General features: G+C 50.5%; 156 protein-coding genes and 2 tRNA genes (1 of these 158 running past the window's edge). 76 read left to right on the forward strand and 82 right to left on the reverse strand.

The genetic code is table 11. The features are described from left to right. The 7 genes from parC to nudF form a co-directional block, all read right to left on the reverse strand. Nucleotides 1-2,019, reverse strand: partial view of a DNA topoisomerase IV subunit A gene (parC, locus tag ACYVIC_RS02445; protein ID WP_460856949.1) — the 5' portion only. It extends 267 nt beyond the left edge of the window; the window shows 2,019 of its 2,286 coding nt (coding positions 1-2,019); the start codon lies at nt 2,017-2,019; its stop codon lies off the left edge, out of view. Further along, a complete protein-coding gene (locus tag ACYVIC_RS02450; RefSeq protein ID WP_460856950.1) occupies nt 2,016-3,440 on the reverse strand; it encodes a tetratricopeptide repeat protein in 1,425 nt (474 codons plus the stop codon). Before ACYVIC_RS02450 ends, parC begins: the two co-directional genes overlap by 4 nt. A gap of 26 nt (nt 3,441-3,466) precedes the next feature. Beyond that, complete coding sequence (gene parE, locus ACYVIC_RS02455) at nt 3,467-5,362, reverse strand: DNA topoisomerase IV subunit B (protein ID WP_460856952.1); 1,896 nt, start codon at nt 5,360-5,362, stop codon at nt 3,467-3,469. 75 nt (nt 5,363-5,437) lie between these two features. Next, nucleotides 5,438-6,007: a YqiA/YcfP family alpha/beta fold hydrolase gene (locus ACYVIC_RS02460; RefSeq protein ID WP_460856954.1), complete on the reverse strand. Its 570-nt coding sequence runs from the start codon at nt 6,005-6,007 to the stop codon at nt 5,438-5,440. A gap of 28 nt (nt 6,008-6,035) precedes the next feature. Continuing rightward, nucleotides 6,036-6,791 (reverse strand): metallophosphoesterase family protein, encoded by a 756-nt coding sequence (locus ACYVIC_RS02465; protein WP_460857224.1) that lies wholly within the window; start codon nt 6,789-6,791, stop codon nt 6,036-6,038. Further along, on the reverse strand, nt 6,791-7,231 hold the full coding sequence (locus ACYVIC_RS02470; RefSeq protein ID WP_460856956.1) for a DUF1249 domain-containing protein: 441 nt from the start codon (nt 7,229-7,231) through the stop codon (nt 6,791-6,793). The genes ACYVIC_RS02465 and ACYVIC_RS02470 overlap by 1 nt, the downstream gene beginning before the upstream one ends. Before the next feature lies 1 nt (nt 7,232). Continuing rightward, nucleotides 7,233-7,868, reverse strand: coding sequence for an ADP-ribose diphosphatase (gene nudF, locus ACYVIC_RS02475; RefSeq protein ID WP_460856958.1), 636 nt, complete (start codon nt 7,866-7,868; stop codon nt 7,233-7,235). 119 nt (nt 7,869-7,987) lie between these two features. On the opposite strand from nudF, the gene tolC reads away from it, so the two are divergent. Further along, a complete protein-coding gene (gene tolC / locus ACYVIC_RS02480; protein ID WP_460856959.1) occupies nt 7,988-9,280 on the forward strand; it encodes an outer membrane channel protein TolC in 1,293 nt (430 codons plus the stop codon). Between the two features lie 134 nt (nt 9,281-9,414). Here the strand turns inward: tolC and ACYVIC_RS02485 are convergent, their stop codons facing one another. Continuing rightward, the gene (locus ACYVIC_RS02485; protein WP_460856961.1) at nt 9,415-9,876 is read right to left on the reverse strand and encodes a hypothetical protein; all 462 of its coding nucleotides are present in this window, start codon (nt 9,874-9,876) and stop codon (nt 9,415-9,417) included. Between the two features lie 162 nt (nt 9,877-10,038). Between ACYVIC_RS02485 and lpxL the strand changes: the two genes are divergently transcribed. After that, complete coding sequence (gene lpxL, locus ACYVIC_RS02490; RefSeq protein WP_460856963.1) at nt 10,039-10,971, forward strand: LpxL/LpxP family Kdo(2)-lipid IV(A) lauroyl/palmitoleoyl acyltransferase; 933 nt, start codon at nt 10,039-10,041, stop codon at nt 10,969-10,971. Between the two features lie 2 nt (nt 10,972-10,973). Continuing rightward, nucleotides 10,974-11,564: a TcpQ domain-containing protein gene (locus ACYVIC_RS02495; protein ID WP_460856964.1), complete on the forward strand. Its 591-nt coding sequence runs from the start codon at nt 10,974-10,976 to the stop codon at nt 11,562-11,564. Here the strand turns inward: ACYVIC_RS02495 and glnE are convergent. Further along, nucleotides 11,557-14,367, reverse strand: coding sequence for a bifunctional [glutamate--ammonia ligase]-adenylyl-L-tyrosine phosphorylase/[glutamate--ammonia-ligase] adenylyltransferase (gene glnE / locus ACYVIC_RS02500; RefSeq protein WP_460856966.1), 2,811 nt, complete (start codon nt 14,365-14,367; stop codon nt 11,557-11,559). The genes ACYVIC_RS02495 and glnE overlap by 8 nt on opposite strands. Then, a complete protein-coding gene (locus ACYVIC_RS02505) occupies nt 14,354-15,274 on the reverse strand; it encodes a CYTH domain-containing protein (RefSeq protein ID WP_460856968.1) in 921 nt (306 codons plus the stop codon). Before ACYVIC_RS02505 ends, glnE begins: the two co-directional genes overlap by 14 nt. Nucleotides 15,275-15,407: 133 nt before the next feature. Here ACYVIC_RS02505 and ACYVIC_RS02510 point away from each other — a divergent pair, with 133 nt between their 5' ends. After that, nucleotides 15,408-16,013: a TIGR04211 family SH3 domain-containing protein gene (locus tag ACYVIC_RS02510; protein WP_460856970.1), complete on the forward strand. Its 606-nt coding sequence runs from the start codon at nt 15,408-15,410 to the stop codon at nt 16,011-16,013. A 22-nt stretch (nt 16,014-16,035) separates the two neighbouring features. Here the strand turns inward: ACYVIC_RS02510 and ACYVIC_RS02515 are convergent, their stop codons facing one another. Further along, nucleotides 16,036-16,542 (reverse strand): Lrp/AsnC ligand binding domain-containing protein, encoded by a 507-nt coding sequence (locus ACYVIC_RS02515; protein ID WP_460856972.1) that lies wholly within the window; start codon nt 16,540-16,542, stop codon nt 16,036-16,038. 132 nt (nt 16,543-16,674) lie between these two features. On the opposite strand from ACYVIC_RS02515, the gene putA reads away from it, so the two are divergent. The 3 genes from putA (at nt 16,675) to ACYVIC_RS02530 (ending at nt 23,074) form a co-directional block, all read left to right on the forward strand. After that, complete coding sequence (gene putA / locus ACYVIC_RS02520) at nt 16,675-20,451, forward strand: bifunctional proline dehydrogenase/L-glutamate gamma-semialdehyde dehydrogenase PutA (RefSeq protein ID WP_460856973.1); 3,777 nt, start codon at nt 16,675-16,677, stop codon at nt 20,449-20,451. 167 nt (nt 20,452-20,618) lie between these two features. Further along, nucleotides 20,619-21,752 carry an HD-GYP domain-containing protein gene (locus tag ACYVIC_RS02525; protein WP_460856975.1) on the forward strand — a complete coding sequence of 378 codons (1,134 nt, stop codon included), beginning with the start codon at nt 20,619-20,621 and terminating at the stop codon, nt 21,750-21,752. Between the two features lie 107 nt (nt 21,753-21,859). Beyond that, the gene (locus ACYVIC_RS02530) at nt 21,860-23,074 is read left to right on the forward strand and encodes an HD-GYP domain-containing protein (RefSeq protein WP_460856977.1); all 1,215 of its coding nucleotides are present in this window, start codon (nt 21,860-21,862) and stop codon (nt 23,072-23,074) included. Nucleotides 23,075-23,090: 16 nt separating this feature from the next. Here ACYVIC_RS02530 and ACYVIC_RS02535 read toward each other — a convergent pair whose 3' ends face one another. Together ACYVIC_RS02535 and ACYVIC_RS02540 are read right to left on the reverse strand one after the other, a co-directional pair. Beyond that, nucleotides 23,091-23,870 (reverse strand): general secretion pathway protein GspB, encoded by a 780-nt coding sequence (locus ACYVIC_RS02535; RefSeq protein WP_460856979.1) that lies wholly within the window; start codon nt 23,868-23,870, stop codon nt 23,091-23,093. 12 nt (nt 23,871-23,882) lie between these two features. Beyond that, the gene (locus ACYVIC_RS02540) at nt 23,883-24,809 is read right to left on the reverse strand and encodes an ExeA family protein (RefSeq protein WP_460856980.1); all 927 of its coding nucleotides are present in this window, start codon (nt 24,807-24,809) and stop codon (nt 23,883-23,885) included. A 67-nt stretch (nt 24,810-24,876) separates the two neighbouring features. Here ACYVIC_RS02540 and ACYVIC_RS02545 point away from each other — a divergent pair, with 67 nt between their 5' ends. Next, entirely contained in the window at nt 24,877-26,139 is a 1,263-nt protein-coding gene (locus ACYVIC_RS02545) for a multifunctional CCA addition/repair protein (RefSeq protein WP_460856982.1), read from the forward strand. On the opposite strand, the gene ACYVIC_RS02550 is transcribed toward ACYVIC_RS02545, so the two are convergent. The 3 genes from ACYVIC_RS02550 to folB are packed head-to-tail and all read right to left on the reverse strand — an operon-like array spanning nt 26,136 to nt 27,790. Next, the gene (locus tag ACYVIC_RS02550; protein WP_460856984.1) at nt 26,136-26,948 is read right to left on the reverse strand and encodes an undecaprenyl-diphosphate phosphatase; all 813 of its coding nucleotides are present in this window, start codon (nt 26,946-26,948) and stop codon (nt 26,136-26,138) included. The two genes, ACYVIC_RS02545 and ACYVIC_RS02550, sit on opposite strands and share 4 nt — an antisense overlap. 3 nt (nt 26,949-26,951) lie before the next feature. Next, nucleotides 26,952-27,437: a 2-amino-4-hydroxy-6-hydroxymethyldihydropteridine diphosphokinase gene (gene folK / locus ACYVIC_RS02555; RefSeq protein WP_460856985.1), complete on the reverse strand. Its 486-nt coding sequence runs from the start codon at nt 27,435-27,437 to the stop codon at nt 26,952-26,954. Beyond that, a complete protein-coding gene (folB, locus tag ACYVIC_RS02560; RefSeq protein WP_460856988.1) occupies nt 27,437-27,790 on the reverse strand; it encodes a dihydroneopterin aldolase in 354 nt (117 codons plus the stop codon). The genes folK and folB overlap by 1 nt, the downstream gene beginning before the upstream one ends. A gap of 138 nt (nt 27,791-27,928) precedes the next feature. Between folB and plsY the strand changes: the two genes are divergently transcribed. After that, nucleotides 27,929-28,534, forward strand: a complete 606-nt coding sequence (gene plsY / locus ACYVIC_RS02565) for a glycerol-3-phosphate 1-O-acyltransferase PlsY (protein ID WP_460856990.1) — start codon at nt 27,929-27,931, stop codon at nt 28,532-28,534. Nucleotide 28,535: 1 nt separating this feature from the next. Here plsY and tsaD read toward each other — a convergent pair whose 3' ends face one another. Next, nucleotides 28,536-29,549 (reverse strand): tRNA (adenosine(37)-N6)-threonylcarbamoyltransferase complex transferase subunit TsaD, encoded by a 1,014-nt coding sequence (tsaD, locus tag ACYVIC_RS02570; RefSeq protein ID WP_460856992.1) that lies wholly within the window; start codon nt 29,547-29,549, stop codon nt 28,536-28,538. A 181-nt stretch (nt 29,550-29,730) separates the two neighbouring features. Here tsaD and rpsU point away from each other — a divergent pair, with 181 nt between their 5' ends. The 5 genes from rpsU (at nt 29,731) to ACYVIC_RS02595 (ending at nt 36,003) form a co-directional block, all read left to right on the forward strand. Next, nucleotides 29,731-29,946, forward strand: coding sequence for a 30S ribosomal protein S21 (rpsU, locus tag ACYVIC_RS02575; protein ID WP_335734930.1), 216 nt, complete (start codon nt 29,731-29,733; stop codon nt 29,944-29,946). A 141-nt stretch (nt 29,947-30,087) separates the two neighbouring features. Beyond that, a complete protein-coding gene (dnaG, locus tag ACYVIC_RS02580) occupies nt 30,088-31,842 on the forward strand; it encodes a DNA primase (protein WP_460856995.1) in 1,755 nt (584 codons plus the stop codon). Between the two features lie 84 nt (nt 31,843-31,926). Next, nucleotides 31,927-33,768 (forward strand): RNA polymerase sigma factor RpoD, encoded by a 1,842-nt coding sequence (gene rpoD / locus ACYVIC_RS02585; protein ID WP_460856997.1) that lies wholly within the window; start codon nt 31,927-31,929, stop codon nt 33,766-33,768. A 194-nt stretch (nt 33,769-33,962) separates the two neighbouring features. Beyond that, nucleotides 33,963-34,039 (forward strand) — tRNA-Ile (locus tag ACYVIC_RS02590). Nucleotides 34,040-34,416: 377 nt separating this feature from the next. Then, the gene (locus tag ACYVIC_RS02595; RefSeq protein WP_460856999.1) at nt 34,417-36,003 is read left to right on the forward strand and encodes an amidohydrolase family protein; all 1,587 of its coding nucleotides are present in this window, start codon (nt 34,417-34,419) and stop codon (nt 36,001-36,003) included. An 84-nt stretch (nt 36,004-36,087) separates the two neighbouring features. Here ACYVIC_RS02595 and ACYVIC_RS02600 read toward each other — a convergent pair whose 3' ends face one another. Further along, complete coding sequence (locus ACYVIC_RS02600) at nt 36,088-36,921, reverse strand: helix-turn-helix domain-containing protein (RefSeq protein ID WP_460857001.1); 834 nt, start codon at nt 36,919-36,921, stop codon at nt 36,088-36,090. A gap of 339 nt (nt 36,922-37,260) precedes the next feature. Between ACYVIC_RS02600 and ACYVIC_RS02605 the strand changes: the two genes are divergently transcribed. Next, entirely contained in the window at nt 37,261-38,175 is a 915-nt protein-coding gene (locus tag ACYVIC_RS02605; RefSeq protein WP_460857002.1) for a PAS domain-containing protein, read from the forward strand. Nucleotides 38,176-38,264: 89 nt separating this feature from the next. Then, entirely contained in the window at nt 38,265-39,182 is a 918-nt protein-coding gene (locus ACYVIC_RS02610) for a M14 family metallopeptidase (RefSeq protein ID WP_460857004.1), read from the forward strand. On the opposite strand, the gene ACYVIC_RS02615 is transcribed toward ACYVIC_RS02610, so the two are convergent. The 3 genes from ACYVIC_RS02615 to ACYVIC_RS02625 form a co-directional block, all read right to left on the reverse strand. Further along, the gene (locus ACYVIC_RS02615) at nt 39,179-39,589 is read right to left on the reverse strand and encodes a hypothetical protein (protein ID WP_460857006.1); all 411 of its coding nucleotides are present in this window, start codon (nt 39,587-39,589) and stop codon (nt 39,179-39,181) included. The two genes, ACYVIC_RS02610 and ACYVIC_RS02615, sit on opposite strands and share 4 nt — an antisense overlap. 1,072 nt (nt 39,590-40,661) lie before the next feature. Continuing rightward, on the reverse strand, nt 40,662-42,122 hold the full coding sequence (locus ACYVIC_RS02620; RefSeq protein ID WP_460857007.1) for an aminoacyl-histidine dipeptidase: 1,461 nt from the start codon (nt 42,120-42,122) through the stop codon (nt 40,662-40,664). A gap of 73 nt (nt 42,123-42,195) precedes the next feature. Beyond that, nucleotides 42,196-44,265: a site-specific recombinase gene (locus ACYVIC_RS02625; RefSeq protein WP_460857009.1), complete on the reverse strand. Its 2,070-nt coding sequence runs from the start codon at nt 44,263-44,265 to the stop codon at nt 42,196-42,198. Nucleotides 44,266-44,415: 150 nt separating this feature from the next. Here ACYVIC_RS02625 and ACYVIC_RS02630 point away from each other — a divergent pair, with 150 nt between their 5' ends. The 7 genes from ACYVIC_RS02630 (at nt 44,416) to recG (ending at nt 51,506) form a co-directional block, all read left to right on the forward strand. Next, nucleotides 44,416-44,898, forward strand: a complete 483-nt coding sequence (locus ACYVIC_RS02630; protein WP_460857011.1) for a DUF4442 domain-containing protein — start codon at nt 44,416-44,418, stop codon at nt 44,896-44,898. A 76-nt stretch (nt 44,899-44,974) separates the two neighbouring features. After that, nucleotides 44,975-45,607, forward strand: coding sequence for a guanylate kinase (gmk, locus tag ACYVIC_RS02635; protein WP_460857013.1), 633 nt, complete (start codon nt 44,975-44,977; stop codon nt 45,605-45,607). A 46-nt stretch (nt 45,608-45,653) separates the two neighbouring features. After that, nucleotides 45,654-45,932 (forward strand): DNA-directed RNA polymerase subunit omega, encoded by a 279-nt coding sequence (gene rpoZ / locus ACYVIC_RS02640; protein ID WP_460857015.1) that lies wholly within the window; start codon nt 45,654-45,656, stop codon nt 45,930-45,932. Nucleotides 45,933-46,055: 123 nt separating this feature from the next. Beyond that, nucleotides 46,056-48,179 (forward strand): bifunctional GTP diphosphokinase/guanosine-3',5'-bis pyrophosphate 3'-pyrophosphohydrolase, encoded by a 2,124-nt coding sequence (gene spoT, locus ACYVIC_RS02645; protein ID WP_460857017.1) that lies wholly within the window; start codon nt 46,056-46,058, stop codon nt 48,177-48,179. Between the two features lie 5 nt (nt 48,180-48,184). Beyond that, nucleotides 48,185-48,577: a RidA family protein gene (locus ACYVIC_RS02650; RefSeq protein ID WP_460857019.1), complete on the forward strand. Its 393-nt coding sequence runs from the start codon at nt 48,185-48,187 to the stop codon at nt 48,575-48,577. Nucleotides 48,578-48,669: 92 nt separating this feature from the next. Then, on the forward strand, nt 48,670-49,425 hold the full coding sequence (locus ACYVIC_RS02655) for a substrate-binding periplasmic protein (protein WP_460857022.1): 756 nt from the start codon (nt 48,670-48,672) through the stop codon (nt 49,423-49,425). Beyond that, entirely contained in the window at nt 49,422-51,506 is a 2,085-nt protein-coding gene (recG, locus tag ACYVIC_RS02660) for an ATP-dependent DNA helicase RecG (RefSeq protein ID WP_460857024.1), read from the forward strand. The genes ACYVIC_RS02655 and recG overlap by 4 nt, the downstream gene beginning before the upstream one ends. A 9-nt stretch (nt 51,507-51,515) precedes the next feature. On the opposite strand, the gene ACYVIC_RS02665 is transcribed toward recG, so the two are convergent. The 6 genes from ACYVIC_RS02665 to ACYVIC_RS02690 form a co-directional block, all read right to left on the reverse strand. After that, nucleotides 51,516-51,962 (reverse strand): hypothetical protein, encoded by a 447-nt coding sequence (locus tag ACYVIC_RS02665; protein WP_460857025.1) that lies wholly within the window; start codon nt 51,960-51,962, stop codon nt 51,516-51,518. Between the two features lie 92 nt (nt 51,963-52,054). Beyond that, a complete protein-coding gene (locus ACYVIC_RS02670; RefSeq protein ID WP_460857226.1) occupies nt 52,055-52,186 on the reverse strand; it encodes a PLP-dependent transferase in 132 nt (43 codons plus the stop codon). A gap of 68 nt (nt 52,187-52,254) precedes the next feature. Beyond that, complete coding sequence (gene cysW / locus ACYVIC_RS02675; protein WP_460857027.1) at nt 52,255-53,082, reverse strand: sulfate/thiosulfate ABC transporter permease CysW; 828 nt, start codon at nt 53,080-53,082, stop codon at nt 52,255-52,257. Beyond that, on the reverse strand, nt 53,079-53,924 hold the full coding sequence (cysT, locus tag ACYVIC_RS02680; RefSeq protein WP_460857028.1) for a sulfate/thiosulfate ABC transporter permease CysT: 846 nt from the start codon (nt 53,922-53,924) through the stop codon (nt 53,079-53,081). Before cysT ends, cysW begins: the two co-directional genes overlap by 4 nt. Nucleotides 53,925-53,926: 2 nt before the next feature. Further along, nucleotides 53,927-54,943 (reverse strand): thiosulfate ABC transporter substrate-binding protein CysP, encoded by a 1,017-nt coding sequence (gene cysP / locus ACYVIC_RS02685; protein ID WP_460857030.1) that lies wholly within the window; start codon nt 54,941-54,943, stop codon nt 53,927-53,929. Nucleotides 54,944-54,961: 18 nt separating this feature from the next. Then, the gene (locus tag ACYVIC_RS02690) at nt 54,962-56,026 is read right to left on the reverse strand and encodes a sulfate/molybdate ABC transporter ATP-binding protein (protein WP_460857032.1); all 1,065 of its coding nucleotides are present in this window, start codon (nt 56,024-56,026) and stop codon (nt 54,962-54,964) included. Nucleotides 56,027-56,287: 261 nt separating this feature from the next. Between ACYVIC_RS02690 and ACYVIC_RS02695 the strand changes: the two genes are divergently transcribed. After that, entirely contained in the window at nt 56,288-57,073 is a 786-nt protein-coding gene (locus tag ACYVIC_RS02695) for a putative hydro-lyase (protein WP_460857034.1), read from the forward strand. Nucleotides 57,074-57,130: 57 nt separating this feature from the next. On the opposite strand, the gene ACYVIC_RS02700 is transcribed toward ACYVIC_RS02695, so the two are convergent. Then, nucleotides 57,131-58,852: a hypothetical protein gene (locus tag ACYVIC_RS02700; protein WP_460857037.1), complete on the reverse strand. Its 1,722-nt coding sequence runs from the start codon at nt 58,850-58,852 to the stop codon at nt 57,131-57,133. A 54-nt stretch (nt 58,853-58,906) separates the two neighbouring features. Here ACYVIC_RS02700 and ACYVIC_RS02705 point away from each other — a divergent pair, with 54 nt between their 5' ends. The 4 genes from ACYVIC_RS02705 to ACYVIC_RS02720 all read left to right on the forward strand — a co-directional run bounded on the left by ACYVIC_RS02705 (nt 58,907) and on the right by ACYVIC_RS02720 (nt 62,966). Then, nucleotides 58,907-59,131 (forward strand): hypothetical protein, encoded by a 225-nt coding sequence (locus tag ACYVIC_RS02705; RefSeq protein ID WP_460857039.1) that lies wholly within the window; start codon nt 58,907-58,909, stop codon nt 59,129-59,131. Between the two features lie 8 nt (nt 59,132-59,139). Next, nucleotides 59,140-60,036, forward strand: a complete 897-nt coding sequence (locus tag ACYVIC_RS02710) for a LysR family transcriptional regulator (RefSeq protein WP_460857041.1) — start codon at nt 59,140-59,142, stop codon at nt 60,034-60,036. Nucleotides 60,037-60,214: 178 nt separating this feature from the next. After that, complete coding sequence (locus ACYVIC_RS02715; protein WP_460857042.1) at nt 60,215-60,727, forward strand: hypothetical protein; 513 nt, start codon at nt 60,215-60,217, stop codon at nt 60,725-60,727. Between the two features lie 124 nt (nt 60,728-60,851). Beyond that, nucleotides 60,852-62,966: a tetratricopeptide repeat protein gene (locus ACYVIC_RS02720; protein WP_460857044.1), complete on the forward strand. Its 2,115-nt coding sequence runs from the start codon at nt 60,852-60,854 to the stop codon at nt 62,964-62,966. 25 nt (nt 62,967-62,991) lie between these two features. Here the strand turns inward: ACYVIC_RS02720 and ACYVIC_RS02725 are convergent, their stop codons facing one another. Beyond that, nucleotides 62,992-63,441, reverse strand: coding sequence for a hypothetical protein (locus tag ACYVIC_RS02725; RefSeq protein ID WP_460857045.1), 450 nt, complete (start codon nt 63,439-63,441; stop codon nt 62,992-62,994). 368 nt (nt 63,442-63,809) lie between these two features. On the opposite strand from ACYVIC_RS02725, the gene ACYVIC_RS02730 reads away from it, so the two are divergent. Genes ACYVIC_RS02730 through chrA form a run of 4 tightly spaced genes read left to right on the forward strand, consistent with a single transcriptional unit; the run spans nt 63,810 to nt 67,622 of the window. After that, nucleotides 63,810-64,157 carry a metalloregulator ArsR/SmtB family transcription factor gene (locus tag ACYVIC_RS02730; protein ID WP_460857047.1) on the forward strand — a complete coding sequence of 116 codons (348 nt, stop codon included), beginning with the start codon at nt 63,810-63,812 and terminating at the stop codon, nt 64,155-64,157. Nucleotides 64,158-64,175: 18 nt separating this feature from the next. Further along, nucleotides 64,176-65,180, forward strand: a complete 1,005-nt coding sequence (locus tag ACYVIC_RS02735) for an ArsJ-associated glyceraldehyde-3-phosphate dehydrogenase (RefSeq protein WP_460857050.1) — start codon at nt 64,176-64,178, stop codon at nt 65,178-65,180. Between the two features lie 11 nt (nt 65,181-65,191). Next, nucleotides 65,192-66,403: an organoarsenical effux MFS transporter ArsJ gene (arsJ, locus tag ACYVIC_RS02740; protein ID WP_460857052.1), complete on the forward strand. Its 1,212-nt coding sequence runs from the start codon at nt 65,192-65,194 to the stop codon at nt 66,401-66,403. After that, entirely contained in the window at nt 66,396-67,622 is a 1,227-nt protein-coding gene (gene chrA, locus ACYVIC_RS02745; protein ID WP_460857054.1) for a chromate efflux transporter, read from the forward strand. The genes arsJ and chrA overlap by 8 nt, the downstream gene beginning before the upstream one ends. A 43-nt stretch (nt 67,623-67,665) precedes the next feature. Here the strand turns inward: chrA and ACYVIC_RS02750 are convergent, their stop codons facing one another. The 3 genes from ACYVIC_RS02750 to ACYVIC_RS02760 form a co-directional block, all read right to left on the reverse strand. Then, on the reverse strand, nt 67,666-69,030 hold the full coding sequence (locus tag ACYVIC_RS02750) for a peptidoglycan DD-metalloendopeptidase family protein (protein ID WP_460857056.1): 1,365 nt from the start codon (nt 69,028-69,030) through the stop codon (nt 67,666-67,668). Nucleotides 69,031-69,366: 336 nt separating this feature from the next. Next, nucleotides 69,367-70,260 (reverse strand): sensor histidine kinase, encoded by an 894-nt coding sequence (locus ACYVIC_RS02755; protein WP_460857058.1) that lies wholly within the window; start codon nt 70,258-70,260, stop codon nt 69,367-69,369. Next, a complete protein-coding gene (locus ACYVIC_RS02760) occupies nt 70,253-70,798 on the reverse strand; it encodes a heme NO-binding domain-containing protein (protein ID WP_460857060.1) in 546 nt (181 codons plus the stop codon). The genes ACYVIC_RS02755 and ACYVIC_RS02760 overlap by 8 nt, the downstream gene beginning before the upstream one ends. 195 nt (nt 70,799-70,993) lie before the next feature. On the opposite strand from ACYVIC_RS02760, the gene ACYVIC_RS02765 reads away from it, so the two are divergent. The 9 genes from ACYVIC_RS02765 to ACYVIC_RS02805 all read left to right on the forward strand — a co-directional run bounded on the left by ACYVIC_RS02765 (nt 70,994) and on the right by ACYVIC_RS02805 (nt 78,225). After that, complete coding sequence (locus ACYVIC_RS02765) at nt 70,994-71,269, forward strand: DUF3297 family protein (protein ID WP_460857062.1); 276 nt, start codon at nt 70,994-70,996, stop codon at nt 71,267-71,269. Nucleotides 71,270-71,486: 217 nt separating this feature from the next. After that, on the forward strand, nt 71,487-72,212 hold the full coding sequence (locus ACYVIC_RS02770; RefSeq protein WP_460857063.1) for a 5-oxoprolinase subunit PxpA: 726 nt from the start codon (nt 71,487-71,489) through the stop codon (nt 72,210-72,212). 8 nt (nt 72,213-72,220) lie between these two features. Next, a complete protein-coding gene (pxpB, locus tag ACYVIC_RS02775) occupies nt 72,221-72,958 on the forward strand; it encodes a 5-oxoprolinase subunit PxpB (RefSeq protein ID WP_460857065.1) in 738 nt (245 codons plus the stop codon). After that, a complete protein-coding gene (locus ACYVIC_RS02780) occupies nt 72,955-73,896 on the forward strand; it encodes a 5-oxoprolinase subunit C family protein (RefSeq protein ID WP_460857067.1) in 942 nt (313 codons plus the stop codon). The genes pxpB and ACYVIC_RS02780 overlap by 4 nt, the downstream gene beginning before the upstream one ends. Then, nucleotides 73,897-74,742, forward strand: coding sequence for a DUF4392 domain-containing protein (locus tag ACYVIC_RS02785; protein WP_460857069.1), 846 nt, complete (start codon nt 73,897-73,899; stop codon nt 74,740-74,742). Between the two features lie 137 nt (nt 74,743-74,879). Then, on the forward strand, nt 74,880-75,746 hold the full coding sequence (locus tag ACYVIC_RS02790; RefSeq protein WP_460857071.1) for a D-amino acid aminotransferase: 867 nt from the start codon (nt 74,880-74,882) through the stop codon (nt 75,744-75,746). Between the two features lie 133 nt (nt 75,747-75,879). Beyond that, a complete protein-coding gene (locus tag ACYVIC_RS02795; protein WP_460857072.1) occupies nt 75,880-76,443 on the forward strand; it encodes a DUF6795 domain-containing protein in 564 nt (187 codons plus the stop codon). Next, nucleotides 76,440-77,612 (forward strand): lipase family protein, encoded by a 1,173-nt coding sequence (locus ACYVIC_RS02800; RefSeq protein ID WP_460857074.1) that lies wholly within the window; start codon nt 76,440-76,442, stop codon nt 77,610-77,612. Before ACYVIC_RS02795 ends, ACYVIC_RS02800 begins: the two co-directional genes overlap by 4 nt. A 178-nt stretch (nt 77,613-77,790) precedes the next feature. Then, nucleotides 77,791-78,225 (forward strand): DUF6795 domain-containing protein, encoded by a 435-nt coding sequence (locus ACYVIC_RS02805; RefSeq protein WP_460857075.1) that lies wholly within the window; start codon nt 77,791-77,793, stop codon nt 78,223-78,225. Nucleotides 78,226-78,268: 43 nt separating this feature from the next. On the opposite strand, the gene ACYVIC_RS02810 is transcribed toward ACYVIC_RS02805, so the two are convergent. Then, nucleotides 78,269-78,856, reverse strand: a complete 588-nt coding sequence (locus tag ACYVIC_RS02810; protein ID WP_460857076.1) for an FMN-binding negative transcriptional regulator — start codon at nt 78,854-78,856, stop codon at nt 78,269-78,271. A gap of 13 nt (nt 78,857-78,869) precedes the next feature. Continuing rightward, nucleotides 78,870-79,268 (reverse strand): GNAT family N-acetyltransferase, encoded by a 399-nt coding sequence (locus ACYVIC_RS02815; protein WP_460857078.1) that lies wholly within the window; start codon nt 79,266-79,268, stop codon nt 78,870-78,872. 96 nt (nt 79,269-79,364) lie between these two features. On the opposite strand from ACYVIC_RS02815, the gene pdxR reads away from it, so the two are divergent. Then, nucleotides 79,365-80,840: a MocR-like pyridoxine biosynthesis transcription factor PdxR gene (gene pdxR, locus ACYVIC_RS02820; RefSeq protein WP_460857228.1), complete on the forward strand. Its 1,476-nt coding sequence runs from the start codon at nt 79,365-79,367 to the stop codon at nt 80,838-80,840. On the opposite strand, the gene ACYVIC_RS02825 is transcribed toward pdxR, so the two are convergent. The 3 genes from ACYVIC_RS02825 to nagZ form a co-directional block, all read right to left on the reverse strand. Beyond that, complete coding sequence (locus ACYVIC_RS02825; RefSeq protein WP_460857080.1) at nt 80,765-83,317, reverse strand: EAL domain-containing protein; 2,553 nt, start codon at nt 83,315-83,317, stop codon at nt 80,765-80,767. The genes pdxR and ACYVIC_RS02825 overlap by 76 nt on opposite strands. Nucleotides 83,318-83,394: 77 nt before the next feature. Beyond that, nucleotides 83,395-84,588 carry an acyltransferase family protein gene (locus tag ACYVIC_RS02830; RefSeq protein ID WP_460857082.1) on the reverse strand — a complete coding sequence of 398 codons (1,194 nt, stop codon included), beginning with the start codon at nt 84,586-84,588 and terminating at the stop codon, nt 83,395-83,397. Further along, nucleotides 84,588-86,504, reverse strand: a complete 1,917-nt coding sequence (gene nagZ, locus ACYVIC_RS02835) for a beta-N-acetylhexosaminidase (protein WP_460857083.1) — start codon at nt 86,502-86,504, stop codon at nt 84,588-84,590. The genes ACYVIC_RS02830 and nagZ overlap by 1 nt, the downstream gene beginning before the upstream one ends. 142 nt (nt 86,505-86,646) lie before the next feature. On the opposite strand from nagZ, the gene ACYVIC_RS02840 reads away from it, so the two are divergent. The 4 genes from ACYVIC_RS02840 to ACYVIC_RS02855 are packed head-to-tail and all read left to right on the forward strand — an operon-like array spanning nt 86,647 to nt 91,157. After that, complete coding sequence (locus ACYVIC_RS02840) at nt 86,647-88,206, forward strand: sodium:solute symporter (protein WP_460857085.1); 1,560 nt, start codon at nt 86,647-86,649, stop codon at nt 88,204-88,206. 3 nt (nt 88,207-88,209) lie between these two features. Beyond that, nucleotides 88,210-89,097: a glucosamine kinase nucleotide-binding domain-containing protein gene (locus ACYVIC_RS02845; RefSeq protein WP_460857086.1), complete on the forward strand. Its 888-nt coding sequence runs from the start codon at nt 88,210-88,212 to the stop codon at nt 89,095-89,097. Further along, nucleotides 89,084-90,007 carry an N-acetylmuramic acid 6-phosphate etherase gene (gene murQ / locus ACYVIC_RS02850; RefSeq protein ID WP_460857087.1) on the forward strand — a complete coding sequence of 308 codons (924 nt, stop codon included), beginning with the start codon at nt 89,084-89,086 and terminating at the stop codon, nt 90,005-90,007. The genes ACYVIC_RS02845 and murQ overlap by 14 nt, the downstream gene beginning before the upstream one ends. Before the next feature lies 1 nt (nt 90,008). Continuing rightward, the gene (locus ACYVIC_RS02855) at nt 90,009-91,157 is read left to right on the forward strand and encodes an exo-beta-N-acetylmuramidase NamZ family protein (RefSeq protein WP_460857089.1); all 1,149 of its coding nucleotides are present in this window, start codon (nt 90,009-90,011) and stop codon (nt 91,155-91,157) included. Nucleotides 91,158-91,196: 39 nt separating this feature from the next. Here ACYVIC_RS02855 and ACYVIC_RS02860 read toward each other — a convergent pair whose 3' ends face one another. Together ACYVIC_RS02860 and ACYVIC_RS02865 are read right to left on the reverse strand one after the other, a co-directional pair. Next, on the reverse strand, nt 91,197-91,685 hold the full coding sequence (locus ACYVIC_RS02860) for a copper resistance protein NlpE (protein WP_460857090.1): 489 nt from the start codon (nt 91,683-91,685) through the stop codon (nt 91,197-91,199). A gap of 120 nt (nt 91,686-91,805) precedes the next feature. After that, the gene (locus tag ACYVIC_RS02865; RefSeq protein ID WP_460857092.1) at nt 91,806-92,495 is read right to left on the reverse strand and encodes a pirin family protein; all 690 of its coding nucleotides are present in this window, start codon (nt 92,493-92,495) and stop codon (nt 91,806-91,808) included. Nucleotides 92,496-92,666: 171 nt separating this feature from the next. On the opposite strand from ACYVIC_RS02865, the gene ACYVIC_RS02870 reads away from it, so the two are divergent. After that, nucleotides 92,667-93,212: an NADPH-dependent FMN reductase gene (locus tag ACYVIC_RS02870; RefSeq protein WP_460857093.1), complete on the forward strand. Its 546-nt coding sequence runs from the start codon at nt 92,667-92,669 to the stop codon at nt 93,210-93,212. A gap of 1 nt (nt 93,213) precedes the next feature. Here ACYVIC_RS02870 and ACYVIC_RS02875 read toward each other — a convergent pair whose 3' ends face one another. Beyond that, nucleotides 93,214-93,519, reverse strand: a complete 306-nt coding sequence (locus ACYVIC_RS02875) for a hypothetical protein (protein ID WP_460857095.1) — start codon at nt 93,517-93,519, stop codon at nt 93,214-93,216. 70 nt (nt 93,520-93,589) lie between these two features. Further along, entirely contained in the window at nt 93,590-95,005 is a 1,416-nt protein-coding gene (locus ACYVIC_RS02880) for a M14 family zinc carboxypeptidase (protein ID WP_460857096.1), read from the reverse strand. Between the two features lie 137 nt (nt 95,006-95,142). Here ACYVIC_RS02880 and ACYVIC_RS02885 point away from each other — a divergent pair, with 137 nt between their 5' ends. The 3 genes from ACYVIC_RS02885 to ACYVIC_RS02895 all read left to right on the forward strand — a co-directional run bounded on the left by ACYVIC_RS02885 (nt 95,143) and on the right by ACYVIC_RS02895 (nt 97,946). Beyond that, entirely contained in the window at nt 95,143-96,531 is a 1,389-nt protein-coding gene (locus ACYVIC_RS02885) for a Na+/H+ antiporter NhaC family protein (RefSeq protein ID WP_460857098.1), read from the forward strand. A gap of 10 nt (nt 96,532-96,541) precedes the next feature. Beyond that, nucleotides 96,542-97,216 carry a M15 family metallopeptidase gene (locus tag ACYVIC_RS02890; protein WP_460857100.1) on the forward strand — a complete coding sequence of 225 codons (675 nt, stop codon included), beginning with the start codon at nt 96,542-96,544 and terminating at the stop codon, nt 97,214-97,216. A 112-nt stretch (nt 97,217-97,328) separates the two neighbouring features. After that, nucleotides 97,329-97,946 (forward strand): TetR family transcriptional regulator, encoded by a 618-nt coding sequence (locus ACYVIC_RS02895; protein ID WP_460857102.1) that lies wholly within the window; start codon nt 97,329-97,331, stop codon nt 97,944-97,946. A 92-nt stretch (nt 97,947-98,038) separates the two neighbouring features. Here the strand turns inward: ACYVIC_RS02895 and ACYVIC_RS02900 are convergent, their stop codons facing one another. Beyond that, nucleotides 98,039-101,155 (reverse strand): efflux RND transporter permease subunit, encoded by a 3,117-nt coding sequence (locus ACYVIC_RS02900; RefSeq protein WP_460857104.1) that lies wholly within the window; start codon nt 101,153-101,155, stop codon nt 98,039-98,041. Nucleotides 101,156-101,167: 12 nt separating this feature from the next. Beyond that, nucleotides 101,168-102,310, reverse strand: coding sequence for an efflux RND transporter periplasmic adaptor subunit (locus ACYVIC_RS02905; protein ID WP_460857107.1), 1,143 nt, complete (start codon nt 102,308-102,310; stop codon nt 101,168-101,170). A 345-nt stretch (nt 102,311-102,655) separates the two neighbouring features. Here ACYVIC_RS02905 and katG point away from each other — a divergent pair, with 345 nt between their 5' ends. Beyond that, complete coding sequence (katG, locus tag ACYVIC_RS02910) at nt 102,656-104,836, forward strand: catalase/peroxidase HPI (protein ID WP_460857108.1); 2,181 nt, start codon at nt 102,656-102,658, stop codon at nt 104,834-104,836. A 58-nt stretch (nt 104,837-104,894) separates the two neighbouring features. Here katG and ACYVIC_RS02915 read toward each other — a convergent pair whose 3' ends face one another. From ACYVIC_RS02915 to ACYVIC_RS02930, 4 genes are all read right to left on the reverse strand, one after another. Next, the gene (locus tag ACYVIC_RS02915) at nt 104,895-105,419 is read right to left on the reverse strand and encodes a DUF4124 domain-containing protein (RefSeq protein ID WP_460857110.1); all 525 of its coding nucleotides are present in this window, start codon (nt 105,417-105,419) and stop codon (nt 104,895-104,897) included. Nucleotides 105,420-105,562: 143 nt separating this feature from the next. After that, nucleotides 105,563-106,888: an ABC1 kinase family protein gene (locus ACYVIC_RS02920; protein ID WP_460857112.1), complete on the reverse strand. Its 1,326-nt coding sequence runs from the start codon at nt 106,886-106,888 to the stop codon at nt 105,563-105,565. 147 nt (nt 106,889-107,035) lie between these two features. Beyond that, nucleotides 107,036-107,659: a DUF642 domain-containing protein gene (locus tag ACYVIC_RS02925; RefSeq protein ID WP_460857114.1), complete on the reverse strand. Its 624-nt coding sequence runs from the start codon at nt 107,657-107,659 to the stop codon at nt 107,036-107,038. A gap of 367 nt (nt 107,660-108,026) precedes the next feature. Then, nucleotides 108,027-108,269 (reverse strand): hypothetical protein, encoded by a 243-nt coding sequence (locus ACYVIC_RS02930; protein WP_460857116.1) that lies wholly within the window; start codon nt 108,267-108,269, stop codon nt 108,027-108,029. Between the two features lie 217 nt (nt 108,270-108,486). Between ACYVIC_RS02930 and ACYVIC_RS02935 the strand changes: the two genes are divergently transcribed. The 6 genes from ACYVIC_RS02935 (at nt 108,487) to ACYVIC_RS02960 (ending at nt 112,889) form a co-directional block, all read left to right on the forward strand. Next, entirely contained in the window at nt 108,487-109,086 is a 600-nt protein-coding gene (locus ACYVIC_RS02935) for a hypothetical protein (RefSeq protein ID WP_460857118.1), read from the forward strand. 179 nt (nt 109,087-109,265) lie between these two features. Further along, entirely contained in the window at nt 109,266-109,862 is a 597-nt protein-coding gene (locus ACYVIC_RS02940) for a class I SAM-dependent methyltransferase (RefSeq protein WP_460857119.1), read from the forward strand. An 11-nt stretch (nt 109,863-109,873) separates the two neighbouring features. Next, a complete protein-coding gene (locus tag ACYVIC_RS02945) occupies nt 109,874-111,397 on the forward strand; it encodes a S24 family peptidase (RefSeq protein ID WP_460857121.1) in 1,524 nt (507 codons plus the stop codon). Nucleotides 111,398-111,448: 51 nt separating this feature from the next. Continuing rightward, a complete protein-coding gene (locus ACYVIC_RS02950; protein ID WP_460857123.1) occupies nt 111,449-112,243 on the forward strand; it encodes a hypothetical protein in 795 nt (264 codons plus the stop codon). A gap of 112 nt (nt 112,244-112,355) precedes the next feature. Continuing rightward, nucleotides 112,356-112,595, forward strand: coding sequence for a type II toxin-antitoxin system ParD family antitoxin (locus ACYVIC_RS02955; protein ID WP_460857125.1), 240 nt, complete (start codon nt 112,356-112,358; stop codon nt 112,593-112,595). 3 nt (nt 112,596-112,598) lie between these two features. Further along, nucleotides 112,599-112,889: a type II toxin-antitoxin system RelE/ParE family toxin gene (locus tag ACYVIC_RS02960; RefSeq protein ID WP_460857126.1), complete on the forward strand. Its 291-nt coding sequence runs from the start codon at nt 112,599-112,601 to the stop codon at nt 112,887-112,889. Here the strand turns inward: ACYVIC_RS02960 and ACYVIC_RS02965 are convergent. Continuing rightward, entirely contained in the window at nt 112,875-113,501 is a 627-nt protein-coding gene (locus tag ACYVIC_RS02965) for a hydrolase TatD (protein WP_460857128.1), read from the reverse strand. The two genes, ACYVIC_RS02960 and ACYVIC_RS02965, sit on opposite strands and share 15 nt — an antisense overlap. Before the next feature lie 143 nt (nt 113,502-113,644). On the opposite strand from ACYVIC_RS02965, the gene ACYVIC_RS02970 reads away from it, so the two are divergent. After that, nucleotides 113,645-114,064, forward strand: a complete 420-nt coding sequence (locus ACYVIC_RS02970) for a hypothetical protein (protein WP_460857129.1) — start codon at nt 113,645-113,647, stop codon at nt 114,062-114,064. Between the two features lie 97 nt (nt 114,065-114,161). Here ACYVIC_RS02970 and ACYVIC_RS02975 read toward each other — a convergent pair whose 3' ends face one another. Next, nucleotides 114,162-115,802: a methyl-accepting chemotaxis protein gene (locus tag ACYVIC_RS02975; protein WP_460857132.1), complete on the reverse strand. Its 1,641-nt coding sequence runs from the start codon at nt 115,800-115,802 to the stop codon at nt 114,162-114,164. A 226-nt stretch (nt 115,803-116,028) separates the two neighbouring features. Here ACYVIC_RS02975 and ACYVIC_RS02980 point away from each other — a divergent pair, with 226 nt between their 5' ends. The 10 genes from ACYVIC_RS02980 to ACYVIC_RS03025 all read left to right on the forward strand — a co-directional run bounded on the left by ACYVIC_RS02980 (nt 116,029) and on the right by ACYVIC_RS03025 (nt 126,426). Continuing rightward, a complete protein-coding gene (locus ACYVIC_RS02980; RefSeq protein WP_460857134.1) occupies nt 116,029-117,330 on the forward strand; it encodes an NAD(P)/FAD-dependent oxidoreductase in 1,302 nt (433 codons plus the stop codon). Between the two features lie 28 nt (nt 117,331-117,358). Beyond that, entirely contained in the window at nt 117,359-117,925 is a 567-nt protein-coding gene (locus tag ACYVIC_RS02985; protein WP_460857136.1) for a Tll0287-like domain-containing protein, read from the forward strand. A 141-nt stretch (nt 117,926-118,066) separates the two neighbouring features. Next, nucleotides 118,067-118,255, forward strand: a complete 189-nt coding sequence (locus ACYVIC_RS02990; protein WP_460857138.1) for a YgaP family membrane protein — start codon at nt 118,067-118,069, stop codon at nt 118,253-118,255. A 218-nt stretch (nt 118,256-118,473) separates the two neighbouring features. Further along, nucleotides 118,474-119,115 (forward strand): peroxiredoxin, encoded by a 642-nt coding sequence (locus tag ACYVIC_RS02995; protein WP_460857139.1) that lies wholly within the window; start codon nt 118,474-118,476, stop codon nt 119,113-119,115. A 161-nt stretch (nt 119,116-119,276) separates the two neighbouring features. After that, the gene (locus ACYVIC_RS03000) at nt 119,277-119,528 is read left to right on the forward strand and encodes a DUF2798 domain-containing protein (protein ID WP_460857141.1); all 252 of its coding nucleotides are present in this window, start codon (nt 119,277-119,279) and stop codon (nt 119,526-119,528) included. 12 nt (nt 119,529-119,540) lie between these two features. Continuing rightward, entirely contained in the window at nt 119,541-120,938 is a 1,398-nt protein-coding gene (locus ACYVIC_RS03005; RefSeq protein ID WP_460857142.1) for a cytochrome ubiquinol oxidase subunit I, read from the forward strand. Continuing rightward, the gene (gene cydB / locus ACYVIC_RS03010) at nt 120,938-121,939 is read left to right on the forward strand and encodes a cytochrome d ubiquinol oxidase subunit II (RefSeq protein ID WP_460857144.1); all 1,002 of its coding nucleotides are present in this window, start codon (nt 120,938-120,940) and stop codon (nt 121,937-121,939) included. Before ACYVIC_RS03005 ends, cydB begins: the two co-directional genes overlap by 1 nt. After that, the gene (cydD, locus tag ACYVIC_RS03015) at nt 121,940-123,631 is read left to right on the forward strand and encodes a thiol reductant ABC exporter subunit CydD (RefSeq protein ID WP_460857146.1); all 1,692 of its coding nucleotides are present in this window, start codon (nt 121,940-121,942) and stop codon (nt 123,629-123,631) included. Next, nucleotides 123,618-125,315, forward strand: coding sequence for an amino acid ABC transporter ATP-binding/permease protein (locus ACYVIC_RS03020; protein WP_460857147.1), 1,698 nt, complete (start codon nt 123,618-123,620; stop codon nt 125,313-125,315). Before cydD ends, ACYVIC_RS03020 begins: the two co-directional genes overlap by 14 nt. Nucleotides 125,316-125,559: 244 nt before the next feature. Continuing rightward, nucleotides 125,560-126,426, forward strand: coding sequence for an MBL fold metallo-hydrolase (locus ACYVIC_RS03025; protein WP_460857149.1), 867 nt, complete (start codon nt 125,560-125,562; stop codon nt 126,424-126,426). On the opposite strand, the gene ACYVIC_RS03030 is transcribed toward ACYVIC_RS03025, so the two are convergent. The 4 genes from ACYVIC_RS03030 to ACYVIC_RS03045 form a co-directional block, all read right to left on the reverse strand. Next, nucleotides 126,423-126,620: a hypothetical protein gene (locus tag ACYVIC_RS03030; protein WP_460857151.1), complete on the reverse strand. Its 198-nt coding sequence runs from the start codon at nt 126,618-126,620 to the stop codon at nt 126,423-126,425. The two genes, ACYVIC_RS03025 and ACYVIC_RS03030, sit on opposite strands and share 4 nt — an antisense overlap. A gap of 44 nt (nt 126,621-126,664) precedes the next feature. Continuing rightward, the gene (locus ACYVIC_RS03035) at nt 126,665-128,689 is read right to left on the reverse strand and encodes a S9 family peptidase (protein WP_460857152.1); all 2,025 of its coding nucleotides are present in this window, start codon (nt 128,687-128,689) and stop codon (nt 126,665-126,667) included. An 89-nt stretch (nt 128,690-128,778) separates the two neighbouring features. Then, complete coding sequence (locus ACYVIC_RS03040) at nt 128,779-129,672, reverse strand: metallophosphoesterase (RefSeq protein WP_460857154.1); 894 nt, start codon at nt 129,670-129,672, stop codon at nt 128,779-128,781. Nucleotides 129,673-129,752: 80 nt separating this feature from the next. Beyond that, complete coding sequence (locus ACYVIC_RS03045) at nt 129,753-130,859, reverse strand: hypothetical protein (RefSeq protein ID WP_460857156.1); 1,107 nt, start codon at nt 130,857-130,859, stop codon at nt 129,753-129,755. Nucleotides 130,860-131,130: 271 nt separating this feature from the next. On the opposite strand from ACYVIC_RS03045, the gene ACYVIC_RS03050 reads away from it, so the two are divergent. From ACYVIC_RS03050 to ACYVIC_RS03065, 4 genes are all read left to right on the forward strand, one after another. Beyond that, a complete protein-coding gene (locus ACYVIC_RS03050; RefSeq protein WP_460857157.1) occupies nt 131,131-131,703 on the forward strand; it encodes an RNA polymerase sigma factor in 573 nt (190 codons plus the stop codon). 15 nt (nt 131,704-131,718) lie between these two features. After that, on the forward strand, nt 131,719-132,741 hold the full coding sequence (locus ACYVIC_RS03055) for a FecR family protein (RefSeq protein WP_460857159.1): 1,023 nt from the start codon (nt 131,719-131,721) through the stop codon (nt 132,739-132,741). Nucleotides 132,742-132,848: 107 nt separating this feature from the next. Beyond that, the gene (locus ACYVIC_RS03060) at nt 132,849-135,734 is read left to right on the forward strand and encodes a TonB-dependent receptor (RefSeq protein WP_460857161.1); all 2,886 of its coding nucleotides are present in this window, start codon (nt 132,849-132,851) and stop codon (nt 135,732-135,734) included. 159 nt (nt 135,735-135,893) lie between these two features. Continuing rightward, the gene (locus tag ACYVIC_RS03065) at nt 135,894-138,587 is read left to right on the forward strand and encodes a TonB-dependent receptor (protein WP_460857162.1); all 2,694 of its coding nucleotides are present in this window, start codon (nt 135,894-135,896) and stop codon (nt 138,585-138,587) included. Between the two features lie 446 nt (nt 138,588-139,033). Here the strand turns inward: ACYVIC_RS03065 and ACYVIC_RS03070 are convergent. Beyond that, nucleotides 139,034-139,110, reverse strand: a tRNA-Arg gene (locus ACYVIC_RS03070). 166 nt (nt 139,111-139,276) lie between these two features. On the opposite strand from ACYVIC_RS03070, the gene ACYVIC_RS03075 reads away from it, so the two are divergent. Further along, nucleotides 139,277-141,193: an ATP-binding protein gene (locus ACYVIC_RS03075; protein ID WP_460857164.1), complete on the forward strand. Its 1,917-nt coding sequence runs from the start codon at nt 139,277-139,279 to the stop codon at nt 141,191-141,193. 147 nt (nt 141,194-141,340) lie between these two features. After that, entirely contained in the window at nt 141,341-143,518 is a 2,178-nt protein-coding gene (locus ACYVIC_RS03080; RefSeq protein WP_460857166.1) for a M3 family metallopeptidase, read from the forward strand. Between the two features lie 111 nt (nt 143,519-143,629). On the opposite strand, the gene pmbA is transcribed toward ACYVIC_RS03080, so the two are convergent. Continuing rightward, a complete protein-coding gene (gene pmbA, locus ACYVIC_RS03085; RefSeq protein WP_460857167.1) occupies nt 143,630-144,976 on the reverse strand; it encodes a metalloprotease PmbA in 1,347 nt (448 codons plus the stop codon). A gap of 118 nt (nt 144,977-145,094) precedes the next feature. On the opposite strand from pmbA, the gene yjgA reads away from it, so the two are divergent. Beyond that, nucleotides 145,095-145,613, forward strand: coding sequence for a ribosome biogenesis factor YjgA (yjgA, locus tag ACYVIC_RS03090; protein ID WP_460857169.1), 519 nt, complete (start codon nt 145,095-145,097; stop codon nt 145,611-145,613). Between the two features lie 60 nt (nt 145,614-145,673). Here yjgA and ACYVIC_RS03095 read toward each other — a convergent pair whose 3' ends face one another. The 26 genes from ACYVIC_RS03095 to ACYVIC_RS03220 form a co-directional block, all read right to left on the reverse strand. Continuing rightward, complete coding sequence (locus ACYVIC_RS03095; protein WP_460857170.1) at nt 145,674-146,753, reverse strand: sialidase family protein; 1,080 nt, start codon at nt 146,751-146,753, stop codon at nt 145,674-145,676. Nucleotides 146,754-146,881: 128 nt separating this feature from the next. Beyond that, the gene (locus ACYVIC_RS03100; protein ID WP_460857172.1) at nt 146,882-147,877 is read right to left on the reverse strand and encodes a branched-chain amino acid aminotransferase; all 996 of its coding nucleotides are present in this window, start codon (nt 147,875-147,877) and stop codon (nt 146,882-146,884) included. 62 nt (nt 147,878-147,939) lie between these two features. Beyond that, nucleotides 147,940-149,379, reverse strand: a complete 1,440-nt coding sequence (tldD, locus tag ACYVIC_RS03105) for a metalloprotease TldD (RefSeq protein ID WP_460857173.1) — start codon at nt 149,377-149,379, stop codon at nt 147,940-147,942. Next, a complete protein-coding gene (locus tag ACYVIC_RS03110; RefSeq protein ID WP_460857175.1) occupies nt 149,376-150,257 on the reverse strand; it encodes a carbon-nitrogen hydrolase family protein in 882 nt (293 codons plus the stop codon). The genes tldD and ACYVIC_RS03110 overlap by 4 nt, the downstream gene beginning before the upstream one ends. Continuing rightward, the gene (locus tag ACYVIC_RS03115; protein ID WP_460857177.1) at nt 150,250-154,104 is read right to left on the reverse strand and encodes a YhdP family protein; all 3,855 of its coding nucleotides are present in this window, start codon (nt 154,102-154,104) and stop codon (nt 150,250-150,252) included. The genes ACYVIC_RS03110 and ACYVIC_RS03115 overlap by 8 nt, the downstream gene beginning before the upstream one ends. After that, entirely contained in the window at nt 154,104-155,570 is a 1,467-nt protein-coding gene (gene rng, locus ACYVIC_RS03120) for a ribonuclease G (RefSeq protein WP_460857179.1), read from the reverse strand. Before rng ends, ACYVIC_RS03115 begins: the two co-directional genes overlap by 1 nt. Next, nucleotides 155,567-156,142 (reverse strand): Maf family protein, encoded by a 576-nt coding sequence (locus tag ACYVIC_RS03125; protein WP_460857180.1) that lies wholly within the window; start codon nt 156,140-156,142, stop codon nt 155,567-155,569. The genes rng and ACYVIC_RS03125 overlap by 4 nt, the downstream gene beginning before the upstream one ends. A 10-nt stretch (nt 156,143-156,152) precedes the next feature. Then, nucleotides 156,153-156,635, reverse strand: a complete 483-nt coding sequence (gene mreD, locus ACYVIC_RS03130; protein ID WP_460857182.1) for a rod shape-determining protein MreD — start codon at nt 156,633-156,635, stop codon at nt 156,153-156,155. Then, nucleotides 156,635-157,492 carry a rod shape-determining protein MreC gene (gene mreC, locus ACYVIC_RS03135; protein ID WP_460857184.1) on the reverse strand — a complete coding sequence of 286 codons (858 nt, stop codon included), beginning with the start codon at nt 157,490-157,492 and terminating at the stop codon, nt 156,635-156,637. Before mreC ends, mreD begins: the two co-directional genes overlap by 1 nt. Before the next feature lie 29 nt (nt 157,493-157,521). Then, nucleotides 157,522-158,565: a rod shape-determining protein gene (locus ACYVIC_RS03140; protein WP_008219881.1), complete on the reverse strand. Its 1,044-nt coding sequence runs from the start codon at nt 158,563-158,565 to the stop codon at nt 157,522-157,524. Nucleotides 158,566-158,782: 217 nt separating this feature from the next. Continuing rightward, complete coding sequence (locus ACYVIC_RS03145; protein ID WP_460857186.1) at nt 158,783-162,409, reverse strand: DUF6701 domain-containing protein; 3,627 nt, start codon at nt 162,407-162,409, stop codon at nt 158,783-158,785. Continuing rightward, nucleotides 162,409-162,816: a type II secretory pathway component gene (locus tag ACYVIC_RS03150; protein ID WP_460857187.1), complete on the reverse strand. Its 408-nt coding sequence runs from the start codon at nt 162,814-162,816 to the stop codon at nt 162,409-162,411. Before ACYVIC_RS03150 ends, ACYVIC_RS03145 begins: the two co-directional genes overlap by 1 nt. After that, a complete protein-coding gene (locus tag ACYVIC_RS03155) occupies nt 162,806-163,576 on the reverse strand; it encodes a PilW family protein (RefSeq protein ID WP_460857189.1) in 771 nt (256 codons plus the stop codon). Before ACYVIC_RS03155 ends, ACYVIC_RS03150 begins: the two co-directional genes overlap by 11 nt. Beyond that, nucleotides 163,576-164,124: a type IV pilus modification PilV family protein gene (locus ACYVIC_RS03160; RefSeq protein ID WP_460857191.1), complete on the reverse strand. Its 549-nt coding sequence runs from the start codon at nt 164,122-164,124 to the stop codon at nt 163,576-163,578. The genes ACYVIC_RS03155 and ACYVIC_RS03160 overlap by 1 nt, the downstream gene beginning before the upstream one ends. Next, nucleotides 164,118-164,552 (reverse strand): prepilin-type N-terminal cleavage/methylation domain-containing protein, encoded by a 435-nt coding sequence (locus tag ACYVIC_RS03165; protein WP_460857193.1) that lies wholly within the window; start codon nt 164,550-164,552, stop codon nt 164,118-164,120. The genes ACYVIC_RS03160 and ACYVIC_RS03165 overlap by 7 nt, the downstream gene beginning before the upstream one ends. 16 nt (nt 164,553-164,568) lie before the next feature. Next, complete coding sequence (locus tag ACYVIC_RS03170; protein ID WP_460857194.1) at nt 164,569-165,096, reverse strand: prepilin-type N-terminal cleavage/methylation domain-containing protein; 528 nt, start codon at nt 165,094-165,096, stop codon at nt 164,569-164,571. A gap of 13 nt (nt 165,097-165,109) precedes the next feature. Next, complete coding sequence (locus tag ACYVIC_RS03175; protein WP_460857196.1) at nt 165,110-165,652, reverse strand: prepilin-type N-terminal cleavage/methylation domain-containing protein; 543 nt, start codon at nt 165,650-165,652, stop codon at nt 165,110-165,112. An 88-nt stretch (nt 165,653-165,740) separates the two neighbouring features. Further along, nucleotides 165,741-166,970, reverse strand: a complete 1,230-nt coding sequence (locus ACYVIC_RS03180) for a type II secretion system F family protein (protein ID WP_460857198.1) — start codon at nt 166,968-166,970, stop codon at nt 165,741-165,743. Between the two features lie 3 nt (nt 166,971-166,973). Then, nucleotides 166,974-168,701 carry a GspE/PulE family protein gene (locus ACYVIC_RS03185; protein WP_460857200.1) on the reverse strand — a complete coding sequence of 576 codons (1,728 nt, stop codon included), beginning with the start codon at nt 168,699-168,701 and terminating at the stop codon, nt 166,974-166,976. 3 nt (nt 168,702-168,704) lie between these two features. Next, nucleotides 168,705-169,790 (reverse strand): tetratricopeptide repeat protein, encoded by a 1,086-nt coding sequence (locus tag ACYVIC_RS03190; protein ID WP_460857201.1) that lies wholly within the window; start codon nt 169,788-169,790, stop codon nt 168,705-168,707. Continuing rightward, nucleotides 169,787-170,695: an ExeA family protein gene (locus tag ACYVIC_RS03195; RefSeq protein ID WP_460857203.1), complete on the reverse strand. Its 909-nt coding sequence runs from the start codon at nt 170,693-170,695 to the stop codon at nt 169,787-169,789. Before ACYVIC_RS03195 ends, ACYVIC_RS03190 begins: the two co-directional genes overlap by 4 nt. 3 nt (nt 170,696-170,698) lie before the next feature. Next, complete coding sequence (gene mshL / locus ACYVIC_RS03200; RefSeq protein WP_460857204.1) at nt 170,699-172,348, reverse strand: pilus (MSHA type) biogenesis protein MshL; 1,650 nt, start codon at nt 172,346-172,348, stop codon at nt 170,699-170,701. Nucleotides 172,349-172,352: 4 nt separating this feature from the next. Next, nucleotides 172,353-172,673, reverse strand: a complete 321-nt coding sequence (locus ACYVIC_RS03205; RefSeq protein ID WP_460857206.1) for a hypothetical protein — start codon at nt 172,671-172,673, stop codon at nt 172,353-172,355. Further along, nucleotides 172,651-173,301 carry a hypothetical protein gene (locus ACYVIC_RS03210; protein WP_460857207.1) on the reverse strand — a complete coding sequence of 217 codons (651 nt, stop codon included), beginning with the start codon at nt 173,299-173,301 and terminating at the stop codon, nt 172,651-172,653. The genes ACYVIC_RS03205 and ACYVIC_RS03210 overlap by 23 nt, the downstream gene beginning before the upstream one ends. Continuing rightward, on the reverse strand, nt 173,298-173,897 hold the full coding sequence (locus tag ACYVIC_RS03215; protein WP_460857209.1) for a PilN domain-containing protein: 600 nt from the start codon (nt 173,895-173,897) through the stop codon (nt 173,298-173,300). The genes ACYVIC_RS03210 and ACYVIC_RS03215 overlap by 4 nt, the downstream gene beginning before the upstream one ends. Continuing rightward, nucleotides 173,894-174,799 carry a hypothetical protein gene (locus ACYVIC_RS03220; RefSeq protein ID WP_460857211.1) on the reverse strand — a complete coding sequence of 302 codons (906 nt, stop codon included), beginning with the start codon at nt 174,797-174,799 and terminating at the stop codon, nt 173,894-173,896. Before ACYVIC_RS03220 ends, ACYVIC_RS03215 begins: the two co-directional genes overlap by 4 nt. A 68-nt stretch (nt 174,800-174,867) precedes the next feature. Between ACYVIC_RS03220 and ACYVIC_RS03225 the strand changes: the two genes are divergently transcribed. Further along, the gene (locus ACYVIC_RS03225; protein WP_460857212.1) at nt 174,868-175,839 is read left to right on the forward strand and encodes a 1-aminocyclopropane-1-carboxylate deaminase/D-cysteine desulfhydrase; all 972 of its coding nucleotides are present in this window, start codon (nt 174,868-174,870) and stop codon (nt 175,837-175,839) included. Here the strand turns inward: ACYVIC_RS03225 and ACYVIC_RS03230 are convergent. After that, nucleotides 175,793-177,421 (reverse strand): EAL domain-containing protein, encoded by a 1,629-nt coding sequence (locus ACYVIC_RS03230; RefSeq protein ID WP_460857214.1) that lies wholly within the window; start codon nt 177,419-177,421, stop codon nt 175,793-175,795. The genes ACYVIC_RS03225 and ACYVIC_RS03230 overlap by 47 nt on opposite strands. Between the last annotated feature and the right edge of the window lie 167 nt (nt 177,422-177,588).

Below are 177,588 nucleotides of genomic sequence, written 5' to 3' on the forward strand. Positions count from 1 at the left end.
GCCTTTGCTCAGTTTCGGTAAGTCTGCCACTGGAAACACCAGCATTCGCCCTTCGTTAGAAATACACAGCACCACATCAGTATCCGGCTGTTTAATCACCTGCGGCGGTAACACTTTGGCCCCGGTAGGCAAACTCAGTACGGCTTTACCGGCCTTATTGCGGCTGAGTAAATCACTGTATTGCGCAACAAAGCCGTAGCCGGCGTCACTGGCCAATAGCAAGGTTTGCTTCTCATCACCCAGCAGTACGTGATCAAAGCTCTCACCGGCTACTACGGCAAAGCGGCCACTTAACGGCTCGCCCTGGCCGCGGGCTGAGGGTAACTCATGCGCTTCAGTAGCAAAGCTGCGGCCGGACGAGTCAATAAACACTGCCTGCTGGTTTGAGCGTCCGCTGGCGAGTGCTTTAAACGCATCACCGGCTTTGTAGCTTAGAACATTGCCGTCGATATCATGGCCTTTAGCGCAGCGTACCCAACCTTTTTCAGACAACACTACAGTTACCGGTTCGCTGGGCAGCAGCTCTTTTTCACTTAACGCTTTGGCTTCACCACGTTGCACCAGCGGGCTTCTGCGCTCATCACCGTATTTCTCTGCATCGGCAAGCAGTTCATCGCGAATAAGCTTAGTGAGCTTTTTTTCCGAGCCTAAAATGGCTTCAAGTTTGTCGCGTTCTTTGGCAAGCTCATCTTGCTCGCCGCGAATTTTCATTTCTTCCAGTTTGGCCAGGTGGCGTAACTTCAGCTCTAAAATCGCCTCAGCCTGGCGCTCGGTAATACCAAAGAAAGCGATAAGTTCAGCTTTAGGTTCATCAAAGGTACGGATAATCCGGATAACGTCGTCGATATTTAAAAAGGCAATTAACAAGCCGTCTAACACGTGCAGCCGGTCCAGTACCTTGTTAAGCCGGTACTGCAACCGCCTGCGCACGATATCGCGGCGAAACACCAGCCACTCACTTAAAATACCCTGCAGGTTTTTCACCCGCGGCCGGTTGTCCAGCCCGAGAATATTCAGGTTAACCCGATAGCTTCTTTCCAGATCTGTGGTAGCAAATAAGTGTTGCATCAGCTGGTCTACGTCAATCCGGTTTGAACGCGGCACGATCACAATACGCGTCGGGTTTTCATGATCTGACTCATCGCGTAAGTCACTGACCATCGGCAGCTTTTTCGCCTGCATTTGGGCGGCAATTTGCTCCAGGATCTTGGCACCAGAGGTTTGATGCGGCAGCGCAGTAATGACAATATCGCCATCTTCCTGGCTAAAAATAGCACGCATTTTAACACTGCCACGGCCGGTTTCATAAATGGCCGCCAGGTCAGCCGCCGGGCTGATAATCTCCGCATCGGTTGGATAATCCGGCGCTTTAACATAGTGCATTAAATCGGCGACACTGCACTGTGGGTTATCCAGCAACGCAGCACAAGCCAGTGCTACTTCACGCACATTGTGCGGCGGAATATCAGTGGCCATACCTACGGCAATACCGGTAATGCCATTTAACAAAATGTGCGGTAGGCGGGCAGGTAACACTTTGGGCTCGTCTAGTGTGCCATCAAAGTTTGGCACCCAGTCGGCTGTGCCGGCACCGAGTTCAGACAGCAGTACTTCAGAGAAGCGCGACAACTTGGCTTCGGTGTAACGCATAGCAGCAAAGGATTTAGGATCATCCGGCGCGCCCCAGTTGCCCTGACCGTCTACCAGCGGATAGCGGTAAGAAAATGGCTGAGCCATCAACACCATCGCTTCGTAGCACGCGCTGTCGCCATGCGGGTGAAACTTACCCAACACGTCACCGACGGTACGAGCCGACTTTTTATATTTTGCCAGATGCGACAAACCCAACTCTGACATAGCATACACAATGCGCCGCTGCACCGGCTTTAAGCCATCACCAATGTGCGGTAGAGCCCGGTCCATAATGACGTACATCGAATAGTTCAGATAGGCTTCTTCGGTAAAACGGCGCAGCGCCAGCTGCTCGGTGCCGTCTTGTGCGATCACTGTCTCGGTCATGCGTTGTCCTGTTGCCCGGCTGAGTCTGCAGCCTGATTAAGAAATTTTTGTTTACGTCTGGTTAGCTGCCACAGCAACAGCACCAGTAACACCAGCGTACTGCAGCCTAAAATAGCCAGCCACAATAGTTGAATTTTCTGTTCGCGTTCAGCTTCGCTCAACCGCAGCGCTTTTAATTCGTTGTCTTGCTGCAATAAGCGGGTTTGCTGCTGTTGGCGCTCTTGATCAAAGCTCAGCCGCAACTGCTCAAACGCCAATTCGTTTTCTTTGTTGCGGGCGTCCTGGAACACAAAAATAAAGTCATGCAGCTGCTGATAGGCTTTGTCGTATTCGCCTTGCTCGGCCAGCAGTCGGGCTTTTAGGTACCAGACGTTTAACCGGGTTGGGCTATCGGCTTCTATGCCCTCTTCTGTCAGCCGCTGCTCTGCCAGTATCACCTGCTGCATTGCCAGTGATGTTTGTTTAATCTTCTGAAAAATTTGGGCTTTTTCAAAGTGATGGGTGGACAAATGCGATTTTGATTGTAACTGCGGTAAATACTGTTCGGCCTTGGCAATATAGGACAAAGCGGCATTTGCCCGGCCACTGTCACTACTGGCAATTGCCAGCCCCAGATAAGCATGGTACAGATTTATCTGATCCTGCACTTGCAAGCTTTTCTGCAGCATAGCGTTATAGGTTTGCAACGCCTGATCAAATTGCTCGATATAGCTGTAAGTGCGCGCCAGATTAAACAATACGGTAATTTGCTCTTTTTGCCAGCCCAGTTGCTCGTAGGCCACAAGCGCCTGTTTTAACAGGCTGATAGCCTCTTGCTCATACGCCAGAGACGCATAGAGTAAACCCAGCTCAGACATCACTTCAGCGCTGACTTCTGCATCATTTAACGTCTGAGCGCGTTGATAAGTATCTTTAAGCAACGCCAGCGCCTGTTGCATATTATTCCGGCTACTTAAAATAGCGGCGTGATTAATCTGGCCATACAGGATGTATTTTTCGTTTTCCAGATGTGTCGCCAGCGTAATGCCATCTAAATAATGCTGCAAAGCAGCCTGGTAATCGGCCTGCATCTCGCGGGCAAAGCCAAGCTCATACAGCAATTTAACCTTTAACAACAAGGGGTTATCGCCCAGCTCTGCCAGCCCTTGTTCTGCCGCTTGTTGTTGTTCCTGGTGCCGGCCTAAAATACCTAATAGCGCGGCGTGCTGATAACGGGCATTGGCACGTTGCTCAGTGGTAAGCAAGGCTAACTCAGCCTGATACTGGTCAAACAATGCCAGCATGGCTTCCGGCTGCTGACGCTTATCTGCTGCCACCTGCGCCAGCCATTGCGGTTGTGCCGCCACGATATTGGCTGCCAGCAACAAAGTGCCCAGCAGCAATACCGTTAACAACCCTTTGGCGTTAAGATTTGTTTTCACTGTCGACTAACCTTGTGTTTAGTATGCTATACCGCCAGCGCGGCCTTATCACCTTTTAGCTCGAGCCAGTCACGCCGGTCAGTCGCACGTTTTTTTGCCAACAGCATATCCATAACCTCCAGTGTTTGCGCAACATCGTCAATGGTTAACTGCACCAGACGGCGGGTGTTGGGATCCATAGTGGTTTCGCGCAGTTGCAGCGGGTTCATTTCGCCCAGGCCTTTAAAGCGCTGCACATTCACCTTACCGCGCTTTTTCTCGGCTTCTATGCGGTCTAAAGTGCCATTTTTTTCATCTTCGTCCAAGGCGTAATACACGTCTTTGCCAATATCTATGCGATACAACGGCGGCATAGCGACATAAACATGGCCCGCTTCTACCAGGGTGCGGAAATGCCGCATAAACAGCGCACATAATAAGGTAGCTATATGCAAACCATCCGAGTCGGCATCGGCCAGGATACAAATTTTGCCATAGCGAAGTGTCGACAGATCGTTGCTGTCCGGGTCAATACCAATGGCCACGGAGATATCATGCACTTCTTGTGAGGCCAGGATCTGGCCGGAGTCGACTTCCCAGGTGTTGAGAATTTTACCGCGCAACGGCATCACCGCCTGAAATTCCCGATTACGCGCCTGTTTGGCACTGCCACCGGCCGAGTCACCCTCTACCAGAAACAACTCGGTCTGGTTTAAATCTTGTGCCGAACAGTCAGCCAGTTTGCCGGGTAATGCCGGGCCTGAGGTCACTTTTTTCCGCACCACCTTTTTTGCCGCTTTTAGCCGCTTTTGTGCGTTGTTAATGCAAAAATCAGCCAGGCTTTCGGCGATATCGGTATGCTCATTTAACCACAGGCTAAAGGCATCTTTCACTATGCCAGCGACGAAAGCGGCCGACTGGCGCGACGACAACCGCTCTTTAGTTTGGCCGGCAAATTGTGGGTCTTGCATTTTCAGCGACAGGATATAACTGCAACGATCCCAGATATCTTCCGGCGATAGTTTAATACCGCGCGGTAACAAATTACGAAATTCACAAAATTCGCGCAGGGCTTCCAGTAACCCCTGGCGCAAACCATTCACATGAGTACCGCCTTGTGCCGTCGGTATCAGGTTAACGTAGCTTTCAGTCACCAGTTCGCCGCCCTCAGGCAACCACAGCAGCGCCCACTCTACCGCTTCAGTGCTGGCAGAAAAAACGCCGGTAAACGGCTGCTCTGGCAGGCAAATACTGTCTTTTACCGATTCTGCCAGATAATCTTTAATGCCATTTTGGTAACACCACTGATACTGCTGCTGATTAACCTTGTCGTTAAAACTCACCGTTAAGCCAGGGCACAGTACTGCCTTGGCTTTTAGCACATGCAACATGCGGCTGACAGAAAACTTAGGCGAGTCAAAATACGATGGCGTTGGCCAAAACCTTACCCGGCTGCCGGTATTACGCTTGCCAACTGTGCCGGTAATGCTTAGCTCTGATACCTTATTACCGTGCTCAAATGCCATTTCATACACATTGCCATCGCGACGCACCGTTACGTCAACCCGGCTCGACAACGCATTAACCACCGAAATGCCCACACCATGCAAGCCACCGGAGAACTGATAGTTTTTATTAGAAAATTTACCACCGGCATGCAAACGGCAGAAAATCAGTTCGACACCGCTAACTCCTTCTTCCGGGTGAATATCTACCGGCATACCGCGGCCGTTGTCGATAACCTCCAGCGATTGATCTTCGTGTAAAATCACCTGCACGGTATCGGCATGGCCGGCCAGGGCTTCATCAACACTGTTGTCAATCACTTCCTGGCCCAAATGATTTGGCCGGGTGGTATCGGTATACATACCGGGGCGACGCTGCACGGGCTCAAGGCCGGTTAGCACTTCAATGGAGTCGGCGTTGTACTGTTGTGATGTCATAATCTCGGTCATTCGCTAAAGCATTAAGCGCCCGGTTACGCAACTTGGTAATAACTTACTCAAATTGGCAAAGGGTTACGCAAGTTGGCAAAAGCGGGCAATGGTATGCAGCTCATCGGCATAACCGATATAGCTGTGGTCGCCCCCTTCGCGCAATGTTATGTTGGCGCCACGATAGTAATCCAGCGCAAGTCGGTAATCTAACACTTCATCACCGCTTTGCAACAGCAGCAGGTAATTCTCTGGTTGTTGTATCACGCCTGGCATCAGTTGTTGCAGGCTGTGCATCTGCTGCGCAGTGACATCGAAATGCTGCTGCAACACCGGATGATAGTAGCGCCCGAGGTGTTGATGCAATACCTTGTGCGGTGCCACTGCCGGGTTAATTAAACAGGCGCGGCAGGCACGCTCTTCAGCAATACAGGTTGCCAGAAAACCTCCAAGCGAACTGCCAATTAAGGCAACATCGTCCGCTTTACCAAGCTGTTGGCGGATCAGTGCAAGCGCACTGATTGGCTCGTAGGGTAAATCCAGCGCAGTATAATCTACCTTTGGGTAATACTGATGAAAAAATGCAGTGGTCAGCCGGGCTTTTTCTGATTGCGACGAGCTGGCAAAGCCATGCAGGTAAATAACTTTCTTCATTTAATCTAATTGTACTCACTGTCTGAACTTATAACTGTCTAAACTGCCAGCTAACTTCGCCGCCTGGCCCGAAGTACCAGTCGCACCATTGCGGACCAGCATCGTAGGTTTGCCAATCTGCAGTAGCCCTAAACTGCACTGAGCTAGCCGGGCAACCAACTATAGTTACCCCCTGATGCTGTGTCTGATAGGCATAGTGGGCGTGGCCATGCGCTATGCCGCGAATGCCCGTGCTGGCGCTAATACTCTGCCATAAGCGCCCGGCATCCTGCTGGCCATGTTTATCAATAAAACAATTAAGCGGCAACGGATGATGATGGCAAAACAGCCAAATATCGCTTGCAACGCTTCGTTGCATTTGCCGGGCTAACCATTGTTGCTCTGTGGCATGAAAAGCACCAGCCGGAGTGTCGCCTTTGCTGTTTAGCAGGGCAATAAGCCAGTTGCTCAGTATAAGGCTGCGCTCAGCGCGAAACGGTGTTTGCTCAGCCAGCGCGGCCAACATAGCCATGTCGTCGTGATTTCCCGGCGTAACAAATACCGGGCATTGCAGTGGCCTAAGCAACTGTGCCAGCAATTGATAAGATGCAGCTGTATGATCTTGTGTTAGATCGCCGGTTAGCAACACAGCATCCGGTTGCTCTGCCAGCAGCTGCTGCACTATTGCGGCCAAATGCCGCGCCGGTTGCACCTGCTGATACCAGCCGTCTTCATCTGCCAGCAAGTGGCAATCGGTAATTTGTGCAAGCCGGTACTGCGCCCTGACCGGAAAAACATACTGCATCAACTAAAGGCCAACTCTTTATTTATATAGCCCTGGCCGGCACAAAGCTTTAGCCAGTCACGCAGCAGCAGGTTAATTTGTTGCTTTTCATCCGGCAACAGCATGTCAGTATTGGGATAATCGTACCGCGCTTTAAAGCGGCTGATATGCTGGCAAGATAATACTTCAGCCAGTTGGGCGTCATGGTACAAGCGCACCACAAAACCAGGCCGGAACAGCGCATGGTTTGTTTGTAACAATTCAATGCGTAACGTCGTGGTAAAAGGCGCAACGTCAGTAACGCTTACGCGGTAGCAGTGTTGCAGGTTTATGCTGATGTCGGTACTCTGCCCGGCTGCAGTATCAGCCGACAGGTAGCGGTTAAGCTGAGCATAATTGCGCTCGCACAGCGCCAGAAAATCTGGCAACACCGGCACATACTTATTACGCTTAAGCCACACGTTAGGCCCCCCAGGCTGCTTTAACTTTATCCAGATTAAGTGCCAACCACTGCAGGGCAATGACGCTGGCGGCGTTATCTATCTTTTGTTCAGCCAGCAATTGCATGGCCTGCTCACGCGCTAATACATGTACCTTTATATCTTCATGCTCCTGTGCCAAACCAAATACACCTGTTTGCACCGGTGCGGTTAACCGCCCCAAGAACAGTTGGATCCGCTCGGTAGTGCCACCGGGGCTGGACAAGTAGCTTAGCATAGGCCAAAGCTCGGTCATTGTTAAGCCGGCTTCTTCTTGTGCTTCACGCTGCGCCACCTGTGCCGGCGTTTCACCCGGGTCTATCATGCCGGCGATAGCTTCGAGCAGCCACGGGCTGGCGCTGCTGCTCATAGCGCCAAGGCGGAATTGCTCAATTAACACCAGCTCATCGGTGGCCGCATTGTAAGGCAATACCACAACCGCATGGCCGCGCTCGAAAATTTCCCGCTGCATTGGCTCACTCCAGCCACCGTTAAACAGTTTATGACGCAAGCTATAGCGGTCAAGCCGGAAAAAACCCTGAAAAACCGTGGTTTTATCGATAATCTCCACATCTTCAGCGCCAAATGCCGGATACTGCGCTATGTTCAATTTCGTCATAAATGTGCTCACATTCTGTTACACTCTTGCGGGTAACTTTACGGTTTAATGATTACTTAGTTTACCGTAACAGAGTAATATTCGTGCAATTTCCTTTAGTCTGGCCAGGATTGGTAATAATGAAAAAGACGTTAATCAGCACCTTATTCGCATCATCATTCGGTTTGTTTAGCTTGCCTATTTACGCAGCAGACCTGCAAGAAGTTTATCAGTTAGCCACGCAAAAAGACCCAACGGTTTTGCGTGCCGCAGCCACCCGCGATGCAGCAGCCCTGCGTATTGATGTGCAGCGCGCAAAATTGTTACCCAACATTACTGCTTCCGCCGGTTTTGGCCGTGACGACAGAGCCAGTAGTAGTTTTGACGCACCCAATGCCACATCTGCAAGCGTGACATTACAACAATCTTTGTTTAGCTGGGAGAATTGGAACAACCTGTCCCGCGCCGAGCAGTCCGCCTTGCAGTTACAAACCACCTATGACAGTGAAATGCAAAACCTGATTGTAAGGGTTACCGACGCCTATTTTAATGTGCTGCGTGCGGTAGATGGTTTAGGCTTTGCGCAGGCAGAAAAACGCTCTATTGAGCGCCAGCTAGAGCAAACCAAACAACGCTTTAAAGTAGGTTTAACGGCTATCACCGATGTTCACGAAGCTCAGGCCCAGTTTGACAGTGCGCAGGCACGGGAAATCGGCGCTGAGAATGAACTGGAAAACGCGCGCGAGTTTTTACGCGAAATTACCGGTCAGTACCATGAAGACTTAGCCCAACTGAATACCGATAAGTTTGCCCCTGGTGCACCAACTCCAACAGCGATACAAAGCTGGGTAACCTTAGCCCAGGACAATAATCTGGTATTAAAAAGCCAGCGCTTATTACTGCAGATTGCCGATAAAGATATTGAACTGGCCAGAGCAGGCCATTATCCAACGCTGGGGTTAACTGCAAAACTGGGTACAGGCAAGGCTTCAGGTGCTGATCGCATAGATAACAGTTCTTTTGGTCTCGAACTGAAAGTACCAGTATACAGCGGTGGCGGTGTATCTGCCGGGGTAGAAGTCGCCAAAGCCAACTACGTAGAAGTAAGCCAAACGCTGGAGTTAAACCACCGCGCGGTAATTCGTCAGGTTCGTAGCTCTTTTAATAGCGTTAATGCGCTTATTTCATCTATCCGGGCCTTAGAACAAGCGGTAGTGTCGGCAGAAAGTGCGTTAAACGCTACTGAAGCCGGTTTTGAGGTGGGTACCCGTACTATCGTCGACGTGCTGCAAAGCACCCGCAACCTGTTTGAAGCCCGTCGTAACCTGTCAAGTGCCCGCTATGACTACATCACTGCGGTATTACAGTTACGCCAGGCTGCTGGTAATTTAACTGAGCAAGACTTACTGGCAATTAACAATAGTCTTAAGTAAACACTACGCCAGTATGTCAGGCTTCACTTGCAGTGAAGCCGCTTCGTTTTCAGTGCAATATAAAAATATTCACGCCAGTAATAATAAAACACCTCTCTAAGTATTTAGCTCAGAAAGGTGTTTTAAGTTTTAGTTTATGGGATTTGGCAGCCTTCGCACAACGGGATCCAAACGCGTTCTTCTCTGCAAGATCCTGGCACAACCTCAGTACGGCTAGTAGTTCTATTCAGATGAGATGTACTTGCAAGCCCAATCCAACCGGATAAATGTATCCATTCAGCTGGCGGATAGACGTATCTGTTGGTAGCAGAGTCCCAGTAAGATGGCGCTTGATAAAACTTAGATGTACTAGTATACATTTGTGATGAACAGGCGACATGGCCATTTTTCACTTCACTTGACGTTGTCCATTCAGAAAGAAACCTACCATTGTGGAACGTCTGAAGAGACCCACTGTAAGTGCACAACGTATAAGGTTCATTGGTTTGAACCGTGCGATAATCGCATACTTCGCGATATTCCCAGTAGCCATTTTGAGCAGAAGCAAAAAATGGTAAAGCGGTAGCAACTAAAATAAGCAGTTTATTTTTTAACATTTAGACCTCAGAAAAGTTATATTAGGCAATTTAATGTAGCAATTATTACTTTAAGGTCAATACTGTTACTTTTTACAGCCTGCTTATCCTCCTACCAGTTTTCTCTGTCCCTGCGGTGGTTTTTCGCTACAATAGCGCATTAATTTACACTGAGGGTTTCATGTGGTTCAGGCTCCGCAGTTTAGCTGGCGTTTTTTGTTGCCCAAATATTGGTTGTTATGGCTTGGTGCTGCCTTACTGTGGCTAATCAGCTGGTTACCTTATCCGGCTTTAATGTGGCTGGGCCAAAGTTTTGGCCGCTTGCTATATAAAGTAATGAAATCGCGAGCAAAAGTAGCGCGGCGCAATATTGAGCTGTGCTTTCCGCAGCAAAGCGCCAGTGAGCGGGAAAACCTGGTTAAGCGTAACTTTGAAGAAACCGGTAAAGCGTTGTTCGATACCGTGATTGGTTGGTGGTGGCCAGGTTGGCGTTTTCGTAAGTTGGCTCATTTTAAAGGTTACCAACATATACAGTCGGCACTGGATGAAGGCAAAGGCGTATTGTTACTGGCGGCGCATTTTTTGCACCTGGAAGCGGCCGGGCGAGTATTTGGTTTAACCCATCCCAGCGTTGGCTTTTACCGGCCGCACAATAACCCGCTGATGGACTATCTGCAGTATCATGGCCGCAACCGGTCTAACAAGTATATGATTGGCAAACGCGACGTAAAAGGCCTTATCATGGCGTTAAACCAGGGCGAAGTGTGCTTTTATCTGCCGGATCAAGATTATGGCCGCAATCGCAGCGAATTTGTGCCTTTCTTTGCCGTGCCAGATGCTGCAACTACCACCGGTACACTATTATTTGCCAATGCCGCTAACTGTGTGGTGTTGCCTATTATTACCAGCCGGCTTGGTAATAACCGCGGCTATCAGGTTGAGGCATTACCAGCGTTGTCGCCCTTTCCTACCGGCGACGATAAGGCCGATGTCAGCCGGGTAAACCAATGGGTAGAGCAAGCCGTGCTGCGCCATCCCGAACAATATATGTGGTTACACCGGCGCTTTAAAACCCGGCCCGACGCGTCGGCGCCGTCACTGTACAAAGGAGCTTAAGTATGTGGTTCTGGATCCGCAACATTGTACTGTTAGTGCTGCTGGGTGGCATGGCGTATTTGCTCATTACGAAACCAGATTTTCTGATCCGCAAAGATACGGCTAATAAAGCTGCTGATAGTTTCAGCGAATTTTATGGCAAAATCCGTGGCTCGATTGCAGATGGTGCCAAACAGTTGTCTGAATTTAGAATAAACCTGCCAGACACCAGTGATAAGCTAACAGGTCAGTTAGTACAACGTGGCAAAGTGACAGTGCCCGGCAATAAAAACTGGCGCGGGCAGGTTACAGACCGCAGGTTTCGCGAAGGGGATACAGTAAAAAACAAACTGACTGAATATGCCCGGGCAGAAGGGCTAGAGCTGTATTGGACGTTGCCGCGCGACTATGTCGTTAAACATTATTTTCAGACTGACACGACATTAATAGAAACGCTGCATGAAGTGGCTATGGCTATAGCACCGGATTTCAGCTCGCCGGTGCTGGCTTATTACTGCCCGTTGGAGCGAGCAGCAGTGATTACCGACAAAGCCAATGCACATCTGAAGCAATTTTGTATTACCGCAGACACGCCACCCGCCAAGCCTAGATAAGCGGCGCGAAAAATAAGCGTTGCCATACGTTCTCTACCACAACCTTTGCCTGCTGCAATTCATCCTGCGCCGGCAAGGTTGCCGGCGCCAGAGTCTGGCGATGGCCGGCACCACGTAATAGCTGATAAGCCTGCTGCAATTGCAATACCTCTTCTGCCGGCAACAAACCACTTTGGGCCGCGGCTTCCAAAATACGGATATTATCGCTGTACTGGTACAATGCCGGGTGCTTTACACCATAAGCCAACACCAGATATTGACTGATAAATTCCAGATCAATGATACCACCGGCACTGTGCTTGGGATCGTCGGTTGTGGCACCATGGTGCTGCCGGAGTTTTTGCCGCATTTGCAGCACATCATCTTTTAGCTTGTCCGGTACCCGGCTAAGACAAAGAATTTGCTGGCGTATTTCACTAAAGCGTTGGCATAACGCTGTGCTGCCATAAATCGCCCGGGCTCGTACCAGCGCCTGATGTTCCCAGGTCCAGGCTTGTTGCTCTAAATACTCGCCATAGGTCTCAATATGAATAGCCAGTAAGCCGGAATTGCCTGATGGTCGCAGTCTGGTATCAACCTCATACAATACGCCGCTGCTAGTACGCGTAGTACACAGGTGCAATACACGCTGCACCAGTTTTAAGTAAAATTGCATGGCATCTATGCTGCGATCACCGTCGGTACTAGCCTGGCTGCTGCAATTGTGCACAAACACCAGATCCAGATCTGAACCATAGCCCAGCTCCAGCCCACCCAGCTTGCCATAGGCAATAACGGCCAGGCCTTTATCCTCGGCACTGCACTGCACAGGCGCTCCATAACGCGCTGTCATCTGCTGCCAGGCCAGCTCAACTACCTGCGTCACTATGGCCTCTGCCAGCCAGGTGAGATGGTCGCTGACTTTCATCAGTGGCAGCACACCTGTAATATCAGCCGCAGCAATACGCAGTTGCTGCGCCTGCTTATACTGACGCAGGGTTTCCATTTGCAGCTCAAGGTCGGCCGGATCTACCCGCAACATGTGTTGCTGTAAGCGAGCCGTATAATCGGCCTGGCTGGCTATCTGGTACAGCTGTGCCGGGTCAATCAGCTCGTCCAGCAACATCGGATAACGCGCCAGCTGTTCTGCCAGCCAACCGCTGCGGTTACACAGTAATACCAGTTGCTGCAACGCCGCCGTGTTTTCAAACAGCAACTCAAGATAAGCGGTACGGGTTACAATCTGGCCAAACACTAGCAACACCCGGTTTAACACGGCGACATGGCATTGTTGCTGTTGCAGTATATGCAGCAGCAACGGGACCAGCTTAGCCAGATAGTCACGCCCGCGCGGGCCGACACTGCGTTTCTGACAATCTTGCCGGAATTGTTGCAACTGTTGAATTAACGCGGTTGCGTCGGCTTCATCCAGCCAGTCTAGCTGGGATGCCAGCTCCTGAGCATTTTGCTCGCTGTCCCAAATCAGTTTACCCAGGCTAACGTCCTGGGCATCAGGTTCTTCGCCGTTATCTATCACCAATTTAAATTGCTGATGGATACGTTGCATCGCCTGCTCAATTAACGATTGTAACCGCGGCCAGCTATCAACCGACAAGGCTCTGAGCAGTTGCTCGCGCAGCAGTGGCTGCTGTGGCAGGGTTTGGGTTTGTTTATCGTCAAGCCCCTGCAGGGCTTGCTCTACCTGGCGCAACCACAAATAGTCGGCACGCAGCTGGGCAACCTGATCCGAGGTTAAAATAAGCTCTGCCTGCAGCACATCCAGCGCGCGCAATAAAGACTGCTGCTGCAATGCCGGAATTCTGCCACCACGGATTAACTGCAGTGTTTGCACCACAAACTCCACTTCACGAATACCACCGGCACCAAGCTTAATATTGTCACGGCGGTTTAGACGGCGGTTTTCCTGTTCAATTTGCTGTTTCATCCGCCGCAACGATTCAATAGCCGAAAAATCAATATAACGCCGATAGATAAAAGGCCGCAGTAGCTGCTGTAACTCAGCGCTGTGTCTGCCATCCGGATTTAGTACCCGCGCTTTTAGCATGGCGTAGCGCTCCCATTCGCGGCCTTGCTCCTGATAGTAATCTTCCATGGCAGCAAAGCTCATAACCAGCGGGCCGCTATCGCCAAAAGGCCGTAGCCGCATATCAACGCGGTAAACAAAACCATCCGCAGTAACCTGATGCAGCGCGGCAATCACTTTTTGCCCCAGCCGGGTAAAAAACTGCTGGTGCTCACAACTGCGCCTACCGCCCTGGGTGTCACCATTGGCCGGATAAGTAAAAATAAGGTCAATGTCAGAAGAGAAATTTAACTCGCCACCGCCAAGTTTACCCATGCCTAATATAAGTAGCGGCATTGGCTGTCCGGCTTCGTCCAGGGGGGTGCCCCATTGTGCCGCGAGTTGCTGATAAGCCCACTGATAAGCGGCATTTATAAGTACATCGGCCAACTGTGATACCTGAGCCAGGCTGGACGTAACAGGTTGTAACTGCAGAATATCAGCCGCCAGAATGCGGCACAGTTGAGCATTACGATACTGACGCAGGCGGGCAAATACCGCCGCTTCATTGGCAACGTCCAACTGCGACATCACATCTATATTTTGCAGTAATGCTGCGCTGAGGCAGTCAATGTCAGTAAAGCTGGCCAGCAGCTCAGGCTGCTGCATTAGAGTGCGGTTGATAAAATCGCTGGCACTGAGTAGTCGCTGCAGCACAGCCAATGCCGCTTGTGATAAGCCAGCGGTATTGTGTTGGCTTAACCGCTGCGCCAGCACTGAATTAATTTCAGCCGTCGGCATTGCTCGCTCCTGTATCTGCCAAAAATAACTGCTGTGTCAGTTGTAGCAGCAACAGGTTATAGTCTGCCATGGCAAACACATCGCGTTGTTGCCCAAGCTGTTGCGCCAATGATGCGGCATGGGCCGCAGCGCTATCCTGTTGCTGCGCCAACAATCCTTGCAGCTTAGTCATAGCTGCTGCGGCTGCCGCCAGCGCCAAAACTGACGGTGCCCTGGTGTAGCAAACCTCGGCTTGTTGCAACGCCGTCAATTGTGCAGCCAAAGTATTGGCCGTGTTTTGTGGTAACGTTGGCTTGGCCCCTGCCGCCAGTAAATAACCTCGCGCCGCTTTACTTAAAAAACCCGTGCGTAGCGGTAAAGCCGTGATCAGCTGTCGCGCCAGCACAAATAACTGCGCAGCATTGCCACTGATAAATTCCAGCTCCAGTTCAGCGATGGCTTCGCTCTGGTTCGCCGCACGAACTTCACCACTGTCGTACACCAGCTCAATAACGCTGCCATCAGCACACAGTAATTGCCAGCTATGGCGGTGAAAATCGGTGCGAAACAACTCGGTTAGCTGCAACTGCAACTGCTCGACATCTGTACCTGCTGGCCAGATTGTACTGTCAAAAGCGCTCAGCTGCGGTGTCACACTGCTGCAGGGTAAATTATATTCCGGCCGCAGTTGCATAGCACCATGCTGCTTACCGGCCAGTTTTAAGGTTTGCTCAAAGTGCCCGCGCTTTTGCCTGCTACGCAGGCCCATATCATGGCGGCGAAACCAACGCCCGGTAGTATCAAAATAAGCGTTAAGTAAACCAGTGCTGTCCTGACTGTTGATTCTCCCCAATTGGGGCAGCATCGTTATTAATTGCGACAAAAATGCCCCTGGCAGGGCAAACTTCAGCTCTAGTTCAGTACTCATCTGCTACTCTGTGTGCTTAGGTGGCAGCACAAAAATGCTGCATCGTTTTAAACCTTGTCAATTGCGGCGCAACTCCCTATCATCCAAGAGATTGTCCGCAATGATGTTTTATAAGAATAAGCTCAGGATACCTATGTTCAGATTAATTAAAAGCACCCTGTTGGTAATAATTTCTGCCGTCAGCTTATGTATCAGCCAGCCGGTGCAGGCCCAGGACAACAGTAAGCCTGCTTTTATCAGTGACGCACTGGTGGTTTATTTACATTCTGGCCCCAGCAATCAGTACCGTATTGTCGGTACCGTCAACGCCGGACAAAGCGTGACATACCTTGCCGAGGACAGCGAAACCGGTTATGCCCAAGTGCAGTATGAAGCGAATAAAACCGGTTGGTTACCAAAAGAATATGTCACTTATACGCCTGGGCTGGTCACTCAGTTGCAAAATCTGCAGCAGGAGTATGCCGGCAGCAATGAACGGATCCTGCAACTCGAGCAACAGCGAGACCAGCTAAATGGCCAACTTAATCAGGCAGTCACCGAACGCCAGACAGCGTTGGAACAACTGGAACAAGCGAACCGTGCTTACGAGCAGTTAAAGACCCAGCTGGAAAATACCCAGACTTCGATCTGGGAAAAGCCGATGGTACTGGGTGCATTTATTCTGCTGGGTGGCTTGTTGTTGGGCCTGCTATTACCCTTATTACTACCCAAACGCCGCGGTGGCGATCGCTGGATGTAACAACAAAGCGCTGATATAACACTTAGCCCACCGCCGGTGGGCTTTCCTGCGTTTTTACCGGTAAGCCGGTGTCACTTTTAACCTGTTCAATCACCACATAAGTATGCGTTTGCGCTACGCCGGGCAGGTCAACAATCATCGCCAGTATAGAGCGATAAGCGTCCATGCTGGGCAAGCGTAGCTTTAATAAATAGTCAAAGCCGCCGGCTACCATGTGGCACTCGGCCACTTGCGGTATTTTTACTACCGCATCTCGAAATTGATCAAATACCTCGCTGGTGGTGCGATCCAGCGTCACCTGAATAAAGGCCGCGGTGCCAAGCCCCATTTTGCCGGCGTTTAACCTGGCACCATAGCCTTCAATATACCCTTCTTTCTCCAGCCGTTTTACCCTGTCAATACAGGGGCTGGCGCTTAAATTAACTTTTTTAGCCAGATCAACGTTGGCTATACGGCCATCGCGCTGCAGTGTATCCAGAATACTGATATCTATCCGGTCCAGGCCTTTACTTTTTACAGGTGTACTCATGGCAGCAACTTTTCTGGTTTTGGTTGATATTGGCAGAATTATATAGGGTTAACGCGAAAAAATAACCACCCTATGCGGCCGACTTTTCACTAGAATGCCGCTTTGTCAAATCTTGTCAGGAAGCTTACTGTCATGCTGTATAACGGTTCCCTGGTTGCCACTCAACCGCTGCGTCAAACTATTCGTGATTTCTATCGTGCCGATGAAGATAAGGTATTAGATTACCTGCTGCCACTGGCCGACATCGGCGTTAATGCCCGCAGCCGGGCCTGGGAGCGCGCACGTCAGTTGGTACTGACCATTCGCCAGGCACAGGTCGGTAAAGGTGGCGTTGATGCCCTGTTAAATGAGTTTTCACTGTCAACTGAAGAAGGCCTGGTACTGATGTGTCTGGCAGAGGCGTTGCTGCGCGTGCCGGATAAAACCACCGCAGACCGTTTGATCCGCGATAAGCTGTCACAAGGCGACTGGAGCTCACACTTGGGTAACAGCAGCTCCGTGTTTGTTAATGCGTCGGCCTGGGGCTTACTGTTAACCGGTAAGCTGGTTAACTACTCTGATGAGCAACAAAAGCAACAATTTGGCTTATTAAAGCGCACTTGCGGTCGCTTGGGCGAGCCGGTGATCCGCCAGGCGGTGCGCTACGCTATGCAAATCATGGGCGCCCAGTTTGTCATGGGCACCACTATCGGTGCTGCATTACAACGTGCTACTGAGATGGAAAGCAAAGGCTTCCGTTATTCTTACGATATGCTGGGCGAAGGCGCCCGCACTATGGCCGACGCTGAACGGTACTTTGATAGTTATCTGCGCGCTATTGATACCATCGGTAAGGCCGCCAAAGGTAGGGGGCCGTTTAACAGCCCGGGTATTTCGGTAAAGTTATCGGCTATTCACCCTCGCTATGAATTCAGCCACCGTGATCGCGTTATGGCAGAACTGGTGCCAAAAGTGAAGCAACTGGCACTGGCGGCTAAAGCGTATGATATTGGTTTTACCATCGATGCAGAGGAAGCCGACCGTCTGGATATCTCGCTGGACATTATCGAGAGCGTCTTCAGCGATCCGGCACTGGACGGCTGGCAAGGTTTTGGTTTAGCCGTACAAGCCTACCAAAAGCGCGGTAGCCACGTTATTGACTGGTTGCGTGATTTAACGCTAAAAGTTGGCCGTAAAATGATGGTGCGCCTGGTAAAAGGCGCATACTGGGACAGCGAAATTAAGCTAAGCCAACTGGAAGGCTTCAGCGACTTTCCGGTATTTAGCCGCAAACCGTCCACCGATGTGTCTTACCAGGCCTGCGCAAAAAAATTACTCAGCTACCGCGATAGCATCTACCCGCAATTTGCCACCCACAATGCCTACACTGTCGCCACCATTATGGAAATGACCCGCGACTACACCGGTTTTGAATTCCAGCGCCTGCATGGCATGGGCGACGCGCTGTATGATGAAATTGTCATTAAAGATAAAATTCCTTGCCGTATCTATGCACCGGTAGGCGAACACTCGGATTTATTAGCTTATCTGGTTCGACGCTTGCTGGAAAACGGGGCAAACAGCTCGTTCGTCAACAATATTGTTGATGAGACTATCCCGGTAGAATCGCTGCTGAGCGATCCGGTAGAAACTGTTCGCGGCTGGACAAAAAAACGTAACCAGCAAATTCCGTTACCGGCCAATTTGTATGGCGCTGAGCGGAAAAACTCTAGCGGTCTCGATCTTACCGATATAGACCAGATAGAGCAGGTAAAATCGGCCATGCAACAGTGGTTTGACAGTGTGCGGCAATTACCGGTGCAGGCTGATGCAGTCGCCGTTACTAACCCGGCTAATCTGGATGAAGTGATTGGTTATCTGCAGTACGCCGATAAAAATGCCATGTTGCAATTGCTGACCCACGCCGAAGCCGCTTTTTCCAGCTGGTCTGCTACTGATGTCGCAGAACGCGCGGCCCTGTTGCGCCGTGTTGCTGACGCGCTGGAATCACACCGGGATGAGCTGTTAGCACTGTGCGTAAAAGAAGCCGGTAAAACACTGGGCGATAGTGTGGCAGAAGTCCGAGAGGCTGTTGACTTCTGTCGTTACTACGCCGCCCGCGCTGAAGAGCTATGTGCCCAGCCACAGCAGGCTCGTGGCGTATTCCTGTGTATCAGCCCATGGAACTTCCCACTGGCAATTTTCTTAGGTCAGGTGGCCGCAGCCATAGTCGTTGGCAATACCGTGGTCGCAAAACCGGCCGAACAAACCAGTTTAATCGCCGTCCGTACCTTAGACATCATGCGCCAATGTGGTATGCCAGAGCACGTAGTGCAACTGGTTATCGCACCAGGGCGCCAGGTGGGCGAGCATATCGTGCCAGACAGCCGCATTCAGGGCGTGATGTTTACCGGCTCTACCGAAACCGGCTGTTGGATCGCCCGCAAGCTGGCCGAACGTGGTGGTGAGCCAGTGCCGCTTATTGCTGAAACCGGCGGTCAAAACTGCATGATTGTCGATTCAACCGCCCTGCCGGAGCAGGTGGTAGATGACGTGATCTCCTCTGGGTTTCAAAGCGCTGGCCAGCGTTGTTCAGCGCTTAGGGTATTGTTTTTACAAGACGACGTTGCCGACAAAATAATCACCATGTTAAAAGGGGCTATGGCAGAGCTGCATGTTGGCGATCCGCAATGGCTTAGCACGGATTTGGGACCGGTGATCGATGCCAAAGCACTGGAGCGGCTAACCAGCCATGTGCAGTATCTGGCAGACAAGGCCACGCTGCACTACGAGTGCACTATACCTGACGGTGACCGGCATTATTTCTTCGCACCACGTTTGTACGAAATCAGCGATCTAACCGTGCTGGAGCGCGAGGTATTTGGCCCTGTAGTACATATTATCCGTTTTAAAGCCGAACAGCTGGACCAGGTTATTAACCAGATTAATGCCACCGGTTATGGCCTGACTATGGGTGTACACAGCCGGATAGAGCAGTTTACTGACCGGGTAGCACGCGAGATTAAAGCCGGCAATATCTACGTTAACCGTAACATGATTGGTGCCGTAGTTGGCGTACAGCCTTTTGGCGGTCGCGGCTTATCTGGCACCGGCCCTAAAGCCGGTGGGCCGTTGTATTTAACCCGTTTGGTAAAGGACAATCATGATGTTAGCTGTGCCGCTTTGCCAGCAGAAAAACGCCAGCGCCTGCTTAGCGAAACCACCAGCAGTGCTGTCGCCTACGCTATGCCTGCTGCGGCGACAGCGCAGCAACAATGGGCAGCCATGACTACTAACCAGCGTACTTCGGTATTGCGGCAGTTTTTAGCCTCGCTGGCGGCTAACAGCGTAGTAACAAAACTAGAGCCTGATCTGGAACAAGTACTAACGCAGGCTCAGCAAAAGCTGGCCAGGGCAGAGCGCGAGCTGCAAAAACCGATCACGCTGCCAGGACCAACCGGCGAGAGCAACATGCTCATGCTGGACCCACGTGGTATTGTCGCGTTGGTGCGCGATGAAACCAGCTCGTTCAGCTACTGGCTGGTCGCCATTATCACTGCGTTGGCTGCAGGCAATGCCGTTATTACTGCAGTAGAAGAGGCCGATTTGGCCGAAGCTGAAGCCTGCATTAAGGCTCTGCAACACGCAGGAATGCCAGCGCACCTATTAGCAGTGATTAAACTGGATTGTCTGACCACGTTATTAGCCCATACTGAATTGGCTGCGGCCATTGTTGAAGTAAGCAGTGCGGTTAAACCTTTATGTGCAGAGCTGCTGGCCGCGCGCGAAGGTGCGATCCTGCCACTGATAACCTCTCCTGCCGGACAGCGCCTGTTACAACGGCTAATAACCGAGAAGACCATTACTATTAATACCACTGCCGCCGGTGGCAATGCGTCGTTAATGACAATGGCCGACACCCCCGCTTAAGGCAACACCTGCGCCACAACAGCTAAAGCCCACTTCGGTGGGCTTTATATTTAGCCGGCTGCACTATCATCGCCACTTTATGACAAATTGTCTCATTGTTAATATATAGTTAAGCTTGAGCTGCTATACTATGTCCCTGTTTTTAGCAGGAACTGGCTTAGTACACGATGTCGTATCAAGAAGTAAAAATCACCGATTTGCAACCAGGCAGTTACGTAGTACAGGTGCTGAGGCAAAATGGCGACGTCATAGTTAAGCATGCCGGCTGGGTGCGCTCAGCACAGGCAGTGGCACAGCTACGCCAAAAAGGCGTGCTGGTGGTGTTAATAGACCCTGACAAACAACTACATAGCCCGGCACCTGCTGAAATTACCAGTAACAAAAGCGCCGAAACGGCCTCAGAAGTGGTGGCTAAATCGCTCTTTAGCGATGAGCAACCCAAAGCTGAGCGCATATTGCTGCAAACACATAAAGCACAGCGCCAGATATTGGACGCCGTGCGAAGCAACAACAGCATTGATCTGACATTGGTGTACGAAGTGAGTGCCGGGTTGGCCGAGTCTATCAGCCGTAATCAGGATGTGTTGTTATGTTTAAGCCGCATAGCCGAGCAAAGCGACACCCTGCTGCAGCACAGCATCAATTGCGCAATATATATGGCCGCTTTTGCCCGCCACCTTAATTTGCCGCCGCATAAAATACAGTCATTGATAACCGCAGCCTTGCTACACGATATTGGTAAAGCAATACTCCCGGATTCCTTGCAGGCAGCAGACCATAGCGCCATATCTGCCAGCCTGACTGCGCTGAGTAAAACTACTAATCTGGCTGGTGATGTTTCGCTGTGGATCAGCCAGCACTGCGCCCATCTGGATGGCACCGGCGTTCCCAAAATCAGTGCTCATCAGATTGACAAAGGTAGCCGTATGCTGGCTATCGTAAATCATTATGAAAAACTAACGTCTCATCAGCCCAATAAACTGGGGCCTCTGGCCGCATCACGGGGTTTGCTTGATCGCACGCCACATCAGCTGGATAGCGAACTATCTCAGCTCTTTATTAAATGTATCGGCATTTATCCGCCCGGGTCGGTGGTTAAACTTGCCAGCGGTAAACTGGCACTGGTGCTGGAAAATAACCCGAAAAAACCGACTCAACCCAAGGTCAAAGTGTTTTATCACAGCATTCATCAGCACCATATCCCGACAAAACTCATTGATTTATCACGCCAGCAGGAAGAGCAGGTTGACAGCTGTATCGAGCTGAAAAAATATGGCCTGGATGTACGTAACTACTTTTGACGCTATTGCCGGCCGGCATTTCTGTTAACATTTCGCCCTCAACCACTTGTCTGGCGCCCTTATCAGCAGTAGTATGACCTTATATTAGCTTTTTCTATGATAAATCTATGCTAACTACTGTGACAATAGATCAGTTGGTCTGCGGTATGTATGTGGTCGGTGTCGGTTCGCAAACGCGAGGCCGGTTGATAAAGGTTGAAGGGTTGATCAAACAACCCGGACAAATCGAGCTGTTAAAACAAAAAGGCGTGCTAACACTGCATATTGATCCTTCACGGCAACTCATTGCTGAACCTCCTGAAACAGACGACAGCAGTTTTAATATGGCGGCAACAATACCGCCGGAAACACGTGCCGAGCGGATAAAACGGCTGCCGCTGGCAAAGGAAATTAAACAAGCACAAAACCTCTACCGTGAAGCCCGGCAATTACAACAACGCGCTTTTAATGATATTACCAAAGGTAATCCAATTAATGTTGCCGACTTTCAGCGCTGTGCCGATGGCATTATTGATTCATTATTTCGCAATCAGGATGCCCTGTTGTGCATTAGCCGCATGCGCGATAAAGACGCTTATTTGCTGGAACATTCGGTTAATGTCGCCATTTTGATGACAGTATTTGCCCGGCATTTAAAGTTTGACGACCATACAATAGAGCAACTGGCGACGGGCGCTTTATTACATGACATTGGCAAGATACAGGTACCCAATGCCATTTTAAACAAACCAGGTCGTCTTACCGACGACGAGTTTATTTCGATGCGTAAACACGTCGAGTTCAGCCGGGATATCCTGCTGCAAACCGAGGGTATTTCAACCGTCAGTATTGATGTCGCTGCTAATCATCATGAGCGACTGGATGGCAGAGGCTATCCGCAAGGCCTCAGCGGCGGACAAATTTCGCAACATGCCAGAATGATCGCTATAGTCGATACCTACGATGCCATTACAGCAACCCGGGTTTACAAAGATGGTCAAAGTGGTATTAAAGCGTTAAAAATCCTACGTAAAGACAGCCCGAGTCATTTCGATGCCGATCTCGTTACGCAATTTATCGCTGCAGTTGGGATGTATCCTCCCGGCACGCTGGTAAAACTGGAAAGCCAGAAACTAGCGTTGGTGTTGGAGAATAATCCGGCAAAGCTGGCTAACCCGATAGTAAAGGTGTTTTATAATGCCCGCCAGCGGCACTATCTTAAACCTGTGCGGTTGGATCTGGCAGCAGAAAACTGCCGGGATAAAATTGAAACAGCCGTCGACCCTGCCGAGTACAATATTGATATACAACGCTTTTTTAAAGAATTTGTGTTAGAGCATTAATGGCACAATCGCAGTGTTAACTGGCTGGCCATTCACTTAGCGCTGACATACTAAATAACTGCGTACCCAACTGCAGCAACACATACTGCTGGGTAATTTCACGAATGCGGATATCTGCAGTAACCCACTGGCCCTCTTGTAAGGTTTTACCATTAACCTTAACCCAACGCTGCGCAGCACTGGTTGCATAAACATGGGCATCAAAACGCAATGGCGGAATTTGCCGCAGTATTGTGGCATCTAAGGTGCTGATATCCTGTGCCGGTGCATTGTGGCTTCGAACAGCTGAGTTGTTGCTGGCATGTGCAGTGGCTTTTAAGGCCTGAGAAAACTTATCCCGCAGCTCTTCCGATACCGCCATTTCAGCAGCCGGCTCAGACGTCTGAACGACTATCTCAGCAGATTGTGCCGCACTATTTAGCGTTGCGCTACTGCCAGGTACGGTCACCGTTGTCATAGGTTTAGCCGGCTCCAACCTTTCCGGCTGGTTAACCGGCGCAGCTAACGATGGTGTCGCCGGCGTTGGCTCAGGCTGCTGTGGTTGCTGCTGTGGTTGCTGCTGTGGTTGCTGCAGTACCGCCAGAATATCTGCAGGTTTCGCAGGCTCCGCAGTCACGGCCGTTAACGGTGACAGCTGTACTGGCGCTGGTTGCAACCAATAAGCTAGCAAGGCGCCGCTTAGCAGTGCCACTAAAAGTGCCAGAACTAACGCCAGCTTGCGCCAAAAAGCTGCAGAGTCAGGGCCAGCTGGCTGTGGCGAGCTTTGTTGTTTTAACGCATCCATCAGAATAGACATAGTATTTTGCTATTATCCTTGTGCCAGTAACGGCAAAATAACCATCGCCAGCGCGAAGCCCAGCACTATAGCGCAAAGGCCAATAACAGGCCAGAACCAGCGTGGCAGCACGGTTTTTACAGCGTGATCGGACAGTGGCAGAATTTCAGCCGCAGCTTGTGAGACCAGCTTATCATTTACCAGCGCCTGCTGCTTACTGTAAGCGCCCAACAAGGCTCTATCGGCCATTAAATTGACCAAGCGCGGTATGCCGCCACTTAACTGAAACAGCCGCTTTACTGCCCCATCGCTAAACACCGGCCGGCTGCAGCCCGCTACTTGCAAACGAAATTTCAGATACTGCCGCACTTCGTCCAGCGTCAGCGGCAGCAAGTGATAACGCGCGGTAATGCGCTGAGCCAACTGGCGTAAATCATTGCGCTTTAGCAGCTGCTGCAACTCAGGCTGGCCAATTAATATCACCTGCAACAACTTATGCGTATTGGTTTCCAAATTGGTCAGCAACCGCAGTTGTTCTAACACGGCCGGCTGTAAATGCTGCGCCTCATCAATAATAAGCAAGGTGTGCTTGTCGGCGGCATGATTTTTCAATAAACGGGCTTTTATTTTATCGCCCAGTAACTTTAAGCTGGCATCGGTTTTTTTGTAACGAATTTTCAGCTCATCACAAATTGCCGCCAATAGCTCCAGTTCAGACAATGTCGGGTTTAAAATAAAGGCTACCTCTGCACGCTCATCCAGCTCTTGCAACAGGCAGCGCGATACGGTGGTTTTGCCGGTGCCAACCTCGCCGGTAAGTAACACAAAGCCCCCGGCTTCGCCCAGACCAAAACGTAAATGCGCCAGAGCTTCTGCATGACGTGGGCTTAAATACATAAAATCCGGGTTAGGGGCAATGGAGAACGGCGCACTGGTTAAGCCGAAAAATCCGTTATACATACTGCTCCCTGCTGGTTAAGGCGCCGCCATGTGTTGCGGCCGTGCATTTTGAAAGACGGCAGGTATAATGGCAAAAAAACAGCAAACAGGAAAGCCGGTGCAACGATATCTGGTAGGTGGTGCAGTACGTGACAGTCTTTTAGGCTATCCATTTCATGAGCGTGATTGGGTGGTAGTCGGCGCGACCCCACAGCAAATGCTGGATTTAGGTTATCAGCAGGTCGGTAAAGACTTTCCGGTATTTTTACATCCGCAGACCAAAGAAGAACATGCACTGGCCCGTACCGAACGCAAAAGCGGCAAAGGCTACACCGGCTTTAACGTCTATGCCGCACCGGATGTAACACTTGAACAGGATTTACTGCGCCGCGATTTAACGATAAATGCTATTGCCCAAGCCGATGACGGCAGTTTAGTTGACCCCTTTGGCGGTGCAGCCGATATCGAAAATAAAATTTTGCGCCATGTCTCAGACGCCTTCGCCGAAGACCCATTACGGGTGCTGCGGGTAGCACGTTTTTACGCCCGTTATGCCCATTTAGGCTTTAGTGTAGCGGCAGAAACCATGACATTGATGCGCACACTCAGTGACAGTGGCGAATTACACAGCTTGAGTGCCGAGCGGGTGTGGCAGGAAACCGCCAAAGCCTTAAACGAGCAAACACCACAGGCTTACTTTAATTTATTGCACGACACCGGCGCATTAGCGGCGTTAATGCCCGAACTGGATGCACTCTGGGGGGTACCACAACCGGCGCAGTGGCACCCTGAAATTGATACCGGCGTGCATACCATGCTGGTACTGCAACAAGCAGCGTTATTATCAACCCGGCTGGATATCCGTTTTGCTGCACTGGTGCATGACTTAGGTAAAGGTGCAACAAAAGCTGAGCTGTGGCCAGCCCACCATGGCCATGAACACACAGGCCTGCCACTGATTAACCAACTGTGCGACAGGCTACGCGTGCCTAATGACTGTCGCGAGCTGGCGTTGCTGGTGTGTGAATATCATCAGATAATTCACCGTGCCCGCGAACTAAAAAGCGCCACCGTGCTAAAGCTGTTTAATGCCATAGATGTATGGCGCAAGCCCGAGCGACTTAACGATATTTTACTAAGCTGCACCGCCGATTTACGCGGCCGTACCGGCTTTGAACAGGCAGAGTATCCGCAAGCGGCTTACCTGCAGTCACTGGCAAACGCGGCGCGGCAGGTAAACGCTAAAGATTTAGTGGCACAGGGCCTGAGCGGTGAGGCGATAAAACATGGGTTACAGCGCTGCCGCCTGGCGGCCATAAAGACCGAAAAGCAGCAGTGGCATAATGCTTAGCCGGCAAACCAGCCAAGGAAAATAATTAGGCCGACACCTAATGCCAAACGGTAAATGACAAAAGGCAGCATCCCCATCCGACTAATAATTTTCAGGAAAAAATGAATACAAATTAAGGCACTGACAAAAGCCAGCAAGGTACCCAGTAAAATGCCTGCCACATCATATTGCTGCGGTTCAGCCAGCAGCTTGCTGGCCTGGTAGCCACCACTAAGCAAAATAATAGGAATAGACAGCAAAAAGGAAAAACGTGCCGCACTGACTTTATCCAACCCTATTAACATGGCCGCAGTCATGGTAATACCTGAACGCGAGGTGCCTGGGATAATTGCCAACGCCTGAGCAACACCGATAAATAAAGCTTGTTTCCAGCTTAGCTTATCCATAGCTTGCTGCTGTTTTGCCGTTGCATCAGCCCACCACAGCGCCAGGCCAAAGACTATAGTGGTGCAGGCAATAACCCAGGGCGAACGCAACAGCGTATCAACCAAATCGGCTTTTGCTGCAATAAAACCCGCTAAACCGGCTGGAATAGTCGCCAGGATCACCCACCATGCCAGTTTACTGTCAGTACTGTGTTTGCCGCCCAGGCTTTGAAACCAGCCCACAGTCAACTGGCCAATATCGCGGCGAAAGTACAACATAACCGCCAGTAAGGTGCCAACATGTAAGGCAACATCAAAGGCAATACCCTGGTCTTGCCAGCCAAACACGGCTGAAGGCAAAATTAAGTGTGCTGAGGATGAAATAGGTAAAAATTCGGTCAGGCCCTGAATAATAGCCAGGATGATTACTTCCACTGTACTCACTACTTACTCCCAATCAAATGGCACAGGCCATAGTTTTTGTTGTTTATCATATTGCTGCCATAATGCAGCGTAGGTTTTACCCGCCACCGGATGTACTGCAGCCGGGGCCAGTTCAGCTAGCGGCCAAAGCACAAACGCATTTTCGCCAATCTCAGCCCGCGGCAGTTCAATTGGCTGTTGGCACACTGTGTCATCATAAGTTAGTAAATCTAAATCCAGCGTACGACCGCTAAAGCGCGCACTGCTGCGATCCCGGCCGTAAGCATCTTCAATTTGCTTAAATACACTGACACAGTTAGCAATGCTTAACGTAGTATCGGCAGCGGCCACCAGATTGTAAAAAGCATCACCACAAAAGCCTACCGCCTCGCTTTCATAAACCGACGATAGCTGCAACTGGCCGAAGTGTTGCTTTAGCATGCTAACAGCAGCCTGAATATGATAACTGCGGTTAATATTGCTACCAATACTGATATAAATGCGTGCCATCAGTTGCTCCTGCGCACTATGCTGACACCCACTGTTTGTGCTTGTGACAAAGCATCGGGTTTATACACGGTAACGCTAACTTGCGTGGTAGAAAAATCGCTTAGCAACAGTTTTGCAACATTTTCGGCTACCGTTTCAATTAGCTCAAGCGGCTGGGCAGTAATTAACTGCGTTACTCTCTGCGCTATTACGGCATAATCCAGAGTCTGGCCAATATTATCCTCGGCTGCAGCCTGGCGAATATCAGTTTTTAGCTCAATATCTAACAACAACCGCTGTTGAATATTTTTTTCCCAGTCATACACGCCAATCACAGTGTCAACTTGTAGCTGCTTTATAAAAATGGTGTCCATTCAGTTAATTCCGCTTTGCGATATAGCCGGTTTCAGGTAGGCTGGTCGGATAGGCAAAACCGCGAAAACCCTATATTCTGCTGGCTTTACAATACGCGGCAATCTTAACGTAAAAACCGGTGCTGAGGAACCGCCTAAATGACCCTGCTGATTGGAATTATGATGCTAGCCGCGTATCTGTGCGGTTCCATATCGTCGGCGGTGCTGGTCAGCAAGCTGTTCCGGCTACCCGATCCACGTTTGCATGGCTCAGGCAACCCGGGTGCCACTAATGTCTTGCGTTTAGGCGGCAAACTGCCAGCTGTATTGGTATTGGTGTTTGATATATTAAAAGGCACTATTCCGGTTTGGGGTTCTTATTTTTTACAAATCGAGCCGCTTTATTTGGGTCTGATTGCTATTTTTGCCTGCCTGGGCCACATCTTTCCGGTTTTTTTTGGTTTTAAAGGCGGTAAAGCCGTCGCCACCGCCTTCGGTGCTATGATGCCGATAGGCCTGGATCTGGCAGGGTTGCTGATCCTCAGTTGGATTTTTCTTGTTGCGCTCACTGGCTACTCTTCGCTGGCCGCCATTGTTACCGTCAGCCTGGCACCATTATTTACCTGGTTTATCAAACCACTTTATACCATTCCGGTACTAATGCTAAGCATTCTGATTATCCTGCGCCACCGCGAGAATATTGTCCGGCTATGGCGACGTAAGGAAAGTAAAGTGTGGGATAAATCCAAGCGGATTAGGGAGTAGTTTAAACTGCCGGCAAGTCCTGCATCGGCCAGCGTGGTGTTACCCCAATCGTTAAATCCTGTTGCTGGCCAGCGGCTAAACGATAATAGCCCGCCAGTGCTATCATGGCACCGTTGTCAGTACAAAACTCTTTGCGCGGATAAAACACTGCACCACCCCGCCGTTTAAGTAAGGCCGCCAGTTGCTGTTGCAATGACGTGTTGGCACTTACGCCGCCGGCAATCACCAGGCGTTTATAGCCGGTCTGCTCTAAGGCTCGCTCGCATTTAATCACCAGCGTATCGACCACCGCTTGCTGAAATGATGCGGCAATATCGGCTTGCACCTGCGAAGAACTGCCTTCTTTGGCAATCACATTGGCTGCCGAGGTTTTTAAGCCGCTAAAGCTAAAATCCAGCCCGGGCCTGTCAGTCATCGGTCGTGGAAATTTGTATTTTTTATTGTCGCCCTGCAACGCCAGCTTGGCTAGCAAAGGGCCTCCAGGGTAATCCAACCCCATTAGCTTGGCGGTTTTATCAAAAGCTTCGCCAGCGGCATCATCAATAGACTCGCCCAGTAACTCATAGCGACCAATGCCTTCAACCGCAACCAACTGGGTATGGCCACCAGACACCAGCAGCGCTAAAAAAGGAAATGGCGGCGGCGTTTCTTCCAGCATCGGCGCTAATAAATGCCCTTCCATATGATGTACTGCCAGCGCAGGCTTGCCCCAGGCCATAGCTAACGAGCGGCCAATAGCAGCACCTACCAGCAATGCCCCCGCCAAACCAGGGCCGGCAGTATAAGCCACGCCATCAATGCTGGCCGCATCGCAGTTAGCTTCGCGTAGCGCTTGCTTAATCAACGGTATGGTTTTACGAATATGATCGCGCGATGCCAGCTCAGGTACTACACCACCATAATCGGCATGCAACGGAATCTGGCTGTACAGTACATGGCTTAATAAACCCTGCTCGCCATCATAAATGGCAATTCCGGTTTCATCACAGGAAGTTTCTATGCCTAAAACTCGCATCTTTGTCTCAACTTGGCTAGAATAGCGCGCTATTGTAGCGGCTTAGCTAACGCAGAGCCAGAGGATCGGATTTAGATCGCAGAATCGCTTTACATCGGGTTGGCTTTTTGCGTAAAATGCCGCACCATTTTTAATCGTATTGGTTCACAGATAACCAATTTGGCCCTGAGGTGAGAATTTAATGCCTGTTGTTAAAGTAAAAGAAAACGAACCGTTTGACGTTGCATTACGTCGTTTCAAGCGCTCTTGCGAAAAAGCTGGTGTATTAGCTGACGTTCGCGCTAAAGAATTCTACGAGAAGCCAACCTGGATCCGTAAGCGTAAAAAGGCTGCTGCTGTTAAGCGCCACGCGAAGAAAATGTCTCGCGAAAACGCTCGTCGCATCAAGCTGTACTAATAACGTATCAGCTGAGCGATATTTCTGCGCTGCGTTACACTTCTGTGCGCAGGCAGGTTAAAAAGCTCACTTTGTTGACATCTGCATACCGTGCTCACAAGGCACGGTTTGTCTTTTTCTGAATAACGCCGAAGGAAAAAGGTGGCAGGACAAATACCCAGACAGTTTATCGACGAGTTGTTGGCCCGAACCGATATCGTTGAACTGATAGATCAGCGCGTACCGCTTAAAAAAGCCGGTAGAAACTACACTGCTTGCTGCCCTTTTCACAACGAAAAATCGCCTTCCTTTACTGTTAGTCAGGATAAACAATTTTACCACTGCTTTGGTTGCGGTGCTCATGGTAACGCCATCAGCTTTATGATGGAATTTGAGCAATTAGAATTTGTTGAGGCTATTGAAGAGCTGGCGCAACAGCTTCACCTGGAAGTGCCGCGCGAACAAGGCGTAGGCAAAAGCCGGCCAACCGCACAAGCCGACGACTACAATCTGATGCATCAAGCCGCTAGCTATTATCAACAACAATTACAGCAACACCCCGACAGCCAACGGGTACGTGAGTACATTAGTAAGCGCGGTTTAAGCGAGAAAACTGTTGCCGATTTTGCCCTGGGCTATGCGCCAGAGAGCTGGGATGGCTTATTAAAGCATCTTAGCCCTGCCAACAATCGTCAACTGCGCGATCAACTTACCGAGCTGCGGCTAATTAACCGCAATGATAATGGCCGCGAGTATGACTTTTTTCGCGACCGCTTAATGTTCCCTATCCGCGATAAGCGCGGCCGGGTTATTGCATTTGGTGGCAGAGTGCTGGGCGATGGCACACCAAAGTACTTAAATTCACCGGAAAGCCGCTTGTTTCATAAAGGCCGCGAGTTATACGGCTTATACGAAGTACGCCAACAACCCGGCCATGTAGAACAAATACTGGTGGTTGAGGGTTATATGGATGTGGTCGCGCTGGCCGAGCATGATATTCGCTTTGCGGTGGCATGCCTGGGCACCGCTACCACGTCAGACCATATGCATACGCTGTTTCGATACACGCCGCGTGTGGTGTGCTGTTATGACGGTGACCGTGCCGGCCGCGATGCTGCCTGGCGTGCCTTGCAAAGCGCCCTGCCACAGCTTAAAGACGGTGTAGAACTTAACTTTGTGTTTTTGCCTGACGGCGAAGACCCGGATTCATTGGTACAAAAAGAGGGTAAAGCGGTGTTTTTGCAACGCGTTGCCAACGCCATGCCACTGAATCAGTACTTTTTTGAACATTTGGTGCAAGAGTTTGACCCGACAACCGATGCCGGAAAGTCTGCCTTATCGGTTAAAGCGGCGGAATTGATTAAACAAATTCCCAGCGAATTTTATCGTGATAGTTTAAGCGACAAACTGGCTAACCTGCTGGGAAAACCGCGCGAGCGCACTAAAGCTGCACTAAACCGCTCTGGCAACCGGGTAAAACCGGCCGCCATGAAAATTACACCGATGCGCCGGGCTATTGGTTTATTGCTACAGTACCCCAATTTAGCCAGAGTAATGCCAGATGCACCCGAGCTTGCCGAAGCAAACATTCCCGGTATAGGGCTGTTGCTATCGCTACAGCAACGCTTATTGCAGCAAGCGGATTTAACCACGGCACAGTTAATTGAGCAGTGGCGCGGTTTACCCGAGCACAATATTTTAATGACGCTGGCAGCCTGGGATCACCAGATTGAACCAGAACAATTATCACAAGAATTTGTTGATACTTTTCATTCAATTGAGGATCAATATCTGCAGCAACGGCTGGAAGCCCTGGAACGAAAAGACAAACTGCAGCAACTAAGCAAGGCCGAATGGCACGAGTATAAATTGTTGCTGCAGGCGCTGAAAAGCAAAAAACCAAAGCTTGCGACCTAATGCGGCTGGCTAGAAAAGCCGCGCTTTGTTATAATCACTAGTTCGCAATTTTACATTAATCAAATTGGTGGAAGATAAGTCTCTATGGAGCAAAATCCTCAGTCGCAGTTAAAACTCCTGATCATCAAGGGTAAAGAGCAAGGCTACCTTACCTTTGCGGAGGTGAACGATCACCTGCCACAAGACATTATCGATTCTGATCAGATAGAAGACATTATCCGCATGATCAACGACATGGGCATTCAGGTGTTTGAAACAGCACCCGATGCCGATGATCTGATCATGACAGACGCCACCACCGATGAAGACGCGGTTGAAGAAGCCGCTCAGGCTTTGGTCAGCGTCGACAAAGAGCTGGGTCGTACTACCGATCCGGTGCGGATGTACATGCGTGAAATGGGTACCGTTGAACTACTAACCCGCGAGGGCGAAATTGACATCGCCAAGCGCATAGAAGACGGTATCAACACGGTACAAAGCTCGGTTGCCGAATACCCTGAAGCCATTACTTACCTGTTGGAACAGTGGGATAAGTACGAAGCCGAAGAAATCCGCTTAAGCGATATCGTTACGGCCTTTATCGACCCGAACGATATTGATGAAGCGCCAATTGCTGGCAGTCATATCGGTTCTGACGTACCAGAAGATCAACTTGATGACGATGACGACAGCGATGACGATGACGATGACGCCGACTCAGACGATGGCGACACTGGCCCGGATCCTGAAGTAGCACGAGAAAAATTCGGTGAGCTGCGTACCCAGTACGAGGTTACCCGCAACTCTATCGTAAAAAATGGCCGTGAACACGCCACTACTAAAGTTGAGATCGAAAAGCTAAGCGAAGTATTTCGCTGTTTCCGCCTGGTACCTAAACAATTCGATCGCCTGGTCAAAAACATGCGCGAAATGATGGACCGGGTACGCGTGCAAGAACGCATCGTGATGAAACACTGCGTTGAATACGCCAAGATGCCGAAGAAAAACTTCGTCAAAGCCTTTACCGGATTTGAAACTTCTACTGCCTGGTTAGATGCTGAAATAGCCGGCAATAAGCCTTACTCAGCTAAACTGGACGAACACAAAGAAGAACTGGTTCGTAGCATCGAGAAGCTGAAAAAAGTAGAAGAAGAAACCGGCTTAAGTATCTTTAAAATTAAAGATATCAACCGGCGCATGTCAATCGGTGAAGCCAAGGCTCGCCGGGCGAAAAAAGAAATGGTTGAAGCCAACTTACGTTTAGTTATTTCTATTGCGAAGAAATACACCAACCGTGGCCTGCAATTCCTCGATTTAATTCAGGAAGGCAATATTGGTTTGATGAAAGCGGTAGATAAGTTTGAATACCGTCGTGGTTATAAGTTTTCAACTTACGCCACCTGGTGGATCCGTCAGGCCATCACCCGCTCTATTGCGGATCAGGCGCGCACCATCCGTATTCCGGTGCATATGATTGAAACGATCAACAAGTTAAATCGTATTTCACGCCAGATGTTACAAGAAATGGGCCGCGAGCCATCACCGGAAGAATTATCAGAGCGCATGCAAATGCCGGAAGATAAAATTCGCAAGGTGCTGAAAATTGCCAAAGAGCCTATTTCGATGGAAACCCCGATTGGCGATGATGAAGACTCGCACTTAGGCGACTTTATCGAAGACAGCAGTGGTGAATCACCGCTGGATTCGGCCACTATGGAAAGCCTGAAAAACGCCACTAACGAAGTACTGGCTGGCTTAACCGCCCGCGAAGCCAAAGTACTGCGGATGCGCTTTGGTATTGATATGAACACCGACCACACATTGGAAGAAGTGGGTAAGCAGTTTGACGTAACACGTGAGCGTATTCGTCAGATTGAAGCTAAAGCGCTGCGTAAACTGCGCCACCCCTCACGTTCAGAAGTATTAAAAAGCTTCTTAGACGAATAAGCTGCGACGTTAGCAACTCAGCAAATAAAGGCGCCAAACGGCGCCTTTATTCTATCAGTCTAAAAAACCAGCAGTTAATCGCCTCAACCGGCACAAGCCGGATGACAAAGCAGAGAAAACTTCTTATACTGCCTGCCGTTTCCTATAGGTATATCAATAGGACACACCTGAAAACCGTATCATAAGCTTCACATGGCCCCATAGCTCAGTTGGTTAGAGCGCTCGACTCATAATCGATCGGTCGCTGGTTCGAGTCCAGCTGGGGCCACCATTTCAAGCTTTGCTTTCATGCTATCCCTCAGTGGACTATTCCCTCTCGCAGCTAAAGCTGCTGTAGGTTCTGCTCGTATAAAGCTATGCTTTATTACTGCGCTCGTTTCTCTCAACTGCTGCGGCTGGGAAAAATCTTCGCTGACAGTTGTTAAGGTATTACGACTGAATTTACTACCATGCAAAAATTGCCTATTTAACGGATGTATTACCCTTTTTATAGTGGCATGTGCAACAGTGTCGTTTTTCTTCAATACAAATAGATTTGGTGATACCAGAATTAAACTTATAGGCTTGGTCGAGTCAATAGCACCGAAAACTGAGGTTTTGCCGCGGCAAGGTAAAACAATACGTTCATTTGCAAAGAGAATAACGATAATGAAATTGCTTCGAATTATGTCATTTGCTCTATCTGTTTCGCTACTTGGCTGCGGTAGCTTACACACTAACTATGATGTTAGCGCTGGTTTACTGGTTGAAAAAGCCACTATTATTTCGGCAGATAGCGATGGCCGAGTGGCGCCCTATGTAGGTTACGTGCTGATTGACAAAGACATTATTGTATACAGTGGAAAACATGAGCCCAGAGTATCTGGCAGTGTCAGGAAAATAAATGCGCAAGGCAAATACATTATACCCGGCTTAATTGACAGCCATGTTCATTTAGCCAATGTTGCGGGTATGTCCTGGCAGAATAAACGAGACAATCCGCAATTAGTTAAGAGTTACTTTAGTCAACTGCCGAAGAGCTTCCTTTATTTTGGCTATACCACGTTGATCGATGTAAACAACTACGCGCCAGCTATAGTGACTAAAATTAAGAATATGCCCGTTGGGCCAGATATTTATACGCTGGGTAAACAGCTTCAGGTCATGAATGATTTTATGATGGAAATGGAAGAGCTTCCACTGGACGAGCGACTAGAGTATCCGTTTATATTTGATAAATATAATAAAAATGTCCACATTCCAGACTCTGTGAACCTTAGTTTGCACTCACCAAAAGCAATAATCAGCCAAATTGTTAATCAGCAGGAAGCTATTGGGGCAAAAATTGTTTATGAAGACGAGTCATCTGGCTTTCCGCCATTTTGGGCATTACCAAGTTTAGAAATAATGAAAGACATTATCTTAGAAACAAAACGTGCCGGTATCCCTTTAGTTATGCACGCCACATCTTATGACGCACAAAAATTTGGAGTTGAAGCAGGGATACAGATACTGGCGCATCCTATGTGGAATTGGTATCGCGATCCTAAGCAGTTTTTAGACCTTGAGTTTAATAACGCACATCGAGATCTATTAACAAAAATAGCTACTAATAAAATTGGCAGTCAATTAACGTTCAGAACGATTTATGGAGAAGTTGATTTATTTGCAGAGAGCTTTCTTAGCAATCCATCACTCAAAGACGTTTATCCAGAAGATTATCTAGCCTGGCTTGGTACAGAGGAAGCCAATTGGGGCAAAAAGAAAATACTGAACCGGGCAAATATTGTTAAAGCGATAAATCCTAAGCTTTACAACCATATCAGGCCCAAATTTGAAACGGATGAAGCAATGTTCAGTGGCATTCAGAGCGTACTGGTCGCCAGAATGAAGACAGTTGCAAATTTTCTTGCAGATAATGATGCAATGTTACTGTTCGGCACAGATGGTGTCGCCATGAACATGGTAACCAATCCTCCTGGTTTTAATGGTTATCTGGAAATGCAGCACTGGTCAGATGCGGGCATTTCAGCTGAAAAAATCTTTCTAGCTGCTACGTACAACAACGCCAAGGCATTCAATCTTGATAACAGATACGGCACTATCGCGCAGGGGAAAGTGGCTAATTTAGTACTACTAGATAGCGATCCTTTGCAAGACATATCCGCCTATGACCGAATAAACACAGTGATTGTACGTGGCGAAAGCCACGCCAGAACAACCCTTTCTGCTATGGCGCACAGCATAGAGAAATGATTAAGGTTTGCTCAGGCGAAAAAACGAGCATGACGTAAATAACTGGTGTGAATTAAATGTATTATAAAACCAACGAAATGGCGGCTAATCACCATATCCATAGACATCAATTGTCAAACCACCCTGTTCTCTGTAATTTTTAGGCGTTAGATGAATATATTTTTTTAAATAACGAATTAAGTGTGGCTGATCACTAAATCCAAACTGGCAAGCGAGATCGGCCCAATCAACATCACCCGGATTACATTGGTAAAGATACTCTAAAATCATCTCAAGCTTCTGTATTGATTGACATTGCTTAAGAGTAAAACCTGTTACTTTAAGGAAGCTACGCTCTAAAGTACGTTGTGAATATGAAACTAGCGAGCTCAAATCATTAATTGCGGTGTTTGGTAGCAAAGGCATTATTTTCCTTACCAATTCACTTTGTTTGTCTTCATAGCAATCAAGTAGTAAATCGCTAAAGATTTCGTCAAACAATTTAACCGAGCTATCAGCACCATTTTTTGCGACTGCAATTATCGCAGCTTCGCTTAATCGACATGATTTAATTAAAGCATCATAGTTAAATGCCCGAACTGAATTTATTAAATCTCGTGAGAAATTTATACTATTCAAAGAGTAAAGTGATCCAACCCTAAACTTAACACCGAAACACTTAAAGCATGTCGAGTGATCAAGTTCCGCTATTTCAGAGTGAGGGTAAATAAAATGTGTACCCTGCCCTTGATATTCACCAGAGCTAAATGTGTATTTATAGTAATGATCTGTTGGATAAATAACGAGATGTCCTGATGGGTCAGGATTCAATTTAGGATAGTCGAAACCCTCGCCAGCACTTTGCTTTTCAAAGTACCAATATGATTCAATATATTTCGAAACTTTCGCCGAGTCTGGCGATGCTATCCAACGTATCATAAAGGTTCTCTGGCAATTTTTTGTCAGTTCAAGCGTGACATACTACTCTTTATAGAGTTACGTAAAAATAGGCACGTTGGAGGTTATAATACTTATATATTTAAAGTAAATGCTTCTGAATTTCACTTTTCGGTAACTATGTCGTTTTTTTAAATCTACTTTAGCTTAAGTCAATTAGGTTAATCGTACATAGATAGCTTTAGTGAAAAACAAAATGAAAATCAGTGTCCCTAGGTTAACTGCTGACAATTAGCGGTTATTTTTTCTTAATACTACACATTTAAAATCCACTTTAGCTACACTCTGGGTTTGCGTATTCGCTGTGGAGCTTTATAGCAGATGCAACTACCCGCACAACCGCACAACGAAGCTGAGCGTTTGCAGGCATTAGCAACGTCTGGCTTGCTTAATTGCCTGGCTGATGAGAGTTTTGACCGTATTACAAGGTTGGCGCAAGCGTTATTTGGTTGCAAGATTTCACTATGTACTTTAATCGACGAAAAAAAGCAGTGGTTTAAGTCTCGCCAGGGTACAGCACTAAAAGAGACCCCGCGTGATGTATCGTTTTGTGCCCACGCTATTTTTAATGACGATGTACTCTATGTGCCCGATGCCACACTGGATCTGCGCTTTGCTGATAACCCACTGGTAACCGGCTTACCTGCCATACGCTTGTATGCTGGTGTGCCATTACACTCGCCGCATGGCTTCCCGCTAGGCACCTTATGCATAATTGATGACATCCCCCGCGAGCTAAATGCGCTGCAACTTACCCTGCTGCAAGATTTAGCTGCACTGGCTGAGGCAGATATCGCTGCGCGTTTTAATCAACTTGCCCAGCAACGTAAACAGCAAGAGCTGCAAGCAGCCGACAATACCATTAAACGGCTGCAGAGCATTATAGACACCTCATTACTGGCCACCTGGGAGTGGAACGTGCAAACCGGCGACGTTATTTTTAATGAGCGCTGGGCGCAGCAACTTGGCTATGCGCTATACGAGTTGCTGCCACTGCATTTTGGCACCTGGGTACAACTGGTACACCCCGATGACAGAATACAAGCTGAACAGCTACTACAGCGCCATTTTGGCGGCGAACTGGAACACTACAAGCTGAATTGCCGGATGAAACATAAAGACGGCCACTGGGTATGGATTTTAACTCAAGGCCGCCTGGTAAGCCGCACCGAACAGGGTGCACCAAGGTTAATGGCGGGCACCCATCAACCGATCGCTGAACAGGACGGTAAATAAGCTGTAGCGCATAGCCGCTGCATAGCCACAATGCTATAGTCACGCCAAATTTTACGCCGCTAAAGGCGGCACCAGTAGAAGGTGACAGCATGGACAACATCTATCATATTGGCACAGTAGGCCAACGTTGGGGGCAGGCAGAGACGGCACAATGGCTTAGCGAGCAAAGTATTAAACGCAGCTTTTTTACTGAAGTATTACCGGCAGTTGAAGCACTGCAAAGCGGGTTTGATATTGTGCAATACGGCGAGCTGAATTATCAGCAGGTTTGCGGCAAAACTTACCCGTTATTGGCGGTTAAAAGCCGTAACTGGCAAGGCCACAAGCTCACAATTTTGGTTACCGGTGGTGTGCATGGCTACGAAACCAGCGGCGTGCATGGCGCGCTGCGGTTTTTACAAACTAAAGCACAAGCTTACAGCGACAAACTGAATATCCTGGTATTACCCTGTATCAGCCCCTGGGGTTATGAAACAATAAATCGCTGGACACCCGAGGCAGTAGATCCCAACCGTAGTTTTGGCCCAGATGGCCAGTCCAGCGAAGCACAACAGGTACGCCAGTATCTGGCCAGCCTGAATACGTCTTTTGCCCTGCATATCGACCTGCATGAAACAACAGATACCGATAACAGCGAGTTTCGCCCGGCCAAAGCTGCCCGTGATGGCACAGTAAATACCAACTGGAATATTCCGGATGGCTTTTACACCGTAGACGATAGCGAACACCCCTGCCCGGCGCTGCAAAAAGCCATTATCGACAGTGTGGCTAAAGTAACCCATATTGCCGAGCCAGATGAAAACGGCAAGTTGATTGGCGAACCGACACAACAAGCTGGCGTTATTAATTACGCTAAAGCCAGTTTAGGTTTATGTGGCAGCGTAACCGACGCTAAACTGGTTAGTACCACAGAAGTGTATCCGGATAGCGCAAGCGCTACACCAGAGCAATGTATTCAGGCTCAGGTTGCTGCCGTAACAGGCGGGCTGGATTATTTACTACGTTAGTCCTTTTGTTTATCGGCAAAGGCTTTCGCCCGGCGTAGGTACTTTATTACCCGGGCTTCAGCTTCGTTTATCGGCTCTTTACCGATATAAGTCGATTCTCGTTCCAGCTGTTGCTGCGCTTCAATATTTTCCTTAAACAGCAACATTTCCGCTTCTGATAGTTGCGACCACATACCGGTGCGGTCCGATGCCAGCTCACACTTGCGTGGTAAAGCTTCCAGCACCAAAATAGAGCCAAGAGAGTAAAACCGGCTATCGTAAATACAACCCAATAATTTGCCGCGATCAACAAACAGCTCCCAGGGTATACCGCCATTACCTATGGCAGCACCATCCTCTTTATCTACAAACGCCTGAGACTGCGCGCAGCAGCTAAGCAGCAATAATGGCAAGAGTCTGAAGTTCAATATAAGTATCCCTGAACATGGTAATGGCCGGCAGCTTAGCAAGCCGATAGCAACAGCTGCGTTTTTGTAAATTTAATGTACTAAATGTACAGCGACATACCTAAAACTACAACAGCTTATATCACCTGCCTACAGAGCTTGGAGAGAAACACGATTTTTTCTATCTGACAGTGGCGTCCGGATTATGAGCCGTATAAAAAGCAGGATAACTTTCTGACATACAAGCTGGAAGATGGCAACCTGAAGTGGGATGACTACACGATGATTTTTCCGGAAGAAGACCTTTATCACAATAGGCTAATCAAGCGTCGGGAATAACGGGTACTTAGTGTAATTCCCATAAACTATCAAAGTGCAATTATTTCTACCTAATTTTGCTTTATCATGCATACTTCTTAAAAACTTAACCATTTGATTTTTAAAAGGTCAACTTTCCGATTTCAATATATCATCTCCGTCGCTTTGCAAAACTGTAGCTAACTGTTCTAAGCTTGCCTCTGTCAACAAGACTGGATGAAACTTGTGGCTGTAGAAGTTGATACTCGATAGGAATATTGAAGTTGAGGATTTGCAAAATAATCATTTTTTAATAAAAAAGCTTGATAGGAAAAATAAATTTAACCGCAAAAAAAGTTTGCATTACACCAGCAATTTTTTGAGAGCGACTGCTGTAGTTAGTGAACACTAACCGCAAGAAACGCAGATTTTTATCTTCAATATCAAGCCTTGCAAGTTGTTTAGCTTCGCACTATCTTGTGATCAGTTTTTAGGTAGTACCTAAAACAAAAGGGGCAGCCCTAGGAAGCCGCCCCTTTATATGGTTCGTGAGATCGCTCTCACTAATTAGCCCTGATAGTGTCGGATAAGATCCTTGCATTGTCAACACAGAGCGGATCCCACGGTGTCTTCTAACCTAAGATCTGGAGTAGAATGCAATGTCATTTTTCCAATCCATCGCAGAAACAGTTATAGCGACATTATTTGTCCAGTGGCTGTCATCGTTAATGAATAAAAAGCAGTAAATTCAGGGGACCTAGGTCCCCCTTTTACTTAGTTTCGAGAATACTCTTACTTAACCGCGCTCGGGTATCCGTTCCAGTACCGCCAACAGTAACTGCCAGTATTGCCCTACGGTAGTGATATTGACCATTTCATCCGGCCCATGCGGAAAGCGGATAGTCGGGCCGATAGACACCATATCCATATCCGGGTACGGCTTTTTAAACAGGCCGCACTCAAGGCCAGCATGGATAACCATAATCACCGGCTCTTTGTGGTAAATGTCCTGATAGGTCTGGTTTACTATTGCCATTACCGCTGAGTCCGGGTTCGGTTTCCAGCCGGGGTAAGCACCGCTGAATTTCACTTGCGCACCCGCTAATTGCGCCAGTGAACTTAACATGCTCTCAACTTGCTCACGGCCGCTGTCGATTAACGAGCGGATTAAACACAACACCTGCACACTATTATCTTGTGTGGTGATGACACCCATATTTAATGAGGTTTCGGTAACGCCAGCCACTTCGTCGCTCATTCGCATTACGCCGTTAGGACATACGTTTAGCAGATTGATTAGCGTAGATTGCGCCTTGCTACTCAATACCTGTACCGGCAGTGTAGTTTCGCTCAGGCTTAATTTTAATGCCGGCTCTACCGCCGCTAACTCCAGCTTTAATAACGCTTCAAAGTCAGCAACCTGTTGTTGCAATTGTGGCAGTTTTGCCGCCGGTACCGTTAATAAAACACTGGCTTCACGCGGAATAGCGTTACGCAGCGAACCACCGTTAAACGCCGCTACAGACAGTTGTAAGTCTTGGGCATAATCGGCCAAAAAGCGCGCCAGCAGTTTATTGGCATTACCACGGCCCAGGTGAATATTTACGCCGGAATGGCCGCCTTTTAACCCGGTTAAGCTTAAGGTAAACGCTGTTACGCCGCTCGCCGCTGCCTGCCACTGTGCCGCTACGGTAAATTCCGCATCGACGCCACCGGCACAGCCCATGTAAATTTCACCTTCCTGTTCCGAGTCGGTGTTAATCAAAATTTCAGCTTGCAGCATGCCCGGCTCGACACCAAAAGCACCCGTCATACCGGCTTCTTCATCAATGGTTAGCAGCACTTCCAGCGGGCCGTGTTTAATCTCATCACTGCCCAGAATGGCGAGCGCCGACGCCATACCAATGCCGTTATCAGCACCCAGCGTAGTGCCCCTGGCTTTTACCCAATCGCCATCAACATAGGCGTCAATCGGGTCAGTGGTAAAATCATGTACTTTGTCGGCGTTTTTCTGCGGCACCATATCCAAATGCGCCTGTATAACCACAGTTTTGCGGTTTTCCATACCCGCTGTCGCGCTCTTTTTAATGATCAGGTTGCCGACTTTGTCTTCCAGCACACTTAAACCTTTGTCACGCGCCCAGGCCTGAATATGTTGGCTTAACGCTTGTTCGTGCTTGGAAGGGTGTGGAATGGCACAAATTTGGGCAAACCACTGCCATAACGGCTGCGGATATAAACTGGCTAATGCTGACACTAAGTACTCCGGAATACGCAGATAAAGGCCACTATTTTAGCACAGGCCGCCTACGGCCAGACAGCCGCGGGCGTTACTTATCCTGCATACTGGCCGTGTCAGCTTTTATTTCCACATTTACAGCAACTTTTGGCTCTGCTGCTTTGGTTGCCTCAGTTACCGTTTGCTTAACAGCATTTACCGGAAAAAACAGATTCAGCGGCTGCTGCCTGGCTTGCTCCCACAAGCTTTTTAACAGCAGTGGCAACTTACTGATGCTGGTACCACGTGCACGCAGCGCAACAGTCAATGCCAACGTAAAGCTAACCCATAAATTAACAAAGCCAATTAGCAATACAAACAGTAAGTTAAGCAAGAAGCTTAACACGCCAATTTCACCACTTACTGCACTGTAGCCCAGGTTAGCAGACGAAAACGCTACGTGACGAATATCCAGCGGTAAACCACTTAAATAACCAGCATAGCCGGTCATACCTAGCAGCATACCAAACAAAAAGTTACCCGCCAGCGCACCGTAGTTGTCGTGCAGATAGTTGGCAAATCGCTGCCTGGTACTGTCTGGTAGTAGCTTTTTCAACAAAGGGTGCTGATATAACCGCAGCCGAAGCTCCAGGCAGTTGGCGCGATTATCAAAAAAGCCGGCAATAATACCTGAGCAAAACAGCCACAGCCCAGCTATGGCAGCGTAGAACAACGCCAGCCCGCTAACAGGTGAAACAGCCGCCAACTGATAGGCCACCATATCACTCGTCAACAAGGCCGAGCCGGTTACCAGCCTGACCGCGATAGCAATACTGCTGGCCAATACTATGGCGACAGTAACATTGCCCCACACGGCAGCCCACTGCGAGCGGTTTACATCAATCAGCAGCGACGCCAGCTTTTTATTTACTGCCCTGCCGTTTTCACCGCGTTCTACTTCCTGCGCGAAACTGGCAGCTGTCATCGCCGGTTGTTTGGTCGCTATAACAAAGTGCAGCATATGAATTAGCACAAAACCCAAACCATAATTCAGGCTACTAAGCACTGCCTCATTAAACGGGCTAAAGCCCTGCTGCTGAATAGAAATTTTTATCAGTGCCATCAGCGCAATAATAACTCCGGCACCGGCGGCAGAGCGCATCAGGGCAAAAAAACTGCTTTTATCGCGGGTAATGTAGTGTTCACCATGGCCGCTTTTGTTGACCGTAATACTTTTTGACAGCATCTGGGTGCTGCTGCGCCACAAGGCGCCAATACTATTTTGTTCAGTACTGGCCTGCGCCAGTGTGCTGAATAAACTAAATAATTTGTCAGCTTGCGCTGCCCCGTCGCTTTGCAACAAGTCAACCAGTAGCACTATCCGGTCTAGCGTTTGCTCCAGCCGCTCCAACAAATGCGCCACCGATACCGAGCTACCCACTCCGGCACCTCTGCGGCGCAAACGCTCCAACTGATCGCGGGATTGTTCAATCATCACATCCAGATGCGCCGTATCCAACAGGGCTAGTTGTGGATCATGCAGCTTGTCACGGCCACTTTGTACAAACAGATTCATTTCGCGGCTTAGTGCAATAAAAGGCGAATCAATAGTGCTTAAACGCCGGTCCAGGCGCATTAAATCAGGTTCAATTTCTTCAGCAGCAACCCAAATTCCCAGCATTTCCAGCGCATACAAGCATTCTTCCTGAAAATGGCCGCGCATTTTTGCCACCAGTGCGGGATCAGCATTGGCGCACAACGCAGCAAAACAGCCCTGAATAGCCTCACTGCTTGACGGGCATAGCCATTGCGGCTGGTCTTTGCCATTAAACAATTGCACCAGCATATCTTTAAAATCGCTTTGATCGCGTGGTGCCGGGTTAACTCTCTCGTAAAGCCTTGAGGCCATTTCGCGGAAAAAACCACGCCGGGAAAACAAGCCGGAACTTACCAGCGCCGGGTAGATATTAACGTCACTTAGCCAGCTGAATAACAGCTGTGCTATCGCTGCGCTGTGTTTGGGGTTAGTTTGCAGCGCCTCTTGCAGTTTAGCGGCACGCTGGGCAGGATCTACCCCAAGGCCGTCATAGCTCAGCCAGTCAACCAATGCTGTTGCCAGCGTAACTGGACAGCGTTGCTCGGCAATGCTGCGCACCAGTGTCACTGCACCCAGTGTCTGCATATCGGTTTCCTGTTTGCGTAAAGAATGCTAACTATACCGGAAAAGCGGCCAAATCGTTTAATCTGATTCGCGGCAGTGTTGCAGCATTTGCTTTTGGTCTGACCAGTGTTAAGCTTCGACTTGTTAACTTTTGACACTTACGGACCTATTATGTTTTCTGCCTTAACCAAAGCTAACTGGGGTTTAAAATTCTTTGCCTGGCGCTACATACCGCTGATAGGCTTTTGCAAGCCAAAAATTATCCGTATGGACAGCACCACGCTTGAAGTCACCATGCCACACAGCTGGCGCACCAAAAACCATTTGGGCAGCATCTACTTTGGCGCTCTGGCCATAGGCGCTGATTTAGCCGGTGCTTTTCTGGTATTCAGCAAAGCCAGTGCCCGTGGCGTTAATGCCAACTTTGCTTTTAAAGATGTACAAGGCCAGTTTTTAAAACGCCCGGAAGCCACAGTACACTTTACCAGCCATGATGGTGCTGTAATTGATGCAATGATTGATCAATCGCTGGCGACAGGCGAACGCATTAACAAGCCGGTGTCGGTGGTGGTTACCTGCCCCAGTCTGCACGGTGACGAGCCGATGGCAACCTTTACCCTGACGCTATCGGTTAAAGCAAAACTAAAAAAATGATCTTATTTGCAGCAATAGCCAACAGCGTCTAAAATCCGCAGTCTTTGCGCAATATGCCCAAGCGAGCCTGAACCTTATGCAACATCTAGCCGGTAACCTGTTTATTATCTCTGCGCCCAGCGGCGCCGGTAAATCCAGTCTGATCCAGGCGTTGTTAAAACGCCACAGCGATATGCAGGTTAGCGTATCGCACACTACCCGCGCGCCGCGCCCGGGTGAGCAGGATGGCATGCACTATCATTTTGTCAGCGTGGATGAATTTAAAGCACTGATTGCCCAAGACGAGTTTTTCGAATGGGCTGAAGTATTCGGCAACTACTATGGCACTAGCAAAAGTAGTATTCGTGACAGTTTAAGCCGCGGCATTGACGTGTTTTTAGATATTGACTGGCAGGGAGCCCGTCAGATTAAAACACAGGAAGCGTCTGCGAAGGGTATCTTTATTCTGCCGCCGAGCTTAACCGAGCTGGAGCAACGCTTAAATAGCCGCGGCCAGGATTCAAGTGACGTTATCGCCAAACGGATGGCGCAGGCACACAGTGAAATGAGCCATGCCAGTGAATATGAGTATCTGATAATTAATGATAAGTTTGACACCGCGTTAAACGAGTTTGAACGCATAGTGCTGGCACATCGCAACAGTTATGGCAGCCAGAGCGCACGCCATCATGCGCTGCTGACGCAACTGTTGGCGAAATCAGCAAATTAGCGTAAACTATGCGGTCTTGTGAATACCCGCACACTCGGAGCAATAGATGGCACGCGTAACTGTTCAAGATGCAGTAGATAAAATTGGTAACCGTTTTGATTTAATTCTGGTGGCTGCACGCCGTGCCCGTCAGTTAGCGGTAGAAGGCAAAGAGCCGATGGTAGATATCGAAAACGATAAACCTACCGTGGTTGCACTGCGTGAAATTGAAAAAGGCTTCATTACTAATACAGTACTGGATGAGCAAGAGCGCCGCGAACAAATTCAGCAAGAAGCGTCTGAAATGGCAGCGGTAGCTGCAATTATCGGCTCAGATCAAGAATAAAGCCCCTCCGGATGCAGACCAGCGGCGTTTAGCCGTTGGCAACTGCGTTAAATAGACGTATATTCTTAATAAATCACTCGCTTAACGCCATATTGGCTTTGCTGTCGCAGTTTGGGAGCACAGGTGTATTTATTTGAAGGTCTGAAAAACCAGATTAGTGCTTATTTACCCCCCGAGCAGGTTGCCCTGGTGCAACAGGCTTATGTGGTGGCACGGGATGCGCACGCGCCGCAAACCCGCTCCAGCGGCGAACCCTATATTACCCATCCTGTTGCAGTGAGCAGTATTCTGGCCGACATGCATATGGATCACGAAACACTGATGGCGGCGCTGCTGCATGACGTGATTGAAGACACGCCGGTTAGCAAAGAAGAGTTAGCCAGCCAGTTTGGTGAAACCGTTGCAGAGCTGGTACAGGGCGTCAGCAAGCTCGACAAAGTTAAGTTTAAAGATTACCACGAGTTTGAAGTTACCAACCTGCAAAAAATGTTTATGGCGATGACCCAGGACATCCGGGTTATCTTAATTAAACTTGCTGACCGCACCCACAATATGCGCACCCTGGGCGCACTGCGGCCAGAAAAACGCCGCCGTATTGCCAAAGAAACGCTGGAATTGTACGCTCCCATCGCAAACCGACTCGGTATTCATAATATTAAAAACGAGCTGGAAGACTGGGGCTTTCAAGCGTTGTACCCTATGCGTTACCGCGCCCTTTCTACTGCGGTTAAGCAAGCCCGTGGCAACCGGCGTGAATTGCTGGAAAAAATTCAGTTTGAAATATTAGGCCGCTTAGAGCAAGCCGGCATTACCGCCGACGTTAGCGGCCGCGAAAAGCACCTGTACAGCATCTATCGCAAGATGAAAAACAAAGAACTGATGTTCAACGATGTAATGGACATCTATGCGTTTCGGGTAGTGGTTAGCAGTATAGACAACTGCTACCGCACTTTGGGTGTGGTACATAACCTGTACAAACCGATTGAAATACGTTTTAAAGATTATATTGCCATTCCAAAACAGAACGGCTATCAATCGCTGCATACCTCATTAATTGGCCCGCATGGTATTCCGGTAGAAATACAAATGCGTACCCGTGAAATGGACGAAACGGCAGATATGGGTATTGCCGCGCACTGGCTTTACAAAGCCAATGGCCAGGGGCAGGATACCACCGCCCAACTGCGCGCCCGGCGCTGGATGCAAAGCCTGCTCGAATTACAACAAAATGCTGGCAACAGTGCCGAATTTGTCGAAAATGTAAAATCTGAACTGTATCCGGATGAACTCTATGTGTTCTCACCCAAAGGCAAAATAGTTGAACTCCCCATAGGCGCCACAGCAGTAGATTTTGCCTATGCAGTACATACCGATATCGGTAACCGCTGTGTCGGTGCCAAAGTCGACCGCCGGCCCTATCCGCTGAACAAACCGCTGGAAACCGGCCAGACAGTAGAAATTATTACCAGCCCCGGCGGCAAGCCTAACGCGAACTGGCTTAACTACGTGGTAACCAGCCGTGCTATTTTAGGTATTCGTAACTATCTGAAAAAACAGCAGCAAAATGAATCTATCAGCCTGGGCCGACGCCTACTCAGCTCGGCGCTGGGTGAAGTAAAGCTGGAAGATATCGCACCAGAGCAAATAGAACAGGTGCTACAAAACAGCAAACAAAAATCACTGGACGAACTGTGCAGTGACATTGGCCTGGGTAACCAACTGGCAATAGCCGTAGCGCGCCGCTTACTTGGCGAGTTTGAATCGGATGATTCAGCAGCAAAAGAAGCCGCAGGGCCATTGCCGAAGAGTAAAACCTTTATTATCGGCTCTGAAGGCATGTTACTCACTTTTGCTAAGTGCTGCCGGCCAATACCGGGCGATGAAATTATCGCCAGCGCCACGCCGGGTAAAGGGTTGAATGTGCACCGCGCCGACTGCCGCAATATTAAAGGCTGGGATAAAGAGCCGGGTAAGTTTTTCCCGGTGCGCTGGGATAAAACCGGTGATAAACAATTCTTGTGTGATATCCGCGTGTTTATTGTTAACCGTCAGGGCGTGTTAGCCAAGCTAACTACACTGATTGCCTCACAAGACTCTAATATTCAAGACCTCGCTACCGACGACAGGGATACCGGCGAGTATGTGATTAAAATAACCCTGTCGGTACGCGACAGGGTGCACCTGGCCAACGTGATGCGCAAAATCCGCGTGATGGCCGATGTGCAAAAAGTTTACAGAAGGAAATAAACAAAATGTCTAAAGTGATTATTCGTACCAACGATGCGCCAGCAGCCATCGGCACTTACAGCCAGGCGGTAAAAATTGGTACTACTGTTTACCTGTCTGGCCAGATCCCCTTGGTACCTGCCAGCATGCAAATGGTGTCAGAGAATTTTTCTGAGCAAACCCATCAGGTGTTTAAAAACCTGGCTGCGGTGTGTGATGCGGCCGGCGGCAGTTTAAACGACATGGTCAAGGTTAATATCTTCCTTACTGACCTTAGCCAGTTTGCTACGGTAAACCAGATTATGAGCGAATATTTTGCCGAACCCTATCCGGCGCGTGCTGCTGTGCAAGTATCCGCGCTGCCACGTGGAGCACAAATTGAAATTGATGGCGTTATGGAAGTGCCATCTACACATTAATGATGACCATACTGCGCTGCTGTTACGCTGTTTCCGTACTTTGCCTGACACTCAGCCTGCTTAGCATTGCGGCTGTGCGCGCCGAGGAGCCAGTGGCAGCTACAAACGCCTCGGAGCCTCAGCTGGTTTGGTGCCTGGACCATTTTTCGCGTTTTCATCATTATGAAGATACCGTTGAGCCCTACGGCCCATCCGTTGATTTAATGCGGGAGCTGGCGAAACGTGCCGGTTTTAGTTTACGTTTCTCTCCGCGCACTACCGCAGCACGCTGTTTACGTTTAATGGCTGAAGGTAAGGTCGATTTAATGTCAAACCTGAGGTTCAGCGATGAACGAAACAGTACGATGTTTATGTTGCCTTACAACAAAACAGTACCGGAAAGCCTGTTTTTACGTTACGACGACAGACGCAACATCGACACAGAAGCACAGCTGCAGCACTTAACTTTGGTTAGCATTCGCAGTTATCTGTACTCCCCTAGCGTAATGGCATTTCTTAAACAACATCCACGTCAAACGGTGACTGTAGATTCTATCGAAGCCGGACTGGAAATGCTGCTGCGAGGCAGGGTCGACGGCTTGATATCGCCGACCGTCAGTACCTCAGATGCTATAAATACTACCAGTAGCTATCGCCACCGCTTTCGTATCGCTACCCTGAATTTAAGCGGTGGCAGTAATAGCTACATTCATATTGCGCTATCACGCTCCAGTTCGAACGCAGTGCTAGAACCTGTGCTACGTAAACATTTAGACGACATGGTCGCAGACGGCACAGTAGCGCGCTTATATGATAAGGCTATTGCTCAAAGTACCTTGTTGCCACCGTTACCAATGCAACCCCGATGACTGATATTACCCCACTGGCGGCACGTGCCGTTACTGCCATTAAAGGCGTTGGCGCCAAAGTTACCGAACGTTTGCACAAACTGGGAATTGTCAGTTTACAGGACATCTTGTTTCACCTGCCGCTACGTTATGAAGACCGTACCCGTATTTACGCCATTGCCGATTTAATGCCGCTGATGCATGGCACCGTGCTGGGCGAAGTGGTTAGCAGTGAAATTCAAATGGGTAAAAGGCGCAGCTGGCTGGTAAAAATTAAAGACGGCAGCGGTTATCTGACACTACGCTTTTTCCACTTTAGCGCCGCCCAGAAAAACGCTGTCACGCCTGGCGTATTACTGCGCTGCTTTGGCGAGGCCAAACGCGGCCCCCGCGGGCTGGAAATGCTGCACCCGGAATATCGTGTACACAACGACGAACTGCTGACCGAAGTCAACGAAACCTTAACGCCGATTTACCCCACCACTGAAGGCCTGCGTCAGGCTACCTGGCGTAATCTAACTGATGCTGCCTTGCAGCATTTACAGCGCAGCCCGCCAGAAGAATACCTCAGTGCCGACTTGCTGCACCAGAGATGGTCGTTAACCGAAGCTCTCACTTATATTCACCGGCCACCGCCAGATGCCAGCCTGCAACTGCTGGAGTTGGGCAAACACCCGGCACAGCAGCGGCTAATTGTAGAAGAGTTAGTCGCACAGCAGCTGAGCATGTATAAATTACGCAGCCAAAGCCAGCAGCAACAGGCCATAGCGCTACAAACCAACACGCCGCTTGAGCAACGATTTTTAGCAGCTCTGCCATTTTCACCTACGCAAGCTCAGCAGCGGGTAACCAGCGAAATACGCCACGATTTAAGCCAAACGCTACCGATGCTGCGCCTGGTGCAAGGCGATGTCGGCTCGGGTAAGACGCTCGTTGCGGCACTGGCAGCACTGACCGCTATTGGCAGTGGCTATCAGGTGGCTCTGATGGCACCAACAGAGCTATTGGCCGAGCAACACGCCGCTAACTTTGCCCGCTGGTTTACGCCGCTGGATATCAGCGTAGCCTGGCTGGGTGGTAAAACCAAAGGCAAAGCACGGCACGCCACGCTTGGCGCAATTAGCGATGGCAGTGCACAAATGGTGGTGGGTACCCACGCCCTATTTCAGCAGCAGGTAGAGTTCAAGGCTTTAACACTAATAATTATTGACGAGCAGCACCGCTTTGGCGTGCATCAACGCTTGGCATTGCGGGAAAAAGGTGGCATCGAGGGTAAGTATCCGCACCAACTGGTGATGACTGCCACGCCGATACCGCGCACCCTGGCCATGACCGCCTATGCCGACTTGGATACCTCAATTATTGATGAACTGCCACCGGGCCGCACGCCGGTAACTACCGTAGCGATACCCGATACACGGCGCGATGATATTATAGAGCGGGTGCGCAGTGCGGTAAAAACCGAGCAACGTCAGGCCTATTGGGTCTGTACCTTAATTGAAGAGTCAGAAACCCTGCAATGTCAGGCCGCAGAAGATACTTTAGTGAATTTACAACAAGCCCTGCCCGACTTACGTATTGGTTTAGTGCATGGCCGGTTAAAAGCCGCAGAAAAACAAGCGGTAATGCAGCAATTTAGTGCCGCCGAGCTGGACTTGCTGGTTGCTACCACGGTAATTGAAGTCGGCGTAGACGTACCCAACTCCAGTTTAATGATTATTGAAAACCCCGAGCGGCTGGGTTTAGCCCAGCTACACCAGCTGCGCGGTCGGGTTGGCCGCGGTAGCACCGCCTCGCACTGTGTACTGCTGTACCATGCGCCTTTATCAAAAACCGCACAAGCACGGCTTGGCGTGCTGCGTGACAGTAACGATGGCTTTGTTATTGCCCAGCGTGATTTAGAAATACGCGGCCCCGGCGAATTACTCGGCACCCGCCAAACCGGGGTATTGCAGTTTAAAATTGCCGACTTAAGCCGTGACGCTGACCTGCTGCCACAAGCACAGCAAATTGCCACCACGCTATGGCAGCAAGACAAAATCGCCAGCGAGCAGTTAATTAAACGCTGGCTGGCAAACAAAGAGATTTATGGTAATGCCTAACGCTAATTGTCAGAACTGATAGCCCAATTCAAAGGCAATAACACCTTTGGTTTGTGTCTTGCCGTTGCTGGAATAAAAAGCGCCTTTATCCTCGCGCAAAGCGCCTATAGAGAACCCGAGCCGAACACCTGAATTCGCAAAACCTGACGGGTAATACTGGTAAGTTGCCACCAGAAAGCCATCTTCTGCGGTGAGATCTTCTATGCCAGTTGCCAGACCAACACTGTGCTTTCGGCCATCATCCAAGCTATGTTGCACGCCTATTGCAACACCAACTACGCCAAGCGCAGCCGTCCATTTAATATCATCCTGTAGCCACTGATATTGCGCACCAATTAAACCACCAGAACCATAACCATGACCGATAGACCAATTGCTTTCAGCTTTTGCCGCAAAAGCAGACAGCAACAGCGTGCTCAGGAGCAGGCCTTTTGCGCTCAACATTAAATTACTCATAACATCCTGTTTATTATATTACTCAAAGTGCTACACAATAATCAGTCAGTGAAATAATGCAAGCTTATTATCAGCTTAGGTGATTGCATTATTTACTTCGCTAACAGCGCTTGTTGCAGATCTGTAATCAGGTCACCTGGGTCTTCTTCATCAATACTCAGCCGGATAAGAACGTCCGTTACTCCGGTAGCTAAGCGACTGGCTGCATACATCGCGGCATGAATGGTGCTGGCCCGCTATGTTGCCTGCATGGTGGCGTATGCTACCTCAGCAGACACGCACACGAAGCTGTTTATTCCTGCCGCGCCAACTTCCACTGTAAAAATGCTTTTACCACCAGCGTGGCAATGGCAATTAACGTCAGCAAGGCCGCCGCAATAAAGGCGCCGGCGGTATTGTAGTCTTGCTGCAACAACTCGATATGCAGCGGCAGGGTGTTAGTTTGGCCGCGAATAGTACCGGACACTACCGACACCGCACCAAATTCACCCACAGCCCGGGCATTAGTTAAAATAACGCCGTACAACAACGCCCAGCGGATATTAGGCAACGTAATGTGCCAAAACACCTGCCAGCCACTGGCGCCTAACAGCACGGCGGCCTCTTCCTGCTCGGTGCCTAAGGTTGACATCAGCGGTACCAATTCCCTTACCACAAAGGGGCAGGAGACAAACACTGTTACCATCACCAGGCCCGGCCAGGCAAACATCAGCTGCACATCGTGTTGATCCAGCAAACTGGCAAAAGGGCCATTACTGCCATACAGCAACAGATACAGTAAACCGGCGACTACCGGCGACACGGCAAACGGAATATCAATCAGGGTTAGCAATAAGCGCCGGCCGGGGAAGCTAAACCGTGTAACACACCAGGCGATAAGCGTGCCGAAGATCAGGTTTATTGGCACCGTTAAACCGGCTACCAATAGCGTTAAACCAATAGCGTGCAGCATATCGGGTTCAGCCAGATTACGCCACACCCCACCAATGCCGGCGGAAAACGCCGCCACAAAAATAAAAATCAGCGGCACCACCAGCAAAAGCAGTGTTAACACCACGCCTGCGCTTATTAACAGCGGCCGCAGCCAGCGCTGGCGGCTATTCAATGATGTTTGGCTCATTTGGGCCCACCGGTAATATGTTGATAACGCTGTTGCATGCCATTAATGATAAACAGCAGCACTAAGGATACCAGCAACACCACACTGGCAATTGCCGCGGCGGCAGCATAGTCAAATTCCTGTAACCGGACAAAAATCATCAGTGAGGTCACCTCAGTTTGCCACGGCAAATTACCGGCAATAAAAATAACCGCACCAAATTCGCCCAGACTGCGGGTAAACGCCAAAGCAGTACCGGTAAATAACGCCGGCTTTATTTCCGGCAGTATCACCTTAAAGAAAGTTTGCAGCGGGCTGGCGCCCAGAGTCGCTGAGGCTTCTTCGTATTCTGGGCCAAACTCTTCCAGTACCGGCTGTACGGTGCGCACCACAAAAGGCACACTGGTAAAGGTCATCGCCACCACAATACCCAGCCAGGCATAGGACACTTTAATATCCCATAGCGCCAGATATTGCCCAAACCAGCCCTGAGTTGAAAATACTGCCGCCAGGGTTAAACCGGCTACTGCAGTAGGTAGCGCAAAGGGCAAGTCCATTAAGCCATCCAGCAGGACCCGGCCAGGGAAGCGGTAACGGGTTAGGATCCAGGCCATTAACAGGCCAAAAAACAAGTTAAACATACTGGCCACGGCAGCCGCTGAGGCGGTGACTTTGTATGAGGCGACCACGCGCGGGTCACTGATAATCGCCCAATACTGCGCCCAGCTTAACTCCGCGGTTTGCACCACTAAACCGGTAATCGGCAGCAAGATCACCAGACTGATAAAAAACAAGCTGCTGCCAAGGCTGATGCCAAAGCCCGGCAGCACGCGTTTGCTGTTATTACTGCGATAAAAGGTCACGGTTAACGCTTGCCCTGTGCCAGCAGTTTATCCAGCAGTGCGCCACTGGCAAAGTGCTGTTGCTGCACCTGCTCCCAGCTGCCGAATATCTGCTCTACCGTAAATAAGCTGGTTGGCGGGAACTGCGCTTTGGTCGCTTCAATAACGTCCGGGTTGTGCACCCGGTAGAAATAGCGCGCCAGCACTTGTTGTGCTTCTTTGCTGTATAAATATTGCAGGTAGGCTTTAGCCTGCTTTTCTGTGCCGTTGCGGGCAATATTACGGTCTATCCAGGCCACCGGGAACTCGGCCAGCACATTGGTTGGCGGCACAACACGTTCAAACTGCTGGTCCGGATACTGGGCAATAATATTGTTTACTTCCGACTCAAAGGTGATCAACACATCACCCAATTCACGGTCGACAAAAGAGGTAGTAGCACCGCGGCCACCGGTATCAAACACCACCACGCGGCTTAAAAAAGTTTGCAGCCACTGTTGTGCTTTTTGTTCATCGTTATCAAAACGTGCCAACGCATCACCGTATGCACCCAGGTAAGTATATCGGGCATTGCCGGACGTTTTCGGGTTTGGAAATACCAGACCGACATTATCCTTGGTTAAATCTGCCCAGCTACTGATTTGCTTAGGGTTACCCTTACGTACCAGAAATGCCATGGTGGAATAATACGGCGAGCTGTTATTGGCCAGGCGGTCGCGCCAGTCAGCTGGCAGTAAGTTACCGCGCTGATGCAGAATATCAATGTCGGTACTTTGGTTAAATGTCACCACGTCAGCCCGTAAGCCCTGAATAATCGCCTGTGCCTGGCGCGATGAACCTCCATGCGACTGCTTTATTTCCAAGGTTTCGCCGGTTTGCTGCTGGTAATGCGCAATAAACAGCGGGTTTATCTCGGCAAACAGCTCGCGGGCGATATCATAACTGCTGTTTAACAGCTCCTTCGCTGTTGCCGGTGCCGCCAGCAATGCCGCCAGCACTGCCGCTAACAGCTGCAGGGTAAACTTTTTTGTGTGCTGCATAATGGGTATTCCTTTTACTTAAATGCCTTCACCGAGGAAGACTTTGCTGTAACGCGGCTGGATCCAGGCAATGTCGCCCTGTGCCAACTGTAATTGTTTAAACTGCTCTTTGGGTAATTCAATATGAATAAGTTGTTGGTCGGTATCACTAAGCACCTCTAACCGTGCCACCGGCCCGACTATCGTCACTAAATCCAGCGTCACTTTTAAACTATCACTTAGCGGTGCTTTAAAGACGTCAATTTCATGCGGCCGTACATAGGCTAAACCTTGCTGCTCGTCGCTATTGGAATGTTCGGGTGACGCCAATTGAACCTGGCCAATAGTTGATTGGCCTTGTTTTACTCTGGCATGGAATAAATTTACATTACCCAAAAACTCGTACACGAAGGGATTCGCCGGGTTGTCGTAAACCTGCTCGGGTGTGCCGTCCTGCTCTATGGCGCCCTTGTTCATTACCACTATGCGGTCGGCCACTTCCAGTGCTTCTTCCTGATCGTGGGTAACAAAGACGCTGGTAACATGGATTTCGTCATGCAAACGGCGCAGCCAGCGTCGCAGCTCGGCACGTACCTTAGCGTCCAGCGCGCCAAAGGGTTCATCCAGCAGCAGCACTTTGGGCTCTACGGCTAGGGCGCGAGCCAGCGCAATACGCTGGCGCTGGCCACCGGATAACTGCGCCGGATAGCGATCAGCCGTCCAGTCCAGCTGCACCAGTTGCAGCAAGTTATGTACTTTTTTCGCTATTTCGGCTTTGTTCGGCCGCAATTTCTTTGGCTTTACCGTTAAACCATAGGCAACATTCTCAAATACCGTCATATGTTTAAACAGTGCATAGTGCTGAAACACAAAGCCCACACCACGTTCAGACACATGCTGGCCGGTAATATCCTGGTTGTTAAAATGAATGCGGCCGTTATCGGCTTGCTCCAGCCCGGCAATAATGCGCAGCAAGGTGGTTTTGCCCGAGCCGGACGGCCCCAACAGCGCGGTCAGCTCGCCGGTTTTAATCGCCAGGTTAACGTTATCTACTGCGACAAAGTCACCAAAACGCTTGTTTACCTGCTCAATACTGATACTCATACCCTGTTAATCCTGTTGTGTATCCGCGCTGCATGGGCACCCGGCATGATCTGCACCTTAACGGCACGACGTTATCGTTATAATAAACGCAATTATAAATAACCAATAAATAGCCAATTACGATTGGGTATACCAAAAGGAAATAAGAGTGCGGTTAACTTTTTGCTGAAAAACGCATTATCGCTTTAGCCAGGCGCAGCCCTCTGTTACATCCGCCGTCACTGCAGTACACTGGCTTTATTGGTCTTCCCGGAGTAGTTTATGTCCATGCTAACCCCTTACCAGTTACGCCAGCAGTGTCGCAGTGGTGCCTTTAGCGGCAATACTTCGGGTTTTGCGCCGGGTTTTGTGCAGGCCAATATGGCGATATTACCCAAGCAATACGCCGCCGATTTTCTGCAGTTTTGCCACTTTAACCCCAAGCCCTGCCCGTTGCTGGGTATGGCCGCTGCACCCGGCGCCATTGATATGCCGGCGTTGGCACAGGATCTGGATATCCGCAGCGATTTACCCAAGTACCGTGTATTTAAAGACGGTAAGCTGACAGACGAACTAACCGACGTGCGTGAGATCTGGCGCGATGATTTAGTCACCTTTTTAATTGGCTGTTCGTTCTCGTTTGAAGAGTCCTTGCTGGCCGATGGTCTGGAAATCCGTAATATCACAGAAAAGGTTAACGTGCCGATGTATCGCACCAACATTGCCTGCACCCCGGCCGGGGTATTTCATGGCGGTATGGTGGTCAGTATGCGGCCAATGAAACCGGCTGATGCGATACGCGCTATTCAGATCTGCTCACGCTTTCCTCAGGTACATGGCGCACCGGTGCACTTTGGCGATCCGGCTGCTATTGGCATTAATGATATTACTAAACCGGATTTTGGTGATGCGGTAAGCATAAAGCCCGGTGAGGTGCCGGTGTTCTGGGCCTGCGGCGTAACACCGCAGGTGGCGATATCCAAAGCGGGCGTAGATTTTTGCATTACCCACAGCCCGGGCCATATGCTGATAACCGACTTAGCCAACAGCAAGCTGGCGATGCTGTAACAGCATCACCACTGCCAGCCAGCCTAAAGACAGTTATTGAGCTGGACTCCAAATGTATTAATGCAGATCCATCGGTATCGGGATAGTGTCGAGCAATGCTTTGATTTGGCGTTGTTTTTCAACGGCATATTCCAAATCTAATACAACAACATTAAGATTGGCGGTTCTGGTGTCTGCGTTTTGGTCATGGGCCGACGCCAGTTGAAAGGCCGCTTTTACTTTGGCATCCAGATCTTTGATATCCTGAAACAGCTGGGCTATCTGGCTGCGCAGCGGCTCGCCGATATTTAGCCCTTTTAGTTGCGCCGCAAACTGTTGGGTTATCTGCACCAGCTGCTGGTACTTTTGTCTGGCTTCAGCTAGTACATGCTCAATGTTAATTTCCGGACGAATATGATTACCACTTTGCATTTTATACGTCACACCAAAGTTTTTAGCCACGTCCAAAACTTCAAACAAGGTATGGTAGGCAAAATCGGATCGGTGATCATAATCTTTACGCCAGTAGGCGAATATTGTCATGGCTAAGGCAGAATTTTCCAAATTACTGGCCCCAACCCATTGCGCCAGCTTCATCATTCTGACAGTAGTCATTGACTGCCCGGCCCACACTGGCAATTTCAGATATCTTGCCAGCTTGGTGCTCGGAGCCTCTTCGTCGCGCGATGCCGTGGTTTTTCCCATACCACGGGCGCGATTTTTTGCCGGCGTATCCCCATCACTCATCGAAACAGCACCGATGCGCTCGCCTTCTGTATCTACCGCAGTGGTTACCATGGTTTCATCACGGGTTTCAACCGGCAGTAAATCCTGCCCTGCTGTTGTCGGGTTCCAGCTTTGATGCCGACCAAAATATTCCATAAGATCATGCAGTAGGATCATTTTATCTTTCAAGCTATAAGCGACCGGGTTTTGCAAAACTTCCAGCTGGTTATCAGGCACGCCATGGTCAATATTTGGATTGGTATCCTTCTGCGCCGTCGCACGGTGATAACGTTGATAATGACCAAGTTTGGTATGCTCGCCGGTGTCATCCTGCACCCAACGATGATTTTCATCAAACCGGCCTTTGGCTATTGATAAACCGGCTTGCAGCTCCAGTAAAATAGCTTGATGCCTTGCAGGGTCAACCAGGCCCTCGGCCGCCAGATTCTGGACTTTAAAATACAGCTTACCTAATAAGCCGTTAAGGGCAGCTTGTAGCGGCGCATTTTCATAAACCTGATTGGCTAACTCTTTTTCGGCATGCCGTATTGGCTTAGTTTCTACCCAACCCAACAAGCTCCTGGCAAGGTTGTAAAGATTTTCATAGGAACGGTTCTGCTGTTTGCGCCCGTAATCAGGATGCGATTTATCTGACGCTGAGGCTCTGCCAGGCTTATTCTCAATCCACTTAGTCAGTTGCCTTTTAATTGCCACAGCGTTGGTCTGCACAGCAGCAAGCAATTCGGCATTAGCTGTAACATCCGAATGTGCGCACATCTGCTGATACACGTCGTTCACAGCAGCGTCTACGCCATTTGTTTCAGCCCAAGCTGTGACATCTATCGTATCAATTACCAGTTTACGCTGAATGGGATGCTGTGCCGCAAGACTCTGGATAGCTTGCCATTGCTTAACCTGACCGCTGTTATTTGCCAGCTGTTGCAGCTGCATTTGCTTAACTAACTGATAGCGTGCGTCGGCAAACTGAAACGCTGTCTTCTCTTCGCCCTGCTGCGAGACCACTGCTGCAGTTGGCTGGCTGTTATTCCTGAGTGTTTTTTCAGCGTGTGGCATAGCTCCCTCATCCGGCACAAACAGCTTGTAAATCTTTCACCTGTGGCTTTTGCAATGAAAACACAGCATGCACTACCGGTCTTGGCGTCAGTTGTAAACTTAATGGATTTAAAAGTAGCCAAGATTAAGATTTTTAACCATCACCGGCGTGAGTATTTACAAAATGAGGCACACTTTTGGTATTTTTTGCGATTTTTATTCTGCCGCCAGGCTAAACTGACAGCCAAAGCTATGATTAAAAACGGTGTATTCTCGCCTTTAAATGAACCAAATTCATAGGAAACCGCATGATTGAAAAAATCCACCTGAGTATTTTGCGCGAGATTGACCGCCAGGGCTCGTTAACCGCGGCAGCCAGCAGTTTAAACCTGACCCAGTCTGCACTAAGCCATAGCATTAAAAAACTGGAGCAGCAGGCCGGGACCAGCCTGTGGTTAAAAGACGGCCGTAATATCCGTTTAACCGAAGCGGGCAGTTACCTGTTGGAACAAGCCAACCGCCTGCTGCCGCAGTTTGAGCGCATAGACGACACCCTACGCCAGTTTGCCGGTAACGAAAAAGGCAGCCTGCGCATTGGTATGGAGTGTCATCCTTGTTATCAGTGGTTACTAAAAGTGGTGCAGCCGTTTTTGGCACAATCGCCCGGGGTAGATATCGACGTAAAACAGCGCTTTCAGTTTGGTGGCATGGCAGCGCTGTTTAACTACGATATTGATTTACTGATAACACCTGACCCAATTCAAAAAGAGCGTATTGTGTTTGAGCCGGTGTTTCCGTACGAGCTGGTGTTAGTGGTTAGCCAGCACAGCAAACTCAGTGGTTTAAGCCAAGTAACCCCGGCACAGTTAAGCGACCAGGTGCTACTGACCTACCCGGTAGAAACAGCCCGGCTGGATATCTTTCAGCAGTTTTTATTGCCCGCGCAGTGCATGCCCAAATTGCATAAAACACTGGAAGCCACTGATATTATTTTGCAAATGGTAGCAGCCAATCGTGGCGTGGCGGCAATGCCAAAATGGCTGGCGCTGGAATACGCCAACAGCCTGCCGGTAGACGTTATTCGCCTTGGCGACAGTGGTATTCATAAACATATTTATGTCGGTTACCGTAAGCAGGAAAGGATGAATAAGCATATTCAAACCTTTATCGCGCTGGCTAAAAGCAGTGGCGCTGAATTGAGCTGACACAGCAACAGCCTTGCCCTGGGCAAAACCGGGCAAAATCTTCCCGGCCCGGTTTTGCCCCTTTGTTTGTTTGGTTTCAAGCTCCTGCTTGGTTATGTTGAATTCACCCTTGGCTGATCGTCGCTGGCGATGAAGCAAAACGGGCATGAATCTTTAGACCTAACAGAAGGACATTGATATGAAAAAGCTGATTCTATCCACGCTGGCTGCCACTGCGTTATTATCTTTATCAGTGCAGGCAGTACCCTGGTGCCATCGCGGTACTATTGTTCAGATTGCCGATGTCAACTGGAGCGAAGCCCAGATCCTGGCAAACTTCTATGGCACTGTGCCAGGTGGTGTGCTGGACGCGGAAGTTTATAAAACCTCGCATGCGACCAACAACTATGCGTCAACTTTTGCCGGCGGTGGCGGTGGTTTTGGCGGCTACTCCGTGCCAGGCTCTGGCACCGTGCGCGTAACACACTATGCGCCTTATACGCTAACCAACATGGTGGGACCCGGTTATTACTTCACCAGCCAGGGCGTGAAATTTAAGCTGCACAAATGCTACACCATTCCCCCTATGGTAGAGGTGCGTGAACTGGCAACAGTGGAATCGCCAGAAGCGGGTATTGGCTTTAAGCCGCTACGGGGTGTGGAAGCGATTAAAGAATACTGGCAGATCACTGATCCGGACAACTTTAAATAAGCAATGTATGCTGCGCCATGCCTGCCACAGAGCAGACATGGCGCTTTATCTTTACCCGCTAGCAACTTGAATTAATAAAATGTTAAGTGTAGTGTGAGGCCATTGTTCTTTGCTGTTGCTATTGATGCTTAACGTTATGCGGGCAACCTTGCCTTATTGTTTCCTCTACCTGATATCGTTACTGTTTAACACGCCGGCCTACGCCCAAAGCAGCCCGGCTGAATGCTATACCCGGCAGCAGGACACGCAGCAGCAAATTGAGCAATGCCGCGCACTATTGCGCTGGCCAACAGCCAATACACCGGAAATCGCCAGCACGCAACAAGCCGACACGGTACTGAAACTGGCGGAACTCTATACCCGCAGCGGTCAGTTCGAACAAGCAAGCCAGGTCCTGACAGCCCTGCAACATCACAGTAGTGTTTTATCGGCAGAGCAACATATTCAACTGCTGCGACGTCAGGGCATTTTATCGTATCGTCAGGGGCAACGACCACAAGCGCTGCGTTTGTTTAGTCAAGCGGTACAGGCCGCACGTATTAGCGGCAAGCCTTTGCTGCTGGCAATGACATTATCGGATACAGGTACTGCCTATCTGGCCATGACACAATACGCCGAGGCGATAGATCATTATCGGGAAAGCCTTGCGTTAAAAGAGCAACATCAGGCATCAGCATCCAGCCAGGCCGTTACGCTGAATAATATTGGCAGCGTGTTTCGAAAACTGGCCGATTGGACGCTGGCCGAGCATTATCTGAGCCGGGCCATTCAGCTATACCAGCAAGACAATAACAACGATCAGGCCAGCCATTCGCAGGAAGAACTTGGCCTGGTATACCTGCAACAAGGCAACAGTGCTAAAGCCATCGCCATGTTGCAACAAACCTTGGCCTATTCTCAGGCCACCGCAAACCAACATGCCCAGCTGAGGGTTACGCTGCTACTGGCAGAGGCGGCTTTAAACCACCCCGATATTGCAGCAGCTGCCCGCTGGCTAAAACAGGCAGAGCAACTGGAGCTGCTACTTGGGCCATCCGATCAGTCCGTTATGTTAAAACTGCAGCTGGGCAGATTACTGCAGCAGCAAGGACATTATCAGCAAGCCGAAGCCATATTAAGCCAAGGCCTGCAACTGGCAACTTCACAACAGGCTACAGAAAGTAAACTGCAGTTGCTGCAGGCATTAGTCGATAATGCTGTCGCGTTCAAGCAATGGCATAGTGCCTTGCAATTTCAACAGCAACTGACTAAGGCTCAACTGACAAAATATCAGGATAATTTTGCCGAGGCACTGGCCCAGCAACGCAGCCGACTGGAATATGAGCAACAGCAAAAAGCGATTGGCATGCTGAGCAAAGATAATGAAATTAAAGCACTACAAATCAGCGTGCAACGCAATCAGCTGTTTATGCTGCTTAGTGCTGGCAGCTTGCTGCTGTTGCTGCTGACGTTAGTGTGGTATTGGCAACAACGTAAGCGTAAGCAAGCCCGGGAAAAACTCGAGGCTGAACTCGCCTGGCATGCCCGACAGTTTGCAGACCTTGGCGCCAGCCACAGTTCGCTTAAAGCCGCCTTTGGCCAACTTAATCTTGCCATCATGATTTTTAACAATAAACAGCAGCTCATGTTTATTAATGACGCCTGTTGCCGCCTGTTTGCGCTGCCCGCTTCAGCATTTAGCACCGTACTACTGAACCAATTTATTCCACCACAAAATGACCGGTTCTGGCAGCTGTGGAATAATGATGAACCGGTAGAGCATGAGTTTCTGCAGCAACAATGTTTACAACTGGGGCAACAACAGTACCAATTGGATTTCAGTGTTAGCATGCTGACGCGCGAAGAACCACTCACCCTACTGGTCTTTTCTGGCCCACCACAAGCTAACAGTTTGCCTTATGCAGCGTTAATGCCGCAGGCCAGCTTTTCACAAATGTTGGTTGATTTACTGTTAAGCAGCCTGGCCGCCTGGGAAGTCAGTACCAACAGCAGCCGTATAGAGCTGGCGGAACAAAGCGGTATCTGGCGGGTCTCCATAGATGATGGCCGGATTAGAACCCGCTCGCTGGACCGTTATTTGGCCGTCAAAACCCTGCCGAAAAATCCGCGCTGGCGTGAAGTGCTGCGTACCGCTCATTTTGTATTGGCACAATGCACACTGCCTGCCGACATTAAGCAGCAATTGGTTAGCAAGTTAGACATTGTCACCGCTTATATCAGATCGCAGTCATTGTTGTAGTCCAGCTTGCTATGAGCCACATCCGCTATCGCACAAATTCCGTTGTATCAGGCATACGGCAATAGCCACAGGAGAACTGGACCCCCTGTGTCAGCTGATACAAGCTGTGGTGATCGATTTCACTATTCTTAAACACCGCCGGGCCATGAAATATTGGCCGGACAGTTCCATCATCGCCCTGTCCTGCATAGGCTAGTTCCTGCTCACTGAAAGCCCGGCACAACCCTTCAGCGGTCCGTCTGGCAATAGTGTAGTCGTCATCATCAAAATGGCCGCAGCTTTTCAACTGGGTGCATACCAGCCCAGATTCGCCTTTAAAATGGCGCAGTAACGGCTGTTTCAGCGAAAACTCTCCCAACACCGTAATACTGCCGCCACGACACCAGCCAGACTCCAGAGCTTCATCGTGTGCCAGTGCAGAAAACCCGGCGCTCATCCCAAAAACGACCAACATCAGTTTAGGTATAACTTGCATAAACTCTCCTTAGAATCTTAGTTGCTACTTGCGTAACAACCTTAACTGCTGGTGAGTAAAAACACAGCAAAAGTGGCGGGCAAAACCGGGCAAATACGACTTAACGTCATGAAATAAAACGTTCTCTGGGTTGTAAACGGAGACAGATCAAACAAGGATGGCACTATGTCTCTTACTGCATCCCGGTCAGGAGGGGGATGAATAGACTGACGAATATCAACAGGCCCTGACCTGTAACCTGCCAAATCTGCTTATTTAATAGTACCGGCAGCAACCTTCGCACTTTTTCATTGTCATCAAAATGTCATTTATATATGCGATTATCCATATATACTATTTTGCATATACATACAGCCGGGCCCTGCCTGATGACCCCACTACAGTTGTTTAAATTACTGGCCGACGAAACCAGACTGCTGTGCGTACTGTTAATTGCCCAGCAGCAGGAGCTCTGTGTATGCGAGCTAACCTGTGCGCTTGATCAAACCCAGCCGAAAATATCGCGCCATCTTGCCATGCTGCGTAAAGCCAGCGTGCTGCTGGACCGCAGGCAGGGCCAGTGGGTGTATTACCGCATTAACCCTGCACTACCCGATTGGGCACTAAGCTGTATCCAGCAGACACTGGCACAAAACAGCGCCCTGCTAAACCCGTTACAACATAACCTGTGCGCTATGGGCGAGCGGCCGCAACGCTTGTCAGCATGCTGCGCTTAAGCTGATTTGGAGACCATAATGACGATAAAAGTAGGTATCAACGGCTTTGGCCGTATTGGCCGTTTAGCCCTGCGTGCCGCCTTTGACTGGCCAGAGCTGGAATTTGTGCAAATTAACGATCCGGCCGCCGATGCGGCTACCTTCGCCCACTTACTAAACTTCGACTCAGTGCACGGCCGTTGGCAGCATAATGCCAGCCATAGTGACCAAGGCATTGTCATTAATGGCCACACCATCGCCGTAACCGGCAACAAAGCCATTAATGACACTGACTGGTCTGGTTGTGACGTGGTAATTGAGGCCTCAGGCAAAATGAAAACCAGTGCCTTGTTGCAGGACTATCTGGATCAGGGCGTAAAACGGGTAGTAGTAAGCGCACCGGTAAAAGAAGCCGGCGTGTTAAATGTGGTAATGGGCGTTAACCAGCAGTTGTTCGACGCCAGCGCACACCGTATTGTTACCGCCGCCAGTTGCACCACTAACTGTCTGGCGCCGGTGGTTAAGGTGATCCACGAAAAATTGGGCATTAAGCATGGCAGCATCACCACGATTCATGACTTAACCAACACTCAGTCAATTTTAGATACACCGCATAAAGATTTACGCCGCGCCCGCGCCTGTGGTAGCAGTTTAATTCCTACCACCACCGGCTCAGCTACCGCTATTACTGAAATTTTCCCTGAGCTAAAAGGCCGCTTAAACGGCCATGCCGTGCGCGTACCGCTGGCCAATGCCTCGTTAACTGATTGCGTGTTTGAAGTAGAACGCGCCACCAGCGCAGTTGAGGTCAATGCGCTGTTAAAAGCCGCAGCAGAACAAGAGCTAAACGGCATTCTAGGTTACGAAGAGCGGCCATTGGTGTCGGTAGATTACAAAACCGACCCGCGTTCGAGCATTATTGATGCGCTTTCGACTATGGTGATAAACGACACCCAGGTAAAAATTTATGCCTGGTACGACAATGAATGGGGCTATGCTAACCGCACTGTGGAATTGGTGCGGCTGGTTGGCCTGGCCGGTTAAGAGGCTTAGCTATGCGCGCTGACATCAGGCAATATCTTGTTGTTACCGGTAACTACTGGGCATTTACCCTGACCGACGGCGCGCTGCGCATGCTGATCGTGCTGCATTTTTATCAGTTGGGCTATACGCCGCTGGCCATCGCCTCGCTGTTTTTGTTTTATGAGTTTTTTGGCATTGTTACCAACCTTGTTGGCGGCTGGCTGGGTGCCAGATTAGGCCTGAACAAAACCATGAATATCGGCCTGTTTTTGCAGATTGTCGCCCTGTCGATGCTGTTAGTGCCGGCTGATGCACTAACGGTGCTTTGGGTAATGGCAGCTCAGGCAGTATCAGGCATTGCTAAAGATTTAAATAAAATGAGCGCAAAAAGCGCCATTAAATTGCTACTGCCAGATAATGCGCAAAGTGCGCTATATAAATGGGTAGCCCTGCTTACCGGCTCGAAAAATGCGTTAAAAGGCGTGGGGTTTTTCTTAGGCGGTTTGCTGTTGTCCTTGCTCGGCTTTGGCGGTGCTGTCGGCGCTATGGCCGCAGCACTGCTGCTGGTGTGGCTACTTAGCCTGTTGCTGCTAAAACGTGATCTGGGTAAAACCCGCTTTAAACCCAAATTCAGCCAGTTGTTATCGAAAAGCCCAACACTGAACACCCTGTCAGCAGCCCGGTTGTTTTTATTTGCCGCCCGCGATGTCTGGTTTGTTATTGCCCTGCCGCTGTATCTGGCCAGCCAGTTTAACTGGCCGCACAGCGCGGTGGGCAGCTTTCTTGCCTGCTGGGTTATTGGCTATGGCATAGTGCAGGCGCTGGCGCCGCGCCTTACCGGCAACAACAAACAACAGCCCCCGGGCGCCAGCGCAATATTTTATTGGGTAATGTTACTTTGCGCCCTACCGTTGCTTATCGCAGTGGGTATCAGTTACAGCCAGTATGCACTGGCGCTGCTTATTGCCGGCTTGCTGCTGTTTGGCGCAGTGTTTGCGGTAAATTCATCGCTGCACAGTTACTTTATTGTGCAGCTGGCACGTGCTGATGGCGTGTCACTGGATGTTGGCTTTTACTATATGGCCAACGCTGCCGGCCGTTTGCTGGGCACGGTGTTGTCAGGCTGGGTTTATCAGCAATGGGGCCTGGCGGCCTGTTTAATAGTATCCTCATTATTGCTGCTGGCAGCCGTGGCTTGCAGCTGGCGTTTAACCCGTCTGACCGCAAGCAGCACCCATGCCTGACAGCAAGGCAATGCCAGACAAGCCTGGTTTCTGGGCCATTTTCAGCGTATTTCTTCAGTTAGGGCTAACCAGCTTTGGTGGCCCGTCGGCGCATATCGGCTATTTTCGCCATGAGTTTGTTAGCAAAAGACGCTGGCTTAGCGATGCCGACTTTGCCGCCTTGCTGGCACTGTGTCAGTTTTTGCCCGGCCCGGCCAGCAGCCAGCTGGGTATGGCAATAGGCTTATTACAAGCCAGGTTTCGCGGTGCTCTAGCCGCCTGGCTTGGCTTTACCCTACCCTCAGCGCTACTGATGCTGGCCTTTGCGCTAAGCCTGACATGGTGGCAACAACCGCTACTAAACGGCGTACTGCATGGCCTGAAACTGGTTGCCGTCGCGGTAGTCGCACAGGCAACATGGGCCATGGCGCAAAGCCTGTGCAACAGTTTTGGTAAAGCACTGATTATGCTGCTAAGTGCGGCTATCGTGCTATGGCAGCCGGGGGCGATAGTACAGCCACTGCTGATCCTGTTAGCAGCAGTAGCCGGTGTTACGCTGCTGCGCCATCAACCCGCCGCCGCTGGCACAGCGCTAACAGGCAAACCGGTATCACACCGGCTGGCACTAAGTTGCGGCTTGTTGTTTTTGATGTTGTTAATAGGTTTACCGGTGGCAACGCAGCTTTATCCGCAGCCGGCACTGCAGCTGGTGGATATTTTTTACCGCAGTGGCGCCTTGGTTTTTGGTGGCGGCCATGTCGTGCTGCCACTGCTGCAAGCAGAACTGGTGCCCACTGCACTGGTTGACGCTGATCAGTTTATGGCCGGTTACGCTGCGGCGCAGGCAGTGCCAGGCCCGCTGTTCAGTTTTGCAGCTTTTGTCGGTGCCGTAGCGCAAACGGGTATCAACCCGCTACAAGGCGGCGTGCTGGCACTGCTGGCGATATTTTTACCGTCGTTTTTAATTCTTAGCGCGGCACTGCCCTACTGGCAGCGTGTTTCACAGCAACCAACAGTACGTTCGGCTATTGCCGGGGTGGGTGCAGCCGTTACCGGTCTGTTATTGGCAACCTTGTATCAACCACTTGCCAGCAGCAGTATTTTAACGCCGCAGGACGTTGCTCTTGCCCTGCTGGCATTTATAGCGCTACAGTATTTTCGCCTGGCGCCCTGGTTGCTGGTGCTGACTGGCGCCATAGCAGGTACGGCGCTGCACCTTAGTTATGTCCTGTTTTTGTAAGACGCCCGGGTTACTGCAATAAAAGCGTATCACTGTACGCTGCTTAAACAGCATGTTTTTGCTGCTGCACCAACAGGGTTTGCTGCTCCATTTGCTGCAGCATAAAACCAACCCGTTCGAGAAACGCACTGCGACCTGCAGCCGGGATAGGCTCTGCCTGCGGGATAGTTGCTGTCATTGGGTTTACCGGCCGGTTGTTGATATGCAGTTCATAATGCAGATGCGCCCCCGTAACGCGGCCACTGGCACCAGATAAAGCAATACGCTGGCCTTTGGCTACCCACTGCCCCGGCCGCACCAGCGCCTTATTGAGGTGCAAATAGCGGCTTTTGTATTGGCCCTGATGCTGGATCTCGACGTAACGCCCGGCAAACGGGTGATTTTCTACCCGCAGTACTGTGCCTTCGGCAGCGGCTAACACTGCGGTGCCAACCGGAGTGGCGAAGTCGGTGCCATTATGCGGCCTGACCCTGCCTGTCACCGGATGTAAACGACGCGGATTAAAGGCATCGCTAATGCGGTATTTCTGCGCCAGCGGTATACGCATAAAGCTGCGCTCCAGGCTTTCGCCATTGGCGGCATAATACTGACCGTTATCGTGTAAAAACGCGCTATGCTGTTGGCGGCGGTTAAATAACCGCACACCGTCAATACGGCTTTGGCCGGTGGCGTCAGTACCAACATAATTGTCGCTACGGATCACCTGAAAACGATCACCAGCCTGGATGTCACGGGAAAAGTTAATCCGCTGCTGAAATAACTGCTGCACTGTAGCAATGTCAGCGTCGCTCAGCCCAGCCTGCTTGGCCGACTGATAAAAACTGCCATCAATACTTCCGCTTAGTGTGGTGCTTTGCCACTCGCCTTCATGCAGCACTTCCTGATAGCTAAATTCGCCGTTTTCATCGCGCTGATAAATGACCCTATGGCCAGCATGAAGGTAAAGCTGCATTTCCTGCAGCTGCTCGTTAGCATCCAACTGAAAGCTCAGCTGATAACCAGGCTTTAATATATCCAGTGCCAGCAAGGATTGATCCGCCGCCATCACCAGTCGCATTTGTTGCTGGCTAAAACCGTGGCGCGAAAAAATACTACTTAAACTATCACCTGACTCAATCCTATAGCTAAGGCTGGTTGACTCTGGCGGCAGCAACTGTGGATCCGGGGCTAGCGGGCTTGGCAGCGGCAAGGCCTGACGCTGAAACAGGTTTGCCAGCGACAACGGCCCGTCATGGTGCCAGGTTACCGCCGGTTGGCTGGCAACATTGATGCCAGGCGCAGCAGAGTCTGATTGTTTGGGCGCACCTGGCCACAGTATTACCGCGCCCGATAGCAGCATGGTAAGCATTAGCATCCGCCGGTGATTAAGCGGCAGGCTGGCAAAACGTTGTGGTAAGGCTTGCACCATATCAGGCATCCTTACGCTGTTGTGCTTGGGACAGTTGTAATAATAACTTTTCCAGTGCGGCAATTTCATCATTGTTAATCAAATGAGTAACCCCAGCCTAACAACGGCGCCAGCTGATCATGTCACTCACGTGATGTAAGAGGCTGTTTTTCCCATAATAATTTGAGAATTTCCAGCTCAGGAGCGGTAAGCTGCTGCATAAAGTCGAGACAAAAAAACTGGCGCGATATTGCGACACGTGTCGCAAGGGTGTCAAGCACTAATTGCCGCGCTCTAAAATAATAAGAACAATACCTTCAAAAAGTTACTCTGTAGTAAAAGGGTGTGAGATAAAGCCTAACGAGGAAATTCAATGCAGATGGAACTACCTTGGTTAATAACCGAGTGCACTGATATGCTGCAGTTATGCTTTTTCAACACTTGCAACACCATAGCCATGCCTATACCAGTCCCTGTGCCCACTGGCTTAGTCGTAAAAAACGGGTCGTACATTCGGGTTTGTGTTTCTTCGCTCATGCCGCAACCGTTATCGCTAATGGTCAGGGTGATCTTGTTGTCTGACACTATTTCGGCAATCGTAATTTCAGCCTGCCTGTCTGCCACCACCTCACAAGCCTGAATTGCATTAATCAGAATATTCACCAGCATTTGATTTAGTTCGCTGGGGTTAAACCATACTGCGGAACCGAATGAAACACTGGTATGCACTACAACATCTTTCAGCTTTGGCCCCAGCAATTTTAATGACAGGTTAACTACATCCTGCAAAGGTATCTGTGTAGGCTGATCGCTGTCAGTTCTACCGAAAAAAAGTAGATGTTTAACAATATCTTTTATTCGCACTAAACCATGATTTATATCAGATTCCAGCTCTGGCAGGTCCTCCTGCATCATACGCAACTGCTGTTCGGGGACACTTAACGTATGATCTGTTGCTGCACTAATCAACTGATTACTGTATCGACAAAGCACATCAATATTGCTGATTACAAAAGCGAGGGGATTATTGATTTCATGCGCCACACCAGCAGCCAATGAGCCTAATGTGGCCAGTTTTTCTTGCTGCAACAAAGATTGTTGCTGTACCTTTATCTGCCTAATTTGCCGCTCCAGCACCTGATTCTTTTCGTAAAGTTGCCTGGTGCTGTCTTCAAGCAATTGCTCAATTTCACGCCGGGCTTTTCTTTCACGCAAAAATGCCGCGTAGTAGGGATCCGAGGATTCAGTCATACTGCAGCGCTATATCCAAAATACAATGGTCAGCACCTTTATGCATGCAAACCTCATGTGTAATGTTAATTGACTCATTAAAGAACTCTGCGGCTCCAAACAGCAATCCTTCCGCACAGAAACATAGCTTACGTGGTGAACTGTAGCGCATTTCTATATGGTGAGGCGTTTTAAGCTGACAGGAAATACTGGGCAGTGCAGGGTCCTGATAAAGTTTATTAACCTCAACATGAATCACATTATGAATACCCATTACCAGAGATGTAAAATCAGCAAAGTGTTTTACGACGTCATCATGCCTGTCTGCTAAGCCCTTAAACAGATAATGACCAAACGCTTTAACAACCTCTTGCAATGGCATATCGAGTGTTAAAGCAACACCATTTGCTATGGCGAACAGCTCATTTTCGTCATAATTTTTTGCAGAAACATACACCCTGTCTGCTGGCGCATGTTTCTGTAACAAATCGTTCCAAACCTGCATGCCAAACTTTTCTACAACCATGTCTTCAAGAACATTAAAAATGATACCTTTCATCGCTATCCCCAGCATTTAGGTAAAAACGACACCTGCATGTCTCATTTGTCTCAAAACAGTATGATCGCTGTTATTACATTTAGCCAGTAGAAACAAACAAAAAAGTATGTCGGTCGGAGTTTATTGCCGGAACACTTGAGCCGCCTGTTGGCTTTGCCTACAATGGCGCACATTTTGTTAATTAAGGCCCAAGCCATGAACGATACAACTACACCTGCAGCTGTAAGCGATGAACAAGAGCGCCCGGCATTACCAGATCGCTTATCGGTTAACCCGCGCAGCCCGCACTATGTAAAAGCAATTTTTCAGTACGATGTTGGTATTACCTTAAACGGCAAAGACCGCTTTGATGTTGAGGAATACTGCATCAGCGAAGGCTGGGTTAAAGTAGCAGCAGCTAAAGCGCTGGATCGCCGCGGCCAACCATTGTTGATGACATTAAAAGGCAAAGTCGCCGCCTTTTACCGTTAATTTATGTTCACCTTGTGTGCTAATTACCACGCCTGCTTCGTTTGGCGTAATTAGCACAACTTCAATAACTCTCACCATATAAAAGACTTGCTAAGGCGCGCAATATATCGTTCTTAATTCGATATCCTTTTAGTACAGTATTTGGTCGCATCCGACTAGACTATTACTAAACAAGCAAGCAACATGAATAAATTATTTCTGCAGTGGCGGTACTGACATGAAACTGAATTGCGACTTAGGCGAAAGCTTTGGTAGCTGGCAGATGGGGCTGGACACTGAAGTGATGCCGCATATTGATATGGCCAATATCGCCTGTGGTTTTCACGCCGGCGATGCCGATGTGATGGCGCGCACTTTAGCCCTGGCAAAACAACATGGTGTGGCCGTTGGTGCCCACCCGTCTTACCCCGACTTACAGGGCTTTGGCCGGCGCAGTATGGCGCTATCGCCAAGCGAAATTGTTAACTGTATGCGTTATCAAATTGCCGCGCTGGATGGTATGGCGCTAAGTGCCGGTGTACAGCTAAGCTATGTTAAACCGCATGGCGCCCTGTATAACGATATGATGGCCAAACCGGCAGTGTTTGCTGCCGTGCTTGAGGCCGTCGCCGGTTTTTACAAACCGCTAAAGCTGATGATTTTAGCCACGTCACAACAACAGGCGTTTGCAGATCGGGCAAAAGCGCTGGGCGTAGCCCTGTTGTTTGAAGCCTTTGCCGATAGGCGCTACACCGACGAAGGCACACTAACGCCACGCAGCCAGGCCGGCGCTGTGTTGCATGGCGATGAGATGCTCTCTCAGGTCAGGCAGTTGGTTAAGCACGGCAGTGTCACCACCGTATCCGGCAAACAGCTGGCACTTAATGCTGATACACTGTGCGTGCACGGTGACAACCAGGCCGCTCTTGCTCAGGTGCAACAAATCCGGGCCCTGTTAAAATGAGTACGGGCATGAGCCAGCCGCAGTATCATCTGACTGTTGCCGGTGAAAACGCGCTAATGCTGTATTTTGACCAGCGCATCGACCCGGCCATTTCTGCCCTAGTGCAACAAGTCTGTGTGCTTATCCGCGCTGAATTAGCCGATGATATTATCGACTTGTTACCCTCCTACGCTTCAGTATTGCTTCTGTTTAACCCGCTAAGCACCGATCATTACCGCGTGAAGGCGCAGTTGCAACATTGTCTGGCGCAACTGCAAAGCAGCAACCAGCACAGCGGTAAGATGGTGGAGCTGCCGGTGTATTACAGCGCAGAAAGCGGGCCCGATCTGGCGCTTATTGCCAAAACAAAAAACATCAGCATCGATGAGGTGATACAACGCCATCAGGCCGTCAGCTACCGCGTCTATGCTATCGGTTTTGCGCCCGGTTTTGCTTATTTGGGCGAGGTAGACCCGCTGCTGCAAATGCCGCGCTTAGCCACACCTCGCGCCAAAGTACCGCGCGGTGCGGTAGCGATAGCCGACCGGCAAACTGCGGTGTATCCGGCAGCATCGCCCGGCGGTTGGAATTTAATTGGCCTATGTCCGACCAGAATGTTTAACCCAGCTGTAGAGCCGGCAATGCCGGTGGCGGTAGGTGATGAAGTGCGCTTTGTTGCCATCGATAAAGCCGAGTTTCTGCGCTTAGGTGGTGAACTGCCAGAGCTTGAACTGCCAGAGTTTGAGTATGCGGGGAATAAACCATGAGCGGCTTTAGCGTAATAGTGCCTGGCGTACTGAGTTTACTGCAAGACAGCGGCCGCTTTGGTCAGGGCGCACTGGGTTTAACCAATGGTGGGCCTATGGACGCACCATCAGCAGTCTGGGCTAACCGCTTACTGGGCAACCACAACAATGCCACTTTAATAGAGTGCAGTGTTGGCGGCCTGCAACTGCGCGCCGATACGCACAGCTATATTGCCGTCACCGGCGCGTCGTTGCCGCTGACCATTAATGGCAAAGCAGCAGAGCAATGGACGGTACATAAGGTGCAACCGGATGATTTGATTGAGCTGGGCATGGTAACGAAAGGCCTGCGCGCCTATATTGCGGTGGCCGGCGGCTTTATTATCGCGCCACAGTTTGGCAGCAGCGCCACCGTACTGCGCGAAGCTATCGGCGGCTTAAACGGTAATAAACTGCAGGCCGGCGATACACTTGCTGCCAACAGCGTAGATAAACTACAACGCCAGCGCTTGCCGGCACGCTACCGGCCGCAGTTTAACCGCGTACTAACCTTAAGGCTGGTCGAGGGTTACCAAGCGCAAAGTTTTACCGCTACCGAGCGCCAGCGCTTATACCTCAACAGCTATAACGTGACGCCACAAGCCGATCGCATGGGTTATAAACTCAGCGGCAGCGCCATTAGCTGCCAACAAACACAGCTGCTATCTGAAGGCATCTGCTATGGCGCCGTGCAAATTCCGCCCGACGGCCAGCCAATAGTGCTGTTAAATGACCGGCAAACCTTAGGTGGCTACCCGAAAATAGGCAGCGTATTATCGCTCGACTGTGCTTTATTGGCACAAGCAGGCGCCGGTACAACAGTATATTTTACGCCCATCAGCCCCGAGCAGGCGCACAATGCACTATGTTTGGCCAAAGTACGCACAGCTGCAATTAGCAGCCAACTGGTGAGCCTGTAAATGAGCGCACAGCAGCAAGATTATCTGGCGCTAAGTCAGCAAATAGAGCAGTTATTAGTGCGGCAAAACCTGCGCGGCATGGCAAACCTTAAGCCGCATTTACGGCCGGGTTATATACTGCGCGCTGCGCGCCTTATTAATCAATGCCGCGGTATGGTGTTAATCGGTACCGGCTTTCCGGTACTGAATACCTTTGAAACCGACGGTCCCGTCGGTGCCATTGGCTTGTATCAGTTACTTAAGCGCCTTGGCGCAGCGCCGGTTATTGTTTGTGGCGATCCGCTGTACAGCGCGCTTAAAGCCGATTATCAGTGCTATCAAATCAGCGTAAACCAGTTTGACGCCCTGCCAACCGTTGCCGAAGCGGCGCTGGCACAGCTTAAACCGCAATTGGTTATCTCAATTGAACGGCCTGGCTTTAATGCGCAGCAGCGTTACGCCAATATGCGCGGCGAGGATATTAGTTCGCGCTGCGCCAGCTTTGACTACTTTTTAACGCAAGCAGCCTGCCCGACCATTGGCATTGGCGATGGCGGCAATGAAATTGGTATGGGTAATCTGTTGCAGGCGGTCAGCGCGCTGAACATTACGCCCTGCGTGACACAGTGCGATGAGCTGATTGTCGCCGATGTATCGAACTGGGCAGCCTGGGGTTTAGCCGCTATGGTGTCGCTATTGCGCGGCGAAAACCTGCTGGCCGGTGCTGAGCCGCTTACCATTTTGCAGTATTTGTCGGCCAAAGGCAGTGTCGATGGCGTAACCCGGTTAAATACGCTAACCGAAGATGGCCTGGCGCATACTGAAGGCGAGCAACTGATTGAAGATCTTGAATTACTAATGAAATGAGAACCGGTTTACCCTAAGCCGACCGTTGCAGGCCAGGATGGCCGAATCGAGCCTACAGGGATGTATTTACGGCGTGTCGGTGTGGGTGAACCGGTTCGATTGTGCACAACCGAACCGTGTTTACAGCGAGAACCGCAATGACAACAGTATATTTAAACGGCGCCTTTGTACCGGCCAGCGAAGCGAAAATATCGCCGATGGACCGCGGCTTTCTATTTGGCGACGGCATTTATGAAGTGATCCCCAGCTACGCTGGGCGCTTTGTTGGCTTTGGCCCGCATATTGATCGCATGCACAGCGGCTTAGCACAACTATCGATAGACCCTAAGCTTAGCCAGGCTGACTGGCTTCATATTGCAGATAAACTGCTGGCTGACAACCGTGCTGAGCTGGGCGAGAACCTCGGTGTGTACTTTCAGGTAAGCCGTGGCACCGATACCAAACGCGGCCATGCTTTTCCGGCCAATATCAGCCCTACCGTATTCGGTTTTGCTTTTGCTATCCCGCCCGAGCCGGTAGCCGACAAAAGTAAAGCCACCACTTACGCCGTAGTTACCGGCCAGGACTTACGCTGGCAGCGCTGCCATATTAAATCCACCTCACTGCTGGGCAACGTGCTGCATTACCAGCAAAGTTACAGCCAGGGCGCGCAGGAAATACTGCTGTTTGATAAAGACAACAACTTAACTGAAGGCGCGGCGGTAAATGTGTTTATCGTTAAAGATGGCGTTATTGCTACACCAGCGCTAAGCCATAAACTGCTACCCGGCATTACCCGGCAACTGCTGCTGGCAATACTGGCCAAACACAGCAGCATCAAAGTAGAAGAGCGCGATATCAGCGAAGCGGAAGTGCTGGCCGCCGATGAAATTTGGCTTACCAGCTCCAGCAAAGAAATTGCCCCGGTGTTACTGGTTAACGATAAACCGGTTGGCAACGGCGAAGTCGGCGATGTCTGGCTGGCAGTACAAGAGCTATTTAGTGCACATAAATTCGACTATTAACAGCTCTCATTTGTGGCGCTGTTAACAGCGGCAGCGCCACTTCTGCCCCCCCGCCCTATTCTCATGAATAATTAATTTACAAAAATGCATTATTTATATATCTTTTAGCAACCTCATTTCAGTAGAGCCCCGCATGCATACTTTTATGTTCAGGCGAAAGCCATTGCTGCTGTTGGCCGCAGCACTGACTTTTCTGGTATTTATTGTTTTCTCACAACAGGTTACGGCAGATATGTTTAGTTGGTTTAAAAAAACAGAAGTAGAGTTGTCTCCTGAAGTTAACGGCACTATCACTTTAAATGGCAAGCCAATTGCTGGCGCAAAAGTACTCCGATATTTAACTTACAGCGATAAAAAATTTAATGACGGTACTACTACCGACGAGCAAGGCCGTTTTCAGTTACCGGTTAAAGCAGTAAGGCTAAAAGTTTCTTCAATGTTTGACACTGCAGTAACACAAAACTTAGTTGTTGAATACGCGAATAAGCGAACTGATGTTTGGACTGCAGGTACAACTAACACGCTGAACTACGAAAGTATTCATAAATTGTTATCCAGCATGAAGTGTGAATTGACCTCACCTGAGATGAGGTTAGAAATCCCCAGGGGAAACCCTCAATCCCCGCCGCTTGGCGTTGCAAGTATATGCACTTTTGAACACGACGAAGTCATACTAGAAAAGGAATTATGGAAATGAATGAACTGACACCGTTAATGGCTGCATCCTTAGCTAACTCAGTCTATCTACTGAAAGAAAATGGCAGGGAGAAAGAGTTTTCGCTAGAGCTAAATACTCAAGTAACCAAAAATTTTGACTTTGATTTGAGCAGTCATCGCCTGACAGGTGTGTCGGGCAGTTTTGTTTCCCGGTTATTCAACCGTAAAACGGGTTTTGCCGCTATTGGTAAAGGTAAAGCCTCATATGCAGGCGATCACGTGGTAGCCATTCGTGGCACAGACGGCTTAAGAGATATTATTACCGACTTAAACATCGGGTTGGCAGGCGGCGATAATAACTCACTGGTACATTCTGGCTTTAACAAAGTATTTCAAAGCATGAAACCCGCTTTGGAACAAAGCCTTACACCTATCTTAACGACCAATGGTCGCGGCACAGTGCACTGCGTTGGCCACAGCCTTGGTGGCGCGATAGCGCACATCACTGCAGACTGGATAAAACGGCGTTATAAAAGCCGTGTATGTTTATATACTTTTGGCTCACCACGGGTTGGTTTAGATGGTTTTGCCATTAAAACTACCGGCAATATTGATAAAATATTCCGTTGTACCCATGCCAGCGACCCTATCCCGTTAATTCCGTTGTGGCCTTTTATGCATGCGCCATATAAGGCACGTGAAATACTACTTAGCTCCGCTCAGGGGTTGCGTGCTTCAGGACATAGTATGGGAGAAAACGGTACGCCAGGCTATTTAAACACGGCCAACAGTAACAGCTGGGATGCCTTACAAAGCCTTTCTAATGAATTGTTTAAAGAGACTGAACTTAAATATCCCGATCGGCATCAGGTTACCTTTACTACCTACTGGGCTCATCGTATAAATAATGCGTTGATCACATTACTTAAAAAAGCAGGCATGCTGCCATTAATTTACGCTCAGGCTCGTATTGGCACCTATCTGACGTTTTATGACATGCTGGCCTCTTCTGTAGAGAAGATAGCCAAACTTCCTGGCGACGATTTTCCTGCGCAAACCCTTGGTTTACTCGGTCATATGCTGGTATTTGCCGGTAAAGGAGCAGTCAAAGTAGCTGATTTATCCTTTAAATTTATTCGCTGGGTATTTCAAGTGACCATTGACGCTTTGCATCGAATTGCCAGACAAGCAATGGACTTGGTTTACTAGCTAGTCAAATAGACTGCTCTGTCTTACCGGATAGTCCTCTTTTGGCTATCCGGTAAACCTCATCAACTTCATTTACTGGCAAAAAATGCTCACAACCCGCCTTACCTTCACTAGCATCGCTTTAAATATCTTAGCCATTGTAGTTTTTATGGTTTACACACCGCAGGTTTTAGCAGATATGTTTAGTTGGTTTAAAAAATACGATGTGCATTTATCTCCTGTTGTACAGGGAAAAATTACTTTGGATGGTAAGCCGCTGGCGGGTATCAAAGTGTTTCGCGAACTAGACTACGACAAATCTTACAACGATGAAGTGGTGACTGATGAGCAGGGACAGTTTTATTTTGCAGAAAAAAACATCAAGTCACGCTTGCCTGGCAATAAATTTGATCAATCGAAAAGTCGGCAAGTTCTATCACTCGACTATCAGGGCAAACTGTTTCTGCTTTGGTATTTGAACACATCCAGTATCAAGCCACAGCAAGCCGTAGTGCAACGGCTTGCCTCGTTAAATTGCGACCTCAGTAATGAAGAGCTGGAGCAAGTTTTTCCAAATTTTGAAAAACCTGACTTCCCGCATAGCACCTTTAGCATTTGCCGCTGGCCAGATTAAAAGCAGATTTATCGCAACTTTTGAGCGGGATCGGTCAGATTAGCTAGCTTGCTCCAGCATGCTGCATCATCTGCCACACTTTAGCGGGCTGCTCTGTTTGCTGCAAATAGCGAATAACGGCTTGCTGCTCGGCGGCTGATTTGTTTTGCGATAATTTAAACCGGCCGGTTACGCAGCTAAGGCTGATCTCTACCCCTACTATCGCCTTAACCAGCTTTTGTTGATAGTCAGCCGCTTGCAGCATAGCCGGTGCGCTATGCGCCTCCTGCTTTCTTACCAGTGCCAGCGTTTGCTCATTGTCCAACAAGCGGGCAGTGCCTTTTAGCTCAACCAGGGCGTAGTTCCAGGTAGACACTGCAGGTTGCTGGCTGTAGCAGCTGGCCGGTACGAAGGCATGCGGGCCCTGAATAACAACGGTTACCTGTGCGCCGTCGAGTTGCCTGAGCTGCGGGTTATTGCGTGCTAAATGGCAGTAAGCTTTGCCTAAGCCCTGTTGCCAGTCGAATAAAAACGGCAGCGGGGTATAGCTTAAACCACTGTTGCTCCTTAACAACAAACCAAAATAATGCTGCAGCAACAACGCCTGCAATTGTGCGCTGTCATCGCAGTGGTAATAAGGTGGTGGATACACTACTGGCTCCTTACTAATACTGACGCTGAATATGAAAAGCATTGTCTATCGCAGTAAAACCCACTGCCGGGTAGTACTGCATAGCCGAGGGTGCGCTGCGTAATAACTGTTGCACCTGCGGCCCGCTAGCCTGCTGCACGGCGGCCAGCAGCGCCTTGCCAATGCCTTGCTGCTGCCAGGCTTTATCGACCAGCAAATCACAGATATACACCACATAGGCTTTGTCGGTTAAACAGCGCGCCAGCCCCACTAACTTGCCATCTAATCTGGCGCTGATCAGTAAATTGCTACTTGCCAACATTATTGCCATGCGCGCACTGTCGTCTGTTGGCCGGTTAATACCGGATGCGCGGTACAGCGCCAGCATTTCGTCCAGCTTAAAACTGCTTTCTTGTTGATACACTATCGTCATTGCTTAGCCTCCTGTTGTGCTGCCGTTAGCATAGCGGCTAAACTGGCACTATAAAAAGTACCGGTTTTAACAAACAAGGAGATCCAGTTGCGCTTAGTGACTGATGGCTTGCAACTTGGTGGCACAGGCAGTTTGCGCCAGCAGCTGTATTTGCTGTTACAACAGCAACTATTAACGGCGGTGTGGCCCAGCGGCGCTTTGCTGCCCTCCAGCCGGATCCTGGCCAGCGATTTAAACCTTAGCCGCAATACCGTCAACCAGGTACTGCAACAGTTGGTCGCCGAAGGCTATATCGAAGGTCTGCCCGGCAAGGGTTACCGGGTGGCGGCACTGCCCGAGCAGTATTTTCAACCTGCAGCCGCCAGCAGCAATGTTTTGCCAGAACTGGCAATGCAGCAGTATGCACTGCCGCATAAAACCGGCGCGGTAAATGGTTTATTGCAACCCGGCGTGTCTGCGCTGCAGCAGTTTCCTTATGCGATTTGGCAGCGCATGTTGCAACGCCATTGTCAGCGGGCGGTGCTGGGCGGTTTTGCTGATCCGCTGGGTTATTTGCCGCTACGCCAGGCGCTGGTGCAGTACCTGCGCCAGGCACGTCAGGTGGTGTGTGATGAGCAAAGTATTCTGATCACCGCCGGTGCTCAACAGGCACTGTTTATTGCGGCTAAGTTAGTCGCCCGCGCCGGTGAGCAGGTACTGATGGAGAGCCCGGGTTACCCGCGCTTAAAACAAGCATTGCAGCTGTGCGAACTGCAAGTGCAGCATCTGGATGCCAGCGGTGCTGATGGCCTGGATATCAGGGCGCTGCCCGACAACACAGCAGCAAAAGCGCTGTTTTTAACGCCGGGCCACCAATACCCGCTGGGCGGCATTATGCCGCTGCCACAGCGTATGGCTGTGCTGGACTGGGCGCGCCAGCAAGGCGTCTGGCTGGTAGAAGATGACTATGACAGCGAGTTTCAATACCGCCACCGGCCAATTGCCAGCTTACAGGGTTTAGCTGGCGGTGAAGGCGTACTATTTGCCGGCTCGTTCAGCAAAACGCTGTTTCCGGCGCTGCGCCTCGGTTATCTGGTGGCGCCGCGGCGGGTAATAGCGCAGGCGGCGGCCATACTGCAGGCACTGCATGGCGATGTGGCGTTGCTGCCACAGGCGGCACTGGCCGATTTTATCAGTGAGGGGCATTTTGGCCGCCATCTGCGCAAAATGCGCCGCCACTATCAGTGGCGCAAATTACACGCCATGCAGATGTTATCGCAACAGCTACCACAATGTCGTTTATATGCACAGGACGCTGGCTTGCATTTGGTACTGCAGTTTCCAAACGCTATTGATGAAACTAAATTATTGGCACGGCTAGAGCGGAAAAATATTAAAGTACAACCTCTTAGCCGCTATCTGTTTAGCAGTGAAGTACGTTACGGCCTGGTGCTGGGAATCGCTAATCACAGCGACACAGACTTTAACGAAGCCCTGCATCAGCTATGCCTGCTATGTCACTCAGCGCTGGTTGAAGTATGTAGCGGCTTAGGGGCAAAATCGGCCAATGGCGCGGGCTTGCCAAATAAATAGCCCTGAAACTGCTGACACCCCAGCTGCTGTAACTGCTGGTATTGTTGCTCGGTTTCTACCCCTTCGGCTATCACTGCCAATTCCAGACTGTGGCCCAGCGCCAATATGGTTTTGATAATCGCCTTATCATTAGCATCGGTAAGAATATCACGGACAAAGGAGCGGTCGATTTTCAGCTGGCTTAGCGGCAAGCGCTTCAAATAACTGAGCGATGAATAGCCGGTACCAAAATCATCCAGCGAAAAACGTACGCCCAGACCGGTAAGCTGCTGCATTTTGTTTATTACGGTATCAACATCCTGCAACAACTGACTCTCGGTGAGTTCCAAGACTAACTTATCTGGCATGGCATCGTTATCGCGAAGGGCTTTTTTAACTTCATCTACAAAATGCACGTCGTGCAGCTGGCGCGCGCTGACATTTACCGCCAGATACCAGCTGGCGCTATTGCTTTGCCGGGCCCATTCTGCCAGTTGCATACAAGCTTGTTGCAACACCCAGCGACCAATTTGCAAGATCTGCCCACTGGATTCAGCGATAGGAATAAACAACCCGGGTGCTACCAGGCCTTTATCCGGGTGCTGCCAGCGTAATAACACTTCTGCACCCACGATAACGTTGTCAGCTTGTACCTGTGGTTGAAAATAAAGCACAAATTGCTGTTGTGTTAGTGCCAGACGCAAGCCTGCCGCTAACTCGGCCCGGGCGCTAACTTCAGCCTGCATTTGCTGGTTAAAAAACCGTACACCGTTGCGGCCACGCTCTTTAGCATCGTACATCGCCAGATCGGCGCGCTGCAGCAATTCATCGGCATTGCAGCCATCAGAAAACATCACCACGCCAACACTGGCTGACAAGCTGTAAGGCCGTTCTTGCAGCATAAAGGCTTCTGCCATAAGCTGCACAACCTTATCTGCTATTAAGCCGGCTTTCTGGCTGGCCAGTTCAGCGTCCGGATGCATATCGGTCAGCAACACTACAAATTCGTCGCCACCAAGCCGCGCCAGCGTGTCAATTTTGCGTAAGTGCTGCTGTAACCGCTGCGCCGCCAACTGTAATAGTTTGTCGCCCATAGCATGGCCCAGGCTGTCATTCAGGTCTTTAAAATGGTCCAGGTCAATAAACAGTAAAGCGCCCTGTTGTGGCTGACGTTGATTTAATGCCACCGCATGCTGCAGACGCTCCAGCAGCAGCCGGCGGTTTGGCAGGCCAGTTAAAGCATCGTAAAACGCCAGTTGGTGAATTTCCTGCTGTTGCTGTTTGTGTTCGGTGATATCAGTAGAAATACCGCACAGCGCATAGATTTGCCCTTTGCTGTCACGCAACGGCAATTTAACCGATAAATAGGTATAACAGTGCTGGCCATCCAGAGAGCGGTTTTGCTCTTCTTCTACAATACGCAGGCCCTGTTGCAGCACTTTTTCATCATTTTGCTGCAGCTTTGCACTCGTAGCGGCATCAAAAAAAGCATCATCACGCCGGCCAACAACCTCATCAGGTTCGCAGCCAAATAACTGAGCTACTTTGCGATTAATGTACTGATAACGACCTTTAGTGTCTTTGATATAAATATGCGCGTCGACACTGTTTAGTATCGTGCTTAACTGCTCCTCGCTGGCTTGTAAATGCCGGGTTTTCTCTGCAACTTGCTTTTTTAGCCACCAGGCTCCCAATAGCGCCAGCAGTAGCAAGGCCGACAGCATTGTCAGCAGCCACCACACTTGTTCAGGGAGCTGAAGTGCCGGTACGTCCGCCCCCCAGCGCTGCAGTATATGGTAATAAGGCGAGCTGGCGTTAGCTTGCCATTGCGCCATATAGGTTTCGATAACCGTCAACAGTCCCTGGTTACGCCCTTTGCCGGTAGCGTAAAACAGCTGTGTCGGCTGAAAAATCACACTACTTTGCGTAAGCTTAAACTCTGCCATATGGGCCAGACCAAAGTAATGGTTGGCAGCGACAACATCGGCCTGCCCGGCCGCGACCATAGCAAAAGCCTCGGCCATTGAGCGTGCTTCCAGTAACTGCGCACTGATAACGGCGGCAGCCACTTGTTGTTGCAAATAGTGCTGCTGAATAGAATCACGTAATACCAACACCCTTTTGCCTGCCAAATCTTGCAGCGAAGCCACCGGCACACCTGGTGCAAGATACAACTGTGACCAGCTAAATAAGGCTGGCGTAGCATGAAAATCAAGCAGTTGTGAGCGTTCGTCACTGAAAGCAACGTCTGGCAACAAATCAATTTTACCGGCTTGCAACAATTGCAGGCAATATGACCAGTCACACTGCACCGCTTTTAGCTGCCAGTTTTCGCGGCTGGCAATCTCAGTAAGTAATTCGCCCAAAATACCCGAGGCAGAGCCATCAGCTGCGGCGACAATTTTTGGCGGGTTTTGGTACACGCCAACAACGACTTCCCGGCCGTGTACCAAGGCAGCACCAGCTAACAGCAACAGTAAAACTATAGCCCTGATCATTAGTGCTCCATCACCCACTTCAGCTTCGGTCCCTGAAGCTTATGTTATGGCTGTAATTTTGCCAGTGTCACCTTTAATTAGACTTTAAATATATAACCGCGTTTATAGCACCAGTGCATGAACAGGTAGGATATAAGCAGGAAGCTTAGCGCAAAGGCCAGTGAACCGTTGTAATCGCCAAACAACGGTTGATACAGTGCACTGAATAGCCAGCTTTGCAATGAGCTTTGCCCCACGCTGAACATACCCAGCAGCCGCCCAGCAATACCGGCAAACATAAAGAACAAGATGGCATTGGCACCAAATACCACAAAGGGCGCGCTCCAGCGCCGCCAGCGTTTTACATCACACAGCCAGATACAGGCCGCCAGCGCAATGGCGCAATAGCCGCTGCTTAGCAGCACAAAGCTGGGGGTCCACAGGCTTTTGTTAATCGGTAAGCCAAAATGCCATAGCTCAGCCAGCCATACTGCTACCACACCGCATAACAGCAAGCCGCGTATTTTCTGTACCAGGCTGCGTTCAGTTTGCAGCCACTGCGCAATTAACACTCCGCTAAGGCAACTGGCAATTGCAGGCAAGGTAGACCAAAGCCCTTCAGGGTCAAAGGCAAAGGGCGTGGCGCTGCGATAATAAACATGGTTAGCCCCCAGCACGGCATGATCCAGCCAGGCGGCAAAGCTGTTACCAAACAGCAGCAGGCCGCTAAACTGATTGCCGTACACGTCGGCATAGGGCACATACAGCATGCCAACCAAATACAGCGCACATAAGCCTAATAGCCAACCAATCCGGCCACGGCTACCGCAATACAACACAATAAGTACAGTAAAAAAGTAAACCAAGCCGATACGTTGCAATACACCCAGCCAGCGCAGTGTGAGCAACTTTTGCTCAATGTAGCTGTATGCCGGGTCACGAAAATTGTAGTAAAACAACACCAGAAATAAACCCAGGCCAATAAGTTTTACACTGCGCAGTGCCGCCTGTTTTATTACCACTGCATGCGCAACAGCTGATTGCCGCTGCAGGCTAAGCTGCAGCGACATACCGACAATAACAATAAAAAACGGAAAAATAAGGTCAGTTGGTGTCCAGCCATGCCAGTCGGCATGACGCAGCGGGCCGTACACATAGCTCCAGCTACCGGGGTTATTTACCAAAATCATCGCGGTAATAGTAAGCCCGCGCAATGCATCCAGCGCCAGCAAGCGCTTAGCAGGTAATGCTGCAAGTATGCTGTCGGCATAACGCTTGTACAGGCTTAACATCAGTCGTTGTAGCCGGCAACGGTAACCGGCAGTTTACCGGTTAGCGGGTATAGCCGTAACAGTGCCTGAGCCAGGGCTTCATAAGTCGCATTACCGGCCGCCATAGCACTGGCATCTTCTGCCGTGTTATAGGCATAGCTGGCCAGTATCACATCGGCATAGCGGCCATAGCGGCTAATATCGTAAGGAGCACGCAGGCTAAGGAAAATATGCGCTTTTTTCTGCGCGTTAATCAACGGCAATAAGGCTTCATACTGCCGGGTCTGGCGCTCGTAGGCAGCTGCAATATTGCGAATACCGGTTAAATCATCCATACCGCCAATATCGGCCAGGCTTTGCATCGGCGAGATAAAACCACTAATTACCAGATCTGCCGCCGCAATTTGCGCAGCAGCCTGGCTTAAATCGGTTTGTTGCAAACTGATAACGGCAATATCAAACGGCTGTTTGGCGTAATGTTTTAGCGCCGCAGCCAGAGCCTGGGCTTTCATTTGGTCCGGCAACACCAGCAACAGTTTTTTGCTGTCGCTAACAGTCAGCGGCCAGTCTGCCGTGGTGGGTTTTACTTGTGTTATTGCCGCTTTAGCCAACAAGAGTTCTTGCTGACGATGTTCTGGTTTGCCCAGGCTCGCCTTAGCCTGCGCCAGTTGCAGCGCCTGGGTTTTGGCCTGCGGCAACAACGGATATTGCTGTTTTAGTGCCACTATGCGCTGATAAGACTGAGCCAGCTCTGTCGCGGATAACTGGCCGGCATCAACTGCCGTAGCTAAGGCATCAAGCAGCTGTTGTAACGCATTTAGCTCGCCCGGATGTTGCAGTTTAACCGGCATCAAGGCAATGTCGGCACCGGCGGCAAAAGTTTGCACTACCGCTTCGGTGTGCGTAAAAAATTTACTGATGCCGGCCATATCCAGCGCGTCGGTAACAATAACACCGTTGTAGGCCAGCTCTTCACGTAGCACGTCGTGCAGAATTTTGCGCGATAAGGTGGCGGGTTTTAACATGGTTTCGCCGTCTTTAGAAACAAAGGTGCTGCTATCCAGTGCCGGATACTGAATATGCGCTGTCATGATCATGCCCGGGTTATGCTGTTTAATGATTTGTGCAAACGGCAGTAAATCGACGTTGCGGATCTGCTCAATACTGTGGTCAACCCTTGGCAAACCTAAATGACTATCTACCTCGGTATCGCCATGGCCAGGGAAATGCTTCAGCGCCGCTATCATGCCACGCTGCTGCATTGCCGCTGTCATGGCACCGCCCAGCTCGGCCACCTGCTTTGCATTCTCACCAAAAGCACGGACATTTATTACCGGGTTTTGTGGGTTAACATTCACATCAATTGTCGGCGCAAAATTAACGTTAATACCCAGTGGTAGTAGTTCATCGGCCAACACCCGGCCCACGTCTGCAGCAAACTTAGTACCGTGCTCAGCAAAGGTGGCTCCTATTGCCATATTGCCGGCGAAAGACGTCGCAAGGCCTCGCGGTAAGCGCGCAACACGACCACCTTCCTGGTCTATGCCAATAAATAACGGTAACTGCAATGCTGACTCCGCAGCAGCCTGCTGCAAATCACGGTTAAGCTGCACAATTTGCTCGATGCTGTGCAGATTTTCGGCAAACAAAATCACACCGCCAATGTCGTAGTCACGGATCAGGCTGGCCAGCTCTGGCGGCAGCTCGGTCATCGGCGTGCGGCACTGGCCCTGCTGGGGTATTTCAGCGCAGTAATAGCGCAGGTCCAGCATCAGTTTTTGCCCCAGCATTTGTTTTACGCTGGCTGGTGTTTTAAACAGCGCTGCAGCATTAACCGACATAGCTATCAAACCAATACCGCAAAGCAGCACCGCCAATAACGTTGAATAAACGCGACCACAACATGACATGATTTTCCTGACAGTTAACTGAAACACAGTGCACTCCGGTATTGTGAACAAAGCCTGCTGTAGTACAACAAAAATAATTTATACATTCAAGATAATTATAGATGTATAAATTACCCAACAAATTAATTCTGTGTTATGTTAATCAAAGTGCAATCCGGTGGAACCACTTATGCAACTGACCTCTCTGGACTGGATAGTCTTTTTTGGCTACTTCGCTATATTGGCAAGCGTTGGCTGGGCGGTAAACCGCCGGGCCAAAAACAGCCAGGACTATTTTCTGGCTGCCAATTCAATGCCGGTGTGGGTTGTCGCTATTTCAGTGCTGGCAACCTCGCAATCGGCCGCTACCTTTCTTGGTGGCCCTGATATGGGCTTTCGCGGCAACCTGAGTTATCTGGCATCCAATATCGGTGCCCTGATTGCTGCAGTACTGGTAATGAAACTGCTGCTGCCACGCTATTATCAGCTAAAAGTAACCACTGTATATGAGCTGCTTGAGCGCCGTTTCGGCGCCAGTGCCAAAGATCATGCCGGTAAGATGTACCTGTTTGGCCGCTTATTTGCCAGTGGTGCCAGGTTATATATGGCCGCTATTGCTGTTGCGATGCTGCTGTTTAATAACATTGCGGCCTCCAGCGTGTTAATTGCCGTTGCGCTGTTGGCGCTGATCGGCCTCATCTGCACGGTGATGGGCGGCATACGTTCGGTTATCTATACCGATGCCTTGCAATGCGCCGTTTACGTCAGCGCTGCTCTGCTGGTGCTGGGTTATCTGTATTACAGCCTGGAGCTGGATTGGCAAACAATTTACGCCGCACTGGACGCCCCTGCCGACGGTAGCACGTCGAAATTGCTGCTGTTTGACTGGTCGGTGGATTTTAGCTCCGGCGGGGTATTTAATATGTACTCGGCGCTAACCGGTTTTGTACTGCTTAATATCGCAGCTTTTGGTATGGATCAGGATATGACACAGCGGGTACTCACCTGCAAAGACAGTAAGGCCGGGGCTCGCGCGCTGTTAAGCTCGGTATTGCTGGTTATTCCTACCATGTTGGTATTTATTCTGATTGGCTTTTTACTGTACATTTTTTACCAAAGACCTGATCTATATCAGCCTGTTCAGGGGTTCGCCGATAGCTTTGCCGGCGAAAAAGTCACGGTATTTATGTATTATGTACTGAATGAGATGCCCTCTGGCTTACGCGGTTTAGTGGTGGTTGGCGTTATCGCAGCGGCATTGTCAACCATTACGTCAGGTCTTAATTCGATGGCCTCAGTGTTGGTAGCCGATATCTATCAGCCGTGGCGCTTAAAGCGTCAACCTGACACCCAACCGGGCCACTTTGTCCGGGCAGGTCAGTTAGCAATGCTATTCACAGCCACGGCACTAGCACTAATGGCAATATTATGTTTTTACTGGCAACAATACTCTGCCATGCCATTGCTGGCTTTTGCACTGAGTGTGATGGTGTTTTCTTACAGCGGCCTGCTGGGTGTGTTTTTTACTGCGCTGTTTACCCAGCGCGGTAACCGGCGCACAGTTACTGCAGCCTTGTTAAGCGGCTTCGCTGTTACCTTGGCTTTACAACCTTACATTGTACAATTTTGGAGCCCGGCTCTGGCCGCGCTGGATTTAGGTTTTACCTGGCAGTTATGCCTTGGCACGCTGGTTTCCAGTCTGGTATGTCTGGCAGGCAGCGCGCAGCATAGCGCCGGGAGCGAGGAGTAATTTATGTGGACCCTAACGCTGGATGGCGGCGGCAGTAAAACCCTGGCCCGGCTAACAAACAGCGCAACTGGCCAGCAATGGCAGCAACAAGCTGGCCCGGCGTCACTGACCAACGATTTTAACCTGGCACTGAGTAATATTCGCCAGCTCAGCCAGGCATTGTGTCAGCAAGCAGCAGTGCCGACGCAGCAGGTTGTTGCCGTAATGGGCCTGGCCGGTGCCGGTAATCCACAACAGCAGCAACAGGCGATTCAGCTGCTGCAAAGCGATTATCAGCAATTGCAGATCACCACGGATGCACGCACCTCACTGTATGGCGCGAATCTGGGTCAGCCGGTATTGGTGGTTGCGCTGGGCACGGGTTCAGTGGCCATGCGTTTACTGGCTGATGGCAGTGAGCAACAAATTGGTGGCTGGGGTTTTAATATTGGTGATGAAGGCGGCGGTGCCTGGCTAGGTAAACAAGTAGTACGTGAATTGTTGTGGCAGGTAGACAGTCTGGCCGGTGTGCAAAGCCCACTCTTGCAAGCAGTGGCGCAGCAAATTGGCGCCAGCGCGGCGCGCTTGTTACCCTGGCTAAAAACTGCCAGCCCAACCGATTTTGCTGAATTTGCACCTCTGGTATTTCAGTTTGCCACTCAATGTCCGCTGGCTTTAACGCTGCGACAGCGCCATACCGATGCGGTAGAGCAACTTTTGTGGCAGGGGTTGGAGACATTTTCTCTGCCGGTAGTGCTATTGGGTGGTCTTGCTGAGGGTACAGCCCCGCTTCTTAGCATGGCATGCCAGGCATTACTGCAACAGGCTAAAGGCAGCGCACTTGACGGTGCTTTATTACTGGCACAACAGCTTACCTCTAACGTTTCGGAGCCTGTGCATGAACATCAATAATCAGGATACGCTGCTAGATCAGCTTAACAGCATGAGCTCAGAAGCTCGTAACCCGCACAGTATGGATATCGATTTACTCAGTAGCCTGGAAATCGTGCAGCGGATAAATCAGGACGATCAGACCGTGGCGCACAGCGTAAGCCAGTGTCTGCAGCAAGTCGCCACCGTGGCCGACCGTATAGTCGAAGCGTTTGCTCAAGGTGGGCGCTTAGTGTATCTGGGCGCAGGCACCAGTGGCCGGCTGGGTATTTTAGATGCTGTAGAATGCCCGCCCACCTTTAGCGTACCCTCAACAATGGTTGTTGCACTGATAGCCGGTGGCGACGGCGCTGTCTACAAAGCTGTAGAAGGCGCAGAAGACAACCCACAACTGGCAGTAGATGATCTTAAAGCGATAGCCCTTAATAGCAATGACATTCTGGTGGGCATTGCAGCCAGTGGCCGCACCCCTTATGTAATCGGCGGTTTGACCTATGCCCGCAGTATTGGCTGTTACACCGCAGCTATCAGCTGCAATGCAAATGCAGCGGTGCTTAGCGCTGCAGATACCGGGATATGTGCAGTAACCGGGCCAGAGGTACTTACCGGATCAACCCGGATGAAAGCCGGCAGTGCGCAAAAAATGTTGTTAAATATGCTAAGCACTACCGCGATGATCCGCAGTGGTAAGGTTTACCAAAACCTGATGGTAGACCTACATGCCAGCAATGAAAAACTGGTCGCACGCGCAGTACGCATCGTCATGCAAGCCACTGACTGTAGCGCAAAAGAAGCGCGCCGGGCACTGGATGCAGCTGATATGAGTGCAAAGCTAGCTATTTTGCATTTGTTAAGCGGCCAAAGTATTGCGCAATGTCGCACGCAACTGACACAGCAAAACGGTTTTATCCGCCGCGCATTGGAGGCCTGATATGCGAATTATTAGCCTGGTGTTTTTCTGTTTAGCATTTAGTCTGAGCGCTACTCAGCAGCTACAAACCGGTGCTGAACAATTGGCCGCATATCTGCCCTTACTAAAAGATAAAAGAGTTGGCCTGCTGGTAAACCAAACTTCGCTGGTTGGCGAACAACATCTGGTTGATGTGCTACTGGCCAATAAGGTGAAAGTGGTGAGTATCTTTGCGCCCGAACATGGCTTTCGTGGTGATCACGACGCCGGCGCCACAGTAAACAGCGGTACCGACAGCAAAACAGGCCTGCCGCTGTGGTCTTTGTATGGCGCCAGTAAACAACCCGCTGCGGCACAAATGCAACAGCTCGATGTGGTGATCTTTGATATTCAGGACGTGGGCGTACGTTATTACACCTACATCAGCTCCATGCACTATATGCTGCAAGCTGCGGCAACACATGGGGTAGCAATGCTGGTGCTAGACCGGCCTAATCCAAACGGCGCCTATGTCGATGGCCCACTACTCGAGATGGCTTTTCAATCTTTTGTTGGCATGCATCCTATACCGCTACTACACGGCATGACTGTCGGTGAGTTGGCAAAAATGATTAAAGGCGAGCGCTGGATAAGCCATGCCGATAAGCTACAACTCACTGTGGTACCAATGACCGCTTATCAGCGCAATATGCCTTATGCGTTGCCGGTAAAACCCAGCCCAAACTTGCCTGATGCCCAGGCGGTGGCATTGTACCCGTCGTTAGGTTTTTTTGAAGCGACACCGCTTAGTGTGGGTCGGGGTACGGCTTTTCCGTTTAACGTGATTGGCTATGATAAGTTTGGACCCGCCGATTTTACGTTTACTCCGGTATCTACACCCGGCGCAGCGCTAACGCCACCGCTTATGGATAAACAACTGTATGCCGAAGATTTGCGTAACGTTGCCGTTAAAGGATTAGACTTGCAGTACCTGCTGCGCTGGCATGCTTTGTTTAAACAACATAACGAGGTGTTTTTTACCGCACCGGCATTTATGGACAAACTGGCCGGTAGTAGCCAACTGCGTTTACAGATAGAACAGGGGTTAACCGAGCAAGAGATCCGCGCTAGCTGGCAGCAGGCTTTGCAACGCTTCCGTCAGCAACGTCAGCGTTATTTGCTCTACCCTTAGCCAGCCAGCGTTGCAAAGCTGGCAAGATAGCGGTTATCGTTAAAGCGACTCAGATTCGTCAAACTGCTTTTGCAGAGTGTAACGCGCGGCCAACTCGCCGGTTATGCGCTTGCCTTGTTGGTCCAGCATAAACAATTGGTTTTCGCCAACAAAAAACTGCACCGGCTGTGCCGACTCCAACAACACTATGCTGCCAGAATCACTCCAGCTAAACTTGCCCTGGCTAATAAAGGCGTCTGCAGCTTTACCCAGGTACAGTTGTGACAACTGATAGCGACCATCGTCATTTAGTATCACTTCCGTTTGAATACCTTCACAATCAGCACAGGGTATAACCCCCAAATAGCTACCCGCCCAGTCCAGGCTATTACGCGCATTGTGTTCGCTATCTGCCATCGCGTTATTAGTTGCCCGCGGTGGCGCAGGCGTAGTCGCTACGGTATCTTCTGCAGCTTTACCCGGCGCATAGTTATCACAGCCAGCCAATAATACAACAGCAACAGCAGTAACTATTAAACTTGCCTTCATAGTACGGTTTCCTTATAGCGTTTACCTCTGCCGGATAATATCCGGCACTCAGTAACCGCTATATTGCAGCGCCTTGTGTTTATGCTGGCTGAATAACTTATCAGGCGTACTGCCGCCGTGTCAGGGTAAATCAAAGATCAGTGCCTTTACGGCAGAGCCAGCTGTCAGCATTAACGCCGTTTCATCGCTGATCTTTATCCCATCACCCGCGTTTAGGCTATTGCCGGCTACGTCCAGCTCGCCGCTGATAAGATGAATATACAGTTTGCGACCGGCTGCAGTGTTAAATATCAGCTGCTCTGCCTGGGGTAGTAGTAACTGATACAACAAAGCATCCTGACGTAGCGTTAAACTGCCATCACGACCATCTGGCGACAAAATGAGTGTCAGGCCCGGTTGCTGGCCAAAATCTTTTTGCTGATAACCTGGCTGACCACCAAACTGGTTTGGTTGTAACCAAATCTGCAGAAACTTCAACGGTTCGCTATCACTGGCATTAAACTCACTGTGATAGATACCGCCGGCAGCACTCATCAGTTGGTATTCGCCGGCGGGTAGTACCTCGGCATTACCTGCCGAATCTTTGTGAGCAATATTCCCCTGCAGCACCAGGCTTAAAATTTCCATATCTTTATGGCCGTGGGTATCAAAACCCGCGCCCGGCGCCACCCAATCGTCGTTAATAACTCTTAACGCCGAAAAGCCCATTTGTGCCGGATCATAGTAGCTGGCAAACGAAAACGTATGGCGGCTTTGCAACCAGCCAAAATCGGCTTTACCGCGATCTGCTGCGTATCTTATAGCGAACATCTGACATCTCCTGCATTACACTCACCTTAGCGCTTTAGCTTAGCTACGTAGCTATATTGGCAAAAGCGGAATAATTTGCCGTCAATGTTCAAATATTTTGAACTCAGTGCAAAAGCGAGTCCCTCAGCTACACTGATACGTTACGGTTTCAACCAACATACGGAGTAAACAATGAGTATTAATGTACTGGCGATTTGTGGCAGTTTACGCGCAAAATCAACCAACCGCGGCTTGCTGCGTTTTGCTCAGGGCCATGCACCGGAAGGAATGAAAATTCACCTGGCCGATCTGTTAGAAGTGCCGTTTTACAATGCCGATCTGGCAGAAAAGCCCGCTGCTGTGCAGCAATTGCTGCAACAGCTAGCCGAAGCCGATGCCTTGTTATTAGCTTGTCCGGAATACAACTATTCGTTAGCCCCGGCGCTAAAAAATGCCTTAGACTGGGCATCACGTGAACCCGACAACCACCTGTTAACTGGTAAACCAGTGGCCATTCTGGGCGCCGGCGGCGGCATGGGCACCAGCCGTGCTCAGTACCACCTGCGCCAGGTATGCGTGTATTTAAACTTACACCCGCTTAATCAGCCGGAAGTTTTTGCAAACGCCTTTACCGGCGGTTTTAACAGTGACGGCGATCTGATTGACGAAAAAATACAAGCTCTGATCGTTAAGCAGTTGCAAGCCTTGCAAAAATGGCAGCTGCAACTATCTAAATAGTTCAGGGCGTGTCAGACCCGGTTTGCACGCTGCTGGCAGTCACTACACATTGCCAGCCCCAGCTGCGCTGTTTTTCGGCAAAGTCAGCGGCTTTTTGCTCACAGTAACCCGCCTCGTTGCTGGCGCGCCATAACACCGTGTTCTGGCCGTCTTTGGTGTAATGTACTTCGCATGGCAGCTCGCTGCCCTGCGGGTAAACTACTTCAATAATCCGCACCGCATCGCCAAGCTGGCAATGGGTAATTTGATTATCTGCAGCCGCGGCGCTCAAAGAGCCCACCAGCAGTGCTAAGGTCAGTGCTTTCATTTTGTTCTCCAAAGTGGTTAAAGCCTGCACAGTATAGCAAAGCCCGGCCAGGTCATTCGACACAAGGGCATTAACTGCCCAATGGGTTAAGCAAAGTAGCGCTGGCAAGGTGCAACAGCTGGCCATTTAGCAGTGCCAGCTTTACTCCCTCATTATCAACCAGCAAAAACGTGGCCAGCCGCTGTCGCTGCGGCACATCGTTACTGAGCGCCGATGGATTCAACACCACGGGCAAGCCACTGTTATTTTGCAGCAAAGCCGCATCGCCAGTGAAATGGCTATAGCCCTGCGCCAGCAAGGCCAGATAGGCCGCTTTATCTAACGTGAGCGCTGTAGTCAGCGCATAAGCACGGCCAGCCTGAAACTGCAGACCACTGGCATCAAAGCGGTGAAAACTGCCATACACTGACATATCGCCAATATCGCGGATGCGCGCCTGTTTGCGGCCATCGAGGTCAAAATCCAGCGCCAGATCAACAGTGGCCGCATGCCCGTTCAGCGTAATGCCCAGGCCGGTTAGCAGCATATCTTTAATACCACCATCACGGTTAAACGGTATCGCCTGATAGGCGCTGAGCGGTTGCTTCAGATAACTTTCGCTGGCAATGCTGTTTAACGTCATCACCAGTAGCTGTGTATTCAAGCGCCGGGCCACCTGGCGGTGGTCATCGTTAGGGTGGGCACCCGACTCTATCAGCACTGTGCTAATGCCCATACCGGCAAAGGTATCGCCAAACGAGCGCCAGGAGAAGGTATCGTCGTATTTTGCCAGGTGGCCAGGCAGCAGCCGTTGCATCAGATCTCGCATATCGCCAATCAGCTGCATGGCTTTAGCACGGGCTGGATCTATGTCTTTTGCCTCGTTGAAAGCCGGCGCCAACAAGGATATGGTCGCCGCTTTATCGCTGTCGCCCACCGCATAAAAGCGGTTTTGATCATGTAAATTCAAACCAAACGCGGGCTTAAACGCCGTCGCGGCCTGCATCAGCAGTCTGCCTTCAGGCGTTTGCAGTGCCTTCGCATCGCGGTTAATGTCGATACCCATGCTGTTTAGCCGTGTGTTGGCGGCTGCACCGTCCGGGTTAAGCATGGGGATAATGCGCAGGGTTATTTTATCCTGCCAACTATTGCGCCAGAGCGCTTGCTCGTCAGCGGCAAGCAGATTAAGCAAATCCAGCAAGGCAGCAGTGGCGGTTGGCTCATCACCGTGCATTTGCGACCAGGCCAGTATTTTCACCGGGCCAGTGCCAATATCTATTTGCCAAACCGGCACGCCAAGGGCAGAGCTGCCTAACGGGTTAAAACGAAACAACGGGTTTTGCCGGTGACGCTGTAACACCGGCTCAATATCCGTGTAACTCAGCTGAGGTTTATCCAGCCCGGCTTGCCGGTAACGTTGATAATCACTGTCGCTAAGCGTCATTGCCTGTACCATTGTTGTTAACCCCACTGCTATTATTAACGCACTGCGCCATAACCAGAACATCTGCTCCCCTCCATACTGCAGGCTTTTATCGCAAAATGCCGCCGCAGGCTTGCCCGCCATCACCACAAGCTGTATAAATTATTCATAGCCTATGTTAACTAGAATAATAATCAACTTAAAAGAGACAGGAGGCCATTTTGGCTGATTGGTTAACCCTGCTGCCAGCGCTGGTGGCCATTGTGGTGGTGCTGTGGCGCAAAGAAGTGATCCTGGCACTGCTGCTGTCGCTATGCACTGCCGAGCTACTTATTTACATTAAGGCTCAGGGCGCAGGGCCAGCCCTGCTACTCGATGGCAGTATCGCCACACTCGAGCGGATAGTGGCGGTAACCGCTGATGCCGACAACGCCCGCATTTTGATGTTTTCTTTGCTGGTGGGCGGTTTGCTGGCCTATATGCGCGACTCTGGCGGCGTGGCTGCAACGGTAAAAATGCTGGTAGACAAAGGCATTGCCAAAACTGCGCGCCAGGCCGGCTTAATGACGTTTTTTATCAGCTCGGCAACCTTTATCGAGTCTAATCTCAGCTCGCTTACTGCCGGTATCAGCTCGCGCGGTTTATTCGATAAGTTTAAAATGAGCCGCGCCCGGCTGGCGTATATTATCGACAGCACCAGCGCACCCATTTGTATTATTATTTTGCTAAACGGCTGGGGCGCCTATGTACTTGGCCTGCTAAGCACTTATTCATTGGGCGACAGTGCTGTATCAGTATTAATTGGCACTATACCGCTAAACTTCTATGCGCTGTTTACCCTGGCTGTAGTGCTGTACACCATTATAACCGGCAAAGTATATGGCCCGATGCGCAAATCCGAACAGCAGTTAAATACGCTGGCGGCGCATAGCGAAATTGATGTTACACCCAGCCATCCGTCGTTTATGTTGCTTCCCCTGATAACGCTGGTGACATCGATGCTGGGCTTTATGCTACTAACCGGTAACGGCCGGCTGGTAGAGGGCTCGGGTTCGCAATCAGTGTTATATGCCACCACGCTGGCCTGTCTGGTGGCCTACTGCATGATGCTGCTAAGCAAACGCTTTAAACATCAGCAATTAGTCGATATCGGCTTTAAAGGCATGAGTGAATTACTGCCGCTGGTAACGATAGTGCTGTTATCGCTGGCGGTCGGCAGCAGTTTAAAATTGCTTGGTACCGGTACTTTTATTGCCTCTATCGTCAATGACAGCTTGCCGCTGGTGCTGATCCCGGCGCTATTATTTTTAGCCGGCGCACTTATCTCGGTTACCACCGGTACCAGCTGGGGCACCTTTGCTATTTTAATTCCGATAGGCATGCCAATGGTTGAACTGCTTGGCCTGCCGCCATCTTTAGTACTGGCCGCCATTTTAAGCGGAGGTGTGTTTGGCGATCACTGCTCGCCCATCTCTGATAGCACGGCGGTAAGCTCGGTTGCCTCCGGCTGCGACTTGCTCGAACACGTGAAAACCCAGCTACCCTATGCGCTGTTTTGTGGTGCGCTGGCGCTGCTGGCGTTTTTTATCGCCGGCATGCTGATGATTTAAGGAGCCGCACATGAAAACTGCCGTCTTAGGCCTAACATTGCTACTGAACGCGAACTTAGCAGCCAGCGACATCCCGGCTGATTTTACCGACGTGGGCCAGCTTATTCCGCAGGCGCAAATAAACATGGCGTATATTGGCAGTAATAACTTTGTCGGCAGCAAAGTTGACGGCTACGAAGCCAACAAGTGCTATTTGCAGCAAAATGCGGCGCAGGCGCTGGTAAAAGTGCAGCATGCGGCGAACGCCAAAGGCTACACACTGTGGATATTTGACTGCTACCGGCCGCAGCGCGCGGTAAACCATTTTATGCGCTGGGCAGCCAATTTAGCCGATACCCGCACCAAGGCACAGTACTACCCTAATCTGGGCAAAGATAAACTGGTGGGTGAATATATTGCCGAAAAGTCCGGCCACAGCCGTGGCAGTACCATAGATTTAACGCTTGCAGCCAAAGACGATAACGGCAACTGGCGGCCAATTGATATGGGTTCACCCTTTGATATGTTTGATGCTATATCCAATGTTGGTGCAACCGGCATCAGTGCAGCGCAGACCGCCAACCGGCAATTGCTGGAAAGCCTGATGCTGCAAGGCGGCTTTAAGGTGTACAGCATGGAATGGTGGCACTTTACCCATCAGCCACCGGTTTATACCGAGCAGTATTTTGACTTTGTTGTGCGTTAAGAGAGGCCTCTGAGATTGGCTGTCTGACAACAGCGGTTTTGTTAACGACTGGCTGCATTAGTTATGCTAAAATTGCCGCCGGATTAACCAGATACAGATGTTGAGACCCTGCATGGCCAGACGTACCAAAGCCGAAGCCGAAACCACCCGCGCTGCCATTTTAGATGCGGCAGAAGTGTTGTTTTATCAGCACGGCGTATCACGCACCACACTGGAGAAAATCGCCATCGCCGCCAACGTTACCCGTGGCGCCATTTACTGGCATTTTCAGAACAAGGCCGATTTGTTTACCGCCATGCTGGAGCGGGTGCGGTTACCATTTCAAACCATGCTGTCCGAGTTAGATAACGACACCAACGCCGAACCTTTTGCGCAGTTACAGCAATTATTTACCAATGGCCTGCAGCTCATTCCCGCCAGCGAGCAAAGACAACGCGTACTCACTATCATATTTCACCGCTGTGAATACATCGACGAGCTTAACCCCGCCGTAACCAAGCAAGATGAATTAGACGAGCAAACCGTGGCCGTTTTGCAACGCGCTTTTGAACGCGCCGCAGCCGCCGGCACCTTGCGCGAAGGTGTATCACCGGCTTTGGCGGCAAATGCAATGCATATGTATGTTGGCGGTATTATCAGCCACTTTTTACTTAAGCCACAGCAGTGCGATTTGCGCCAGCATGCACCGGCGCTTATTGATACCATGCTGCAGGGCTTAAAAAAGCCATAAAAAAACCGGCAAGTCAGCGTGGGACCGAAATGCCGGTAAAGGTACAAACTGTTTGGCAGCTTAGCTGCCATGACTATTTAAGTCGTGCGTTACTACTCAACCGTTGCTGCTTTTACACCATCGTTTTTAGCAAAAAAGCGCATAATCACCAGATAAAACACCGGCACTAAAAACACCGCCAACACCGTGGCGGATATCATGCCGCCCAGCACCCCGGTACCTATCGCATTGCGGCTGGCCGAGCCGGCACCGGTACTGATTACCAGCGGCAGTACACCCAGCGAAAACGCCATTGAGGTCATAATAATTGGCCGCAGGCGCAGGCGTACCGCCTCCAGTATGGCGGCGGTAAGCGCTTTACCCTGCTGCTGTAATTCGCGGGCAAATTCGACAATCAGGATGGCGTTTTTCGATGCCAGCCCCATAGTGGTTAATAAGCCCACCTGAAAGTACACGTCGTTACCCAAACCGCGCATATAGGCGGCAATTAAGGCGCCGATAATACCCAGCGGCACCACTAAAATCACCGCAAACGGCACGCTCCAGCTTTCATACAGCGCCGCCAGACATAAAAACACCACTAAAATGGACAACGCATACAGCGCCGGTGCCTGCGAGCCGGATAACTTTTCCTGATACGAGGTGGCTGTCCACTCAAAGCCTATACCCGCTGGCAACTGGCTGATCAGCTGCTCCATCGTCGCCATAGCATCGCCCGAGCTGGTGCCCGGTGCCGGCTCACCCTGAATTTCCATCGCAGACACACCGTTATAGCGCTCCAGCCGCTGCGGGCCATAAACCCAGTCACTGCTGGCGAACGAGGCAAAGCTGACCATCTCGCCGCTGTTGTTACGCACATACCAGCGGTTAATGTCTTCCGGTGTCATACGAAACTGTGGCTCGGCCTGCACATACACCTTTTTCACCCGGCCACGGTCAACAAAATCATTAACGTAGGTAGAGCCCCAACCAATAGACAGGGTTTGGTTAATGTTGCCAAGCGACACGCCCAGCGCCTGCGCTTTTAGCTGGTCTACGGAGATTTTCAGTTGCGGCGCATCTTCCATACCATTGGGCCGCACACCCACCAGGTTAGGTTGCTGTGCCGCCATGCCCAATAACTGGTTGCGGGCGTTGAGCAGCGCTTCGTGGCCCACACCGCCGCGGTCTTGCAAGAACAACGAGAAGCCGGTAGCGCGGCCAAGCTCAGCAATCGGCGGCAGGTTAAAGGCAAAAATTTGCGCTTCTTTTACCGTGGCAAAAAAGCCCCAGGCACGGCCGATAACCGCTTGTACGCTATCGGCAGGGCCGCGCTCGCTCCAATCTTTTAACCGCACAAAAGCCAGGCCCATATTCTGGCCCCGGCCGGCAAAGCTAAAGCCCGATACGGTAAATACCGACTGCACGGCATCTTCAGTGGCATAATGCGCCGCCACTTTATCCATTACCGCTTCAGTACGCTCCTGGCTGGCGCCGGTTGGCAGCTGCACCATGGATAAAAATACGCCCTGATCTTCTTCCGGTAAAAACGAGGTAGGCAAGCGCATAAACATCACTGCCATTACCAGCACTATGGCACCATACACCAGCATCGAACGCTTTGGCCTGGCCAGCATACCGGCCACACCGCGCTGATAATTGCGGTTGGTGCGGTCAAAGCCGCGGTTAAACCAGCCAAAAAAGCCGCTTTTGGCATGGTGGTCGCCTTTAATGGGTTTGAGCATAGTGGCGCACAGCGCCGGAGTAAAAATTAACGCTACCAGCACCGACAATGCCATGGCGGTAACAATAGTAATAGAGAACTGCTGGTAAATGGCACCCGTGGCGCCACCAAAGAACGCCATCGGCACAAATACCGCCGATAGCACCAAACCTATACCCACCAAAGCGCCGGTAATTTGCCCCATTGATTTCCGCGTGGCGTCTACCGGGCTCAGGCCCTCTTCGCTCATCACACGCTCAACGTTTTCCACTACCACTATGGCGTCATCTACCAGCAAGCCTATCGCCAGCACCATGCCAAACATGGTCAGGGTATTAATGGTAAAGCCAAACAGCGACATAATGCCAAAGGTGCCCAGCAGTACTACCGGCACCGCCAGCGTAGGAATAAGCGTGGCGCGAAAGTTCTGTAAAAACAGATACATCACCAGAAACACCAAAATAATGGCTTCAATCAGGGTTTGTACTACTGAACTTATCGACACCTCAACGAAGGGTGTAGTGTCATACGGAATAACCGTGGTTAAACCTTCGGGGAAATACGGCTTAAGCTCTTCCAGCTTGGCTTTTACCGCTGCGGCGGTATCCAGTGCATTGGCTCCGGTGGCCAGTTCTATTGCCAAACCGGTGGCCATTTTGCCGTTGTAACGGGCAATAACCGAGTAGTCTTCACCGCCCAGCTCAATCCGTGCCACATCAGACAGCGTTACCATAGCGCCGCCGGCATTCACTTTTAATAAAATCTGGCCAAATTCTTCCGCTGATGTCAGCCGGGTTTGCGCCAAAATAGCGGCATTAAACTGCTGACCGGGCAGCGCCGGGGCGCCACCAAGTTGGCCTGCGGTGACCTGATTGTTTTGCACCTGAATAGCCGAGGTTACATCGGCGGGTGTTAATTGATATTGGTTCAGCTTGTCGGCATCTAACCATACCCGCATGGCGTACTGGCTGCCAAACACCTGCACATTACCTACGCCGGTGGTGCGGCTGAGCGGGTCTTTAACATTGGCCACGACAAAGTCGGCAATGTCATCGCGCGCCAGGCTGCCATCTTCGGAGATAAAACCCACCACCATCAAAAAGCCGCCGCTGCTTTTGGCCACCCGCACGCCGTTTTGCTGCACTTCTTGCGGCAATAACGGTAAGGCTTGCTGCAGTTTGTTTTGCACCTGCACCTGGGCAATATCGGCATCGGTACCGGTTTCAAAGGTCAGGGTCAGGCTAACGTTACCGGACGAGTCCGAGTTAGCCGACATATACATCAGGTTATCCAGGCCGTTCATCGCCTGCTCTATTACCTGAGTTACCGCATCCTCCGCCGTTTGCGCCGACGCACCACGGTAAGAGGCACTTATGCTGATCGCCGGTGGCGCAATACGCGGGTATTGCTCTATCGGTAATTGTTTAATCGATAAAAGACCTGCCAACATAATCACTATGGCGATTACCCAGGCAAAAATAGGTCGGTTAATAAAAAAGTTAGCCATCTGCTACTCCTGTTATTCTGTCGCAGTCTGGCTGGCGGCTACCGGTGCCTTTGCTACCCGCACCACGGCACCTGGCCGTATTTTTTGTAAGCCCGCTACTATTACTTTGTCACCGGCGTTAAGGCCCGACAGCACCTGCCAGCTTTGGTCCACCGTACGGCCCAGTTCAATCAGCCGTGCTTCTGCCTTATTGTCGCTGTTTACCAGCATGACCGACGCCTGGCCTTTTGGCGTGCGGCTTACCGCAACCTGCGGCACTAGCAGGGCATTGTCATCGCTGCCATGGTGCAAACGTGCCCGCACAAACATGCCGGGCAGTAAATCACCGGTTTTATTCGGAAACACCGCCCTTAGCGTAACCATGCCGGTGCCCGGGTCTACGTTAACTTCAGAAAACTGCAGGCTGCCCTGGTGGGCATACTCGCTGCCGTCATCCAACAGCAAATCTACCGTTACCGGGCCGCTGCTATCGCCACGCAGTTGTTTTTTCAGCTTTAGCAGCTCAGAGCTGGACTGGGTTAAATCGACATATATCGGGTCTAACTGGCGAATCGTCGCCATAACCTGGCTTTGGTTAGCCGTTAACAGCGCCCCTTCTGTTACCAGGGAGCGGCCAATCTGGCCACTGATCGGCGCACTAATGTCGGTGTAATCCAAATTTATTTGCGCGCTTTGTAAGGCGGCGGCACTGCTGGCAACAGCCGCATCAGCCTGCATTAACATAGCTACGGCATCGTCATAATCCTGCTGGCTTACCGCCTTGCTGATTAACAGGCCTTTATAGCGGTCTGCTTTTAGCTTAGCGTTATGCTGCACCGCTTTGCTGCTGGCCAGGTTGGCTTTGGCATTGGCCAGCGCGGCCTGATAAGGCGCCGCATCAATTTTGTATAACACCTGGCCGGCTTCTACCAACTGGCCTTCGGTGAATAAGCGTTGCTGTAAAATACCGTTTACCTGCGGCCGGATCTCAGCCTGGCGGTAATCGGTAGTGCGACCTGGCAACTCTGTGGTTAGTGCCAGCGCTGTAGTAGCCAGCGTTACCACCTCGACTTCGGCTGCCTGCACGCCTGGCGCGGCGCCTTGCTGCGGCTCGCTGCAACCCAGCAATATTAATGCTGCCAGCGTAACCGTTAACAGCTTTACATTTAAACGCATACAAACTCCTGTGAGACACTGCCTTAACACGCTGTGCCCAGCTTAGGCAGAATAAGAATGGCAATATACATACAAGACTGTATGTAATCAAGCGTAGTGGTCAGCCGGCGCGACCAATCACCAAAAAGTTCTGTTAAACAACTGCAGTATAGGTAAGGCCGGTAATGTCTGCTTAGCCTCTTAAACACCATACCAAATGTGTTCCATCACTTTTCATCAATAAAAACGATTAGGCCGAGTTGAAAAACTCACTGTCGTTACCCCAGCATCGCGTCTATAGTTCTTAGCAAGATAAAGCAGGTACATGTTAATGCCTGCACTACTGCAACGACTAAGGAGCAAGTAATGACGAACAACACAGCCGGTAAATGCCCGGTAATGCACGGTGGCAACACCTCTGCTGCCTTAAACGAAAAAAACTGGTGGCCCAAGTCACTCAATCTCGACATCCTGCACCAGCACGACAGTAAAACCAACCCGCTGGGCACCGGCTTTAACTATGCTGAAGCCTTTAAACAGCTGGACTTAGCAGCCGTTAAAAACGACTTAAAAACACTGATGACCGACAGCCAGGACTGGTGGCCCGCCGACTGGGGCCACTATGGCGGTTTGTTTATTCGTATGGCCTGGCACAGCGCCGGCACCTACCGCATTGCCGATGGCCGTGGCGGTGCGGGCACCGGCAACCAGCGCTTTGCACCGATTAACAGTTGGCCGGATAACGCTAACCTGGACAAAGCCCGTCGCCTGCTGTGGCCAATTAAGCAAAAGTACGGCAATAAACTTTCATGGGCCGATTTAATGATTTTGGCCGGCAATATGGCTTATGAATCTATGGGTTTAAAAACCTTTGGTTTTGCCGGTGGCCGTGCTGACATCTGGCACCCGGAAAAAGACACGTACTGGGGTGCCGAAAAAGAGTGGCTGGCGCCCAGTGGCAGCGAAGGCAGCCGTTACAGTGGTGAACGCGATCTGGAAAACCCGCTGGCAGCGGTAATGATGGGCTTAATTTATGTTAACCCCGAAGGCGTAGATGGCAAACCCGACCCGCTAAAAACCGCGCACGACGTTCGCATTACCTTTGAACGCATGGCAATGAACGACGAAGAAACCGTCGCCTTAACCGCCGGAGGCCACACCGTAGGCAAAGCCCATGGCAATGGTAAGGCCGAAAACCTGGGGCCGGAGCCAGAAGCAGCCAATATTGACGAACAGGGCCTGGGCTGGAATAACCACAAAAGCCGCGGTATTGGCCGCAATACCATGACCAGCGGCATTGAAGGCGCCTGGACCACTCACCCTACTAAATGGGACAACGGCTACTTCTATTTATTGTTTACCTACGATTGGGAGCTGAAAAAAAGCCCGGCCGGCGCCTGGCAATGGGAGCCAATTAACATTAAAGAAGAAGACAAGCCGGTAGATGTAGAAGACCCGTCAATCCGCTATAACCCGATAATGACCGACGCCGATATGGCAATGAAAATGGACCCGGCATACCGCAAAATCTCCGAGCGGTTTTATAAAGACCCGGCCTATTTTTCTGAGGTGTTCGCCCGAGCCTGGTTTAAGCTAACCCACCGCGACCTTGGGCCGAAAAGCCGCTATTTAGGGCCGGACGTACCAGCAGAAGATTTGATCTGGCAAGACCCGGTACCGCAGGGTAATGCCGACCTGACAACAGCGGATATCAGTGCGTTAAAAGCGCAGTTGCTGGGCAGTGGTTTAACGGCAGCCGAGCTTATCAGCACCGCCTGGGACAGCGCCCGCACATTCCGGGGGTCTGACTATCGCGGCGGCGCCAACGGTGCCCGCATTCGCTTAGCACCACAAAACCAGTGGCAGGGCAATGAGCCTGAGCGTCTGGCCAAAGTGCTAAAAGTGTTAGAAGGCATTAAAGCCGGTTTTGCCAAGCCGGTAAGCCTGGCCGATTTAATCGTACTGGGCGGTAGCGCGGCAATAGAGCAAGCTGCCAAAGCCGGCGGTGTTGATATCAGCGTACCCTTTGCACCGGGCCGAGGTGATGCAACCCCCGAGCAAACCGATGTTGAGTCATTTGATGTGCTGGAGCCACTGCATGACGCCTATCGCAATTTTGTGAAACAGGATTATGCAGTACAACCAGAAGAGCTAATGCTGGATAAAACCCAGCTGCTGGGCCTAACCGCAGCGGAAATGACCGTGCTGTTAGGTGGCATGCGGGTGCTAAACACCAACTATGGCGGCACTAAGCATGGTGTATTCACCGATAAGCCGGGCACGCTAAGTAACGATTTCTTCGTTAACTTAACCGATATGGCTTACAGCTGGCAGCCAGCCGGGCGTAACCTGTATAACATTGTTGAGCGTAAAACCGGCGCCACTAAATGGACAGCAACAAGGGTTGATTTAGTGTTTGGCTCTAACTCGATCCTGCGCTCGTACGCCGAGGTGTATGCCCAGCACGACAACAAACATAAGTTTGTGCAGGACTTTGTGAAGGTTTGGGTAAAAGTAATGAACGCCGACCGCTTTGAGCTAAACTAAAGCACAGCGCCAAACCCCATAAAGCCCCGCACTGCGGGGCTTTATATTTGGTGTAGCACTAGCCTGAACAGGCTTCAAAATCAGCAAAGTTTTTTGCCCGCTGAATACAAACCGCTTCGGCTCTGCCAGCCTCAGTATTGGCGTTTTGCCGGCAAGCCTGCACAAAGCTGGTTTTAAAATTAGCGTCGGCAGCTAACTGACGAAACTCTGGCTTACTGTTTTGGCTAAGTAAAATGCGCCGGGCATTTTCTGCCGCTGCACTGCAGTTTGCCAACGGTGCCGGCGGGGTAAAAGAGACTACCGGCGGCTCAGGCTCTACTACATTGGCATCAACCGCATCAGCATTCGCAGGGTCTGCAGGGCGCACATTGTCGTCAACGCTTTGCACTGAACTGGCGCTGCCATCTTCAGCCACATCAGCCGGTGGCGCCGCCAAAAAATCTACCCGCTCAGAATCCAGGGTTTGTGGCCGGTCGGAATAATGCACATTGCCTTTTTCATCTACCCATTTATACACCTGCGCCGCGGCAGGCTGGTGCAGCAAGGCGGTAAATACCATGCTGGCTAACACAATCATTTTCATTGGTTTCTTCTCTGGCTAACGGTACTTAACCTGCATTGCAGTATAGTCGGATGCTCAGTTTTATCCGCAAACGCGGCTTTAGTAAAGGGCCACTTAACGCTTTGCGACCAATGGTTTATTTGTCAGCTGTGCCATACCAGCCGTTAGGCTAAATAGCACTGCAGCAGGTTGCGCACATTAACCCTGGCTTTTAACCGCGCAGCCAGTAAATACATACCTGCTATTTTACGATGCAAAAACAAGGCGTCGGCTGGTGGGGCATGCCAGTAGTTTTGCTGCAGACTAAGGGCGGTGCCTGCCTCTCGCAGGCGTAAGGCTAAATCTGTGCTGCCAAAATCAAACGCCTGATCCTGCATCAATGGCTCACAGGCCAACCCAACCAATTGCAGTACAGCCTGCTTTTGCGCTGGCACTATGTGCTGGCTAAAAAAACCAATATCCGTTAACGCTTGCTCCATAGCTGCACTGTCGCTTGCCAGCGCGGCACTAAACAATGCACGGTAAGCCTGGCTAAAACGCTCGCTGTACTGGCGGCAGGCACCAAAATCCAACAACACCAGCTGCTGCGTATCACTGTTATATAAATAATTGGCAAAGTTGGGGTCGGTTTGCACCAGTTTAAATTCGAATAATTCACGAAATAACAGCGAAAACAATAATGCCATTACCCGGTCTCGCTCAACCTGGCTGTGCTGCGTCAACGATTCTACCGGCACCCCCGCTACAAAGGTCATTGCCAAAATATTGGCCGTATTTAAGCCGGGTACAGTTTCGGGCAATAAAAAGTCCTGGTCTTCACAGAGCAACTGGCGGTACTGCTGCAGATAGTCAGCTTCCAGCAAATAGTCAGCTTCAGCCTTAAGCTGCTTTTTGGCTTCTGCCAACAGGCTCTGATAGTCGATGCCAGCCGGAATAAGGCCGCTAACCCGCAGCAAGGTAGCCACATTATCTACATCACTATCAATACTCAGTTTAATGCCTGGGTACTGCACCTTTATCGCCAGACGCCGGCCATCATCATGATACGCTTGATGCACCTGCCCAATAGATGCCGCCGCCAGCGGGGTAAAAGTAAAATCAGCAAAATGCTGCTGCCAGTCATCGCCCCATTCATTTTGTAATACTTTGGCCAGTTGCTTTACCGGCATAGGATTTGCGCTGGCCCGCAACCGCGCCAGAATATCGGTTAGCGCTGGCGGCAGCATATCACCGGCATCCATAGACAACAGCTGCCCAAGCTTCATTGCCGCCCCGCGTAAATGCGCCAGCTGATCGGCAACCCGTTTTATATTGGCGGGCGTTAACAGCATATCTGTTTTACCCGCCAGCTTGCCCTGTACTAACTGTCGCGCGCCCTCAGCCAGCATACCGCCAGCGACCCGGCCGGCCAGTGATGCCAGGCCGCCCAATCGGGATAAGCGGTGTGCCGGTACCTTAGACGAGGATGTTTTAACATTTTGTGCTGCCATGCTAACCCGCATAATTTTGTTGCAATGCACAGCTATACGGCGTTAAGCCCCTGGCAGTTTTACGGCAAGCGAAATGCAGTTACCGCTAAAACGCAAAAACCGCCGTAACAGGCGGTTTTGTTAAGATAAAAACTATACGCAGCGCTTTTATTTAGGCTTACGCAACCGGCGCCCGGCCATTAACCCCAATAAACCCAAGCCAAACGCAGCCAGCGTAGCAGGCTCTGGCACCTGGCTGGTAACCGGCAACGCAGTTACCTGCACCGCATCAATAAAGTTGCCGTAGGTGCCCTGGTTTAACGACGTAAACCGTAACGTGGTGCTGTTGGCGGTAGCCGTAAAGTGGTTGCTGAATATAGTCCAGCCTGAGGTAGTATGGTCGTTTAGCCGCCAGTCTATATCGGCTACCGACACCTGAAACTGTTCGTTATTATTAGCGCGTGCACGGTAGTAAAAACTCAGCTGATATTGCTGGCCAATGTCAGTAGCAAAGCGCTGAAAAATAGACCAGTTACCGCTGTTACCACCGTCGGCGTTTAATTCAATAAAATGGTTGCCGCTTACTGCTGCAACACCTTGCAGAGCATTCCAGATTTCAATGTTGCTGCCGTCCCAGCCGTCAAACAAGCTGCTGCTCATCCAGGTCCAGCTGTTTTTATTCAGCGTATGCGATTCAAAATCACCGTTAACAATAAGCCCGGCGTGGCTACTAAAACTAGCAAGTAAAATGGTGCAAACGCAAATGGCATTGCGTAGAGACGTTACCGACATCTTGATCCCTCAAACAGTAAGTTATAAAAACCCGTACATCCTACCAGTATCCGCACATTAACGGAACAAAAATTAGGCAACAAAAATAACATTAACCACCGCCAGCCGCGATACACCCTCATGGCAGGCGTTACTGGACCAAGCTGTTCAGGCACTGTACCAAGCCAAGCAGGACGCTAGAAACAAAGTGGTGCACTTTATACCAAAGCTGGTGCCGGCATAACGTCTTCCCAACTGCGCGGGCCGGTAATTAAACCGCTGCCAACATCGGCCAGCTCTTTTTTAACAACGAAACTTTTGCAGTAGCGTTACTCTGCATGTGTGAACTCCGGGCTCTCAAAACTTAACAGCGCAAACCGACCGCACACTATTTAACCACTTTAAGGTGCATACGCTTGTGCGCCTTATCAATGGCAATATCTTCGGCAATGGTTTTTTCCGGCATCACGTCTTCCCAACTGCGCGGGCCAGCCATTATGCCACTATCAACATGAGCCAGCTCTTCGGGGATTTCAGTATTAAACAGTTTCTCTGCTCGTTCTTTTGCCCGCTCCAACAACCACTGTTCGAATTCCGGTGAATCCGGTGAAGGTCTTTTGCTCTTAGTCATATCCAATAGCTCCTATAGGTTTCGCCATAGATGAGACGGTACATTGCTATTTTACCTTGGAAGTACGTAAAACCTTGCTTTTCATAATACCTAATAACGTCAGCATTCACTGAGCGCATAATGCGAACCTGTTTTGCATCAATTGCGCCCCGAGTAAAAAAAGTTTTAAATAACAAAGCTATTGAAATAACGGAATTTAACTGCATAAAGGCCAAAAATGAGCAGCATGCAACCGGCTGACGAGCAAAAAACAACAATATATCGACTAAAACCTATCGAAAATGCCTATGAAGTGCCAGCGCTGGATGTATTCCAGTTTGCTGACATCCTGGGCGATGAAGGTTTATTGTTAGTGCGGCGCCAACACAGAACAAACGAGAGCTTGCTGCAAAAATGGACACCCTCAAGCTGCAAACTGGCTGCGGCATACCAGCAAGGTTTGCCGGTGCCAGATATCTCCTTCTGGGGTTCATACTTATTATTCTCAGCACAGGCGTATACCGCTTTTAAAACCCTACTGGCAAATGTTGGCGAATTTTTAGCCCTGCAGGTTGGCGATATGCAGATGCACATTTTTGTGCCGCAGCAATTTGCAACAGAAGACACGTCCAGAACCCTTCGCCACTATGAAGACGGCTTTGAGTGTGGCGTTAAAACCCTGGTATTTGAACCATCATCGCTAGCAAACAAAGCCATATTTAAATCGGCAATGTATGGCACTCATGGCCTGTTCGTCACGCACAGTTTCAAAGTCATCTATAACAAGCACAATTTTACTGGTATAGCCTTTGATGAGGATTTAGCAGGAATTTTTTAGGGAAACGTCAACCAATTGGCAAAGGCACTACAAGGCTATTTGTCCGTACAAAAACCATAATTAAGCGCTTAGATAAAATAATCAAACAATTGCACCGCCTCATACCGTGACACTATCTTTGAAACAGCTAACAATGCGTGTAGTATCAAAGCGCTTATCGAGAAATTACGGCCAGATAAATGTCATCTGAAACAATAGATTATTACAACCAGCATGCAGCGGAATATGTACAGGCAACGGTTAATGTAGATATGTCTGCTCTGTATGCTGAGTTTTTACCTATGGTTCCACCAGGCGGCCACATTCTGGATGCCGGTTGCGGCAGTGGCCGGGATGCCAGGCACTTTAAACAGCAGGGGTTTAGCGTCAGTGCTTTTGACGCCAGCGCTGAAATGGCCAGAATCGCCAGCCAACGTTTGGGACAACATGTTGCAACCAGCAGCTTTGAAGCACTGCGCGCCCAGTCTGAATATGATGCTATCTGGTGCTGCGCCAGCCTGCTGCATGTTGCTACACAGCAGTTGCCAGCAGTATTAAGTCGCTTGCAACAGGCAATGAAACCTGGCGCTGTGCTGTATACATCGTTTAAATACGGCACCACAGACAGATTTAGCAATGGCCGGCACTTTACCGATTTAGATGAAGCCAGCCTTCGCAGTTTACTGTCTCAACTGCCAGAACTGCGGTTAGTTAAAAGCTGGCAAAGCCGCGATCAGCGCCCGGACCGCGCTGAAGATATCTGGCTAAATGCCTTAATTACCAGAAAGTTGCACTAAGTATGGCGGCCATGCAACAGCAACTGGACTTTATTGCCTATATTCAGCGCATGCTGAATGAAGGTGACTTCAGTGCAACTTACAAGTTTGCTCTGCTGCACGCTATTGCCGATGTCTGCGTCGAACGGCCACTGCAGCAACCGGATAGCGAACTGGTGATCATGTTAGATGATTTGGTGGATAAATTTATCCTGCTGTACTGGCACCATGCCATGCCTTTTGCCGCAGGCTCCAACGGCGATGCAGCGCTGCTCAAGCAAAATTCAGGCAAGCAGTCCAAAGTTATCAGTGTGTTGTATGAGTGTCAGCAAAACAACATTCGTAATATTCGCCAGTTAAAACTCAGCCAGTACTGGCCTGCTATTTATCGCGCAACACTGGCAACACTGAAAGACGGCCCGTTATGGCGGCTGCAAATTTTATCCAAGCAGGCGGAATGTTTTTTATACCCGCATAGCAACAGCAGTAAGTTTATCAAGCTGAACCCCGGCATTGCCTATTCGTTCCGCCGCTTTTACGATCTGGTGGTGTATCTGGCAAAAAATGCCTGGCTGCAAAAAATTCAGAGCATTAAAGACAACCAACAACTGATAGGCCCACAAAGCCAGTTACAGCAGTTTTTATTTGGTGTGGATCGTAATGCATTGAATAAAGCGCGGCCGGTACTGATTGAAATTCAGCGTGGTCAGTGCTTTTACTGTAATAAACCGCTGAACGACCAACGTAATGCCGATGTTGATCACTTTATTCCGTTTGCCCGCTACTCCACCGACCTTGGCCACAACTTTGTCGCTGCACACAGCGCCTGCAACAACAGCAAGCGAGACTATCTGGCAGCACAGCGACATCGTGACAACTGGCAACAGCAAAATCTGGTAGTGCACGCTGCGGTACTAAGTTCTGAGCTGGCAACGTACTTTTACTGTGATGCCGAAAAATCACGCGCAGTAAGTGACTGGGCATACGGCGTTGCGCAGGCCAATGGTGCCAAACTGTGGCTAAGCAAAGATGAATTTGTCGTTGCCGGTGCGGCTCAGCTTGTGCAGGCTAACCCAGTGACAATGAGCATTGCGCCAGTGGCGGCTAATGATGCGCCAGCAATAACCGCAGCCGATGATAGTGTGCGGTTGTGCTACTTTCCCAATCTTAAAATTGCCTGCGGCCATTTTAAAACCGGCAATAGCAGCGGGGCCGAACAATGGTCCGCCCCGGCTGGTTTTGGCAGCCTGAACCCGGCTAAACATTTTTTAGCCCGCGCCAGCGGCAACTCTATGAATGGCGGTAAAAACCCGATTTTAGATGGCCAACTACTGTTGCTGGAGCTTATCAGCCCAACCAGCGCCGGTTCATTACAAAATTGCACCGTTGCCATAGAACGCCAGGATCAAACTGGTGATAACCAATACCTGCTGCGTGATGTGAAAAAAATCGCTGACGGGCAGTATCTGCTAATGGCTAAAAACCCCGATTATCCGCCTCTGGCAGCCGATGAGACCATGCGAACTTTTGCCAGGCTCAAAGGAATAGTTGAATAAGCCCAACACCCAATCCCAATTTAGTTATAATCCCCAGCTTTGGACGCTGCTATGGCTAACGACACCCACTACCACCTGCTTACCCCCACCCATAGCCACAGCTTCAACACCTGCTTTTACTGCGGCTGTATTGCTGCTACGCATGACTATGCGCCGCCGCAGCAGTATCTGGAGTTTTACCTGGCGACACGCGAGGCGAGTGAGTTTTTAAAAATTCCGGTTTGTAATGAATGCCATGAGCTGGTTAAACCCTGCAAGGCCGGTACTTTGGATGAGCGGCGTAAATTTGCCAAAGATAAGCTAGCGAAGAAGTACGCCAAGGCGCTGAGTATTTACGACATGTGGACGGTAGATGAGCTGGCGGCGTTAGATTTTAGCCTGCGCCACAGTATTGAAGCCGGCTTAAAACTGGGCGCGGAAACCACTGAGCGGCTTAACTTTTTTGGCTTTGACTATGAAGCCGGCGGTATTAGCCAGCAGGTAGCCGATAGCGCGCCGCTGGTGTTTGAGGTGTTTGGTGAGTGTTTTGATAGCTTTCGTGAAGCGCTTGATTTTGCCAGTAAAGCCTACCGCATACCGAAAAACGCGTTAAAAGAAGCCTTTGCGGATAATGGCAATAGCTTTGAGCAGGCGATTAACGCCATACACCAGCAAGCGGCTGAGAAAGAATTTAACCAGCAACTTAAACAGCAATGTGCGGCCTTTGCTAAACAGCATAAACAAGCAGTGATTTTTGTGCATAAACAAGTCGAGCGTTACCTGAGTGAAAACGCTGATATGACCATAGCCGAAGCGCTGCAGCAGTTGTATAACACCAGAGTAAAACCGGCAGCAGCCAGACGCTAAACTTAAGCCTTAGCCGCGAAGTGGTAAGGTTAAACATAAACCTCACGGGCAAACTTGACAAAGTTTGCCATAACCGCACAATTAGCTTAATTGCAGTAACAGAGACAAGCTAATGGCGACTATGAATGTATCACTGCCCGATGGTATGAAGCATTGGGTAGAACAACAGGCACAAACCGGGCGTTACAGTAATGCCAGTGACTATGTGCGAGACCTGATACGACGCGATCAGGAGCGGACAGCCAAAGTAACCCACCTGCAACAACTGGTTGATGAAGGCATTAACAGTGGCCGAGGTAATAGCACTATGGCGCAGTTGGAGGCAGCGGCAATGGCGAAACTAGCTCGATAACTTATGCCTTATGCACTTAGTAACAAAGCTGAAGACGATATTATTGCTATTTTTGTTGCCGGCGCAGAACGGTTTGGCCTGGCACAAGCAAAGCGTTATCACCAGCAATTAACCACGACTTTTGAGTTTTTGTCTGACAACCCGCAAGCTGCGCCTGTGCGTGAAGAACTTATCCCACCTGTGCGGCTGCATCCTGTCGGTTCACACCTGGTTATTTACCAACTTGAAGCTGACAACAGTATTTTTATTATTCGCGTGAGGCACGCGCATGAGGACTGGTTAAACAATAGCTAACGGCTTAACGATAAAAGCTCTGGCGCCTAAATCCAGCGCCAGCGCGCGCAGTTCGCTTTGCTGTGCTATCGGCGCATAGGCAAAGCAAGTCACCTGCATGCCGGCTTCACTGGCGGTATGGATAAACTGGCACAGCTCGCTAAAACCATACCGGCTTGGCTTAACGGCTTGCTGATAGGCTGGCGGGTTGCTGGCCGGCAGGTAAATTTCCAGCTTTTCTACTTCCAGATCAAGCAGCTGTTGGCACAACGCCGTGGCCTCATCAGGCGCTACCAAACCATAGGTTACCAGTGTTAACGGCACACCATGACGTTTGCTTTTAAACGCCGGTAAAAATGTCGCCAGCAGATCCATGTGTAACAACGGATCGCCAATACCGGCCAGGGCCAGGCCTTGTAGCTCAAACTCGGTAGAAGCCTGCTGCTCGTAACCCGCCTGATACGCTTGTTCGGCGCTATCCAGCAATTGCTGTGCGGTAGGTGCCGGTGTAAGTTGCGCCAGCAGTGCATGTTGGCCTGCCAACTGCAATAACGACTGCGCCGCTGGCAACTGGCTGCCACAGTGCAGGGTTAAGCGTAGGTTGTCTGCATAACTGATTAGATTTACTGTCATTTTGCCTCCGAAGCTGTGCGGCTTATCATGGCACAGCTTGTTAATCGCCCCAAATTTATTGCTTAAAGGCTGCGCCAAATCAAGCTGGCATGATTAGCAGCTGCTAAACTTAACGCCTATTAATTAAGCGGCGCTAATAAGCCATGAAACCGACCCCAAAATTCAGGATATGGCGCGAGCAGCGCGTAATTATGGCCAGCATCAGTGGTGGCTGGAGCCAATTTACCGCCGAAGATTATGCCAGCGAGTTTAAACTGCTAGCCGGGCCGCTGGCAGGCAGTGATTGGGCGCATATTGTCTATCTGGACAACTGGCAACTGGGGGTGCCGGAAATTGAACCCATAGTACAACAACTGGTGCACTGGTGTATTAACAACGGTTTACGTTATGCCGCCCAGGTATATTGCCCCAATATGATTAAGCAGTATCAGCTTAACAAGATGGTAAGTGACAGTGTCGGCCGCTTCGAAAAGCGGGTATATCCAAACGAGCAAGATGCCTTTAACTGGTTAGCGTCACGGGGTTTTGCTACCGACAGTAACCAGCTAAGGCACACCGGCTAATAACACACCGCCAGATACAGCAGGCCGTTGTATAATCCGCGGCATGACAACCTGACAGTGCCGGGATTACAGTGTGTGTTAGTCGGACCTGTGCAAATTATTCACTCAACTTAAAACGCCGGCTTTCGCTGCGCAACTGGCCCGCCATTTTTTCCAGCTCGGCCGAGGTTGCATCGGCTTCGTGTGAGCGCTGCCGGGTATCCAACGTCAATGCGTTTACCCGCAACAGGTTTTGATCCATTTCCTGCACAACTGTACTTTGCTCTTCAGTGGCACTGGCAATTTGCATTGTCATATTCGTAATAGCACTAACAGACTGCATAATGTCGGTTAACGCCGTACCGGCCTGATCAGCCATGGCAACGCCCTGCTGCGCTTTAGTAACACCGGCATGCATGGTATTAACCGCATTGGCTGCACTGTGCTGCAGCCGCTCTATCAACGCTTTAATTTCTGTAGTCGAGGTTTGGGTGCGGGCTGCCAGGGTGCGCACTTCGTCGGCTACCACAGCAAAACCGCGGCCCTGCTCGCCGGCTCGCGCCGCTTCAATTGCGGCGTTAAGCGCCAGCAAATTGGTTTGCTCGGCAATAGCCTGAATAGTGTCTAATATTGCGCCGATATTCTGGCTTTCCTGCTGCACGGCAGAAATAGTGCCCGAGGCGTTATCTACCTCGGCAGCTATTTCATTAATACTGCCGATTACTGAGCGCACGATATTCTGGCCCTGCTGCGCATGTTGCTCTGAGGTATGGGTGGCTTCTGAGGTACTTTGCGCATGTTTTGCCACTTCAGCAATGGTGGCGGCCATTTCATTCATAGCGGTAGCAAGCTGCTCTATTTCTGCCGCCTGACGCTGTAAATCAACATCGGTGCGGCTGGTAATGTCTGACACCCGGGCAGCGTGCTCGGCAACCTGCTCTGATTTGTCAACCAAATGGCGGATCAACTCACGCAACTGCTGCTGCATGGCATTAAACGCCTGTGCCGCCAGGCCAACTTCATCGCGGCTTTGAATAACAAGCGGCTCACCGGTAAGGTTACCTGCAGCAATGGCCTCAGCTCGTTGCGTTAAGGCTTTCATCGGTAACGAAATTACCCGTCGCAACCAGATGCCAAATAACACCGCAGCAACCAGGGTTAACACCAATACCGCCCACACCGCACGCATGGCGTTTTTATCGGTTATTTCCGCGCTGGCGATAATAGCGTCGCGCTCGGCTTGAAAAATACGCTGCACTTGCCCCAGCGCCTGCTGCACCTGGGTTAAGGCGGCTAACGACTCGCTCTGGTATATAGCCGTCCGTTGTGCCGGTGCAGCCACCGTTATATTGACCGCGCTCTGATGCAGTTGCTGGTGCGGTGTATCAATAGCGTCCAGCGCCCGGCGTAGCTCCGGGCTGCCACTTTTATAAACATCAGACGCTTTAAATTGTTCGTACCAACGGCCAAAGGCACACTGCTGCGGATTTAACTGGCCGTTGAACGACTGTTGCAACAAAATACTGTTTGCCAGCTGGTTAGCCCAAACTAAATGATCAATTTCTTTTTCCAGCTGCAATACAGCCAGATTTCGCTTATCTGCGGCGCTGGCGCGGGCAGAATTCATTGCCAACTGCGCCAGTTGCACCACTATTGCCACCACCAGCATAAGCACGCTTAACGTACCGAAACTGATAAACAGTTTTTTACCAACTGATAGACCGGCTGAAGACAAAGTTTTTGCGGAATTAGTTTGCATTACGACACCTTACAACAGGAAATTGACTTTTTATATTAGCAAAATTTAATCATTAGTTGTGTGCTTTACCACAATAATCTAAGCAGTGCCGTTTTTGCCCTTGCACAAATTAGCAGCAAAGCCTAAAGTACATTAGATTATGCTTTATTTGAATATGCATATTCCTTTAAAGCATATTAATGTTCCTCACCATGCTGCACTAAATGCAGCCATAACTGGAGCTAACATGAGTGCACAAGTTATCGCCACTACCCCCTTCGATGTAGTCGTTATCGGTGGCGGTGCCGCCGGTCTATCAGCAATAGCCAGCCTGTTAAAGCGGCAGCCGGATTTACGCATTGCTCTGGCAGAGCCTGGCGCAGAGCACTATTATCAGCCTGGTTGGACGTTAGTTGGCGGTGGCGTGTTTAAACAGCCTGACACGGTCAAACCGATGGCAGCGTTAATACCAAAACAGGTTAGCTGGTACCAAAGTGCTGCCGCTGGTTTTGCCCCGCAACAAAACCAGTTAACGCTGGCCGATGGCAGCTGCCTGAGTTACCGCAGCCTGATCGTTGCAACCGGCTTAAGCTTAAATTGGCAGGCAATTGACGGCCTGAATGATAACCTGGGCACTAATGGTATTACCTCAAACTATGCACGCGGGCTAGCGCCTTACACCTGGCAACTGGTGCAGCAACTAAAGCACGGCAAGGCGCTGTTTACCCAGCCGCCAATGCCAATAAAATGTGCCGGTGCGCCACAAAAAGCCATGTATTTGGCTTGCGATCACTGGCAGCGCCAGCAGGTACTCAACAACATTAATGTGCAATTTTGCACTGCAGGGGCAGTATTGTTTGGCGTGGCCGACTATGTGCCGGCGCTGCAGCAGTATGTTAAGCATTACGGTATTGGCCTTAACCTGCAAACCAATTTAGTGGCACTGGATGCCAGCAGCAAAACCGCGCATTTTAAGCAAACTCAGGCCGATGGCAGTAGTAAAGACATTGAAAAACACTTTGACATGCTGCATATCACCCCGCCGCAGGTAGCACCTGACGTGATAAAGCAAAGCCCGCTGGCTGATGCTGCTGGCTGGGTAGATGTATATCCGGATACACTGCAGCACAAAGCCTGGCAAAATATCTTCGCCTTAGGCGATAGTGCCAATACGCCAAACGCGAAAACCGCCGCCGCCGTGCGCAAACAGGCGCCGGTGGTGGCAGAAAACCTGCTAAGCCTGCTTAATAGCACCCCACTGCGCGCTGTGTATAACGGCTATGGCTCCTGCCCGCTCACCGTTGAGCGCGGCAAAATTGTGCTGGCCGAGTTTATTTATGGCGGTAAGGTTGAACCTACCTTTCCGACATGGCTGGTCGATGGCACTCAGCCAGCCCGATTGTCATGGTTTTTAAAGGAAAAACTGCTGCCGCCACTGTATTGGTACGGCATGCTAAAAGGCCATGAGTGGCTGGCCGCGCCGGATTATCGTGATGATATACCGACCGATCGCCATGCCAAACCCAGCTGTAATTTTGACGCCAGCTAACTCAAATCACGTCTACAAGGATTACACCATGCGTTACCTTATCTACCCGCTTTTGCTAAGCCTGAGCAACCTGGCTTTGGCCGACAATAGCCCAGCCGAGCTTAGCAAGTTGCAAACAGATGCCCAACAACGAATTAAAAGCTTTTCCGCTGAGCTTAAAGCTGCTCTCAAAGCCGCTATTAGCAACGGCGGACTACCCAATGGCGTGCAGGTATGTAAAGAGCAAGCACCATTAATTGCCGAAAAATGGTCAACGGACGGCTGGCAAATTGGCCGCACCAGCCTGAAAGTGCGTAACAGCGCTAACAGCGCCGACAGCTGGGAGCAGAATGTTTTACAGGGTTATGCCGCTAAGCTTGCCAATGGCAGCATGCCAGCTCAGCTTAAACATGCTGAAATTGTCGGCAGTGGCAGCACCCAGGTGTTTCGCTATATGCAGCCGATAATGCTCGACAGCATGTGTGTTGCCTGCCACGGCAGTGCGGTGGCAGCACAGGTGCAACAAAAAATACAGCAGCACTATCCGGATGATTTGGCCACCGGCTTTAACCCCGGCGAGCTGCGCGGGGCTTTTACGCTGCAAAAGCAGCTATAACTACCTGACAATAGGTATTTAACAGTGCCCGCCATAAACCCAAAGCTTGTTATAGCGCAAGCTTTTGCCTTTGATGTATTCGCTACTGTGCTACCAAACAGGTAAAGTAGTTAAGGCAAACCTAATTTACAGAGGTGTAAAATGCGAGCAAACGTTGGTGGTATTGATAAGGTAGTACGTATTATTGGTGGTGTAGTATTAGTTGCTTTGGCAGCAACCGGCACTGTGGGTGTTTGGGGCTGGATAGGCATAGTGCCTTTGCTAACCGGCTTGTTTAACTTTTGCCCGCTATACAGTTTGCTGGGCATTAAAACCTGTAAGCTATCTTGATCAGCTAATAACAAGTACTACTACAGAAGGCGCATACTGCGCCTTTTTACATTTTTTTATGTCATTGACCTGAAATTAATCGTTATTTCAGTCTCTTATCCATCATATCGGTAAAATAGATTAGATTAATCTAATAAACTTATTTCCTTTAGTTATAAGCTTATTCTATTATGGAATACGAAAGTTGAGACCAACCCTAACTCACTGAGGATACAACCATGACTGATACTATTGTAACGTTTCCACAACTGAACAAACCCGCGCCAGCTTTTAATGCCAAAACCACCCATGGCATGAAAACGCTGGAAGACTATAAAGGAAAATGGCTGGTGTTGTTTTCACACCCAGCTGACTTTACGCCAGTTTGTACCACTGAGTTTATGGGTTTTGCTACCCGTGCCAACCAGTTCGCCGCACTTAACTGCGAACTACTGGGCCTGTCTATCGACAGCGTGCACTCGCACATTGCCTGGGCGCGCAGCATTGAAGAAAACTTCGGTGTAAAAATTACCTTCCCAATCATTGCTGACCTGTCGATGGACGTGGCCAAAGCCTATGGCATGATCCAACCCGGTGCCAGCGACACGGCTGCAGTGCGGGCCACCTTTATCATTGACCCTAACGGTATTTTACGGGCGATGGTGTACTACCCAATGAGCAATGGCCGTAGCATTGACGAGTTTTTACGGGTACTTAAAGCACTGCAAACCAGTGATGAGAATAAAGTGGCTACGCCGGAAAACTGGCAGCCAGGTGACGAGGTGATTGTACCGCCACCGGCTACTATGGACGAAGCCGAAGCACGTAAAGGCCAGGGCTACAACTATGTTGACTGGTACTACAGCACCAAATCGCTGTAAGCAACTTATCTGAAACCAGGGGCCCAAGGGCCCCTTTCAGCCGTTTTGCGAAACCAATAAAACAGATGCTGCGACAATATACCGCAGTGCCAATGTCACGTCTTGCCACTACCATCGTCATGGCGATGTGTGACTGGCGAGATTTGCAGAGGTAAACGCTAATGAATAAGATTTTCCTAATAGAAAGACTGCTAATGCCTTTTATTCTGTCTATACTGATGACCTGTGTGATCTCGTTTGTCAGCATTATCAAAGCATTAGGTTTAGATGGGTTTAGTATCGCCGGTTGGTTAAGTGCCTGGCTCTGGTCTTGGGGTATTGCCTTTCCTACCCTGCTAATTCTATTGCCGCTGGTACGACGTTTCACCCAATCGATGTTGTTAAAAATTACTGATGCTAAAGCCAGTCGCTAACCGGAGTTAATTATGGAACTTGATCCACTACTACTTTCCCGCATCCAATTTGCGTTTGTGGTGTGTTTTCACGCTATCTTCCCGGTATTTACTATCGGTTTAGCCAGCTTTATTGCAGTGCTGGAAACTTTATCTTTTAAAACTGGCAATCCAGTATGGCAAAAACTGTCTAAATTCTGGATCCAGGTGTTTGCCGTGGTGTTTGGGATGGGCGTGGTGTCTGGCATTGTGATGTCATTCCAGTTTGGTACCAATTGGAGTAACTTCTCATACGCTACCGCGAATTTTCTCGGCCCGGTACTGAGCTATGAAGTAGTGACGGCGTTTTTCCTTGAAGCAGCGTTCCTAGGTGTGCTGCTGTTTGGCCGGGATAAGGTGCCACAGGGTGTGCACTTGTTTGCCGCCATTATGGTCGCCACCGGCACCTTTATCTCCTCGTTCTGGATTTTATCGGCCAACTCGCTGATGCAAACGCCAGCCGGCCTGGAGCTGCGCGATGGCATGTATTATGTCGCGTCATGGAGTGAAGCGCTGTTTACTGCCTCATTTGGCTATCGCTTTTTACACATGGCACTGGCGTCATTTTTAACCGCCGCTTTGGTGGTCGCCGGTGTGAGTGCCTGGTTTGTGCTGCAAAAACGTGAGTTTGATGCCAACCGTAAGGCATTATCGATTGCCTTGTGGATGCTGTTACTGCTGGCGCCAATGCAAACCGTAGTAGGTGATTTTCATGGCCTGAATACCCTTAAACACCAGCCAATGAAAGTAGCTGCTATGGAAGGTAACTGGGAAACCCGTGAGGGCGTGCCTTTGCTACTGTTTGCTATCCCTGATAAAGAACAACAACAAAACCACTTTGAGCTGGGTATTCCGAAACTCGCCAGTTTTATTCTGACTCACGACTGGGAAGGCACAGTGCCCGGGCTCAAAGAGGTGCCCGTAGAGGAGCAGCCACCGGTGTTTATCGTGTTCTGGTCGTTTCGCGTGATGGTTGGCCTCGGTTTATTAATGATCGCCGTGGGTGTGTGGGGCTTAGTGCTGCGCCCGGGTGGCCGCTATTATCGCTCAACCGCATTTTTACAAACCCTCAGGCTAATGAGCATTAGCCCCTTTTTGGCGGTGTTAGCAGGCTGGGTAGTAACTGAAACCGGCCGTGCACCCTGGCTAATTTACGGCCAAATGACGCACGCACAGGGCCTTACACCGTCTCTTACCGGTGGCATGGCGCTGTTTACATTAGTTGGTTATGTCGTGGTTTATAGCCTGGTTTTCAGCTCTGGCGTTTATTACCTGCTCAAAGTGTTTCGTGGCGGTTTAGAAAAAGCCAATGCACCACACGAGATGGACGAAGTTGAACGGCCTATGCGGCCTTTCTCTGCCGCCCATGCCAGTTTAGAAGGAGATAAGTAATGGCACAGCCGTTTGATTTAACCCTGATTTGGGCCGGCATTATCGCTTTTGGCGTCATGATGTATGTTCTAATGGATGGCTTCGACTTAGGCCAGGGGATTTTATTTCCGTTTGCGCCAACAGAGCATCACCGCGATGTAATGATGAACTCGGTAGCCCCGGTATGGGATGGCAACGAAACCTGGCTGGTGCTGGGTGGTGCCGGCCTGTTGGCGGCGTTTCCACTGGTGTACGCTGTTTTTTTACCGGCGCTGTACATCGGTGTGTTTTTGCTGCTGGCTGGGCTTATTTTCCGCGGCGTGGCCTTTGAGTTTCGCTTTAAGGCGAAAACCTCTCGTTACTTATGGAACTGGGCGTTCGCCGGGGGCTCTATTGTCGCGTCCTTTGCACAAGGTGCCGTCGTGGGCGCTTATATTCAGGGTTTTGCTACTGAGAACTTCCGTTATGTTGGTGGTGCACTGGACTGGCTAACGCCTTTTACCGTGATCACCGGCCTGGGCCTGGTGGCCGGTTATGCTTTGCTCGGCGCAACCTGGCTGATTATGAAATCGGAAGGCGAAGTACAGCAATGGGCGTACAAAGTAGCGCCGCGTTTGCTGCTGGTGGTACTGGTGGTGTTTGCGGTGATCAGCGCCTATACCCCCTTTGTCGACGAGCGGGTATTGTCACGCTGGTTTGATGGTTTCTCACTATTGTGGTTATTGCCGGTACTGGCAATGTATTGCGCCTGGGTGATCTACAACTCGTTAAAACAACAGCGTGAAGGCACGCCTTTTGTCGCCACCATGGGGTTGTTCTTGTTTACCTATCTGGGCTTGCTGGGCAGTAAGTGGCCCTATATGGTGCCACCTAACTACACACTTTGGGATGCGGCATCAGATTACAGCTCGCAACTCTTCCTGCTGTTAGGCTTCTTGTTTGTTATCCCTATTGTGCTGGCCTACACCGCCTGGACCTACTGGGTATTTCGCGGCAAGGTAAAACAAGGCGGATACCATTAGGTGACGGCTAAGCAAGTCATTTCAGCTGAGCACGCAGCCGGTTTAGCCTTGCTAAAGCGGTTGCAGCACCAGGAAAAGCCCCGCTTACGCCTTAGCATTCTGGCTGGCAGCACCGCCACTGTGCTGCTTATTCTAAGCTGGTACTTAATTGCCCTGTTAATACAACAGGTGGTACTGGCAGAACCTGGCAGCACCACTCTACAGCTATACGGCGGGCTAATTGTTAGCCTGCTGTTGGCACGCAACTTAGCACTTTACTGGCAAGAGCAGCTGGCACAAACCGCCAGTAATAATATCAGGGCCAGCCTGCGCCAGCAGTTATTGCAGGCCTGGCAAGCTACTAAACCTGAATCGCTGCAGCAGCAGGCAGCCAGCAGCCATGCCGGGCACTGGCTGGAAGATACCGATGCACTGGACGGTTACTTTTCCCGCTATTGGCCACAGCAACAACTAATGCTGCTATCGCCGCTGCTGATCTTAATAGCAATATCAGTAAGCAACTGGCTGGTGGGCTTACTGCTGCTGTTAAGTGCACCGTTGATCCCGCTGTTTATGTCGTTAATCGGCATGGGCGCTGAGCAAATAAACCAAAAACATCTAACCCAGCGCCAGCGACTGGCTGGCCACTTTTTAGATCGGCTACGTAAAATGACGCTGATTAACCGCCTCGGCGCTGCCGAACAGGTAAAAGCTGAAGTCGCCAGCCGCAGCGAGCGATACCGCCAACTAGTGATGAAAACCCTGCGGGTAGCGTTTTTATCTTCAGCGGTACTGGAGTTTTTTGCCAGCGTGGCGATTGCCGCTGTGGCTATCTATATCGGTTTTGTCTTGTTTGGTGCCATCAATTTTGGCCCGGCACAAAGTTTAACCCTGGCCAGCGGCATTTTTATGCTGGCACTGGCACCTGAGTTTTTTCAGCCGCTGCGCCAATTTGCCCAATCTTACCACGACCGCGCCGCAGCTCTTGCTGCCGCCACAGAGTTAGCGCCGCAGTTGCTGCCAAGCGCTTTGCTACCCACACAGCCGCTACAACTGCAAGATACCAACAAGACAGCCAAGGCTTTTGCGTGTCGGGATCTTAGCGTTAATACCGCAACAGGCCGGCAGATTTGCCAGCAGGTTAACATTAACCTTAACCGGGGCCAGTGCTTACTTATCAGTGGGCCGTCCGGTGCCGGTAAAAGTACCATATTAAAAACCTTCGCCGGCCTGCAAGCCCCTGCTCATGGCCAGGTATATGTTGGCCAGTCGCCGGTGACGCAAGCCCGGGTATTTTATCTGGCACAAAAACCCTGGGTGTTTAACGGCACGCTGCGCGAAAACCTGGCAGTGCTAGGCCCTGATGTTGATGATACCGCCCTGCTAGCGGCGTTAAACAGGGTTGGTTTAGCCATGCTTTGCCCCTCGCCGGCACAACTGGACAAACCGCTGACAGAGCGCGCTGAGGGGCTGTCAGGCGGGCAGTTGCAGCGCCTGGCGCTGGCACGGGTGCTGCTGTCATCCTTTGATATTATTGTGCTGGATGAACCTACTGCCAGCTTAGATCTGGCCAGCAGAAAGCAGATTATTGCCTGCCTTGAGCAGTTAAAGCGCCAGCATGCACTGATTATTGTCAGTCATGATGCACAGCTGACTAAACTGGCTGATCAGCAGCTGATACTGACAGCCGGGGATAAGCATGTTGCCGCCTGATAACATCAACGCTTTGCGTTTTTGGCTAAACCTCTTTATAACGCGCAATAGTCATCGTCTTGGGGTTGGCGCTATGTTAGCCGTTGCGACGGCATTATCCGGCATAGCCTTGTTAGCACTATCGGGTTGGTTTATTACCGCCACGGCACTTGCCGGCTCAGCCATAGCACTGGGGTTGGTTTATGCGTTGGATATTTATCTACCCGGCGGCGGTATACGGTTTTTTGCCTTAAGCCGCACCGTTAGCCGTTACTTTGAGCGACTATACAACCATGATACGGTGCTGGGTCAACTGGCCAGGAGCCGGGTGGCGTTGTTTAGCGGCCTGCAGCAGCTATCACGCAGCCAAAGCCGCACCAGCAGCGACAGCGACTGGCTAAACCGCCTGACAGCTGAGCTGGATACGTTGGACAACCTGTACCTGCGACTACTGTTGCCGCCCATGGTTACGCTGCTAAGCACTATAGTATTTTTTGCTATCTTGGCGCTGTGGTTACCGTGGTTTTCCTTGGCTACAGCCGCTGGGCTGTTACTGGCATTACTACTGAGCTGTGTGCTGTTTTTACGGCAGAATATTAGCCAGGGTGCTGAACTGGCCGGGCTGTTCCTGGCGGCACGAGCCGAGGTAATACAGCTGCACGAAGGCATTGCCGAACTTAGTGCCAGCAAAAGCCTGCCGTGTTATCAGCAAAAGCTAAGTCAGAGCAGCAGCGCCATACAGCAGCAAGAACAGCTACTGCAACAAAGCAAAGCCCGCCTGCAGCTAATAATAAATTCGCTACAAAGTGCAGTATTTGTGCTACTTATTTTTATGCTACTGGATGTCTTTACCACAGCAGCTGTATCAGCGCCGGTGGCCGTGTTGTTTATCTTAGGCTGGCTGGGCGTGGCCGAGTTGATAAGCAGCCTGCCGGCTCAGCTTAGTGTTTTTGGCAAGACAGCATTTTCTGCCGTAAGGCTGGCCCAGTTAGCGCAAATGCCAGACACCACCGCGCGTATAGCGCAGCAAAACCAAATTACCACGGTAAAACTTAGCGTAACAGCTCACCCGCATATTGCCTGCAGTGCGCAGCAAACGCTTGACTTGGTGCTCAACGCTGACAACGCCAAGCTGCTGGTTACCGGCGAGTCAGGCTCTGGCAAATCAACCTTAGCCGCTTGTTTGGCTGCCGAGCAAAGCCACCCTGGCGTTGAGATCCAACTAAATGGCCATGCCTTAGATACCGCTGATTGGCCGCGTTATCAGCAACAGGTGGCCTATTTAACACAGGCCAACACCATCTTTGCTGATACCCTACGTTATAACCTGCAGCTGGGACAAGAAACTCGACCCGAGCAAGTACTGTGGCAAGCATTAGCGGCAGTGGAGTTGGAGCAATGGGTCAGGGCATTGCCGCAAGGCCTGGATACCTGGCTGGGCGATTGGGGGCAAAACCTGTCGGGCGGCCAGGCCCGGCGGCTGAGTTTAGCCAGGTTACTGCTGCGCCAAGCTGATTTAGTGATCCTGGATGAGCCATTTAATGGTTTGGATACAGAAATGGCAAACCGCATATGGCATAACATTCAGCCCTGGTTAGAAAACAAGCTGGTGTTTCTTAGCCTACATGAGAACCCGGAACTGCTGGTTAACATAAGCCGGTTTTATCATCTACCGTTAATAACACAGACTGACACCGATATCTAATTAACTCTCTCGCCTAACATACTCCCGGCTTTAATTTTCATTTCAATTTAGGCGAAATACGCGCACTAAGCTTTATTAACACTTCGATTGTTGATCCATCGCAAAAATAAATTAGGACAATCTAATATATTTATTTCATTTGGGCATAACCTTATTCTATATTTTCATAACACTAAGTTAGCCACTAATCTTCAGTGGTAGCCAGCAAACAATTGTAAGGTTAAAACCTGCAAAGGAGCACAAAATGACTGATTTTCATGTTGAGGCGTTTTTAGATAACGATAGCGAAACTTTCAGCTATGTGGTTAACGACACCACAACCAAACTCGCTGTGGTAATTGACCCGGTGCTGGATTTTGACTATAAGTCTGGCCGCACTTCAACCGCCAGCGCTGAGAAAATGCTGGATTACATCAAGCAGCATAACCTCAGCGTCGAGTGGGTGCTGGAAACCCATGCCCATGCCGATCACTTGTCAGCTGCACCCTTTTTTAAGCAACAGTTGGGCGCAAGAATCGGTATTGGTGAGCATATAAAACAGGTGCAGCAGATTTTTAAAAGCGTCTTTAATTTAGCGAAGGAATTTCTGCCCAACGGCGCCCAATTTGATCATTTGTTTAAAGACGGTGACGAGCTAAACGTGGGTAGTCTGTCGATTAAAGTGATGCACACACCGGGGCATACGCCGGCCGATTTGGCATACATTGTTAACCAGAAAGCAGCTTTTGTTGGTGATACCCTGTTTATGCCGGATGTCGGCACGGCACGTTGCGACTTTCCAGGCGGTAATGCCACTACCTTGTATCGCTCAATTCAACGGTTACTGACACTGCCGCAGGATACGCAGATTTATGTTTGCCATGATTACCCGACTGCCGGGCGCAAGCATGAGTACCTGACCAGTGTCACCGAGCAACGCAAACATAATATTCACGTACAGGACGGCATAAGTGAAGCGCAGTTTGTCGCCAAACGCGAAGCACGCGATGCAACCCTGGAAATGCCCCGACTTATATTACCCTCTATCCAGGTAAATATTCGAGCCGGACAAATGCCTCCGGCAGAAGCTAACGGCAAAGTATACTTAAAAATACCTATCGACCAGCTTTAACACAATAAAGGCTTAAGCGCCTGTGCCTGCACTGGCGCCATGCTGATAGCATTGCTGAGGTGGGCGATGCAGTCGGTGCTCCACACCCGATTTACCCCGGCGGCTTTGATCAGCGCCAGCGCATCGCCGGCAAATAAGGCATGGGTCACGGCGACATCGACTGAGGTGACGCCGCAACAGCTTTGCTCTGACACAAAAAACGCCGGGCAGTGCCGGCGTTGTGTTCAATTATAACGGCTTAGCGCCCACCGGGCTCGGCGAATTTAGTCATCCAGTCTTTTACCTGGTTATACCAATAGATGGAATTATTCGGTTTTAAGATCCAGTGATTTTCGTCGGGGAAGTAAATCATCCGTGACTCAACGCCACGCGTTTGCAGCGTGCGGAATAGCTCAAAACCCTGGCCTACCGGCACGCGGTAATCTAACTGGCCATGGATCACTAAGGTTGGTGTGTTAAATTTGTCGGCATGGTAATGCGGTGAAATACTCTTATAAATATCCGGGTTGTCCCAATAGCCACCAAACCGCGTAGAGTGCACAGCAAAATCAGCCGCCATTTGCGAGTACATATTGTACACCGCTGCATGAATTAGCAGCGCTTTAAACGGGTGCTCTGTGCCCAACAATATTGACGATAAGTAGCCGCCGTAGCTGGCACCACCGGCTACCATACGCTCGGTGTCAATCCAGCTTTGGTTTTCAAACCATTTGGTGGCAGCCTGAATATCGGCCAGCGGCTTGGTGCGCCAATCCGGGTTTATCGCGTCGGCAAAATCCTGACCAAAACCACTGGAGCCATGAAAATTAGGCCAGGCGGTAACATAACCCCAGGAGGCGAAGGTTTGTGCATTCCAGCGGTAGCTAAAGCTGTCGCCAATGGCGTTGTGCGGGCCGCCATGAATAAGTAAAAACAGCGGGTATTTTTTGCTGCTATCAAAACCTGGCGGGTAATGCACCCACATCTGAATATCCTTACCCTCTGCACCTTTATACGTAACCGACTCGTATCGGCCTAATTCAGTGTTAGCTAACAGCTCGTCGTTAAATTTATCTAACCGGGTGGTTTTGCCATTTTTAGCGTCTACCAGCACTAAACGCGCCGGGTACAAAAAGCTGTCGTTGGTAGCTACCAGCTGGGTTTTGCCAGCCAATGCCGGCCGGCCAAAGCTGGTGGCGCTGGTAATAGCGCGGGCTTTACCGGTTTTGGCATCTACGTAATACAAACGCTGGGTGGCGGCATCGTCGATACTGGCATAAAAGCCTTTGCCATCGGCAGCCCAGATAAAATTACTTACCGAGCGGTCCCAATTGCTGGTTAGCTCGCGTTGTTTTTTGCTGGCGATGTCGTATAGCTTAAGACGTGCGGTGTCGGCATAAAAGCCGGCAATACGCTGGCTGCTAAAAGCCAGGGTTTTACCATCCGGGCTAAAGCTGGGGTTGGTGTCCGGCGCGGGGTTTGCCGCCGTCAGGTTTTCTGCGCTGTCACTGCCTAAACGGGCGAAAAAGATATCAATTTTTGGATCGGTCTGGTTGTCGCTGCCATTGGCATTAAAAGCAATGTACTGCTCTTTGCTGTCGATATCATAGCTGGCGGCGCTTTGTGTTGAACGCGGTAGCTGATACCCCAGCGGCTGGGTAACCGGCTGCACCTCACCACCTGCAGCGGCAATACGGAATACATGCGCCTGGCGGTTTTCGTCTATCCAGTGGTCAAAATGCGAGTACGGCAGTGCATTCCATTGTTTCGCTGACATTTTATTGTCTTTTTCGGCCTTGATATGTGCGGCCATCTCGTCCCAGCTTTTTTCCGGCCAAACCCGGCTGATAAAATACAAATGCTTACCCTGCCATTTCAGGCCATATACGCCGGTGGGCACTTGCGTTAAGCGCTGCGCCTCACCCGGTGCGGTCATAGGTAACAGGTAAATCTGGCCGGCGTCGTCTTTGTCGCGCTGGCTGATAAAGGCCAGGGTTTTGCCATCCGGCGAAAAGGTGGCTTCGCTGGCGCGCAGGCCTTCAGCGGTTAACGGCGTTTGTTGTTTGCCATCGGCGCTAAACAGCCACAACCGGGTGTGGCCTTTGTCGGCTTTAACATCATATGTGGTTACCGGCGCGACAATATAACGACCGTCGCTTGAGGTAACAGGGCTGCCAATACGCTCAAGCTGCCACAGCCGCTCTACGCTAAGGCTGGTGTCGTCCTGCGCCCATGCTATAAAAGGCAACAGGCACAGCACCAGCAAAAGGTGCAGTTTTTTCATCGGTATAACTCCATTATTGTTTTAGTAAAGTACCGGCAAGATACTAGCACAAGGTGGCGCGCTGTCAGCACAGAGTAAGACAAGTGGCATTATCTTAGCGGCAATACCAGATCAGGCTGACGGCCTTTACCCGTTATGTGCACTGTGTCCTGCGCAAAGGTCACAATGCTGTAAGCGGTTTCGGCTGTATTAAGCATGCCATGTAAGGTAACAAAGTGAATGCCATGCTTTTGGCCATAGGCCCCTTTGTGGTTATGGCCGTTAAGCCATAGTTTTACGCTGGAATGGCCGCTAATAAGTGTCATTACCTCCTGGTGGTTCCATAACACGTGATGATCCAGCGGGTATAGCGCAAAGTGGCTGAGTAAGGCCACTTTTTTTGCTTCCTTATCGGCCTGTGCCAGTTGCGTTGCCAGCCAGGACAATTGCTCAGCACCAATAGCACCGTTCCAGCTTTCGCCGGTGGCGTACTGCCGGGCAATAAGCTGCTCATTTCGTTTATGCTGCGGGCTATCTTTGGGCCAGCCATACTGGCTAACGTCGGTGCCGTCCAGCACGATAAAGCGCCAGTCGCGGATATCAACATGGTAGTACCGTGCTGGCATGCCCAGCAGGCCCGTTACGCTGCTTTTGTGTTCATCAGCAACGGAGAAATCATGGTTACCCAAAACATGGTAAAGCGGCGCCAGGCTTTGCGCCAAAATAGGCTGCATAACCGCAAAACTGGCCATGTCTTCATCTATTAAATCGCCCAGTTGTGCCGTAGCCTCAAGTTGTTGCCCGTTTAAATCGGCTATGGCGGCACGGAGTTTGGCCGGACAACTGCGAAAAAACAGCGCATCGCGGTCGGCTTTGTCGGCATATTGGCAGTCGGCGATAACACCAAGCCGGAACGCTGTTGAAGCCGACGCTTCAGCAGAGTAGCTGGCTGGTGAGTACAGTTTCGCACATAATAGCATTGCAAAATAAAATCTATTTTTCATATAGTTAACCTGATAAAAGCCACATTGCTGTGGCTGGGTAAAGTGTGGTTTAGCGTTAGGGCAGTATGTCGGCCAATATCTTAGCGCGCTGCCGAGCGGCACTCTTTAATACGTGTTTTCCAGTCGAACCATGACAGGTAGGCATACTGCCCGCCCAGATAGATCACCAAACGGCCATCAGTGCTAACCCTTAGCCCTGCAGCACCGTCTGCACCGCGGCCATCAGGTAACGTTGAACTGCCTACGACTGTCTGAGCAAAGGGCGAATTTTGGCTGGTAACGCTGAAGCTACCGTCAGCATTAAAATAGGCCGGGTACGCTTTAACACGGTTTTGCTCTGAATTAGCACCACAGATGCTGTCGCCGGTGTAGGTATGCACCACATACCAGTTGTTGCTGCTGTCTTGCACTAGCTGTGCATTTTGCCCCAGACTTTTGCCGCAGCCGGTGTTTTGCGGAGACTGGTATTGATTAACCACAGTAAACGCATTGATATTCAGCTCGCCCTCGTACAGGCTGCCGTATTGGAACAAGTCTGCGGTAAGGGCCCGGTAAGCCGTGCCGGTGGCGGCATTCATATTATGTAAAATTAACCAGTTGTATTCCCCCTGCTGTGCCAGCCACACATCGGTGATCTGGTTTAACTGATTTTGCTCCAGCGCCGCCATTTCAATGGCATCGCCATTTTTACTAAATTGGTGAATACGCACTTTGCGCTCATTTTCAGAGGCAACAAACAAATAGCCGGTATCACGCTGACCCGGCGCAGGCAACCAGGCAATGCCCGACGGGTGTTGTTCGGTAATAAACTGCTTATGCAACATCGGCATAGTACGGTCGCGGCCAATAAGATCGCTACCGCTGCGAAAATCTGCCGCAGCAACAGAAAAAGCCATAATCTGGCCGTAGTCAGTGTTGCCCATCTCTGAATGGCTAATAAATGCCAGCGCTGACCCATCGCGCCATCTGTGGCTTAGCGTAAAAGATTGATGATGATCACTTATTTCAAAGGCGTGATCGCTTTCAGTGTCGACTGTGAAGTCCTGGCACTGTTGCGACAACGTTTGCAAGGCTTCAGTAATAGTGCTGTTTAGTTTTGGTTGCACGTAGGCATCTAATGTTGCCAATACCTCTGAGCTGCTTATCAGCGCCATGGTAAAGGCCAACCTGGTGAGTATCGCTTTCATTGTGTGTCCTTGTGGTTGCAGGTTTAAAAAACGTTGCATGCCCGGATGACAAGGCGAATGCACTAACAGGACAAACCGCGCTGCGCATTTTTTCGCATAGCGGCAAGGTTTCATGAAAACTTCACAATCAGCCGACAGAATCGGCGGCTGTTACGCAGCAAGCTTGCTAGCCAGAGTGACAGACCAACTAAATAAACCAACTGAATGAAAAGTTGGAAAATTTCTTACAACCAATTGTCTTGATGACAGAACCAGGTTTGGACAACAGCAGATGCAAGCACCCTTAAAAACTGACAGCCTCAGGCTGTCTGGCCTAACCGCAGAACATCAGGCAAAAACAGATAAATTACAGGCTAACCGGACGCTAAGCCGGCTTTACCAACAGCATGCCGATAGCATTGTTGGCTATTTGCAGCGCAATTATGGCTTTGGCCCCCCCGAGCCGGAAGATGTGGTGCAAGAAGTGTTTGCCAAATTTGGTGAGTACCAACAGCTGCACTATATCGACAACCCTAAAGCCTATCTTTACAAAATGGCGGTCAATTTAACCCTAAATGCCATTAAACGGGTAAAGCGGATGCATAACGTGATGCAAGAGCACATGTCCGATGAGGAAGAGCTGCTAACTGATGCTGATCCGGAAAGCATTACCGCCCGGCAAAACCAGGTAGAAGCCTTAGGTAATGCCATGAGTCAGCTGTCTGACAAACAGCGGGAAATTTTGATCCGCAGCCGTCTGAAAGGCGAAACCTACGCGCAAATCTCTAAAGCACTTGGCTGGAGCCAGGCTGACATTTGCCGCCAGCTCTATGCTGCATTGTCCATACTGCAGCAAACCCGATAAGAAGCGATAACACCTATGCAAACGACTTCAGAACAACAGCAAACAGCGTCAGAACAAGCATTGATCTGGCTGGTAAAAATACAGTCCGGACAATTCAGCCAGCAGGAGCATACAGCGCTAAAACAATGGATCAACCAGTGCGCTGAGCATCAGCAGGCCTTTACGCAAGCGGCACACTTGTGGCAAGACCTTGGTTTTACTGACGAACTGATATTTTCAGCGCAAATGAATACCGCACCGCCGCCACGCTTTGCCGGCCTGAAGCGTTACTGGCACAAACTGCTGGCGGCCTGCCAGCACCTTGTACCACGGCTAACACCGGTTGTCCGCCGACCTCTGCTGGCAACATTAACCTTGGCCTGTGTTGGCATTGGCAGCTATTTGCTGTTGCCACAGCAAGCAGTGCCCAGCTTGTATAAGTCTGGCTATGCGGCTAACCAGCAAATAACGCTGTCTGATGGCTCGGTTATTACCTTAAGTGGCAGCTCTGCGGTGTCAGTATTGCTAAGCAAAACACAGCGAAACATCGAACTGTTAGCCGGAGTGGCACATTTTCAGGTTGCCAAAGATGCCAGCCGGCCTTTTACCGTGTCAGTGCAAGAGCTGCAAGTGCGCGCCATAGGCACTGCCTTTGAAGTGCGTAAGGACAGCCGCATTCGGGTGTCTGTGGATGAAGGTCAGGTGGCGCTAAGCGCCGGCCCGGCAACAGAACGCCAGACCGCCTCTTTGCTGCAAGGGCAGCGGCTGGAGTATTCCCATCAGGCGGGCTTTACTGCGGTACAGCCTTATGATGCCAGCCAAGGCTTATTGTGGCGCTCTGGCCGATTGCACTATCAAAATACGCCGTTGTCCGACGTACTGGCCGACGTAAACCGCTATCGTCAGCGGCCTATTACCCTTGGTAGCAGCAACCTTGCCAAGCTAAGCATTACCGCATCTTTTAGTATTGATGAATCCGATGCGTTAATTGAGGGCTTACAGGTAACGCACCAGTTAAGAGCCAGGCAAGCCGCTGATCGGGTGCTGCTACTGGAATAAGTGCCGCCGGCGTCAGCCGTTATGATATGTATTGAGGAAAAATTTCTGTAACAATTCAGGCTTAAGCTTCACCGCTATATTGTCACGCAAGCGGATCGGGCACAAAGTTGACCAAGTATCGCATGTTCATAGGCTTGGTACTGTGGGCCATGGCTGGCAAGCCTGACATGGCATTGGCCCAGCAGAAAAACTATGCGATAAACATAGCCCCTGCGCCTCTGCCTGAAGCGTTGCAACAACTGGCCAGCCAAACAGGCTACGGCCTGCTGGCCCGCGCCGACATATTGCCCGATAGCATGACAACCACAGTGCAAGGCCAGATGCCGTTGGCGCTGGCATTAGCGCAGTTACTGGCAAACAGCGGTTTGCAGGGCGTGTTGCAAGGCAATATGATTTTGCTGCTCAAAGCGCCAGCACTAAAGGCAGCTACGGCGCCGGCTGCAGCGCCGCCTAAACCCGGCAGCGAAGCCCCCACCATCGAGCACATGATCGTACGGGGCTATCGAGACAGCCTAAGCGCTACGCAACTTAACAAACGTAGCCATAGCCACATAGTTGACACCTTGTTTGCCGAAGATATGGCCAATTTTCCGCAGCTTAATCTGGGCGATGCGTTGCAGCGTTTGCCTGGTATGGTGGCCGAGCGAGACAACGGCGAAACACGCCAGCTTGGCCTGCGCGGGCTGGGCCCGAATTTTGTCCGGGTGCAAATTAACGGTATAGAATCACTGGCCACGATGAATTCGGTATTCGATCACCGCGGCTCTGCCGAGCGGACCCGCAATTTTGATTTTAATGTGTTTGATGCCGCCCTGTTTAACCAAATTGATGTGGAAAAAACCTATGTCGTCAGCCAGGATGAAGGCGGTATCGCTGGCACCATTAACCTGCGGACCCCCAAACCGTTTGATTTTCAACAACCACAGGCAAAAGCCAGTATTAAAGCTGGCTACAATGACTTATCGGGCCGGTATTCGCCGCGGTTCTCTGCGTTACTTTCTGACAATACTGCCCAGTTGGGCGCCTTGTTGTCGGTGGCATACAGTGAAAACACCACCTACGAAACCGGTTACCGTGACTGGGGATGGCGTGCTTTTTCTGCGTCTGACGCCGATGTTAGCGCCACGCAAGCCAACCTTATCGCGCCCACTGCAATATCGGCCACTTTTGCCAGCCGGGCACAACAGCGGCTGGGGCTTAATAGCGTATTGCAATGGCGCCCCTCTAACCGGCTTGAGCTGACACTGAATAACCTGTACGCCAGATTAAACAGCGATGACAATGAATACAACCTGGCCAATTTAAACAGCCGGCAGCTCAGCGCCATGGCAACAGACCAATACAATACCCTACAGTTCGCCCGTTTTGCCCAGACCGACATTCGCAGTGAAGCCAAGCTGTCGGCGGTAGCAACCGAATTTTTAAACAACTCGCTGGATTTGCATTACCAGCCCAGTACAACTGCGGCATACCGGCTGTCGGCGAGTGTTAGCCAATCTGACTTTAACAGCCCGCTACATGACAAAATTTTTCTGCAGGCACCGGCTCAGCCGTTCAGTTTTGATTACCGCCCGGGTCGGCGCATACCGCAAAAATACTATGATATTGATCTTACAGCCGGGCAAAACTGGCAACTGCACCGTGCCGATGTGCGCGAAGATAAGGTACTAAACCGCTTTGCAATTTTCGCTGTTAGTAGCGAGCATGCCCTGCACGCCGGCAGCGAGCTGCAGTTTGGCGCTCAGCTAAAGGAGTTTCGCTCAAGCGGTTTTGAACGCCGTGACGATGTGCGCGAACTTAACCACTTGCAACTGCCGCTGCATTTGGCAACAGTGGCGATGCCGCTACAACAACCCTTTGCCGTGGCAGACGTAAACCAAAGCTTTGCCAGCTTGCTGACACAGCAGCTTAGCGGCCGTATTTCCGGCCAGCCATTTAGCCGCGAGCTTGGTGCAGCAGCAAACCGGCCCGGCACCGCTTTTACCTTAACTGAGCACATCTTTGCTTTATACGGCCAGTACAATTTTGCCTGGCATAACTGGCGTGGCAACGTTGGCCTGCGTTGGCTAAACACGGACGTAAACAGCCATGGCGAATCGATAGCGGCAGAGCCGGGCCAGGCTAATGAGACAGCACAAATAGCCGTATCGCACCAATATACCAACTGGCTGCCGGCGCTAAACCTTGCCGTTGATGTTAACGACAGCCTTATTCTGCGTTTTGCCGCCAGCCGCAATTTGTCGCGGCCCAGCGTTAGCGATCTGCGAGCTACCGCAGACGTTAGCATTGCAGACAACAGAGTTGAACTGGGCAACCCGGCGTTGCGGCCTTTTGTGGCAAGCGCCCTCTACCTGGGGCTAGAGTACTACTTTGGCCGGGTAAATTTTGCCGCTGTATCGGCCTATGTCAAAGATCTGGATGCCTACATTGTCAGCGAAACCAGGCTGGTGGATTTTGCTGAGCTGGCACTGCCCGGGCGCTTGCTTACTAAAGACCGCGAAGGACAATTATTTGCGCTGTCCAGGCCGGTAAACGGCCGCGGAGGCAAGATATATGGTGTGGAATTGTCAGCCCGCTATGAGTTGTCATCTGGCTTGGGCATGTTGGCAAACTACACCTACTCGCACGGCAACAGCCAATATTCCATCAATGCACAGCCAGTAAAAGGCCCCTTACTGAACTTGTCTAAACATACGGCACAGCTGACCTTATATTACGAAAATGCCGTTGGCGGTGTCCGGGTTTCAACCAGCTTTCGTGATCGTTATTTTACCGGCGTTGACAACATTAACGGTTTTCTGGGCTTGCACAGTATGCAGTTTTTCGACGCAGCCCTTTATTTCCAGCTGACACCACAATTCAAGCTCAGCCTGGATGCGCTAAACCTGAGCAATGAGCCTATTGATATGTTTGCCAACGCGACAGCAGATCGCCCGCTGGTTTACACCCGTTCTGGCCGCAGCTGGCAGCTGGGCCTGCATGCGCAATTTTAAGCGCAGTGCTGCAAAGTTAACCGCGAATATGAAACTTTTAAGAACATTGGCCAGATCCTGAAAAGTTGTCCTGTGTGCTTTGTCTTGTGATTGCTTTATCCATCATGCGCCAAACGGCGTGACTAAGAGCAAAAACTAACACTGATAGGGACACAATTAATGAAAGCCAGTCGTAACATGCATAACGTTGCCTTGGGCATCGCCACGGCCCTGGGCCTGAGTAGTGTAAGCGTGCCAGTGGTGGCAACCACCGTGGCCGCCACGGACGATGCAGCCATAGAACATATTGCCGTTAAGGGCTACCGCTCCAGCCTGCAAAAAAGCGCGGCACTTAAGCAGCAAGCTGACAATGTCACAGAGACCATTCTGGCAGAAGACATTGCCAGCTTTCCTGATCTTAACCTGGCCGAATCCTTACAGCGTATTTCTGGCGTAACCATATCACGCGACTCCGGCGAAGGCCGGCAAATTTCATTGCGCGGCTTAGGCCCCAATTTCACCCGAACCCGGGTAAATGGTGTAGAAGCACTGTTTACCACCGACTCAGGCATCGACCAGCGCGGCAGCGCTTCCCGCACCCGGGATTTCGATTTCAGTGTCTTTGCATCCGAGCTGTTTAATCGGATTGAGGTGCATAAATCCTATGACGCCAGCCTGGATGAAGGCGGCTTAGGCGGAACGGTAGACTTGCATACCGCGCGGCCGTTTGACTACGACGGCCAAAAAGGCGTGTTATCGGTTAAGGCTGTGCACAACGATATGAACCACAGCAGCAGCCCGCGGTTTGCCGGTTTATTGTCAAATACCTGGGGCGATGTCGGGGCCTTAGTGTCAGTAGCCTATTCTAAGGCTGAAACTATCGAGCGGGGCTACCATGTCTGGTCATGGCAGCAAGCCAACTTTGGTGCGGCCAATGTGGCCGCTACTGTAGATGCAGCCGTAGCACAGCGTTTAATTAATGCCCGAGGGGCCGACCGGGTGTTCGTGCCGCGGGCTAACAATATTGCTGCCTGGCATAATGAGCGGGAAAGGCTGGGTATTACCACCTCGTTGCAGTGGCAACCGTCCGCCACAACACGTTGGTCACTGGATGCGCTGTTTGGCAAACTATCGAACGACCGTAAAGAAAACCAGATCTCCACCGCCGGCACCAATGCCTTTACCGGTAATGTTACCGCCGGCCAGCTGCTGGTTGACGCCGCCATTGTTGGCGATAACCTGATGTACGCCGCCTTTGAAAACTTAGACTTGCGTACTGAATCTAAAGTCAGCTTCGGCGAAACACAGTTCTATCAGCTGACTTTAGCCGGTGACTTTATGCTCAGCGATGCCTTATCCGCCAAAGTCTTGCTGGCCAGCTCAGACTCTGATTTTACCCAGCCGGTGCATGACAAAATTTTTGCCGAGTCACGCGGCCATGCCTTTTCGGTTGATTGGCGCAACGCACCACATGGCCAGAACAGCTACAGCTTCGATATTGCCGATGCCGACCAATGGACGCTAATGCGCTCAGACGTGCGGGAAGATGCTATGGACAACAGCTTTCGTACTGCCCAGACCGACTGGCGTTATGAGTTTGACTCGGGCGAGTCTGTGGATTTTGGTGCCCAATACAAACATTATCAATCGGGCGGCTTTGAACGCCGTAACCGGGTAGACTGGAGCAACAATCCGGCGGCACCTGCAGCGGTGTTTCAGTTAAACCCTATGCCGATGCTGCGCCCGTACGCAGTAGCAAACAATACTGCCACCTTTAGCTTACTGGAAGCCACCGGCCTGATTTCACGCAGCCTGGATGCGCGCTTTAACCAACCCGGCACGGTGTATGAGCTAACAGAAGACACCACAGCGCTATATGGCAAATACAACTTTAACCGCGATATCAATGGCATGACCCTACGCGGCAATGTTGGCGCACGTTGGTACCAGACAGAGCAAACCTCTGGTGGTGAGGTCAATACCGGCAATAGCCTTGAGTACACTGAATTTAATAAAAAGTATGCTGATTTCCTGCCAAGCCTGAATATGACGCTGGATATCAGTAATGAATGGATAGCGCGCTTTGGTGCTAACCGCAACATTTCCCGCCCGGCCTTAAACCAGTTGCGCGCCGCCGGCCAGGTTGGGGTAGCCGACACCCGGATTGCCGCCGGCAACCCAAACCTCGAGCGCTTCGTTGCCGACTCCGTTGACGTATCGTTAGAATATTACGCTACCGATCTGCGCTTTGCTGCCGGGTTATTCCACAAAAACATGGACTCTTTTATCGTTGGCCAATCGGTTACCATGCCCTATGCACAAACCGGTTACCCGCTGGAGTTTTTGGCATTTGACCCACGCGTAAATGCGCAAACCGAATTTACCGTAAATCAGCCGGTTAATGGTGACGGCGCCACGGTACAAGGCATAGAACTGGCCTTACAAGCCGACCTGACCTTTTTGCCCGGCCACTGGCGTAATTTAGGCTTTGCCGCCAACCTGACACTGGCAGACGGCGAAACCACACTATTTAACGAAGGCCAGGCATTTAAGGTCACCCCACCGGGATTGTCTGAACAGGCCTACAACATTACGCTGTATTACGAAACAGACAGCTGGGGGCTGCGTTTATCTCAAGCCTACCGCGGTGATTTTATTACCGGTGAAGGTGAAAGCCAAAACATAGTAGAAGGTTACGACGACAGCCGTTTTCTCGACTTTAAAGCCTTTTACAATTGGTCTGACGCCGTACAATTGACCTTTGAAGGCAACAACCTGACCGATGAGCGCATTCGGCAGTTCCAGGATAACCGCACTCAGTCGTACACGAAAAGTGGCCGTAATTTCATTCTGGGCCTGATGTACAAATTCTAACTTAGCCCGCCACCCAACCGCCAAACTGGTGGTTGGGTGTTTTGAGGTTAGGCAGGTAAAAAACGCTAAATCTGTGGCATTTAACTGCGGTTGCTCACATTTCTGGCCACAAAAGCTGTTTAAAAAAATGACACCGTTTCTTACGTTAATTAGCGTTAATTAGGGACGCACCCGAATTAACACGCGCTTTCATCGGACCGTTAATTAGGGACGCACCCGAATTAACACGCGCTTTCATCGGACAAGGTGTTAAAAACAAAAAACCGCCGAAGTGGCGGTTGTTTGTTTTGGTGCACCCGCCGGATTACTCGGGCTATCCTGCCCTCGCCCTAACGGGCCAGCAAAGCTGTTCAAAAACGTTCCAGACGTTTTTGTCGAACACGCGCTCTAATCGGACAGAGTGCCAAAAACACAAAAACCACCCTAAAGGTGGTTTTGATGTTTTTTGGTGCACCCGCCGCGATTCGAACGCGGGACCTTCGCCTCCGGAGGGCGACGCTCTATCCAGCTGAGCTACGGGTGCGCAATCTGCTATTTGGCAGAAGCTGCGCATTATAGACAGCCTTGCTCTGTGTGTCTATTGCCCGACAGTGCGTTTTTTCAGCACTCAGTTCTAAATCACTTATTTACAAGCCTTGCCGCTAACAGCTAGAGTGGTAACTCATTCAGTTTTGGCGCTGTATATTAGTATGGATACTAAGTTAATTCCCCTCTGGCAATGGATACTGCTGTTGGTGTTACTGGCTGGCGTGGTGTATGCCACCGAAACACTGATACAACACGAGCGGCAAATGGCACGGGGCCAGCAATTACGCCATGAAATTGCCAGTGCCGGCCAGTTACGGGCGCTGTTGGAATCTGAATTAAATATTCCGCTATACCTGACTATTGGCCTTACCGCGCATGTACAGGCCCGCAATGGTGATATATCCCCCGCTGAGATGCACTTATTGTTGCCTGAGCTGGCACATCAGGCGCGGCATATCCGCAATATTGGTGTGGCGCCGGCTAACACCCTGCGTTATATCTATCCGCTACAGGGTAATGAGCAAGCACTGGGTCTGCATTATCCGGATTTACCACAGCAATGGCCCGATATAGCCGCCATTATTGAGCAACGCGAAGCAAGGCTGGTGGGGCCGGTACAGCTTATTCAGGGCGGCACGGCTTTTATTTACCGCGTGCCGGTGTATATGAATGCTACTGATTACTGGGGCATTATCAGCACTGTAGTAAATATTGACTCGGTATGGGCTCTGCTGCAACGGCAAACAACCGAGCAAGAGGTGCAGGTAGCTATTCGCAGCATATCACCGCAAGGCATTAGCAGCAGAGCGTTTTATGGCGATGACCGGCTGTTTTATGATGATAGCATGCAACTGGATATCAGCTTGCGCGGCGCACTGTGGCAAATGGCGTTGCGTGCCACCGGCACCCCTGCCGATCATGCCGGGTTGCTGCGAGCCATAAGTTACAGCGGCACCTTTATATTACTGGCATTATTGCTATGGTTATTTATCTCGCACCAGTCGTTGCGCCGCAGCGCCGCAGCGCAACAGCGCGCCAAATTGTATTTGCGCGGCATTATGGACAACGTGGCAGATGCCATCATTACCACTGATTTATATGGCATTATTGAGCAGGCCAATATGTCTTGTTCGCCAATGTTCGGCTACACACCCACCAGCCTTCCTGGACATCATTGGTCAACTTTGCTGGCCGAGCCACAGCTGCTGGACGAGCTATACAGCGCAACATCAGATGCGCAACATGCATACGTTACCAATGGCCGCCGCCGTGATGACAGCCAGTTTCCACTGGCGGTAAGCCGCAGCCGCCTGCAATTGCAGCAACACACCAAACAGCTGTTGGTGCTGCGTGATATTTCTGCTCACCAGCATGCCGAGCAATTAAAACAACAGTTTATCTCTGCGGTAAGCCATGAACTGCGCACCCCGGTTGCCGCTATTTCTGGCGCGTTAAGTTTGCTGATGTCTGGCGCTGGCGGCAATCTAAGCTCATCACAGCTACGCATGCTGCAATTAGCCAAAAGTAACTGCCAGCAATTACTTAACCTGCAAGATTCGCTACTGGATGTCGAAAAAACGGCCAGCGGCACCCTGTTGCTGCAAATGCAACCACTAGAGCTTTATCCGCTGTTACAACACTGTATTAAGCAGTGCCATTTATTGCACCCTGCATTACAACTGCAGCTTAACTGCGATGTTGCAGACCAGCAGCTAAGCGTAACTGCCGATGCTGACCGTTTGCAAAAAATTGTCAGCTATCTGTTACAAAATGCTGCGCGTTATAGTGGCGAAAATGGCCGGGTGCAACTTAGCCTGAGCCGCTATGGCCAGCAAGCCAGAATAATGGTGCAGGACAATGGCAACGGTGTGGCAGAACACCGGGTGCCGCAGCTGTTTAACCGCTTTAGCCAGGCCGACAAAACCGATGGTGCTTTGCACAGCGGCACGGGTTTGGGCCTTGCCGTTAGCCGCAGTGTAATAAACCAAATGCAAGGCAGTATTGGTTATAAACCGGCCCCACAACAGGGCAGCTGTTTTTACATAGACCTACCTATTACAGAGACAATCGCAGGCTAACTGTTGCCCTGAGCGTGCTTTTGTCTTAATTTGTTGGCCACTGGCTGCAAAGCCGATGACTCTGCGCAGTATTTTGGCATACTCGAAGCAGCCTGCGCCTTGGCGCAATCACTATAATTAAGCCTGACATCTTCCCGGGAGAAAATAATGCGTAAAACACTTATTGCCACCACCGTTGGCGCAGCACTGGCGCTGGCCGCCTGCGGCGACAATACCGCCCCCAGCCAGACTGCAAACCAGCAACCTGCTGCCGAGGTTAGCACCAGTATAGAGGCTACTACCACCAATCCGTTAATGAGCAAAAGCATGCTGCAATACGAAGCCCCTAATTTTGCCGAAATAAAAGACGAGCATTTCCTGCCTGCATTTGAAGAAGGCATAAAGCAGCACATGACTGAAGTGCTGGCAATTGCCAATAACCCGGAGCCAGCCACCTTTGATAATACGCTGGTAGCTCTGGAAAAAAGCGGCGAGTTGTTAACCCGCACCTCGCGCATCTTTTACAACCTGGTAGGCACCGACTCTAACCCACAGCGACGCGCCATGCAGTCTGAGCTGGCACCAAAAATGGCGGCACACTCAGACAACATTAACTTAAACCCGCAATTATTTGCCCGTATTAAAAGCCTGTATAACCAGCGCAATGAATTAAAACTGGATGCTGAAGCAACACGCTTAATTGAAGTGTATTACGAGCGCTTTGTGCGTGCCGGTGCTGAGCTGACTGAAGAGCAGAAAACCGCCATCCGCGCCCTGAATGAAGAACATTCAACCTTAACTAACACGTTCTCGCAGAACCTGCTGGCCGAAACCAAAAACATTGCTGTTATTGTTGAGACTAAAGCAGAGCTGGACGGGTTGTCAGACTCGCAAATTACCGCAGCGGCTAATGCAGCTAAAGACGCCGGCCATGAAGGCAAATACCTGCTGAGCATTACCAACACCACCCGCCAGCCAATTTTAACGCAACTGAATAACCGCGAGCTACGCCAGCGCGTGTGGCAAGCCTCCGCTAACCGCGCCCAAAGCGGTGACACTGACAACCGGCCACTGGTTGCCCGCCTGGCGCAGTTACGTGCCGAGCGCGCTAAACTGCTGGGCTATGACAACTGGGCCAGTTATGGCTTAGAAGCGCAAATGGCAAAAACACCACAAGCAGTATTTGATATGTTAGGCAGTATGGTGCCGGCAGTGGTGGCTAACACCAATAAAGAAGCCGCCGCCATTCAGGAAATGATCAAACAAAAAGGCGGTGATTTTGAGCTCCAACCCTGGGACTGGGAATACTATGCAGAGTTTGTCCGCCAGGCTAAATTTGATCTGGACGAGAACGACGTTAAACAATACTTCGAGTTTAACCGCGTATTAAAAGATGGTGTGTTTTACACCATGAACCGCTTATACGGCGTAACCTTTACACCGCGGCCGGATTTACCAACTTACCACCCGGACGTTGAAGCTTACGAGCTGTTTGATGCCGACGGCAGCAGCCTGGCCATTTTCTATGCCGACTACTTTGCCCGTGACGGCAAGCGTGGCGGTGCCTGGATGAGTTCTTTTGTTGGTCAATCACACCTGAAAGGCCAAAAGCCGGTTGTGGTTAACGTAATGAACATTCCTAAGGCGCCAGACGGCCAACCAACACTGGTAAGCTACGACCACGTAACCACGATATTCCACGAGCTGGGCCATGGCTTACACGGCATGTTCTCCAACGTGAAATACCCAACCCTGGCCGGTACCTCAGTATCACGTGACTTTGTTGAGTTTCCGTCTACGTTTGAAGAAGATTGGGCAGCCCACCCGGACGTGATCGCTAACTATGCCAAGCATTACAAAACCGGCGAGCCTATTCCCGCTGAGCTGTTGCAAAAAGTGATGAATTCACGCAGCTTTAACCAGGGCTTTGACACGCTGGAATATATGTCGGCAGCATTGCTGGACATGGAATGGCACTCTCTGTCTGCCGATGAGCCACTGCAAGACGTTAATGCCTTTGAAGCGGCAGCACTGAAAAAACACGGCGTAGATTTAGCGGCAGTACCGCCACGCTATAAGTCTACTTTCTTCTCTCACTCTATGGGCGGCGGTTATTCAGCGGGTTACTATGCCTATATGTGGAGTGAAATTTTAGCTGCCGACGCTTTTGCTTATGTACAAAGCCAGGGTGGTTTAACGTTAGAAAACGGCCAAAACTACCGTAAAAACATTTTGTCTGTCGGTAACTCGCGCCTACCAATGGAGTCTTATAAAGCCTTCCGTGGCCAGGAGCCAACTACAGACGCCTTGTTAATCCGCCGCGGCCTGAAAACCAAAGTAGAATAAGCAAGCCAGACAAACCGGCTGACACAGAATTAGCCGGTTCATGTTTGCAAAACAAAAAAAGCCCCGCGGTGTTCTGGCGGGGCTTTTATTGCGTAAAGCTATAGCGCTGCTTTAGTTACCGGCGACCTGCATCTGGCTTATCAGCACAGAGCCGGTAAGCACACCGCCGCGGCGGTCTACATCATTGCCCACGGCAACCATCTGCATAAACATATCTTTTAAATTGCCGGCGATGGTAATCTCGGCCACCGGGAACTGAATTTCCCCATGTTCAACCCAAAAGCCGGCTGCGCCGCGCGAGTAATCACCAGTAACCGTATTCACCCCCTGCCCCATCAACTCGGTGACCAACAGGCCCTTGCCCATGGTGCGGCATAACTGCAATAAGTCTTCATTACCATGGCTTACCAGCCAGTTATGAATGCCACCGGCGTGGCCGGTACTGGCCATACCCAGCTTACGCGCCGAATAGCTGGTTGTCAGGTAAGTGCTTAACACCCCCTGCTGTATTACCGCTAAATCACGGGTTTTTACACCTTCGCCGTCAAACGGGCTGGATGCCAGGCCCTGCAGAATATGCGGTTGCTCCAGCACACTGATACCGGGTGCCATAATTTGCTGGCCCACTTTGTCCAGTAAAAAGCTTGATTTACGGTAAATGCTGCCGCCGCTAATGGCCGAAACCAAATGGCCAAACAAGCTACTGGCAATATCGGCGCGAAAAATCACCGGGACTTTTTGCGTTGGAATTTGCCGGGCGTTTAAGCGCGCTATGGTTTCCAGTGCCGCTTCGCGGCCAATTTGCTTTGGGTCCAGCAATTTATTGTACTGCCGCGCTACGGTAAAACTGTAGTCGCGCTGCATATCATCGCCATCTTCACCTATAACCACACAGCTAAAACTGTGGCGTGAACTGGGATGGCCCACTAACTGGCCATGGCTATTGCCGTATACCTTAAGGCCGGTATGTGTAGAAAACGACGCCCCCTCTGAATTAGTAATACGGCTGTCGGTGGCAAACGCCGCCTCTTCAGAGCTGGCACACAGCGCAATAGCTTCATCGGTGCCAATAGTGTCGGGGTAATACAAATCCAGATCCGGTGGCGACATCTCCAGCCAGGCGGCTTCGGCAATGCCGGTATGCGGGTCTTCTGAGGTATAGCGGGCAATATCTGCTGCCGCTTCTACCGTGCGGCGCAATGCCTGCGGGCTTAAATCAGCTGTCGAGGCCGAGCCTTTACGCTGGCCAAAATACAAACTGATCCCCAGGCCACCGTCCTGATTAAACTCTACCGTTTCTACCTCGCCGTGGCGGGTTTCGACACTCAAGCCTTTGGTGCGGCTCATCGACGCTTCGGCGCTGCTAGCACCTAATTGTTTGGCATGCGCCAGTACTTCGGCTACCGCCTGTTTTACTTCATCAATTTCCTGCCAGATGCTGGGTTGGGTTACTTGCATAGTGTTCTGTCTACCTGAAAAAATTGCTGTCAGCTTATCATAGTCTGTGCACGCTGGCTGCTGTTGCCGCGTCAGATCATGTATACTTAGCGCCATTATAGTGATGAGTGAAACTAAGATGACCGATTTTATCAACGGCGATACCTGGGACGAAGAAGAAGGCAAGAGTAAATCACAGGTAAAGCGTGAAATGCATGACCTGCAAAAACTGGGCGAAGAGCTGATAGCCCTAAGCGCCGCCTCGCGTGCCAGGGTACCGCTGGACGACGAATTAAAAGACGCGCTGCAACTGGCCGACAAACTCAGCAATAAGCGCGAAGCGCTGCGCCGCCATATTCAGTTTATTGGCCGCTTAATGCGCACCCGCGATTTAGAGCCAATAGAGCAGGCCTTATCGTTGCTGCGCAACACCAACCAGGCCGCTACCCGGCAGTTTCATAAAGTAGAAACCTGGCGCGACAAACTGCTGGCCGATAACGACGCCGTAACCGGTTTTATTGCCGAGTACCCGGATGTTGACGTACAGCAACTGCGCCAGCTTATTCGCAATGCGAAAAAAGAGCAGGAAAAACAACAACCGCCCAAAGCCTACCGCGAGTTGTTTCAGTTAATTAAACCGCTGATTATTACTGAGTAGCCCACAACCGTTAAAAATAGGGGCGCCGAGTTGCGCCCCTGAATCATCGCAAACACTGTTTTAGTTCGGCACTACGCGCATAATGCCGCCTTTCCACAAGCCGAGGTACAGCACATTACGCCCTTGCTCCTGTACCAGCAGCATACTGCGCACACCGCCGAAAAACGACGCCGGCGCCGGGTACTGATATTGCTGCCAGGCCGCACCGCCATTGTCAGACCATTCGATAATCAGCGGTTGTGGCTCGTCGAAGTTTTTGTTCCAGCCGGCGGTAAACAGCCGCTGCGGGTTGGCCGGGTCGATGGCGACATCAAAGTAAAAACGGTAGTTTTTATCACCCAGCAAAGTGCGCCAGCTTTCGCCGTTATCGCTACTGTGTACCACCCCTCCCTCGCCGCTAACATAGACACTGTTTGGGTTATCCGGGGCAAAACGCACCGCATAAATGGACGATGGCGCCGGCATTAAATTAGTATGCAGCCTGCCACTACCGTCTTTAACTACAACCTGCTGCAACACCGGATTTTCAATGGCACCCTGGCCGCCAAACCAGATTTCGTTGTTGGCGCGGTTGTATGCCAGTGCCGACTTGGCCTGGCCAAAGCCCTGCCAGGTACCATATAACAATTGCCAACTAATACCCATATCAGTCGAATACGCCAGTGCTTCGGTGCCGGTGGCATATAAACGCTGAGCGTTATTGTCATACAGCAAAGCGAAGATAGCTTCAGTTTCGCCGTGTAAACCAAACTGATGCTTTACCTCTACCCAGTCGGCACCGGCGTTATAGGTTTCAAATAGCAGGTGCTGGCGAAAGCCTTGCTCATCTTGTAAAAAGGTGGCGGCGATAAAGTGCTGCTCGCTAATGGCCACCATGTCTTCCAGATCAAACCCCTGCAAACCGGCACTTTGCCAGTTGCCATCACCGTTACTAAGATAGAGGCCGTCGGTGCTAACGGCAAACAACACGCCGTGCTGCTGATATAAGCGGGTGGCGGTTATACCCGTTAAGCCCTGATGCTGAAAATTAAATGCCGCCGGCGGCGGTGTCGGCGTAGGTGCTGGCACGGCAGCCGGTTGCCGGTCAGAGCCACAGCCAAACAATAAGGTGAAACAACAAACCACAACACAGCGCCACATAGCCTTACCCCAGTTATTTTTTAAACACAATAACCTTAGCGACAACTTTGTCAACAGTCTGTAATTAGATGTAACTTTAACAAATAAAAAAGGGCGCAAAATGCGCCCCTAAATGTATATCGCAGGTTTTAACACACCTTGTGTAACCAGCCGTGTTTATCTGCGGCGTTACCCCATTGAATATCGTTCAATGCCTGACGCAGTGCATTGGTAGTGCTACCGCCCTGGCCAGTGCCAACCTGATATTCTTTGCCGGCATGAATAAGCGTACCTACCGGGGTTAATACCGCTGCGGTGCCGGATAAGGCCGCTTCTGCGCCTGGCTTGGCCGCACGCTCTAACAGTTCATCTACCGTTAGCTCGCGCTCTGATACTGTCATGCCGCGATCGCGCGCCAGTGTCAGGATAGAATCACGGGTAACACCGTGTAAAAAGCTGCTGTCCAGCGCTTTGGTGATAATCTCGTTACCGTCGATCAGTAAAAAGTTTGCTGCACCGGTTTCCTGTACGTCGCCATTGGGGCAAAACAGCACCTGGTCAGCCTGCACTGCCGCGCGGGCTTTCATAATAGGTTGTAATGCACTGGCGTAGTTACCGCCGCTTTTTACCATGCCCATATGCGACGCACAGCGGGCATTGTCTTCCAGTAGTAAACGCAGTGGCTTAGCGCCGCCAGAAAAATAATCACCTACCGGTGACAGCAGTACATACAGTAACGACTCCAGGCTAGGGGCCGCGGCTTTGCCGATAGAGGCCTCAGTACCGATATGGGTTGGCCGGATATACATTGAACCTGGCGGGTTTGGCACATCAGCAGCAAAGCGGCGCACAATGTCAGTAATCATCTGGCTTAACGTAGCGCCGTCGATGTTCGGTAACGACAATAAGTCACTGCTTTGCGCCAGCCGGGCGACGTTTTTATCCATACGGAAAATATGAATACTGCCATCGGCATGGCGAAACGCCTTTAAACCTTCAAAGCAGGTGCTGGAGTAATGCAGCACGTGCGCGCCCGGGTGCAGGCTAATGCTGTCGGTGGCGACGATCTCTGGAGTGCTCCAGCTGTTGTTGTTAAAACGCGAGATAATCATCTCGGGGGTAAATACGGTGCCAAATGCTGCCATTTTGCGTTATGTCCCTGTGATTTGTTCTGTTTACTGTTTATATGTGTGTAAGTTCGGCCACCTTACTGGGTGCCACCTACTGTCATGGCATCCAGCTTCAGTGTCGGCTGGCCTACGCCCACCGGTATACTTTGGCCTTGCTTGCCACAGACACCGACACCGGCATCCAGGGCTAAATCATTGCCTACCATCGACACCTGTTGCATCGCTTCAGGGCCGCTGCCAATCAGCGTTGCGCCTTTAATCGGCGCGGTAATTTTACCGTCTTCAATTAAATAGGCTTCTGAGGCCGAAAACACAAACTTGCCCGAGGTAATATCTACCTGACCGCCGCCAAAGTTGGGCGCATAAATGCCTTTTTTCACGCTGGCGATGATCTCTGCCGGATCGCTTTGACCGGCCAGCATATAGGTATTCGTCATCCGCGGCATTGGCAGGTGAGCAAAAGACTCGCGCCGGCCATTACCGGTAGGCGCTACGCCCATTAGCATGGCATTGTGTTTGTCCTGAATATAACCTTTTAGAATGCCGTTTTCTATCAGCACGTTGTATTGGCCCGGCACGCCTTCATCGTCAATATTTAATGAACCACGCCGGTGCGCCAGAGTGCCATCATCGACGATAGTACATAGTTTAGACGCGACCTGCTCGCCAACACGGCCAGCAAAGGTAGATGAGCCCTTGCGGTTAAAATCGCCCTCTAAACCATGGCCTACCGCTTCATGCAATAACACGCCAGGCCAGCCGCTGCCAAGCACTACCGGCATGGTGCCAGCCGGCGCATCGATGGCGGTTAAATTAACCTGCGCCATACGCACAGCTTCACGGGCATAATGTTGCCAACGCGGCTCGCCGTTAATGCTGTCGGTAAAATAACTGTAGTTGGTGCGCCCGCCGCCGCCGGCACTGCCGCGCTCGCGCCGGTCGCCCTGTTGCAACAACACTGAGCAATTTAACCGCACCAGCGGGCGGATATCAGTAGCATAGGTACCGTCACTGGCAGCGACCAGTATTTCCTCGTACACACCGGATAAACTTACCATTACCTGTTCGGCACGACTGTCCAGCGCACGGATGTAGGTTTCAATCTGATGCAGCAAGGCTACTTTTTCTGTATTACTTAAGCTTTGCAGTGGCTCGCATGGCAGGTAAATATTGCTGTTACCACTTTTGCTAAAGGCTTTTACACTACCGTGCTGGCCATGAGCGGCAATACCGCGGGCGGCTGTAGCGGCCTGTTTAAGCGCCGCAGCGCTAATGCTGTCGGCGTAAGCAAAGCCGGTTTTTTCGCCGCTAATAGCGCGCACACCAACACCGCGCTCTATATTAAACGAACCGTCTTTCACCAGGCCGTCTTCCAGCACCCAGGATTCATGTACGCTGGATTGAAAATACAAATCAGCAAAATCGAGCTGATGATCGAATAAATAGCCCAGCGTGGCTTGCAGATCTTTATCAGTCAGGTCGGAGGCGGTGATCAGGTTCTGCTCTGGTGCAGTCATGGTTTTAGCTCACTGTTAAAACGGTTATGTTGCAACAGCGGCATTTTTTGCGCCAGGCTGCTGCAATCGGTTAAATCTACTTCGGCTGATATCCAGCCTGGCGCAGTTTTGGCATCAGCCAGAATACGGCCCCAAGGGTCAATAATCAGGCTGTGGCCCCAGGTTTCGCGGCCATTGGCATGAACGCCGGTTTGGTTGGGCGCCAGTACAAAACACTGGTTTTCTATCGCCCGCGCTTGCAGTAATATCTGCCAGTGCGCAGCGCCGGTTACCCGGGTAAAGGCCGACGGTACGCTCAGTACATTCATGCCTTGCGCGGCCAAAGCCTGCATTAAGCCGGGAAAGCGCACATCATAACATATCGTCATGCCAAGCTTTAACTGCCCGGTGCTGGCCAGCGTTATTTTTTGTCCGGGCATAGTACTGGCTGACTCGCGATAACTGCCGGTGCTGTCGCTAACCGCGACGTCAAACAAATGTAGCTTTTGGTAGTCGGCCATTATGCTGCCATCGGGGGCGAATAATATACTGCAGGCACTAAAACGACTGGTTTCCTGGCATTGGACGGGTAACGAGCCCGCCAGCAAATACACACCATACTGCCGCGCCAGCGTAGCACAACCTAACTGAATATCACCCTGGCCCAGCGGCGCTTTATAGTTTGCTTGTAAGCCATCACTACCGCCAAACACGGCAAAACACTCTGGCAAGGCCACCAGGTGCGGTAACGCGCGGCCATAAGCGTCATCTAATTGCTGTAAATACCGCTGTACCGCCGCCATATTTTGCTCTGGCTGGGGCGTGCTGTTTAGCTGAATAGCCGATAAACGCCATTTGGCCGCGCTGCTAACGCCAGATATTGTGTGGGTTTCAGCCATGTGGTGCTCTTGGCTGTGACGCCGGTTGTTCTGTCGCAGGCAACTCTATAATGGCTTCAGGCTGCGCCACGCGCACCGGTACCGGCACTTCTTTACTGTGACGGTTGACTTCGGTTACCACAGGTTTGTCAAAGCTGCCGGTAACGGTAAAGTTAATCTTTGAGATCACTTCAGCACTTTGGAACACTTCGTCCAGCGCCAGTGCCGCCAACCCGGTAGCCGGGTTAACCATCCAGGCTATTATCACCGGCAAACTGGAGGTAACCTTGGGTGAAAACGCCATTTGATAATCCATATCACGGCTGACCAGATCGGCATAGCCTTGTATTTGCAAGTTGCCGGGCACGCCGTCGATGGCCGCATCGCTGGTTTGTACCACGCCTTGCGAAATAGCCAGATTGCCGCTCATGCCGTTGTAAAAGAAGCCTTTGGCAAAGACGTCGCGAAAGTCCAGCCGTAACTTGCGTAGCAGTGAATCCAGACTAAAAATAGAAAACAAACGCGCGCCCTGATCACTGACTTCGGTAAGCGAGCCTTCGCCAAGCCGGTAGTTTACATTGCCGGCTAAATCGGCCAATGCAAACTGGTTCGGTGCACCAGGCCAGTTCAGTGCAAAACTTACCTCAGCTGAACTGCCGGAAATCGCCGCTGTAAGCTGGTATTCCTGCAGTAAACTGCCAATATTATTGCTTTGTACTTCGCCACTAAACTGGCTTACGCCGGCTGTAGCATCCTCCTGCCAATGGCCGCTAAGCGACAGCCGGCTGCGTTTATAGCGCGCGTCAAACTGTGTTAGCAGCCACTGCTGGCCTTCACTATGCGCTTTAAGGTTAACCTGTCCCAGCCGGTAAGGGCCAACACTGCAATCGGCACAGCTGATATCTAGCGGTGGCGCATCCAATAACCAACGCTGCGGATGGCGCACTAATTCGGCATCAGTGCGTGTCACCTGTTCTGGTAGCGGCAGGTGCAAATAGTCCAATGTGGCACTGATTTCCTGCTGACCCGTTTTAGCAAATTGCCAGCGGCTGGCAATTTCAGTGCCATTGAGCTGTAGCTGCCAATTGTCGCTATGCTGCACTAATTCGAATACGGTGTTGTTTAGCGCAATATCCGGTGCCAGTGTAAGGCGCTGTACTTTGCCCTGCACTTTGTTTAACGGCGGAAACAACGTTGAGTCAGTACTGTTAGCGGCAGCAAATTGCTGCTGGATGAACTCGAACCAACTGATAAAGTCAGCCTGAGGTAAATCAACACTGACATTAAAACCACTGCTACCCAGGCCAGTATCCGTGCTGGCAGCATTTAGCTGTACCCGGCTGAATTGCTGGCTATCGTGCATTAGCTCGGCATGAAAATGCAGTTTGTCGTGCAGGTGCGCCGCCAGCAATGAGCGCTGTTCATTGCCGCTTGCCGTCACTAACAGTGGCATGTTGTCGGCGACACTTTTGTTATAAGGCGCAGGTAGTTTTAGTTCAGTGGCAGCTAAATCAGATTGTAACCGGGCATGGTAACTAAAACCGCTGTGGGGTAAATTCAGTGCCAGTTGTAGTTGCCAGGCGGCGTCACCTTCTACTAAGGCCGTGGCAGGTGCATGTAGCGCCTGCGTTAACTGCTGCGCCTGATGCACACCTTGCAGTTGCAATGCCAGTTGGTAACCATCGGCGCTGTTAGCACCGTTAAGTGTTGCTGTTAGCGGTAAGCCACGCCAGCTGAGGTTAAGGTTATCGGCGCTGATCTGCTCATTAACAAAACGTAGTTCACCGCTAAGTTGCTGTAGCTGCATCGCCGGTGCAGCAAGTGTCAGGCCATTCTGATTAAAACTAACGGTGCCACTGGCATGCACGCCGGGCTGCTTCAAGCCAACTGCCAGCTTTACATCCCCCCGCAGCTGACCAGTTGCGCCCAGATGCGCCAGCGTTTTACCCAGATTATCTGCCAGTGGCGACTGCAGCATAAGAGTGGTTAACGCAGCAGCATCGACACTGCGACTGATATCGATATCCAGCGTATCGGCGGCAAATAAGTTACTGATTCGTGCATTAACGCCGTCTTGCAACGCAATGCCCGCCAGTTCTCCGGCTAAACTTTGTATCGACATGCTGGCATTATCAAACAGCAATTGAGCACTAAAATCAGTTAACAACGGCCAGTCTGGTGCAAAGGCAAATTGGCCGTCGTCAAGCTGCGCCAGCACCTGAAACACCCCCTGCTGGTCGCGGTAAGGAAACCCGGCAGGCTCACCGTGCCATAGCATGGTGGCCTGGCTTACCGTACCGGCAACAATCGCCTGTTGCAGGTAAGTGCGTACTTGCTCAGGCATATAAGGTGCCGGAAAAAAGCGGCCGGCCTGACTGGCATCAGCTTGTTGCAGTTTTGCCAGCATTTGCAGTTTATCATCCAGCTGCAAGCTGGCATCAAGCTGCATTGACCCGGCTTTAAGCTGCAGTTGCGGCACACTCAGTCGCCAATGCTTGTCTGGTTGGCCAGCCTGCCAGTAAAGGCTGGCGCTGAGCTCGTCATAGTCGGTAGCGTTGTTAAACAGGCTGTCCCAGCTTAGTTGCGCAGCACTACTGCGCAATTGTATCCGCGCCAGATCGCCGCTGATAATAAAGTCACCGTTCAGGTTGCTGACACCAGGTACATCTCGCAGCGGTGCCGAGTGCAGGTTATGAATATCACCACTGAAATACCACTGACCTGCATCGCTATACCATTGCAATTGTGTCAGCTCAGCACGGGGCTGATATTGCATAATGTTTTGCAATGGTGCGATATCATCTGCCAACAGAGTTGCCAGCGGTGTCAAAGCTTCCAGCGCAAAGCGGTTCAGACTGGCCTGCCATTGCTCATCGCTGCGACGCAGCTGAAACTGCAACCCAGGCCATCTTTGCTTACCAGCACTTAGCGTTAAATCGCCGGAGTACAACAACCAGCCATCGGCATCAGGTTGCCACAACAACTGGCCCTGCCCAAGCTGCAACCGGTGATCTTTACCATCACGTTGCCAGCTCACGCTGTTGTTGGCCAGTTCTACCTGAAACCGGCGCAGCGTACCCTGGTCAATACGGCCCCAGGCGTTAAAATTGATGCTGGCCTGTTGCAATTTTTGGCTGGGCGGCAGCAAGCTGGCAAACCAGGGCAGTACATCCAGCTTATCGCTTTGCAGGTACAGCTGACCAAACGCTTCTGGCAGGCTTGGGCCATATAAATCAAGCACAAACGACACCGTATTGGCTGTGACGCCAGCCAATGAAAACTCACCGTAACCCTGGTGGCGGTTGGCGCTGTTGGTCCAGTCTAGCTGCTTGATGTGTATTGTCAGATCGGCTGTGTCATCACTTTGCACTATAAGCTGGCTGTCTAGCACAGAAAAATAGGTTAACTGGCGGAAAAACAGGTTTTCAAGTGCGTCCAGCACTGGGGTGGCGTCAAGGCTGGCGCTGTTATCACCGGCCAGCAAACTGTCGGCGGAAACATAATAACGCAGGCCGCTAAGCTGAAAATGCCGCGCCGTAAGCTGACGCCCCAGCAGGCTGCGCCAGAAGTCTAGCCTAACCTCGGTTACGTCAATATGCAGTTGCAAATCATTGGCGCTGTCGTACAGGCTAACATTATTTAACAGCAGCGCCGGGCCGAATTTTTGCCAGCCAGCGCTCAGACTGCCAATGCGCACATTAGCGTTGTAGCGCTCACTAATAAGTTGTTCAATTTGGTGCTTGTAGTTGTCAGCGTAGGGCAGGCTGTAACGCATTACGGTAATACACACGGCCAGCAGCACCAGCAAGACTGCCAGTGTTAGCCACAACTTGTGTAAACAGTAAAAACAAAGCCGTTTTGCTTGCACTACATCATCACCACATCAAATTGCTCCTGCGTATACAGAGGTTCGGTCTGGATGCTGATTTGCTTACCAATAAATACCTGCAACTCAGCCAGGCTATGAAATTCATCATTAGTCAGTGCATCCTTTACTGCCGGAGACACATACACCACAAATTTATCAGCCGCATAAGCCCGGTTTACCCGTACAATTTCACGCAACACTTCAAAACACACTGTTTCAACCGATTTTAAACTGCCACGCCCCTCACATACTGGACACTCAGAACAGAGAATATGTTCCAGACTTTCGCGGGTTCTTTTGCGCGTCATTTCAACCAGCCCCAGCGCAGAAAAGCCATGAATGTTGGTTTTGGCTCTGTCGCGTGCCAGTGCCAGCTCCAGGCTGTGGAAAACGCGCTTTTTGTGCTCAGCATTTTGCATATCAATAAAGTCGATAATAATAATACCGCCCAGATTACGCAGCCTTAACTGACGGGCAATGGCCTGGGTAGCTTCAGTATTGGTGTTAAAGATGGTTTCATCCAGATTCCGGTGGCCGACAAAGGCACCGGTGTTAACATCAATAGTCGTCATTGCCTCGGTTTGATCGATAATCAGATACCCGCCGCTTTTTAGCGGAACCTTGCGCTCCAGTGCACGCTGAATTTCATTTTCAACGTCAAACATATCGAAAATGGGCCGCTCACCAGGATAGTATTCTAACAGCGGCGTCATATGCGGAATAAACTCTTCGCAAAATGCAGTGAGCTGCTGAAACGTCAGTTTAGAATCAACCCTTACCCGCTCGAGCTCGGTACCGACAAAATCACGCAGTATGCGATAAGTCAGGGTTAAATCTTCATACACTACGCCTTCTTTGCGGGTTTTTTGCTTGCGCTTAATCACCTTAGCCCAGAGTTTTTTCAGAAATTTGGCATCCTGTGCCAGCTCGTCTGCGCCAGCTCCCTCAGCAGCAGTGCGCACAATAAAGCCGCCGCTGTCATCCAGATACTGGCTGACAATATCTTTTAACCGCTGGCGCTCGGCGTCACTCTCCAACCGTTGCGACACGCCAACATGTGGCGAGCCGGGCATAAATACCAGATAGCGCGACGGTAATGTCATGTCGGTTGTCAGGCGGGCGCCTTTGGTGCCAAGCGGGTCTTTAACCACCTGCACTAGCAGATACTGGCCTTCACGCACCAGCACCCGGATATCTTTACTGGCTGCAGGCTTACCGTCCAGTTCGGCAATAGGGTCGTGCTGTACAATATCAGAAGCATGTAAAAATGCGGCTTTGTCCAGACCGATATCGACAAAAGCCGCCTGCATGCCAGGTAATACCCGGCTGACCTTGCCCACATAGATGTTGCCCACCAGACCAAGCTTAGCCTGGCGCTCGATATGCAGTTCCTGCAGCACGCCGTTTTCGATCAGTGCTACCCGCGTTTCGCTGGGGGTAACGTTTAACAGTAACTCGGCACTCATTGTGTCTCCTGCCATTGTTGTAGCAGTTGTTCGGTTTCAAACAGTGGCAGTCCCACCACGGCGCTGTAGCTACCGTGTATACGCGGAATAAACTTTCCAGCCAACCCCTGAATGCCGTAGCCACCGGCTTTGTCCTGCGGCTCACCGCTAAGCCAGTAGCTGTGAATATCTGCCGCACTTAACGGCCTGAACCACACTTCAGTACAGACCAAAGCACTAAGCTGCCTAGTTGCATCCAGTAAGGCAACAGCCGTCATCACCTGATGGCTGCGGCCGGATAACTGCTGCAGCGTCTGGTTAAAGTGGTCAAAATCAGCCGGCTTACCCAGTATAGCTCCGTCGCAGACAACGATAGTATCGGCGCCCAATACCGGCTTGTTACTTTGCAAGCGCTGCAAACCAGCCCGGGCTTTTTGTTGCGCCAGCCGCTGCACGTAAACCGCCGGCTGTTCATCAGGCAGTGGTGTTTCGTCGATGTCGGCGCTAACCAGTTCAAAGGTTACGCCAAGCTGAGTCAGCAGTTCACGCCGACGGGGAGAGGCCGAAGCCAGTGCGATGTCAGGATAGTTCATTAACAAGGGTTCATTGTATTTTTAACTGGCGCCGGTAGCGGCGCAATAACCAAAATAACCAGGGCCATACCAGCATGCCGGTAAGTACCGGCCACAGGTATTGTGGCCGGAAGTACACCCCGGTGAGAAAATGACTTAACCAGAACAGCAACAATTGATACAGCGCCAGTAACAGACCAAGCAGTAATGACTGCTGGATCACCGAAAAGTTACGGATTTTAAGATGATGTTGTGCCACGGCAAAAATAACCACTGAAAATGCCAGCGCATTAACACCCAGCACAGTGCCAACCAACACATCCACAATAAAACCGGTGAAGAATGCAGTTATAATGCCGACTCGGTGCGGTAATGCCATGGTCCAGTACATTAATACCAGCAAAGCCCAGTCTGGCCGTGCCAGTTTAACCAGCTGTGGCATCGGCATTACCGTAAGCAACAGCGCAATAAGTAACGATAAATAAATGAACCCCAACCGCTTTGGTCTGTGCATTATGGCTGCTCCTGCGTTTGGTCAACGTCGGTAACCACCTGGCGTCGTGCCAGCAACAGGACATGACGGATGCGATCTAACTGCGCAAAGGGTTCAGCATAGACCACCATAAACGGCTGACTGACATCCTGGCTGATGCGGGTTACCCGGGCCACCGGGTAACCTTCAGGGAAGCGGCCATCCAGACCAGAGGTTAGCAAACGGTCACCTTCACGGATGTCGGTACTATGTGGTAAGTGCATTACGCGCAATGAATCCCACTGCCCCAACCCTTCAACAATAGCCCGTACGCCGGTACGCTCGGTACGCACTGCAAGTGCATGGGTGTTGTCTGAAATTAAGATTGCCCGACTGCTGGTCGGGCCCAGGCTGGTAATTTGTCCGACCACGCCCTGATCATCAATTACCGGTTGATGCTCCTGCACACCATCTGATGAGCCTTTGTTCAGCACCACCTGATGGCTAAACGGGTGGCTGTATACTGCCAGCACTTCGGCGATCAGCGGCTCGCCCTGAATTTGCGCTGCAGACCCAAGCAATGCGCGCAGTTTGTCGTTCTCTTGCTGCAAAAAGCGCAATAATTGCAACTGGCCACTTTGCTGTAACAAGGTTTCTTTTAGCCGGCTGTTTTCTTCAAGCACCGTTTGCTGTGACATAAATTGTTCAGACGCACCGGAAAACAAGGTTTGTGGCAAACTGGCAACGTAGAATAACGGGCTAACGGCGGAGGTAAGATAACTGCGGAGTTGAGTAGAGCTGTCGGTGTAACGATCGACTAACATCAGGCCGACACTGCACACAACGGCAAGTAGTAACCGCAGTGGCAATGACGGACCCCGAAAATAAATATCATTCATACTATTACTGGCACAGCTGTCAGTGTCAGTTAGTCATAACTGAACACATCACCACCATGCATATCAATCATCTCCAGTGCTTTACCGCCACCACGGGCGACACAGGTTAACGGGTCATCAGCTACCACTACCGGAATACCGGTTTCTTCCATTAATAACCGGTCCAGATCGCGCAGCAGCGCACCACCGCCGGTTAAAACCATACCGCGCTCTGAAATATCTGACGCCAGCTCTGGTGGTGATTGCTCCAATGCGACCATTACCGCACTGACAATGCCTGCTAATGGCTCTTGCAGCGCTTCTAAAATTTCATTACTGGTCATGGTAAAGCTACGAGGTACGCCTTCAGCCAGATTGCGGCCACGCACTTCAATTTCCAGCACGTCATCACTGGGGTAAGCCGAACCAATTTCAGTTTTAATCCGCTCAGCGGTGGCTTCACCAATTAAAATGCCGTAATTACGACGAATGTAGTTAACGATGGCGTCATCAAATTTGTCACCACCAATACGCACTGAAGATGAATAAACAACGCCGTTTAAGGAAATAATGGCAACCTCGGTCGTACCACCACCGATATCGACGACCATAGAGCCGGTTGCTTCTGACACTGGCAAGCCAGCACCAATAGCCGCTGCCATCGGTTCATCAATTAAGTATACTTCGCGGGCGCCGGCACCTTGTGCCGACTCACGAATAGCGCGGCGCTCTACCTGAGTAGAACCGCATGGCACACACACCAGTACACGTGGGCTGGGGCGCAAAAAGCTGTTGCTGTGCGCCTGGCGAATAAAATGTTGCAGCATTTTTTCGGTCACATAAAAGTCGGCGATTACACCATCTTTCATTGGCCGTATGGCTTTAATATTGCCCGGCGTACGGCCCAGCATGCGTTTTGCTGCATGGCCGACGGCCGCCACACTTTTTGGCCCGCCTGCGCGTTCCTGACGGATAGCAACAACAGACGGCTCGTTCAGCACTATGCCCTGATCTTTTACGTAAATCAGTGTATTTGCAGTACCCAGATCGATAGATAAGTCGTTTGAAAAAAGGCCACGTAATTTATTAAACATGAAAGAACCGGATCCTTATTAGCCAGAGCGCCGAACAACCACTCAACAGCGCTGAGCTGTGGCGTCACATGGGTAGTAATTAGTGCTGGGGTTATTCTATGTAACTCCCCGCCAAGTGAATAGCTTTATCTTACATTTTTATGCAATTAAACCAAGCCCCGCCGCTATTTATCTATTGGTGCTTGCGCTGCGCAGCATAACGACACCAGCTGAACCTTTACTGAAAGCGTTCGCGCCAAAAAATTTGTCGTGGATTGCCGCGAAAACGACCAAACATAATATCGGCTTGCGGACATTGCTGGTAAGTTACTCCAGCCAGCTCGCAAGCTCTTGCAGGGGGTACCGGAGTGCGCCATTGATAACGCAAGTGCTCTGGTGCCTGATATTCTACCCGCCAGTTACCTGGGCTGCCGTTCGGTACTATCCAGACAGGCCCGGCGGCTATTTCACCGTTTAACATCGTTTGCGCCGTGCCGCCAAATGCTAATAGCGGGCTATTACCGGGCGGGTTAGTCAATAACAGTGGGTCAACCTGGGTGCAGTTATCCGCCAGATTGGGCACAAAAGCGCTGCCATTCCAGTATTCTGTGCGAAACACCAACGGCAACGGTTCCTCTTCCGGCCCGGCGGTATTTTGTACTACCAGCCGACCGTAGCGCAGATCTGTAATACCGATTAGCTTCGCCGTGCAATTATTTGCAGCCACGCAATTGCCGGCAGTATCTACATTAACATCAGCTTCAGCAATGCTGACGTTGTCATTGTCCAACGCTTGTACAGCCAAGCGAAGCTGTGAATATGGCCCATCCTGTAAGGCAGGATCGGCACGATTAAACTGCAGCGCCGGTGCCGCATAAGTTAACACACCCTGCTGCCATGGCGGACTAACGGTACCGGTTAGTCTGGCGGTCAGCGCAGTACCATCATTATCATTTTCTGCTTGCAGTAAACTCACCGCACTGGCGAAACTGGCGGTGTAATTCTGGGTGGTGATATTTTGCATATTGCGGGCGGTTAGTGTAAAACCGGCAGCAAAAGGCTGTTGCATATAGCTAAAACTAGTGCAGCCCGGCGTGATACTGGCGTCTGCCAACAGAAAGTCTTTTGGATAAAAGCGGCCTGTAGCCGCACTCTCGGCAGCCGGCACAGCATCTGCCATCGTCAGATAATTAAATGCTGCGGTACCAAAGCGAAATACACCCACTTCAGATACAGCCTGCTGCACAGCCGTTTGCGCTTGCAGTTGACGGTTATGATTATACGCCGTGGTTGTAACCTCCCCTGCCACGCCAGTCAGAGGCGCCACCAGGCTATGATTTAATGGAATGGCGTTTTGCGTAAAATTAGGTGTCACCGGGTTAGCACAAATATCAGCGCTGCCACTTTGCCAGGCACGGGCACTGATGGTAACCGGAAACGCTTCGCCTGCACGGCGAAAAGCCTGACAACTGGCATCACCGGCAGCACATTCACCACCCGTTTGCAGACACAACCCCAGCGGCCGGCGGATAAACTGATCTGCACCATTCATGATCAAGCCCGCGTCAGCCGTCGCGTCACCACCAGTATAACGGGCATTTAGCTGGACCTGGCCGGCATCCGCATAGTTAATGTCTATGCTAGCTTGCCCCTGGCCGTTAAAAGCCAATGTCTGACTTTGCCTGTTTGCCTCTGTCAGGCCGGCATTCTGGTTATTGACAATAACAGGCAAAGAAACGGGCCGCCCGGTGGCATCAGGCGTAATATAGTCACTCCAGAAAGCCACGCTACGGCTGACATTGGCGAACGCAGGCACACATTGCTGGCTGGCGTTGTCTTTGCGCACTGCACTTAACAGGATGTTTTGCTGTGGCTGATTGGCGATACCGTCTGGCACCTCAAACAGCAGGCCGCTGTCGGCAAAACTGATGTTGCAGGCTGCAGCAGACAAAGCGCCACTTCCGGCCCGGCACAGAGTCTGACTAAAAGGCCGGGTTGACGGTATCGAGCCGGATACACCGACTGTAGTACTGCCAATTACAGTGCGGGCCAGACTGGCAGTGGTAGTGCCGCCACTGAAATTGATAGTGTTGCCGCCCAACCAATTTACACCGGCGCTGCCGGCCGGGCTTAAGGTTGCACTGACCGGGTCGGTAACTAATTCTGAGCAGCTGGGGTTTTTGCAGGCACGTATGGTAAAGGTTTCCGGTTTACAGGTTAGCGCCTGGCCACTGTAATCAAATTCAAAATGGTCTATCTGCTGCCCAACCGGCAAGGAGCGCAGCGCACAAATGCTCAGATTATCCAACTCATGAATGTTGGTAGAACCACCGGTAGAAGCAGTAATAGATAAAAAGAAGTTATCTGGCACGGGTGCCTGCCCCAGCTGGCTTTGTGCATCAAAAGGCGCAATTAAAGTAACAAAACCACTGCCAGTATTTCGCTCAACCGACACCTGGGTACTGCCGGCTTGTCTTGAGTCTACGATAAAACGGTAACGGTGTGGCGTATTCTGGTTGCCATCAACAGCAGGTGATAAACAACTGCCGTTTTGGTTTGTAGTGCCATTGTTACAGGTCCCGCGAAGATAACGATAACCTGAGGTACCCTCGCCCGAACCGCGAATAACGACGGATTGCCGTCGCCTGCCGATATTACCTGCACCGCCTTCATTGGAAAAGTTGCCAAATTCGTCTAAACCAAATCCCAGCCAACCGCCGGAAAAGCCCGGAATACCTGGTTTATAGCCATAACCGAGTGGGCCGCCAAAAGCACCTGGCTGCGGTGTAATTGTGGCGTCAGATAACACAACCGCAAGACCGTCCGCCCCGCTACCGCCGTAAGCGCGATAATCAAACTCTACAATTAACAGGTTATCTGCCGCAGGATACAACCGCTGATACGTTGCTGAGGTAGATTGGTTGCCTACTGCCTGTGTCAAGCGCAACCAGCCATTTTCAATTCTCGGCGTGAAGTTACCGCTACTTCGGCTGGTAACCCAGGTGTCTGCCAACACACCAGCACTAAAATCATCGGCTAGACATTGCAAAGCGCCGGCACAGATACGGGTTGTATTTTTGTCTGCCAGGATTTGCGCGTTGCTCCGTAAGCCGGAATACACTCTTAGCTCGTCAATTACACCGTCAAAATAATTTGTAGGCGTACCGCCATAACTGACAGCGCCAATAAACACATCACCAGAAGTATTCTTATTTGTTTGGTCTAGATTACCTTGTCCTGAAGCTGACGCCAGCAGACTATCATTGCTATTGCTGTACAACCGCAAGTTTGCCCGTACAGTGCTGCTACCGCCAACCCGCTGAACATCGGCGGCAAAAAAATACCACTGCCCAGTGTTAAGGCCGTAGTTTAATGTTAAAACACCACTAGACCCAAAGCGATTCCATATTTGCAGTTTTAAATTATTGCCTTCGATAAAAACCCTGTATTCCTGAGTATCGCCTCCTTCACCTTTGTGTAAAATAGTACCGTCCGCTATTTCTGTTTTAAACCAACCACTTATAGTTACAGCGGCATTCGCGCCGGACGTTTGTGGTGATAAATTATTGCTGTCGGGCACCCTGACATAGTATCTCGCCGGGTAATAGGTGTTATTCGGATCAGCGTTATAGCCTTCACCCCGAAACCAACCACCGCGGCATAACAACGCAGCGGATGTTGAACCACCATTTACCGCTGTACCATGGTTACCGCCCGCAGAGCTATCCAACACTTCGCCGCTTTGGCCTGTCCACTGTGTTTCATCCATTTGCCAGTGTGCAATCGGCTCAGCATTAACAAAACCAATGCCGAGGCAATGTATGACGAAAATAAGCAACACATAACAAACGCTTCGGCTAAACATCAACGTACCTCTATCTGCACTGTGCGGCTGGTAGTGAAACCGCCGGCAACACAACTGGCCGTGCTGCTAAGCCGGTACAGCGGCGTTGCGCCCGGAGTCGGATCGCTATATGCGTTGCAGCTTATTTGTGTGCTGCAACCTTGCAGTGCCGCACCGCTAAAGTTAATGCTATTTGTGACCGCACCACAGTCGGCTGGGCCTGCAAGAGGAAACAACTGCGGCAACGCCAATTCTAAGCCACTTTGTGCAGCAAACAAGGTACGGGTGCCCTGCACTTCATACACTACACTTTCACTGCCGCTAATCAACAAACGCGATAAACTGAGTACCAGCGCCAGCATCAGCACAATAATAAACACCGCAATAACCAACGCACTGCCGCGCTGGGCCTGCAATTTAGGGTACATTGGCAATATGCACCTCATAGTTAAAAAACATGTCGGGATTGTTGTCGGCGCCAAACTGCAAAAAAATATTCACCACTGAATTGCGCGTTAATACAGCATTACTTACCCGAAATACATTATTGCTGCGCAGCCCTTCAGCCATTAATACACCATTGCGCAATAAATTGTAGCGGCCCTTGCCATCTGGCACCGGACAGTAGCTTACCGGCGCGTCGGCAATATAAAAGCGCCGCTCCGGCGACTGGCGGGCAAAACGAAAGCTGGCGTTGGCCAAACGTAAAGTAAAACGGGCATTGCTGGCGTCAACAGTACTAATTTCGGCAAGGGCAGCCGCGGCGCCACTGTTTGGCCCGGGCACATAGACATCATTGATATTGCGCGGGTACACCAGCACCGTGGGTTGCTGACCAGGCAAAAATGTTACCGGGCTGATGGCGGCTAAATCCCGGCTGATAACGCTAAACGGATCATTTGCGCTATCAAAGGGTAAGCTGATATAGCTGCCACTGTATAACATTGGCGAAAATATCAGGCAGTCGCCGGCCGCTGCCAGAAACAAGCTGTTAGGCACAGCATTGCGCACTTCACGTAGCAGCCGCTCTGCAACAAAACGGCTTTGGCCTAATATTTGTTCGCGTTCTGCCGCTTCTGAATACATCCGTGCGCCAATACCCAGATAACTGCTAACACCACCGGCCAGTATGGCCAGCAATACCATAGTGACAATCAGTTCGACCAGGGTGAAACCGCGACTGCGCATTACCAGTTTCCTTTTAAAGCGGCAAAATCTACCACCGCGCCGGTAGGGGTGGTTACCTGGATCAGGATGCGCTTGGTTAGCGCATCGTCGTAACTTACATTTACCTGTAACTGGTAACTACGGTAAATATCTGCCATACGCGGGTCATTGCCAAAGATATTGTTAATCTGGTCACCACTGGCATTAAGCCCATGAAAATCATCAACATCATCATACTGACTGCGCGATTCAAAGGGGCCGCCCGGACAACTGCTGCTGCCATTGGCGCAATCGGCACCAAAATTGGCAGCCAGGGTGCAAGACGCTGCGCCAGCTTCATCACAACGCAATAAACTACCGCTGCGGTTACTGTTTTCATCAAAGGCTTTGCCCAGTATTTCATTCATCAGGCCGTGGCCCAATTCAGCAGCACGCACCTGATGCCAGGGATCGGCAGATTTTACGTACAGCGGGCCCAGCACTGAGGTAATAATACTCAGGCTAATGGCCAGCACCACTATGCCGACAATTAATTCAATTAAGGTAACGCCGTGCTGCCTGCCTAGCATGGGTGAATATAGCCTTCGCTTTCAATACAGACGTTAAGTGTAGTCTCGCCTTGCACACCTATAGTACAGCTGCCGGCACTGCAATTTGGCCGGCCAAGATTATCAAAGCTAATGGTTGTGGCTGGGGTAAAACTAACAGCATCGCGCGCAGCAATACACACTGCGCTGGCGGCATCATCGCAGTTGGCTGCGCCAATAAGCGCTGAGTTTGTTGTCAGGCTAACTGCCGGTGTTGCACAGTCGGTGCATTGCATCGCCTGTATTTGCGCGCGGCGCAGCAGGTTTAGCAGCTGGTCTTGATACAAATATTCAGAACTGCCAACAGCAGAAAAAAAACGGGGCACTAAGCTTACCGCCAGTACCCCGATGATTACCAGCACCACAATCAGCTCAACTAAGGTAAAGCCTTTGTGTGATGCGTTGTTCATTTATATAACCTGTAACTTAACAGCCATTTGCGTGCACAGTAATTACAGGTTTGGCACCACCGCCCACAGACTCCTGATACACCAAGTGGCAAGCATCAGCTTCTGCAGGCTCAACAACAACGCCTGCTGGCGAAACGATTACTGACGTAGCCGTGGCACCAAAACCTGGCAAATTGGCCCCAGTACCTACAACTACATCCCATTCTGGAACCACTAGCTCCGCAACAGCACGAATAGAGGCCACAGTTGCAGCAGGAAAGCCCTCAACCACGCCTGTTAAAGCACCACAAGCGCCCGCAGTTTGCGGTACTACGTTACCATTGGCCGCTAAACAAGCATCACCATTTTGCAAACCAGCAATTATTGATTTACCGTATACCAAGGCTCCAGCTGACTCTAAGGCGCCACGAGCACCGTTTAAAGTCGATTGTCTGGCATCACCGGAGAAATCTAAAAACCTGGGCGCTGCCGTTACGGCCAGAATACCCAGAATCACGATAACAATAATTAGCTCTATTAATGTAAAACCTTGGCTGCGTTTCATTACTAAACCTTACTTATGGCTTATTTAAATTAAGTGTAACCTGACCAGTTGCCGGGCTGTAAGAAAAGGAATTGTTGCCTGCGACACCAGTTGGCGCTGCAGTTAAACCAGCGGTCTGGTGATAAAAACAAACGTTTCCAGCTACTCGGACGAAAATCTGTTCAGTTGCGGCAAAAGTTGTACTGGCTTGTAATTGTTGCTGGAACAAATTATCAAGCAGGAACTCACAATCTGTATCTAAAACTGTAGTTGATAAAGTATCAGTCAATGGGTTACCAGAAGGATAGCCAATAGAACCATCAACCCCAATATTAATACCATCGTAATTAACTTGGGTAATGTTGGTCACTGTGTCATTTGGGCGACCAGCAACTTCCCAACCTGCCCGCACCAAGCCAACTGCAGAGGCAAAGCCTCCGGCTATGCCTTCTAATGATGCATCTTCTGCCTGTGCAGTCACATTTAAAAACCGTGGTAAGGCCGTTACTGCCAGTAAACCTAAAATGATTATGACAATAATCAGCTCAATTAAAGTAAAACCTGATTGCCGTTTCATATTTGTATCTCCATCTGATTGTTATTGTTAGTATATCGCCATTATTATTAATTACACCCACATTTACACATTCGCAGTTTGATCCAGCTTAACTGCTGCCGCCTTTGTAGGCGTTTAGCATATCCCACATTGGCGTAAAAATACCTAATGCCAGTATTAATACCATAACCGCTACGATGCTAATGAGTATCGGCTCTATTTTGGCAGTTAAACTTTTTAAATCAAACGCGACTTCACGCTCGTAAAAACCGGCAACTTCAGACAGCATATCATCCATGGCGCCGGTTTCTTCGCCCACCGCCAGCATTTGTAACACCAGCGGCGTAAACATTTTGCTTTGCTGCCCTACCCGTAGCAGGCTTTCACCGCGTTCGATATTGCGCCGCATCTCACGAATTTTCTCGCCTAAATGTTCGTTGTCAACCGCGTCGGCCACTAGCGTTAGTGCACTGGTCATTGGCACACCGGCCTTTAACATCATGCCAAAACTGCGGGCAAAACGCCCCAATGTGGCGCGATAGATGACATTGCCAATAATAGGGAAGCGGATTTTCCAGCGGCCCCACACCATCCGACCAGCAGGCGTTTTTATATAGGCGCGCAAACCAAAGGCAGCACCGAGCATAAACAGCACGATAAGCGGCCAAAAGCGGATAAAAAATGCTGAACTGCCCAGCAATAGCTGGGTAGACCAGGGTAATTCTGCGTTAAAGCGGGCAAACATATTGGCAAACTGCGGGATCACCAGCAAGTTCAGAATAAACATCGCCACTACCAAAGCAATAAGCACAAAAATCGGGTAGCGGGTAGCTTGTTTAATTTGCTTTCGGGTTTCCTGCTCCTGCTCAAAATAATAGGTCAGTTGTAAAAAGGCTTCGTCCAGCCGGCCGGTGTTTTCTCCGACATTAACAATACTGACCATCAGCCGGCTGAATACTGCAGGATGCGCCGCCATCGACTGCGACAAAGTGCGGCCATTTTCCAGTTGCTGCACCAGCTCGGTTAACACGTACTGCAACCGCTTAGAGCTGGTGCTTTGAGCAAGCCCTTCAATAGCACGTATTATTGGGATACCAGCACGGGTAAGCGAGTACATTTGCCGCGACAGCATAATCAGGTCAGTTAATGATACGTTAGGCTGCCACCAGGCAATACCGGGCTGAGCGTCTGTCGGTGCATCTTGTTGCCGCACTATGGTAAGCGGGATAACACTGCGCCGGCGCAGTAAGTCGGCGGCTGCACTTTCGTTGCCTGCCTCTAACTGGCCGCTCACGGCATTGCCGTTTTGATCTCGTGCTGTGTAACGAAATTGCGCCATGCTTTAGCCCTGAGCCATTTCAATGGGCTCATTATCAAGATACTCAGATACCCGTATTACTTCATCCAGGCTGGTAATACCTTGTTGGGCATAGTGCAGTGCCATCGTGCCCAAACTGGTAAAGTCTTCACTATGGTGAGCCAGATTAGCAAAGCCCACGGTATCATCACGGCGCAGAGCATCTGCTAATGGCTTGGTGATCAGCAGTAACTCAAACACGCCTAACCGGCCTTTATAACCAGAATGGTTGCACGACTGGCAGCCAGGCGCATGCCAATAGTTGGCTGCAGTGCTGGCTTTATGGTGGCGTAGCCAGTTTGCCTCTAACTCGTCGGGTTGGTAGGGCTGTTTGCAGTAGTCGCATAACCGCCGCACCAGACGCTGCGCCACTATTGCCCGCAAAGCCGATGCAACCAGATAAGGCGCCGCGCCCATGTCAATTAGCCGCAGTGTACTGGTTACCGCATCATTCGTGTGCAAAGTCGATAACACCAGGTGGCCTGTTAGGGCGCCGCGCAAGCCCATTTCAGCAGTTTCCTGATCGCGCATCTCACCTACCATGATAATGTCGGGGTCTTGCCTTAAAGTGGTACGCAGCACATTGCCAAATGTCAGGCCAATTTTATGGTTAACCTGCACCTGGTTAATCCGCGGCAGGCGGTACTCTACCGGGTCTTCCACGGTGATAATTTTACTGCCGGGCTTATTGAGTTCGCTTAGTAAACCATACAGCGTTGTGGTTTTACCCGACCCGGTCGGTCCGGTAACCAAAATCATGCCATGCGGGCTTTGTATAATTCGGCGCAATTTTGCCAACATGGGTGCGGGTATGCCAGTTTCTTCCAAATGCAACAGGCCGGCAGACTGATCAAGCAAGCGCATAACCACTGACTCGCCATGCTGCACCGGCATGGTGGAGATCCGCACATCAATTTGGTGCTGTTTTACGTTTATTTGAAACCGGCCATCCTGCGGTAAACGTTTTTCTGAAATATCCAGGTTTGCCATTAACTTAAGCCGTAATACCAAGGCCGACGCTATACTGACCTGATCCAGAGTATTTTCCTGTAACACGCCGTCTACCCGCTGACGGATACGCAACACCTTTTCATCCGGCTCGATATGAATATCCGAGGCCTTTACCTGCACCGCGTCTTCAAAAATTGACTGTAGCAGCTTAACAATAGTGTTATCAGCATCATTAAGTTCATCCAGTGCAGAGAAATCTGTGGCACTGTCTTCACCGTGCTCAGCTTTTAGCTGGGTGGCAAAACTTTCAATATCTTTAGTTCGCCGGTACAAGCTGTCGAACGCTTCAATAATCTGGCTTTCGCGCACCACCACCAGCTCAATTTGCCTTGGCGCCAGCAATACTGCCAGTTGGTCTAACGCGGTAAGATCGGCTGGGTCACTCATGCCCAGCATGACCTTCGTACCATGATCCTCCAGCACCAGAGCACGAAAACGTCTGGCCTGCACTTCAGGTAGCAATTGTACCGCTTTGGGTTCAATTTGTTTTTGGGCGATATCTAAAAAGGGTACACTCAGTTGTTGGGCCAGAAACTGCAGCAACTGCACTTCCGACAAAAATTTCATCTCTATCAGCGTGGCGCCCAGCTTACGGCCGCTGCTCTGTTGCTGCAGCAAGGCCTGTTGTAGCTGGTCAGCGGAAATAATGCCTTCATGTACCAGTAAATCACCCAAACGCATTTTTAAACGTGGTCTTAGCATGGCCTACTCTGTTGCAGCTAAACGCTGTTGAATATAGTTACGGCTGTCCGCAGACAGGGTGTCGCCCCACTGCAACGCCTGACGATAATGTAACTGCGCCTGCTGGCGCTGTCCGTGTTGATCAAAAGCAATGGCCGCCCCCAACCACCAGCGCGCCTGCTGCGGCTGCAGCACTATCAGCCGGCTAAACCATTGTTGCGCCGCGACGCTATCCCCCAGTTGTTGGGCTGCAGTGGCTTTTAGGCCGTAATATTCCGGATACAACGACAAGTCAAACTGGGGCAGCAGTACTGCATCTGCTGCCGCCCATTGTTGCTGCTGTATATAATGTTGCGCCAGCAGTAAACGCAACTCTGCTGAGTCGGCGCCCTCGTTTAGCCCTTGCTGTAAAATCTGTTGTGCCCGCTCCGGCTGGCCCATTTGCCCCCAAAGCCGGGCTTGCGATGTGTAAGCCTGGCTTTGCTGCGGTGCCAGTGCCTGTACTTGCTGCCACAAACTGACGCTGTTCATTAGGCGGCCCGATTGCGCTGCCAGCACAGCCTGTTGCTGCAGAGCAATAGCTTTCTGCGCTGGCGTCTGCAATGGCCGTTGTATTTCAACTTTTACTGGTGCCGGTCTGGCTGCGGCGGTCATATTGTTATCACTGACGGCAACATCAATAGCCGTTTCCGTAGTTGCTGCTGTTACGTTAAGCTCAACAACCGGTTGACTATCCGCTATTGTTCCCAATGTTTCAGCTATCGCTTCCAACGCCACAGGCTGCTCCTGCGTCGTTACCCTTGTGGCCGGCTCAGTAGCTAGTGTTAAAAGCGATTGCTCAGTTGCAGGCTGCAGTTCAGGCCCGACAGACTCAGTGTCAGGATGAACAACCAGAGTAGCGTCAGGCTGGGCAGGCGCTACATTGGGGCGGTTTAAAATGGCATACACGGCGAACAACAGCAACATAGCGCTGAGTAATAGCAGTACATTCAACCACAGTGGCCTGCTATCGTCACGGCTGATACTGCTACCTGGCTTGGCCGCTGATGTTGCGTTGCCGCTTTGCTGCCGCTGCTCCAGATCACGTAACATTTTATTTAGCACACTCATAATGCCGCTCCGGTTGGCCAACAGGCCGCAACCGCGACACCGGCTGTTACCAGTGTGCTTGCCAGCAGGCTATACCACCACCAGGCTTTTGGTTTTGACGATACATCTTCTGTATCCAATGCAGCCAGACGCACATGGCGCGAGCTTACCACAGCACGGCCTTCGCCAAATGCCAGCAACAACGCCTTGTGCGCCAGAACATTGACCAGCCGCGGTATACCACGACTGTAGCGGCTGATACTTGTTTCAGCAGCCGGGCGAAACAGCATTTCACTGGCGCCGGCTTGTTGCATACGTTGGCGTAAATAAGCAGCAACTTGTTTGCGGCTCATTAGGCTAAGGTGGCTGGAAAAGGTGATGCGTTGGCGCAATTGGCGAAAACGATAAGTGCCCAAGCGGCGGTTTAATTCGGGCTGGCCAAATAATACTACCTGTAACAGCTTACGCTGTTCGGTTTCAAGATTAGTGAGTAGCCGCAATGCCTCCAGCGTGTCATCAGGCAGCGCCTGCGCTTCGTCGAGTAAAACAATCGTTTTTTTGCCCTGTGCCGCCAGCAACATTAGCTGGCGCTGCAGCAATTGCAACAACTGAGGCGGATCTATATTACCTGAATACTGCAAGCCCAATTCCAGCGCCAAAGCCCAGCGCAGCTCCAGAGGAGTAAGACAGGGATCAGGCAGGTAGGCCAGCTGCCAGTCGTGCTCAGCTTGCTGCAATAGCATACGGCAGAGCATGGTTTTACCGCTGCCTACTTCACCGCTGATTTTAATAAAACCTTCGCCGGCATTCAGTGCGGTTTTCAGTACGGCCAATACGTCCTGATGTTGTTGCAACGGCACAAAAAACCGGGTGTCAGGTGTTAAACCAAACGGCAGATGCTGCAACTGAAAATGGCGCTGATACATAGCTTATCTCGGGTACCAGTCAGAAATAAATTCGGCAGACTGCTGCAATTGTTGCTGCCATACGCCATCAGCCACCACTGTCGGCTTAAGCAAGATCACCAACTCCTTTTTCTGTTCTACCTTGTTAACACTGGTAAACAACTTACCCAGCAACGGAATAGCGCTAAGCACCGGTGTGCGCGACTCACTGTCGCTGGTCACTGTTTGCATCAGGCCGCCGATCACCACTATTTCGCCACTGCGGGCACGGATAATGGTATCTGACTCGCGAATATTGCTCTGCGCCAGTGGCAGCACTATTTGTTCGTTGCTAAAGCGGATGGTTTTGTTCTGCTCTGCGGTCTCAGTAACCGAAGGGTGTACATGCAGAATAACGCTGCCGTTTTCGTCAATTTGCGGTGTGACATCTAACGCAATACCAGAGAAAAATGGTTGCAGAGAAATATTCGGCGTGCTGGTAGTGCCGCCGGCACCAATGGTGGTGTCACTACTGACATCGGTAACAAAATACTCATCTTGCCCAACTTTAATTACCGCTTTCTGATTATTCATCGCGGTAACCCGCGGGCTGGACAGCACCTGCGCATTACCCTGGGTTTCCAGCAAATTTATCACGCCATTAAAATCGGCGTTATTAAATGAAATAGCCGTTACACCGCCCAGCGACGAGCTAATAGCATTACTGGCAACAGCGCCGCTGCTATTAAAGTTAAAGCTGGTATTACGCAGGTTCATAATGGCATTTTGCCAGTTTATACCCTGTTGATACTCATCATTTAACGTCACTTCAATAATTTTTGCTTCCAGTACGACCTGGCGTTGCAGGTGCTGCTCTGACTGGCCAAGAAAAGCCTTAACGGCAGCAATTTCTTCCGGCATGCCACGTACAGTAACCAAACCCGCTTGTGGCGTCACTACCACCATGCGTTCAGGTTTGTTGCCCAGCAAGCTGGCAACAGCTTTCTCCAGATCTTTCCAGAAGTCGGTTTTGCTTTCACTCTGAATAGCACTGCCATTAAATTGTTGCTGGCCTGATTGCGACTGGCTTTGGTTACCCAAACCGCCCTGATTTGTATTACCCTGTGACGTGTTGTTGCGATTATTTTGGCCGCTCTGGTTGCTTTGGTTATCCTGTGATACGCCACCGGAGTTTACTGCAATAGATGAAAAGCCATGCCGCTGCAACATCAGATAATTAACGGCAATACTCTCTGTGCGCAGGCCGGCCGGAAACACTTTATATACCAATCCCTGCTGGCGGATATCAAAACCATATAGCTGCCTTACCAAAGCCATCGTTTCCGGTAAGGTCACCTGCTTAAGCTGTAATGTAATAGAACCGCTTACGTCCGGGTGCAACAGCACACTGTAGGGTGTATCGGCAACTAAAGACTGAAACACGTCAGCAACATCAGCCTGTACTGCTGATACATTAAAGCGCGGCAACTCTGGCATAACCGGGGTGTAGCTACCACTTAGCAGATCTCGGGTTACTGCCGCCGGTGGCGTCGGGGCTGCCGCTTGTTGCTGCGGTGCAGCCTGTTGCGCTTGTTGCAATTGCTTAGAGGCCTGGGCCGGCACTTTAGAAGGCTCTAATGCCTGGCAACCACTAAGCAGAACCAGACCTGGCAGCCAAAACTTTTTACTTTTCACACCATTATTCATATTGTTTTATCGCTGTATTAAGTAATGACAACACATGCCGCTCACCGTTAACGTCCAGAATGACCTGCTGCTCGCTAATATCCTGTACAGTGTACTGTCTAATTTGTTGCCCTTTGCGTAGCAACTGGCCATTGATCAGTGCCGTTTTACCCTGTGGGCTGTCTTTAATAAGCTGCAGCTTTAATGCTTCTACTACGGCCCCGGCGTTGCCTTGCTCTGTAGCTATCTGCCAGCCTGGTGCCGGACGGGTGGGATCAGCTATAACAACCTGGCTGAACAACAGGCAAAAGCTAGAGACGAATAATATCTTCATGTTCACTCACTGTAATCAGCTGCAGACTCAATTCCCCGGTGGGATATTGCGTTACTTCATACTGCAAACCAGCCCAATTGATTAGCCAGGGCAATTGCTCCATTCTGAGTAGCACCTGATACAACTTGGCATAACTGCCTGTAAGTACCAGAGTTAGCTTATGCTGATACAGTAACGCGGCATCTTCTGCCGTTTGCCCTTGCAGCTTTACCGGTTCTGCCGGTGCACTGGTTAAACTTTTAACCTGCACACCATCACTGCTTCTTAGCATGTTTTGCAGCATGCTAAGCATTTGTTCGCCACCAATAAAATGGCTGGCGCTTTGCCGGATTTGCGCATTTAATTGCTGCTGCTGCTGTTGCAACGTACTAATTTGCTGTCGGTATCCAGCGTCCTGATCAACACCAAGCTGGGCTTTAAACTGCACCGTTTGCTGTTGAATATCAGCCAATTGCCGCTGCAGTTGCCCCTGTTGTTGTTGTAACTTCTGTATTGTCTGCCAAGTGGGTTCAAGCAGATAATTAAATGCCAGCCAAAAGGTTAAAAACATCACGCTGGCGGTTATTAACCATTTCTCACGCTGTTGCAGTTGATTAAAGCGCTCAGATAACTGCTGCCATTGATTCATCGCAGCTCTCCTGGCTGTGCTGAAAGCGAGAAGCTGACCGCGGGTTTGTCTGCTACTTGTTGTAAGTCAATCTGACTAAAACGCTGGCCACGAAAATAGTGCAAATTGCCTAACTCTGCCAGCCACTGCGGCACAACCTCCGGCTGTAAGGCAATACCGGCAAAGCTGCTGTATTGCTGCTGCAACGAAAATGCGGTTAACCAAAGCTCCCTGCGGTCTATCTGCTGTAGATGTTGTAAAACCGGACTATAAAATAAACTGGCCTGTTGCTGTTGGCCAGATAAATAACTTAGCAGCTGTTGCTTTTGCTGTACGCTATGTTGCAACTGCTGATGTTGCTGCAACAGTGCTGGCGCGGGTTGGCGCTGCGCAAGTGCCTGTTGATACATGGTAATTTCCTGTTGCGCAGTATCCATTTGCCTTTGTTGCTCAGCCAGTTGCAGTGTTTGTCGCTGACTTTGCTGCTGCAACAGATAAAACACGCCAGCCAACACAACAAACAGCAATAGCCAGGCATAAATCAGCCTGGACAAGCTAAGTAGCTGGCGCTGCACATGAAGTACCGGTTGATAAAGATTAACGCGCTGTTTAATCATGACTGCGCCTCCCTGGACACCGTAGCAGCAATTGCCGGCCAGCACTGAACAAATTCATTGCTATAGGCTCCCAACTGCAGCGGCGATGCCAGAGGCTCACCCCGGACAAAACCATTTTCTGAGAGCAGCTTACACAGAAAGTCCGGCTGTTGTGCCAAAATTCGGATATCACGTACAGGAGGTTGCTTAAGCTGACTTTCAAAATAATCCATTGAGCGCTGCAATTCCAGCAGCAAACGTTCTAGCATATCGCTGCGGGCGTCTTGCGCGTTAAGCAAATGCAAGTTGTATAAACCGCGTGTGCGTCGGGAGAAATACAGTTGGCCACCCTGGACTATTTGCAACAACACTTCCTGCCCTGGCTGATGAATAATCAGCATGCATGGTTGCGGGCTGGCCGCTATCAGATGATGTGCCAGCCACTCTGCAGGTTGCACCGAGCTCAGTTGTAAACCGCTATTACTGATGCACTGCACCAGTTGTTTTAGCCAACTTAGCCGGGCTACAACCACATTAATTTTCGCTTGCGGGGCACTTTGGCCGGGTAAGTCGATATAGTCGGCAACCATATCCTCAGCCGGTATCGTTACCAGATCTTTTACTTGCCATGGCAAGGCCAGTCGCAGCTCTTCTTCTGTTAACGCCGGTTTATCCAGCTGCACCAACTGATAAAACTCTGGTGCCAGTACTACGTCTAATTTAGCGACAGCAGGCAAATCAGCAACAACAGTGCGCACAGCAGCCTGCCACTGCTCAGGTTTGTAGCTGACAGTAGTACATTGGCTGACCTTACGAGCACTGACCCTCAGCAAACTAACTGTGTCTGCTGTAAGATATACTGCAAGTTGCTGTGGAGCTTTATTAGTTTTACGCCTGAAGTAACTGCTTATTTTTTCCAGCATAAATTACCGTTCGCTGTGTGTATATCGTTATACTAACGGCAATTCAGTCAACTGTCATGCGTCTTGCTATGTTGTATTCATCATCGATTCAGTTTTGGCAGCCGCAGCTTCGCTGGCAACAAATACACCACCCCCTTCTAAGTGGCAATAAGGTTGAAATATGGTTATGTCATTTAGACACGGGCTGTAATGCCGTATCTGGCAACAAGATCCTGAAACTACGCTATGTGCTGCAGCAAGCATTACAGCAAAACAAAGCCGGCATTTTTACTTTTGGCGGTGCTTTTTCCAATCATCTGGCTGCGGTAGCTGCGGCTTGCCAACTGCTTAAATTACAAAGCACGGCGTACGTAAGAACCGAACAGCTGGATAGCAAAAACCCGACGCTGGACTATTGCCGGCAGCGCGGCATGGCACTGATTGCCATTGACCGCATTAACTACCGTCAACGCCATGACCCGGAATTTATAGCCAGACTGCAAGTTAGACACCCACAGCTCTTGGCAGTACCTGAAGGTGGCTCATCACTTATTGGCGCTGCCGGCTTTGCCGATCTTGATTTTGCAGCAACGCCTGGCGGCACAGCAAACTTAGTGTGCTGTGCAACAGCAAGTGGTGGCACCGTTGCAGGGCTTATAGCAAACTCAGCAATGCCTTATGACACCACTGTGCTTGGGCTGACCGTGGTAAAAGACGATTCACTTAATCAGCGTATCAGACAATTATTACCTGAACAAAAACCATTACGGCAATGGCAGTTAGTTAACGACTATGTTGGTGCGGGCTATGCGCGTTTCGATATCGAATTACTGCAATTTTGTAAGGATATGGCGCAACAACAGCTTTACGTAGAGCCTGTGTATACCGGAAAAGCGCTGGCGGGTTTAGTGCGGTTGGTAGCACACAACAAATTGTCACCCACCGTAAAGCGTATTAGTTTTTTTCATACTGGCGGCCTGCAAGGACTGCAAGGACTGCACTATCGAAAATTAATTACTGCAACTGACCTTGCGCTATTATCTGGTTCAATGGCTGACTGAAATAAAACCCCTGGCCGCCGGCAATACCTAACTTTTGCAACGTAAGCCATTCGCTCTCCAACTCGACACCAGTGGCAATCACTTTGATACCTTTACCTGCATAACCAGCAATAAGTCCGCGAACAAAAAGTTGCTGTTCAAGGTGTTTGTCAATATTTCGTACTACGGAAGGATGTAATTTCACAGATTCCAGCGGTAGCTCATCGGCATAGATTGCGTTATCAATAACTAGGCCCACCTGATCAACAATAAGCGCAAAACCAGCTTTGTGTAGCTTCTGTAGTTTGATACGAAGCTTTTTAAAATGCTTAATTAAGTGGTGCTCTGCTATCTCCAGTGCGAATTGTTGCGTATCGATCTGACCCGATATCAACATTTGTTCCAGCCACTGCCACCATTGGTTATCCAGCAACGCATGCACACTGATGTTTACGCTACAGCGACTTTGATGCCGATAATCTGCCGCACACAAACGGGCTGTTTTCAGTAACACATGTTGATCTATTTGCCCGGCCAAGCCGCAATTAAACGCCATCGGCAAAAATACAGCTGCAGGAACCTGCTGACCATCACTACTTTGCAAGCGGATCAGCACTTCATGTTGCAACACCTCACCATCCTGCCAGGAAAACACCGGTTGAAAGCTCAGGCTAAAGCGGTGTTCTTGCAAGGCACGATTTAACTCTGAACGCCACCAAACAGAGCCTTTTGCCAATGATTTATCCTGCTGCTGAATGAAACCATGGGCGGCGTTCGGCCCCTGCAGCTGAGCAGTACGCAGTGCCATATCTGCCTCAGACAAAATCTGATACGACGTTTGTCCGCGCTGGTAAGGCGCATAGCCTATGTGCAATACATCAAGCTCAATACAGTCGGCGAAACAAGCCGCACGACTTAATAAGGTTGCCATGCGGTCACCCAGTTTGTCGACCTCACGGCCGACAATGCCGGAAACCATAAACACCAGATCATTTTCAGATAACCGGGCTAGTACGGTTTCTGGATAATCTGCAGCCAATGCATTGAGAATATCGACACAGCCCCGCAACCGTTGTAGCTGTTTAACGCCAGCTCGACCGGGTTCTGGGTGGCTAAGCTGAATAATGTACACAGCCCCTTCTTCGAATTCAGTGACATCATCAAGGTAATGTTGCAGTTTACTCTCAAAAAAAACGCGGTTACCGATTGCAAGCTCGTGATCAATCAGGCCCTGCACCCGCACAAGATGACGTATTTCGGCATCTCGCTTATGTAACTGGGTTATCTTGGTATGCAACAGCTGCAAACGTTCAGCCGTTGCAGTATTGCGATCGCCTTGTTGTTCAAGCTGCACCTCCAGCGCAGAAAGTGCTTTGTTAACTGCACAGCGCTCTTCAGCTTGGCTTGTATGTTGCTTTCGCAATAGCACAACAACAGTACTTATACCAAGTACTGCAGAAAACACGAGGATAACAGCGCTTAAAATAAACGGCCGGGGCCATATCAGTAATAACACAGCAACTAAACTCTGCAATAACAATACAGATGCAATGAGCAGGACCAGATGAAAAACATGTTGCTTGACAGAGAAAGATAACGACACAACCAACTCCTTTTGATAGTGGTTTCAGTGTTAATCTTTAGCCGGCGTTTGTCGAGTTTTTCAGCAAATATTTGTGGTTTTGTAGTAAGTAAACGCAAAAAGCCCGACTCTTTCGAGACGGGCTTTTTACTTGATGAGGAGCCTGGCGGTGAACTACTCTCGCATAG

The organism is Rheinheimera gaetbuli (genome assembly GCF_054781935.1).

Coding starts and splice junctions, on each gene's coding strand:
- ACYVIC_RS02805 (WP_460857075.1), top strand. CDS start 77,791: ATGTTTAGTTGGTTTAAAAAATACGATGTGCATTTATCTCCTGTTGTA.
- ACYVIC_RS02870 (WP_460857093.1), top strand. CDS start 92,667: ATGAGTATTAATGTACTGGCGATTTGTGGCAGTTTACGCGCAAAATCA.
- ACYVIC_RS03055 (WP_460857159.1), top strand. CDS start 131,719: ATGCAAACGACTTCAGAACAACAGCAAACAGCGTCAGAACAAGCATTG.
- ACYVIC_RS02705 (WP_460857039.1), top strand. CDS start 58,907: ATGAAAACACAGCATGCACTACCGGTCTTGGCGTCAGTTGTAAACTTA.
- ACYVIC_RS03005 (WP_460857142.1), top strand. CDS start 119,541: ATGGAACTTGATCCACTACTACTTTCCCGCATCCAATTTGCGTTTGTG.
- ACYVIC_RS02770 (WP_460857063.1), top strand. CDS start 71,487: ATGAAACTGAATTGCGACTTAGGCGAAAGCTTTGGTAGCTGGCAGATG.
- rpoD (WP_460856997.1), top strand. CDS start 31,927: ATGGAGCAAAATCCTCAGTCGCAGTTAAAACTCCTGATCATCAAGGGT.
- ACYVIC_RS02935 (WP_460857118.1), top strand. CDS start 108,487: ATGAGCAGCATGCAACCGGCTGACGAGCAAAAAACAACAATATATCGA.
- ACYVIC_RS03190 (WP_460857201.1), bottom strand. CDS start 169,790: ATGAGTGTGCTAAATAAAATGTTACGTGATCTGGAGCAGCGGCAGCAA.
- ACYVIC_RS02695 (WP_460857034.1), top strand. CDS start 56,288: ATGTCCATGCTAACCCCTTACCAGTTACGCCAGCAGTGTCGCAGTGGT.
- ACYVIC_RS03045 (WP_460857156.1), bottom strand. CDS start 130,859: ATGAAAGCGATACTCACCAGGTTGGCCTTTACCATGGCGCTGATAAGC.
- ACYVIC_RS02600 (WP_460857001.1), bottom strand. CDS start 36,921: ATGATACGTTGGATAGCATCGCCAGACTCGGCGAAAGTTTCGAAATAT.
- ACYVIC_RS02855 (WP_460857089.1), top strand. CDS start 90,009: ATGCGAATTATTAGCCTGGTGTTTTTCTGTTTAGCATTTAGTCTGAGC.
- ACYVIC_RS02925 (WP_460857114.1), bottom strand. CDS start 107,659: ATGTCGGTAACGTCTCTACGCAATGCCATTTGCGTTTGCACCATTTTA.
- arsJ (WP_460857052.1), top strand. CDS start 65,192: ATGCGCGCTGACATCAGGCAATATCTTGTTGTTACCGGTAACTACTGG.
- rpoZ (WP_460857015.1), top strand. CDS start 45,654: ATGGCACGCGTAACTGTTCAAGATGCAGTAGATAAAATTGGTAACCGT.
- folK (WP_460856985.1), bottom strand. CDS start 27,437: ATGGCACGCATTTATATCAGTATTGGTAGCAATATTAACCGCAGTTAT.
- ACYVIC_RS02970 (WP_460857129.1), top strand. CDS start 113,645: ATGAAACCGACCCCAAAATTCAGGATATGGCGCGAGCAGCGCGTAATT.
- ACYVIC_RS02955 (WP_460857125.1), top strand. CDS start 112,356: ATGGCGACTATGAATGTATCACTGCCCGATGGTATGAAGCATTGGGTA.
- ACYVIC_RS03185 (WP_460857200.1), bottom strand. CDS start 168,701: ATGCTAAGACCACGTTTAAAAATGCGTTTGGGTGATTTACTGGTACAT.
- ACYVIC_RS03035 (WP_460857152.1), bottom strand. CDS start 128,689: ATGAAAAAACTGCACCTTTTGCTGGTGCTGTGCCTGTTGCCTTTTATA.
- tolC (WP_460856959.1), top strand. CDS start 7,988: ATGAAAAAGACGTTAATCAGCACCTTATTCGCATCATCATTCGGTTTG.
- ACYVIC_RS02990 (WP_460857138.1), top strand. CDS start 118,067: ATGCGAGCAAACGTTGGTGGTATTGATAAGGTAGTACGTATTATTGGT.
- ACYVIC_RS02750 (WP_460857056.1), bottom strand. CDS start 69,030: ATGGTGCAAGCCTTACCACAACGTTTTGCCAGCCTGCCGCTTAATCAC.
- ACYVIC_RS02465 (WP_460857224.1), bottom strand. CDS start 6,791: ATGCAGTATGTTTTTCCGGTCAGGGCGCAGTACCGGCTTGCACAAATT.
- cydB (WP_460857144.1), top strand. CDS start 120,938: ATGGCACAGCCGTTTGATTTAACCCTGATTTGGGCCGGCATTATCGCT.
- ACYVIC_RS02735 (WP_460857050.1), top strand. CDS start 64,176: ATGACGATAAAAGTAGGTATCAACGGCTTTGGCCGTATTGGCCGTTTA.
- ACYVIC_RS03080 (WP_460857166.1), top strand. CDS start 141,341: ATGCGTAAAACACTTATTGCCACCACCGTTGGCGCAGCACTGGCGCTG.
- ACYVIC_RS03170 (WP_460857194.1), bottom strand. CDS start 165,096: ATGAAACGCAGCCAAGGTTTTACATTAATAGAGCTAATTATTGTTATC.
- ACYVIC_RS02860 (WP_460857090.1), bottom strand. CDS start 91,685: ATGAAGGCAAGTTTAATAGTTACTGCTGTTGCTGTTGTATTATTGGCT.
- ACYVIC_RS03100 (WP_460857172.1), bottom strand. CDS start 147,877: ATGGCAGCATTTGGCACCGTATTTACCCCCGAGATGATTATCTCGCGT.
- mreD (WP_460857182.1), bottom strand. CDS start 156,635: ATGCACAGACCAAAGCGGTTGGGGTTCATTTATTTATCGTTACTTATT.
- ACYVIC_RS02940 (WP_460857119.1), top strand. CDS start 109,266: ATGTCATCTGAAACAATAGATTATTACAACCAGCATGCAGCGGAATAT.
- pxpB (WP_460857065.1), top strand. CDS start 72,221: ATGAGCCAGCCGCAGTATCATCTGACTGTTGCCGGTGAAAACGCGCTA.
- ACYVIC_RS02755 (WP_460857058.1), bottom strand. CDS start 70,260: ATGACTGAATCCTCGGATCCCTACTACGCGGCATTTTTGCGTGAAAGA.
- ACYVIC_RS02800 (WP_460857074.1), top strand. CDS start 76,440: ATGAATGAACTGACACCGTTAATGGCTGCATCCTTAGCTAACTCAGTC.
- ACYVIC_RS03150 (WP_460857187.1), bottom strand. CDS start 162,816: ATGTACCCTAAATTGCAGGCCCAGCGCGGCAGTGCGTTGGTTATTGCG.
- ACYVIC_RS02795 (WP_460857072.1), top strand. CDS start 75,880: ATGCATACTTTTATGTTCAGGCGAAAGCCATTGCTGCTGTTGGCCGCA.
- ACYVIC_RS03165 (WP_460857193.1), bottom strand. CDS start 164,552: ATGAACAACGCATCACACAAAGGCTTTACCTTAGTTGAGCTGATTGTG.
- ACYVIC_RS02875 (WP_460857095.1), bottom strand. CDS start 93,519: ATGAAAGCACTGACCTTAGCACTGCTGGTGGGCTCTTTGAGCGCCGCG.
- ACYVIC_RS03050 (WP_460857157.1), top strand. CDS start 131,131: ATGCAAGCACCCTTAAAAACTGACAGCCTCAGGCTGTCTGGCCTAACC.
- tsaD (WP_460856992.1), bottom strand. CDS start 29,549: ATGCGAGTTTTAGGCATAGAAACTTCCTGTGATGAAACCGGAATTGCC.
- parE (WP_460856952.1), bottom strand. CDS start 5,362: ATGACATCACAACAGTACAACGCCGACTCCATTGAAGTGCTAACCGGC.
- ACYVIC_RS02595 (WP_460856999.1), top strand. CDS start 34,417: ATGAAATTGCTTCGAATTATGTCATTTGCTCTATCTGTTTCGCTACTT.
- plsY (WP_460856990.1), top strand. CDS start 27,929: ATGACCCTGCTGATTGGAATTATGATGCTAGCCGCGTATCTGTGCGGT.
- ACYVIC_RS02690 (WP_460857032.1), bottom strand. CDS start 56,026: ATGAGTATCAGTATTGAGCAGGTAAACAAGCGTTTTGGTGACTTTGTC.
- ACYVIC_RS02495 (WP_460856964.1), top strand. CDS start 10,974: ATGTGGTTCTGGATCCGCAACATTGTACTGTTAGTGCTGCTGGGTGGC.
- ACYVIC_RS02980 (WP_460857134.1), top strand. CDS start 116,029: ATGAGTGCACAAGTTATCGCCACTACCCCCTTCGATGTAGTCGTTATC.
- tldD (WP_460857173.1), bottom strand. CDS start 149,379: ATGACTGCACCAGAGCAGAACCTGATCACCGCCTCCGACCTGACTGAT.
- ACYVIC_RS02920 (WP_460857112.1), bottom strand. CDS start 106,888: ATGGCAGCACAAAATGTTAAAACATCCTCGTCTAAGGTACCGGCACAC.
- ACYVIC_RS03205 (WP_460857206.1), bottom strand. CDS start 172,673: ATGAAGATATTATTCGTCTCTAGCTTTTGCCTGTTGTTCAGCCAGGTT.
- ACYVIC_RS02610 (WP_460857004.1), top strand. CDS start 38,265: ATGGACAACATCTATCATATTGGCACAGTAGGCCAACGTTGGGGGCAG.
- folB (WP_460856988.1), bottom strand. CDS start 27,790: ATGGACACCATTTTTATAAAGCAGCTACAAGTTGACACTGTGATTGGC.
- ACYVIC_RS02485 (WP_460856961.1), bottom strand. CDS start 9,876: ATGTTAAAAAATAAACTGCTTATTTTAGTTGCTACCGCTTTACCATTT.
- ACYVIC_RS03210 (WP_460857207.1), bottom strand. CDS start 173,301: ATGAATCAATGGCAGCAGTTATCTGAGCGCTTTAATCAACTGCAACAG.
- ACYVIC_RS02785 (WP_460857069.1), top strand. CDS start 73,897: ATGAGCGCACAGCAGCAAGATTATCTGGCGCTAAGTCAGCAAATAGAG.
- ACYVIC_RS03125 (WP_460857180.1), bottom strand. CDS start 156,142: ATGAACTATCCTGACATCGCACTGGCTTCGGCCTCTCCCCGTCGGCGT.
- ACYVIC_RS02960 (WP_460857126.1), top strand. CDS start 112,599: ATGCCTTATGCACTTAGTAACAAAGCTGAAGACGATATTATTGCTATT.
- ACYVIC_RS02815 (WP_460857078.1), bottom strand. CDS start 79,268: ATGACGATAGTGTATCAACAAGAAAGCAGTTTTAAGCTGGACGAAATG.
- ACYVIC_RS02535 (WP_460856979.1), bottom strand. CDS start 23,870: ATGTCTATTCTGATGGATGCGTTAAAACAACAAAGCTCGCCACAGCCA.
- ACYVIC_RS02895 (WP_460857102.1), top strand. CDS start 97,329: ATGGCCAGACGTACCAAAGCCGAAGCCGAAACCACCCGCGCTGCCATT.
- ACYVIC_RS02760 (WP_460857060.1), bottom strand. CDS start 70,798: ATGAAAGGTATCATTTTTAATGTTCTTGAAGACATGGTTGTAGAAAAG.
- ACYVIC_RS02665 (WP_460857025.1), bottom strand. CDS start 51,962: ATGAGTAATTTAATGTTGAGCGCAAAAGGCCTGCTCCTGAGCACGCTG.
- ACYVIC_RS02780 (WP_460857067.1), top strand. CDS start 72,955: ATGAGCGGCTTTAGCGTAATAGTGCCTGGCGTACTGAGTTTACTGCAA.
- ACYVIC_RS02715 (WP_460857042.1), top strand. CDS start 60,215: ATGAAAAAGCTGATTCTATCCACGCTGGCTGCCACTGCGTTATTATCT.
- ACYVIC_RS03175 (WP_460857196.1), bottom strand. CDS start 165,652: ATGAAACGGCAATCAGGTTTTACTTTAATTGAGCTGATTATTGTCATA.
- ACYVIC_RS03160 (WP_460857191.1), bottom strand. CDS start 164,124: ATGCTAGGCAGGCAGCACGGCGTTACCTTAATTGAATTAATTGTCGGC.
- ACYVIC_RS02730 (WP_460857047.1), top strand. CDS start 63,810: ATGACCCCACTACAGTTGTTTAAATTACTGGCCGACGAAACCAGACTG.
- chrA (WP_460857054.1), top strand. CDS start 66,396: ATGCCTGACAGCAAGGCAATGCCAGACAAGCCTGGTTTCTGGGCCATT.
- rpsU (WP_335734930.1), top strand. CDS start 29,731: ATGCCTGTTGTTAAAGTAAAAGAAAACGAACCGTTTGACGTTGCATTA.
- ACYVIC_RS02720 (WP_460857044.1), top strand. CDS start 60,852: ATGCTTAACGTTATGCGGGCAACCTTGCCTTATTGTTTCCTCTACCTG.
- ACYVIC_RS03145 (WP_460857186.1), bottom strand. CDS start 162,409: ATGTTTAGCCGAAGCGTTTGTTATGTGTTGCTTATTTTCGTCATACAT.
- nudF (WP_460856958.1), bottom strand. CDS start 7,868: ATGACGAAATTGAACATAGCGCAGTATCCGGCATTTGGCGCTGAAGAT.
- ACYVIC_RS02630 (WP_460857011.1), top strand. CDS start 44,416: ATGTTTTCTGCCTTAACCAAAGCTAACTGGGGTTTAAAATTCTTTGCC.
- ACYVIC_RS02845 (WP_460857086.1), top strand. CDS start 88,210: ATGTGGACCCTAACGCTGGATGGCGGCGGCAGTAAAACCCTGGCCCGG.
- ACYVIC_RS02965 (WP_460857128.1), bottom strand. CDS start 113,501: ATGACAGTAAATCTAATCAGTTATGCAGACAACCTACGCTTAACCCTG.
- ACYVIC_RS02650 (WP_460857019.1), top strand. CDS start 48,185: ATGTCTAAAGTGATTATTCGTACCAACGATGCGCCAGCAGCCATCGGC.
- ACYVIC_RS03195 (WP_460857203.1), bottom strand. CDS start 170,695: ATGTATCAGCGCCATTTTCAGTTGCAGCATCTGCCGTTTGGTTTAACA.
- ACYVIC_RS03065 (WP_460857162.1), top strand. CDS start 135,894: ATGAAAGCCAGTCGTAACATGCATAACGTTGCCTTGGGCATCGCCACG.
- ACYVIC_RS03020 (WP_460857147.1), top strand. CDS start 123,618: ATGTTGCCGCCTGATAACATCAACGCTTTGCGTTTTTGGCTAAACCTC.
- ACYVIC_RS03140 (WP_008219881.1), bottom strand. CDS start 158,565: ATGTTTAATAAATTACGTGGCCTTTTTTCAAACGACTTATCTATCGAT.
- ACYVIC_RS02510 (WP_460856970.1), top strand. CDS start 15,408: ATGTTCAGATTAATTAAAAGCACCCTGTTGGTAATAATTTCTGCCGTC.
- cysP (WP_460857030.1), bottom strand. CDS start 54,943: ATGCAGCACACAAAAAAGTTTACCCTGCAGCTGTTAGCGGCAGTGCTG.
- ACYVIC_RS02505 (WP_460856968.1), bottom strand. CDS start 15,274: ATGAGTACTGAACTAGAGCTGAAGTTTGCCCTGCCAGGGGCATTTTTG.
- ACYVIC_RS03180 (WP_460857198.1), bottom strand. CDS start 166,970: ATGGCGCAATTTCGTTACACAGCACGAGATCAAAACGGCAATGCCGTG.
- ACYVIC_RS02825 (WP_460857080.1), bottom strand. CDS start 83,317: ATGATCAGGGCTATAGTTTTACTGTTGCTGTTAGCTGGTGCTGCCTTG.
- ACYVIC_RS02700 (WP_460857037.1), bottom strand. CDS start 58,852: ATGCCACACGCTGAAAAAACACTCAGGAATAACAGCCAGCCAACTGCA.
- ACYVIC_RS02525 (WP_460856975.1), top strand. CDS start 20,619: ATGTCGTATCAAGAAGTAAAAATCACCGATTTGCAACCAGGCAGTTAC.
- pmbA (WP_460857167.1), bottom strand. CDS start 144,976: ATGCAAGTAACCCAACCCAGCATCTGGCAGGAAATTGATGAAGTAAAA.
- ACYVIC_RS02840 (WP_460857085.1), top strand. CDS start 86,647: ATGCAACTGACCTCTCTGGACTGGATAGTCTTTTTTGGCTACTTCGCT.
- ACYVIC_RS02725 (WP_460857045.1), bottom strand. CDS start 63,441: ATGCAAGTTATACCTAAACTGATGTTGGTCGTTTTTGGGATGAGCGCC.
- ACYVIC_RS03220 (WP_460857211.1), bottom strand. CDS start 174,799: ATGCTGGAAAAAATAAGCAGTTACTTCAGGCGTAAAACTAATAAAGCT.
- ACYVIC_RS02950 (WP_460857123.1), top strand. CDS start 111,449: ATGGCTAACGACACCCACTACCACCTGCTTACCCCCACCCATAGCCAC.
- ACYVIC_RS02625 (WP_460857009.1), bottom strand. CDS start 44,265: ATGCAGACACTGGGTGCAGTGACACTGGTGCGCAGCATTGCCGAGCAA.
- ACYVIC_RS02945 (WP_460857121.1), top strand. CDS start 109,874: ATGCAACAGCAACTGGACTTTATTGCCTATATTCAGCGCATGCTGAAT.
- ACYVIC_RS02865 (WP_460857092.1), bottom strand. CDS start 92,495: ATGTTCGCTATAAGATACGCAGCAGATCGCGGTAAAGCCGATTTTGGC.
- katG (WP_460857108.1), top strand. CDS start 102,656: ATGACGAACAACACAGCCGGTAAATGCCCGGTAATGCACGGTGGCAAC.
- ACYVIC_RS03040 (WP_460857154.1), bottom strand. CDS start 129,672: ATGAAAAATAGATTTTATTTTGCAATGCTATTATGTGCGAAACTGTAC.
- ACYVIC_RS03110 (WP_460857175.1), bottom strand. CDS start 150,257: ATGGCTGAAACCCACACAATATCTGGCGTTAGCAGCGCGGCCAAATGG.
- gmk (WP_460857013.1), top strand. CDS start 44,975: ATGCAACATCTAGCCGGTAACCTGTTTATTATCTCTGCGCCCAGCGGC.
- putA (WP_460856973.1), top strand. CDS start 16,675: ATGCTGTATAACGGTTCCCTGGTTGCCACTCAACCGCTGCGTCAAACT.
- ACYVIC_RS03000 (WP_460857141.1), top strand. CDS start 119,277: ATGAATAAGATTTTCCTAATAGAAAGACTGCTAATGCCTTTTATTCTG.
- yjgA (WP_460857169.1), top strand. CDS start 145,095: ATGACCGATTTTATCAACGGCGATACCTGGGACGAAGAAGAAGGCAAG.
- ACYVIC_RS02930 (WP_460857116.1), bottom strand. CDS start 108,269: ATGACTAAGAGCAAAAGACCTTCACCGGATTCACCGGAATTCGAACAG.
- ACYVIC_RS02545 (WP_460856982.1), top strand. CDS start 24,877: ATGGCAAAAAAACAGCAAACAGGAAAGCCGGTGCAACGATATCTGGTA.
- ACYVIC_RS02890 (WP_460857100.1), top strand. CDS start 96,542: ATGAAAACTGCCGTCTTAGGCCTAACATTGCTACTGAACGCGAACTTA.
- ACYVIC_RS02880 (WP_460857096.1), bottom strand. CDS start 95,005: ATGTTCTGGTTATGGCGCAGTGCGTTAATAATAGCAGTGGGGTTAACA.
- ACYVIC_RS02765 (WP_460857062.1), top strand. CDS start 70,994: ATGAACGATACAACTACACCTGCAGCTGTAAGCGATGAACAAGAGCGC.
- ACYVIC_RS02995 (WP_460857139.1), top strand. CDS start 118,474: ATGACTGATACTATTGTAACGTTTCCACAACTGAACAAACCCGCGCCA.
- ACYVIC_RS02975 (WP_460857132.1), bottom strand. CDS start 115,802: ATGCAAACTAATTCCGCAAAAACTTTGTCTTCAGCCGGTCTATCAGTT.
- ACYVIC_RS02915 (WP_460857110.1), bottom strand. CDS start 105,419: ATGAAAATGATTGTGTTAGCCAGCATGGTATTTACCGCCTTGCTGCAC.
- rng (WP_460857179.1), bottom strand. CDS start 155,570: ATGAGTGCCGAGTTACTGTTAAACGTTACCCCCAGCGAAACGCGGGTA.
- mreC (WP_460857184.1), bottom strand. CDS start 157,492: ATGAATGATATTTATTTTCGGGGTCCGTCATTGCCACTGCGGTTACTA.
- ACYVIC_RS02605 (WP_460857002.1), top strand. CDS start 37,261: ATGCAACTACCCGCACAACCGCACAACGAAGCTGAGCGTTTGCAGGCA.
- ACYVIC_RS02790 (WP_460857071.1), top strand. CDS start 74,880: ATGACAACAGTATATTTAAACGGCGCCTTTGTACCGGCCAGCGAAGCG.
- ACYVIC_RS02540 (WP_460856980.1), bottom strand. CDS start 24,809: ATGTATAACGGATTTTTCGGCTTAACCAGTGCGCCGTTCTCCATTGCC.
- ACYVIC_RS02830 (WP_460857082.1), bottom strand. CDS start 84,588: ATGTTAAGCCTGTACAAGCGTTATGCCGACAGCATACTTGCAGCATTA.
- ACYVIC_RS03095 (WP_460857170.1), bottom strand. CDS start 146,753: ATGTGGCGCTGTGTTGTGGTTTGTTGTTTCACCTTATTGTTTGGCTGT.
- recG (WP_460857024.1), top strand. CDS start 49,422: ATGACTGATATTACCCCACTGGCGGCACGTGCCGTTACTGCCATTAAA.
- ACYVIC_RS02710 (WP_460857041.1), top strand. CDS start 59,140: ATGATTGAAAAAATCCACCTGAGTATTTTGCGCGAGATTGACCGCCAG.
- cysW (WP_460857027.1), bottom strand. CDS start 53,082: ATGAGCCAAACATCATTGAATAGCCGCCAGCGCTGGCTGCGGCCGCTG.
- murQ (WP_460857087.1), top strand. CDS start 89,084: ATGAACATCAATAATCAGGATACGCTGCTAGATCAGCTTAACAGCATG.
- ACYVIC_RS03075 (WP_460857164.1), top strand. CDS start 139,277: ATGGATACTAAGTTAATTCCCCTCTGGCAATGGATACTGCTGTTGGTG.
- ACYVIC_RS03155 (WP_460857189.1), bottom strand. CDS start 163,576: ATGCGCAGTCGCGGTTTCACCCTGGTCGAACTGATTGTCACTATGGTA.
- ACYVIC_RS02460 (WP_460856954.1), bottom strand. CDS start 6,007: ATGAAGAAAGTTATTTACCTGCATGGCTTTGCCAGCTCGTCGCAATCA.
- ACYVIC_RS02905 (WP_460857107.1), bottom strand. CDS start 102,310: ATGCGTTTAAATGTAAAGCTGTTAACGGTTACGCTGGCAGCATTAATA.
- ACYVIC_RS02515 (WP_460856972.1), bottom strand. CDS start 16,542: ATGAGTACACCTGTAAAAAGTAAAGGCCTGGACCGGATAGATATCAGT.
- ACYVIC_RS03225 (WP_460857212.1), top strand. CDS start 174,868: ATGTTGTATTCATCATCGATTCAGTTTTGGCAGCCGCAGCTTCGCTGG.
- ACYVIC_RS02530 (WP_460856977.1), top strand. CDS start 21,860: ATGCTAACTACTGTGACAATAGATCAGTTGGTCTGCGGTATGTATGTG.
- ACYVIC_RS03025 (WP_460857149.1), top strand. CDS start 125,560: ATGACTGATTTTCATGTTGAGGCGTTTTTAGATAACGATAGCGAAACT.
- ACYVIC_RS02900 (WP_460857104.1), bottom strand. CDS start 101,155: ATGGCTAACTTTTTTATTAACCGACCTATTTTTGCCTGGGTAATCGCC.
- ACYVIC_RS03215 (WP_460857209.1), bottom strand. CDS start 173,897: ATGATTAAACAGCGCGTTAATCTTTATCAACCGGTACTTCATGTGCAG.
- glnE (WP_460856966.1), bottom strand. CDS start 14,367: ATGCCGACGGCTGAAATTAATTCAGTGCTGGCGCAGCGGTTAAGCCAA.
- ACYVIC_RS02985 (WP_460857136.1), top strand. CDS start 117,359: ATGCGTTACCTTATCTACCCGCTTTTGCTAAGCCTGAGCAACCTGGCT.